We start from the raw sequence: 200298 nt of genomic DNA, 5'->3' as shown, positions 1-200298 counted from the left end.
AAGTAAAAGAAGGAATAGTCTAAATGGTTCAGGTCCGGTTAATGCTGCAGGCCTGCAAAATGTCAGGCCTGCAAGAATAGCATTCCTCAGCTGGTAGTATAAACCCGGAATTCTTCCTTTCTTATTATCCTCTGCCTATATCTTAAGAATTGACATAAAGCATTTTATTTCCGAAGTTGCAGGCACACTCTAAAACTGCTTTGGGGAATAAAATGGAAAACAGAAACGGCCAGCTTGCATTGAAAATCTTCATACAGGTTTTCGTTTTTCTTGTCATCGGTATTATACTTTTAGGCTCCGCAGTTGCCAACCCGTCCACTACTCTTTTTACTTACTCTATGTATGGATTTTCAGCAGTTATATTTTATCATCTGCTGGTGAATAAGGGCATTAAGGGGCTTATTACCGGGGGGCTGTTTCTTGTATTCATGTTAAATGTCCTCTTCAGTCAGCACTTTGAAATCCTTCATTTTGTAAGAAACCTCCTCTGGTATATCCTGATCGGAATTATGGCGTTTTTCATCAGCCGCAATGAAAAGGACAAACCGGCGCTTTATATTGTGGCTTCCTGGTTTGCAGGTTTTATTCTTGTATACATAATAATGATATTGACTAACATTTATGTGTTCTCGTTTTATAATCTAAACGAATATACCTCAGTTATGTTTTATATTCTGCAGGCTGTAAAGATCGGCGGTGTGCTTGGTGCCGGAGTTGGACTTGGGAAGATTTTGGCCGATTTTCTTTTCCAGGAAAAACTTGATACGGCAAAAAGTGAGTGAAACAAAAAATAATACCAGTAAATTTCTTTTTTAATAATCTGTAAAATTCGGAAAATAAATGAACTATGTGTTTACATCTCTGGTGCTGGCTTTATTCCTGGTTTCTTCTGCCATTGCGCAGGTATTCAACTATCTTCCTTATTCCCGCGGCACGGAGATTATAAGGCACACGGCTTTTACACTTTCCTATATCGAAAAGTATGAGCAGCCCGAATGGGTTGCCTACAAGCTTACGCGCGACATGCTTTCGGGACCGGCCAAACGCACAAATAAATTTACACCTGACACGCTTGTTCCGACCGGTTCAGCTACGGCAAAGGATTATGAAAAGTCAGGCTACGATAAAGGGCACCTTTGCCCTGCAGCCGATATGAAATCATCTCCGGTACTCATGAAGGAATGCTTTTATATGTCCAACATGTCGCCGCAGGAGCCTGCGTTTAACCGCGGGGTCTGGTCTAAGCTTGAGGATCTGGTTAGAACCTGGGCTATGCAGGATAGCCTTCTCTACATTGCAACGGGCCCTGTATTCCGGGACAGCATGAAGTTTATAGGAAAGAAAAACCGCGTTGCCGTCCCGTGGGGGTTCTACAAAGTAATACTGGAATACAGGAAAGGGCACCGGCCCAAGGCAATAGCATTTATACTCCCAAATTTGGGAACGGGTGATTCACTCATTCATTTTACTGCAAGCATCGACTCGGTTGAAAAACTAACAGGCATAGATTTCTTCCCCGGTCTGCCCGATATAGTTGAGCACAGAATTGAGAGCAGTTTTGATCTTGCGGAGTGGAACCTGGTGCCGGTAATAACTAAAAAGGATAATTCCAAAACTCATTAGTAATGAATAAGCCTGTATAATTTAACAGTGCCTAATTGGAATTTCGGTATTACTTAAAAATCCACAAAAACTCTCCGTAGCCCTCTTTCTCCATTTCAGCTTTAGGAATGAACCTTAACGAGGCGGAATTCATGCAGTAGCGTAAATGAGCAGGCTTAGGCCCGTCATCAAAAAGGTGGCCTAAATGCGAGTTGCCGAACTTGCTGCGGACCTCAATTCTGTGCATGAAGTGCGAATCGTCCTCTTTTTTTACCAGATATCTGGGGTCAATCGGTTTTGTAAAGCTCGGCCATCCTGTGCCCGATTCGAACTTATCCGTTGAACTGAAGAGAGGTTCACCCGAAACTATATCAACATAGATCCCTTCTTTTTTATTATCCCAGTATTTGTTATCAAATGCTCTTTCGGTTCCCTCATGCTGTGTTACTTCATACTGCAGGGGGGTAAGTTCTTTCTTAATATCGGCATCAGAGGATTTTTTATATCTGTCTGTTCCCTCATCGCCCCACAATCCTTTAATGAAGCTTTCCCGGCCCGAGGCCTCTTTATACATCATATAACTGAGGGGATTCTTCTCATTGTACTGCTGATGATATTCCTCTGCCGGATAGAAAGAAGTGAACCTGACAATTTTTGTTGCAATCGGCTTCTTGAAAATGCCCGACTTATCCAGCTTTTCTTTGGATTTTTCAGCAATCATTTTCTGCTCATCGTTTTCGTAGAAAATAGCTGAAGTATACTGGCTGCCCCTGTCAGCAAATGATCCCGCGGTATCTGTCGGGTCAAACTGCTTCCAGTATATATCCAGAAGTTCAGCGTAGCTGATGACCTCAGGGTTATAAATTACCTGAACGGCTTCAACGTGTCCCGTTGTACCTGTTCCTACTTCCTCATACGACGGATTTTTTACGTGCCCGCCCGCATAGCCTGATATTACATTTTTTACTCCATCCAGATGATTAAATGGTGCGGCAATACACCAGAAGCATCCTCCTGCAAATGTTGCTTTTTCCATATCTTCTCCTGTCTGCGGCATTTCTGCATATTTCCTTTCTTTTGAGTTCGTTTTAGAGCATCCTTCGAATATCAGTAAAATAAAAATTATTAAAAATATCCCGGATCTCATACTTGTCCCTTCTTTCACGATAACATTCCAGCCGGCGCTTTCAGTACACATTCCAATAAACATTATTTATATGCCGGCACTTTTGATATAAGATAAAAATAAATTTTAACAAAACTATGCGGGTTATTTTTAATTGACTGTGAAGGCAAGATATGATTTAACGGGAAAGCGGAATTAATACAAAAAAGGGTAAGCTTTGCGGCTTACCCTTTTATAAATGGAATTGAATGAAATTATTTCACCAGGAGCATTTTTTTTATCTGTCTGAAATTGTCTTTGCCGTCAATGGAACAGGCTTCGAGAGAATAGAAGTATAGTCCTGAGGCCAGGCGTGCGGCATTGAAACTCACTTCATGGTTCCCTGCAGCTTTTGTGCTGTTTAATAGCTCACTTACGGCCTCCCCCAGTTCATTATAAATAATCAGCTTAACCCTGCTTTCCCTTGGAAGTGAAAAGCTGATAATTGTTGAAGGATTGAAAGGGTTCGGATAGTTCTGCCCCAGAGCATAAGCCTGCGGGATCTCATTCTTATATTCAACAGATGTGGGGTTCAAGCTTATCTCTCTATAGGGTGAAGATGCATAGCTGTTATATGCCTTGATCCTGTATGAATAGGTGTCTATACTTTTGGGATCTATTGTTTTATCCGTGTAGCTTGTTACATTCATTTCAACTTTTGCAATTTCGGTATAACTGCCCAGGCCCTGCTTTCTTTCAATTTTGAACCCTTCTTCATAATCTGTTTTGTCCTTCCATGAAAGCATAACGGCATTACTTGCAAACAGGGCCAGAAGGCTGTCCGGAGAGGGCATTGGTGAAATTACAAACTGATCGGTTTCGGCATAAACCAATGGGTTCTCGACGTTCATTATTTTAAGCCTGACCCTTGGACTTGCATTATCAGGAACAATCCACGTATAAATGCCCAGGGCAGCATCATACGGAAGTGCTCTTACATTTTCTTTTATAAGGAGTGTATCGCAATGGTCCGATGGGGCGGGGTACTGTGCATAACAGCTGGCAGGACCCAGCACGCTGTACTCAATTTTTATGCTTTTAATTTTATTTGCAGTCCAGGTAAGATCATAGAAGTTCCCTGCCTGCAGAGTATCGCCGGCTTTGGGATATGTTATTGTTATAGGGTTGTAGATTGTAAAAGCATTAGCTGTCTCTCCAAAAACCGTTGCATCCTCAGTATCAACGATCTTCAGCATGCATGAGTCGGAAGTTGAAATGGCAGGAACAAACCAGCTGTATGTTCCTTTAGGTGCATCGACCACTTCATTGTAGTACTTGTTAATCTTATCCCAGCTCTTTCCCTTGTCGCGTGAGTAAAACAGATCCACAGTTTTTACCAAAGGAGCCGACCATTTAATTTCCTTATAATCTGCTATTACCAGTGTGTCGGAAGCTTTACCCGGGAATAAAATTTTTGGCGTGGGCAGCACCTTAAACAGATTATCCGATATATCGTAAACTGCAGCATTTGAATTATCCCTGATCCTTATTCTGCACTGTGTGCTTGTGTCTTCTGGGACTGTCCATTTGTAAGATGCTGAAGAAGCAGATACGCTGTCAGAAATGAGCTCCCAGGAACTTCCGCCGTCTTTTGTATATTCAATTGATAGCTTACTTCCGGTAGATGCTGCGCTCCACGTGATATTATGCTCTGCCCCAATCTGCCACTTTTCTGATCCGTTGGGAGATGTTATTACAATTGCCGGTACGGCGGAATTAGTTATTGTAAAGACTCCGCTTGTATCGGCTGAGCCTGGAGAATCGGGGCTGGAAATTCTTATTATGCAATTTGCAGACGGCTTATTCGGAACAGAAAGGCTATAGCTGCCAAGGCTGCCATTGACGGGTGTCGGGGTTAAATCAACCCACGTGGTTCCGCCGTTTGTAGAAAGCTCTATGATTACTTTATCAAGGTTCGTTGTCCATGATACGTTCTGCTTTGTCCCGGCCCTCCACTGCTCAGATCCTGAAGGGGAAAGGAGTACAAGCCTTGCATCTGAATATTTCCCGAGATATGAATATTTATCCCAGGTTTCACTGCCTGCGGTAATTTTGTATACTGAGATGCAGCTGCCGTTTCCATCGGCTGCAACCGACAAGGCCTCGTCACCAAAGGTGCCACCATTCTGTTTAACCCATAGCAAATTTCCGTCTTTATCATATTTACTGATGAAGATATCAGTGCTCCCCTTACTCGTTAGCTGGACATTTCCGAAAGCCGCTGTCTGGCTGAAAGACCCGGCAGCATAACAATACCCGTTCTGATCTGTAGAAACTGCAGCCCCGGCATCGGCACCGCTTCCTCCGGCGCTCTTTACCCACAGCAGGCTGCCATCTTTATCGTACTTTGCAATAAATACGTCTGAGCCCCCGTCTCCCGTAATCTGTTTGCCGGAGAAGTTGGCTGACTGGCTGAAGCTTCCCGTAATATAACAGCTCCCATCCTGAAGAGCTGAAACTGAGGTGCATGCATCTGCCTGTGTTCCTCCTGCAATCTTTACCCACAGGAGTGTGCCGCTCCTGTCGTACTTTGCGGTGAATATATCACTTCCTCCGCTGCTTGTAACTGAAGTGCCCCCAAAGTATGCCGTTCCGCTAAAGCTTCCTGCTATATATAGCTTTCCTGTTGTGTCCGAAGAAACTGCGCCGGACGGAATCCTTTTCACCCATGCAAAGCTCCCATCGGTATTGTACTTTGCCAGATAGGAACCGTTGACTGAGGTGCCGCCAAAGGACTCTGAATCGTTGTATCCTGATGTCCCGGATACATAGCAGCCGCCAAAGTTATCTGCAGCAATCCTGGGAGTACCGGTTTCACTGCCGCCTGCTTTCTTAGCCCAAAGGAAATTTCCATCCTTATCAAACTTTGCAATAAAAACATCATATTTAACATAATCAGTCTGCAGGTTTACATTGCCGATAGTTACCTGTCCCCAGAGGTTTCCCGCAACAAAACAGTTCCCGGACTCATCAACTGAAATAGAAGTACAGTATGCTGCGCCGGGTCCTGTAATCTGCTTTAGCCAGATGAGGTTTCCATCCTTATCAAACCTGACAATAAACCCGTCATTGGATCCGTCGACCGTAATCATCCTGTCCCACATATTTGTATACACCCGGAAGTTACCGGCGGCATAAACGTCACCTTCGGCTGAAACTGCAATGCCTTTTGTTGTTAATGTGTCATCATTTCCCATATGCTTCTCCCAGCTCATTACCTGGGAAAATGTGGGTGTTGAAAAAAGAAATGTAATTAGGGCAATAACTGATATTTTAGAGAAGCTCATGCTGGACCTGTATTTATTAGAAATATTGTCGGAACAGTAGAAATTACGGCTGCATAATTTCGAAATTATTCAGTTAAATCCAAAGGGAAAATTTATGAAAAATCTGCTCTTAAGTTCATCTATCCCCAAAAACTAAAGCCTTGAATCTCTTGGCATCACTCCTTAAACTGAAATAACATGCTCATAAATCTGAAAACCATTGTGCTTTAATTAATTCAGCCGCGCCTTGCCATAACCGGACACGGCCAGGAAATGCACGGCGAGGAACTTTCTGAGGGCCTAAGCCGCATGGCGCGTGAGTTTGATAAAATTGCTATCCCCGAACACGGCAGATATGTTGACGGGAAAGAGTAGTCCCCTGATATAAATAATAAATCCTGCCCCTAAAAACGGGGCGGGATTATGACTCCCGGAATTTCTTGAAGTTCCGTTTTTGCATGCTTCATATCAAACTCCGCTATTTTGAAACGGAATAATAATTTAAGAAATCTCAGGCAAGCAGAATATAACTGGAGGGCCGGCTGCATGAAAAAACTTTTCAGCAATGTGGGTGCTTGTAATTCATTACAGGAATTTCCAATTTATAGAGAAAACAAATGGAGGAAATGATGTTTACCCGGGAAGATGATGCCGGAATGCTGAGGAAAATTGAGGCCGCAGTTATTGCTGTGTTTAAACAAAATCCATGGATGGTGGACTATACGGTAATCAATGCTCTGGAAGCCGCTATTAAACATTACAGGACGGAGCAGTACGACACCCGGGAGAGCATTACGGAATTATCGCAGTCTGAAGAGGCAGTATATAAAGGAATAAGATCTGTATGCGATTTGCAGGTTAAACAGGAGGCTTCTCATGAAATAGATATAACCGAAAGCTCCGGAAGAATTGTTCTTTTGCTTAAGACAATGCTCTCTTCCATTGAGAAGGCGGACAGGGGAAGTGACCCCCAGAATTATCTTAAGTCTGTTTCAAAAACCTAAAGAGGCATTATAAAAAAAAATCATTACCACCCGAACTCTTCATACCATAAAGGCTTTTCTGAAAGCTCCAGTGCCCGCTTAATGTAGGGAATTGTATTCTCCGGCAGTGAAGCAATGGATGCCCACAAAAGCCCGTCGCATTTGTTCACTTCCATGTTTTTTATCTCACCCTTCCACCTGTCGACAAATGCAAAGAAGTCTATTCTCTCATCGCCCGACTTCCTGTGCATAATGCCGTGAATTTTAAGATCCCCGGGATCTATTGTAACTCCTACTTCCTCCTTTGCTTCCCGTATGCCGGCCTGTGTTGCGGTCTCGCCAAATTCAACGTGACCGGCAACTACGCTGTAATTGCCGTCCTCGTAGCCCGTATTAAAGCGCCTGAGTAAAAGTATATCGTCACCCTTTCTGAAGAACAGATGAATTGCCGCCGGATATAAAGATCTTTCCAATTAATTTCCTTACTGAATATGCTTTAAGACTAAGTAAAATGTGGAATGCAAATATAAGAAAAAGCAGGGTAAGTTTATAAGCCCCGGCCGCATTCAATTGCTTTTACCAAATCGCTGATGAACCTGACCATTGGACCTCCGTCAATTACGTCATGATCGAGCAGCACGGTCATGTTTAGAATTTCACGGATCCTTATTTCATCATTAATCACTACAGGCTTTTTAATTACCGAGCTGATCCCGAAGGAAACAGGATGAATGGATGTATGAATAAACCAGCCTTTTATCTGGCCAAACATTCCTATGGAAGTAAAAGATACATTCCCCATTTTTTTATAGACAGACCTGGGATGCCTGAGCATTAATCTCCATACGGCTCTCCTGAGGTATCCCGGCAGATGGTAATAAAGCCTTTCACTCAGGCTTGTTTTTCTGTTTATTACAATGGAACTGCCTGATAATACTTCTTCTTTTGCAGATTCAATCTCTTTTGTTATATCTTGAATACTCTTTCTGTCTGCCTGTTCGATTACAAGGGGTATCGGAACTTTTGTGCCCTGCAGGGTCTTTTCAACAAGGAGCGAAACGTTTATATCCTCAAAAATGATTTTCTTTTTCTTTCCGTATAAAAATGCCGATGCCTCACTGTGCTCTTTCAGTGCCAGGCTTACGGCCTTAAGGAGCCAGCCGGTAAAAGAAATCCTGGAGCCCTGAAGTTTTAATGATTTAATTTTAAGCCGGCTCTCAGTAACATCACATTCAATTAAAGCGTACATGTGATGCTTTTCTTTTCCGATTGCGCCAACGTCGATGGTTGCAATTCTTGTGGCCGGAAATTCGCGTATGCTGTATTCTGTCATGAGTTTTATTGCCGGAAATTATTATATATTTCTGTACGAAAATATGGAAATTCCGGATAAAGTCCTATCGGGGCAGGGAAGTGAGGCCATTGACTATTAGCCGGAGTGTGGATAATTTATAACAGAGCCATTCATTGAAATAAACTAATTGCTGATTATCAGGTATCCCCAAAAAGGAATTATTGAAAACCCACAAATTCTATATAGAGGTATAAATGGAAACTGCAACAATAATCCATGGCAAAAAAGAACTTCCGTCTTTAACTGTATTGAAGGCTCTTCTCACCTGCGGGATACTCTATCCCTTGCTTTACATATTTGCCGATATTCTGGGAACACTGATCTATGAAGGCTACGATTATACTTCACAGAATATCAGCGAGATTCTTGCAATTGGTTCGCCGGCAAGGCATGTCGTCCTTCCTCTTTTTAATTTTTCGGACCTTCTGCTGCTTGCTTTTGCAATCGGCGTTTTTGAATCAGCCGGGCAGAAGCGTATGCTGAAAATAGCTGCAGTCCTTCTAGCCTTTTGCGCAATAACAGGCGCCCTAACATCTTTGTTTTTCCCTATGAACCTCCGTGATGCCCCGAAGACATATTCCGATACAATGCACATAATTTTAACCAGTATTCTGGTGCTTATCATACTTGGTTCAATAGGAACAGGGGCCTCTGCACTCGGAAAACAATTCAGATGGTACTCAATCATCACAATTGCAGTGCTGTTCACCTTTGGTGCACTTACAGGGATGCAGGGCCCCAGGATCGGGACCGGAGCGCCCACGCCATGGATGGGAATAACCGAGCGCGTTAATATTTACGGCTACGTAATATGGGTCCTGGTCTTTGCGGTTAATCTCCTGCGGAATGAGAATGAGAAAAGAGAAGAGATAAAACTGAATCTTTGAGCCAGGCCCTCTTTAGTGAAGCCATTTATAATTATGGCCCCGGCTTAAGTCCGGGACCTTAATTATTATCCTGCTCCGGGAAGTTCTGTATCTCCATCCGTGATAATACTCCAGCAAGAGGAGTAAACAAATTCTATGCTCTTTTAATCTGTACTGGCGGATGGACATCTTTCTTCCTGCCAATCCTGAATGCCAGTAAAGATGAAATTACAATTGACCCCATATAGATAGCCAAAAAGCAGTAGATGAAGACTCATTCGGATTTTACAGGTAGCTTTTGCTGTCAGGGAGCCTAAAGAAAAATTAAATAAGTGATAAATTTTCGGTGGATATGTAGCCCCGGGTTAGATAAATTTATCTAAAAGATATTGACCGGTTTTGGCAAAAGTAATTCTTTTTGGAAGCAGGTGTTAAAATGAATGATCTGACTTTGGATAATGAAGTAATGTACCAGGCGCTGCTGGATAAAGACAGCAGGTATGAGGGGATATTCTTTGTCGGCGTAAAGACTACAGGAATATTCTGCCGCCCAACATGTACGGCAAGAAAACCGAAAAAGGAGAATACCGAGTTTTTCAGTACATGTAAAGAGGCCCTTACAAACGGCTACAGGCCCTGCAGAATATGCCACCCTATGGAGCAGAAAGGGGACGTGCCGGATTATATAAGGAAATTCCTGAAAGAGCTGGAATTAAATCCGCATGTACGGATCTCTGACTCGTTTATCCGTGAAAGACTTATAGATCCCAATAAACTCCGCAGATGGTTTAAGAAAAATCACGGAATTACTTTTCAATCCTACCAGCGCCTCTTAAGGATAAACAGGGCAATAGGGAATATTAAATTTGGCGATAATGTGGCTGAGGCAGCAATGGAAAACGGATATGATTCTCTGAGCGGATTTCAGGAGGCGCTTAAAAAAGCTGCAAATATCACCCCTAAGGAAAGCCAGCATAAAACAGTAGTGACAATGACAAGAATTGCCACAAAGCTTGGGCCCATGATCGCCGGTGCAACAGAAGAGGGAATTTGCCTTCTGGAATTTGCAGACAGAAGGATGATTGAGACTGAACTGAAATACCTGGAAAGAATTCTTAATGCAGTGACCCTGCCGGGTGAAAGCACATATTTCAAGGAGCTGAAAAAAGAGCTGGATGAATATTTTGAAGGGGTAAGGAGGACGTTTGATCTCCCGCTTGTCCTATCAGGATCGGACTTTCAGAAAAAGGCCTGGAAAGCACTCCTGGAAATTCCATACGGAGAAACAAGATCCTACAAGCAGCAGGCAATGAAAATTGGATTTGAGAAGGCTGTAAGGGCAGCAGGGCGTGCAAACGGTGAGAACCGGATTGCCATCATAATTCCTTGCCACCGCGTAATTGGGGAAAACGGAAACCTGACCGGCTATGGCGGAGGCATATGGAGAAAGCAGTGGCTGCTGAAGCATGAGAAGGAAAATAAATGAACCAGACTATTAAAAATAGAAATCCCGGCAGACAATACCGGGATTCATTAAACTGATTCAGCAATCAGAGCTTACTTTGCCTCTTCCGCCATCTGCTCAATCTCTTCCCTGAGAGTCCCGGGCTTTTTAAGGAGCATCCTGCGCCACTGGATTATGCTCTCAATAAGAAGCCATACAACCATCAGTATCAGAGCTGCCGAGAGGCTGGCAAGCAGATATAACTCTTTGGGCAGATAGTTTGAAAATATATTTATGAATGCTGCCGAAAGCGTAACTACAGTTACCAGTACCATGGGGATCAGCGTAATCCATATGTACTTCTCTTTCCCGGTCCTGATTAAGAATGTAGTTCCTACGGCAAAAGCTATAATTGCCAGCATCTGGTTTGCAGTCCCAAATAAGGGCCAGATTGTAGATACGTTGCCTGTGTAAAGCAGGTAGCCCCATGAGGCTGAAATTGCAGCCGAGAAGAAAAGAATATTGCCCCACCTGTTTCTGTGCGCCAGTGGTGCCCATGCATGCCCGAAGAGATCCTGCAGTAAATACCTTCCAATTCTCGTTCCGGCATCAATTGTTGTGAGTATGAAAAGAGCCTCAAACATGATGCAGAAGTGATACCAGTATTTCATCAGAAAACTCAGTCCCGGAATCTTATAGAAAACATAAGTCATACCAACTGCAAGCGAAACCGATCCGCCCGGCCTTCCGGCAAGATTTTCACCAACCAGCGAAGAAAGCATCGGAAGCTCTGCGGGATTCATGTGCAGCTTGTCGAAAACTGCGGGAAGCGAATTTATTGCAAAGTAATCTGATGTCGGAAGAACTGTTGCGGCTATTAAAGCCATGAGGCCAACGAAGGCTTCAAGGAGCATGGCACCGAACCCTATGGGCAAAATGTCCTTTTCACTGCTTATAAGTTTCGGCGTGGTGCCCGAGCTCACAAGGGAGTGGAAACCGGATAATGCGCCGCATGCAATAGTAATGAATAAAAACGGGAATACCTTGCCCGGAATAACCGGCCCGCCGCCTCCTACAAACTGTGTTACAGCCGGCATCTTAAGGTCGGGATGTACTATGATTAAACCAATAGTAAGTATAAAAATTACACCCAGCTTCATGTACGTACTTAAATAATCCCTCGGCAATAGAAGTAGCCAGACGGGAAGCGCTGCTGCCGTGAACCCGTAAATAGCCAGAATGACCGAAAGCTCCTTATCGTTAAAAGTAATAATCTTTGCCCACGCCATCTGCTGAACAAACGGTCCTGCAATGACGCCGAACATGACTAAAGACATGCCGATAACTGTTGCCTCTCCGATTTTCCCCGGCCTTAAATACTTCAGGTAAATGCCAATTAAAATGGCAACGGGAATTGTGAACCCCACGGTAAAAGTGCCCCATGGAGAATTCTTCAGCGCGTTTACTACAGGAATTCCAAGGCCTGCCATTGAGATTATGAGAATAAAAATTACGGCAAAGGATGTCAGGAGTCCTATCCTTCCGTTAAGAAGTGACTTCGCAATTTCGGCAATCGACTGCCCGTCGTGCCTTACGGAAGCGAACAGGATTACCATGTCATGGACGGCTCCGGCAAATACAGCTCCAATCAGTATCCAGAGCGTGCCGGGAAGATATCCGAACTGTGCTGCAAGTACAGGTCCTATTAGAGGTCCGGCGCCTGCAATTGCGGCAAAATGATGGCCTAATAAAACGAGGCGGTTGGTAGGGACGTAATCCCTTCCGTCGTTATGAGCTACAGAAGGGACCTTTCTCTTTGGGTCGACTACAAGGACCTTGGCCGCTATAAAGGCACCGTAATACCTGTAAGCAATTATAAGTATAAGAGCAGCTATAATAATAAGTACGACCGAATTCATATAAACTCCGTCTATTTTCTAATTTGGGAACATCAGTCTTAGAGAAAATCCCGTAGAATCAGAGCCTGGAATTGCCGGCAGTTGATGCGGAATAATAAAGAACAGTACAACAAAAATAATAATTAAATATAAAAATGTCAGACAAAATTCCGGCCTCGCGGGCTCTTTTCCAAAAGATGAAATTGTGCCCGAAATGTATTGTATTAATTTTACATGATGTATATTTTTCAATTGGCTTAAGAAGAAAATAATTCACAGGCGGTTAATGCGTGAGGCTGTTATATGATTATTCGTGAAATAAATTCAAAGTCCATATTATCCCCATCAAAAATTTATAACTATGTCATAAACCCATATGTGGGCTGTCAGTTCGGCTGCAGGTACTGCTATGCGCGTTATATGAAGAAATTCACAGGGCATTCGGAACCATGGGGCGAGTTTGTGGACATCAAGATTAACGCTCCGGAACTGCTTGCAAAAGAAATTAAGAAAAAGAAGAAGGATCAGGTTTGGATAAGCGGCGTGTGCGACCCGTATCAGCCGCTGGAAGCAAAATATAAATTAACCAGGCAGTGCTTAGAAATACTGGCCGGTAACGACTGGCCTGTCGTAATACAGACGCGTTCAAAATTGGTCCTCAGGGATCTTGACATAATAAGTAAGATGAAGGACTGCCACGTGGGACTGTCAATAACAACGGCAGACGATAAAATCAGAAAAATATTTGAGCCTACGGCAACTCCGATTAAGGACAGGATCAATACACTGAAGGAACTTCATGATGCGGGCGTCAGGACTTATTCAATGATTGCGCCCATATTGCCGGGCGCTGAAAATCTTATTGAAATGCTGGAGGGAAAAGTTGATTATATTTATGTCGACCGTATGAATTACGATTATGCCAATGCTATTTACAGGAAAAATAATTTAGAAAGGTATTTGGATGATGAATATTTTGAGGCGGTAAGCCAGGACATTGCCGCTAAGGCACGAAAATCGGGTATAGATTGCCGCATAGTTTTTTAATGTGCCGGTGTGTGTGGGCAGAAAAGTATTTCCCCCGGAAGCTCCCCCAAAAAGCCAGCCCATTTTTATCCGGATCGGGCTGTGGCATAAATAAAAGGTATTTTGTAGATTAAGGCCTTAAGTTTATCGAATTGATCAGAAATTAGAAATCCATATTCCCGGAAAGCAGTTTCCAGTCAGGATAAAAATACCGATGCGTCAATTCAGCACAATACATACAATCATATTGTTAATTGCTTTAACATATGCTCAGAATTACTGCCAGCCTAACAGCATAGCTGATTACAAAGGTCCCAAAAAATCTTATGAAAATACTCTCCCCATAGTTATCGGGTTCGATGACAATTATATTGACGAATGGTATAAAATAAGGGATACTCTTAAATATTACGGAGTTAAGTGCACATTCTTTGTATCCGGGTTCAGCATGCTTAACAAAAGGGAGATTGAAGAGCTTAAAACCCTTCAGAAGGAAGGCCATGAGATAGGATGCCATTCAAAAACGCATGCTGATGCAGAGAGCTATGTAAACAAATATGGAATAGATAAATATATTGCAGATGAGATTATTCCTGAGATAAAGGCAATGGCCAGGTCGGGCATCCATCCGGTTTCATTTGCTTATCCCAACGGCAGCAGGAATATGAAGCTGGACAAAGCGCTTCAGGATTACTTCAAGGTCATTCGAGGAATAACGCTGTATCCGAGACCGCAATTTAATCAATCCAACATTGTAAACGGGCTGGGTATAGACGATAATTTCTTCCCGATTGACTATATATTCAAAGAACTTGAGCGCGATTATAACAAAGGGCAGTTCGTAATTTTGTTCGGGCATACGCCGACAGTAAGGCCGTTTGCAGCCCCGCGTTTTTATACCAGCATCGACAGGCTTGTTAAAATTATCCGGAAAGCTAAAACCCTGGGTTTCAGGTTCTGCAAAATTTCGGAGCTCGCAGCGCCCTCGGGCGGCACATCATTGGCCTCCAAAACCAACTAGCTGGATTTATTCAGGAAAAGTGAGGAGATTTAGCCGGAGCAGGACCCCTTGGGGCATGAGGCATATTTTCAGCAGTCCCGCTGCTGAAAACTGTAAAAGAGCCGGATACAGTGTAATTTTAGTGAAAATACCCGGATCCGTAAGTAACGGATCCGGGTATAAAGAAATGTCTTATTAGTTTAATTTGCCTGTTGCTGCATCGTTTTTCATTTTTTCGTTTGCAACAATTCCTATTTCAACACGTCTGTTCTTTGCGCGTCCTTCAGGAGTGTCATTTGAAGCTACAGGATTGCTTTCGCCTTTTCCTACTGTTGTAAGCCTTGAGCTTGAAACACCCAGTGTGGTTACATAATCAGAAACTGCCTTTGCGCGTTTTTCAGAAAGCTTCTGGTTTAACGCTTCCGAGCCTGTATTGTCTGTATTTCCTTCAATTATTACGTTAGTATCAGGATATTTCTTGAGTACATCGGCCAGTTTCTGGACACTTTCTTTTGCCTTTGGCTGCAGCGATGCAGAGTTAACAGCAAAGAGAATGCCTGAATCGAAAGTTATGTTGATGCCTTCACCGACGCGTTCAACTTTTGCATCTTCAATTTTCTTCAGTTCTTCGGCCTGTTTGTCCATATTATGGCCAATAAGAGCACCGGCTGTACCGCCTACAACGCCGCCTATAATGGCACCTGTAGTTGTGCTGCCTGCTGCGTGGCCTATAATTCCGCCAATAAGAGCTCCTGCGCCAGTGCCTATTGCACCGCCTTTAACAGTGTTGCTTGCTCCGCACCCTGCCCATGCAAATAAAGATACGGCAATAAATAATGTCATAATTTTCTTCGTCAAGTTCATAGCATACCTCATTTAATTGTATATAAGAAGTTAATGAAATAATAACCGGGGCTTTTACGTTCACCCCAAAAGATATTGAGTTAGGTAAACAATCTTTTTATGACCTTAATTTTACTACTAATCTGAAAAAACTTCAAATATGTTTTATGATTGTCAAGTATTTATGCCTCGTTAATTTGCGGCAGTAAGCATTTGCTATAGGGGGAAATGATTAGAAATTATCTCCTAAAGTGCAGATTTATGATATGACATAAGGCCGGTTCCAGGCAGAACCGGCCCATTTTTTTGAAATATTCTTATAACCCGAAGGGATTTGAGCCTCCGCCTAAAGCCCTGCGAGCTTATAAAATGTTCAGACTGTATATCCTGTGCTGCTTATTATTTTGCTGCTGATCTTTTTGCTTCCGTTGTAATCTGTTCGGGATAACCCATCAGTTCCAAAAGTTTTATGGCATTTCCGGAAGAGCAGGGACCTTCCTTGATCCTGAAATCAAAATAATACTTTTCGCCTTCCACCTGTTCATTAAAGTGATACATCGAAAAACTATTATTCAGCAGGTCCTGAAGCTCAATATCATGTGTTGTAACCAGTACCAGGTTACTATCAGATAGCTGCTTAAGTACAGCGGCGGAGATCCCAAGCCTTTCAACAGTGTTAGTCCCTCTGAAAATCTCGTCTATTATAAAAAGATATTTCTTCCCGGTTTTGCTGAGCCTTATGAATTTTTGGATCTCTTCAACTTCCGCAAAATAGTAACTCTTTGAGTTCTCAATGCTGTCTTCGATCTTTATGGAAGATTTTACAATCAGTTTTGGGATTACTGCTCTTTTGGAAAGAGTAAAACCAAGCGTTTGGGAAAGAATAATGTTAACCCCTATGCATTTAATAAACGTGGTTTTGCCGGCCATATTTGATCCCGTAATCAAAGCTGAGCGGCTTAATCCGATTATGGAGTTCGGTACCGCCTCATCAAGCAAAGGGTGATAAACCTCGTCGAAGGATATTGAATTTCCTGAAATAAATTCAGGCCTTGAATAAAAAGGGATGCTGCTGATGTAGGACGCGATTGAGATATGGGCATCCAGGCTTGCCACGGCGTCAAAAACCTCTTTAAGTTCAGCTTTGTACCTGTATAATTCAATTACAGATTTAGTATATGCCACAAGATCGAACAGGCAGAACATGTTTAAATATTCAATAACTATTTGCGCAAAAGCATCAAGCTGCGTTTTATCAATTACCAGGTGAGAGACTTTTTTGTTAAGCTTTTTCAGAATCCCTGAATGCTCTTTAAGAACGGAAAGCTGTTCAATTTCTGATTCAGTTACCATATTGGAAAGCTCATAAGCTGAAACAATCAACTTCTTCAGGTTGGAAAAACCGATAAAGGATTCAGCAATTCCTGAAGAATATGTTTTGGTTATTATCAGGTTAAGAACTGACATAAACAGTACAGCAAAAAAGAAAGTGCTGTTATAGAATGCTGCCAGAATAGAAAGAACTGAAAGAGCTGAGGACAAATAAATCAGCAGGGGATACTTAGGAATGACGGGCTTTTCACCCAGGAGAAGACTTATAATAAAGTAAGTATCGTCACTTCGGATTCTCAGCAGGGCAAGCTGTATTTTTTCTCTGACAGCCCGATTTTCTTTGAACAGGTTTATCTGTTTGTAACGCTTATTGAGTATTTCATCATTCTGCTCATATTTATGGAGTAAATGATAGAGATACTGTCTTCCCGGGCCGCTGATATTCCTGTCAATTACGGAGTAGACATCATTAAGATTCAGGTCCGCCCAGGTCTTATCATCCACATAATCATCCCCGGAATCCTTACAGACCAGTTCATGATAATTTTTTATAAGATCGAAATTTGGAATTCTTTCCAGTGGCAGGCCCCAGATAGATCTTAACTTTTCCAGCTTATGTTTACGGGTAAATCTTTTTAGATTTAAGACAGATAGTATTGCTGCATTAATATTGTACATTTTATAAAATTTGTGGCTATGGGAATTCAGAATGTTTGTGAATTTAGTCAAATTTCAGGTGATTCTGAAATCTTTTTCTTCGCTTAGTGGAGATTCAACGGAAGTATCAAGAATTCCGTGTAATTGATTAAATGTTGAAACTATAAAATTATACCTCTTAGTGGAAAGGAGGGATATAATTAGGACGGAAGTATTAGGTATCCTTAGATTTTTATTAACTTATTAAAGGAGAAAATAGTGATTTTGTCAGATAAATGCAGAATAATATTTAAGGCATTTTTCAGGCTGTAAATCAATTAAAGTGCTTTTTTAATATCTTAGATTGAGGATAATGACCCGGCTGTTAGAGCCGGGATTTTTCAAGCTCTTTATTGCCATCAATAAATTTAAGATTGAATTTGAAACTGTCAATTTTCCATCCGTCCTGCAGCTTTAACAAATGAAAATCATAACTGCCCACAAAAACTCGTGTATTATTTTCTGAAGGGTTCGGCAAATAGTGGTAAGCAATTCCATAACAGAATACATCAGCCTGATCTCCATTGAGATCTATCAAAAAGTTTCCCATTTGATGATGGATTGCCTTAAGCTCTTTCAGCCCTGTTTCCCATCCATCTGTTATTTGCCCGGGACTGACCCTCTGTGCTTCGCCGGTCATGTCGAATAGGACGCTTGGGGCAAAGCACTCACGGACTTTGTTCCAATTGCGCTTATCCGTATTGATTACCATTAAGTTTATGACTTGGATTATTTCGTCCTTTGCAATAAGATCAGCCAATGCTTTTTCCATAAATGTTCTCCTGTATTTGTTTGGAATAATATATAATATGCATAATAGCATTCTAAAGCTATACGGCAGAGTTGATTTATTTGAAATACGCCGGATAGGATGGAAGAGCATTTGCCAGCAGGAAACCTTTGTCCCTTTTAAAATAGCAAAAGCCCATTTCTGGGCTTTTATGCTGGTATCCCCTATTATATGACGTTAGAACCTGTTTGCTTTCTGTTGAATTAAATTTACCAAATGTATTTAGAAATGATTTCCTATAGGGTATTACTCCCATTTCCATTTCGAGGGATTCCATGTGCTTGCATTTTCTTCTGTAAATATTGGATCAATAAATATTTTGATTTTATTTACCGCTTCCGAAAAATTATAGCCGGGGTTCAATTTGCTCCGGCTCAGAAATACTTTCCACATATCCTTCCTCTGAGGATCCTCCTTAAACTCACTGCTGAAAACTAATTCACGCTTTTCAATATCTGTTCCCCTGTTACTGAATGTTGCCATTAACGCATTCTTCAGGCTATCTTTTTTGAAATTATAGAAATCAGCAAAATAGATTATATCATAAACATCTTTAACTCTGCTGGTGAATAAATTTATAGAAACCATAGCCTCAAATTTTTCTGCCAAAGCTGATTCAATTGAATAGGCTTTTAGCCGTGGGGCAGGGAAGTCAAGCAAAGCGGGGAAAATCAGATCTGCCGGACCAGGTACTATCTTGTCATCAAACCCGATGTCAATTTGAAGTCTTTCCCGTATATTCAGCAAAAATGCATCAATCTTTACTCTTACTCCATGATAGTTCCCATCCTCGGCAATAATTTCTGTTCTAATATTTTCATAATCAAAAACCAGTCCGTCCTCATATCCAACTTGTAATATCTCTTTGAAAATTGCTTTAATATCTTTCTCGTCATTAGAAATCGAGCTGCCAAGAAAATCAATATCTTTGGTGGGCCTTAGGCGGCTTATATCATAAGCAATAAAAAGAAGTGCTCCTTTCAGAATAAAACTATTCCCATAAACAGACTTGGAAAGTCGGTAGAGAAATCTTTCCTGTACGTATTGTCTAATTATGCTTTGAAATTCCTTCCCAGACTGAAGGGAAACATTTCTTAGTCGCTCCCGGACGGAAGCAGGAATATTGCTTATTGATCTCGGTTATTTCATTAAATCATACCCTTTAAATAAGGAGCAATTTTTTCTTTTATGCCGCAAATAACTGAATACTGGGCGAGCCTGCTTATATCTTTCTTGCGTTCACGCATGTAGTTTTTAAGTGATTCAATAGCAACATCTTCGCCGGTTTTATTTATATATCGAAAAAGGTCTATTATAGTTTTTTCTTTATTATAGATCTTGATAAGGCCGCTTTTTGTATTCATTTCTTCAATGCCGGTACTGTAAAATTTATCAGTCCAGTAATAGACTTTAGTTGGAGGATAGTCGAGCTTGAATTTACTTGTATTATGAGGCACTGCTACATAAATCTCGGAAGGATTGAATGTGGTTAGGTCATAATAGGCAGCTGCTGAAAGCAGACAGATTACAGCTCTTTTATTAGCATTACATACATCGGCAAAACTTTCGTGTTCATCCCAGGGATAATTGTTAAGTTTATAAAGACCGGGAGAAACTTTTGTAAGCAGTCCCTCTTGAACTGCTTTTGAGATTTGGCGTGTTTGGATACCAGATCTCTTCAGCTCTTCCATACGGGAGTAACCATTGTTGCGGATAAAAATATTTTGAAGCTTATTCATATTGTTCTGCTTGATGCGTTTGCAAGGCAAATATACGAAATATGCCTTAAAAAAGAATCATAATTTTAAGTGCAATTTAAAAAATTGATAATTGACAGTATGCCAGATATAAAGTTTGTTGGAAACAAAAAGGTATGCTTTAAAATGATAAAAGCCCATTTCTGGGCTTTTTCGTTGTACCCCCGAGAGGATTCGAACCTCCGACCTGCGGTTTAGGAAACCGACGCTCTATCCTGCTGAGCTACGGGGGCAGATAGATAAATTTTAATGTAAACCCTTCGAAATCTCCTTCGAACCTCCGTCCCGAAAGCTTTCGGGATTGGGAAACCGTCAATTTCATTGATTACGGGGGTATTTTGCAGAATTTTTCTAATTCAGGTTATTAATATAACCAATTTTGGGCATTAATAAAATAAAAAATGGATTCTTATAGAATTGAAATTTCAAAGCCTGCCGAAAACTCGCGGCAGGCTTTGAAACTTTCTATTCAGTCCGGAAAGCACACCGGACCTGACCCACCTCCATAGGGGGCGGGAAGCTGGATAGTTTTATACTTGCCGTGGTATATAAGTTCTGTTGTTATGGTAACATTCTGCCCCGTGAAATCATCGTTGAAAAGAGATATACCCTGCCGGCTGAATTCCTTTACCAGACCTATACTGTCTGCAAACCACAGCGTAAGCGTATCCTTCCCCTGGGACATTGCTCTCCTTAATGTCTGATAAGTTATTCCGTTTACCGTTATTGTTTCCCTGGTAACCTCATTTTCAGCGTACTGGTGCTTAAAGAGGGGGAAGAGCCCTTCAGGGGGATTGTCTCCCAGTGAGTAAATTACTCCGGCGCTGTCTTTTATACCTAATACTGAAGCATACGAGGTGCTGTCGGCAATCCTTCCCAAAATAGCCTTGAAATCGCCTCTTCTGAATGAGTAGGTCCCGATGCTCATGTAAAATGTCACGAGGCTTTTCCCGTCTTTGCTTAGGGCGTTCGATGAGTATCTCCAGGTGTTGGATTGATCAGTAGGGAAGTAATCGCCCGAAATGAGTGGGGCTTCTTTGGGCCCTGTGGGCTCATCTTTTGAACATCCCGGAATGAGAAAAAGAAATGTGCTTAAGGCTAAAAGAATCTTGAGTGCGCCGGTTTTCATTTTATCCCTTTTTTGTATATGTGTGCCCTTTTTGGGCTGCAGCTTAAAAATTAAAAAGACTGAATGAAATTTTGGAAAACCAAACGGCATTGTCAAGTAATTTACGGATAACCCTGCCCGGGTTCCGAATCCGATTTTCCCTTTTTTTTGAAAAAGAAAAAACGCAAGCGATGAGGCTTCAGCGCTTGCATTCTTCTTCTTATTATTAATATATTCTTCTGTTGTGACTGATTTTTTTTGCTTTGGACTGTATTGGATCATGTCTATAACAATACCGGAACCGGCATTAATGACCTTAAAATTGTTTGAATTTGAGCCGTTTTCAAGGGAATTGGCGCAATTTAAACCTGTCTCAAAACCCGTCTCAATTTTTGCAAAAACCGTGTCTCTGAATTTAAGCATGATTTTTCTTAAGATTTTGACGCAGTAATCCATAACGCCTCCTGTTGAGGGAATAATGTGGACGGATCCTTTAAGTCTGCTCCTGGAGTGCCTGAGGAAATTTTGCATGATTATTTAACATTACTGTAAAAAGGTAAGCATAATTTTTACAAAAGTAAGTGAGACAGGTCACAGAAAATCAGCTTCCGGAAGCTGTCTTACACAGAACACGGAATCCGCTGCCCGTGTGCCGGGGATGGGCAGGTGGGTCAATCCCTGAACTTTATTGTGAAATGAAGTTAAAATATCGGCGATTTAAATTGCTTTTACTCAAGCTTCTTTATAATTTTGAACATGTATTTTTATTAACGAGAGGAGGAATAATGACTACAATTGTTGATGTTATCGGAAGGGAGATATTGGATTCCAGAGGCAACCCTACTCTGGAGGTTGAAGTTGAACTTGAATCTGGCGTTGTAGGCCGTGCTGCTGTTCCAAGCGGCGCTTCTACAGGCGAACACGAAGCAGTCGAATTAAGAGACGGTGATAAATCACGCTATATGGGTAAAGGTGTTCTTAAGGCAGTTGAGAACGTTAATGACAAGATCGCTGACGAAATCATAGACTTTGATGCTCTCGATCAGGTCGGTATCGACCAGTTCTTAATCGAACTCGACGGCACACCAAATAAATCAGTCTTCGGCGCTAACGCAATCCTTGGCGTTTCAATGGCTTGCGCTAAAGCTGCTGCTGCTGCACTTGGACTTCCTTTGTACAGGTATTTAGGCGGCGTTAACGCACGCACTCTGCCTGTTCCAATGATGAACATCCTTAACGGCGGAAAGCATGCAGATAACAACGTTGATTTCCAGGAATTCATGATCATGCCTGCAGGTGCTCCGAACTTTGCAGAGGCCCTCAGAATGGGTACTGAAACTTTCCATTCACTCAAATCAGTACTCAACAAGAAAGGCTACAACACTGCTGTCGGCGATGAAGGCGGATTTGCTCCTAACCTTAAATCAAACGACGAGGCTCTGGAAGTAATCCTTGAAGCTATTACTAAAGCCGGATACAAACCGGGAACAGATATCTTCCTGGCACTCGACGTGGCTTCCAGCGAAATGTTCCAGAAGGAAAGCAACAAGTACCAGCTCTTCAAATCAGACAAGTCTGAAAGAACAGCCGCACAAATGGTTGACTTCTATTCAAACTGGGTACGCCAGTATCCTATCGTTTCAATTGAAGACGGCCTCGATGAAAACGACTGGGAAGGATGGTCAATGCTTACTGAGGCTCTCGGCAACAAGATCCAGCTCGTTGGCGACGATCTTTTTGTAACCAACACAGAACGCCTTGAAACCGGTATCGAAAAGGGTATTGCTAACTCAATCCTTATTAAGGTTAACCAGATCGGTACTCTTACCGAAACCCTCGACGCTATCGAAATGGCTAAGAGAGCAGGCTATACAACCGTTATCAGCCACCGCTCAGGCGAAACTGAAGATACTACAATCGCCGACATCGCTGTTGCTACTAACGCAGGACAGATCAAAACTGGCTCCGCTAGCCGTACAGACAGAATTGCCAAGTACAACCAGCTCCTCAGAATTGAAGAGGATCTGGATACTACTTCAATATTCCTCGGCCTTGCAGCCATCAATTGCGTTGTTGAATAACTGACACAATATATGTTCTTTGAGGCGCCTGAGCAATCAGGCGCTTTTTTGTCTCTGGACAAACCGGCTGAAACTGAAAATTTATAACACAGCTTCTTTGTCCCACTAAATTATTTTCCAATAATCAGGGGTCGCTATGCCAGAGAATGTTCTTCAAAGCTGCAATAATCTGATCAAAAAAAATAATATTGAGATAATCGACTTAAAAACAATCGACCTTTCGGGTCGCCTGCACCACATTTCACTTCCTTTTTATCCCGGACTTTTAACAAAACTTATGAACGAGGGCGTCGGCTTCGACGGCTCCAGCTTCGGCTTCAGCAAGGTGGAAAACAGCGATATGATCATGATACCGGACCTGGAAACCGCTGTTATTGATCCTTTCCGCGAGGCTCCGACTTTAAGCTTTTATTCACACATAGTTCTAACTGACGGCAAACGCACACCGTTTTCACAGGACGGGCGCTTCCTGGCCAAGAAAGCCGAAAAGCTGCTCAAGGAAATTACGGGCGCCGATAAATCGCTCTGGGGTCCTGAATTTGAATTTTATATCTTCTCCAAGGTCGAATACGATACGCGCACCTCTTCTTCATTCTACAGGGTGGAGCATGCAGAGGAATTCTATAAAAGAGCCTACCATGCGGCTAACCCGTTTGATGTTTACGACGACTTCCGTGACGAGGCCTCGAAGCTTCTGCAGAGGTTCGGAATTAAAGTAAAATACCACCACCACGAGGCCGGCGAACGCGGTCAGCAGGAAATTGAAACTTATTTCCACGACCTGCTTTCAACGGGCGATAATATTGTTACAAGCAAATACGTGCTCTTTAACCTCGCGCGCCAGAAGGACCTTTTTATTACTTTTATGCCGAAGCCGATGTACCAGCAGGCAGGCAACGGCATGCACCTGCACATGTTTCTAACCAAAAACGGGAAGAACGCTTTCTACAAAAAAGGCGAGTACGGAAACATCAATGAACTGGGGCGCTTTTTCATTGGCGGAATGCTCAGGCACGGGCCTGCTCTTTCTGCCTTTACAAACCCCAGCACCAATTCTTATAAGCGCCTCGTGCCGGGCTTTGAGGCTCCCGTGGCACTCACGTATGGACAGGGAAACCGCGCCGGTGCAATCAGAATACCCAAGTACGTTACAAACCCCGAAGAAACCCGTTTTGAATACCGCCCGCCCGATGCAACTGCAAACCCTTATCTCTGCATCACGGCAATGCTCCTTGCGGGTCTGGACGGCGTGGTAAATAAGATCGATCCGGTCAAGGAAGGCTTCGGCCCTTACGACAAGAATATAGATGAAGGCTGCAAGGACAGCATTCACTTCCTGCCCAGAAACCTCTCTGAAGCGCTCGACGCACTGGATCTCGATAACGAATTCCTGAAGCGCGGAGGTGTCTTTACAGATGAGCTCCTTCAGCAGTGGGTAAAGCTCAAACAGGAAGAGATCAAGTCCATAGGCACTATGCCGCATCCGTTTGAATATAAGATGTACTTTAATCTGTAGGCAGAGGTTGAGGTTAAGGTTGAGGTTTAGTAAATTAGCGGGCCGGAGATCTATTGCTTCGGCCTCTAATTCATAATTCAACATTCATAATTCATAATTATTTCCCCGATGTCGTACACAGGTGAACTAAGTGCTCTTATAACTGCCATACTCTGGTCGTTTACGTCAATATTCTTTTCCGAAGCTTCAATTCGCGTTGGATCATTCCAGGTAAATATAACAAGGCTCGTCCTTGCGTCCATATTCCTTATTGCCACAATTGCTTTAACGGGGCTGTCTCTCATGCTTTCGGCCTCCCAGATATTCTATCTTGCCGTAAGCGGACTTATAGGGCTCATATTCGGCGATACATATTTATTCAAGGCATACCAGCATATAGGAGCGCGACTAAGCCAGCTTTTGATGGCATCTTCGCCTGCAATGACTGCAGTCATGGCTTATTTCTTTTTGGGTGAACATTTTTCAGTCTGGGGAATTGTCGGAATTGTTGTAACGCTTACAGGCATCTCAATGGTCGTAATGGAGAAGAACGAACAGCCCATTGCCAAATACACTATCAGCAGGATCGGAATTTTCTACGGCATAATGGGGGCTCTGGGGCAGGCGGCTGGAATTATCTTTGCCAAACTGGCCTTTCAGGAAGGGGATATAAACGGATTTGTTGCCACTTTCATCAGAATATTTGCTTCAGTTGTGGTAATACTTCCGGCAGGAATAATCTTTAAGCGTTATAAAAATCCTCTCAGGGTTTTTTCATCTGACAGGAAAGCCTTTGCATACACTACTGCGGGTTCCATTCTTGGTCCTTACCTCGGCATTACATTCAGCCTTATAGCTGTTGCAAAAACAAATGCCGGAATAGCATCAACCATAATGTCCACTTCGCCAATTATCATGCTTCCGATGATAAAATATTTTTACAAGGAAAAGCTTTCATGGAAGTCTATACTGGGGGCATTTGTTGCCGTAAGCGGTGTGGCAATTTTGTTCCTCAGGTGAGAAGTCAATTAAAAATTAAAAATTAAAAATTAAAAATTAAAAATTAAAAATTAAAAGCCCGGACATCTGATATCCCCGGGCTTTTTTATTGGTTAGTTTTTGAATAGGCTCAAATCGGGTTTGTATTTTCTGGGTCTCGAAATCTCGTAGTTGTAAATTACCTTCCCAAGGTTTTTTAAGAACGGAAGGCCTATCTGATCGTATTCATACTTGTCATCGTTAAATATCTCGTCACTGTTTACATAAATTACAGCCGTTACAAAGAATTCTACCTTTTTGTCAAAATCCACTATGTAGGCGTTGTCAGTAAGGTATCCGTAGGCCAGGCCTATCTTGTTGAAAATTCTTATGTTTGACGGAATGGTATCTTTCGTTCCCCCGTACATCAGGAATTTAACATTTGCATCGGGGTACTCTTTTAAGTCGTACTTCGGGTAATCGCTTTCCCTTCCAAGCATCGGCATGTACTTATACAAAAATTTGTAATCATCCTGTGTCAGGTTAAACCTTTCATCCTTAGGGAAGCTTTCAGGAAATATTACTCTTCTTAAAATTCCCTGCAGGCTTTCAACTGAGATGTAATTGCTGTATGTAAAATCCTTTGGCTTATTTATAAGGCTGTCTCCTGCCATAAAGCCGTTTCCCCTGAAAAGGGTAGGGAGGTCATTCTGATACTGGACCGGGTTAACCTGTCCGGGCTGCTCATAAATAATTTTGTCTTTGTCGTAGAATGTAAAGGGATTTGTGTGCCTGTTTTCTTCAGGTGACAGGGCAACTGAAACTCTGTGCTGGAGCTTCAGGTCCTTAAGCCCACGCTTCCAGAGCTCTTCGTTTAAGTATTTCTGTCCAACAAATTCATACGTCCTGTTAAAAGCGTCGTTGTCGCTTGCAAGGAAGATCTTTTTTATATAATGGGCAATAGAAGGAAGCCCGTCTTTTGAGCTCATGTCCTTCAGAACACGCGACTGTCCGGAGTAGGCGCTGTCAATTCTGAGGGATGTGTATTTATCAAGCCCCTTCATATTAAGCTCATTTAACTTCTGAAGCGAAAGCACGGCGCCTGCTATTTTAACCGAGCTTGCGGGATAGAAGTAACTGTTCTTATTCACATTGTATTTATACGTGGTAAAATGGGGCCTGTTCTTCCTGTCGCGGTCAACCTGCGTATAAAGGATCTGGACCTGGTATTTTGAAGGGTTTGCCGCCACTTCAGGAAACAGGCTGCTGTGTGCTTTTATAAGGCTGTCCAGGAGTGCTGCATTTTTATTCTGCGGAAAAGCTGCTCCTGAAGAAATAAGGACAAATAAAGTAATAAAGGAAAAGTATTTTTTCATGGTTAAAGTAGTAGTAAGTGATTAATAAACTGACATGAAAAATACTATTCCCTCAAATACGATCCAAGCCCTTTACTTCCCGTTAAGCAGCTTTCTGTATGTCGAATAGTCGCCGCGGCTGAAGCAGACGAAAATCACCTTTTCGATTGACGAGTTTTCTTCAAGGAATTCCTTTACCTCTTTTACTGCAATTCCGGCTGCGCGTTCAAAAGGAAAGCCGTAGACTCCCGTGGAAATTGAAGGGAAAGCAATAGTTTTAACTCCGTTTTGTTTTGCAAGCTTAAGTGAGTTACGGTAGCACGAGGCAAGAAGATTGTCTTCGTTAAAATCCCCGCCGCGCCATACGGGTCCCACCGTATGTATAACGTATTTAGCAGGCAGTTTGTATCCTTTTGTAATTTTGGCGTCTCCTGTAATGCATCCGCCGAGAGCCCTGCATTCCTCTTTTAGTTCGGGGCCCGCAGCTCTGTGGATTGCGCCGTCAACGCCTCCTCCGCCAAGGAGTGTTGTATTGGCGGCATTTACAATGGCATCCACGTGAAACTTTGTTATATCGCCTTCTTCAACTGTCATTTTATCCGTCATATAAACTCCCCATTTATCCGGTATTCAAAAATGTTAGTTGTATAAATTACGAAAATAAGACACTTCAAATCAATCCGGCATTTTACCCCGGGCTTTGCAGTCTGTCTCTATTTAATTTTTCATCACTCCTGAGTGCCTTCTGTTGAATTAATTACATACCGGGAACAAAGGAAATGTGAAAAATTCATCAATTTTATGCAAAAAGTGTAAATAATCTCAACATAACGGTGTAGAGAAATTAAACACTTCAATAATGCCCAAAACGGAATAAAAACGCGGTTTATGGGGGTTTCGCGGAACTGATGTAGAAATCTTCTACAAATATGCCGTTTTATGCCTGTTTTTCCGTTACCGTCTTAATTTCACATAAGTTATTTCATTGTAATTAGTTATGAGAATGCGAGTTTCGATATTGTGAAATGGTACACAATTTGTTGTATTATTTATATACAAAAAACACATTCATAACGAGGAATAAAATCATGGTCGCTTTATTTGTAGTTTCAACATTTGTTCTATTTATAGTAATAGACATTTTTGTGTTAAAAGCTCAGCGGAAGAACCATCCGGCCCTGGAGAAAACACCCGGCGCTGTTTTCAATAAAAGCAGCCTCGCTCATCCTGAATTGGTCTACGTTTCAAAAGGCCATACCTGGGCACAGAAGCTTCAGGACGGGACTGTTAAGGTAGGGGTAGATGATTTTGCGCTAAAGGCATTAGGAAGATTATCGGTTACCAAAATTGCTTCAGAACAGACTAAGGTAAAACAGGGAGATGTCATTCTTGAAGGCTCCTGCAGTAAAAATGTTTTCAAATTCAGAAGTCCCGTTGAAGGCACTGTAAAACTTGTCAACACTTCAATTCTGAACAAGACTCTTACAGAACCTTTTACAAATGGCTGGGGACTGGTTATCACTCCTTCCGACTGGGAGAAGAATAGTAAGTTGCTCAAAACCGGAGAATCACTTTCTGCTTGGCTGAAAGAAGAATTTAGAAGGATGAGAGATTTTATTGAAGTAAGTGCCGTTAAACCCGAGCTGGCAGGCGTTACAATGCACGATGGCGGTAACATCGTTGAAGGCGCAATTGCCAACATTGATCAATCAGGCATGGAAAACTTTGAAAAAGAATTTTTAACCTTCTAAATTTTGAGGACCATAATGAGTAAACAGAAAGGACTACTTTACGACTCGACCATGTGCGTCGGTTGCGGTGAATGCTATAACGCTTGCAAAAAACAGAACAAGCTTAAAGATACCAATTCAGATTTCTTAAAAGATCATCTTTCAGCAGATACATACACGGTTGTTGAACAGCACGGAGACCTTTATGCCAGGAAGATGTGTATGCATTGTACAAAGCCGACCTGCGCTTCGGTTTGCCCGGTCGGAGCATTTGAAAAATCTAAAGAAGGCGCCGTAATTTATGACGCCGAAAAGTGCATAGGCTGCCGCTACTGCATGCAGGCATGCCCTCATCAGATCCCGCGTTATGAATGGAGCAGCACAAATCCCAGGGTCCGCAAGTGCATCATGTGTCACGACAGGGTTGCAAAAGGCCTTCCCTCGGCCTGCTCTGAAGCATGCCCCACAGGCGCCACGAAGTTCGGAGATATGGATGAACTGATTGCCGAAGCCAAGCAGAGGCTGAAAGACAGTCCCGATACTTACTATCAGCACATTTACGGGCTTGAGGAAGCCGGCGGTGGCAACGTACTGGTACTTGCTTCAGTGCCGTTTGAAAAATTAGGCTATACACCGAATCTGCCGAAGGAAGCGCTGCCTGAGCTGACGGGCCGTGTAATGGAAAAGATTCCTACTATTGTTGCCGCAGGCGGTGTATTTCTGGGTTCGATGCACTGGCTTACAAAAAGAAAAAATCAGATAGCCAGGGAGAAAAGGGATGAACAATTAAAGAGGAATGAACACTAATGAAAAAAACTAACTTTTTTAAACTTACGTTTTGGAAAACCCTAGGTATTATTATCATGGTTTTCGGCCTGTACTCCAGCTATATCAGATTCTTCAAGGGTTTAGGTGCCTCTACGCGCTTAAGCGATGCGATTCCCTGGGGCTTATGGATCGGCTTCGATTTTCTGGGCGTCGGCCTTGCAGCCGCAGGTTTTACGATTGCAGTTACGGTACACGTATTTAATGTTCATAAGTATGAGCCGATCGTCCGTCCGGCAATACTGACCGCCTTTATCGGCTACATGCTCGTAGTGCTCCTGCTGGTAATTGATCTGGGGCGCCCGCAGAACTTCTGGCATCCCCTCATAATGTGGAATATTCACTCGGTAATGTTTGAAATTACATGGTGCGTTATCTGCTATTCAACCATTCTTTCTCTTGAATTTGCCCCGGTAATTCTGGAGAAATTTCATTTGAAGGCCCCCATAAAAATTCTTAGGAAAATTTCTGTTCCTGTCGTAATTTTGGGTGTCCTTTTTTCAACTTTGCATCAGTCTTCATTTGGTTCGTTGTATCTTATTGTTCCGGGAAGGTTATATCCCCTGTGGTATTCAAATTTGTTGCCGGTTAACTTCTTTATCTCATGTATCAGCGCCGGTTTATCTATGATTATCTTTGAATCATACCTGAATGCCAGGACTTTCAATGTGGGTCTTAAGGTTGATATCCTTTCAGGATTAGGCAAGATAGTATTATATGCGTTATCAATCGGTTTTATTGTCAGAATGACGGATATGATTGCAGCAGGCAAACTGCCTTACTTACTCATTCCCCGTACTGAAACTTACATGTTCTATACAGAATTAATTATCGGAACGTTCATCCCTGTTTTTCTGCTCAGCCAGAAAAAATACAGGACTAACAGGTTCTGGCTGTACATTACTTCCATTTTTGTACTGTCGGGATTTGTTTTTAACAGAATGAATGTTGCAATAACGGGGCTGGCAGATTCAAGTAAGACTTCATATTTCCCGACGTTCGATGAAATTTGTATAACCGCAATGCTGGTAGTGATCGGTATGTGGGGATTCAGTACAGTTGTTAAGTATTTTAATGTATTTGAGGATGAAGATTCCAGTGATGCTTCAGCAGAAGAGGCTGTGGAAGATAAAGAAATAATATTTGAGAAATAAAATGTCAAAGCAAGAAGATAAGGGGAAAAGGCTCTTTCATGATATTAAATGTATCTGGATGGAGTCGAATAATGTCGGTTATAAACTTTGCGACAGGGGATTTGACTGTGAGAACTGCTCGTTCGATAAGGCGATCAGAAACGCGGCTCAGCCTGCCAGCAAGGCCGAACCGGCAAGAAGCAACGACGTGATACAGCGTATTATAGATCACATCGGCAGCGAGGAATTAAACTCGAATTACACTTATCTGCAGAATCATTTGGTCTTGAAGAATCTTTTTAATCATACATTTTATCTGGGCTTAAGCCCTCTGGCAATGCACCTGCTGGACCAGTACAGTTCGGTTGAATACTGCGTGGGTCCGGGAAACGTGTCTCAGGGGGACAGAATAATCGAAATCAAAGGAGATTGGGGATCGGTCGATATTACTTCCCCAATGAGTTTTACCTGTCTGGGTAAGATCAATACTGAAGAAAAAGAGGATTCGCTGGTCAGGTGGTTCAGCCTCATTAAGGCTTCTGAGGAGGAGATGAATGCAAACACACTTCCTGTATCCGATTATCACAGGGATATTGTAAAGGTGACAAAAAAAATAACACAGATTCAATTGAATTATCCTGATGTCGGCTATACGATGATGGACGGCGGCGTAAAGCTGCAGTTCCTTTATCAGATAATAGGCACGGATAATTATTTGAATATTCTAAACTCATTGTTCAATAAATCAAAATAAGGATGTAAAAAGATGAAAATCCAGTTCAGTATGTTACTTGTCCTGTTACTTATGCTCTCTTTCTCCACAAACAGTTTTGCAGGGCCAAGCTTTACAGGCGTTAAGACCTGCGGAGCCTGCCACAAGGGTGCCAAAGGCAAAAATATTTTCGAAAAATGGCAGTCAACAGACCACGCAAAAGCTTTTGAAACACTGAAAAGCCAGAAGTCAAAAGACATTGCTGCAAAAATGAAAATTTCAGATCCTACTACTTCAGATAAATGCCTCAACTGCCATGTTACTAATACTGCCAAGAAAGACGAAGGCGTTTCATGCGAAAGCTGCCACGGAGCAGGTTCCGACTATAAGGCAATGAATGTAATGAAAGATCACAATCTTGCAAAACAGAAAGGCCTCATTCTTGGTAAAGGCGATGCCTCTTTGTGCAAAAAATGCCATAACCCGAACAGCCCGACATACAAGCCGTTCGACTACAACAAAAAATGGAATATGGTTAAGCATTCATAATTCTCTTTCTGGAAATTTGCTCAAAAGCCTGCCCGTCTCAAAGCTGACGGCAGGCTTTTTTGCCTTAAAGCCCTCCTTCTCCCTGCTGCTCCGGGAATTGTTGCTGAGCCTAAATTATTCTTCTAAAAGCACCCTCTTGTCCTGTGAAATTCCTTGCAATTCACGGCATAATTAGATAGTTTTTGGTGAGAATTTTAAGCTATATTCCATGAAGATCAAATTTTATAATAAACTAAGTTTCAAGCTGATATTAGTAATATCGCTGATCCTGCTTGTTAACCTTGGCTTCCAGACTATCTATACCCTTACCACGCTTGAAAAAGACCTTACGAACTCATATTCGCAGAATGCGTACAATATGAGCGATATTATAAAAAAATCCACGCGCTACAGCATGCTCTTAAACCATAGCTATGATGTGCATCAGATCATTAAGACTATCGGAACGGAAACAGGCGTGGAGAAGATCAGGATATACAATAAGCTCGGCCGCGTGATATTCTCAACCGACAGCACGGAAATCTCCTCCCTGATGAATAAAAACGCCGAGGCCTGCGTTGCCTGCCACAGCGATGGGAAGCACGTTTCAATCCTCCCTGTAAAAGATAAAATAAGGCTCTTCAGGAAAAATGACGGCTCCAGGGTACTGGGACTCATAAACCCGATTTACAATGAGGACGACTGCTGGAATTCCGGCTGCCATGCCCACGATAAGAATGTAAAAATACTGGGCGTGCTGGACGTTGTGATTTCAATGAAGGAAGCCGATAGCATTATATCGAGCAATATTTCAAACGTGGTTGCCACATCTATACTTGTTACCTTAATCATTGCAATTGCCATATGGCTGTTTATCTCAATTGTCGTTAACCGCCCGGTAAAGAAGATTACAAAGGGGATCGAGGAGCTCGGAAAAGGAAACCTGAACTACAAAATAGATGTACGCTCGCAGAACGAGCTGGGTAAAATGGCAGGCCAGTTTAATGATATGGGAAGCAAGCTCGACCTGGCCTATAAGGAAATTAAAGAGTGGTCGGAGACTCTTAACGAAAAGGTAAAAGAAAAAACTGAGGAACTTAAGAAGATCTACGACCAGATCATACAGATTGAAAAACTGGCCTCACTTGGAAAGCTCTCGGCTACGGTGGCCCACGAGCTGAATAACCCTCTGGAAGGCATTTTAACTTACAGCAAGCTGATTTCCAGGAAAATTCAGAAACAGCCCGAAAGCGACGAGAACAAGAAGCTGCTCGAATTCCTGGAGCTGATTTCAGATGAATCATCGCGCTGCGGAAGGATCGTTAAGGACCTCTTGCTATTCTCGCACAGGGGTGAGGATGAATTTAATTCGGAAAACATTGTTTCCATAATTGATAAATGCATACAGCTGATCAACCATCACCTGGAGATCCATAAAATTAAGCTTGTAACCGATTATCCCGAAGAATGCGTAAAGATAAACGTGGATTCGCAGAAGATACAGCAGGCTCTGATGTCGTTACTCATTAATGCCATTGAAGCCATGGCGCACGGCGGCTGCATCAAGGTATCGGTTGTAAATGAAAAAGAATATGTGGCCATCAGAATTATAGATGAAGGCAGCGGTATAATGCCTGAACACCTGCCGCATATATTCGAACCTTTCTATTCTACAAAACAGAAGAAGGGTACCGGCCTGGGTCTTGCGGTTGCCTATGGCATAATTGAACATCACAAGGGAAAAATTGAAGTTGAAAGCACTTCCCCAAAGGGAACAACTATAAAGGTAAGTTTGCCGTTAAGAAAAAACAACAGCAGAGATCAACATGAAAAATAAAACCAGAATATTAATTGTAGACGACGAAAAAATTGTAAGAGAATCCCTGTTACACTGGTTTGAGGAAGAAGGTTACGAAGTGGATACTGCCGAGGACGCTGAGGCAGCACTCAGAACAATAGATAAGGGCAAGTATGAGCTGATGCTCGTCGACATGAAGATGCCGGGCATGAGCGGGCTCGAACTGCTGGATAAAGTAAAGGAAATTGACAAGGACACCATCTTTATTCTAATAACCGCCTTTGCCTCTGTCCCTACGGCCATCAAGGCCCTTAAGAACGGTGCGTACGATTACATCACAAAGCCTATAGATCCCGACGAACTGGCACACATTGTTGAAAAGGCCATTCATCAGAGGGCGCTCAGGCAGGAAAACGAGCAGCTCAAGGATAATATCGATGAGATAATAAAGCCCGACAACCTTATAGGCGAAAGCCGCCAGATGATTAAGATTTTCGACCTTATCAATACTGTAGCCCAGACGGATACCACGGTAATGATACGTGGCGAAAGCGGAACAGGCAAGGAACTGGTGGCCAAGGCAATCCATATAAACAGCAAGAGAAAGTATTTCCCGATTGTAACTGTAAACTGCGGAGCCCTGGCTGAAACACTTCTGGAATCGGAGCTCTTCGGCCACGAGAAAGGCGCATTTACGGGTGCCCACTACAAGCGCAAGGGCAAATTTGAAATGGCTGACGGCGGAACAATATTTTTAGATGAGATCGGAACCGTTTCTCCCAAAATGCAGATTGAGCTTTTAAGGGTAATTGAAACAAAGCAGTTTACGCGCGTCGGCGGAAATGAAAATATCAAAAGCGATTTCAGGGTCATTGCCGCAACAAACGAGCCCCTGGAAAACCTCCTCAAGGAGGGAAAATTCAGGGAGGATCTCTATTACCGCCTGAATGTATTTACCATTTTCCTGCCTCCTTTGAGGGAAAGGCGCGATGATATTCCTGTGCTGGCCTACTACTTCATGAACAAGTTTAACGGGGCCATGAACAAGAATATCAAGAACATTTCCAACGAGGCGATGGATTTTCTTGTCAATTACAGCTGGCCCGGAAACGTGCGCGAGCTTGAAAACGCAATTGAACGTGCACTCGTTGTGGGCAGGGGCGACTCAATTAAGATTGAGGACCTGCCGTTCCATGTGACTCCGAACAACAGGATTGACGATGACGGCGACAAGAGCCTGGAGAGCATGGAGAAAAGGCATATTATGAACGTGCTCGAGATGAATAACTGGAATATCTCTAAAAGTGCAGAAGCCCTGCAGATCGACCGCGTTACTTTGTACAACAAAATCAATAAATATGGATTTCGTAAATCCTGATGAATTTTTTTATTGCTCCTGTTGAATTTTCAAATGTCTCGGTATTACACAGCATAGTAAAAAATATTTCCGGCATCTTTAAGGATAAAGTTTCAGTCATTTCTCTGCCCGTCAACACGGCTGCAGCATTCTCCAGGGACAGGGGGCAATATTTTTCGACACAGCTTATTGCCGATGCCATTAAGCTTACCTCAGGCTACGACGGCAAGGTGCTTATGCTTGTGGAATTTGATCTGTTCGTCCCCGTCTTTACCTACGTCTTCGGTGAGGCACAGCTTAACGGAAAGCACTCCATTGTATCCGTCTGCCGCCTGCACGAGGAATTTTATTCGGGCAAGACAAACGACAAGCTTTTCATTGATAGAACAATTAAGGAAATACTCCATGAGCTGGGGCACAATATGGGCCTCATTCACTGCAGGAGCTGGGATTGTGTAATGCATTCCTCGCAGGGAGTTGAAGAAATTGACATCAAGGGGCAGTTCTACTGCCCCGACTGCATGGAAATCCTTTCAAATAACGGCTTTAAGGACAGTTTTGTTGCTCTTCCGGCTGATTAAGTCCACTTCCGCCTTTACCCTTGGTGCAGCGTTTTACCCGCAAATTGTGTCTCAAATTCAAAAAATTCAGTTTGTAAATAGGCTGAAATATCTTTACCTTTTATAAAATCTCAGGTCCAGGGCTCAAAAATCATAAAAAATATGTCTGCATCTGGTCAGGCCGGCTTTTCATTGATTCAGATCATACTGCATAAATTATTTTCTAAGTAAAATGAATTAAGTGACTGAAGTAATCACAATGATTCATTTTAAGACATTCTTCTTCTGTGATTCATTTTAAGACACTCAGATTAGTGTAAATCCTGCTTTTTTACATTTTGCGGAATTGGCACAATAATTGGGTTATTATTTATGAATTTTTAATGCCGGGAGACGTATGGAACTTGTACCAATTATTCAGATCAGCTTAGCCCTTTTTTCAGGACTCCTGCTGCTGGTGTTACTTATATCCTACATCGTGTTCAAGATGAACAAGAGCGAACAGACAACTCAGATCCAGCCGGAATATGGCATGCAGATGAGTCATGGCTATTATTCAGAAATGAGACAGGAGCAGAGTTATCCTCAGACTTTGAGTGTTTATAACGAGTACAATCCGTCATATAATGGGATGGAGAGCCAGCAGCTGCAGGCGCAGCCCGCCCCGAGGAATGAATATTCATCAAGGCAGGGCAGGTATACGGTAGTTTATAATGAAACTGCCTCAGGCGAAAAACAGGCATACTACCCCGAACGCGCTTCGGGATACAAGCACAGGTTTGCCCCAACAAAAAATACAAATGCTTTTGCGCAGTTCAAGTAACCCGCCGCATAAGTAGTTTCTAAGGCCGGAGGGAATCGTTCCTTCCGGCTTTTTTTTCCCCCGCTTGCCATGTCCGGCATGTATTTAAATAATTTAAGCTTCAAGTATTTACTTTTTCTCCAAAATTCGTATCTTAAGGTACCCAGGAACATATACTGACTTGATAAGCCTCGGCAGTTCTACGCCCGGCGGATTTACAGTAACTTTACAAGAAGAACTATTGGAGCATCTGTATGCAGGAAGAGCCCCGTCAAAAAGTCCCGGCTGTAAAAAGAATAGTTAATGCCTTTGTTCCTCCCGATAAGTGGAAAGTGCCGGTAATTGTACTGCTCGGCATATTTGCCGGGCTTGGAGTTTATGTTTTTGTCATATCCAATGCAGTTTCCTATCTTTCAGATAATCCCGAGACGTGCGTAAATTGCCACGTCATGAACCCTCAGTATGCAACCTGGCAGAAGAGCAGCCACGGGCGCGTTGCTACGTGTAACGGCTGTCACGTTCCGCACGACAATTTTGTGCGCAAATATTTCTTCAAGGCGTCCGACGGCCTCAGGCACGCAACAATATTTACCTTCAGGCTGGAGCCCCAGGTAATTACAATCAAAGAAGCAGGGGCAGGGGTGGTGCAGGAAAACTGCATAAGGTGCCACTACTTCCGCGTGCAGATGGTTTACGCAAGAAATATCACTTATAAAGATTACCTGAAAGGTGAGGGCCCCGTATGCTGGAGCTGCCACAGGGAAACCCCTCACGGGCGTGTGCGAGGCCTGGCCTCGGCACCTTATGCAAGGGTCCCTAACCTCTCGCCGGCAGTGCCGGAGTGGCTGAGAACTACTGTACCGGAAAAAGATAAATCGAAATAGAATCAGAAAATAAAAATCAAAATATATCTTTCACAAGTTCAGGGGCTTAGAATATGAGACCAATTCAGGAAATAATAAAAGGAAGGCCGTGGCTCGGATGGCTGATTTTCCTGGGTACAGTTGTTATAGTTTTTCTAATCGGAATGCTGGCCGCTTCAATTGTAGAACGCAGGCAGGAATCGGCAGCTCTTCAGATGGTAAAGCCGATTGCCGACTGGGAGCCTAGAAATGAAAAATGGGGCGAAAATTACCCCCGGGAGTACCAGAGCTATCTTGGCACAATGGATACAACCTTCAGGAGCAAATACGGCGGCAGCGCAATGATAGATTACCTGGATATAGATCCTGAGCTGGTGGTTATCTGGGCAGGATACTCATTCTCAAAAGGCTATAACCAGGGACGGGGGCATTACCACGCAATTCAGGATATCAGGAATATTCTAAGAACAACTGCTCCACAGCCTGCAACGTGCTGGACGTGCAAGAGTACAGACGTGCCCAGGGTGATGAACCAGATCGGCGTGGCCAACTTCTACAAGGGCACATGGCTCGATATGGGGCCCGAAATATATAACCCGATCGGATGCCAGGACTGTCATGACCCCAAAACAATGAACCTCCGCGTTACGCGTCCGGCACTCATAGAAGCCTTTGCGCGTCAGGGAAAAGATATTACAAAGGCCACGCACCAGGAAATGCGTTCGCTGGTCTGTGCGCAGTGCCACGTGGAATATTACTTTAAGGGAAAAGAGGAGCATTACCTGACCTTCCCATGGGACAGGGGGATGATTGTCGATTCAATTGAAGGGTATTATGACAAGGTGAACTTCTCCGACTGGACGCACGGCCTGAGCCGGGCGCCGATGCTGAAAGCACAGCACCCTGATTATGAAATGTTCAAAACAGGCATTCACGCAGCCAGGGGACTCGCCTGTGCCGACTGTCACATGCCTTACCGCAGTGAAGGGGGAGTTAAGTTTACGAACCACAAGATACAGAGCCCGCTTAACGACATCGCAAATTCCTGCCAGGTTTGCCACAGGGAGAGCGAGGATGAGCTGAGGAGAAATGTTTACGAGCGTCAGGATAAGTTTGAAGAAGGAAAAAGAACCGCTCTCAGGGATCTGGCAAAGGCACATATTGAAGCAAAATTTGCCTGGGATAAAGGAGCTACAGAAGAAGAGATGAAGCCTGTCCTCCAGGCGCTCAGGCATGCGCAGTGGAGGTGGGATTATGTATCTGCGGCCAACGCATACAGCTTCCATTCACCCGTGGAATCGCAGAGGATACTGAATACATGCATGGAGAGGGTTCAGGATGCAAGACTTCAGATTACGCGTGTTCTTGCAAAACACGGCTATACGGACGCAGTTCCGATACCTGACATTTCAACAAAGCAGAAAGCGCAGAACTTCGTGGGACTTAAAATTGAAGAGATGACTGGAATGAAGACCGAATTCCTGAAAAATGTTGTGCCCGGATGGAACCAGAAGGCGCTTGAACGCCAGTCGAAGATGAAGTAAATATTTAACTTTCCATTATACGGCAGCAGGCGGCAAAACCTGCTGCCATAAATTATACAGACTTAAATTTATCTTGCCACTTGAAAGACTGATGATTATGTTTCGGGAGGTTTTTCAACCATAACGGAACAATAAATGAAACTTTTTTCCTCTTCAGTCAGATATCTGCTATTTATAATCATTCTGTTTGCCGGTAGTTTATTTTGCCAGACAATTAATGATTCAGAGCTTAGGAAAGTCGAAACTCTGGGCAGGCAGTTATACGAATATGACATGGCCTGCTGGGTTGCCTCTGACTCCCTGATGGCCTCAAACCCAGATCAGTCAACTCTCGGTACATTCCTTGCAGCAAGGGAAAATGGCATCTGGAAAGTGGGCTTCGGCAGATTAAGTGATAACTCTGATTTATTTCTTCTTTTCCATGAGGCTGTATACAACCCTAAGGAGAATACGTGTAAAGTTACTTCCTTCAAAGAGCCCCAAAAAAACACAGGCTTCTATTTTAATGCAGCGAAAGCTTTGGAAAAAATGTTTGCAGCTGTAAAGCCCGAGGCTCCGCCGTACAACTTTGCCATAATTCCCGCAGGCAAGGACAATTTATATTTGTATTTTTATCCTGCACAGGCCTCCTACAGTACCTACCGTTTTGGCGGAGACACAAGATATACATACAGTATTAAAAGTAATTCAATTACAGATACATTAACGCTTCACAAGACCATATTAAACATGCCGTACGTTAAAGACAAAACGCAGGAAATAAACGGGACGTTCAGCACTGCCATCATGACAAGTATACCCGTTGAAACCGATATTCTTTATGTTCTGTCAAGAAAATTTCCGGCACAGCATTATGTATCGACAGAAAAATGGGTTTTTATAATAACCCCGGATGGTAAAATAACCAAATTCCCGGCTGACAAATTCAAGGAATTGGGAACGAAATAATATATCAGATGGCAGGCTAATGATTAGCCCGGAACAGAACGTTTGAACCGGTGCCGGGAAAACAATATATTTGTGTAGCTAAAAACTTGTTCATTTTTGCATGCTAACTGAACCAATAAGGGAACCAGAATGAAGCAAATACTTATTCTTTTATTTCCGGTTATTTTTTTCATGAGCCTGAACGGATGCAGCAAGAAAGATAATAATATGCCCGTTGGCCCCGGGGACCAGGGCACTCCAGATGGAATTTATTCGTCAGAAGGCCTGGTTTCATGGATCAGCCCCTACACAGAGGTTGCGTGGAATTTTTCAGGTGATAAACTCTCCTGGGACCTGTCAAATTATAAAAAGGAAACCCCTGAAAGCCAACTGGCTTTCGATTATCAGTCATCATATAACTACAGCTTCAAAACCGACAACTCTTTTCTTATAGTAAATCCGCTCGACGTAAACAAGTACCTGCAGTCAGGACCAATGTATTTCCATTATAAGCTGGATGGCGGTAAACTTATGCTTTCTCCCGGAAGAATATATACCGGCAGTTCAAATAACCTTACCGGAACAGTCTGGGAATTTAACATATCACCCTCTATCTATGACGAATCGGTAAAATACATATATAACAATGATAAAACGGGATTATATATTATCGGTACGCTGGATACCATCAGATTTACATACAGCACTGAGGGGAACACAATTTCGCACGAATACAGTTTCCACGGAAGAAAAGTTTCATTTAAGGGGACATATGAAATAAAGGATAATAAATTCTATTTCTATGACAGGCAGGGAGAAGGAAAAAGCGAATTTGAATATGAAAATCTGGGAACGCTTACACTCTATAAGTCGCCTTCCACAGGGGGGACAAAAGACTTCTTCCCTTTATTAAAAGGCAACCGCTGGGATTTTTATTATTACTTCGCCCCTGAGAGAAGTTATGGAACGGCCTACACCTCCGGAAATCTGAGCTGGGAAATAGTCTCTGCATCCGGGCCGGATGAAAATAAGATTGCCCGCTACGGCGTGCGTGAGATATTTGAAGGATATAAAATTCAATCATCCGGGGATAGTGTATCTGTCGGACCCGATACGGCATACTTTAACATCACTGAAGACGCTTATCACCGTCTGACCATAAACTCACAGCTTACCGCTTTAGGTGAGGTTAGAATTAAAAGATTTTACAATGATAATGTACCCGGTTCAGTAAAGATAAACGCCTTTAACTATACAAGCCACGAGATAACACTCGTGCGCAATTCAGGCCCCTCTGAATGGAAAATCGGGATGTCGTCCAACAGCGACATATCCGGTGTATTAAGGACAATAAACAGACTTCTGATAGTTGAATAGCCGTGTCATAAAATTTTATAAGAGAAAACAAACTGCTGCATTTTCACATATTACGGAGTTCAAATGCGTTTCAAAAGTTTTATTACTTTTTCAATATTGTTTCTTTTCATTACCGCTTCAAGGCTTTCTGCCCAGAGGGGATTTTTTGATTTTACAAATTATTCGGGCAGCACCTCCTCTTACGGCCTGGGTGAAGAGGGAGTAGCCTTAAGGAACGGTCAGGATGCATTCACATTTAACCCTGCAAATCTGACCTATTCCGATAAGGTCAGGTTTTCACTGTATCACAACCAGTTCCAGTATACGGGTTACGGCTATCCGATAAACAATTTCACTGCCGCCGTTAAACTTAATGGAATCAGCACATTAGGGGTGCAGTATCTGAACCAGGATTTCGGAAATATTCCTGTCACCTCGATGGACGACCCTGACGGCACGAAGGGACACACCGAACATTATTATAATTATGCTCTGGCGCTTGCTTATGCCATGAAAGTTTCTGAAGGATTATCTGTAGGCCTGGCAGTTAAATATGCTTATATGCATATGGGAACACCATCCCAAAAATCACTGCTTTATAGCGGCGGAATTAACTATCAGCCTGAAATATTTAATAATAGAATCAATCTGGGGTTTTCACTTATGAATATGGGGGCTCCTGTTAAAATCAGATCCCCTTATCTTAACCCGGCAAACAGGAATGAAACTATCTGGATAGACAAGGATTATCCGGTCTCATCAACGATTCATTTTGCAGTAAGTGCAGTACCTCTTGAAACCGATTATCTGTCAACTTCAATGCAGATAGGCTTTGGGAAGTATCTTATAAATAACGGCAGTGATGATTCCAAATCATCCTTCTCAGCACTCTTTAACGACTGGAAAGATTTCCCGCGCGATGCAAGCCTTAGTACAGGCCTGGCTTTTGAGTGGAAGCCTCTGGATTTGGGTAACGGCTTCTCGTTTTATCAGAACTTTTACCTGGGAACAACTTCTCCGGGTCCCGAGCTGTCCATGTATAATAGTTTTACCCATGGCGCTGAAATGGGAATCGGGTATAAGGAATTTTCATTCTCAGCAGGCTATTCCGGAAGATGGCATAACGCACAGGGATTTAATATGTATTTCCCCCCGGAATTCCCATGGGAAACTTTCCAGTTCAGCCTTGAATGGGATATAAACAAGCATTTTAACCGGGAATCTCAAAGTAAAGCTCCTGTAGCCCTGAAGAATATATTGGTTTCATTTGGCAGCGGGTATAATTTCAGAACGGGGCATCTGGTTCCAAGCGAGCTTGAGCAGTTTTGCAAATCCAGAAACGGCATTGCATATTCAATTGAGTCCGCATTTTATTTGGACAAGAATAATGCACTAGTTGCGGCATTATATTATACTCAAATACCCGTCGTGGTAGAATACCAGTTAGAATATTGGAAATATACGAGCAAGAATGATTTAGAAACATTTGGCATTTATTCTGCTTACAGGTATCATCCTCTTGATGCATTTCCGACACTGTACATTCAGGGAGGACCGGGTATAGTAAGAATAAATCCAGTAGGACCAAGCATTCCGAATTACCAGTATCAGGCTTCTTTAAATATGGTTACAGGAGCCAATCTGGATTTCTTCAGCAATAACATTATTATAAGTCCTGAGCTTAACTACCAGCTGATGTTTGTCCCTATCAATACGTCAACAGCCCCAAGGCTTGGCGGTGAAAACCAGATAGCCCTTGCTGTAAAAATAGGCTACAGGTTTTAGTTTAAATAAAATATTGAAAAATCCCGGGGCATTGGATTTTTATATTTAAGTTATTAAATTGCCTGTACCTTCTTATAAAAATTTATTAAAGCGGAGTCCTATCGAAAATTTATACTCTATTTTGATACTACATAAATGGAGTAATAATGACCTGTTCAGCCAATAGCAGCCTGTCTGCCTGTGTCTCGCTTTGCGTTTCCTGTCCGCTGATTGATTTTAATTTCTGAACGCTTTTTTGCGCAATGCCGCTGCGGCGGTATTGCGTTAAGAATTGGAATATAAATCAAAAAACAAACAGGACGGACCAATGCAGCGGACATTACTTTTTATTCTTATCTCTGTCATTATTCTGGCAGGGTGTGAAAAGATCCCGACCGGAGTTGTAGATAAAACAGATGAAAGCTTTCACATCACAGAAATTGAAGCTCCGGCAGATGTCAATTATTATAACGATTCTTCATTTACCACTTCCTTAAGGATTGAAAATCCTTCGTGCCTTAAAGACATCTGGATGGATATTTCATACTCCGGAGCGTCAGTTGTTTTTAATCACATCAGCCTTCTTGACGATGGAAATCTTCAAAATGGCGACTTGCAAAAGGGTGACAACTTATTCTCAGCCAGGGTGTTTCTTTCAGACAAAAACCTCAGCGGCCTCTACCGTGTAAATTATTTCGTGAATGCGGACGGGGAAATATTTCCTGCCGGAGTTCATACATTTAACTTTATCAACGGGAAGCTGAACAGCGCCCCGGTCATTTTCAATCTTCAGATGCCTGACACCGTCAGTACCGGAGAGGTATTTGTATTCAGCGTAAAGGCCTTCAGTGCCGCCGGGCCGGCAGATATAAAAAGAGTGTTCTTCAGGTTCGTAAGACAGGATGGGACTACCTCGGATCTATTTGATATGCATGACGATGGCAATGCTGAAACCTTTGGCGATGAGGCTTCAGGTGACGGCATCTATTCATTTAAGAATTATTTCAGCGAGGCAGCAAAGGGCCAGTCAAGAAAATTCATATTCCAGGCTGTAAGCTATAACGATTCCTTGAGCAATACTATTACTCACAACATATACATAAAATGAAGACAGCTAAATTTATTGTACTCTTGTTTTTTATCTCACAGAGCCTGCTTGCTCAGTCACTGCCAAAGAGATTCATGCTAAACGGCACAGATGAAGAGTCTGCAGATTCTCCTGCGGGAAACGATATCGGGGACATTATTGCCCTTGGCGATACAGTCGTCATTTCAACAGGTGCAGGTGTAAGCCGCAGCAGCGACAGAGGTGAATCGTGGACAAACTTCTTAAACCTGAGCCCATCGGACAACAGGGCAATTTCGGCACTGGCATATCATAATGGAGTAATTTGGGCGGCTTTCCAGACTGAAGTGGAGCAGCTGGGAGAAATGCAGCCTGCGGGAGCGGGCCTCATGTACTCAACCGACAGAGGCGCGAGCTGGACTTCAATTCCCCAGCCTGTTGACAGTAAAACTGACACTCTGATCAATTATGGGAAAAACATACTCAAAATAGTGCCGATTCACACAAAAGTAAATAATATTTCCTATGACATTGAAGTTACTGATAATACTGTCTGGATTGCTTCCTGGGCCGGGGGCCTGAGGAAGAGCAGCGATATGGGTAAAACCTGGCAGAGGGTTGTACTGCCTACAGACAGTCTGGATAGGATTTCACCGGAAGATACCTTGAATTTTACGGTTAAGTCGCAGGACCTGAATGAGTTGGTTTTTTCAATTGCCGCAGTTGACAGCCTTACATTATATGCGGGCTCAGCAGGCGGCATAAATAAGACCACTGATGGTGGTCTTAGCTGGCGGAAATTCAACCATATTAACCAGACAAAACCGATAAGCGGCAACTGGGTCACATCCCTTAATTATAACCAGCTCACAAAAACGCTATATGCAGCCAGCTGGAGGGCCGAAGGCAGCAGTGAATTTTATGCCCTGAGTTTTACATCCGATGGCGGTGAATCATGGACAACTGCTCTTGATGGAGAAAAGGTTCTTGCAATCGGGTTTATGGGTGAAGACGTTATTGCCGCAACCGAAAACGGAGCCTACAGATCCGGCAATATGGGAAAAACGTGGATACTTCCAGGCAGGATTACCGACAGCCGGTCAAAGCTTTCACTTAAAACAAACGTGTTTTATTCGGCAGCTTCCGAGGGTAATGACATATGGCTCGGTACCGGTTCCGGCCTGGTAAGACTGAAAGAAAACGGTTCAATGTGGAGCGGGGACTGGAGGATATATCTGGCAAGTCAGGCTCTGAGGACTGAGTCTGAGACTTATGCTTTCCCGAATCCCTTTTCTCCCGACGTTGAAACTGTAGGAATAAAGTATTCCACGGGAGCCAAGGCATCAGGTGTTACAATCAGAATATTCGATTTCGGGATGAATCTTGTAAGAACGGTAATTCAGAATGCCGAAAGGGGCAGTACGCATGAGGGCACTGCTATTGACTTCTGGGATGGAAAAGACGAAAGGGGAAGTATTGTTCCAAACGGAGTCTACTTCTACAGAATCGATATTGATGGCGGCCAGCCGTTATTTGGAAAGATTATGGTAGTTTTGTAATTCGGGAATTGAGGGAAATTCTTCATAAATGCTTCCGTTTTTGATAAAAGTTTTATTAGTTTAGCCAAAGAAAAATACATTGCTGCATAGTTCACATATTACGGAGATTAAATGCATTTCAAAAGGTTCTTTTACTTTTCTTTTTTCTTAATTCTGATATTTGCCTCAGAACTTCCGGCCCAGGGAATTTTGGGTTTTGCAAATGATGCCGGCAGCACTTCGACTTATGGAATGGGAGAAGAGGGGGTTGCATTAAGAAACGGGCAGGATGCATTTACCTATAACCCTGCCAACCTGACATTTTCGAAGACCATCAGACTTTCTTTTTTCCACAACCCGTGGCAGGTCATAGAGAGTCTGCCTATGAATAATCTGACTGCCGCTTTCAAACTCAAAGGGATTGGCTCATTCGGGCTGCAGTTCATAAGAGAAGATTTTATGGACGTTGCTGTCAGGACTTCTGATAATCCGCTACGTTTTGTAAATGCTCCTTCCTACGGTTATGCTCTGTCGCTTGGCTATGCCGCAGAAGTTGCAGACGGACTCTCACTGGGCCTTTCGCTTAAATATGGAAAGCAGGTTCAGGCAAACTTGTTCATGGATGCCCTGCTTCTCAGCATGGGATTGAATTATGAACCCGCCGTATTTAACAAAAGAGTTGACCTGGGCTTTTCACTCATGAACATGGGAAATCCGGTTAAATTTAAGGTGGATGAATCGGTAAAAAGTTACAGGTATGAAGAGAATTATCCTTTTTATCTGGAATATAGCTGGCCTGTTCCATCTATGATGCATTTGGGCCTGAGTGCAGCACCACTTGAGACTGATTACGTATCGGCTGAAATTCAGCTTGGCCTGTCAAAGTATCTTGTAAGTAAAATAGAAGGAAAAGAGGCAAAGTCATCCTTTAATGCACTCTTCAATGACTGGAAGGATTTCCCCAGTGATGCAAGCCTCTCTACAGGCGTGGCATTCGAATGGAAGCCCCTTGATTTGGGACATGGTTTATCGTTCTATCAGAACTTTTTTCTGGGAGCAATTTCTCCTGGCCAGAAGATACGGTCTTTTAACAATTTTTATACACATGGGGCTGAAATAGGAATAGGGTATAAGGAATTTACATTTTTGATGGGATATTCCGGAAGGTGGCATGACGTAGACCTTGCCTACAACAGAATCATGGCATTCCCCTGGGAATCTTTCCAGTTCAGCCTGGAGTGGGACATGAATAAATATGTCCATAAGGAATCCGGCAGCAGAGCTCCCTCGGCCCTGAAGAATATAATAGTCTCACTTGGCAGCGGATACAATTTCAGAACAGGGCATTTGATTCCGCCTCACTATGATATGTCCGTTAAATCCAGAAACGGCATTTCATATTTATTGGAAGCTGCCTTTTACATGAACAGCAGCAACGCCCTAATTTCAGCATTATATTACACTAATATACCTTTTGAATTTGAATATGAGAGATTTTGGGGGAGAGTTATAAATAAGGATAATCTGGAAACATTTGGCATTTACTCTGCTTACAGGTATCATCCGCTTGATGCCTTTCAGGCACTGTACGTCCAGGGCGGCCCGGGTATTGTAAGATTAAATCCTGTAGTAAATTACTCTCCAAGATACCAGTATCAGGCATCACTAAATATGGCCGCAGGTGCCAATCTGGATTTGTTTAACAACAACGTACTCATAACCCCGGAACTTAATTATCAGCTGATGTTTGTCCCGCTCAATGCATCAAAAGCACCCAGGCTTGGCGGTGAAAACCAGATAGCCCTTGCCGTAAAAGCCGGCTACAGGTTCTGAGAATAATACTCCGAAAAAGATGAAGCCCGAAGAAAGCTTTTTGAAGCAGTCTCCGGGCTTTTTTATTTTATCAATTCTTTAATTCTTCTTACATTTGCAATCCTCATCAGCGTGCACGTAAATATGCATCAAATGTGAAATTAAAAATTCTTAAACTAATAAATTAAAGGTTAACTAAATACGGGTGGGTGTGTACAAGGAAAAAACAGAAGAAGAACCAAAAAAATCGCTTTCACGCTTCCAGGTAATACTGATGTCAGTTGCCGCGGGCGTGGCAGTTGCCAATATATATTATAACCAGCCGATCTTAACTGAGATCAGCGCCTCGCTTAATATCAATGAAACAAGCGCAGGCTTCATTTCCATACTGTCACAGGTGGGTTACGGGCTTGGACTTTTCTTTATAACGCCGCTTGGCGACAAGATAAATAAAAAGAAACTGATCGTTGTCCTGCAGGCATTTCTATTCCTGGCACTGCTTTTAATAACAGTTGCGGGCAATATTTTTCAGGTCTGGGCCCTAAGCCTTCTCATTGCCATATTCTCCGTTTCCGTGCAGGTAATAATGCCGATGGCTGCGGGGTTAGATCCTGAGAACCGGGGGCAGACGGTAGGTACAATATTTACAGGCGTACTGATAGGCATACTTGCTGCCAGGGTCTTCAGTGGCTCAATTGCAGAGTGGTTCGGCTGGCGCTACGTTTACGGCATATCGGCTTTTGCCATCCTTTTAATGATAGTCCTTCTGCAGATATCCCTGCCTGAGGTTAAGAATTACTTCAAAGGGAGTTATCCGAAACTGCTCGCCTCTGCACTGGAACAGGTCAAACGGTTTCCTCTTCTACGCTCCGTCAGTGCAATAGGGGCGCTTCAGTTCGGAGTATTCAGCTCATTCTGGACAACGCTTACATTCCACCTGAGCGGAAAGCCGTTTTATTACCACAGCGACACGATAGGACTTTTCGGCCTCGTTGCAATTGCAGGAGCCCTGATGGCCCCCGTTCTTGGCAGGCATGCCGACAGGGGAGGAAGCCGCAGGGTCCGCTTTGTGGCAATTGCACTCATAATTTTCAGCATTGTTCTTATGATGGTTGTCCAGACTTCTGTAATTGCACTAGTTACGGGGGTCCTGCTCCTGGACGTAGGCGTGCAGGCAATGCAGGTGACAAATGTGGCGCTGATCTATACGCTGGATGAAAAGTCGCACAGCAGAATAAATACGGTTTTTATGACCTCGGTTTTTCTGGGGGGATCCGTGGGGACTTTAGCCGGTGTCCTCAGCTGGCGCCACGGCGGCTGGACGGGTGTAACAGTACAAATGCTAATATTCAGCTTACTTATTCTTTACATACTTCTTAAGGAAAGGAAGTAGCTTAAGAATACACTGTGTCTAATATCCCAGTTCGCTTTTTGCCTGGTCGCTCATCTTCTCGGGCGACCAGCGGGGGCTCCATACAAGGTTAATTGCTACTTCCATTCCGGGGTCCAGCGCCCGCAAGCTTTTCCCGGCCCACTTTGTCATGCTGTCATGCATCGGGCATCAGGGAGTTGTAAGAGTCATTGTTACTTTTACAAAATGCTCTTTTATCTCAAGGCCGTAGACGAGCCCCAGGTCAACAATATTAATTCCAATCTCAGGATCTATAACAGACTTAAGAGCCTGCATTACTTCACTTTCACTTAAAACCATTCTTACTTCACCATTATTTTTATCATATTAAAAACAAAAATTAAAACGCTCAAAAGCATCAGTATAAAGAATATCTCTACCATCAGGGCTGAGTCCAGTATGAGTGAAACTACGGCTCCTGCAAGGCTGGCAATCATCATGTAATACTCTGCCCGTGCGAGGCTTTCATTATACATCTCCTTTAGCATTGGGACCTTCTCCAGCCCGGCCTTGCTGCTGTACTTGTGATACCAGGTAAGGAAGGGAAGTATCTTGTACATCTGTCCTACTATCAGCATTGATATAAATCCGAAGAAGACCAGGTACCCGTATGCCAGATTGTACTTAAAGGCTCGGTTAAGATCTTCAAGATTTCACCTCACGGCAAGGAGTACATACTGCACCTTTTAAGGGAAATGCAGCTCTTCGGCGACGTCCCTTTATTTACCGGAGGCGACTGCCCGGCAAGCGTGCAGGTCCTGGAGGACAGTACGCTTTTGTTTATTCCCAAAAATGAATTCCTGAAGCTCCTGGAAAGCAACTCACACTTAAGCATGAAGGTAATGGCGGGCTTTGCAAAGCGCCTTAAATCCATTTCAGTTAAAGCCGAAGATGAAACTCTAAAGGAGGTGGTAAACCGCCTTGCGGATTATCTTGTCAAGGAGGCAGAAAGTGCTGGCACTGCAGGCTTACCCGAGCCTTACGTAAAACTTACCTTATCCAACCCCACGCTGGCAGCGTACCTGAGTACAATAACAGAAACAATATCGCGCGCATTCAGAAAAATGAGGGAGCAGGGTGTGATCAGAATGCACGAACGAACTGTATTTATACAGGATTTGGAAGCTCTAAAGAAGCTGGCTGAGTGACCAATAAAGGTAATTCAATTACTCAGATACCTGCAGTAGTTTACAATACCCAATCATCCATTGACTTTTTGGGAAAAATTAGGTATCTATTCAACGGGAAGGATGTTCGGATTATTAAAATTTGACCTTGATCCTTTCATCTAGAGAAAGAGGCATAAGGATGATTAACAATAGCAACAGACTGGATATTGCTCAGGAGTACTTTAATAAGGCGTATAAGTCCCAGATGGAAGGAAGGCTTGACGAGGCGATCGATTATTATAAAATTTCTATAGATCTGTTCCCCACGGCCGAGGCTCATACCTTTCTGGGCTGGGCTTATAGTGTAAAGGGCAAGTATGAAGATGCTATTGACGAGTGCTACATCGCCATTGAAATAGATGAGGATTACGGAAACCCTTATAACGACATAGGCGAGTACCTCATCAGCCTTTCAAGGTACGAAGAGGCGATAATATGGCTGGAAAAGGCGATAAATGCTCCGCGCTATTCATCGCGCCACTTCCCTTATTACAACCTGGGCAGAATTTATGAGAAGAAGGGGGAATGGTTTAAGGCGCTCAGCTATTATAAGGATGCTGTACACCTGAGTCCCGACTTCGATCCGGCCAAAAAGGCCATTATCAGGGTCACAACCCTGCTTAATTAGACATCCCGGATGGTATTCCAAAATATTTAACCGGCCATGGATTTAACCCCAAAGCCGGTTTTTTTATGCCCGCAGAAGACCCGGTACCCGGTTTTACCCCCGTTTTATGCTCAAATTAAATTATTTCTTTCCGATAATTATCATGCATGTTATTGCCGGAGGACGTATATTTGTCCCCCATTAATGATAAAATTTTAAGAAAACTGATTCAGGAAATTAAAAACTATGCACTTTCAGGATATTGACCCGGCCAGCATGATTGAGGCCCGCCTTATTAACTCGCAGGAGGACCTGTGGCGGCTCTTCAGGATTATGGCTGAATTCGTTGAAGGGTTTGAAAAAATGGCCTCAATTAAGCCGAGCGTGACAATTTTCGGCTCGGCAAGAATAAATGAAGATGACTGCTACTATCAGATGGCCCGTGAAGTTGCCCGCAGGCTGGTTGAAAAGGGGATGGGTGTTATTACCGGCGGAGGCCCCGGCATAATGGAGGCTGCAAACAGGGGAGCAACTGAAGCAGGGGGAAGCTCCACGGGAGTTAATATTGAACTTCCTTTTGAACAGAGCGCAAACCCTTATATTGACCGCGACAAGCTTTTAACTTTCCGCTACTTCTTTATCCGTAAGCTCATGTTCTTTAAGTACTCTCAGGGCTATATAATGATGCCGGGCGGATTTGGAACGCTGGATGAATCTTTCGAGGTTTTAACCCTCATACAGACGGGCAAGACGCAGCGCGTGCCGGTTGTCTTTATGGGCAGGGAATTCTGGAAACCGGGGCTGGAATGGATAACCGGCACAATACTGAAAAATAAGCTGATCTCGGAGAAGGACCTGAATCTCTTCTCAGTTACAGATGACGCCGAAGAAGCTGCTGAACTGATTATGGATTTCCATAAGGGAAAAAGGTTTACACCTAATTTCTAATTTCTTAAAATAAAAAAGGCGGGTCTTTTCTCCCGCCTTTTGAAGCTTTTCCTGAAAGCTCAGGACTTCATTCTCATTCCTTTTTCTTCATGTATGAAGATCCAGCTTACCACTTTGCCGATGTCAATTTTCTCAAAGTTATTCCAGTACGATTTGGTCCTGACGTGATTTGAACTCGTATCATGCAAAGGAATACTCTGTGCCTCTGCCATTATGGCGTTAAGCCTCGACTGCCATACGGCCATATTTGATACTCTTAGATCAACCCATCCGTCTTTTGCCCAATGATTAATTGAGTCTTCATTGATTTCAAGCTCATCTTCACCCCTGTAAGGCGGAATTTTCATTTCATTTCCTCTCAGAAGCGATGTGCCGTCGGGCATGAGTATGGCAATGCCGATTGAAAGGATTTCATTTCTGAGCTTTTCATTCTTTGAAATCAGTTCGCAGCACCTGGATGAGAGTGTCTCAGGTTTTTCCGAAGCGGTATCCTTCATAGTGCCTGCGGCCCGGCGCAGCAGATCGATTTCATAGAGCAGTTTTGAAAGTCTTGGCGGGCCCAGGAGTTCAAATGCCACGCTGTTTACATTATGCTCCTCTTCAAGCTCCGCCAGTTTTTCAACTGCCGCATGCTGCAGGAAGCCTGCCCTGTATGAGGGTTCAAGTGTAGCGTTGTCGAGGGCATTAATAATATCGTGTCCCGTATTGCCGCCTCTGATCTCATAGATCACGTCTTCGGCAATTTCTTCAGGAGTAACAAATTCCATCTGGCCCTGCCCTGTAATGGCTTCAAATTCACCTCTTGAGAAGGTCCCATTTTCACCCGTATCGATAAAGACCGATTTAAGTGTCTCGCCTGTTTTGTCGAAGGGTTTGTCCAGTTTCAGCTTAAGCTTTCCGTTAAGCTTCTGTGCCGATTCAAGCGGAATGTTGAGTATGTCTATAGGCAGTCCGCGTTTTTTAATTTCGTCGAACACGATCTTCTTCCATGCAATTGCAGCCGTAGGTTTAATTTCCTTTGTAATGGGGCCTTCAGGTGTTCTTCCCATTAAGAAAAGAAGAAGCGTATGTGCGCCAGCAACCGAGGATTTGCTTAAAAGAACGCGTGAGGGTTTTTCCTCGCTGTGTGTATAAGGTATATTCAGGCCCATACCGCCGGTGCCGCTTGTGCCTATTTTAATATAAATTTTTGTGCTGGCCTCGCGCATTGAACCGTAGAGGATCTGCACGTGCCTGATTAGCTGCGGTATGTAAAGCGTGCAGAGGAGCTTTTCTGTTTCCTCGGCCAGCGATTCAACCGTTGGCTGAGCGGCTATGGTCTTCTTGATATTTCTGTAGGTGGTATAGACGTCCTGATAAGCTATTCCCGTTGCCGAGTTAATACAGTCGACAATGATGTCCGGCTTAAACTTGCAGACCAGCTGGTAAATGGATGAGCTCTTTAAGATCTCTTCGTCCAGCTCTTCCATTACGTCTTTAATGAGTGTTCTGCGCTTTTCGGCATCAGCGAGAAGTGCAAACCTGTCGGTATCCTTGAACTCATTTCGTACAAAAATATTTCCCCACCACGGCACAAAATAATCCTGTGGAAGACCGGGGAATTCCTCTCTTAATTTAATGACTTCATCTTCGGCTTCCGACTGTTTGAGAGATGTTAGAATTATCTGCCGGGGCTTTTGTGGAACTAACTGACGGGTGACTGCATTACCTACTAATCCCCATGCTCCCAGGACGAGCACGGTTTTGTTCTGAATATCCATAAAATCCTCATTTAGTTTTTTGATGAAGAACTATGCATGAAAATTACTGTTTATTACATCATTTGGCAAGCAAATAAGAATGCCGCAAAAAGGCGGGATAAGGGCCCTGATCCTGGGGTTCGCGGGAACAGAATAACAGGATAAAAAATCATATTTCGGGGGTAAAAGGGCAATTTTAGCATATATGAAAAATGCTCAGGGAAAATTGATAAACAGTTACTTAATTAGTAAATTAGGTGTATATTTTATTAATAACTTAGGTTTTTCTGAAGAAAGATGAAGATTTGTGACATAATTAAACCAGATAAAATTGTTGCAGAATTAAAAGGCGGCTCAAAGGAAGATATTATTAATGAACTGATAGATCTTTTCAAGGATGACCCCCGCGTCAGCAATATAGAAAAGGTCCGCTCCGCAGTCCTCGAAAGAGAGAAAATAATGTCAACCGGTGTCGGCAAAGGCTTTGCAATTCCTCACGCTAAGACAGATTCAATTACTGAAATCATAGCTGCTTTCGGCAGAAGCAAGAAGCCGATAGATTTTGCCGCGCTCGACGAACAGCCTGTGCATCTTGTTTTCCTTCTGGTTGGAAAAGATAACCTCGTAGGACCTCATATTAAACTTCTTAGCCGTATTTCCAGGATGATGAATAAGGATGAGTTCAGGGAAAGCCTTATGAACGCCAAAAGTGCGGATGAGATTTATTCAATTTTCCAGGAAGAGGAAACCAAGTATTTCGAAATTTCCTAAGGCCCTCTCTGGGAAAAAGTTTTCAGAACAATATGAACGTTCACGTTGTTAAATTCTCAATGAAAGATAGTTCTTACAATCTTACTTTGAGAATTTGACATTTAATATGAAGGAATGACAACTCACATATGATTAAAGCAATTACCGGTACTAAAGATATCCTCCCCTCAGACATTTCAAAGTGGAAATTTGCAGAAGGCATTATCAATAAGACGATGCAGGGCTTCAACTACAAGGAGGTTAGGACTCCTGTATTCGAGGAAACGGCCCTTTTTTCAAGGGGGATCGGAGAAGCCACAGACATTGTAAGTAAGGAAATGTATACCTTCCTGGACAAGGGGGGTACAAGCCTGACACTGAGGCCCGAGATGACGGCTTCTGTTGTAAGAGCCTTTGTTGAGCACTCCCTTGCGGCAAAACAGAATCTTAACAAACTTTATTATATTGCACCCATGTTCCGCCAGGAGCGTCCGCAGGCAGGGCGCCTGAGGCAGTTCCACCAGTTCGGGGCCGAAGCCATCGGAAGCACCTCAGCGGCACTTGATGCCGAGATGATAATAATGGCTTTTGACATCCTAAAGTCTTTCGGGCTTAAGAATATTTTAGTGAAGATAAATTCACTCGGCGTTCCGGAGTCGAGAGAGAACTACAAAATGAAACTCAGGGAGTACCTCCAGGATAAGGTCCAGGGCCTTTCTGAGGACAGCCGCAAAAGGTTTGAGACAAATATACTCCGCATCTTCGACAGCAAGGAAGAAGGCGACCAGAAGATCATGGAACAGGCTCCGCTTCTGATTGATTACCTGGATGAGGAAAGCCTGCAGCACTTTGAAAGCGTAAAAAATCTTTTATCAGAGGCCGGGGTGCCTTTTGAAGTGGACCCGAAGCTTGTCAGGGGGCTGGATTACTATACAAAGACCACCTTTGAAATTGTCTCCGGCTCCGTAGGCTCGCAGAGCGCTCTTTGCGGGGGCGGAAGGTATGACCTGCTTGTTGAACAGCTCGGGGGAAAGCCGACGCCGGGAGTGGGTTTTGCCGCCGGAATTGAAAGAATACTTCTTGCATGCGAAAATGAAAACAGTTTGAATATTCCCGCAGAAAGTATAGATTTATATATTGTCAGGCTCGAAAACGGCTTCCTGCCGAAAGTATTTGACCTGGGCCTTTATTTCAGGCGCAAGGGCATCCCGGCCGAATTCGACTATCTTGAGCGCAGCGTTAAAGCGCAGATGAGGGAAGCAAACAAAATGAACGCCCGCTATGTTATTATACTTGGCGGCGAGGAATATAATAAGGGCGAACTCGTCCTGAAGAATATGCTTGACGGTACACAGGAAAATGTTTCATTGGATAATATGGAGTATATTGCCAATAAATTTGCGGGGTAAAGAATGCCTCTTAAAAAACCTGAAGATATTCCGAAGATTCCTAAGACAAGAAAGAAAAGACCGGAAGCTGCAAAGGCAGCAATTCCGCAGAAAAAAGAAGATAAAATTGAGTACGTTTGCAAACCGGCTTTTAAGTACGACGAGACCTTAAGAAAGCTGTTCTACCTGGTAAGGCTCGAAACAATTGCAGAGTTTACAAGCTTTGCATATGAAATTAGTGTGGATTCCCATATTGACAGGAAGGAAAGGGAAATTGAAATTACAATTCTCGGCCTTCAGACAAATATGAGTTATCTGCCGAATATCGCGCGCGCAAAGGCTGACTGCCTTTTTGAGGACCTCATAGGCGAATATACCGTGCATGTAATTAAGCAGGACGGCGCCATTAACAGTGCGGTTTTCAATTTTAATATTTACAAGAAAGAGATTAAACTGGTGGAGAAATTCATGCCTCCAAAGAAGAATAACAGGCTCTTCTGTGATTTTGAGGTGGATGAAAGTGAATTTTCTTTCCCGCAGGAGTGACTTTTTTTTATGATGCCAAGACTTTTCCAGATAGGTCCCTTTACAGTTTATAGTTATGGTTTAATGCTGGGTATCGCTTTTATTATTGCCAGCTATGTTCTTACAAAGGAACTTGAAAGAAGAAAGATGGATCCGAACATTGCTACCGAAATTACGCTTTATGCAATTATTTTCGGCCTGATCGGAAGCAAGCTTTTCTATGTTTTTGAAAACTGGGATGCATTTGCAGCAAACCCCCTGGGCGAGTTCTTCTCTCCCGGAGGCCTCACATTCTACGGCGGATTCCTCCTGGCACTGGCCGCGATATTTTTTACAATCAGGCGTAAAAAGATTCCATTTCTTGTAATAGCTGACGCCACTGCGCCTTCACTTGCACTTGCATATGGCATAGGCAGAATCGGCTGCCACCTGGCCGGCGATGGCGACTACGGGATTCCTACAAACCTGCCATGGGGTACAAACTATGAAAATGGCACCGTGCCTCCTTCGTATGCATTCAGGGGATCGGAAATAGCAAAGCATTACCCGGGCGGCGTTGTACCGGATAACACTCCTCTTCATCCGGCACCCGTGTACGAATTTTTCATAGCTATGATCATCTTCGGCATACTCTGGAAGCTTAGGAAAAAGTCGAACTGGCCCGACGGCAAACTTTTTATGTTCTACCTGATCTTTACCGGAACGGCACGCCTCAGTGTGGAATTTATCAGGCTTAACCCGAAGTACCTTTTTGGCCTTACCGAAGCACAGCTCATTGCAGCTGCGCTTATAATTGGCGGCGTGACGGGACTTATATTCTTCCGGAATCATCCCGCTTTGAAGAAATGGGCTCCGCCTCAGAAGGAAGCTGAACCGAAGCTAGCAAAAAAAACGAGCGTTAAATAATATTTTTACCCAAGTCCCGGCACAAGAAATGAATTTAATTATTGGAAGAAAACCTGTCCTTGAAGCCCTTTCTTCAGGAGAGGTAATTGAGCAGATATATGTACTCTTCGGGCAGAAGAGTCCTGCCATATACGAAATACAGAAAATGGCGCGCCAGAAGGGGATTAAGATTGTGGAACTTCCGCAGGCGAAGTTCAGCGCCATTTCGCAGGACCCGCATACGCAGGGGGTAATTGCAATTAAAAGCTCACAGAAATATTTTGAGCTTGATGAACTGATACGTGAGGCAAAAAAATCCCCGCTGCCTTTCCTGCTGGTGCTTGATTCCATACAGGACCCGCACAACCTTGGAGCAATCATACGTTCTGCCGAATGTGCAGGTGTTGACGGAATAATAGTTACAAAGCACAATAGTGCCACAGTAACAGAAACCGTGGTCAAAACCTCGGCCGGCGCAACAGAGCACGCGAGGATATGCAAGGTAAGCAACCTCAGCCAGGCGTTAAAGACATTAAAGGAAGAGGGCTTCTGGGTAATGGGCTCCTACCTTGAAGGCGCAAAGGATTATTCAGAGACCGATTACAAGCTTCCCCTTGCGCTTGTAGTTGGGAACGAGGAAAAGGGCCTGAGGCGTCTTACGGCTGAAAGCTGCGACTTCTTAATCAAGATACCGATGAAAGGGAAGATACAGTCACTGAACGTTTCTGTTGCCACAGGTGTGCTTCTTTTTGAGGTCTTGAGGCAGAGGAGCAAATAAATATCAGCACCCCGGACCAAGGTCCGGGGCAAGTCATAAAGAAAATTTATTTTTTCTTTTTTTCTAAAAATTTACTGTCCGGAATACCCTTATTTACCTTGTAATCTGAATATGTGACGCTCACGTTTCCGCGCACGGGCCCGTTTGCTTTTGCTTTCTGCTGGCTTCCGGGGCCGCCTGAACCTCTTGGGGGATTGGGTACGTCAAAACTGAACAGGATTGAAGATGGCAGGGGGTAGTTCATGTTACCATTATAATTAAACGTTATCTCAAATGAGCCCCCTCTTCTTGGAGTCGATTCAACCTTTCTTATAACGTCCTTCATGGGATCGATCCAGAGCGTTGAGAGGACAATTTCGCTGTTTGGATCATTAGGTATTACCTTAATAACATCTACCGGCGTGCCTCCTATTTTATCCTGCTTAACGTAGATTGCGCTGTAGTCGCCTTTGATCATATTCGCGGGAGAAAAATTAAATGCCTGCTTTGGCAGCATTGCAAAGCCGTCTGTATCCATTTTCATCTTGTCGGGCTTCTTGAAATAAATTTTAGCATCCATCTCAGGGACCTTAAGGAAACTTACGTCAACTTTAATGTGAGCCTTTACCTCATAGTCGTTAACTGTCGATGTGAATTTTTGTTTTACCCTTTCCAGCAGCTTATTCGGATCCTGTTTCTGTGCATAAAGAGCTGCCGAAAATATAACTAAAAGAAGGATTATCTTTTTCATGTATTGTCCCTAGCTTAAAATGTCTTTCTTTGAAAAAATGTATAATGCCGCGCCGTAGAACAGGGCTATATGTAATGCCAGTACGCCAGCATCTTTCATTAAGGCGTGATAGTCTACAGGGTCGTCAAAAAAGTAAGACCATCCTGTAAGATAATTCGTAAAGAGATAAGGCTTTACGGCATCAAATAAATCAATGTCGATTACGGAAATAATCAGGAAAATGATTATAACGGCCATGGTTGTAACAATAGGACCGATGGCATTTTCAACGAGTGAAGAAAAAAGGAACGCCAGTGTAATAACAACTGTCATGCTCAGAGTCGCAAAGGCGTAAGCTGCCATAAAACGCCAGAGGACGTCGTTTGCAGCAAAGATTACCACTTTTGTCTTAAATGCAACAAGAGGCCCGGTGCCGAAAATAAGCAGTCCAAGTCCAAGTGTCATTACCGCCAGCCATACAATTAGGAGTCCGGTATAGATAACAGCCGCAATAAATTTTGAGGTAACGATCTCAAAGCGCGAGACAGGCCTTGTTACAAGCATTCGGTATGTTCCGCCTGTTGCCTCTCCGGCCAGCAGATCTCCCCCCACAAGAACAATGAGGAAGGGGATATGTATGTAGAGCGCCTGAAGCGTGAGGTTTGCAATGGCGTATCCGTTTAACAGGTTGCCGGCAAATACGAACTGGTCGCCCAGGCTTCTAAGAGCAAAGCTGGGGTTGTTATCGGCGGTTAAATAAATTGCAACGTTAATTAAAGAAGCCAGGAGTGTAATGGCAATAAAACCGATATAGGCTCTCCACTTCTTAAAAATCTTATATAATTCTATCGAGATAAGTGTAAGCATTATTCTTTCCCCTCCGTTATTGCCAGGAAATAGTCTTCAAGAGACCTCATCGGAATTAAAGCGTTTACGGCCACATTGCCTTCAACAAGGAATTTATTCAGCTCTGGGATTTCCTCCTTGCGCAGGTTAAAGAAGAGATCGCTGTTTGCGTGGCTTTCAAGGTACCCGGCCCAGCGCGAGCTCTGAAGGAGGCTTAAGGCGCCTGCCGGTTCATTAACCTGAACAGTAACCTTCAGCACGCCCGAATTAAGGAGCTCATCAACCGTTCCTTCAACCTTTGCCGTTCCCTTATTTATAATGATCATTCTTGTTGCGATGATTTCTACTTCTGAGAGGATATGTGATGAAAGAAACACAGTTTTCCCTTTTTCACGGCTGAGGTAAAGTATAAGGTCGCGTATTTCCTTCATGCCCTGAGGGTCCAGTCCTGTAGTCGGCTCATCCAGAACGATAAGATCCGGGTCGTGCAAAAGTGCCTGCGCAAGCCCCAGGCGCTGCTTCATTCCATGAGAAAATGTTTTAACGCGGCTGTTAAATCTTTTCTCAAGGCCCACTAGTTCCAGCATTTCCATAATTCTTTTTTTAGATGTATCGGTCCCGGAGATCCTGCCCAGGAGCTCAAGATTTTTGTATGCCGTAAGATATAGGTAAAAGTCGGGTTTCTCTACAATTGCGCCAACTTTCCTTAGGATTTCCCTGCGGTGATGTTCAAGGGGCAATCCGAAAATTTTAATTGACCCGGAAGTGGGTTTTATTAGCGACATGAGCATTCGGATTGTAGTGCTTTTGCCTGCTCCGTTTGGGCCCAGGAAGCCGAAGACGTCGCCTTTATACACATTCAGGTCGAGATTATTAACGGCGCGCACTTCCCTGAACTGTTTTGTAAGTCCTTTTACTTCAATAACCTGTTCAGAATTCAAGCAAGACTCCACGTTGTTGAAACAAATATAAAATAAAGACCAAGTTAATAATTTTTTGGTTTAATTGAACCATAGAGGAAATTAAACCGCCATTTACATGTTTAGACTCTCCTGGAAGGGGGAAAGTTCGATTTTTAAGCCAGCCCGCAGTAATGGACATAAAAAAAGGCGGCTATGGATTTTGTCTCCATAGCCGCCACATTTAATAATGGGGAATTATTAATAGGAAATTGCTTTTACTACGGCATCGTGAAGTTTGGGGCGGAATTTAATGATCTTGTTGTTTTTTCTTGTAGGGAAAACCCTGTTTGTAAGAAGCACAACAAAAAGGTCTCTTTTCTTGTCGGCCCAGACGGATGTGCCTGTAAAACCTGTGTGTCCGAAAGACTCGGGGCTCAGGAGGCTTCCGGCTGAAGAACCCGTGGGAGCTTTTGTATCCCAGCCGAGCCCGCGTGAGCTCTGGCCAGAAATTTTTGAAGTAAAGAGTTCCACCGTGGAAGGCTTTATTAGCTGCTTGTGGTCGTAGCGTCCCTGGTTAAGCATCATCTGCAGGAATATGGAAATGTCGCCTGCAGTTGAAAAGAGCCCTGCGTGGCCTGCAACGCCGCCCATAGCGGCCGCATTTTCATCGTGCACGGTTCCTCTTACCGTATCCATCCTCCAGTAATTATCCACCTCAGTAGGTACGCACAGGCTCCTGAGGTTCTTGGGAGGGTTATACATAGTGTGTGTCATACCCAAAGGCTCAAAGACTCTTTTCTTCAGGAACTGGTCTAAAGGCATGCCTGAGATTTTCTCAATAACCAGCTGAAGCGTGATCATGCTGAGGTCGCTGTAGAGGAATTTTGTGCCTGTGGGGTATTCCAGGGCGGTATTCATAATGTCACGGGCAACCTCGTCGTGGGTTTTATACATTTTATAAAAAGGCTTGTCTGCCGGAAAACCTGCGTTATGAAGCAGGAGATTTCTGACGGTAATATCCTCCTTGCCGTGGTTTGCGAACTCAGGGAGGTAGTCGGCTACTTTTTTATCCAGAGAAAGCCTGCCCTCGTCATACAAAATCATGGCTGCTGTTGTGGTGCCAATAACCTTAGAGACCGAAGCCAGGTCGAACATGGCACTGGTTGTCATCGGCTGCGCACCGGGGCCATAGGTATAATTCCCGAAAGGTTTTTTATAGATTACTTTTCCTTTGTAGCCGACATAGACTACGGCGCCCGGGAATACACTGTCAGCAAGCCCTTCCTTCACTACAGAATCAACGCCTGAAAAGTCAAATGCCGTATCGGCCTCAGCGGAAATGTCTTTAAGCAGGGGCCTTTCATAGCTGAGGCCGTCACCCACCTTGTATGGTGTATTAGGAATTGAAATCGGCAGTCTTCCCGTAATATCTATATCACCCGTCAGAGCCTTCAGCATTGCAAGCTGAGAGACCTTAGGCTCGCCATAGCTGCAGAGATAATTTGGGGCCTGGGGGAAGTTTGAAAGAATGTAGGGGTTCCCCATGCTCATGAAAATGACGGGTTTATTTATCTCTGACAGGGCCTTTACAAGTTTAACTTCTTCTTCGGGCATATCGACGGAACCGGTAAATGCCCTTACCTTGACAAATATCGGCACCAGCACCAGGTCTGAAGTCCTGACGGCTTCCATGGCTTCGTTAAATTCGCGTCCGGTACTTTTCTTTCCGAGTGAAACCCGTTTAACGTTATTAAACTTTTCTTTTACGAGGTTCTCAAAATAGTACGGGGCCGGGGCGCTTACGTCGCTTAGCGTAATGCATGCCACGCTGGAGTATTTTGAGGGATCCACGGGAATCAGGTTCCCCTCATTTTTAACCATTGTTATGGATTTATCGGCAATGTCCTGCGCAAGGCGTATGTGTGACCTTTTATTCAGTAAGTTTGTGACGCTATCGATGTTAACAAACCTGTTATTATCCAGGTGCAGCCATTTTTTTGCCGCCAGGATTTTACGCACGCTGTAGTCAATACGGCTTTCTGAAATCTTTCCTGTTTCAACGGCGTTATAAATAGCTGAAATTGCGGCTGCCTCGTCGGGGGGAAAGAGTATGATGTCGTTTCCTGCCTGGACAGCCTTCAAAGTTGCCGGGCCGGTCTTAAAATGCTTTGTAACGCCGTGCATATTCATGGCATCTGTTATAACCAGCCCCTGAAAGCCGAGCTGGTTTTTAAGGAGATTGGTAATAATATTTTTTGAAAGCGTTGCCGGAAGCCCCCGTTTGGGTTCATATGCCGGAACCTCAAGGTGGCCTACCATAACGGATTTGACGCCTGCTGTAATTGCCTTTTCAAAAGGCACGAGGTCATTTTTTTCAAATGAGCTTTTGCTCTGGCTAAGAAGTGGAAGGTCCTTATGTGAGTCCAGGTCTGTTGCTCCATGTCCCGGGAAATGCTTGGCTGTTGTAAGTACGTTTTCCTCATCCATTCCCCTCATAAAAGCCAGCATATGGCGGTCAATTATATCCTTATCCTCTGAATAAGATCTGATGTTAATGATGGGATTTTTTGCGTGGTTATTTATGTCAACCATAGGAGCGTAGTTCTGCTGAACGCCTATTGAGCGGGTTTCCTGCCCAACGATCTTACCCATCATATAAGTAAGCGTGGTATCGTCGGCAGCGCCAATAGCCATATTGTAAGGGAATTCAACTGCGTCTTTAAGCCTCATGCCGACGCCTCTTTCATAGTCGGCTGAAACCAGCAGAGGCACCTCAGAGAGCTTCTGAAGCTTATTTGTAAGGAGAACCTGGTTAATTATGTCTCCCTCGAAGAAAATGATGCCTCCTACTTTAAGGTCGCGCACCAGGTGGACTAGTCTTTTATATTTCGGGTCATCCTCGTTCATAAACTCAGCTTCAACCCAGGGCATAACCATCTGTGCGCATTTTTCATAAAGCGTCATATGGTTCAGATTATTTTCAACCCAGCGGACATCGGCGCTCTTAAGGTCGAATGCGGAATAGGGGCTCAGGGCTTCCGGAGTTTTTTTTAACATTTCAGGTTCGGTTTTATGTGCAATATGTTTAGCGGATTTTTCAGAAGAAGTTGTTTTAACGGAAAAAGAAAAAGTCAGGCCTGAAATCAGCAAAAGTAAAGTTATTTTCTTCAATTTATACTCTCCTTAGGCACATTATCGAACGTACTCACAATAAAATAAGCTATTTACATTAACAACTAAAAAAAAGCCTCTTATGTTCCCACTTTGGATGAGAAACATAAGAGGTCCCCAAAAAATCGTATCAGTAAGAAGAAAAAAATTAAATCAGAACTGAGTATTCCCCTTGAAGGCGTGTCTGACTGCTTTAATTCTGTCTGTTTAGAAATCCATTATTTAGCATCCTCAGCTGTTTTCTTTCCGAAATCCGGATCATAAGGGAGCATCCTGGTAATTAAGAATGCCGGAACAACAGCCAGAGCTGCAATGATAAAGAATGTCTGGTAACCCAACATATCTTCTATCTTGCCTGCAAACATTCTTGGTATCATCATGCTAAGTGCCATAAAGCCGGTTGCAATGGAGTAATGCGACGTTTTAAGCTCGCCCTGGCAAACATACATCATGAAAAGCATGTAGGCTGTAAAACCGAAGCCGTAGCAGAACTGTTCAAAACCGACAGCCACGCATATTGCATAAATACTTTCAGGCTGTGTAAACGAAAGCATAACATACACCCAGGCAGGAAGGTTTATTGCGGCAAACATCCACCAGAGCGCTTTGCCAAGTCCCACGCGTGCTGAAAAGATGCCGCCAATAATCCCTCCGCAAAGAAGTCCGGCAACGCCTACCGTACCCGAGACAATACCGATCTGTTCTGTTGTAAGGCCAAGTCCGCCCAAAGCGCGGGGGTCTTTTAAGAATGGAGCAACAAGGCTTAAAAGCAAGGCTTCTCCCAGTCTGTATGTAAGAAGGAAAGCAAGAATAAGTACAATTTTATTTTTCTGGAAGAAAAGTGCAAATGTCTTAACGAAGTTCTTCATTACGCTTCCTGAACCGTCAACTACGGCAGGCTTGTCGCTTGCAGGGCGCGGGAGCATGAAGAAATGATAAACAGCAAAAAGGCCGAAAAGAGCCGTAACAATGTAAAATACTATTGTCCAGGCGCCTGCAACTCCCATTGTTTTGGACAGTGTGCCGGCAATAACAACCAGTATGCCCTGGGCAGTAATCATTGCTATTCTGTAGAATGTGCTTCTTATTCCTGCATAAAGAGCCTGGTTATGTTTATCGAGTCCCAGCATATAGAATCCATCGGCTGCAATGTCATGCGTAGCAGAGCTGAATGCAAGGAGGAAGAAGAACATTATTGTATACTGGAAGAATGCAGAGGCGGGTATTGTAAGTGCAACACCCGCAAGGCCGACTCCTATTAAGAACTGCATGGAAATAATCCAGGAGCGTTTTTTCCTGAACATATCAAGGAACGGGCTCCAAAGCGGCTTAATTACCCATGGCAGGTTCAGCCAGGCTGTATAGAATGTTATATCTGTATTGGAAATGCCCATATCCTTATACATAATTACTGAAACCAGCATAACTATTGCATAAGGAATACCCTCGGCATAATAGAGGGATGGGACCCATGCCCATGGGTTTCTGAACCCGGACTTTCCATTTTTGGCAGAAGATGAAGCCGCAGGGGCCTCATTTTCAACTGCTAAATCTGTTTTTTCTTTTGACATTAAAATCTCCTGTGTTAAAATTTTCAATCGGAACAAAAAATTCCTCTTAAATCCCGTGTGCTTTTAGCCTTGTTTTTAAGCCTTAAATTCCGGCCTTTTCTTTTGCCATAATTACCGCACCCATTGCAGGGGGGAAGTCGGGATTTTTTATATTCACCTTTGGGAATTTCTTTTCAACCTGGCTGCGGAAGCGTTTTGAGAGGAAGTTATCCGAGCTTGCAATTCCGCCGATAAGGCTCAGATCGAGCTCTTCCTGCTGCATTTTCTTCAGCATTGCGTGGATATGGAGCACGAGTTCGTAGCTTTCCTCTTCAACAATGTTCTGGCAGGCCTCGTCACCCATTTCAGCAGCCTTAATTACAAAGGGAGCCACCCTGGCGATGTCAAAGTTATTCTTATAAACTTCGCTGATAAGGATTTCGGGGGTTGATATGCCGAAATTTTCAGCAATTAAGGAGGTAAGGAGTGTTTTTTCGCCCCGTCCGTCAAAATCCTTTCCCACCAGAGTAAGGCCGCGGCGGCCAATGACGTATCCGCTTCCCTGGTCGCCGATAAACCTGCCGAATCCTCCGACACGGTGGATCGTTCCTTTTGCATCCTTACCAAACATGATTGATCCTGTTCCGGCAATAAGAATGCTTCCCGGTTTACCTGAAAAAGCGCCTTCAAGAGCTATGCGGGCATCGCTGTCAACATAAAATGAGTTAAATGTGACCCCTTTTTCCTTAGCGTACTGGCAGAAAGCCTGTTCCATTTTTTCGGCGTCAGGGCGTCTTCCGGCGCCTGTTGTGCCGAGTACAATGGATATAAAATCCGAATATTCGGCCTTTAATTTTTCTTTACTCTCTGAAATGAGATTAAAAAGTGTCTGAGCAACCGTATCGGCACCAATAATAAGAAAGTTCGACGGGCCGCCGGTGCATTCATAAAGTTTGTTGCCTTCTAAATCTGTAACAACACAGGCGGTTTTTGTGCCACCGCCATCCATTCCGACTAAATATTTCATTTATAATCCTGGATAAATACAGCTAAAAATGTTAATTGGATAAAAGTATGCTAAAATATAAAAAAAAGGGGACAGAATAAAAGTAAATAATGGTAAGTAATTGAAATAAATAACGTTCGACGTGCGACGTTCAACGTTCAACGGAAAGCCAGATTCGGAAAAAGATACTGAGTATAATAAAAAAGCAGGGGGTATAAGGTTCCGGAAGGTCCGGAATGATATACCGCCTGCTTTGTCAAAGATTGACTTTATTACTTTTCAACTGTTGAGGTGAGGAGAACCTTCTCAATGGCGTCTTTTAAGACGTCTTTTGGAAGCGCACCCTGCGCCATCTGAGGCTTGTCGCCTTTGGGGCAGAAAAGCAGCGAAGGAATGCTTCTTATTCCAAAGACTGCTGAAAGCTCCTGCTCGGCTTCAGTGTCTATCTTGTAGATGTTAATTTTCCCTTCATACTCCTTTGCAAGCTCCTCGAGTATAGGGGCGACCATCTTGCACGGCCCGCACCAGTCGGCATAAAAATCGATCAGACAGGGGAGTTCACCGGCATACGTCCATTCCCTGCTTTTTTCGTAATCAAAAACTTTATTGAGAAAAGTTTCTTTGGTTAAATGTTCTAACATAGTTTCCCTTCTTCCTTATTTTTTATATCAGTTAGATGCAGCAAATTATAAACGGATTCAGGAAATTTTCACTTTTGCCATATTGTTTTTTGTCCCCCCATTCCCGGCTTTCCAAGGCTTATTATATAATAGATAATATTTTTTTCGGAAAATTACCCGTAATATTTTATTTTTTATTGTTTGTGAAATTTTTTTAAGGGAGCTAAGATGGTTTTACTGGAATTCAGCATGAGTCCGACGGACAAGGGTGAAAGCCTGAGCAGCTATGTGGCCAAAATACTGAACTATATAGATGAAAGCGGCGTAAAGTATAAGCTTACACCTATGGGCACAATACTAGAAGGGGAGTGGGACGATGTAATATCGGTTGTAACGGGCTGCTTTAAGCTGATGCAGCAGGATTCAAGGAGAATAAGCGTAAACCTGAAGGTGGATTACCGTGCAGGGGAAGAAAGCCGCCTTGAGAGCAAGATTCAGAAAGTTGAAAAAATACTGAATAAGAAACTTTCAACTTAAACTAAAAAGGCTTAAAATGAATTGTTTTCAAAAGGAAATTGTTCTTTCTGCAAAGGCCCGGGGCTTCAGTCTTATAACTGATGAGGTCTTAAGCCAGATCCCGGAACTAAGGAATTTTTCAGCGGGCATTTTCCACCTTTTTATTCAGCATACTTCGGCTTCCCTTTCTGTAAATGAAAATGCGGATCCCGACGTAAGGCGTGATATGGAAGAGTATTTTAACCGGGTAGTGCCGGAGAACGCCCCCTATTTTGAGCATACGACTGAAGGGAGCGATGACATGCCGGCACACATAAAAAGCTCCATTCTTGGAAGCAGCATCACTTTACCTGTAACGCAGGGGAGGCTTAACCTGGGGACGTGGCAGGGCATTTACCTTTGTGAGCACCGTAACCATGGAGGCAGAAGGCATCTTGTTGCAACAATTATGGGGGAAAAGAGGTAAAATTATGATTAAAACAGGCCATGCAGGGGTAAAAGAAGCCTTTTATTTGTTATTTTAAGGCGGCAAACTCAGTTTTATATGAAATTATTAAAATATTTACTTTATATTTCCCCGATCCTTATTTTTATAGGGATTTCCACGTTTCACGACCTCCATAAAAGGGATCTTGGAACAAAAAGCAACCCTGTAAAGCTCTACTTTACACCTGCGCTGGACGCCGACAGGATAACTGCAAATGCAAAGGAGCTGGTGGACTTCCTTGAAAAGGAAACCGGCTATTATTTTGAAACCGCAGTTCCACAGAGCTATATTGCTGTTGTGGAGGCCTTCGGGACAAATAAATGCGATATTGCCGGAATAAATACTTTCTCCTACCTTATGGCTCATGAGAAGTACGGAGCCGAGGCAAGGCTCAGGATTGTAAGGGAAGGGGGAGAGACGACCTACAAGGGATGCTTCCTTGCACGCGCGGGCTCCGGAATCGACAGCCTGAGTGACCTCCAGGGCAGAAAGATTGCCTATGTGGATCCTTCGTCAACCTCCGGCTACATTCTTCCCAAGGCCATACTTAAAAGAAGAGGAATAAAGCCATCGGAAGAAGTTTTTGCCATGAAGCATGACAACGTTGTAACAATGATTTATCAGAAGCAGGTGGATGCCGGTGCAGTCTATTATTCCGACCCAAATCCCAAAACAGGCCTTGTAATGGATGCAAGGATGAGGGTACTGCCGCAGTTTCCGGACGTTGTAAAGAAGGTTAAGATTATAGGTTTTACAGAATCGATCCCTAATGATCCTTATGTATTCAGGAAGGATATGCCGGAGGAGATGAAAAGAAAAATTGTAAATGCATTCCTGAAATTTGTGTCTACTCCCAAAGGGCAGAAGGCTATGTTTGAAATTGCAGATATCGTGGGACTTATTAAGACCAGTGACCGCGATTATGACGGACTCAGACAGATGCTGAAGGAACAGAACATCTCCTTAAGCGGGGTAATAAAATAAATGTTTAATGTTGAATGCTTAATGCTGAATTGCGAAAGGTTTATTAATTAAATGCTGCTGAAAATTAAGGATCTGCATAAGATATATAAAGACGGAACCCATGCCTTAAAAGGAGTTAATTTTGAGGTTAAGGAGGGGGAATTCCTGGTGGTTATTGGCCTGAGCGGTTCAGGGAAATCCACGCTCCTCAGGTGCATCAACCGCCTGCTTGAGCCTACGCAGGGTACAATTGAATTTATGGGTAAAGACATAACACACGTAAAAGGCACGGAGCTCAGAAGTGTGCACCAGCAGATTGGAATGGTATTCCAGCATTTTAATCTTGTAAGAAGAAGGTCTGTTCTTACGAACGTTATAACAGGGCGCCTGGCCTCCATAAGCACGTGGGATTCAGTTCTGGAGAAGTTCTCTCCCGGAATCTGCGAGGATGCCTATAAGTGCCTGAGGATTGTAGGTATTGAAGACAAAGCCGCTTTAAGGGCCGATACATTAAGCGGTGGGCAGCAGCAGAGGGTTGCAATTGCGCGCAGCCTTATGCAGAACCCGAAGCTTCTTCTGGCAGATGAGCCTGTGGCGTCGCTGGATCCGGCAACATCAAATTCAGTTATGCAGTATTTTGAGAAAGTAAACAGGGAGCTGGGTACAACTGTAATCTGCAATCTCCACTTTTTAAGCCTTGTAAGGCGCTATGCCTCACGCGTTATTGCTCTAAGAGAAGGAAATATTGTTTATGAGGGGGATCCGAAGAGCATAAACCAGGAATGGTTCAGGACAATCTACGGCGAAGATGCCGAAGAAGTGGAAATAGGGTAAAAAACACGTGCCAGTGAATAACACCAAAGAAACCAGAATGAAAATAACCGAAGCTGAAAATCTGAAACCGCAGGAAATCATTTCCAGAGATAAGGAAAAGCAGGCCAGAATTAATTTCGTAAAAGCCGTTTTACTCGATATTTTTCTTGTCTTCTACACACTGCTTTTACTTCAAAGGGTTATCTATTATAAATTTATACTGAGCCTGCGTGAAACCCCTTTTTCGTGGTATCAGATTGCCTCTGTTCTTGCTCTAAGCATAGTAATTGGAACCGTGTGGGCATTTACAGGGACATCACTTTCAATGAGGCTTTTCAAGCTTCATAAGGATAATAAAGTTACAAAGTGGTCGGTTGAAATATTTGCATGGCTTCTTTTCGACCTGACCTTTATTGCAGGCTGGGTGGTCACAAAGATCTCTATTATAGACATTTTCAGCGCTGAGGGGATCCGTGGTGCAGAGAGGATTTTCGGGGCCATGTTTCACCCGAATATGGCCATTTTTGACGACGCACTTTCGGCCATTATAGAAACAATTTACCTGGCTTTAATTGCAACGCTTCTGTCAATTCCGCCTACGTTTGTTTTAAGTTTTTTAACGGCGCGCAACCTGATGAGGGATAATAAAATCACATTTGCCATTTACTACGTGCTGAGGATAATTTTTAACTTCATTCGTTCAATTGAGCCTCTAATCTGGGCAATTATTTTTTCTGTCTGGGTGGGTATTGGTCCTTATGCCGGTATGATAGCGCTCCTGGTTCATTCCATAGCATCAAATGCAAAACTTTATTCCGAAGCTATTGAAGGAATTGAGCAGGGCCCGGTTGAGGCAATAGTTGCAACAGGGGCAAACAAGATACAGGTGGTCTGGTATGCCGTTGTGCCGCAGATAACTCTTCCTTTTCTTTCCTTTACAATATACAGATGGGACATTAACGTCAGGATGGCAACGATTATCGGCCTGGTTGGAGGCGGCGGAATAGGCACAATGCTCATGCAGTATCAGGGGCTTGCAAGATGGAATGAGGTGGGCCTCATTGTTATCATGATCGCCTTTGTAGTCTGGGTAATGGATTATATAAGCGCAAAGATCAGGGAAGCGATCTATTAAAGCAGCAGCTGCCTGAAGTAGGCTTCCCAGAACGGGGCGGCTTCCTCCATATTCATTATGGGAAGAATGGAGCCTGCTTCAGTTTCGCCAAAAAAGGTTTTATTAAACGCCTCGGCGAGCACAAAAGCCCAGGTCTGCTTAATTATCATTCCGGGAAGTGAAGGTGTAAGCTTCTTTTTATCCATATTATTCTTCAGGAACTCCATAAGGGCGGATTCTTCATTTTTCATCAGGTTCTGGAGGTTTTCCAGGTCCCTTTCCAGCGGAAAATCCCTGAATGCCAGTTTTACGAGCTCATATATTAAAGAATATTTTTCCGGCGTCTTTGACTTCAGGTCCAGATAGCCGTAAAGTTTCTTCTCAGCCTCCGGGATTTCCGGGTTAGAGAGCGTTTCCCTGATTTCCGCAATAAATCTGTCAATTTCGAAGCCGATGACGTCATAATATATGTCTTCTTTTGAGGCATAATAGTGATAAATTGAGGCTTTGCCGATCCTGAGATCGCGTGCAATTTCCTCAATTGTGGTCTTTGCAAGGCCGTGTCGGGCAAATCTTTTCTGTGCGGCCTTGACAATGTTAAATTTTTTTGGGTTATTTTTCATTTAGTGCCATTCTTAAGGGAAATGTGGAAAGAAAAATACACAAATCCCAAAATAAAAGTAATTGCTTTTGATAGTAAGTGTGGGTAAATTTGCATTTCTTAGTGTAAAAATCCAAATTTTTTACGGGAGGCAGTGTAAAATATGGCTATGATGGCCAAAATGAGGAGTCTTGCTCCGGCATTTATTATTACGATTGGTGGAATATTTGTCCTTTTTATGGTCCTTTCAGATTCCAGAGTGATCGAAATCTTCGGTCAGCGAAAGAATAACGTGGGGTCAGTCAACGGTCAGGATATTTCTTATCAGCAGTTTTCTGCATTTTTAGATCAGGCCAGACAAAGGCAAAAAGAACAGACAGGCAAGGACATTGACGAAGATCAGATGGATGCCTTCAATGACCAGGTCTGGGACGCTATGGTTACTCAGGAACTGGTAAAAGAACAGTACGACAAGCTGGGTATTAAAGTTTCTGACCAGGAAGTACAGGACATTTTGCTCGGGCCCAACCCTCCCGAAGCTCTGAGAAGACAGTTTACGGATTCTACTGGCAGATTCAACAGGCAGCTCTACGAGCAGACGCTTCGTGCACAGAAGAAAGAAGTTCTCCTTGGTCTTGAAGACAATATAAGACAGATGAGGCTGCAGGAAAAACTTCAGAATTATCTCTTTGCCAGCCTGACGGTCAGCGAAGGGGAAATCAAACGCAGGTATATTGATCAGGCTACAAAAATCAATGCCAACTACGTGCTGGTTGACCTGAATACAATACCCGATAATTCAGTTTCAGTAAACGAGGACGACCTGAAGAAGTTCTACAATGACAACCAGGACCGCTTCAAGGTTGATGCACAGCGGAAGCTGAGATATGTAGTGTTCTCAAAGGCTGCTTCAAGAGAAGATTCCGCTTCTATAAAGAACAATCTTATTGCTCTTATAAATAAAGCAAAGAACGATACAGCAGACTTCAAGAGTTATGTTCAGATCTATTCAGAAGCCCCCGCAACAAAGGATACTTTAAGTCCAAACATGCTTCCTCCGGAAGCTGTTGAAGCATTTGCAAATGCTGCTCCCGGAAGCCTCTTAGGCCCTTATGCCTCATTTGAAGGCTACGTGGTTTATAAGCTTCTTGGAAAAGCTCCTTCAAGTGAAACATTTGTAAGAGCCTCACACATTCTCATTCCTTTCAAGGGTGATGAAGCCAAGGCTCAGCAGGAAGCAATGAACGTTTACAGCCAGCTTCAGGCAGGTGCCGATTTTTCAAAGATGGCAAAAGAAAAGTCTGACGACGTTGCAAGCGCAAGAAAGGGCGGTGACCTGGGATGGTTCGGAAAAGGACAGATGGTAAAGGAATTTGAAGACGCAAGCTTTAACGGTCCCGTTGGCGTTGTACAGAAGCCTTTCAAGAGCAATTTCGGATATCACATTGTAAAGGTTACCGGAAAGACTTCAGGCAAGTATGTTGTTGAAAGAATAGTCAACAAGATCAAGGCTTCAGCTTCAACTGCAGACAATGCATACCAGGCAGCCAACGATTTTGTTTATCTTGCAAAGAAGTCGAACTTCGATCAGGAAGCAAAGACTATGAACTACAGGATAATGGAAACCCCATTATTCAACCAGGATGCAAGTTATGTTCCCGGCGTCGGCGCCAACAAGGCAATGGTTGACTGGGCTTTTGACAGCGACAAGGGTGACTTAAGCGATGTTTACAAAGCTCAGAGCGGATACGTCGTGGCACAGGTTTCTGAGGTGGTTAAGCCTGGTGTAAGGAAATATGAAGAAGTAAAAGCTTCACTTAAGCCGATGGTTATCCGCGAGAAGAAGCTTCAGAAGGCAACCAAGATTGCTGAACAGATCAGGAAACAGGCCTCGGGTTCTTCACTGCAGCAGGCTGCAATGAACTTCGGCGGACAGGCCAGGTTTGACACAACAGGTACCTTTACACCTGCACAGTCTGTTCCGAATATCGGACGCGATTTTGCTTTCATGCAGAAAGCGCTCAATGCAGATGTTAACAAGATTACAGAGCCTGTAAGGGGTCAGAGAGGCGTTTACCTGATCCAGGTTACAAACAGAACTCCTTTCCAGCAGTCACAGTATGCAATGCAGAGGAACTCTGTAAGAGACAACATCCTTCAGCAGAAGAAATCTTATTTCTTCAGCCAGTGGATCAACCAGTTAAAGAAAGATGCCAAGATAGTAGATAACAGAAGGCAGTTCTACTCAAGATAGTTGATCTTAAAAAAAGTTGATACATAAAAAAGCCGTGGTCATACAGATCACGGCTTTTTTGTTTTTAACAGAATGATAAAAATTTGAATAAAGATATTTCTCTTTTTAGCTGTCAAATCCTTTTTCTGGTGATGGCTCTGAAAGATAGGTTGACGAGGGTTACAATAAGTATCAGGACCAAGGCCGCTGCCCAGGCCTGGCGGTTCCAGTCCTCGAAGGGGGCCTTTGAGTAGTCGTATATGAATACTGTAAGAGATGCAATCGGCTCATCGAGCCTTGTTGACCAGAAACGGTTACCAAGCGCCGTAAAGAGTAAGGGGGCTGTTTCACCCGCAGCCCTTGCTATGGAAAGAAGAATGCCGGTAAAAATTCCCTTAAATGCCGCAGGCAGAACGACAAAGAGCGTTGCTTTCCAGCGCGGGGCACCAAGGGCCAGGGCGGCTTCGCGGTAAGTTTCCGGCACAAGCCTCAGCATCTCCTCTGTCGTTCTTGTAATAAGCGGAATCATAAGAATACCCAGCGCAAAGCCTCCGGCCAGGGCAGAAAACTTTTTCATCGGTATTACAATTATTATATAGGCTACAACACCGATTACAATGGACGGAATTCCATTTAAGACCTCGGTTAAAAACCTGATGCTTTTTGAAAAAAGTGATGAATTCTCACCGGAAAGATATATGCCTGAAAAAATGCCCACGGGAATTCCTATCAGGCTGCCCAGGCCGATTAAAATGAATGATCCCATAAGGGCATTTGCCATTCCTCCGCCGGCTTCACCTGCAGGCTTAGGCATTTGGGTGAAAAAGGACCAGCTGATGGAGCTAAAGCCCTGTTTTAAAGTATAAAAAAGGATTATAAAAAGGGGAACCATAACCACGACCGCACTGAGTATGCAAATAAGTGTCATTACCCGGCTTTTTATTTTCCTTAACTTTGAATTAAGTTTTCCTGTCATGTTTACACCTTTGAGTATTTTCTTGTTACACTCCATACTACAAGCCTTGCAGTGGCATTTAAGATAAAAGTCATAACAAAAAGTAAAAGCGCAATTTCTATAAGCGCGCTTGTATAAAGCTGGGAGGTTGCCTCACTGAACTCATTTGCCAGCACGCTGGCCATCGTATAAGCCGGATCGAAAAGGGAAAGGGAAATCTGAGGAGTGTTTCCGATTACCATTGTAACTGCCATAGTCTCGCCCAGAGCGCGTCCAAGGCCAAGAAGGGCAGCGCCAAGAATGCCCGACTTCGCGGCTGATAAGACGACGAGCACGACTTCCCATTTGGTGGCTCCAAGAGCAAAGGCTGCTTCTCTTTGCGCCATGGGGATTGAGCGCATAATGTCCCTCGAAATTGAGGTTATTATAGGCAGAATCATTATTGTCAGAATAAGGACTGCCGAAAGCATCCCGAATCCGTAAGGTGCCCCGTTAAAAAGAGGGAGAAAACCAAGGCGGTCTCCAAGCCACGGTTCAACCGAATCTCTGAGCCATGGGGCAAGGACAAAGATGCCGAAGAGTCCATATACAATGCTTGGTATTGCCGCCAGGAGCTCAATGAGTACGGATACCGTTTTTTCAAGCCACGCCGGGGCAAGTTCGGAAAGGAATACTGCAGTGCCTATACTTAAGAAAATAGAGATGATAAGGGCAAGAAGTGATGAAAAAAGTGTACCGAATATAAAGGGCAGTGCGCCAAAGTTTTCCTTAACCGGGTCCCAGGTTTCTGAGGTAATAAAACTCCAGCCGAACTTATTTATTGAGGGCAGGGACTGTACGATCATATGGTAGCCCATTAGGAATACGAGTACAAAAATCAAAAAGGCAAAGAACCTGGTTAGGTTTTCAAAGATAAAGTCGCCGCGGTTCTTCCTGAAAATAATACCGCCCCTGAATCCAGGCATGGACTCAAGGTCAGATTTACCCCTGAAGGGACCGGTTGCTTTCAGCTCAAGGCTTATTTCCTCCCGGCCCCTGTTTTTCACGTTCATAGTTATTTCACCGCGATGCTTGAAATTTTCTTTTCATCCAGTTTTACAACTTCCTTTGGAAGTGGAGCGTAGTAAAGTCCAGGAGCAAATTTCTGCCCTTCTGTAACAGCCCATTTAAGGAAGTCTGCAATGGCCTTTGCTTTGTTTTTATCTTTCATATTTTTATAGATTAAAAGCCATGTGAATCCTGAAATCGGATAGGAGTTTTTCCCGTCGGCATTTGTTATTTCAACTCTCAGGTCCGCGGGCATTTTCTTGATAAAACCTGCAGCGGCCTCAGAAACATTGGCAAAATTTGGTTCTACAAAATTCCCGGCTTTATTCTTAAGTGCCGCATAGGGCAGTCCGTTCTGCACGGCGTAGGCCAGTTCAACGTAGCCAATTGCGCCTTGTGTCTGCTTTACAAGTCCGGCAACGCCTTCGTTGCCTTTGCCGCCGAGTCCGGCGGGCCAGTTAACAGAAGTACCCTGTCCAACCTTGCTTTTCCACTCGCCGCTGACCTTTGAAAGGTATCCGGTAAAAATGTTTGAAGTCCCGCTGCCGTCGGAGCGGTGGGCAACAAATATTGCCTTGTCGGGCAGCTTCATGCCCTTGTTAATAGAGGTGATCCTGGAATCGTTCCACTTTTTGATTTTTCCAAGGAAAATGTCTGCAAGCACTTCAGGAGAGAGTTTCAGACCCTTGCCAGTCTGAGGCAGGTTGTAAGTTACAACCACAGCGCCCATTACAGTTGGTATGTGGAGAATTTCGCTGCCCTGCTTTGAACGGGCTTCCTTCAGCTGTTCGTCCGACATCGGGGCATCCGAGGCGCCGAAATCCACTGTGCCTTCAATTACCTGCTTAATGCCTCCGCCGCTTCCAATCGACTGGTAGTTAAACTGAATGCCTGTTTTCTGATGGTAGACATCGAACCATTTTGAATAAATAACGTATGGGAAAGTAGCCCCTGCGCCGTTAAGCTTCATCTGTGCGTTCATTACAGATGAGACCAGAAGTATACCGAGAATTATTAAAAACTTTGATTTCATTGTTTTTCCTTTAATGTTTTTGGGAATATTTAGAACTGATAAGAAAATGTTACTCTTCCAATAAGATCCCCTGCCTTAATGCCCGAGTACTTTACGGACTCCAGGTTAGGCATAATGCTTACGTTTTTGTCAACCTGGAAGTCAACGGCACCAAGAATGAGGTCCGTCCTGTCGTTCTTATCCATGTCAGTATTAGGGTTGTACTTGTCGTATCTGCCAACCAGCCGGACCCTGTCAAGAATTCTGTACCATGCGTATGCCGAAACTCCGTAGCCGTTTTGTGTCTTAAGAGGGCTTAACTTATCCATGGCAAAGTTGTTCTCCTGGGTTTTATAGAATGTTTCAATGCCAGCCGAAAAGAGGTCTTTCCTGAAGAAGTTCAGGTTGAGTGCACCAACAAATGAGTTATTGCTCTTTGATTTCTTGTCCAGAGCATCAGCCTTAGGTGCATATGAGGCATAGTCGCCGTAGAGGGTGAACTGGAAAAAGCTCAATGGGATAAACTGGAGCATACCATAGAAGCGTTTATATTTATTTACTTCAGGTGCATTGCCGGAATTGTTTCCTACTTTAACCCAGTATTTAACTGCCCCGGCCTCATCAAACTTACCCCGGAGGTCCACACCCAAATCGCGTGAAGAGACGATGCCGTTTAAGTCGGTAATTGTTTTTTCAAGTGATCTGTAGCCCCAGAACGATTCTGCTGTTTCAATTTCAGGTGTAGGAGAGATGCCGAAATAGAAGTCGCTGCCCGGGAAAATATTTTTCCATTTAAGGTAAGCGTCCTTAACCATAACGCCGATCTTCCCGCCTGAGGTAAGCGATGAGGCTGACTGATCTGCCTCAAGGCGGAATCTTGTGTCGAACGATTCCGAAACAGTATAATCTGCAGTTACATATATTCTTCTGAACTGAAAACCGTTCAGGTTCTTCTTTGAAGAATCCCTCTGGTCGATGTTATAAAAGTAATCGCCGAACATAAGTCCGCTTAGTTTGGGAGAGGGTTTCTCCTGTGCTGCTAAGGAATTCGCGAGAACCAGAACTAGTGCCGAAAACAGAATTATTTTTTTCATGGTTTTCCAATGTGATTGTTTTTGTTGTGTTCGTTTAATTGCCAATAAATATTGACTTTTTTAACATATAAGAATCTTAAAAAAGATGTGTTAAAGGAGTATTAAGTTAGTGTTAAGAAACTGTTAAATGGAAGGACACTCATATAACCCTTTGTTTACAGGGGGAAAACGCAATTTTGTCATTTCCTATTTAACAATAACTTAACACAAGGTGATGTAAAATTATCTTAATTTTATAGGAACATTAATATTCATGAAAAAAGCAGGAACATAGAAATCTTTATGAAAGAAGAAAAAGTACAGGTCAAAACCCGAAGTCTTAATCTTTTTTACGGGCAGAAGCAGGCGTTAAAAGATATTTCGCTTGATATTTTTACCAACCAAATTACGGCATTTATAGGCCCTTCCGGATGCGGAAAGTCGACATTCCTAAGAACTCTAAACAGGATGAACGACCTGATTGGAGGGGTGAGAATAAAAGGGGAAGTGGTTATTGACGGCGTAAACATCTATGAGGGTAATATAGATATAGTTGAACTGAGAAAGAAGGTGGGGATGGTTTTTCAGAAGCCTAATCTTTTCCCGAGATCGGTTTATGACAACCTGGTCTTCGGACCGAAATTAAACGGGATAAAGGATAAGAAAACATTAAATGAAATTGTAGAAAGGACATTAAGGCAGGCTGCCATTTGGGACGAGGTTAAAGACAGGCTTAATGAAAATGCCCTTCGGCTTTCCGGCGGGCAGCAGCAGAGGCTCTGCATTGCAAGGGCCCTGGCCGTTGATCCGGAGATAATTCTTTTAGATGAGCCCGCAAGCGCGCTCGACCCCATATCAACGGCAAAGATTGAAGAGCTGCTGGTTGAACTGAAACATAAGTACACTATTGTCATAGTTACACACAATATGCAGCAGGCTTCAAGAGTAAGCGATTATACGGCGTTTTTCTACATGGGCGAGCTTATTGAATACGGCAAGACCAGAACAATGTTTACCAAGCCTTCACTGAGGAAAACGGAGGAGTATATTACAGGAAGATTTGGCTGAAAACTTAATACAGAAATAACATTAAATTCACAATTAGTTAACATTGGAACATTATTTTGGTTAAAAACAAAAAAAAGGAATAAATGAAAATAGCTCATATCTCAGACTTACATGTCTGCACCAGGCGGAACTTCAGTAATATAAAAAATGCACGCAGACTTTTGGAACACATAATAAACAATAATTATGATCACGTAGTAATTACCGGGGACATTACCGAGAACGGTAATGAAAAAGAATTCAGGCTGATAAGGAAGCTTTTGGAAGAGTTCAATCTTCTGGATACAAATAAGCTTTCCGTTGTAATTGGAAATCACGACATATACGGCGGGATACAGTTTGCCGAGGACATAATCGGATTTCCGGAAAAGTGCAGCAGGACCAACTATAAAATGAAATTGAGGGAATTTGAAGTATACTTCCGCGAGGCGTTTGAGAGGATATATGCACCGGGAGATGATTTCTTCCCATATGCCAAGGACCTGGGTGAAGTTGTCCTGCTGGGAATCAACTCGATCAGCGAATACTCGAAGATGAAAAATCTTTTTGCCTCAAAAGGGAAAATATCCGAAAGCCAGTACGATGGCCTCAGGGAAATATTCAGTTCCGGAAAATATATGGATAAAACGGCAGTAGCACTGGTACATCATCATTTTTACAAAGTGCCGTTTTTTTCTTTCAGCAACGAAAGCAGTATCTGGGCACGGATTGAAAATGAGGCGATGAAGCTGAGGGGAAGGAAAAAGTTTTTGAAGTTCCTGCAAAGCGGCAATGTAAAACTTGCCCTTCACGGGCATGTGCATGAATCTGTTGAATACTCAAAGAAGGGAATAAGATGCCTGAATGCGGGTGAGACTTTCCGTCCCGGGTTTCCTGAGAGGATCAGTTATAATTCAATAACCGTAGATGGCGCTTCCATTATGACAGAAAACGTAGTACTGCCGGATAAAAAAGAGTTAAAGCTTCGTGAGAGCTATCCCCAAATGCAGGTGGTTTGTTTTTAGATCACCTGGCGAAAGACAGGAAAATATGAAAGGTAAAATCTTGATCGTTGATGATGAAAAGGATATTGTAGAATTATTAAAGTACAATATTGAGCGCGAGGGTTTTCAGGTGATCTGTGCCAATAACGGCCGCGAGGCACTTGAAAGATTGACGGAAAAGCCCGACATGATAATAATGGACGTAATGATGCCGGAGATGGACGGCTATGAGGCCTGCAGGAGAATTCGTGAAGATAAAAACACCTGCCGCATCCCACTGATATTTCTTACTGCGAAGTCCGCCGAGTCTGACGAGGTTATGGGACTTGAAATGGGAGCCGATGATTTTGTGGCTAAACCGATTTCCCCGAAAAAACTTATTGCCCGTATCAGGGCAAACCTCAGATGGATAGAAAAACTTTCCCGCGGGGAAAACGGGACGACATCCGTTTTAATACTGGGCCCGCTGGAAATAGACAGGGAGAAGTTTGAAGTCCGTGTTGACGGCGTAAATGCCCATTTCCTTAAAAAAGAGTTTGAAATCCTTTCCTGCATAGCAATGAAGCCCGGCAGGGTTATGACACGTGAAACAATATTAAATGAGATATGGGGAGAGGACTCCTATATAACGGAAAGGACAATAGACGTGCATATAAGGAAAATACGCGAGAAACTTGGTCCTCATGCAGAAATGATAGAAACAGTTAAGGGTGTGGGCTACCGCATTAGAAGCCATGAAAAGGCTGCTTGAAGCCAAAATGAACCGCCGGGAGCGTGATAACTCCTTCAAAAAGCCATAAAATCAGCATTCTGAAAGCCAGCAGAAATCCATATTTCTCTTCATAGCCTATATTAACAAATTGTTAAGTTTGCTTAGGCCTATATAAAACGAACCTCAATTTTTTTAATTTTACTATAGAAATATTAATTAGGCCTGACCCGGGTAAAAATACAAATAACTGAAAAAGAAATCTAAAGATATAGCAATATTGAAAACAACAGGAGTATTCAAATGTCAAAAAAATCAGTTTTAGCCTCAATAGCCGTTCTGGCAGCTCTTATGGTCTTCGGATGCGGAAGATCCAAAACTTCCGTTACACTGGCAGGGTCTACAGCCTTCCAGCCATTTGCCGAGAAACTGGCAGAACAGTACATGCAGTCGCATAATAACGTAAACATAACTGTCCAGGGTGGCGGCTCAGCCGTTGGTATCCAGTCCGCAAACTCCGGTGCCGCACAGGTGGGAATGGCTGACCTGGTTCAGCTGCCGGATGAGGCCAAAGGGCTGACCTCGGTTATAGTTGCAAGGGACGGGGTTGCAATTGTTGTAAATCCAAAGAACCCCATTACAAATCTTACAACAGACCAGGTGCGCGACATATTTAACGGCAAGATCACTAACTGGAAGGAAGTCGGCGGCCAGGACGCTCCGATTACCGTGGTCTCAAGAGAAGCCGGTTCAGGCACGAGATCATCTTTTGAAAAGATCATCGGAAACATTCAGCTTAAAAAAGACGCCCTCATACAGGACTCAAACGGCACAATACGCGAGACCGTATCAAATGATCCGAATTCCATCAGCTATCTTTCACACGGACTTGTAAACGAGAAGGTTAAGCCACTTACATTAGACGGCATACAGCCCACGGTTGATAACATTGTTGGCGGAAGCTATAAACTCTCAAGGCCGATATTCCTTCTTGTAAAGGGAGAGCCGAAGGGAGAAATAAAGAATTTCATAGACTATATACTTTCTCCGGAAGGGCAGAAGACAATAAAAGATAACGGGCTTTTACCTGCAAAGTCTTAAGAAGAAGAACAGAAATTGTTAAAACGGTTAAAAACAGATTCCAGGAATTTTAATGAAACTTGTTGGTGAAAAGGGTGTAAAGCGGATTTTAATGGCGGTAGCATTCTCTGCTATCTCGGCACTGCTTCTGATAACACTCTTTATTATAAATGAAGGGCTCCCGTTTATTTTCAAGTACGGGGCAGGTAACTTTCTTTTGTCTTCTGAGTGGGACCCCCAGGCAGGGAAGTTCGGCATATTTCCAATGATAGCCGCCTCGCTCTGGGTAACATTTGGTGCAATGATCATAGGGGCCCCTCTGGGCGTTGCAGTGGCGCTCTTTTTAGCAGAGTATGCTCCAAGGCCATTGATGAAGGCGGTAAAGCCCACAATTGAGCTACTGGCTGCAATCCCGTCCGTTGTTTACGGCTTTATTGGAGTAGTGGTGCTGGCACCCTTTATAAGGAGCTACTTCGGGGGGCCGGGGCTCTCACTTCTGGCGGGATCAATTATACTTGGCATTATGATACTGCCGACAGTAATAAGCATAAGCATCGATTCAATAATGGCTGTTCCAAGGAGCTACCGTGAGGGCTCGCTTGCGCTTGGGGCCACAACGTGGCAGACAATTAACATGGTTACAATTAAAGCCTCAAAGTCGGGAATAATAGCAAGCATTATTCTTGGCCTTGGCCGTGCTGTCGGGGAAACAATGGCTGTCATTATGGTTGCCGGAAACTCGGTTAATATACCTCACTCGGCAACAGACTCGGTAAGGACACTTACGGCAAACATCGCCCTCGAGATGAGTTATGCCACAGGGATGCACCGCCAGGCGCTTTTTGCAACGGGTGTAGTGCTCTTTACAGGCATAATCATTCTTAACTCAATTGCCAGCGTTGCACTCAGAAAAAGGAATGGGAAAAGATGAGAATAAATCCGCGTCATACACAGAAAGCAGCCGTTGTCATACTGGGCGGGGCAACAGCCCTGGTACTGTTGATACTGGTTTTTATAATATTTTTCATACTTGAAAAAGGCCTCCCAGTAATCAATCTTCAGTTTCTTACAAGTAACCCGCAGGAAATGGGGCGCTCGGGAGGGATTTTCCCGACTATCATAGGGACAGTAGTTCTAACTTTTGTTGCACTGCTTATTGCAACCCCTCTTGGGGTGTTTACATCTGTATATTTAAGTGAGTACACAAAAGAGACGCTTCTTACAAAAATCATCAGGTTTGGAACGGACTGCCTGGCCGGGATTCCTTCAATCATATTCGGGCTGTTCGGCTACATATTTTTTGTTATAACGCTTCAGATGGGGTGGTCCATCTTAGCCGGTAGCCTGACGCTTGCCGTAATGGTGCTTCCTACGATTATACGTACTTCAGAAGAAGCCATTCGTGCGGTGCCCAAGGTCTACCGTGAGGTCAGCTTTTCGCTCGGGGCCTCGGGCTGGCAGACTGTAAGGAAAGTAATTCTTCCGAACGCCTTACCTGGAATTGTAACAGGCGTTATGCTTTCAATAGGGCGTTCAATTGGGGAGACTGCAGCCGTAATTTTTACGGCGGGATCGTCCTTAAGGATCCCGACGACGGCATTTGATTCAGTAAGAACAATGGCGGTTCATTTCTATCTCCTTGCACGTGAGGGCATATCGCAGGAGAACGCCTACGGGACTGCCGCTACACTGATCATTGCGGTTCTGATTGTTAACCTTACAGCATACTGGGTAATGAACCGTTTTATCGCAAGGAGAGGATAATTTTAATGAGTACAAAATTTCAGATAAAGAACTTCAGCTTTTTTAATAACAGTCACCCGGTCTTAAAGAGCATCAATATGGATATTACCGACCGGGAGATACTTGGCGTTATAGGGCCCGCGGGTTCCGGAAAAACCACATTCCTCCGGTCATTAAACAGGATGAATGAACTTGAAACGGGCAGCAGGACTGAAGGTGAAATCCTGATGGACGGGCAGAACATTTATAATGCTGAAGTTGACGTGGTTACGTTAAGAAAGAAAGTGGGGATGGTTTTTGCAATGCCCGTTCCTCTTCCCATGAGCATTTATGAAAACGTTGTCTACGGGCCGAGGCTCTCGGGCATAAGCAGCAAAGCACAGCTTGACGAACTGGTGGAAAAAAGCCTCAGTGCGGCTTTTATATGGGATGAGGTCAAGGACCGCCTGAAGCTCTCGGGTCTCAGGCTTTCCGGTGGCCAGCAGCAGAGACTCTGCCTGGCGCGCGTGCTTGCAATGAAGCCCGAGGTTATTCTTTTAGATGAGCCGTGCTCGGGGCTGGACCCAATTTCAACGGCAAAGATAGAAGACGCTCTTACGGTGCTTAAAAAAGAATACACAATTATACTAGTGACAAATAATACAAAACAGGCTGCCCGCGTGGCAGACAAGACGGCATATTTCCTTATGGGGGAAATGATAGAAATGGGGCTTACAAGGCAGATATTTACTGCCCCTAAAAAACAGGAAACTCATGATTATATTACAGGAAGATTCGGCTGATGGAAAACTTAATAACTGACATAAAAAATAAAATGGAGGTTTCAAATCTGGACCTGTTTTACACAAGGTTTCAGGCGCTGAAATCAGTTTCCATGCCGGTAGAAAGAAATAAAATTACGGCTTTAATCGGACCGTCGGGCTGCGGTAAGTCCACTCTCCTCAGGTGCCTTAACCGCATGAATGATTTAATACCGGGCACAAAAGTAACAGGCAGCATAACATTGGATGACATGGACGTTTACAGCCAGGAGATGCAAGTAACCGACTTAAGAAAACGCGTGGGGATGGTTTTTCAGAGGCCAAACCCTTTTCCTCTTTCAATCTATGAGAACGTTACCTACGGGCTTAAGGTGGCAGGTGTCAGGAACAGAAAGATTCTGGATGAAGCCGCCGAAAGAAGCCTTAAGGGCGCATGGATGTGGGATTATGTGAAGGATAAGCTTGACCATCCGGCGCTTGAACTCCCGCTGGACCAGCAGCAGAGGCTCTGCATAGCAAGGCTGCTTGCAGTGGAGCCTGAAGTGATTCTGATGGATGAGCCGTGCTCGGCTCTGGACCCGATTGCGACAATGAAGGTTGAAGAACTGATGCTTGATCTGGTGAAGAATTACACCATTGTAATTGTAACACACAACATGCAGCAGGCAGCCCGCGTTTCGGAATATACGGGTTATATGCTCCTGGGGAAAATGATAGAGTTTAACAATACGAAGGCAATATTTACAAAGCCCAAGGACAAACTGACGGAAGAATATATTTCAGGAAAGTATGGCTGATCACGTCCAGCCATAAAAAAGCAGGGTAAGAGAAGAAAACTTCTCTACCCTGCTTCAAAAAAATCTTCTTTTAACTATTCGACTAACTATTCTACCGGCTCGCCGCCTTTATCAAGTTTCTTTTTGTGTGTAATAAACTCTGCATCCACGTAGAAGACCAGGTCTTCGGCAATATTTGTGGCGTGGTCGGCAAGGCGTTCAACATGCCGCGATAAGACGATCAGGTGGCTTGCAGGTTCAATAAGCGAGGGGTCCGCCTGCATTTTGGCTACAAGGAACTTAAAAGTTTCTTTATTGAGCTTGTCTACAACGTCATCTGAATCCAGCACCTGGCGGGCGCGTTCAGTGCTTCTGTTAATAAATGAGTCTATGGCATCCTGCACCATTTTTCTGGCCTGGGCACCCATTTCCACAATTTTAGATTCAATAATGAGGTCGTGAAAGCCTTTGGTCTTCTTTACGCGCTGAGCAATATTAACCGCAATGTCGCCGCAGCGCTCCAGCTGGTTATTGATCATAAGTGCCGAGAGAATGAATCTCAGGTCGCTTGCAACGGGCTGGAAAAGGGCGAGTATATTTTCGCACTGTGTATTTATCAGGTTGTCGTAGGCATCTACTTCATTATCCCTGGCTTTCATGCCTTTGCAGAGTTCAATGTCTCCGGTTTCAAGAGCCTTGGCTGCGCGTCCTACCTGTTCATCGACGAGCGATGCCATTTTAATGAGGTTTTCTTTTAAGCTCTCTGTTTCTTTTACGAAGTTTTCCTGCATAGTTCTTCTCTCGAATAATAATTAATAATTAGCTGTACTAATAGGGTTTAGCCAGTATGCTTAAGACCAGTGACCACATTGTGCATACAATGTAAGCAAAATTTCAGTATTGCAGCAATATCATAACTTAAAAATAACAAATCACAGTGACATTAGGTGTTAATTAATTGTTAAGTTTTATTCCATACTATTTGAAAGTTCCGGAATGTAAAGCCTTAAGGGCGGAAAAAATCCCTGCCTGAAGGCTGGTGACTAAATCAGGCAGGGAGCAAATTTTTGCAATTTGATATTAATTAATGAGGTATTGCAACCGGCATTTCAACGCCCAGCTGTTTTAAGACTCCGGGAAGCCCGCCGCCTTCAACATGGGTAAGTTTCAGCTTTGTTATCTTATTGTCTTTAACCGTAACTTCAAGCGGCTCTTCGGGCATTTTCACGGTTTTATTTGTTGCCGGAATGTCCTTGATTCCCGGGATTGGCGAAGGTAGGGTGTTTGTATGCGTACCTGTAAGTTTTACTTTCACAAACACGCGGTCACCCTTGTCCTCGGTAATCCTGTAATTAAAGCGGAAGTCAGGCATTCCTTTATTAAAAGCACGATGTAAGCCAAGGAATTCGTAGCTGCCCAGCGGATCGGGACCGACGCCAACCACCTTGAAATCTTTTGAGAGAAAATTATCAGCTTTCGTAAAGTCATTGTTTTCAATTGCCGTCAAAAATTCTTCTACAACTTTGCCTGCTTTCATATTATCCTCCTTTCAAAAGGAAATATTAAGTTTATTTGAACCTGCAGCAAAACCATTTATTTGCAATGCCTGCCGCACAGCCAATTTTTCAAGAAATATGAAAAATTTCAAGTGGCAATAAAATTACACTACCGTGTTCGGGCATCCGCCTGCGGCTTTTCATTTTGAAAACCGTCATTTCCATTTTGGAAATCCTGCTTTTATTGAAAGGATGAAAATGTCCTTTTGGGGCTGAAAACAGGCAGAATTAGGCATTGAAACTCTGGCACTTATTTAGCAGCTTTATACATTGCCAATACCTGTAATAACAGGTTAATTCTAACATAACCATTTCCCAGGCAAACTTAATATGACAACTGTTCTATACATTATTATAAATATTCTTCTCGTTGCGGGTTTTGTTAAGCTCATGACGAAGAAAGACTACCTTTCGTACCTGTTTAACGGCAGGTGGTTTCTGACGTGGATTGCAGTAGGTATAATCACTCTCATGGATGAGCTGACGTCAATCTACTATGCCCCTTTTGAGGCTTACAGGTTCATCGGGCTGAAGGCAATTGTTTATATTGCTCTTACTTCTATTCTCATAAGGTTTCTTTCAACCAGGATGGTTGAGATTGCGGAGATACTTGAAGTAAATAATATTAAGGGGGGCGGAGTTTATTCTTTTTCCTACCTCGTTCTGGGGCCAAGCTTTTCATTTATAGCAATCTCTTCGATCATAGTTGATTATGTCCTGACGGCAACAATCTCCACCGTAAGCGCCGTGGAAAACGGCACGTCTTTTCTTGCCATGGGGCCTGAGATAAGATTTATACTGAAGTTCGGCGTCATATGGGCCATAACAGGGCTTAACATTGTGGGAATAAAGGAGAATGCAAAGTTTACATTTCTGATATTTGTCTTTGCAGCATTCGTGCTGGTAAATCTCATTATCGGCGGGGCAGCTAATATGCACCCGGGTACCGTTGGACAACTTGGGGAGAGTTTTAAGGGCTTCTGGGGGGACATAAGCCACGGGTCCATATTTGGGTCTTATCAGAATATAATTATCGGCATCGGGAGCTGTATTCTGGCTTATTCAGGAATTGAGTCGGTTCTTCAGACGGCTTCTCTTGTAAAAAGCTGGAAAGAGATCAGACGAGCCTACCTTTTCCTGGCGGTAACAGTAGGTATAGTTACCCCTCTTATTGCTCTTTTTGCACTTTCATCAAATGTTGATATCAGTAAGCATGAAACTGACCTCATACCGGCCTTTGCCGCAAGCGTAAACGGAGAGATCTTTGGAATTGTTGTTGCCGTACTTGCGAGCATTACGCTTATCATGGCGGTCAATACGGCCATGGTTGCCTCGGCAGAGCTCATTGAAAAGGTTGGAGAGAGGTACAACTACCAGTGGCTCATACAGCTCAATAAAAAACAGTCACTCTACAGAATACATATTATTAATGGTATTTTCTATACCGTAATACTTTTAATTACCAGCGGCAGCCAGGCAATGCTGGCCGAGATGTATGCCGTAGGGCTTGTTGCCAGCTTCTGCATAAATACAGGTTCACTCCTCATATACAGGTATTCAAAAGGGACTAAAGAGATTACATACCACACTTCAAGGCTGGGGACGCTTCTTCTTTTTATCATCCTTTTGAGCACGTTTACCTACATTATTATCCACCGGCCCTTCGGCACACTGCTCTGGTTCATAATTACGGTTACATTCCTCATTGCAGGCCTTAAAATAGCCAAGTTCCGTGCACCTGAGATTCCTGTCAGGAGGGCTACAAGAACCCCTATGGATCTTCTTTTCGCCATACTTGACGTTCCGGAAGATGATGTCCACCTTTATTTCAGGCGTCCTACGGAGAGTGAAAAGAATAAAGATGGAAATTCACTTTATGTGAGTTTTTATTCCCCTAGAAAGGAGGCTCCTCACAATTTAAGCCCGAATCATTTCTGGATGTCAATTCAGAGAAAGACGAATCTTTTCGGAATGATCATTGCGCTTCTTAAGACTCTGGATTATGAGTTGCCGCCGGACAAGCGCCTGCACATTCATTTCGGCTGGCCGTTGTCGTCCTGGCTAGACAGGATGTCGATCGGTGTAATGATCTATAACATAATCAATCTGCCCAGGAAATTCCCGAAGTTTAACTTTGTGATTGAATACTCAGTCAGGGAAAAAATCAAGGAAATAGTTTAAGTTATGGAATAAAATATTACATTACGGTGTAAAACTTAAAAGGGGTTATGGAAAAGGCAAATATACTGGTTATTGACGATGAGGAATCTTTAAGGGGTCTTATAAGGCAGATGCTTGAGCTTGAAGGCTTCAGGGTTTTTGAAAGCGGAACTGCAGAAGAGGGGCTCTCAATTCTCTCAAGAGAGGATGTGCATGCCGTAATCAGCGACGTGAGACTGCCGGACGCCAACGGTATAGACCTCATTCCAAAGATAAAGGCAATTAATAGCCTCTGCGAGATAATTGTTATTACTGCATACGGAACGATTAAAGACGGGGTAAGGTCAATCCAGTCGGGCGCCTTTGATTATATAACAAAAGGTGATGAGGACAACAGGCTCATTTCACTGGTTGAAAAGGCGGTTGAAAAGGTAAATCTTAAGACAAAAATTACGCAGCTTGAAAAAAGGATCAGTGAGAAGTACGGTTTTGAGAATGTAATTGCGTGTTCGGACATGATGAAGGATACGGTTTCATTTGCAAAGAAAATTGCTGAGACTGACGCGCCCGTTCTTTTAATGGGAGAGACCGGTTCAGGCAAGGAAGTTTTTGCACAGGCAATCCACAGTGCCAGCCCAAGAAAAGATGAGCACTTTATAGCCGTCAACTGCAGCTCATTTTCGAAGGAGCTCCTGGAGTCTGAAATGTTCGGCTATAAGGCAGGTGCCTTTACGGGAGCTGTAAGGAACAAAAAAGGCTTGTTTGAGGAAGCGGACAAAGGGACGCTCCTTTTAGACGAGATTGGAGAGCTGGACGTCTCGCTTCAGGCAAAACTCTTAAGAGTCCTGGAGACTAATGCCTTCATAAAGCAGGGTGATACAAAGACGACGAATGTGGATGTAAGGATTATTGCTGCCACAAACAGGAATATTGAGGAAGAGGTTTCAAAAGGAAGTTTCAGAAAGGACCTTTACTACAGGCTGAGCGTGGTAAAGCTGGAAATCCCTTCCTTGAGGGACAGAAGGGAGGATATTGTCCCCCTCATAAACTCATTCATTAAGTATTTCAGTGCCAGGCTTAATAAAACGGTAAGTGAAGTTGAGCCTGAATTTATAGAGAAGCTCAGGCAGTATGACTTCCCCGGGAATATAAGGGAGCTGAGGAATATAGTTGAGCGTGCGGTTATTATAAGCGAAGAGGGCAGGCTGAAAGCCTCTTATCTCCCAAGGGAAGTTATATTCAGCACCCCCTCCCGGGCAGGCAAGGAAGCGGGCCGGACACTTGATGAATTTGAAAAGCAGCACATACTGGATGCCTTAAGCCAGGCCGGCGGAAACAAGCAGAAAGCCGCTGAAACGCTAGGCATTGGTCTGACAACCCTCTATAGAAAACTCCAGCAGTACGGGCTATAAAGCAGGCAATTGCTTTTGCTCCTCTTCCCAGGGGACCACACTATCTATTCAATCCATTTATAAACAAACATTTTCATTTCGAGAGCCGGATTTCCATTTCGGCAACCCTTAGAGCAGAAAACATATAAGTACACCTATATTTATGCCCGAAAGCCTGAAAATTCAGGCTTTTTTTTTGTCAATTAGTTGGCATGCAATTGGATTTCTATAATTAAAGGAGGGAGAAAAAGACAATCCCCTGAAAAAATAATGAGGTGATAAAATGTTAACAAGTCTTCTAATGATTGTTTTAGGTTCAATGCTGTTCTACATAAACATCAGGTTTATTGACTTTTTTGACAAAATGTAATTGACGGGAGAGAGGGAAATGATAATACTACTGATTCTTTGTTTTGCCGTAGGAATATATTTAACATATGCCTTAATAAAACCGGAGAAATTTTAAGGATATACTATTATGAATACAGAGATCTTTGGAATTGCTGCAACATTCATTCTTACTGTACTATTTGCCTACCCTTTAGGGAAGTATATGGCAAAAGTATTTAAGGGGGAGAAAGTCTGGAGCGACTTTTTAAAGCCGTTCGAAAGGCTCATTTTCAGGATATCAGGAATTGATCCTGAAAAGCCTATGGACTGGAAAGAAGGTCTAAAAGCAATGCTTCTGCTAAACGTGGTTTTTTTCCTATGGGCATATGTACTTTTGCTGATAAGGCATCCTTTCTTAAATCCCATGGATATTCCGGCTATGGAGGCCTCTCTTGCATTTAATACGGCTGCAAGTTTTGTCTCAAATACGAATCTTCAGCACTATTCAGGTGAAACCGGTGCGTCATATTTTACACAGATATTTCTTCTTATGTTTATGCAGTTTGTAAGTGCCTCTACAGGTATTGCCGCTCTTGCGATGTTGTTTAAAGGCCTGGTACAGAGGCAAATGAGTGATCTGGGAAACTTCTACTGCCTTGTTGTAAAAAGCACCACAAGAATACTTCTTCCGCTTTCAGTTGCTGTTGCCGTTATCTTATTGTTAAACGGCACCCCAATGACATTTAACGGTGCACAAAAAATAATTACACTGCAGGGTGACACGGTAAGTGTTGCTACGGGACCTGCTGCCGGCATGGTGGCTATAAAGCAGTTGGGAACAAACGGCGGCGGATTTTTTGGAGTAAATTCAGCTCACCCGCTGGAAAATCCTAATTACCTGACTAATATGGTTGAGAATATTTCAATATTAGTTATTGCAATAGGGCTGGTTTTCTCCTTCGGGTTTTATCTTGAGAAAAAGAAGTTGGGATATATTTTCTTTAGTGTAATGGCTGCAATAATGCTTTTATTTCTTATTCTTACTGTCAGGTGGGAAATTGACGGCAACCCGAAAATAAAAGCCATTGGGATCTCACAACAGCAGGCATCGAACATGGAAGGCAAGGAAGTGCGCTTTGGTCCTGCGGCTTCAGCTTATTGGGGAGTTACAACAACTTCTACATCAAACGGTTCTGTAAATTCAATGCACGACAGTTTTATGCCGCTTTCAGGCGGGCTGTTTATGATTGATATGATGATAAATTCAATATTCGGAGGCGTCGGGGTTGGATTCTTAAACTTTTTTATCTACCTGGTTATTGCTGTCTTTATAGCCGGACTTATGGTTGGGCGCACTCCTGAGCTGCTGGGCAAAAAGATAGAGGCGAAAGAAGTAAAAATAGCCGCTGTTGTGCTGCTGCTGCATCCGTTGTTAATCCTTGTTGGAACAGCCATTGCTGCTCATATCTCTGCAATAAACCCATCCATAGGCTGGACACCTAACCCGGGATATCATGGCTTTTCAGAGATGCTTTATGAATTTACTTCCTCCTCAGCAAACAACGGCTCGGGATTCGAAGGTCTGGGGGATAATACATATTTCTGGAATATCATGTGCGGCACTGTTATGCTCCTGGCACGCTTCATACCGATAATAGGACCGGTTGCAATTGCAGGGCTCCTGGCCAGGAAAAAGAAGATCCCCGAATCAGCCGGAACACTCAGAATCGACAGCCTGACATTCGGCATTGTGCTAATTGCTGTAATTGCAATAGTTGCAGCTTTATCATTTTTCCCGGCCTTGGCCGTAGGGCCTATTGCAGAATATTTTTCAATGTAAGCATAAAATTTAATTGGTGAAAATATGGGAAAAAGAAAAAAATCCGCAAAGTTATTTGAACCCGAAATTTTAAGTGCCGCGTTCAAAGAATCCTTTGTTAAATATAACCCTGCTGTAATGATGAAGAATCCCGTAATGTTTACGGTAGAAATAGGCACCTTTGTTATGCTTGCAGTTACAATAATAACAGCAATTAACCCTGAAAGCGGACAGGGAAGTTTTTTATATAATTTAGTTATTACTGTATTACTCTTCCTTACAAACCTCTTTGGAAATTTTGCAGAGGCAATTGCAGAGGCAAGGGGGAAGGCACAGGCGGCTTCACTGAGGAAAACAAGGGAGGTAACGCCGGCAAATCTCGTCTTACCTGCGGGGGAAGTAAAGCTCATAAACTCCTCAGAACTAAAGAAAGGAGACGTATTTGTTGCGTCAGCCGGAGAGACAATTCCGGCTGACGGTGAGATAATTGAAGGACTTGCTTCAATTGATGAATCCGCAATTACCGGCGAATCAGCACCGGTCATCAGGGAAGCCGGTACCGACCACTCCGGTGTGGTTGGTGGAACAAAGGTTTTGTCAGATAGAATAAAAGTGCAGGTAACAAGTAATCCCGGTGAAACCTTCCTGGATAAAATGATAGCACTGGTGGAAGGCGCTAGCAGGAAAAAGACCCCGAATGAAATAGCCCTTACAATTCTTCTTGCGGGCTTTACAATAGTATTCCTGCTCGTGACAGCAACACTCGAGCCTTTTGCTGAATATTCAAAAACTTCCATAACAATAGCAGCCCTGGTCTCATTATTTGTATGTCTGATACCAACTACAATCGGTGCTTTGCTCTCGGCAATCGGCATTGCCGGCATGGACAGGGCCTTGAGGGCAAACGTGATCTCAAAATCCGGCAAGGCAGTTGAAAATGCCGGAGATATTGATACTGTACTGCTCGATAAGACAGGCACAATTACAATCGGCAACCGCAAGGCTACAAATTTCTACCCGGTAGACGGCTTTTCAAAAGAAGAGTTCATCCGCTACTGCCTCCTGAGTTCAATGGCCGACTCGACGCCGGAAGGGAAATCGATACTTGAGCTGGGCGAAAAAAATAACATTAAAATAAATGAGAAAGACGTACAGGGGGCCAGGTTTATAAAATTTTCCGCTGAGACCAGGATGAGCGGGATTGACCTGCCGGGCGGTATAGAGATCAGAAAGGGTGCCTGGGATTCTATTAAGGCAATGTCCAATAGCCATTATTCCTTTAACTCTAAGGCAGAAATTGAAGAAATAGAAAAGAATGTAAGGCACATTGCTGAAAACGGGGGCACGCCGCTGGCAGTGGCTGTTGACCATAAAGCCCTGGGAGCCATACAGCTGGAAGATATCATTAAACCCGGTATTCAGGAACGCTTTGAACGTTTAAGAAAGATGGGAGTTAAGACCGTAATGGTTACCGGGGACAACCCGCTGACGGCTAAATACATTGCAAACAAGGCAGGAGTTGACGACTTTATTGCAGAGGCAAAGCCCGAGGACAAGCTTAGATACATAAGGGAAGAACAGAAATCAGGAAAGCTGGTTGCAATGATGGGCGACGGCACAAATGACGCCCCGGCTCTTGCACAGGCTGACGTTGCCGTTGCAATGAACACAGGAACACAGGCAGCCAAGGAAGCAGCCAATATGGTTGACCTGGATAATGACCCGACAAAACTCCTGGAAGTAATTGAAATAGGCAAACAGATGCTTATTACAAGAGGCAATGTTACAACATTCTCACTTGCAAACGACGTTGCAAAATACTTCGCAATTATTCCCGGCATTTTTGCAGCCGCAATTCCGGGCCTTAACGCGCTTAATATTATGCGCCTGGGCTCATCTGAATCAGCAATACTTTCAGCAGTTATATTTAATGCACTCGTAATACCGGCACTCATTCCGCTGGCACTAAAAGGAGTTAAATATAAAGCTATCGGCGCCACTGCCATGTTAAGAAGAAACCTTTTCATCTATGGCCTGGGCGGTATTATTTCTCCTTTTATAGGAATTAAATTGATAGATATGGTAATCAGCCTGTTCTTCTGATTTGTGAAAGGCTTAGAGAGTATTGTCCTCTGGGCTTAAATTAAAATATTCAATAATTGAATAAATTGATAATAAATGAAAACATTACGAAATATATTAGGCATACATTTTACACTTCTCATTCTTTGCAGTGTAATATTCACATTAGTTATCTGGGCAATAGCACAGCTGTTTCCCTCTGCTGCCGAAGGATTTCCAATCATGAAAGACGGAAGGATAATTGGCTATGAAAATGTGGGGCAGAAATTCACAAAAGATAAGTATTTCCAGGGCCGGCCTTCAGCTTCTGATTATAATGCCGCAGCTACATCTGCAAGCAATATGGGCCCAACAAATCCTGATTACCTGAAAGAAGTTAAAGCAAGAGTTGATACGTTTCTTGTTCATAATCCCGGGATAAAGGTCTCAGATATTCCTGTTGAAATGGTAACAGCATCAGGCAGCGGCCTGGATCCTCATATTTCTCCGGAGGGCGCGCTTATTCAGGTAAAAAGAATTTCACGGGCAAGAGATATTCCGGAATACAAAATTAGAGAGCTTGTGGAAAAATATAAAGAAAAACCGCTTCTGGGGCTTTTCGGTCCGGAACGCATTAATGTACTGAGGCTTAATCTGGCACTTGAAAAATTAGAGATAAAATAGTTGAGGGTTATGGGTCTTCAGTTACTTATAATATAATTATTAACGGGAGATATAAAAAGATGAAAGAGACAATAAAAGAAATCCTTTCAAAGGCAGATGAAAAATACCGCCTCAGGTATCTGCTTGGAAAGGATGATATTGACGATATACAGGCTGCAATTGTGGTCTTAAGGGAAAGCCTGATGAAGGAATTCCCAGGCCTAATTATCAGATCGCGCCTGGATAAAATCAAACTTGAGAGCCAAACGGATGAATATTATACGATAATGGTGATTCAACTTATACCGGAACATCTTATATTGCAGTACAATGAATTCGGGGCCCTGGAACTATTCAATTCCAGATCAGAATGTGATATGAAACTCATAGGTGAGGTCAAAAGCGTTCTTAAAAGCCTGGGTTTTTATCAGACCGGCGAAAGCCGTGGCCAGGAAGACAGATATGACTGGCACTTCGAAACCTACAAAATAGACGTGATAAGAAGAAAAATATAGTACGGGAGAATATTTGGCTTTGGAAAGTGCTGAAGATACAAGAAGTGCATCGGTTGAATACTTTCTCCAGATGATTAAATCCTCCAGGAGGGGAAAGTTCAAGATCTATATCGGCATGGCGGCCGGAGTGGGGAAAACTTTCCGCATGCTTCAGGAGGCACATCAGCTCCTGGAAAGCGGTATTGACGTGTGCATAGGATATATTGAATCTCATGGCAGGTCTGAAACAGAAAAGCTTAAAGCAGGACTTCCTGAAATTCAAAGGAAATCAACTTTCTATAAGGGCAGAATGCTGGAGGAGATGGACCTTGATGCGATTCTTATAAGAAAGCCGGAACTTGTGCTGGTCGACGAACTGGCTCACACAAATATGCCCGGATCCAAAAACACTAAAAGGTGGGAAGACGTTATTCAGATAATTGATAACGGTATTAATGTAATAAGTACTGTGAATATACAGCACATTGAAAGCATCAACAAGGAAGTGGAAAGAATTACGGGCGTTGAAATAAAAGAACGGGTTCCCGACAGCGTAATTGAAATGGCAGATGAAATTGTCAATGTCGACCTTGCCATAGATGATCTCATTGAAAGGATTAAGGAGGGTAAAGTTTATGACATGGGGAAGGTTCCTACGGCCCTTAATAATTTTTTCCAGACCGAAAAGCTCCTGCAGCTGAGGGAACTGGCCTTAAGAGAGTCAACCCGTCAGGTGGGGCGCAAAATAAAAAGGGACCTGATAAAGCAGCCGAAAAGAAATAATGCAGTACTGACATGCCTTAGCAGCAACAGCAAGTCGGGTGTAAACCTTATAAGGAAATCCGCCAGGCTGGCATCCATTAATAATTCAAAGTGGTACGTTCTTTATGTCCAGACTCAAAAGGAAAGTCCCGAGAATATCGAAGCTTCTGAACAGAGGCACCTGATAAATAATTTCAAGCTGGCGACTGAGCTGGATGCGGAAGTGGTCAGGATCAAGGCTAATAATGTCCCGGAAGCAATAGCTGAATATGCCAGGAATAAAGAGATAGGGACCATCGTGCTGGGGAGGCCGGAACAAGGCTTTTGGGAACAGCTGACAAAAAACAATATATTAAAAGATTTATTTAAGCTAATAAAAAATTTAAGCATAGACATTTTTATTGTATCTAATCATGAATAAGTTAAAAACAAAAATACTGCTGCTGCTTTCATTTATTTTCCTGATCATACTGGTGCTCGGAATCATGGGCTCGCAGTTTATCTCAGTTCTCTCCAGGGACTCGGGGGAAATTATTAAGGATAACTACAAGTCGATTGAATATACCTCAAACATGCTTAAAGCGCTGGACGGGCTTTATACGCTTCACGCTGAAAGGGACCTTCTCAGGCACGATGTCTCAGCTGTAAATGAGACCGGGCAGAAAAAGCTGACGAAGCTGTTTAATGACAATCTTTATGCGGAGGAGAAAAATATAACCGAAACGGGTGAGGACGAAATAATAGGTATTCTTAAACAGGATTATGCCGGCTTTCTGGATATTATGGAAAAGGCGGAGAAGACGGGAGAGAGAAACTATGCCCTGCAGCTTAAGGACAAGTATGATGACGTGCGGAGCTCAATAGAAGGAATTTACAAGATAAACTCAAACGCTATAGTAAATAAGAACAATAAGGCTGCCTCTACGGCCAGGCAGGTTACGCGTTATATGATGATATTAACGGGATTAAGCCTCATTCTGGCACTCGGGTTTATAGCATATTTCCCTGTTTATATATTGCGCCCCATTTACGAACTGACCAATAAAATAAAAGCAATATCCATGGGGGACTACGGCCAGAAGCTTCCTTTTACCTCGGCCGATGAACTAGGCATACTGGTAAAAGAATTTAACAGCATGTCTACAAAACTGAAGGAATATGAAGCTAACAACCTTCACAAGCTCCTCGTTGAGAAGAAAAGGATGGAGGCTATAATCTATGGCCTAAATGACGCGATATTTATAATTGACGAAGATAAGAAATTTCTTTACCTGAATAAATCCGCACAGGAGATTACGGGGCTTAAAGAAAGTGACGTGGCAGGCCAGTCGGCGCAGGAAGTCGCTCTTACGAATGACCTCATGCGCGAGATATTAAAAGGAGTGATCATCCCCGGCAACACAAAAGGCAATCATACCAACACTTATATCCCGATTGTACTGAAGGAGAAAGAAGCGTACTTCACAAAGGAAGTAATTGAAACCAGGCTGTCGGATGATGAAAACGGCCCTGAAAGCACAATAGGATTTATAATTATACTTAAGAATGTTACGAGGTACGAAGAAAGGGATACTGCAAAGACCAATCTTATTGCAACGGTGTCTCATGAGCTAAAGACGCCTCTCTCCTCGATTAACTTAAGCATCAAGCTATTGGAGGACAAAAGGTTGGGCGACCTCAGCCCGGCGCATCAGAAGATCGTGCAGACTGTAAGGCAGGAAACACTGAGGCTTTCCAAAATGGTAAATGAGCTCCTGGATTATTCACAGACAGAATCGGGAAACATCAGACTCAAGATAGGCTTAACCAAAGCCGATGAAATAATGGACTATGCACTTACATCTTTAATGATGCTTATTAGCGACAAGAATATTGCGGTTGATACGAGCATTGAAGCTGACCTTCCCCCCATAAAGGCCGACGTTGAGAAGACTGTATGGGTTCTGGTCAACCTGATAACGAATGCCGTACGTTATACTTCAGAAAACGGGACACTGCGCATCTGCTGCACAAAGGATGGAAATTTCGTAAGGTTTTCCGTCAGCGACCAGGGCCCGGGAATTGAGAAAGAGGACCTCAAAAGAATATTCGACAAGTTTGTTCAGATAGGAAGTAACCCCAGGGGAAGGGGGCTTGGGCTTGCAATTGCCAGGGAGTTTGTCACTTCACAGTCGGGCGAGATCTGGGCTGAAAGTGAAATGGGCGTCGGCAGCACGTTTTCCTTTAAGCTCCCTGCGGCATAATTTGCCAGTCTATTCATTCTATCCATTTGGCAGGCCCCCCCGGGTTAACGCCCGAAGGCCTGCATACCAATGAACCTGCTTGCGGCGTATTAAGGGCACAGGTTTTACCATTGATAAAAGGCAGGGAAAAAATAGCTTTTTCATATCTAAAACTCCTCATGTTCTTTTCTTAATTTTCATTCCCACACAATATTGGAGGGCTGTATGAAACTCAGATCCGGATGGTTAGTGGTGTTCTTTGTAACGCTGCTTTCTTTCGTTATGGTCTCCAGACCTTCTTATCCGCAACAGAAGCAGCAGAAGAAAGTAAAGGCACAGATGACAATGTCCAAAGATGAGGTCCCAGTTACAACCAAATCACAGGATGCCAGGCAGAAATATCTCGAGGGAATGCAGTTTATGTGGAACCTTCAGGCCGATAAAGCCCGTGCCTCTTTCCAGGATGCCGTTCAGAAAGATCCCGATTTTGCTCTTGGTTACATGGGACTTGCCATGACCAGGGGAAAATTCTCTGATTCAAAGCAGGACTATGACAAAGCTGAAAGCCTCATGGATAAGGTATCCGAAGGAGAGAAACAATTAGTCACTTTTACAAAATCCCAGTTTGAAGGAAATACTGCAAAGGCAAAGGAAGCACTGGACAAGCTCTTAAGCATGTTCCCGAAGGATAAGATGGTACAGACATATGCCGGCAATTTTGAAAACTTTGTAAAGCAGGATTATGATGCCGCAATAAGCCACTATCAGAAGGCAATTGCCATCGACAAAAACTTTGCTCCGGTATATAACATCATGGGCTATGCTTATTCCTCCAAGAACGATTTTAAGAAAGCAGAGGCTGCATTCAAGAAGTACATATCACTGATTCCTGACAACCCGAATCCTTACGACTCCTATGGCGAGCTGCTCCTGAAATACGGTAAGTATGATGAGTCCATTAAACAGTATCAGAAAGCTCTTAAAATCGATCCGAACTTCTGGTCTTCGTATGAGGGCCTGGGGAATAACTATGTTTTCAAGGATAACTTTTCAAAAGCAAGAGAAACCTATCAGCAGCTTTTCGACAAGGCGACGGTTCCCAACTGGAAACTTGCAGCTTTGTTTGATCAGGCGACTTCCTTTGTCCGTGAGGGCGATATCAATAACGCTCTGACGGAACTGGACAAACGGGCAGCTCTTGCTGAAAAAGAAGGTAATCCTGTTGCTGCAGCAACCAGCTATGGCAATAAGGGATTTATTCTAGTTGAAAGCGGAAAGCCTGAAGAAGCGATGAAGCAGTTTGATAAGGCTAAGGAAACAATTGAAAGTTCAGATCTTCCTGATCAGCTGAAAAAGAATCTCACAGCATTTGCTAATCTCCTCAGGGTTTACGGCATGACGGCCCAGGGAAAGACGGATGAAGCCAAAAGCGAGATGGACAATAAAGATAAGCTGATAGGAGGCTCAACAGATCCCGGTGTTGAGAAGAATTATGAGAGCTTCATGGGATACCTTGCCTTAAAGCAGAACAATTATGATGAGGCCCTGGCGCATTTCCAAAAGGGCGACATCCAGGATCCTTTCGACTGGTATTACATGTCGCAGGCCTATGAGAAAAAAGGAGAAACAGACAAGGCCGCAAAGCTGGTTGATAAAATCCATAAATCAAATCTGAACAGCATGAATCTTGCCATAGCGCACTACAAAACACAGACAACTGTGACAAAAGGAACCAAATAAACTACCCCTCCTTAATTTTATTTTAAGCCCTGCTGGTTAACCATGCGGGGCTTCTTTGTTTTTAAATTGAACTTTCGGCGTGAAAAGGTTATCTTTAAATATAATTTGACGGGACAATTATGCCTGGATTTATATGTTAAGGAAGTATTTCTTTGTGATGCTTGGCCTGGCTTTCTGCCTCTTAAGTGGCAGTGCACACGGACAGGAAATGTATAAGGATTTCAGCCTGAGCCTGAACTATAACTATACCACCACGGCCAGAATATTTTTGAATCCAAAATCCCCCGACGAGATATTAAGGAACAATTCCTTCTATATGGAGGATATTTTCAGCCCGTCGGCGGATCTGAGATACAGGCTTACTGAGGATATTCTGATCGGCCTTAACGTTGAATATATAAAGAAAGTGCAGGCGGGACCAAACCTGACGGTGCTTGGAAGCGGGGGGACACAGACAATTATTGTTGAAGACGGCTTCAAGGTTATCCCTTTTGAGCTTTCGGCTTATTACATCCTCCCCTTTTCAACTGAAAAGTTCAAGTTCATAATGGGCGGAGGACTGGCATACTATTACGGTGAGCACTTAAGAAAATTCGGCGACGAGGAGGTTTCGAACCTCAAGCGCGAATTTGCTTACGGAATACAGGCCCTGGTTTCATCCGACTATATGATCACAAGCTTCCTTTCATTAAGGGGTGAGATGAAGTTCAGGGATCCGGAACTGGAAGTTACAAGCAAATATAAAAATAAACGCGTAAACTATGAGGGCTCTACAATAGTGCTGGCGCAGGATACGTTTCAATCTAAAATTAATATTGACGGTGTTACTTTTACACTCGGTATGGCTTTCCATTTTTAGAAAGCAGCTATTATAAAATGCAATTTTCTATGTCTAATACAATTATATATCTGAACGGTTTTATGGCTTCGGGCAAAAGTACTATCGGGCCTATTCTCGCTAATACTTTGGGCTGGGAGTTCTACGACCTGGACAGGGTGATTGAAGAGGAGATGGGCAAGAAGATTGTGGATATCTTTAAGGACGAAGGGGAGAAGTTTTTCAGGGAAAAGGAAACTGAAACCCTGAGGAGGCTTTCCCGGATGCATGAAGTTGTCATCTCGCTTGGCGGCGGCACTTCCGTGCATAATAATAATATGGAAATTCTGACCAAGACCGGCAAGATAGTCTATCTTAAGGCTTCTCCTGAGGCTCTTTATAAAAGGCTGCGCTTTAAGCGCGACCGCCCGATGTTTAATGCGGAACAGGAGCAGGACAATAAGGAAAAGTTCAAAGCCAAGATAAGCAACCTCTTAAGCCAGCGTTCACCTTTTTATGAGAAGGCCGACCTGGTGATAAATACCGATGACTACCCGCTGGGACTCACCGTCGACAAAATTGCAAAAACCCTACTGAAGAAAATTAATGAAGAAATTTAATATCGAATTAAAAGACAGAACAATCCCCGTGCTCCTGGGCAGTGGGATTTTCGGCACAATTGTGTCCGAAATTGAAAAACGAAAGCTTAGAGGCAATATACTCCTTATTACAGACGGCAATGTAAACCGCCTCTACAGGAAGAAAGTTGAAAAGGCTTTTGAGGGCTTTAAGGGGAATTTCAATACACTGGTCCTGAAGCCCGGGGAGAATACCAAATCGCAGGAAAACCTGAACAAAATATATTCTTTCCTCCTCAAAAAGAAATACTCAAGGGATACGCTTATCATTGCCATGGGAGGCGGGGTTATTGGCGACATTGCGGGCTTTGCTGCCGCCACGTTTATGCGCGGCGTTAAATATATCCAGGTGCCAACCACACTCCTTGCCGTAAGTGACAGCGCAATTGGAGGCAAGACAGGAATAAATCTAAATAATATAAAGAACATCATCGGGGCTTTCTACCAGCCTGAGTTCGTGCTGGCGGATCTGGAATTTATTAAGAGCCTTCCTCATAAAGAAGTGCTCTGCGGAACGGGGGAGATACTGAAGTATGCGTATCTGTCCGACATGGCCTTCTACAGGTTCATTGAGGCTAACACGGGGAAACTGCTTAAGAAGAACCCGGAAGTGGTAGAAAAGGCCGCAGCAAAGTCGGTTAAGATAAAAACAGAGGTCGTCTCAGAAGACGAAAAAGAAGGCGGGAAAAGAAAGATACTTAATCTGGGACACACATTTGCGCACGCATACGAAAGCGTGCTCGATTATAAAATCAAGCACGGTGAGGCTGTAATTGCAGGACTTGCATGCGCCCTTATTCTCTCCCGCCGCCTTGGGTACTTAAATGAAGAAAAATTCCTGAAGATATCCCGAATGCTGAGGGATTTTCATCCTGATATAAAGTTCAGCAAACTGAACTTAAACTCGCTTTATAATGCAATGCTTAGCGATAAGAAAAACAAAAACGGAAAGATCAGGTTTGTGCTCTTAAAAGGCGTAGGCGAGATTGTGACGGACGTTGAGGCCGGGAAAAAGGATGTCCTTAAGACACTTAAGGAAGCAGGGGAGTTTTTCAGTTAACGGGTATAAAAAAGAGAATTATTATGATTCCTAAATGGCTGGAATGGGCCAAGAGCCTGCAGGCTCTTGCCCAGAACGGGCTTGAATACGCCACAAACGAATTTGACATTGAAAGATACAAGTCTGTAATGGAAGTTGCCGCTGAGATACTCTCGGAGCATTCACTGGTAAAAAAAGAGGTGATAAAAGAGCTTTTTTCAGAGCAGACAGGCTATGCAACTCCGAGAGTGGACGTAAGGGGCGTGGTTTTTAAGGACGACAGGATTCTAATGGTAAAGGAGAAGTCCGACGGGCGGTGGACGCTTCCCGGAGGCTGGGCCGATCCGAATGAACCCCCGTCAACGGCAGTTGAAAGGGAAGTCTTTGAAGAGTCGGGCTTTATTGTTAAAGCCACCAGGCTTCTTGCCCTATACGACCGCGACAAGCAGGGGCACTATCCGCCTCATCCTTTTCACGTCTACAAGATATTTTTCCTCTGTGAGCTTCAGGGAGGCAAGGAAACCTTAAGCATTGAAACAAGCGGCGTGGAATTTTTCAGCGAAAGTGAAATACCCGAGTTATCGCACGCAAGGGTTACAATTAAACAGATCCGGAAGTTCTTCAGCAAGTACCACAAAGCCGAATGGACGACAGAGTTTGATTAAATTACGGCATACAGCCTAAGGAATTACCACTAACTCCCTGTGAGGCGTCCTCCGGAATTCCGTAAATCATTTCCTTGTAAATCATTTCTTATTGTTTAGTCTTCGCCTTGCGGGTTTAGCCTAAAATTCTTACAATAACAATAAATCCCATCCGATTGTGTCAAAACAGTTTATTAAAGGAGGTACGTATGTCCACCTATGTGCTGCTGACAAAATTATCCGTTGATAACCAACATAATCCTAAAAGAAGAGAAACCATGGGGCGTGAGTGGTTTGAAGAGGTTAAGAAGAAATGTCCTGAAGTAAAATGGATAGACCATTATGCACTCCTGGGGCCGTTTGATTTTATGGATATTTATGAGGCTCCAAGTGAGGAAGATGCGGCAAAGGTATCGCTTATAACCATGTCGCAGGGTGCCGTTAAGGCCGAAAGCTGGAGCGCAATACCCTATAAAAGGTTTTTGGAAATAGCAAAAGATCTTTGAGCGTTAAGGCCGGAAGCCCCAAGGGGTGGTGAAATTATGGAATTAAAGTTGTAACTTCCGGCCATGAATATCAGAAACTTAAAAAAAAGGCTTAACTTGGAAAAAGGCGGGAAAGAAAATACGGGCAGAGAAAATTTAAGTGTCGCTGCAATAGGAGAAGTCCTTTTTGACGAATTCCCATGCTGCAGATGGCTCGGGGGCGCACCTTTTAACTTCATATATCACATAAATAAACTCCTGGGACGGGGGTATTTCATCTCAAAGGTTGGAAGTGACAGTTCAGGAGATGAAATAATTGAAAAGATGGCAGGGAGCAGCATTCCACGGGATTTCGTGGAAAAGGACCCTCTGCACCCCACCGGTGCAGCAACGGTGAAGGTAGATAAAAACGGCGATCCGTGCTTTACGATTGTAGAAAACTGCGCTTATGACTTTATAAAGGTAAGCAGTGAAACAAGGGAGTTTGTGAGCAAAAATGCCTCAATGCTATACTTTGGGTCGCTGGCACAGAGAAACCCTGTTTCAAGAGACGCTATCCGCTCGCTCTGGGGGCTTAACATAAAGTACTTCTGCGACATTAATATCCGCCAGCATTATTATGACAAGGAGATTGTAACCTCATCGCTTAAAGCTTCCAATGTGCTGAAAGTAAACTTAAGCGAGCTGGAGCTTATCTATGAGCTCCTTTACGGCGGTTTGTTCGAAATGGACAGCGCAGCCTTGAGGCTGATGGAGGAATTCCATATAGAGCTCCTATGCGTTACTATGGGGGCCCAGGGGGCGGCACTATACAAGGGGAATGAAAAGGACAGCTACAAGGCCAGTCTGTCGCAGATTGCAGATACGGTTGGCGCCGGGGACGCGTATTCGGCAATACTGGCAATAGGGTATTTGCAAGGCTGGCCGATTAAGAGGATAAACGGCATTGCAACTGAGTTTGCCTCAGGTGTCTGCCAGATAGAAGGCGCACTGCCGAAGGATGATGATTTTTACACGGATTTTAAGATGTTAATAGGGCGTTAAAGCTTTGCCGGGCGTTAAATTAAAGCCCTCTGAACAGGATTATCAGGCGGGAGCGCGAGTCTGCTCCCGCCAAAGCACCTTCAGGCTATTTTTATGCCTCTTTTTTCAAACTCCTCATACATTCTAATATTTATTGCCTGCTGGATGTCCATATATTTTTTATAGTCCGGACCGGAAACGTAGTACACTGTTTCAAAATTAAACTTGCTGTCGCCTAGTGACTGCAGGTTTGAGCGGTCGAACTTTGCATCCTTAACTTCACCTATAATATTCTTTATTATATCCGGTATCTCCTTCAGGCTCATCGCAGGGGCCTGGTTTACCACACTGGTCTTAAAGGCGACGCGCCTGGATTCCATTCTCTTGAAATTATGTATTCTGGAATTAGTAAGGTTTGAGTTCGGGAATATGATCTCTTCACCCGTAAGGCTGGTAAGGCGTGTTGTTTTAATGCCTATTTTTTCAACCATACCCTGCTTGTCGTCTACGGTAATATAGTCCCCGATCTCAAATGGGCGGTCGAAGAAAATTACAAAATAGCTGAAAAAGTCGCCCAGGACAGCCTGTGCGGCAAGGGCAACGGCAATACCGCCGATTCCAAGGCCCGCAATAACGGTTGAAATCTTAAAGCCGAGGTTATCCAGGAGGAACATGAGTCCAATAAACCAAGCGGCAATGCTGATAAAGGTTGAAATTCCCTTCAGGCTTGTTGTCTCCCCCTCGTTTCTTGCCTTGAAGAAATAGCCGATGGAGTAATTGATAACCAAAATGACAAAGCGGACTGCAAAAAAGGTTGTAATAACAATTGATGCTGTGTCAACGTCACGTCTTAAATACCGGGGCAGGTTGAGGAAAGTAATTCCGGTATAGACTGCTGCCAGGTACAAAAGGGGGATTAAAAACTTATCTGTATTAATTGAAATGAATTCGAGTACTTTTGACTTCGTCTTCTTTGCCCTTATATTCAGCCTGTTCAGGAAAACGGCCCGGAGGACTTTAATAATCAGTGAAGCGGCTACAATTATTCCTATGCAGGTCAGGTATTCAGAAACCGTGTTGCCGAAATAGGAAAGGTTCAAAATGCGTTCAATCAAGATAATGCTCCTTTTTTTTCCTCCGGTATATAAGCAATTTTACAGGTAAGTATCAAGAAAAACCTGTGAAAAGACCTTTTGCCGCGCGTCTTAATTGCCGCTCATTTTTTAAGCCATTTTGCAGAAAATCAGAGAAAGGGGAAACTGTTTGTTAGTCCTGGTGAGATGCCAGATTCTTAAAGATATCCAGCACTTTATGAAATTCGTTGGACTTGTCGAAAAAGTAATCCGCCCCGGCTTCCATGCAGATCTTCCTGTACTGGGGGAAGGGGTAGTTTGTAAGTACAATGATAATGGCAGAGCTATTCAGCTGTCTGACTTTCTTTAATACATCAATACCGCTGCCGCCGGGCATGCAGATATCCAGTATGACCGCATTAGGCCTGAGCTGATTTATCTTTTCGATTGAATCTTGTACGTTCGCAGCTTCTCCAATCAGACTTATGCCGTCAATATCAGCAATCATATTAGCCAAGCGGACACGAACAACAGGTGAATCATCCGAAATAAAAACGTTTAATTTATCTGTCTTTACATTGTAACGTGACGTAGAAAAAGTCCCTGAACCTATCATTAAGTTATTAATCATTTTTCGGTTTAGTTAAACTGCATTCAATTCTGAAATTAATTATTACTGAAGGTGCCCTTTATTATATAATAAGTGATGCCGGTCAAAATTTCAATGGGGGCAAACCTCTATATTAATATAGAGAAATTTCTCCCTGCCTGAAATCGGAAAAAAACTGAATAAATTGTCAGTCTTTGGCCAATAATCAGGTAAGTATAAGACCTACAAGACTGAGCCTGAAAACCTGGATTCCGGAGCTATTCAACGAGTTTATTCTGAATAGCATAGTAGGTCAGTTCCGCGTTGGTCTTCATTTTCATTTTTTCCAGGAGTCTGGCCCTGTAGGTGCTGATGGTCTTAACGCTCAGGGCGAGTTCATCAGCGATCTGTTTAGCCGTTCTTCCGGAAGCAATAAGGCGCATTACCTGGTATTCCCTGTCCGAAAGAGTGTCGTGCAGGGGCCCTTCGGCTTTTCTTTCAATATCGGCGGCCAGGATTTCGGCCAGCTGCTGGTTGACGTATTTGCCGCCATCCATAACCTTATTGATTGCCTTAATGAGTTCCTCGGGCGCGCTGTCCTTTGTCAGGTAGCCAGAGGCTCCGGCTTTAATGGAGCGGAGTGCAAACTGGTCCTCTGAATGCATGGTGAGCACCAGGACCGGCAGGCGTGGTTTTGTTTTCTTAATTTCCTTCAATATATCGAGCCCGCTCATTCCGGGCATTGAAATGTCCAGTATAACAACATCCCAGTCTTCCTTATCCAGCATATCAAGGACCACCTGGCCGTTTTCAGCCTCGCCGCAGGTGCATTTGCCTTTGCCTTCAAAGATTATCTGTTTTAGACCCTGCCTTACAATAGCATGGTCGTCGCCAATTAAAATTTTTATCATACTGCTCCCCCTTTATCTTTTAAATCTCCGACAGGTATTGTAACCGTTACAGTGGTACCCTTGCCCGGCGTACCCTTAATTGAGAACTCGCCGCCTAAAAGATAAGCTCTTTCGCGCATTCCAAGGAGTCCAAAAGACTTTGTATTTAAGATTTCCTCTTCTGTAATGCCCCTTCCGTTGTCTTTAATTGCGAGTATAATATTGCCGCTTTCGTGCACGAGGCTGATCTCAATCTTAGTTGCAGAGGCATGGCGGGCAATATTTGTGAGGGTTTCCTGGAAAATCCTGAACAGTGCCGTAGAGAAGTTCTGATCGAGCTCCAGTTCCTTAGGCATTGCAACAATCCTGCACGCAATGCCTGTCCTGTTCTGGAATTCCTGCGCCTGCCATTCAATGGCTGCCGAGATTCCAAGGTAATCCAGCACTCCCGGCCTGAGTTCAGAGGAGATCTTGCGGACAGACTTAATTGTAGCGTTTATGAGAGAATACATTGCGTTAATTTTTTCAGTAACAGCTTCTGCCGGCTGTCCTTCAGCCTGTAGTTTCTTATCCAGCCAAGAAAGGTCCATCTTGAGGCCGGTAAGCGCCTGTCCGAGCTCGTCATGGATTTCCCTTGAGATCCTTGTGCGCTCTTCTTCCCTGGCCGACTGAGTATGGGCCGAAAGGCGTCTAAGCTGCTCGCGTGAGTTTTTGAGCTGGAACTCGGCGGTCTGTATCTTCTGGTATGCAATTGCGTTCTGGATTGCCGTTGAAGCCAGCTGTGCAAGGGCAACAAGCTTTTCCTTATCGGCCTCGGTAAAGTTCATGTCGTTTTTCTTATTATAGACCGAAAGGAACCCGATCACATCACCCTGTGAGTTTAGTATTGAAACATATGCTCCTGATTTAATAGAAAACCTGTCGCGGATTTCAGGGAGAATGATGGGGTCTTTTAACGCGTTATTTGTAATATAAGGGCTCTTATTAACGATCAGCCTTCCTGCAATACCCATGCCCGGTGTCCAGCAGTATTCAAAATCCTGTGCTACCCCGTTAAAGAAAAACTTTTTACATACCATGCCTTCGGCCGTCTTAAGCCCGGCGCAGCCGCTCTCGGAGTCGGAAAGCTTAAGGGCCTCCTCTACCAGTGCCTCAACGAGCAGATCCACATTCAGCGTGGAGTTCAGTTTCTTGCTGATGCTTAAGAGCGTATGGATTGTATTTTCGGCGTCTTTACGCTGTGTAATATCTCTTGAGTTTACGACAACTCCTCTTACCGAAGGGTTATGCAGCATATTTCTCATCATGCTTTCAATAGAGTGCCATTTGAATTCCTTGTCCCTGACGCGGAACTCAACTGAAGAGGTGCTCTCGGGAGTTTTGACGACCTTGCCGAAGACCTTGATCAGCCTGGTTATGTCTTCAGGATGCGTAAACCGGATAAGGTTTTTCCCGATAAGTTCTCCGGGTTTATAGCCCAGCATTTTCTCTACCGAGGGGCTTACATACTGGAAGACCCCTTCCTCATCAAAAATTGATTTAACGTCGAGTGAGTTTTCAATGAGTGACCTGAAATAGATCTCCCCGTCGGGTATTGGTCTTTCAGGTTCTTTTTCTGTTAAAAATATATTGCCTGACAAATAGATTAGCCCTTCTTCGCTTGAACGTGAAATAATCCAGGAAACCATTCTGTAATGGCCGCTTCTGTTACGGAGTCTCATCTCTGTCTTAACGGGAAAATTTATATCCGGACTCATGAGGATGCTCTTCATCAGTTCAATATCGCCGCTGTGCAGGAGTTCGAAAAAGTTGCTTTCGAGCAGCTCTTTTTCAGTATAGCCGAGTGTCTTCTGCCAGGCCGGATTAACTCTCTTAATAAGGCCCTCTGAATTGCAAAGGCAAAGGAGCTCCTGCGACAAATTGAAAAAATGGTCCGAAGACTGAAGTACCAGAGGCAGATCAATATCAGTTTTTCTTTTGGAAGTCCTGTTCATTTTATTTATGCAAGTTATGTGAAAACTAAATCATCCGGGCCCTGTCTCTAAAACAAAAGTGTTCCCGGTGAAGTATCAGCCTTAAGGCCAGATGCTCTGAAAATGCCTGTATAGTCTTTCAATATTTATTTTTCAGAGCCACGGCTCCAGAAAGCTACATATGATATACGAAAGGAATCCTTAAATATCAACTGCATTAGAAATTCAGTAAATGTTAAAGAATTTTTTATTAAAGTCCAAATTATTTTTTCTGAATATTTTTTTCTTTTTCAGGGGCTGAAATGAAAGCTTAAGAGGAAGGGAAAACGAACAAAAAAAACGGCTCAGTGAATTGCCGCAGGGCAGTCCGGCTGAGCCGCAGTAAGAGTTATCATCTCAGGACAAAAGATCAGTTATTGTAGATCCACTCTTTCTGGCGTTTTAATCTTTCATCCAGATGAAACTTTCTGAAGAGGTCGGCCATCTGCCGGCTGTTCTTGTGCCCTTCGGAAAGCCTGGTATAATTAGCAAGTTCATGAAGCATAATCGATACAACGGCTGAGGCTTCAGAAAGCTGTTTTTTATTTACCTTGTCGAAATCATCCCCCGATGTATGATAGTATTTTACGGATTCCTCATCCAGGTGACCCATCACAGAGAAAGCCGGTATACCCTTAAACATAAAAGGTATGTGGTCGCTGTTGGTATAAGGCACGCTTGCAACGCCCGAGGAGAGGTCGAAGCCGTTAAGGGAGTTCCTAAGGTTTTCAAAGAAGCCTTTGAATTCATCAAAGCCCATGCAGTTAAAGCCCCTGGGAGAACCTGTCATATCCATATTGATCATTGCAGCAATCGGTTCAGCCGAATGCATTTCGGCATATTTCTTTGAGCCCCAGAGTCCTAGCTCTTCGCCGTTAAACCATACAAAGTCGATTGAGTAATAATTATCCGCAGAGAAAGTGTTCATCAGGCGGGCCACGTCAAGTAAAATTGCCGAACCCTGCCCGTTATCAACCGCTCCCTGGCTGATGTCCCACGAGTCGAAGTGGGCTCCTATGACGATCTTATCTTTGACTTTGCCGGGAAGCGAAAATATAATGTTTGCCGTTTCAACTTCCCTGCAGTAAGAGTTGGTTGTAATTTTAACTTCAGGATTTTTCCCCTCTGTGACAAGTCTTTTAAGCCACATTCCCTCTTCATAGGTGAGGCTGTAGGCTGGAACAGGGGTGTTAGTGCCCTGGAAGTTTCCGGTTCCGGCAAGGTTATACATGCCCGGGTGTTCACAAATAAAAAGAATAGCTTTTGCCCCGTGGCGTGAGGCTATATCGATTGCCTCATATCTTAAAAGGGGCTCTTTGCCTTTCGGGGCTTCCGAGGTTACGAGGGCTATTTTATTATTCACGTCAATTCCGGAATAGTCTTCATCAAAGCCGAAGCCTGCGTAGGCTACACCTGCGGCAAAAGCCGGGTGTGAATTAACGTATCCCAAAGCTATAGCCTGGAGCTTCCTGTTAAGAGGGCTTGTTATTTGGACCTCATCGTCGCCTCTAAACCAGCCCGGGACCTTAAAAGACTCACTGCGGGCACTTATGCCAAGCGACTTAAGTTCGCCTGTTAAAATTTGCATGGCTTTTTCATTGGCCTCAGAGCCAATGAGTCTTCCGCCTGCCATATCGCAAATATTGCGGAACGCCTCATATGAACGGTTTTCCAGGAATGCTGACCCCGTAATTTCAGACCAGGTTTTATTTACCTGGCATTTCAAAGTAGAAAGAAGAAGTAGCAGAGATAAAAAAGAAAATAATATTTTTTTCATTTAATTGAGTCCGGATTAGTATAAATATCAAAAAAAATAATATGTCACGGGAAAATAAGTAAATATTCTGAGTTTGTAAATTTTTATGGATAAAGCATTTAGGTAAAAGACAGCTTGTCTTAAATATGCTTTTTTATTTGAGCAGGGCAGAAGAGAAAGAAGTATAGTACTTTTCCTTCCTATATGTGTAATAACAATAGGGAAAGCAGGCGTATTTGTTTTGCATAAGCGATTTTTAACAGTCTTTCACGCTTTTCAGGCCGGGTACGTGAAGACTCATTTTTAGCAGGCTTTCCCTTTTCCGGCATAAATGTTAACTAAATTGGGAGAGTAATGCAGATGAAAAAATTCTACACCTTGTTCTTACTGATTATGATTTCTGCTCTGGCGAATGCACAGACTTACAACTGGGAGTGGCAGAATCCTAAACCTCACGGCAATGACGTGAATGATGTTAAATATTTGGGCTCCGATAAGGTAATTGCAGTTGCCGGCGCAGGCATTGTGCAGAAAAGTGTCGATGGCGGCCTTAACTGGGATGTCATTAAGGCAGACACCGTATCCAGGGATATACTTTCTGTTTATTTCTGGGATCAAAACAATGGAATAATCTGCGGAAACGCTGGTCTTTTGATGCAGACCAAAGACGCAGGAAAGACATGGAGCTATCTGGATTCCAAAGTTGCGGAGGACCTCTATGACGTTAAGTTCATGGATTCCGATACAGGCTATGTCGTAGGCGGCAAAGGAACCGTACTTAAGACAAAAGACGGAGGAAAAACCTGGACTTCCACTAATACCGGAACAGGTACCAACTATAAAGTATTCATTGTTAACGCAAAAGATGTTTTCATAGCAAACGGTACAACAGGCAAAAAGCTGATGAAATCAAATGACTACGGCACAACATGGGTAAATTCTGCTCCTACAGGCCTTACAAACAATGTTTACTCGGTTACATTCACCGATTCAGCAACAGGCTTTATGGGCACCTCGAACAACGATATCTATAAGTCAGTTGACGGCGGTGCAACATGGACAAAGCAGGGCGGTGCTGCAACAAGCATAAATATCAATGATATCCTCTTTACAAGTAAAGCAACCGGATATGCCGTTGACGCCAAAGGCAGCGTATTTGCAACCTCTGATTCGGGAAAGACATGGACTTCTACAAAGATTCCTCTGCAGAAGTTCAATGCTGTTGACGGCGATACAAACGCAATCTTCATTGCCGGTACAGCAGGAACTATTCTTAAAAGCGCCGACAAGGGCAAGACCTGGAACGCAAAGTATACAGCAATTACACAGCAGTATCTGCGTCAGGTTACATTTGTTGATGACAATACAGGATATGCCTGCGGCGGGTCTGCCGTAGCAGCTGACAGCCTCGGCTTTATACTTAAGACCACGGACGGCGGAAAGAACTGGGGCGTGCTTTCAGACCAGTTCAAAGTACAGCTCTACAGTTTTGCAATTGTTACACCTGACGTCTGGTGTGCTGTTGGTGCCGGTAACGGACTCTTCCGCTCTATCGATGCAGGAAAGAACTGGACAAAGGTTACAAGCCCTGTTACAGGCGTTGCAACAATGGTATTCTATTCAGTAGCCTTTGGAGGCAAAGATACGGGCTATGCAGTCGGCAACTCAGGCAAGATGGTAAAAACCATTGACGGCGGCCAGACATGGACGAACCTTACAAACAATGCCGGAACAAACACAATATGGGATCTGGCTGTATTTGATTCAAAGACCGTAATCTTCAGCGCGCTTGCCGGTAAGGTTTCAAAAACCACAGACGGCGGAACAACCTGGGAAGCACTGGTTCCAAACGTTGCAGGCGGCTTGTTTGCACTCAAATTCAAGGATGCATCTACCGGTTACGTTGCAGGAGGAAGCAAAGCTCTTGCAAGAACAACTGACGGCGGAAAAACCTGGACTGCAGTCAGCCTGCCATCAAGCATTGCAAGTTCAGCCGCTATATGGGGAATTGCATTCGGTAAGACAACAGAATGGGTAGTAACTGGAAACGGCGACGTCTGCTATTCAGCCGACAGCGGTAAAACATGGCAGGTTTCTGAAGGAATGACAACTTCAACTCTGAGTGACATTACAGCATATGGTGATAACATCTGGACTGTTGGAAACAACGGCATAATACTGCACGCAAAGGTACAGACCTCAGCTGTTGAGACTGAAAAGTCACAGGTTGCAAAGGACTTTGCTCTTTCACAGAATTATCCGAACCCATTCAACCCAAGCACTGTCATCAGATATTCAATTCCATCTGAAGCAATGGTAAGCCTGAAGGTTTACAACGTTCTTGGAAAGGAAGTTGCCAGCCTTGTAAATGAAAACCAGGCCCGCGGCACTTATTCAGTAAAATTTGACGCTTCAAAGCTCTCAAGCGGTATTTATTTCTATGAGCTGAGAGCAGGCAGCCAGATTGAAACAAAGAAGATGCTTCTCATAAAGTAATCTGTTTTAATTATTATTAAATGCGGAGGTACGGCTTTTGCCGCATGCTCCGCATTTTTTCTATATAATAGACGGTAGAAAAATCCCCTATGTATAAACTCATTTCAATAATATCTTTACTCCTTTCGCTTACAGTTGCCATACCTGCCCAGAGCGGCTTTACAATTTTAAAGGGAAAAGTTACCGATGAAAAAGGCGAGGCACTTTCATTTGCCAGCGTAGTGTTAAAGGAGACCAATAACGGCTCTGTTACAGATAATAACGGAAGCTACTCTATTCTTGCAAAAGCGGGCACTTACACGCTTGAAGTGTCATTTGTGGGATATGAAAAAATTACAGAAAAAGTTACGCTTGGCGGAAGAACAGTAGTGAAAAACTTCCGCATTAAGAGCACCTCGTTTTTAATCGGCGGCATCGAGGTGGTGGCGAACAACGAATTCATACCCGTCACTCCCGAGACAAAGACAACAGTTTCCTCAGGCGAAATTGAGCACATACAGGCAGCTAGCCTGAACGACGTGATGAAACTGACGCCGGGCGTGGAAACCACCAACCCCACACTAAACAGCGTTGAGAAGGCTTCAATAAGGGGCGGCGACGCACTTGGAACACAGATTGTTTTAGACGGCGTGCCGGTTACAAATAACGCAAACATGCAGGTGGGAATCGGATACTCGACGGCAAACAGCGGAATAGATTTAAGATCCATCCCGGCAGAAAATATAAAAGAAGTTGAAATTATCCGCGGCATTCCATCTGCACAGTATGGCGACCTTGCAGACGGGCTGATGATAGTAAAAACAAGGAGCACTGCCGAGCCATTCCGCGCCAAGTATAAATATAACCCACAGATAAACGAGCTTAATTTCAGCGGCGGACTTCCCTGGGGCAGCTGGATTTTTAACGGGAATATGAACCTTGCTTCCTCGGACAGGGATGTCAGAATTGAAGGCGACGGATACACCAGGATTGCAGCTCAGGTTTCTGCCGAAAGGGAAACCGGGGAATTCAGCATTAAAAATATTATTTACCTCACGCGCTCAATTGACGAAATGAAGGAAAAGCCGGAATACGCCTCGCGCGAGGCATGGTATAACAGGGACCTTAATCTTAAATATACAGGCAGCTTCAGCCGCAGCTTCAACTCCTTCAGCAGCTTTAGCCTGAATATGTCTGCCTCTTACACCAGGCAGAACTCGCATAACCAGGCCGTAGTCTCACGCGACAACGCTGTAATTACAGACAGGACTTTTGAAGGAACGGGAGCGGGCCGGATAGTCTTCGGTTCATACCTGGGGGAAAAATGGATTAAGGGTGACGTCTGGAACCTTTACGCGGATGCAAATTATAATTTCCGTTTCTTTACCGATGACCTCCTCCACAGCTGGGTTGCAGGCATTAACTGGAGAGACGATTTTAATAAGGGTGAAGGGATCATTTTCAATCCCTTGTTCCCGCCTTCAGCTACAATACCCGCTCCAAGACTCAGGCGCTACGACGAGCTTCCGCAATACAATATAGTAAGCCTTTACGCCGAGGACAGGATAACAGGAAGGCTCTTTAAGCCTTTTACTCTTCAGCTGGGACTGCGCTACGAGGTCTACCGCCCGAACGGGTTTAACATAAAGGGGCTTATTGGTAAGGGGGACCTGATTGAATCCTTTAACGGGAGTTTCCCAAATCCCAGAATTAACTTTTCAATGAGTCTTTCTGAAGACATGCAGATCCGCCTTAGCTACGGAGTAACTTCAAAGGCACCTCCCATGGGGATGATATTTGCGCAGGACAAGTATTACGACATCGTTGATACGGTTTCCGTTGTAAACCCGGCTTATGCCGACAGCAACTTTTCTCTTATTTCAACCTATATCCGCCCTCAGGCAAACGAATACCTGAAGGGATATACACAGAAAAAGTATGAGGCAAGCCTGGATGAGCAGTTCTCCTTCGGCGGCTTTACCCTGACGGGATACTTTAACAACTCAAAGAATATGTTCCAGAGCCTGAACGCGCCAACGGTATTCTATAAGAAGTCATATCCTTCGTGGCCCGATCAGTCTCAAAGCTTTATCAAGGATTCGGTTCTGGAGAGCTATTCATCTTATCAGAACAATGGCTGGGAAAGGGTAAAGGGGCTTGAGCTTTCGTTCCGCAGCAGGAAAATTCCCGTAATTAATACTGTCTTTAAGTTTGACGCCTCATACAGCTATGAGGAAAACGGGAGCACAAACGGGTATTACTTCTCAACTCCCCGTTTCAGCAGCGCTCTTGGAATAAGGGTCGTTCCGATGTATAACGACGTTGAGGAGTTCAATAAAAGACTCCTTTTGAACTACCGCTTTGAGATACAGACAAAGACGCTCGGCATGTGGATCACGCTTCACATTCAGCAGCTTGCAGTTGACATAAACGGAAGACGGAATTTTGAGGACACGCTTGCCGTAGGTTACTACACACAGAAAGGCGAGCTCCAGAGAATTCCTTCAGGTGAAAGAGATAACCCCAAATACACAGAGCTAAGGCGCAGCATTGAGTCCTTTGAGCTGAATAATGAGGACCGCCCGAACAAGTGGCTCTTAAACGTAAAGGTCAGCAAGTCGTTGTGGGAAGGAGCCTCGGTCTCTTTCTTTGTGAACAATTTCCTTAACAATCAGCCATTATATAAAAGCCGCAGGCGTTCACCGGACTATCCTTCGTACGAAAGAAGAAATCCGGACATTTACTACGGCATTGAATTCAGTTCGGCCCTTGGAGGTATTACAAAATGAAACTGACTGTAAAAAGATTATTTACCGTACTGGCTTTAACTTCGGCACTCTTTTCATCCGGCTGCGACAAGCTGATTGATACGGAAGACAAACCCTCATCTTTAGAAAGGGGGACAGAGTTTAAGATTGTGCTCGTGGATTCAAGCGGATATATGCAGAAGCTCTACGGCACCGACAGGGTAGCTAATGCCGAAGTGACTCTGAAATCGAACTCGCTTGGAACGACTTATACTGCCACATCAGACGGCGAAGGCGTTGTAAGCATAAAAGGGTTCATTTCGGATGAATACCACATTTCCGTTGTAAGGCAAATGAGCCCGGAGGAGATGGAACAGGTTACGGGCAATAAGGCAGGCGGCTACAGGCTGATAAATAAAAAAGCCGGAACAATCAGCCTTATGGCCGATTCTCCAGAACCAAAGACAGTCTGCCTAAGCCCCGTCTTTAGCGGATCAGCGCTGTTAATAAGCGAGATATATTCCTGCGGGCCATCGGGCGCGGGGAATTATTATCACGACAAGTACCTGGAGATATTCAATCAGAGTGATTCTACGGTATACCTGGATAAGGTAATGGTAGCCCTGGTCTTCAGCAGCAGCTCTTACGGCCTGAACTATGTGAACGATCCCTCTTATGTCCACAGCACGTCCATCTGGATGTTCCCGGGCACGGGGAAGGACTATCCGATAAGGCCGGGAGAGTTTATTGTGTGTGCTGAGGACGCAATGGACCACAGGACAAACGCACCAAATTCTGTAGATCTGTCGCACGCGGACTTCGAGTTTTATAAAGATGACGCCCCGGACGTGGATAACCCCGCTGTACCGAACATGATAAGAATATTCCAGAACACCGGTAACGACTGGTTAATGGGCGGTGAGTTGGGAGGCGTAGTAATAGCCCGCATGGAGGCTAAAGATCTTAAGACTTACGACAACCAGATGCTTATTCCCTATTCGGCAGTGCTTGACGGGGTGGAATATATGAAGGATCCCTCGAAGCTGGATAAGAAAATTCTGAACCGTTCGATAGACGCCGGGACTACGGGAGGAATACAGTTCTACACCGGCAAATCGATGGAAAGAATCATGATGACTGTTCCGGGCGCATTAAAGCTTCTGGATAACAACAACTCATCGCTTGATTTCAGGGTATTAAGCCACCCTACACCCAAGTCACATTATTAAGAGCGGTATATCAAGATGAAGAAAACTAAAAATATAATACTCATGTGCATTCTGATGGCCTCAGGAGCCTCAAACGCACAGGAACTCTACAGGCCCGGACGGTTTTTCAGCACCATTTTTGAGGCCGGACGAAGCGTTAACTCATATTACACCGGGCAGAACCCTGCCTTCCTGAAGTGGGAAAATGAAAACAAAGAACAACTCTTGTCCGTAGAGTCGTCATACCTTAACAAAGATGGCGACTTCAGAAGGTTTGTCGATCCTGCCCAGGAGAGGCTCTATCAGCTGATGGCCACAGGCAGAAAGGATATAGATTCCTTCCAGACTTTCAAGGGAAGCTTCGGCTTCCAGAGGCAGGAGCGGAGGAACTGGAGCTGGCTTGCGACAAAGGATTATTCAACAGACAACCCCTTCCTTTTTGGCGACAGCACTACGGGCGACACACATTATAACGGCATCATAATGAATGCACAGTATGCCGCACAGCTGTGGAAGACAATCCTGGCCGGCTTTGAATTAAATTATGGGGTGGATCAGGGCTTAAAGGAGGTGGCGCCAAGGCCAACCTCAGCACACCGCGACATCATGATCAAGCTCGGCCTGGGCTGCCGCATAACTGATGAACTGACGGTGGGCGCTATGGGAAAAATCTACGACAACAACGAAGAAGTGAGCTATAAAGAAGATGAGGGTGCCGTCTCAAAGGAAATTCTGCTCCTTAAGTTTAAGGGTTACGATTACCCCTTTGTAAATAAAAAGAAGACAGAGGAGCGCTACTCATATCAGAACGGCGCCTTTGGATACCTTACGGCCTCTTTCATAAAAGAAGGCTTTGCGGCATCTGCATACTTTGGCACCGGCCTTGAACAGATAACCCTGAAGGATGACGCACTTGATCCGCAGAGGCAGGGATACTGGAAAAACAGCTCATATGAAGGTGCCATTCAGTCATTCCTTTCACTAAGTGAAAGATTAAGCCTGGGGCTTTACTACAGTTTCAAAACTGAAAGCATGTGGGCCAGGCACCCGTCCTTCAGTGTCCTTATGATGGAGAACAGTATTCCAAGGCATTATGCCGCATCAGGACTTCAGTACATATTAAACCCAAATGTCACACTCGGGCTTGAGGGTGGAATTGAAAAGCTGTCGTATGACTATAAAGATTACTACAGCGCCTTAAGCTGGGGCGTAAAAGGAGTTGAGGCGTTTGCCTCGGCCGGCTGCAGCATAAGGTGGAACAGCCTGATAAGCACATTTACTGCCTACAGCTTCAGCAACTATGGGGCAAATGACATTAAGCTCTCAATAGCGGAACCCACAGCTTATTACACAGATTTCAGGATCAGGGACATTGCCTCTTACCAGGCTGACTTTCAGCAGCACCGTGCAACGTTAAGGCTTAGTGTTGAACCAGGCCTCTGGGGCATAATAAACCTTAATCTTTTCTACAGCAGCAGAAAGGCTGCAAGTGAAAGTTTATTCAGCGGCCTTAAAAGAAACGACTTTACTTCCAGCCTGGAGCTGAGGCTTAAGGTTTATTGAGCTTAAGATTTAATGAGCTTAAGGTTTACTGAGTTTGAAACAAAAACTATAAACAGGTTAAATTGCCGGAGACAAAATGAAAAAATACTTTCTTATTATAGCTCTTCTTCTTTCGGCTTCAACGTTCCGGGCGCAGACCTGGAAGGTGGTGTCAGGGCCGGATTTGAAACAGGCTGTAAGCGACATATTCTTTGTGTCTGAGACGGAAGGCTGGATGTCGGCCGATTCAGGCGTCGTATATCATACTACAAACGGCGGCACCGACTGGGCCGTCCAGCAGACAAACACTAAAAAAAATCTAAAGAAAATTCTGTTCCTGGATAAAAACACAGGATGGATCGGCACCGCAGAAGGCAGCATCCTCAAGACTACAGACGGCGGCGGTTCATGGACTGAAAGCATTTTTGCCGGACTTGTACCAAACATCAAGTTTACGTACTTCGATGCCTTGTGCTTTACAAGCTCTGCAAGAGGCCACATTGTTGCAGGAAAGGACAAGGCTATGTACCTTTTCCTTACTACAGACGGCGGGCTTAGCTGGACAAAGGAGGACTCGCTAGTCTCAACAGTCTCGCAGAGGTGGTACGACGTTTCTTTTTACGATGAGAACAACGGCGTAATTGCAGGAGATAAAAAAGACAAGATTAAATACACTACAGACGGCGGGAAGACGTGGAACCTGTCCCCCATTACAGACAATATGTTCGGAGTAATTAAGTCGGTACGGTGGCTGAGCTCAAAAGAGGTCCTTTTGATGGGTGAAGGGAACGATTTTACCGGCCTTCCTGCACCGGTCTATAAGTCTTTAGACGGGGGAAAGACCTGGGTTAAAAAGACTACAGGTTCATATGACAGGGTAAAGGATTCATACTTCAAGAATTCCACCGAGGGAATATGCGTGGGCAGCAACGGATTCAGCAAAATGTTCTTAATGAAAACAGCTGACGGAGGGGAAACATGGAGCCCTGCAATGGGCAGCTTTTCCGTGAGCCTTCAGGCCGTTACAGGCTTTAACAATGTGGTTTACGCCATAGGAACAGAAAACCACATCTTTAAGTCCACAGACCTTGGCTCAACGTGGAGCATTCTTCCGATGAAGGCTTCAACTGCAATTTACTCAATCCAGTTTACAGGCGGCAAGGGCTTTGCCTTAAGCCGTTCAAGCGACATTTTTACAAATGACGACGGAAAGGGAAACCTCTGGAATTTCACATCATCTGCCGGGGTATGGGAAGGGTACTCAATGGCATTTACCAGTTCAAGCACGGGCTTTGTCCTTAAAGATAACAGGCACATTGTTAAGACCACCGATGGGGGTAAAAGCTGGAATCCGGTGCTGGAAGCTGTAGCCTTTAATGCCAAAAATAAAATTGGCGGAATTACGTTTCCTGATGCCTCGACCGGCTACGCATGGGTGAGCATAAATGATTACTCGGAATATCATATCCTAAAGTCTGCCGACGCCGGCAATACATGGAATGAGATCCTTACAATTCCGGGACCCGGATACATCGGAGGGGGCATTGCTTTTTTTGACGCCTCAACGGGAGTTATTGCGGGCCCGAAAGGATGGATGATAAGGACAACCAATGGCGGAGATAAGTGGGATACGGTTAAGGTCAGCAATGCACCCGCAGGACTTGAGACCTCGGGCTTTAAGGAGCTCTGCGTAGTTAACCAGAATGCCTGGGCTATCAGCGAAAAGGCGATTTACTATTCTTCTGACAAGGGTGCTACATGGAACTATATAGACCATGGAATCAAGAATATAGATACAACTTTTTATACACTTGCATTCCGCAGCGACGGAACCGGATACGTAACATGTTATGACGGAACGGTCCTTAAGACTTCGGATTCAGGCAAAAGCTGGCAGTTGGATGAGAGCCTGAAGGGCAAGTATCACTTTTATTCGTCTGCTTTTGATGAAAACGGAAAAATATATTTCGGGACCTCAAACGGGCAGATCATTTCTTCCACTGAAGGCGGGGTGGGAGTAAGAGAAAATAGTAACGTAAGCCCAAATGGATTTATGCTTGAGCAGAATTACCCGAACCCTTTTAACCCGGTTACTTCAATAAGGTTTACAATTCCTGAAGGAGGCCTTGTAAGGCTTACGGTCTACGACATGCTGGGGCGCGAAGTAAGCGTACCGGTAGATCAGTTCCTGAAAGCAGGCACACAGCTGGTAAGCTTTAACGCGCAGGGGCTCTCAAGCGGAGTTTATTATTACCAGTTAAAAGCTGGAGCCTTTACACAAACAAAAAAAATGACAGTTTTGAAATAGTTTTACACGAACTTTTTATTCAAACGTATTAAATATACAACACTAATTATTTCCCGGAATATAAATGAAATTACGTTTTATTGTCCTAACTTTGATCTTATCCGCATTCTGCACACGCGCAGAAGTGACAATTAAAAAACCGATTAAGAAGAATCCTACCTCGTTTGCAATTATTGTAGATAAGGCGACTTATGAGAAAACCGCAGGTGCAGTTGACACCTACAGGGATGCGGTGGAAAACGACGGCCTTTCGGCATACATTCTTATTAGCAACTGGAAAAGTCCCGATGAAATCCGTTCCGAGATACTGAAACTTTACCACAGCAAGTCTCCTTTAGAGGGGATTGTCTTAATTGGCGACGTACCGATTCCGATGGTAAGAAACGCCCAGCACATGACTTCAGCCTTCAAGCTGGATGAAAATGCGGCAATGTTCAAGTCTTCTGTTCCAACGGACAGGTTTTATGACGACTTTGACCTGAAGTTTAACTATATAAGTCATGATACTGTGCACAAGCTCTGCTATTACTACTCACTTGCACCTGACTCACCGCAGAGGGTGGATAAGGATATCTACAGCGGGCGCATTAAGGCTCCGGTGGAGGATGATTCGAAATATGAAATAATTAAAAACTACCTCTTAAGGGTTTCTGAAGAGAAGAAAAAGCAGAATAAGCTGGACAACATGCTGGTTTTTACGGGTCACGGCTACAACTCACAGGCACAGACAGCATGGAGCGATGAGAACCTGGCCTTGAGGGAACAGCTGCCCGCGCTTTACAACAATACCGGGGGGAGGCTCAAGAAGCTCAATTTCAGCATGAGCACACAGATGAAAGAGATTATCCTCTCAGAGCTCCAGAAGCCGGAGCTTGATATGGCTGTCTTCCATGCGCATGGTGAAATTGACAGGCAGTACCTGATAGATTATCCAAATCCCGGGAACCCGGCAGGACAGATAGAATCAGTAAAGCTTTATTTAAGGAGCAAACTCAGGTCGGCCAAAAGAAGAAAGATGTCACTGGATGAGGCGAAAAAATACTTTGTTAAGCAGTATAACGTACCTGTGGAATGGATGGAAGATGCCTTTGCAGATTCTGTTGTGAAGGCGGATTCACTCCTCGACTACAGCCTGGACATTCACGCCGAGGACGCAAGGCAAATTGCTCCTGGGGCAGAACTGGTGATTTTTGACGAGTGCTTTAACGGCTCATTCCACCACAGCCCATATATTGCCGGGGAATATGTATTTGGCAAAGGGCAGACAGTTGCAGGAATTGCAAATACAACAAACGCACTGCAGGACCAGTGGATAGATTCTTTCATGGGGCTTTTAGGCTACGGCCTCAGGTTCGGGCAGTGGCACAGGATGGATAACCTACTGGAAAGCCACCTGATAGGGGATCCCACTTTTCATTACACCCCGGCTTATGAGGGGGACCTGAACCGACTTATTGTCTTAAATTCCAGGGACGTAAGATTCTGGCAAAAAATGGCAAAAAGCGAGGACATTAACCTCCGCTCACTAGGTATCTATATGACCTTCAAGTGCCTGGGTGCAAAGTTTGAAAAAGAACTGGTAAGCATTTACAAAACAGATCCTTCGTTTAACGTAAGAATGCACGCTCTTGAATATCTTTCAATACTTAATACCAAGGCCTTTGAGGACGTGGTAAAGATCTCAATTAACGATCCTTATGAGCTGATAAGAAGGATTACGGCAGAATGGATGGGTAAGATTGGTAAGGAGGAGTACATACCTTTAATGGTCAGACAGATGTTTGACGATGAATCTGAAAGGGTATCCTACAATGTAAAGTCGACGGTCGTCTATATTGATCCTCTCCTTGCCTATAATGAATGTATAAAGTACATAGACAGCCTGCCGGCAACGGTGGACAAGGAAAAAATGAAGAATGGGATAAAAATTTCCATCTTAAATTCGGAAAAGTGGCTGAATGAGGAATTGATTCCTAATGTAAAAAGTGATACTTTAGCAGCCAAGCAAAAGCTGAAAGAGATTAGGACGTTCAGGAATTATAATTTTATACAGGCGCTGCCGGTCTTGATTGAAATTGCAAAAGATGGAAAAGAGCCCAAAGAGATCAGGAAAGCTATACTGGAAGCTCTGGGCTGGTATGCGATGGCCTACAACAGAGATATAATTATAAAAGCCTGCGATGAGCTGATAAAGAGAGAAGATTCGCCGATTGAGGTAAAAGAAGAGGCATTGAGGACTAAAAACAGGCTGCTTGAGGGCTACAGCAATACAATCACTTCCTGAAAAAGAATTTTTTACAGAGATCCCTGAAGCACAATTAAATAACTCACTATTACTTCGTTCGCTGCACCGGAACCCGTTTTTAACGGGTTCCGGGCATTATAAAATACTTCCCCGGACTTTCCTAAAGCAGAGCTAATCTCGAAATATTGTGCATTAAGTAAACAATTGTGCAATATTAGCCAATAAAAATTCAACAAATAAAACCGAATATCCTTTTATGAGTTAAAATCGAGCTTTTGTCATATGGCACTCCAGTTGCGGTCTTTACAGAGTAATGATGTTTAATTATTAGCCGTATTGATATTTGATGATAAGACCAGGTAGAAAAGAGAAGATGAAGATAAGTTTATTGTTTATCATTTTGTTAGTTGGAAATGTGCTTCTTTACGGAAGGCTCGACATTAAAAAGCCGACAAAGGAACATGGTACTTCCTTTGCAATTATTGTTGATGAGGAGACATACAGCAGGACAAAAGATGCCATTCTGGCCTACCGCGATGCCGTTGAGGATGACGGACTTTCTACTTACGTTCTGGTAGACGACTGGAAGAGCCCTGACGAAATTAAAGAAGAGATCCTGAAGCTCTATAACCAGAAGCCGCAGTTAGAAGGCGTTGTCTTTATAGGTGACATTCCCATTCCTATGCTCAGGAATGCCGAACATCTTACTTCTTCGTTCAAATACGAGAACAATTCTTCGGAATATTATTATTCTTCGGTGCCTTCGGACCGTTTTTACGACGATTTTAACCTGAAATTCCAGTTCCTGCACAAGGACAGTGAGCATCCGCTCTGCTTTTATTATTCCCTTACGCCGGATTCTCCGCAGAAGGTAAACAAGACCATCTACAGCGCCCGTATAAAGCCTTCAGTGGACGACGAGAGCAAGTATACGCTCATTAATCAGTATCTGCAGCGCGTTGTAAAACAGAAAAAAGAGCAGAATAAGCTGGATAACATGCTCGTCTATACAGGCTATAGATATTTCTCAGAATCTCTGAGCGCCTGGGGTGACGAACAGCTTTCATTAAGAGAGGAATTCCCGCAGGTATTCAAGACGGGCGGCAGGCTCAAGAAATTAAACCACACCATGAGCCCTTATATGAAAGGGATACTCCTTAGCGAAATTCAGGATCCGAAGCTTGACTTTGCAATATTCCATGCTCATGGCGATGATAACCTGCAGAGCCTTATAGATTATCCCAGGTCAAATGACATTGATGACAACATCGACAACATTAAGCTCAACTTAAGAAAAGAGCTGCGCGATGCGCGCAAGAGCGGCGAAAATGTGGATGAAAAGAAGCAGGACCTGAAAGGCGACTACAATGTGCCCGACAGCTGGTTCGACGGAGCGTTTGACCCCAGGGTTGCTGCAGCCGACTCAATGCGCGAGCGCAAGATGACGATCTATGGTGACGATATAAGAAGGATCTCTCCGCAGGCAAAACTTATACTTTTTGACGAATGCTATAATGGCGCTTTCCATACAAGCCCTTATCTTGCAGGCGAGTACGTATTTGGTTACGGCGCAACAATTGCAGGCATAGCAAACAGCACTACCACGCTTCAGGACCAGTGGGCAGAGGAATTCTCAGGCGTGCTCAACTACGGCACAAGAGTAGGCCTCTGGCACAAGATGAACAATGTGTTGGAAAATCACCTTTTTGGCGATCCGACGTTCCATTTTACTACAATCGATCCCAGAGTCAACCTGAACAGTATGCTCACTCAGGGAGTCAGTGACACGGCATCATGGGAAAGGATGAGGTACGCCGAGGAGCCTTCACTCCGCGCACTTGCACTTAAGATGCTCTTTAAGATCAGGGGTGCTTCCTATGAGACAGAGCTTTTAAGCGCCTACAGGACAGACGAGTCCTTTAACGTACGTCTCCAGGCATTGACCGCACTGGCAGAGCTGAATACCCCGTCTTTCCAGGGCGTTCTAAAAGAGTCGATTCAGGATCCTTTTGAATTTATAAGGCGCGTTTCAGCCGTCTGGATGGGAAAAGTCGGCAACCGCGATTACCTGACTATTATGGCAAAGCAGCTTGTAACGGATGAGTCGGAAAGGGTTATTTTCGACCTGAAGAAGTCGATAGCTTTTATTGATCCTGTTGCAGGCTATGAAGAGCTGGAAAAATCTTTAAGTCAGATGCCGGATGCGGCTGACAAGGAAAATTTAAGGGAAATGATGAAGGGATCGATCCTGAATTCAAGCGACCATCTGAATAAGGAGCTGCTCCCTAATATTAAGAACGATTCTTTAAGGATCAGGAAGAAAGTAAAGGAGATAGAGTCTTTGAGAGTATACAATTACATACAGGCGGTACCTGAACTTTTACAGCTGGCACAGAACAGCAGGGAAGATGTGGCAATAAGGGTAGCCACGCTGGAGGCCCTGGGCTGGTATTCACTTTCAAACAACAGGGATGCGATCTTAAAAGCTTGCGACGAGATTATGAGCATGGGTGATACGCCACAGCAGGTTAAAGATGAGGCTCTAAGAACAAAAAACAGAATTAAGGAAGGCTTCAACAATCCCGTAACCTCATGAGACTTATTTTATAAGTTTGCAGATAAACTTTCAACAATGCCGGATCTTCTGATAAAGAAGTATCCGGCTTTTTATTTTCAGTCTGCAGCTAGAAACCACGGCTGCATAATTGGACCGGGGTGAGTAACCTTAATTCGCCCATATTTATACTCTTCCCTTTGAGGAAAAAGAGGGAAAAGGGATTTGATTGTATCGGATTAAAGAGGTAATTTTAAGCATAAAATTTTCGAAATTTTTAACTTTATAGATAATAGCAGAAGGAAAAATTGTAATGGCTAATTTTGAAGTCAAACCTGCCGAAAGGACTGAAAATGTCACCTATGCGGTCAGGGACGTCGTTGTTATTGCTAATGAAATTGCCAAGACCGGCAAGGAAATGCTCTATCTGAATATCGGGGACCCGAACATATTTGATTTTCAGCCCCCAAGACATATGATCGATGCCACATACCAGGCAATGCTGAAGAACCTGAACGGATATTCTCCTTCCTCGGGCATTAAGGACGCTGTCCAGGCCATTGAAGCAGAAGCCAACCGCAAGGGAATTGACAACGTACTGGATATTTTTGTTACAACAGGCGCAAGCGAAGCTATTGACCTTGCACTGACCTCACTCGTAAACGAAGGGGAAAACGTGCTTACTCCGACCCCGGGATATCCTCTTTACACGGCAATTTCAAGCAAGCTGAGAATGATGGAAAACCCCTATTACCTGGATGAGGATAACGGATGGCAGCCTGATATAGAAGACATCAAAAGCAAGATTAATGATAAGACCCGTGCTATCATTTTAATTAACCCGAACAACCCGACCGGCGCTCTTTATTCAACTGAAGTTCTTCACCAGATAGTTGACCTGGCGCTGGAGCACAACCTGGTCATCTTTGCCGATGAAATTTACGACAAGCTCCTTTATGATGGAAAGAAGCACACTTCAATTGCTTCCTTAAATAAGGACGTCCCCTGCATTACTTTCGGCGGACTTTCAAAGAACTATATGGTTCCGGGCTTCAGAATCGGCTGGGGCATCATCTCAGGACGCCGCGAAGGCCTGAAGAAATATATTGAAGCTATAAACAAGCTCTTAAGGGCCCGTTTGTCAGCCAACCACCCCGAACAGTATGCAATTAAACCAGCTTTGGAAGGCGACCATGCACACCTGACTGAAGCCTTAAAGAAACTTACAGTACGCAGGGATATAACTGTAAATATGCTCAACGCCATCCCGGGCATCAGCTGTGTTAAGCCTGAAGGCGCATTCTATGCTTTCCCGAAGATCAACCTCGAGCAGCCTGACCTGCACTTCGTTTCAGAACTGATCAGGGAAACAGGCGTTGTGCTTGTACACGGAAGCGGATTCGGACAGGTACCCGGAACAAAGCACTTCAGGGTTGTGTTCCTGCCTAAGGAAGAGATACTTGAAAAAGCATACAACAAGATTGCACAATTCTATGAGAAGTATACTGCAAAATATGCCGGTGCTAACGTCGGATAAACTGCAGAGTATATTTCCTCTTTAATATTAACGGAAGATGAGCTTTAAGAATGCAGATTGAAGCCTCATCTTCCGTTTTTCATTTCTTGACTACATATCGCCTTTTGCCTATATTTACGGTTTAAGTAAAAACACTTACAAATAAAGAGTTTATCGGGTTGAATCAGTATAAAAAGACAATTCTTCCGAACGGAATCAAGATTATAACCGAACAGGTTCCCTACGTGAACAGCTTTTCGCTAGGCTTCTGGTTTAATGTGGGTTCACGTGACGAAAGCCGCAAAAACAACGGGATTACACATTTCATTGAGCACATGCTCTTTAAGGGGACGAACAAAAGATCCCCGAGAAAAATTGCCGAAGACATAGAAGGATACGGCGGTTATCTGAATGCATTTACATCCAAAGAGCATACCTGCTACTACGGGCGCGGCCTCCGGAAATATATTGAACGCACATTTGACGTTCTGGCCGATATGATACAGGACCCGGCATTTAAGGCAAATGAAATTAAAAAAGAAGCCGGTGTGGTTGTAGATGAGCTATATGACATTGAAGACAACCCGGAAGAGCTGATATTTGACAAGTTTGAAGAAAGCCTTTTTGCGGGAAACCCTCTGGGGCTTCCGATAATAGGTACAGAGGAAAACGTACGCGGCTTCAACCGTAATGACCTCTTTAGCTTCATAGAAGAAAAATACGGCCTTAATAACCTCACCATTGCAGCCAGCGGTGCCGTGGAGCACGATGAACTGGTAAGGCTTGCCGAAAAGTACATAAAGAAAGACCTGGGGAAGAAATCCTTTAGAAGAAAGAAAGTTACGCCGAGAAAGCCCTCGGAAGTGGTTCTGGATAAGGAAATCCAGCAGGTGCATACAATTTTAGGATGCGCAACCTACGGTTATAAAGATGACCTCGAAAGGACAAAGGTAAACGTTCTTTCACACATTCTTGGTGAAGGGAGCAGTTCACGCCTTTTCCAGACCGTAAGGGAAAGGAATGGCATCTGCTATCAGCTGAATTCATTCTTAAACTCTTTTTATGACGTTTCCTCATTCGGTGTTTACTTTTCCACAAACGAAAAGCTCTACGAAAAGTCGCTGGACCTTATTACAAAAGAGTACAAAAAAGTAATTGAAAAGAAGGTTTCAGACAGGGAGCTAAAGAAAGCCAAGGAATACTTAAAAGGGAGCATGCTCTTAAGCCTTGAGGGGATGACAAACCGCATGTTCCGCATGGCGCAGTCGGAGATTTACTTCAACAACATAAAAACCATTGAGGATTCTATAAGGGATATAGATTCCGTAACCCCTGAAGACGTGCTTGAAAAAGCAAATGAAGTTTTGGATGAGAAAGTGTTAAGCAAAATAGTTATTAAAGCTGAAAAATAAAAAGAAACAGAATTTAAGTAACCAGGTCAGGAATAAAAATCAGGAAGCAGGATTTTACATTTTATGCCTAAGATTACAATTAACGGAAAAGAAATAGAGTTCAAGGCGGGTCAGACCGTAATAGAAGTTGCAACCAAAAACGGTATTACAGTGCCGCATTTCTGCTGGCACCCGGCTTTGTCAGTCTCGGGTAACTGCAGGATGTGCCTCGTGGAAATTGAAAAGATGCCCAAGCTGGCAATTGCCTGTTCCACACTGGCAGCAGACGGAATGGTAGTTAACGTCGATTCGGATAAGGCGGTTTCCGCCCGCAACGCAGTAATGGAATTTATGCTAATCAATCACCCGCTAGACTGCCCGATTTGCGATCAGGCAGGTGAATGCAAGCTTCAGGATTATGCCTTTAAGTACGGTTCGGGCGAAAGCCGCTTTGAGGAGGAAAAATCTCACAACAAAAAGCGCGTGGAGCTGGGACCCTTTGTAATGTTTGATGCTGAAAGATGCATATCATGCTCAAGATGCATCCGCTTCTGTGATGAAGTTGCAGGGGAAAAAGAGCTTACATTTACAAAAAGAGGCGACAGGGTTACTGTTTCAACCTATCCCGGAGAAGATCTGGACAACCCGTATTCACTGAATACAACGGATATTTGTCCCGTGGGTGCTCTTACAAACAGGGATTTCCGCTTCAAGTCCAGAGTTTGGGATATGTCCAGGACAAGCTCCATCTGCACTGGCTGCTCCAGGGGCTGCAGCGACGAGATCTGGGTCAGGAATAACATTGTAATGCGTCTTACCCCGAGGTACAACCAGGAAGTCAACAGCTACTGGATGTGCGACGAAGGAAGGCTTAACACATTTAAGTTTATAAATAATGAAAGAGTTGACGGCCCGCACGTAAGGCGCGACGGGCAGCTCGTTAAAACAGGCTATGATGAAGCGGTTGCTCAGACAGTCTCACAGCTTAAGGCCTACAGTCCGGGTGAAATAGCATTCCTGGGCTCCGCCTTTGCAACGTGCGAAGACAACTACGCTCTGGCAAAGCTTGCAAAAGGAGCTTTCCACGTAAAGAACATAGATTTTGCAAGGCACACTATTCCGGGTTCCGGAGACAACATTTTAAGGCGTGAAGATAAAACTCCGAACGCTCTTGGAGCCGAGCTCGCGGGAGTAAGGCCCGGTTCAGAAGGCCTTGATTTTGATGGAATCATGAATGCAGTCAATTCAGGCAGAATAAAGGTCCTTTACTGCCTGGAAGACGACATTGCAGCAATGAGTCCTGAATACGAAAATATCCTTTCAAAGCTCGATCTTTTGATCGTTCATGCCACAAACCACAATAAAACTACGGCACTTGCCGACATAGTATTCCCGGCTTCAACATATGCCGAGAAGAACGGCACAATGGTAAACTTCCAGGGAATGGTTCAGAGGCTGAGGCCGGCCGTATCCACAATAGATATGGACAGGAGCATGGTGGGCATGGAAATGAGCCGTCTGGACAGATTTGGTACAGACTTCGATAAATGGGCAAAGAAGAACAGGGTGGATGCCCGTGCAAGCTGGAAGATGCTTGAAACGGTTGCCTCTTTGATGGGCCTTAAAATTAAGCATTCCATGGCAGAAGAAGTATTTGAAGATATGGCTTCTTCGCTGGATTGTTTCCGCGGCCTTGACTATGACGCAATAGGTGAAAGCGGCGCTAAGATAAAAGTTAACACAGCGGCAAAAGTAAAAAAATAAGAAATCGTATAACTAAGAAAAAGCTTAATTTTCGGGATCGCCATGGAAATTTTAATTCAAGCAGGGATAGCTCTTGCTAAAATTCTGATTGTTGTAACCGTAATGCTCCTGACGGTGTCTTACCTCGTGTATTTTGAGAGGAAGATTTCGGCATGGATACAGAACAGAAGGGGCCCAAACCGTGTAGGGCCATATGGGGCTCTGCAGCCTTTTGCAGACGTGTTCAAGCTCCTCTTAAAAGAAGACATTGTACCTGCAAACGCAAATAAATACATTCACTCTCTGGCACCATTTATCACGCTTTTTGTTTCATTTGCAACTTATGCAGTTATTCCTTTTGGTCCTGACATTCAGCTTTTCGGAAGGACTATTCAGCTTGCACTGGCCGACGTGAATATAGGCGTTTTATATGTCCTGGCCCTGACCTCGCTTGGTGTATACGGACTTACATTTGCCGGCTGGTCATCGGGCAGCAAATACTCTCTTTTAGGCGGCATCCGTTCCTCGGCACAGATGATATCCTATGAAGTCTCCATGGGATTTTCAATTGCAGGCGTAATTATGCTTGCAGAAAGCCTGAGGCCTGCGGCAATAGTTGCCTCACAGTACGGCTTTATGTGGAATGCCCTCGTTCAGCCGATAGGATTTATAACATTTTTTGTCTCGGCATTTGCCGAGACAAACCGCCTGCCTTTTGATTTACCGGAGGCAGAGCCTGAGCTTGTAGGAGGCTACCACACCGAATACAGCAGTATGAAATTTGCAGGGTTTTTCCTTGCCGAATATGCCAACATGATAATTGCAAGCGCAATGATAGTAACACTTTACTTAGGCGGCTGGCAGTTTCCTTATATAGATAAGTTCGGGCTTTCGGCATGGCTTACAGTTGGAATTCAGATTTTGTCGTTCCTCTTAAAGATGGCACTTATTCTCTTCTTCTTTATCTGGGTGCGCTGGTCGATACCGCGCTTCAGGTACGATCAGTTAATGAATCTGGGCTGGAAAGTGATGTTCCCGTTGTCATTATTAAACCTTTTATGGGTTGCAGCTTTAATAATGATATTCAAAATATAAAGGAAAGGTTATTGTATGCCGGTTAAAAAAAGAAAAAAAGACTTAACACTATCTGAAAAGTTATATATACCTGAGATCGTAAAAGGGCTGGGGCTTACATTAAAAAGCATGTTCCGTCCGAAGTTTACGATGGAATACCCGGAAGTAAAGTTTATACCGCCTGCCTCCTACAGGGGGCGCCCGGTACTGGTAAAGGAAGAAAACGAGACTGAAAGGTGTGTCGCCTGCGGCCTGTGCGCAAGGGTATGCCCGGCTCTTGCAATTGAGGTACAGGCTTCCGAGACTCCGCTTGAAAAGGAGCGTTACCCTGAGAAGTTTGAAATAAACATGCTCCGCTGCATCTTCTGCGGCTTCTGCGAGGAGGTCTGCCCAGAGGAGGCAATTGTAATGAGCAAGGATTACGAGCTCGTCTTCAGGGACAGAAATGATGCAATTTATGGAAAAGACAAGCTTCTTGTGCCTGTGCGCCAGGTAGAAGACAGGATAGACTTCCTCAGGAACTTCAAATAAGATTACATTTCACTTTAGAGCCGGGAAGCGTGTATTCCCGGCTCTTCATTTACATACGCCTTCTCTAGAAATTCAGCTCGAATCCCAAATTAAAAAACCTTTCGCTGTACATCTGCGGTATCCAAACGGGTTGTTTTACTTCCTTAAAAGTTTGTACCCATATATAATTGGCGATGTTCTGTTTGTCAAAAACATTTAACACTTCAGCTAAAATCCGAAGATCATACTTGTTAAAGATGCTGATGTTCACGGTTAAACCCATATCGGCCCGCATGTAAAACGGGAAGACTTCCCTCTGATCAAGTAAAGTTGTAATGGACTGCTTTCCTGTAGTGGAATCTGTAACGGCTTTTCGCATAGGATAAAGAAAACCGCTTCCAAAGATTATCCTGAGGTGCGACTGCCAGTTGGGGTGCTTTGGAAACTTATCCTGCAGGAATATCTGTATCGTATGGGACTGATCCAGGAAGCGCCTAAGATAAGTGCTGTTATCTGTTTTATATTTTTCTTTTGTGTTAAGGTAGCTGTATCCAATCCAGCTTTGTACGTCTTTTGTTATTTCTCCCTGAAACTGAATATCTACTCCGTAGGCATAGCCCCTCATGTTATTGCTAGCGCCGTATTCAAGTTTCAGCTGTTCAACATAGTACGGAATGAGATTATCAAGATCCTTGTAATATGTCTGCAATTGAAATTTAACTTTCTCCTTAAATTTGTAGTCCCATCCGAGCACATAGAATATTGCCTTTTGGGATTTAAGAGAGGAGCCATCAGGAGAAACTTTGTTCCTGAATTCATAATACATCGGGGGCTGATAATAATATCCCCAGCTCAAATTAATTGTATGCCTGCCGGAAGGATAGAAGTAAAGAGAGGCTCTTGGACTAAAGAGCTTTTCTTTTGTATAGTCATATACCAAATAGCGCGCTCCAAAATTCAGGCGGACTGCCTCACCCAGGAGTACCTCATCTTGTCCATAAAATGCATATGATGAAAAATTCATATTTGTATGAATGTACCTGGAATAAGGAAAATCTGTTAAATAAGCTGCCGATATTTCAAAGGAGTTCTCATTTACCAGGTTATCGATCTTAATAGTATTTGCTATAAATCCAAAATCAAGATTGTGATCTGCCAGCTTGAATTTCCCGTTTAGCTGAATGTTAAAAGATGAAAAATCAATACTGTTATCAGATTGCTGAACCCGGGACTTTATATATTCATACGTTGGATTTGCTGAATACTCCAGATCGGGCGTATAATAAATATCGGAATAAGTGTTGCCCGATTCAGTTTCTTTCGTGTTATATGCGGAAATGCCGGCCGACAGTTCAGCCACATCCGATAAAACTTTTTGCAATTTAAGACCCGCAAAGCGCGTGGTAAAATTATAATCATTAACTCCTGAAAAATTAATTTTAATTCCCCTGATATACTTCCCCATATTTCCCTCAGCATCTATGTCTGCCTGCTGAAAGTTGCTTTCAAATTCATAAGGAGAGAATTTGTATTTGTTATTGGCGTATATCAGCAAAAGCTCGGCTTTGGTGTCAGGCGAAAAATTATAATGAAAGAAAGACTGAATATCGGCAAAATAGGGCATATAACTGCCGGTTGTATGCAGTTTGTTTAAGAACAGGCCTGGATAGGCATATCTTGTCCCAATAGCATAATTAAGGCTTTTGTATCTATGGTTAACTGAAGCAGCAAGGTTCATGAGATCACTTCTAAAACTGCCATGAAGGCTGTCGCTAAATTCATTTAAGTATGATATTTCAAGAGCCGAAGACATTTTGTCACCCAGTCTTGCAGGAAAACCGCCGGCATAGAAATCCATATTCCTAACCATTGCAGGGTTAATAAGGGTCTGGTTTTCCTCGGCTCCTTGCTTTAGCAAAAAAGGGCGGTAAATCTGAAATCCGTTAAGATACATAAGGTTCTCATCAAAATTGCCTCCGCGGACGTTATAACTGCTGCTCAATTCATTATTTGAGGTAACCCCGGGTAAGATCTGTACGCCTCTGAGTGCATCGGAATAAAGGTTCGGCATATTCCTGATATCCTGCCTTTCAAGCTTTTGCCTTTCTAAGGTCGCCCTTTCCTTTTTACCTACTACAGTTACCTCATTTTCCAGTATTGAAGAGGTTTCCATCTCAATTATCAGATTTTTAAGTTTTCCCTCTGAGTTGACGTTGAGGTCCAGGAATTTTGTCTTAAAGCCGACGTGGCTGAATTTGAGCTGGTAGGTTCCGGAGGGCAAATAAAGAATGAAATTCCCGGAGGTATCGGAAACAGTACCTCTGTTTATCCCATGAACTGACACATTGCAGTTCGGCATAGGAGTTCTGCCCGTTTGTTGACTATTTTGCCGGAAACTGTATGGGGTTTATTTTGCGAAAAGCAAATAGAAGTAATAAGGAATACAAAAGCAATAATAGAGCGCATTTAAGGTTCCTTTAGTAGTAAGAAAATAAAATAAAACTGTAAAACTAAAGAATCCTTAAAACCTCCTGAATAATTGTAAGTTATAAGCAAATATATAGACTCTGCAAAAAATGTGCAACTTATGGCGGGTAACCTGGCCCAAAAAAAATGCCGGAAGCATCCCGGATCACCTTCCTCGCAGGGTCTGGTCTATTCCTGAAAGAGACAAGGACTCTTGAACTTTTCGCCCCGAAAATGAAACAAAAACCCGACGGAATATGTTTTGATGGTATGAGTACTTAAAATTTATAATAATAATCTTGACTTTTTTATATAGATTGTATAGTTTTCATAAGTTCAAAAACGAATTTGATCTTGAAGGAGATATATGAGCACTGAGATAAAGACCATTGAAAAGATGGCCAATACGGAGTATAAGTACGGTTTTGTTACGGATATTGAGGCCGATGAGGCCCCGAAAGGCTTAAATGAGGACATAATCCGCTTTATTTCGGCCAAAAAGGGGGAACCCGAATGGATGACTCAGTGGAGACTGAAAGCCTACCGGCACTGGCTTACGATGAAGGAGCCTAAATGGCAGAACGTTAAGTATCCACCGATCGATTACCAGGATATTGTCTACTATTCAGCCCCGAAACAGAAGAAAAAACTGAATTCCATGGAAGAAGTGGACCCGAAGCTGGTGCAGACCTTTGACAAGCTTGGAATTCCCCTGGAAGAGCAGAAAATGCTGGCCGGAGTGGCCGTGGATGCGGTTTTTGACAGCGTTTCTGTTGCAACAACATACAAGGAGAAGCTCTCAGAGCTTGGCATCATATTCTGTTCTATGTCGGAGGCAATTAAAAACCATCCCGACCTCGTTAAGAAGTACCTCGGTTCAGTCGTTCCTTATACAGATAACTTCTACGCCTCACTTAATTCAGCAGTCTTCTCGGACGGATCTTTTATATACATACCCAAAGGCGTGCGCTGCCCGATGGAACTGTCCACATATTTCAGAATTAATGCCGAGAACACAGGGCAGTTTGAAAGGACTCTTATTATTGCCGATGACGACGCATACGTCAGCTACCTGGAAGGTTGTACGGCACCTATGAGGGATACCAACCAGCTTCACGCGGCTGTTGTTGAACTTGTTGCACACGAAAGGTCGCAGATCAAATATTCAACCGTGCAGAACTGGTACGCAGGCGACGTAAACGGCGTGGGCGGCATATACAATTTTGTTACAAAAAGGGGTGCCTGCAGGGGAAGAAGCTCAAAGATCAGCTGGACGCAGGTTGAAACAGGTTCGTCCATTACGTGGAAATATCCAAGCTGCATACTTCAGGGGGATAACTCAATTGGGGAGTTTTATTCGGTTGCATTAACTAATAATATGCAGCAGGCGGATACAGGAACAAAGATGATCCATATAGGAAAAAATACCAGGAGCACGATTGTTTCAAAAGGCATTTCTGCCGGGCGCAGCCAGAACTCATACAGGGGACTGGTTAAAATAGGTCCCAAGGCCGAAGGCGCCAGAAACTATTCGCAGTGCGACTCGCTCCTTCTAGGCGACAAGTGCGGAGCCCACACCTTCCCATACCTTGAAGTGGATAACCCGACTGCAACCGTTGAACACGAGGCAACAACTTCAAAGATCGGTGAAGACCAGATATTTTACCTCAATCAAAGAGGAATCAAAACCGAGGACGCTGTAAACCTCATTGTAAACGGCTACTGCAAGGAAGTATTCAAGGAACTCCCGATGGAGTTCGCAGTTGAGGCGCAGCGCCTTTTAAGCGTAAGCCTTGAAGGCAGCGTAGGTTAATGTTAAAGTAAACACAATTGAAGCAGGGTTTTCTGCTTTTACAAAAAATATTGCAAAAAGAGGAATAAAATAATGCTGACTGTTAAAGATCTCTATGCATCCATTGAAGGAAAAGAAATCTTAAAAGGTATAAACTTAAAAGTCAATCCGGGTGAAGTTCATGCTATAATGGGCCCCAACGGTTCGGGAAAAAGCACGCTGGCAAGCATAATTGCAGGGCGCGAAGGCTACACGGTAACAGGCGGAAGCGTGACCTTTGAAGGCAAGGACCTTCTTTCAATGCCGCCTGAGGACAGGGCAAGAGAAGGAATATTCCTGGCATTCCAGTATCCCGTGGAAATACCGGGCATAAGCAACGCAACTTTTCTTAAGACCGCGGTAAATGAAATCCGCAAGTACAAGGGCCTGGAAGAACTTGATGCAATGGAGTTCCTTTCGCTCATAAGAGACAAGATGAAAGTAGTAGGCATGGATCAGACACTCTTCAGCCGTCCTGTAAACCAGGGGTTCTCAGGCGGTGAGAAGAAAAGGAACGAAATATTCCAGCTTGCCGTTTTAGATCCAAAGCTTGCAATACTGGATGAGACCGATTCAGGTCTGGACATAGATGCGCTTAAGATTGTGGCAAACGGGGTGAATGTTTTCAAAGAGCAGAGCAGGGAAAAAGCTGTCGTTGTAGTTACACACTATCAAAGACTTTTAGACTACATAGTTCCTGACTATGTGCACGTCCTTTATAACGGACGCATCGTTAAGTCGGGCACCAAAGAGCTTGCGCTTGAACTTGAAGCAAAAGGCTACGACTGGATTAAAGAGGAAAACAACATTCCGGCATCTACGAAATAAGAGGAGAATTTATTCTGATATGGCAGAAACTATAGAAAAAACAGATTTAAGGGACTACTACCATGCGCACTTCGAAACTTTCGAAGAGTCGCTAAACGGCCTGAAGGAAACCCGCCTGCACAATGAACGCAAAAAGGCAATGGAGCAGTTCATGGAGACAGGTTTTCCCTCAACAGACAGCGAGGAGTGGAAGTACACCAATACGGCTCCTATACTAAAGCACACGTTTGTCCCGGCACATTTAACCGGGGACGCGGATTTTTCAAAAGAAACGGTGGAAAAGTATTTAATAAAAGACCTGCCGGTTAACTTATTCGTATTTGTAAACGGCAGGATGATTGAAGAGCTTTCAGTAAGGCGGAAAGGCGCAGAAACTCTTCAGGCGGAAGATCTTTCTTCGGTAATAAATGATGATTCTGAAGTGATAACGAGATATTTATCGGAGCCTGTAAACGGCTTTAATGCGTTAAACAAGGCCTTCTTAAATGACGGTGCAGTAATCAGAATTCCTGAAGACAAAATTCTTGAAGATCCGATTCACCTCATGTTCTTATCCGGAAGCGACACAGAGGAAGTTTTAATTCAGCCCCGTGTATTTATAATTGCGGGCAAAAACAGCCAGGCAAAAATAATTGAAAGCCACAACAGCACTTCTGACAGGGCATACCTGTTTAATTCTGTAACAGAAGTTGTCTTGGAAGAAAATGCAGTTGTGAACTATTATAAGCTGCAGAACGAGTCGGATGAAGCCTTCCACATAAGCCGCCTGCAGGTAAGGCAGGAAAGGACGAGCACGTTTCATTCATTTGCCGTTACGTACGGAGGGGGCTTTGTAAGAAACGACCTCAATTCGTATCTCGGCGGCGAATATGCCGAAGTAAATCTTAACGGGCTTTATCTTGCTGAAGGCAAGCGCCACGTTGACAATCACACGGTTATAGATCACGCGGTTCCGCACTGCAGCAGCAATGAAATTTATAAAGGTATACTTGACGGCAAAGGGCGCGGAGTATTTAACGGCAAGGTAATAGTAAGAAAAGACGCGCAGAAGACGCAGGCATATCAGTCGAATAAAAACCTGCTGCTTTCAAGGACTGCAAAAATAGACACAAAGCCTCAGCTTGAAATCTTTGCCGACGACGTTAAATGCAGCCACGGTGCAACCGTGGGGCAGTTAAATGAGGATGCACTTTTCTATCTGCAGTCGAGGGGCGTGGGAATTGAGAAAGCCCAGTCGATTTTAATAAACGCTTTTGCAAGCGACGTGATAGACTTAATTAATATTGAACAATTAAAAGAAACCGTTAACAGTCAGATACTTGAAAAGCTGAAAAAGGTTTCTTAAGAAAAATTAAAAGAAGATGAATAACCCAATGTACCAGACAACAGTACAATCAAGTGAAAAGACAGGTGCCGCCTTTGACGTGGAAAGAGTAAGGCAGGATTTTCCGATTCTGCAGAGGCTGGTTAACGGCAAGCCGCTTGTCTATCTGGATAATGCCGCTACGACTCAGAAGCCGTATTCTGTTATAGATACCGTGCGCGACTATTACACAATGATCAATTCCAACGTGCACCGCGGCGTGCATTACTTAAGTGAGCAGGCAACGCTTGCCTACGAGGATGCAAGGCTTAAGATCAAGGAATTCTTAAATGCAATAAGCGCCTGCGAGATTGTTTTTACCAGGGGTGCTACAGAGGCAATTAACCTCGTTGCATGGACTTACGGCCGCACTCACATTAAGGAAGGCGACGAAGTAATAATCTCCGCCATGGAGCATCATGCCAACATTGTACCCTGGCAGCTTTTGTGCGAGGAGAAAAAAGCCAGACTAAGGGTAATTCCGATTACCGATGATGGTGAACTTATCATGGAAGAATATGATAAGCTCTTAAACGAAAAGACAAAGTTTGTTTCCATCGTCCAGATCTCAAACTCACTCGGCACAGTAAACCCCATAAGGGAAATTATACAGAAGGCACACGCAAGGAACATCCCGGTGCTTGTTGACGGCGCTCAGGGTGTTGCCCACGTCAAGGTTGACGTTCAGGAGCTGGGCTGTGATTTTTACGTGTTCTCGGGGCACAAACTTTTTGGCCCTACAGGAATTGGAATCCTCTACGGCAAAGCAGAGCTCCTGCAGGATATGCCGCCTTATCAGACGGGAGGCGACATGATACGCTCGGTGACATTTGAAAAAACAATTTTTAATGATATACCGAACAAGTTTGAGGCCGGCACGCCCAACATTGCCGGAGCCATAGGCCTTGGCGCCGCAATTGACTATATGAAGTATCTTAAGATGGATGAGGTTGCAAAGCATGAAAAAGAGCTCCTTAAGTATGCAACTGAAAAGATATCTGAAGTTGACGGCGTTCATTTAATAGGAACGGCAAAGAACAAGGCTTCACTCATATCATTCATAATGGACAATGTTCATCCGCATGACATAGGAACTATACTCGACAGTGAGGGCATTGCAATCAGAACAGGGCATCACTGCTGCCAGCCCGTAATGCAGAGGTTCTGCATACCGGCAACAGCAAGGGCATCATTTGCGTTCTACAATACCAAAAGTGAAATCGATAAATTAGTTTACGGAATACAAAAAGTAATCAGGGTATTCGGATAATGTCAGAATTAAGTGATCTTTACCAGGAAGTAATTCTGGACCATAACAAGAGTCCAAGAAACTACCGCAAATGTGAAACCTGCAACCACGATGCAGAAGGCTTTAATCCTCTCTGCGGTGACCACATATGGGTCTACATTGACCTTGATGGGGACAAAATCAAGGACATATCGTTTCAGGGTTCCGGCTGTGCAATTTCAAAGTCGTCGGCATCCTTAATGACCTCTATGCTGAAGGGGAAAACCAGGCAGGAAGCCGAAGATATGTTCAACAAATTTCATGACGTCGTAACCTCAAGGATCGGCAGCGAGCAGGACCTTTCGTCTTTGGGCAAACTTGCCGTATTTTCAGGCGTAAGGGATTACCCCTCGCGCGTAAAATGCGCAAGCCTCGCCTGGCATACAATGATGAGCGCATTAAAAGAAGAGAAATCAGCATCAACTGAATAATATAAGAGAAAGGATAATTTAAGATGGCTGACAAAAAATTTCTGGAGCAGGAGGTCATTCAGACTCTGAAGACCTGTTATGATCCTGAAATTCCGGTTGACATATATGAGCTTGGGCTTATTTACGAAATTAAAATTGATGATGAGAATAATGTCTACCTCAAGATGACACTGACCTCTCCCATGTGCCCGGTGGCAGGAAGCCTGCCCGGTGAGGTTCAAATGAAACTGAAGAATATTCCGGGAGTAAATGACGTGTATGTGGACCTTGTCTGGAATCCGCCATGGGACAGGGACATGATGTCGGACATTGCTAAAATAGAGCTCGGATTTTATTAAAATTTCTTACTACAATAATATATATATATGAAAGGCAGATATAATGTATAATTTCAATATAAATTCCAGGCCCCCGATTTATGATCCCGAAGCAGTTCAGCCGATGCGTGATGAGTTAACCTATACAGGCTTTGTTGAAGCAAGAACGCCCGGGGAAGTTGACAAATACATAACCGATCCCACGCTCGGGACTGTATTTGTAATGATCAACTCCGTCTGCGGCTGCGCTGCAGGAAGCGCACGCCCGGGAGTGAACCTGGCGCTTCAGAATGGCAGGATTCCCGATCACCTGGTGACAGTTTTTGCAGGGCAGGACAGGGATGCAGTGGACCGTGTACGCGGTTATCTTTCAGACTTTCCGCCCTCGAGCCCTTCGGCGGCACTCTTTAAGGACGGGAAGCTCGTTTACATGATGCAGCGTTATGACATCGAAGGCTACTCCCCGCAGGAGATTGCTGAAAAGCTCGTTGAGGTATTTAACCAGTTCTGCACAAAAGAAGGCCCTTCCATTTCAAGAGAGGACTATGCAAAGCTGGAATACGCTAGGGCATGCGGGTCGAGCATCCCGCGCCACAATGCCAATTAGGGTTCTTTTAAGTAGTGTTATTAAAATGTTTTTAAGTAACAAAAATCCCGGACTAATATGAAATTCAGTGCACAGGAAGAATATGGGCTTCGCTGCCTGCTCAGGATAGGCAAGTTCTACAGGATCAACAAATCACTTACCATTCCTGAAATAAGCCAGTTTGAAGGTATAACCACGCACAACGCCGCTAAGCTTTTGCGTATACTCCGTATGGGAGGATTCCTGGAAAGCGAAAGAGGGCAGGTCGGCGGATATACTCTGGCCAAGCCGCCTGAGAAGATCATACTGAGCGACGTGCTTGCGCTTCTTGGCGGAAAACTCTTTGAGGAGGAGGAATTCTGCGGAACCCATGCCGGCGTTGAAAACATATGCACGCATAGTATTGACTGTTCTGTAAGATCGCTCTGGAGGGTTGTTCAGAACTCTGTGGATAATGTACTTAAGAACACGACTCTGAAGGACCTCCTGGGAACAGAGCAGGACCTGCAGGGAAAAGTAGATGACATCTTCAGGAACTTTGCAGACATGAACTGATAAAGATATGAACTGATTTTTGTTGTTAAATGTCAGGTTACCCGGCTTTCTAAAAAGGCCGGGTTTTTTATTTTTAAATGAAGAATCATACCATACGTGCACTCCCCAATAGCCCAACTGCCGCATCCGCAAAAACAGACTTCTCATCCTGAAAAATAAAAAAAGTGTTTACTTTTTAATAAATATTAGCTAAATAAGTAAGAAAGCGGGCCACTGGGGCAATTGGGCCGCAAGCATACCTCCCGGAATTGTCGTTTCCTGTTCTCTGTGCAGTTTCAACCAGATGATTTTCAATTATAATAAATAAAAATGGAAAAAATCTCAGCTTCTGAAGTTAAATGCTATCACTGCGGCAGCGACTGCCCTGAAGAGGCTATTGCTCTGGGAGAGAAAAACTTCTGCTGTTTGGGATGCAGAACAGTTTATGAAATTCTGGAAAAGAATAACCTGGGCCACTACTATGCCTTTACTGCTGCACCCGGGGCACAACAGAAAAAGTCTCACCTAAAAAAGAAGTTTGAATATCTGGACGATTCCGGTACTGCCGGAAGGCTTATAGACCTTACAGACGGAACGGTCTCAACCGTAACATTTTATATCCCTTTTATGCATTGCAGCTCGTGCATCTGGCTTCTGGAAAATTTATATAAGTTTAATGCCGGAGTGCAGTATTCGCGCGTAAATTTCCTTCAGAAAAAAATTACCATCAGGTACACCGAAACGATAATCAGCCTGCGGGGTGTGGCCGAACTGCTGGCGACAATAGGCTATGAGCCTGAAATCAGCCTGCAGGCTACGGAAGAGGGGAACAAAAAAACACAGGACAGAAGTATTTATTACAAGACCGGAATTGCAGGCTTCTGCTTTGGCAACATCATGCTTTTAAGCTTCCCGGAGTATCTCTCCATTGTAAACAATGTAGACCTCTTTCTTAAAGGATTCTTCAGCTATATTATACTGACTCTTTCGCTGCCGGTATTTTTCTACTGCAGCTCCGGTTACTTCACCTCAGCCTTCAGAGCCTTAAAAAAGAAAATGATAAATATAGATTTCCCGATTTCACTAGGAATTATTGCACTCTTTGGAAGGAGCGTTTTTGAGATATTGGCCCATTCGGGAGTGGGATACATGGACTCCTTAAGCGGACTGGTATTCTTTCTTCTCCTTGGAAGATTGTTTCAGGAGAAGACCTATAACGTCCTGAGCTTTGACAGGAATTATAAATCGTATTTCCCTGCTTATGCAGTTATAAAGAAAGAGGAGGGTGAGGCTTCTGTTCCGCTTTCAGCCCTGAAAGAAGGTGACAGAATTCTAATAAGAAATAATGAGCTTATTCCTGCGGATTCAGTACTGATAAGGGGAAGAGCCAATATCGATTACAGTTTTGTCTCCGGTGAATCTGTCCCTGTAGAAATAGCAGAAGGAGAAATAATCCATGCAGGCGGAAGGCAGAAAGGCACGGCTTTGGAGCTGGAAGTAATAAAGAAGACTTCTCAAAGCTACATTACACAGCTCTGGAACAGCAGCGACTTTGTTAAACCCGATGAAAATAAAATAATAACTTTCAGCAACCTTGCCGGAAAATATTTTACAGCAGTAATTCTCCTTATCGCCTCAGGTGCCGGACTGTACTGGCTTCAGGCGGGCATTGCAGAGGCCTTAAAAGTCTTTACTTCAGTTCTGATTATTGCCTGCCCCTGCGCGCTTGCACTTTCTGTTCCTTTTACGCTGGGCAGTACGCTAAGGATTTTCGGCAGAAATAAATTCTACTTAAAGAATGCCTCGGTTGTGGAAAAACTCTCCGGGATAGATCACGTGGTCTTTGACAAGACCGGTACACTGACAAAGCTGAATGAACGGAATATAAGGTTCTACGGCGCGGATCTTTCAGAAGAAGAAAAAGAAGTAATTAAGTCTGTGCTCTACAACTCCATACATCCTTTAAGCAGAAGCATACTGAAACTGATGCCCGAGGTAAGGCTCTGGGGGATAGAGGAATTCATGGAGTATCCGGGGCGCGGGCTAGAAGGCATTGTGCAGGGGCAGAAAGCAAGGCTCGGATCGGTTTCTTTTGTAATAGGCACAGAGGCCGGAATTCCCTCCGGCAGCAGCTCAACGGTTTACGTCTCAATTAATGATGAAATAAAAGGTTTCTTCAGAGCCACCAATATTTACAGGGATGGAATAAAGGAACTGGCCTCTTATCTTCAGACATATGAAATCTCAGTGCTTTCAGGGGACTTCGACGGTGAGAAAGAAACCCTGAGGGACCTCTTTGGCTCAAAAGCGAAAATACATTTCAGACAGTCCCCTTTTGATAAGCTGAGTCACATAAAAAAACTTCAGATGAAAAACTGCTCAACGCTCATGATTGGTGACGGCTTAAATGATGCAGGAGCCCTGATGAAGAGTGACGTTGGAATTTCAATTTCGGAGGAGGCAGTTAACTTTTCTCCTGCGTGCGATGCAATACTGGAGGCCGGGGAATTCAGCAGACTGGCTGATTTTCTTAAGTTCTCCAGGACAAGCATGAAAATAATTTATATGAACCTTGTTATATCACTGTTATACAACATAGCGGGGATAAGTTTTGCAATTAATAATAACCTGACACCCGTTATTTCTGCAATACTGATGCCCTTAAGCTCAATTACGGTAGTTGCTCTTGCAACACTTTCAACAAATCTGATGGCAAAAATAAAGGGGTTACGTTAGCATGTGGGTACTGGTTATACTGATGTTTTTCAGCCTTCTTGTTGCCCTCATATTTTTAGGGGCTTTCATCTGGGCCGTAAAAAGCGGGCAGTACGATGACAAATACACGCCGTCGGTTAGAATTCTTTTGGATGACGAATTGAAGATTAACACGGACCAAAAAAGAAAGGAAAAGTGAAAATATAAATCAGGTAGTAATTCCAGGAGGGGAATAATGGGAAAAGATAAACCGGATTACAGCAATGGAGATATAAAAGCTGTTCGTGGGGAAGTTTCAGTTAAGGTGGAAACCTTCAGTTATGATAACCAGATCGTAAAGAACTTTGCCCTGGCAACTATTGTATGGGGGATAATTGGAATGCTGGTGGGGCTTATTGCAGCAGTACAGCTTTTCCTGCCTCAGCTTAACCTGGGCATTCAGTATGTCACGTTCGGACGCATAAGGCCATTACACACAAATGCCGTAATATTTGCTTTTGTGGGTAACGCAATTTTTATGGGAGTTTATTATTCCATTCAGCGCCTCTGCAAAGCGAGGATGTACAGCGACCTTTTGAGCAAGATAAACTTCTGGGGCTGGCAGCTGATCATACTTTCAGCAGTTGTTACATTCGCCCTGGGATACCTGACCAGCAAGGAATATGCGGAACTTGAATGGCCGATTGATATTGCAATAACCGTTGTGTGGGTCGTCTTCGGCATTAACCTTCTGGGCACACTTATAAAAAGAAGAGAGCCTCACATGTACGTTGCAATATGGTTTTACCTTGCAACGTGGGTGACTGTTGCCATTTTACACATCGTCAATTCACTTGAAATGCCTGTTTCACTTTTTAAGAGCTATTCACTTTATGCGGGTGTTCAGGATGCACTGGTGCAGTGGTGGTACGGGCATAATGCCGTGGCATTTTTTCTTACGACACCATATCTGGGACTCATGTATTACTTCCTTCCGAAGGCAGCAAACCGTCCCATTTATTCATACAGGCTTTCAATAATTCACTTCTGGTCGCTCATATTTATATACATCTGGGCGGGGCCACATCATCTTCTTTATACAGCGCTTCCCGATTGGGCACAGTCACTAGGAACAGTGTTTTCAATCATGCTGATTGCGCCTTCATGGGGAGGCATGATAAACGGGCTTTTAACACTAAGGGGCGCGTGGGATAAGGTCCGTGAAGAACCGGTGCTGAAGTTCATGGTAGTTGCCGTAACGGCATACGGCATGGCGACATTTGAAGGCCCGATGCTGTCACTAAGGAATGTCAATGCTGCTCTGCACTATACGGACTGGATAATAGCCCACGTGCACATCGGGGCCTTGGGGTGGAACGGCTTTCTAACATTTGGAATTCTGTACTGGCTCGTTCCAAGGCTTTACCGCACTGAGCTCTTCAGTAAAAAGCTTGCAAACATTCACTTCTGGCTTGGAACCGCGGGTATTGTATTTGTAGCGCTCTCTTTATACTGGGCAGCCATAACACAGTCGCTCATGTGGAAGCAGTTTACACCGCTTGGAGTTCTTCAGTACCCGAACTTCCTGGAAACCGTGCTGCAGATTATTCCGATGTATGTTATACGTGCAATCGGCGCATCGGCATATTTTGCCGGGGTGATAATTATGGTTGTTAATCTTCTAAAGACAATGAAGATGGGCAGTTTCCTCATAGATGAGGCTGCAGAATCTCCGGCAATAATAAGCCGCAATGGAGGCGACAGGGGTCACCGCTGGCTTGAGAAGAGGCCAGTGCAGTTTACAATTGCCGCGGCAGTTGCAATACTAATCGGCGGAATAGTTGAATTTATTCCGACATTCCTTGTAAAATCAAACGTCCCCACAATTGCAAGTGTAAAGCCGCTTACGGCTCTTGAGCAGCAGGGGCGCGACATATACCAGAGGGAAGGGTGCAACAACTGCCACTCACAGATGATCAGGCCTTTCCGCAGTGAAACCCAGAGGTACGGCGAATATTCAAAGGCAGGCGAATTTGTTTATGACCATCCCTTCCTCTGGGGCTCAAAGCGCACGGGGCCCGACCTGCAGCGCGAAGGAGGAAAGTATTCCGACCAATGGCATTTTTACCACATGCAGAACCCGTCTTCAATGTCGCCCGGCTCCATAATGCCTTCTTATCCCTGGCTTTACACGCAGAGGCTTGACATAAGTAAGACAGGGGCTAAGATAAATGCTCTAAGAAAGATCGGGGTGCCTTACCGTGCAGGCTACGAAAATTTTGCAAATACAGAACTTACAAGACAGGCAGATGCAATTGCAAAAGGCCTTCTCTCGTCAGGCGTTCCTGCTGAAGCCGACAAGGAAATAATAGCTCTGATTGCATACCTGCAGAGGCTTGGAACCGACATTAAAGTAATTCAGGCAATGAAATAGCAAAAGGCGTCCAAAAATGTTATCACAATTTCTGGAGACAATAAAAGATATAGGGATTTATCCTGCAATTGCCCTGGTTATATTTTTCGTATTGTTTATACTTCTCTTAATCTGGATATTCAGGATGGATAAGACTTATACCAGCAAAATGAAAAAGCTTCCTCTTGATGAAAACAATAATAACGGGAAATACAATGGTGAAGACAATACCGGATATTAAGGCCCGAAGGAATAATTACAGCTCAATAGTTTTCATTGTCCTTACGGGTCTCATTACGCTACTAAATTACGTGAATACATTTTCTCAGGATGCTGCACAGCAGGCCAGTCCACAGGAGGAGATGAACTGGGGCAGTTATGCAAAATGGGCATCAGTACTGCTTGGGATACTGATTTTTGTAATACTAATCATCACACTGGTTTATGGAAACCGTCCGGAAGTTGAGGCAGGGGAAAAGAAGTTCTTCTTTAAGAGGCTTGTCAGCAGAATCAGCGCTGCCGCCCCGCTGGAAGAAGAAAAAGACATTATGATGGAAGATAATTACGACGGGATTAGAGAGCTTAATAATAAAATTCCCCCCTGGTTTAACATCCTTTTTTACGGCTCAATATTGTTTGCCGCAATTTACCTGATGGTCTTCCACGTGTTTGGATCGGGGCAGGTTTCACAGGATGAATACCAGTCTGAGGTGCAGGAAGCAGAGCTACAGAAAGAGATCCTCTTCCGTCAGGGGAAGCTTGTAACAGAGGCCAACGTGGAGGAGCTGAAGGACGCGGGATCACTCTTAAGCGGGAAAGAGACATTTATGGCAAAGTGCTCTGTATGCCACGGCCGGGCAGGTGAAGGTGTCGTGGGACCCAATCTGACGGACGACTACTGGATACATGGAGCCGGAATTAAAAATGTGTTTAAGGTAATTAAAAACGGCGTGCAGCAGAAGGGAATGCCGACCTGGGATGGGCAGCTGAGTCCAAAACAGATACAGGAAGTTGCAAGCTACGTCATTTCAATTCACGGTACTAATCCCCCTAATGCCAAAGCCCCGCAGGGGGTACTGGTAAAGCCCTCGGATGAGAGTTCAAGGGACAGTGCAAACACTATGGTTAAAAAATAAATATGTGTTAGAGGGAAATGAAAAATATGAGCCAGGCAGCTTCAGATAGGGACCAGGAGTTCAGGGATAGACTCGGCATTGTAAGTAAAGAGGGAAAAAGAAACTGGATTTATCCCAAAAAGCCGAAAGGGAAATATTACAAGGCGAGGACAATGGTTAGTATAGTTCTTCTCCTGTTTTTTTTCGGTGCTCCTTTTTTAAGGTATAAGGGAAATCCTGTTTTCCTGATAAATATAGTTGACAGGAAATTTATTATTCTGGGAACAGTCTTCGGGCCGCACGATTTCTTTTTACTTTTGCTTTCAATGATTGCGCTCGTGCTGTTTATATTTCTTTTTACCACCATCTTCGGGAGGGTCTTCTGCGGCTGGGTATGCCCACAGACGGTGTTTATGGAGATGGTATTCAGAAAAATTGAATACTTGATTGAAGGCGATGCATCAAGGCAGAGGCAGCTGAAAAAGTCCCGATGGACGGCTGAGAAGATTATGAAGAAAGGCCTGAAGAGCGTAATATTTTTTATTCTGTCGTTTCTGGTTGCAAATACTTTCCTTGCCTGGGTTATCGGAACCGGTGAACTCAACCGTATTGTGAGTGATCCTCCCGGGGAGCACCTGACAGGGCTCATTTCAATTACAGCTTTCTCACTGGCATTCTATGGCGTATTTGCATGGTTCCGCGAGCAGGCATGCATTCTGGTGTGCCCTTACGGCAGGCTCCAGGGCGTTCTGCTTGATGAAAATTCTCTTGTAATCGCCTATGACTACACGCGCGGTGAGCCGAGAGGAAAGCTGAAGAAGTCCGAAGTAAAGACGGAAAAAGGGGATTGCGTGGACTGCCTTATGTGTGTGGATGTATGCCCGACAGGAATAGATATACGCAACGGCACGCAGCTCGAATGCATTAACTGTACTGCGTGCATTGATGCCTGCGACATGGTTATGGAAAAAACCAGCAGGCCCAGAGGCCTCATACGCTACGCTTCGCTGAAAGGAATAAGGGAAAAGAAAGGATTCCGCTTTACTCAACGGGTGATTTTCTACAGCTCGGTTATTATGATACTGATTGCTGTAGTAGCATATTTGCTTTTAACCAGAACTGACTTTGACGTAAGCTTTTTAAGGACTCCGGGACTCCTTTCGCAGGAGCAGGCTGGAGGCAGGATAAGCAACATTTATGACCTTAAGGTCACAAACAAGACTTTTACCGACACCCCAATGAAGCTTGAGCTTGAATATGAAGAGGGCGAAATAAAAGTAATCGGTTACGACAATTTAATTTCCAAAGCGCAGGCAATAACCGCAACAAAAGTTCTGGTGACACTGAGTGAGAAGAAACTGAAAGGGCTGATTACACCTCTTAAGATATCTGTTTACGCAGGCGATAAAAAGGTGGATGAAGTAAAAACATCGTTTTTAGGAAAAGTAGAATAAAGAATAATTATAACTTCACAAACGGGATTAATACAAAAATGAAATTTCACTGGGGAATAAGAATATTTCTTCTTTACGGATTGTTTGTGCTTGGCATTCTTTCAGTTGTCTTTTATTATATGGGGCAGGATATGGATCTGGTGTCAAATGAATATTATAATGATGAAATAAATTACCAGGACAGAATTGAAAAGCTTAAACGCACCCGGGTCCTGAAAGAAGAGGTTAAATTTATTCCGGCAGATGACAAAGTAAAAATAGAATTCCCCGAAACAATTAAAGAAACTATAACGGGAGAAATCCTTTTTTCCCGTCCTTCAGGCAGAAAATATGATTTCAGGCTTTCGCTTAAGCCGGGGCAGGATCTGGTTCAGTCTGTAGACTTCCGCGGGAGAAGAAAAGGCTTGTGGAAAATTGAAATGAACTGGAAGGCCGGAGGTATGGAGTACCTGAATGAAGAGATTATTAATGTAAGGTAACTTTTTTAAGCAGCAATAAGGAAGCATGAATGGAACTCTGGAGCGCATTTCTAATCGGGATGGCAGGAAGCCTGCACTGTGCCGGCATGTGCGGACCTCTAATGGTTGCTCTTCCTGCAAATTCAAAAAGCAGGCTGGGCTTTTTTTTAGGAAGAATTATTTACAATGCGGGAAGAATAACGGCTTATATATTTCTGGGAATGCTCTTTGGAACTTTCGGCAGTGCAGCTGCACTGTTCGGAATTCAGAAGAATCTATCTGTTTTACTCGGGGCGATAGTAATATTTCTTGTAATTGTTCCACGGAGATATAAAAACAAAATCGGCAAAATTCCTGTATATGGATTCTACAACAGGAAGCTGCAGTCATACATTGGGAAACTGTTAAAAAGGGATTCCGGATTTACTTTATTGGCTCTTGGCCTTCTGAACGGACTGCTTCCGTGCGGGCTCGTGTATGTGGGGCTCCTGGGTGCAGTAACTGCGTCCGGGGTTAAGAGTGGGATGATCTATATGGGACTTTTCGGGCTTGGCACGCTGCCGCTGATGTTTACAATCTCAGTAATGGGTCATTATATAAGCATCGGACTGAGGCAAAAGCTAAGACGGGTTGTTCCATTACTTGCTCTTCTTCTTGGCGTAGTTTTTATCCTGAGGGGGCTGGATCTTGGAATTCCGTATATCAGTCCAAAGCTTTCAATAGCCGCTAAAACTGATCACATGAGCTCATACCGGGTAAAGCCGCCTGAAGTAAAGCCTGTTGCAGGCAGGCAACAGGCGGAAGACTGCTGCAAATAATCATGATACTGTTGTCCCGTCAAAAAATACAATCTATTTACAATTGCATAAAAGAGCTTAATTTCTGCTTAGCCTGAAAAAGTAATTATCTTGACATTTTTGGCAAAAAAAATATATTGAAAAGAGAAACGCGTTATAAACAAAGGAGGAATGAATATGCAAGTCGATTCGCTGAAGAAACTTTATATGGATGAATTGAGAGATCTTGTAAGCTCAGAAAGTCAAATCATTGATGCCATGCCGAAGATGATACAGTCCGCTTCATCTAAAGAACTGAAGAATGCCTTTAATGAGCACCTGGACGTGACAAAGCGCCAGCTGGACAGACTGAAAGAAATATTCCGCAATATGAATGAATCTCCGGAAGGCAAAAGCTGTGCCGGGATGGAAGGCATCATTCGCGAGGGACAACAGATGATGGGACAGTCTACGGATCCTGAAGTAAAGGATGCGGGCCTTATTGCTGCGGCACAGAGAATCGAGCACTACGAAATTGCCGTTTATGGCGTGGTAAGAACATACGCGGAAATACTGGGAGATGAAGACTCGAGGGATTTGCTGCAGAGTACACTTGATGAGGAAAAAGAAACAGATAAAAAGCTGACTGAACTGGCTGTTAACAGCATTAATGTGGAAGCAAAAAAATAAACTTCATGACCCTGCAGTTCCAAAAAGGGCATATTTTGTGTGGGCCCGGTGAATAGATATTGCAGGGTAAGTTTACCGGTCAGAGTTCATACATTACCTTCAGTATTCACTGGCAGGTTTAATTTTCCATAGAAATACTCTTTGGTTAATGTTTTCTTCAGTCTTCAATTAAGATAAATGTTACCGGTTTCATCATGAACCAATTTTCTTAAACAAAACGCTTTGGAGGTTGAGAAATGATGTGGGTATTAGATACTCAAGTTAATAATTTAAGATGTCTTCTGACATTACTGTACTTTAAGCACATATTGGCCTCACTGCCCGGCAGCGATCCGGACGACGATGAAATGGACGATGATGAAGAAATCATGCAGCCGGATATGGATGAATTTACAGATGATGAGGACTTTGAAGATGAAGAAGACGGCCTCCTGGATGAGGGCCTGGAAGATGAAGTCTTTGACGAGGAAGATGAAGATGAGGATGCTGATGAGGATGCGGATGCTGATGAGGATGATGAGGACTTCGACGAAGATGAAGACTTTGATGAAGACGAGGACTTTGACGAGGAGGAGATCGAGGGCGACTTCGATGTTGATGAAGATGACGATGAAGATGATTTTGATGACGACGAAGATTTGAAATAAAGATAGGAAGGAATCAATATGGCGATAAAATCAATGCACGACCTTTTAGTCGATTCAGTTAAGGATATATACTATGCTGAAAAGCAGGTATTAAAAACGATGCCAAGAATGATAAAGAAGGTGTCATCGACCAATGTAAGAAAGGCATTTGAACAGCACTCAAAAGAAACTGAAAAGCAGATTGCAAGGCTTGAGAAAGTTTTCAAAGAACTTAATATGACTCCTAAAGCTAAAAAATGCCCTGCCATTGACGGCATAATCCAGGAAGGTAAAGAGCTGATGGATGAGATCAACGATCCTAATGTTATGGATGCTGCAATCATTGCCGCTGCACAGAAGATAGAACATTATGAAATAACTTCTTACGGAACGGCCAGGACTTTTGCAGATCACCTTGGTATGAACAAGCTGGCGCAGCTTCTGCAGAATACGCTGGATGAAGAGTATGCCACTGACGACAAGCTGACACAGATGGCTCAGAGTGAAGTTAATGTTGAGGCCGTAGAGGCCAGCTAATTATATATACGGAATTTTTCGGAATACCCATTTAGTGACTCCTATAATATCTGCTTCTAATTGAATTTATTATAACAGATTTAATTAGAAGCAGTTCTTTTTTTGAGCCCCTTAAATTAAAAACACAAAGCTGCCTCCCGCGGAGCGGACAGGTGCGGGTATTTGGCCTTACGGGGTGCCAAAATGAAACGGATTTATCAGTAGATTTTTACAGCTTTATTTATTTATAATAATTAATCAACTGCTTAACCAATGGAATTAAAGTAAAGGGCAATTTATAAAAATTTATTGGTGAAGACAGCTTTTGTATTAGTTATTATTTAACAGGTTTATCCAAACCTCTTTACATACCGGAAGAAACTATTAGTCTAAAAAGGAGAACTTAATGACCGCCGATGGGAAATTCCTGGAAGATAATCCATTGTGGTATAAAGATGGAATAATTTATCAGGTACACGTTAAAGCGTACCACGACAGCAATAACGACGGGATAGGAGATTTTCGAGGGCTCTTAGAAAAGCTGGACTATATTGAAAGCCTTGGGGTTACGACTGTCTGGCTGCTTCCATTTTACCCTTCACCATTAAAAGATGACGGTTACGATATTGCGGACTATTATAATATTCATTCCCAGTACGGAATACTGGAAGACTTTAAGGATTTCTTAAAAGAGGCCCACCGCAGAGGGATCAGGGTAATTACGGAGCTAGTACTGAACCATAGCTCGGACCAGCACAGGTGGTTTCAGCTTGCGAGAATCAGCAAGCCGGGTTCGGTACAAAGAGATTATTACGTATGGAGTGATACGCCTGAAAAGTACAAGGATGCCCGCATAATTTTTGGGGATTTTGAAACCTCAAACTGGTCCTGGGATCCGGTTGCAAAGTCATACTACTGGCACAGGTTTTATTCGCACCAGCCGGACTTGAACTTCGACAATTCGCACGTCCATAAGGCTCTTTTCAGGGTAGTGGATTTCTGGCTTGATATGGGTGTTGACGGCCTGAGACTTGACGCGGTGCCTTATCTTTATGAGAGGGAGGGTACAAACTGTGAGAATCTTCCCGAGACGCACGGGTTCTTAAAGTCGCTTAACGCATACGTTAAAAAGCGCTTTAAGAACAAGATGCTTTTGGCCGAGGCCAACCAGTGGCCCGAGGATGCGGTGGAGTATTTCGGTAATGAAGATGAATGCCAGATGGCGTTTCATTTCCCGCTCATGCCAAGGCTTTTCATGTCGCTCCAGATGGAAGACCGCTTCCCGATCATTGATATTCTGGAGCAGACGCCGGCAATTCCTGAATCGTGCCAGTGGGCTATGTTCTTAAGAAACCATGATGAGCTGACGCTTGAAATGGTGACAGACGAGGAACGCGACTACATGTACAGGTTTTATGCAAAGGATAACCGTGCAAGGATTAACCTGGGTATCAGGCGCCGCCTGGCTCCGCTGGTTGAAAATAACCGCAGAAAAATTGAGCTCCTGAATATCCTGCTTTTTTCGTTTCCCGGAACACCCATTATATACTATGGCGACGAGATTGGAATGGGGGATAACTACTATCTTGGCGACCGCAACGGTGTAAGAACGCCGATGCAGTGGTCACCCGACAGGAATGCAGGCTTTTCGGCTGCCAATCCGCAGAAACTGTTTCTGCCGGTTATAATAGATCCTGAATATCACTACGAAGCTGTAAACGTGGAAGTGCAGGAAAGAAGCTCTTCGAGTCTTTTGTGGTGGATGAAAAGAGCCATTGCCGTCAGGAAAAGCCACAAGGCGTTCGGGCGCGGAAGCCTTGAATTTCTTTCTCCGGCCAATCCGAAGGTGCTGGCATTTATCAGAAAATACGAAGCAGAGGTAGTTTTAGTTGTTGTAAATCTTTCGAGATTTCCGCAGGTAGCAGAGCTGGACCTGGCAAAATATCAGGGCTATATTCCTGTTGAAGCTTTCAGCAGAAACAGGTTTCCGCTGATTGGGGAGAATACTTACATGCTGACCCTAAACCCGTATGACTACTACTGGTTCATACTGAAGCAGGAAGAGACTGTGCCCTCTCCGGAGGGAAGAAAAATTCCGGAAATAAGTGTAAAAGGCAGCTGGAAAAATATTTTGAAAGGGGAGATGCGGGCAATTTTTGAAGATACAATTTTGAGCCCTTACATAAAACAGTGCGAATGGTTTGAAGGCGACCGTCTGACAATTCAGGAAGTAAAAATTGAAGAGGAGATCTTTATTCCTGACGCTTCAGGAGATGAAGTGCTGCTCATTGTCAGAGTCAGTTACCTGGACAGGGTTCCGGAACATTACCTCCTGCCTTTGTCGGCTGCAAACGATGAAAAAGCCAGGAAAATTTCCCAGGCCTCCCCAGGCTCCGCAATTGCATGCTTGAATGCCGAAGGGCAGGTGCACACGCTTTATGACGGAATCTATGATGAAACATTCCGCCAGGAATTCTTAAAAATGCTTATACGAAGGCGCAACATCAGGGGTGAAAACGGGGAGCTGAGGGCAATAATTGAGAAGAGGATAAAGAGCATCTTCTCCGGAGGAAGAGTATATACTTCCTCGCAGGTACAGAGGATAGATAAAAGAAATATTAACCTTCTTTATGAAGACACACTGACCGTAAAGCTCTACAGAAAGCTAGACGAAGGGGTAAACCCCGGCGTTGAGGTACTTAAGCTTCTTACGGACAGAACGGATTTTGAAAATGTTCCGCCATATGGCGGGGCGATAATGTACTTCAGGAGCAATCTGCCGCCAATAACTTTAGGTGTGCTTAAAGAATATGTCATCTATCAGAGCGACGGATGGTCCTATATTATTGACGTTGTGAAGAAGCATTTTGACAATGTACTTGCCGCACAGAATGAAAATGAAAACGGGCTTCCGCAGATATCTTCTTTCCTTTCGGATCTGGACCAGCTTAAAGACTCGCCATATTTCGGTGAGATCGTTGAAAGGATAAATATTGAAATGGTAAGCCTTCTTGGAAAAAGGACAGGGGAAATGCATATGGCGCTTTATTCACTAAGAGATGATCCTGCATACAGCCCAGAACCCTTTTCAATGCTTTATCAGAGGTCTATTTACCAGTCGGTAAGAAGTCTCTTAAGAGGCACATACAGGCTTCTTAACAGAAATCTGCCTTTGATGCCGGAAGACCTAAGGCAGGAGGCACGGGATCTTCTTGCACTTGAGCAGCCTCTTTTATCATTTGCTGCAAAAATACTAGTAAGAAAGCTTCCTACTCAGAAGATCCGGATTCACGGGGATTACCATTTAGGGCAGGTGCTCTTTACGGGAAAAGATTTTGTAATAACAAATTTCGAGGGACCGGAAAGCCAGTCCATAAGCGAAAGAAAGCTCAAGCGCTCTCCCCTCAGGGATGCGGCAGGAATGATCTGGTCGTTTCATTATGCTGCTTATACGGCACTCATTGAATACAAGTCGTCGCGTTCTGAAGATATAACGATGCTCGAATCATTTGCCGAGCAGTGGTGGCTCTGGATGGGAAGCGTATTTATGCAGTCGTACTTTGATACCGTTCAGCAGACCGGGCTCCTTCCTCCTGAAAAAGAAGAGCTCGAATATATGCTGCATGTTTACCTGCTGGAGAAAAAATTATATGAGCTGCACTATGCTTTATCAAAGCATATGGATGAAGCCTACATTCCGATAAAGGGGATTAAGTATTTCTCCAAGTTCTTTCTAAAGGAAGGAAAGCAGGAAAACGCAGTTAAGACAAAGTAAAAGTAATTGAGTGTGTGTGACTTATGTTAGGTGAATTATGAAGATAGGTGCTAACTATTCAGGTGATGGAAAGTGTGAATTTGTTGTATGGTCGCCAATTGCGGAAAAAATGGAAGTCAGAATGCTTGACGGAGGAGAAAGAATAATCCCGATGCAGAGAGACGAGGAATATTACTGGAGGGCCGCAGCAGAGAATGTAAGACCGGGGCAGCATTATTTCTACAGGATAGATGGCGAAACCGACAGGAGCGATCCGGCCTCCAACTCTCAGCCCGAGGATGTTCACGGCCCTTCCGAGATTATTGATCACAACTCCTTCAGGTGGACTGACAAGGGGTGGGAAGGCATTCCGATTACAAATTATATAATCTATGAAGTGCATATCGGAACATTAACTGATGAGGGCACATTTGACTCGGCAATTAAAAGGCTTGATGACCTGAAGGATCTGGGTGTTACTGCAGTTGAGGTTATGCCTGTTTCGCAGTATCCGGGCGAAAGGAATTGGGGTTACGACGGTGTTTATCCGTTTGCCGTACAAAGCTCATATGGCGGTGCTGAGGCATTAAAGCGTTTTGTTGATGCCTGCCACAATAAGGGCCTGTCAGTAATAATTGACGTGGTCTACAACCATTTCGGTCCCGCGGGCAATTACCTCCACAGCTACGGACCGTACTTTACTTCAAAATATAAGACCCCCTGGGGTGACGCCATTAATTTTGATGAGGAGTATAGCGACGGAGTAAGAAACTATTTCATTGAGAATGTCCTCTACTGGCTCCGGGACTTCCACGTTGACGCCCTGAGGCTGGATGCGGTTCACAGCATTTACGACTTCAGCGCCAGACACATACTGGAGGAAATGGCCGAGTACACAGACCACCTCTCGAAGACTGAAGGGAGGAAACATTACCTTATACTTGAAAGCGACCTGAACGACGTAAGGCTCATCAACCCAAGAGAAATAGGAGGCTACGGCTGCCATGCACAGTGGACCGACGACTTCCATCACTCGCTTCACACTCTTCTAACGGGTGAAAATTCAGGCTACTACGTTGATTTCGGGACAATGGGCGATATGGCCAAAGCACTCAAGAACAGTTTTGTATATACCGGGCAGTATTCAAGATCGCGCAAAAGAAGGCATGGAAATGATCCTTCCGAAAGGCCTACATACCAGTTTATTGTGAGCACGCAGAATCACGACCAGATCGGAAACCGTGCCTTTGGCGAAAGGCTTTCGAGCCTGGTGTCATTTGATGCCGCAAAGCTTGCTGCAGGCGTAATGCTTCTGTCGCCTTATATACCGATGCTTTTTATGGGCGAGGAGTACGCTGAGGACACACCGTTCCAGTATTTCGTGAGCCACAGCGACCCCGTGCTCGTTAAAGCCGTTCAGGAGGGGAGAAAAGAGGAGTTTAAGAATTTTCAGTGGCAGAGTGAGGTGCCCGACCCGCAGAGCGAAATGACCTATATGAACTCAAAGCTGAAATGGGAAAAAAGGCATGAAGGAAAGCACGGCGTAATGCTGGGATTTTACAGGGAGCTAATCAGGCTTAGAAATACGCTTCCGGCCCTGAAGAATTTCGACAGGAGCGATATGAGCGTAACAGAAGTAGAAGATGATAAGATCATCTTCTTCCACAGGTGGAAACGTGAAAACGGAATATACTGCCTTATGAATTTTAACGATATGGAAGTTACCTCCTATGCAACTGTGCCAAAAGGCAGGTGGAGAAAAGTTTTAGATTCGGCAGAAGGCAGATGGATGGGGAAAGGCTCTTCAATGCCGGACAGATTAGATAAGAAGCAGGACATTACAATTAAAGAATTCAGCTTCGCTCTTTATGAGCTGGAAGTGATATGAGATGAAAATGAAAGGATAATAAAGGAGAACTTATGAACAGATACGTATGTATTCATGGGCATTTTTATCAGCCCCCGAGGGAGAACCCATGGCTTGAAGAGATTGAAGTGCAGGATTCGGCTTACCCTTACCGGGACTGGAATGAGAGAATTAATGCCGAATGCTACAGCCCCAATACGGCGGCCCGCATACAGGCAGGAGACGGCACGGTTCTTAACATTTTAAATAATTATTCAAAGATCAGCTTTAACTTTGGGCCTACGCTTCTTTTGTGGATGGAGAAGCATTCACCCGATACATATAAGAGCATTATACAGGCTGATATTGAAAGCCGGGAACTCTATTCAGGCCACGGATCGGCTATTGCACAGGTTTATAACCATATGATCATGCCCCTTGCCAACACAAACGACAAACGCACTCAGATAATCTGGGGCATTGCCGATTTTAAATTCCGCTTCGGGCGCGAACCTGAAGGGATGTGGCTTGCTGAGACCGCAGTTGACAATGAAACGCTCGATATACTTGCAGAGTTTGGAATCAAGTTTACAATACTGGCACCCCGGCAGGCAAAGCAGGTAAAGCCGATGGATTCTGAAGAATGGACTGACGTAAGCAACGCATCAATTGACCCCAAAATGGCATACCTTTGCAGGCTTCCTTCGGGAAGAACAATTAACCTGTTTTTCTATGACGGGCCGATTTCGCAGGAGCTGGCCTTCGGCGACCTCCTGAAAAACGGGGAGAACCTGGCCAACCGCCTTGTCGGCACTTTCAGGGATGACGACGCCCCGCAGCTTGCTAATATTGCAACAGACGGTGAAACCTACGGCCACCATGCAAAGCACGGCGATATGGCACTTGCCTACTGCCTGAACTTTATCGAAAGCAATAATTTGGCTAAGATAACTGTCTATGGAGAGTTCCTGGAGAAGTATCCTCCCACGCATGAAGTTGAAATTATTGAAGACACTTCGTGGAGCTGCATACACGGAATTGAAAGATGGCGCAGTAACTGCGGATGCAACACCGGCCGCCCGGGCTGGGGACAGGAGTGGAGGGCACCACTAAGAGAGGCTCTGGACTGGCTGAGGGACGAACTTATAGGATTCTATGAGAAAGGTGTTGCAGACTTTACTGAGGCCCCCTGGAAACTCCGGGACGATTATATAAATGTTATTCTGGACAGGCGTCCTGAAAGCTTGAATAAATTCTTTTCTTCATTCTCCTCGAACGGCTTTACGGATGAAAAGAAAACAAGAATTCTTAAACTTCTTGAAATGGAGCGTCATGCGCTTTTGATGTACACAAGCTGCGGATGGTTTTTTGATGAGATCTCGGGCATTGAGACCATCCAGGTGATAATGTATGCAGGCCGTGCAATTCAGCTGGCGCGTGAGCTTGGCGGACCTGACCTGGAGGCTGAATTTATCAAGCGTCTGGAGAAAGCACCAAGCAATATTCCAGAAGTGCAAAATGGCGGACGGGCATATGAAATGTACGTTAAACCCGCATTCATCGACATGCTCAGGGTTGCAGCCCACTTTGCAATTAAGGCTCTTTTCGAGAATAAGAAAGATGAAGAGGGTACTGAAATTTTCAGCTACAAAGTCGCGGAAGATTCCGACGAGAGATTTGAGGCGGGAAGGCAGAGGATGATTATTGGACGCGCCCTGATGCATTCAAATATAACGCTGGAAGATACCCCCGTAAGCTATGCAGTCATACATTTCGGCGATCAGATTGTAAACGGCGGCGTGAGGGAGTTTAAGGGTGATGAAGCATTTAACGAGATGAAGAGTGAGCTTGTTGATGCTTTCCAGAAAATGAACCTCGTTGAGATGGTCCTTCTTTTGGATAAGCATTTCGGCACTCATAACTACACATTGTGGCACCTGTTCAAGGATGAGAGCCGCAAGGTATATCGAATAATTATGAGAAAAACGCTGGAAGAAATTGAGTTTTCATTCAGGCAGATTTATGAAAACCACTATCCCTTAATGCAGGCTCTTGTGGATGCTAGGCTGCCTCTGCCGAAGGCAATTTCAACAGCCGTGGAGTTTGTCATTAATTCGGATATACTGAAAATACTTGAGAGCAGTGATCCTATAGATAATGAAAAACTTATGAAGCTGTCGGCCGAAGCAAAGAAGTGGTCCATTCAGCTGGAAAACCAAAGGTTAAGCTATGTGGCTTCCAGACGGATTAACAAAATGGCGCAGAAACTGGCTGAAGACCCAATGAATACCAGCCTTATGAACGAAATGGCAGATGACCTGATTTCACTGCACGGAATAGGTCTGGACCTTAATATGTGGAAGGCACAGAATATCCTTTTCTTAGTCGGGCAGGATCACCTGCATCCTATGAAGTCGAAGGCCAGAAAAGGTACGCAGTATGCTCAAAAATGGATGGGCAACTTCAAGAAACTGGAACAAGAAATGCAGATTAAACTGGAACAGACCTGAATAATTGACGTGAAGTCTCAATTGACCGGGAGGAGGCTTTAGGAAATTAAGGCCTCCGCTATTATAATTATCTTCTTTGTAACCATTACAGGCAGAATATGCATATCCCAAAATCCACCTACAGGCTGCAGCTTAACGCTGCTTTTACTTTTAACGACCTGAAAGAAATTGTGCGCTACCTTTCAGAGCTGGGAATTTCGGACATTTATTCTTCCCCCATTATGAAGGCTGCAAAGGGGAGCATGCATGGCTATGACGTTGTTGACCCGAACCAGTTTAATCCTGAACTGGGCACAGAAGAGGATTTTGACAGCCTGGTCGGGGAGTATAAAAAGTATAAAATGGGGTGGCTGCAGGATGTTGTTCCAAACCATATGTCCTATTCGGCCGAAAACCAGATGATTGTCGATTTGCTTGAAAATGGTCCCAACTCGCGCTTTATCAGCTTCTTTGACATTGAATGGAACCACCCGCACGCGAGCGTTCGGCAGAGGGTACTGGCTCCATTCCTGGGGAAGTATTTTCAGGAAGTCCTGGAAGACGGTGAACTGGTACTAAAATATGACGCTGAGGGCTTCAGCATCTATTATTACGACAACCGTTTCCCACTTAAGATGGAATCATATTCGGACATACTTTCATTCAGAATGTCGAGCCTGCAGAACAGGCTGGGGAAAAATAATTCTGATGTGATCAAGTATCTGGCAGTTATGTATATACTCAGATCGCTTCCGGCCTCAGAGGAAATAGAGGAAAGATATTCGCAGATAAAATTTGTCAAAGGAATGCTCTACGAGCTCTACACCGGTAACGAGGTGATTAAAGAGTTCATAGATGAAAACATGAGGATCTATAACGGAAGAAAAGGTGTTGCTGAAAGTTTTAACATGCTTGAAAAGCTTCTTTCCGACCAGTATTTCCGTCTGGCCTACTGGAAGGTGGCAAATGAAGAGATCAACTACAGAAGATTTTTTAATATAAGCAGCCTTATTTCCCTTAAGATGGAAAATGAGGAAGTATTTAACCGCATACATACGCTGGTGCTAAGGCTTGTAGATGAAGGGAAAATTGACGGCTTAAGAATAGACCACGTCGACGGGCTTTATGACCCGACTTCATACCTTAAAAGGCTCCGCGGACGCCTGCAGGATAACTATCTCGTGGTTGAAAAAATCCTTGAGCTTGAGGAGGAACTGCCCACCGAGTGGCCCATTGAGGGGACAACGGGTTATGAGTTTGTAAATTATGTGAACGGGATTTTTATCAAAAAGGAAAACGAGAGGGCCCTTACTGAGGTGTATCAAAGGTTTTCAGGGTTTACCACGCCTTATGAAAGGGTGGTGGCTGAGAAAAAAAGACTTATTATTCAGACCCGTATGGCCGGAGAAGTAGAACGCCTGGCATTCCTGGTTGAAGCCGTCTCCAGCATTGACCGCTACGGTATTGACATTACGATGCACGGGCTTAAACGGGCTCTGGAGGAGATACTGACGTATTTCCCGATATACAGGACCTATATAAATGCGGAGAATTATACGGAAAGGGATAAAAAATATCTCGAGGGTCTCTTTAAGAGGGTTTCAAGGATAAATCCCAGGCTTTCGCAAGAGTTTAACTACATATGCAACCTTCTTATGCTGAGCTTCCGTGAGCATTTTACGGAGGAGCAGAAAAAAATAGCGCTCGACTTTGTAATGAAGTTTCAGCAGCTTACGGGCCCCCTGATGGCAAAGGGGTTTGAGGATACGGCCTTGTATGTCTATAACCGGCTTATTTCAATGAATGAAGTGGGGGGCAACCCCGGGCGTTTCGGAATTACTACGGATGAATTTCATACTTTCTGCCAGAAGAGGGCTAATCTGTGGCCTCATTCAATGAATGCAACCGCCACACACGACACCAAGCGCGGCGAGGACATGAGGGCCAGGATAAACGTCCTTTCGGAAATACCGGATGAATGGGAAGAAAGGGTAAACACCTGGAGCAGGCTGAACAGCTCAATGAAAGAAAACTTAAACGGGGAAGTAATACCTGACAAAAACGACGAGTATTTCCTCTACCAGACGCTAATCGGATCATTTCCCTTTGAACAGACAGACCTGACAACTTATATAGCCCGTATAAAGGAATATATTGTCAAAGCCACACGCGAGGCCAAAGTTCACACCGCATGGATTAAGCCCGATGAGGAATATGAACAGGCCTATTCCTCTTTCGTGGAAAAAATTCTTACTCCTTCTGATGGAAACCATTTCCTGCTGGATTTTACAGGGTTTCAGAAGAAGGTGGCGTTCTACGGAATGTTTAATTCGCTTAGCCAGGTTCTTATTAAGTTTACATCCACCGGCGTACCTGATGTGTACCAGGGGACAGAATTGTGGGACATGTCACTGGTAGACCCTGACAACCGCCGCCCGGTGGATTTCAGCCTGAGAAGGGGTCATCTTGAGGAGATAAGAAATAACCCTGAAAAAGACAGATTGAGATATCTGAAGAGCATTTTAGACGCAATGCCCGACGGCCGGATAAAGATGTACCTGATGCACCAGGCGCTTAAGGCAAGAAATGAAAACAGGGAAGTCTTTTTGGACGGGGAGTACATCCCGGTAAACACGGGAGGCAGCCACGCTCAGAACCTTATAACCTTTGCAAGAAAGCTCAATAACAGGTGGGCTGTAACTATTGCGCCTCGCTTGTTAACTGAATTTGTAAAAGAAGGGGAACTTCCACTGGGTGAAGCCTGGGGGGATACAATGATCGCCCTGCCGCAGGAAATAAAATCCTGGAAAAATGTTTTTACAGGCCAGAGGCTGGTAAAATCTGAAAAATCCGCCTCGCGGGGGTTCTTTATGGCAAAAGAAGTATTCAGCCATTTCCCGGTTGCACTCATTTTAGGAGAAAAAACTTAATTTATTTTTTCTTTTTCCGATAATAAAACGGAATGTTATATTTTGGAATGTAATTTTCCGGGAAAAGGAAGGAAAATTAAGAATTGCAACCATTAACCATTTTACCGAGGTGGAATGTACTGGGAATACTTTAATCTGAAGGTTAATCCTTTCGGTATTACACCGGATCCGAAGTTTTTATATTTAAGCACACCGCACGCATCGGCCATTGAATGGATGAAAATGGCAATCGAGCAGCATGAATTTGGAATGATCACCGGGGAGGTGGGTTCAGGTAAGACCGTGCTTTCTCGTTATCTTGTAGACAGCCTGCCGGAAGAAACCTTCAGGGTGGCCTGGATAATAAATCCGGTAATGTCCTCTACGCAGCTTTTACGTGAGATCTATGGACAGCTCTTTGACGATAAAGCTCCGCATTCAAAGTCACTGCTGGTAAAATCCCTGCAGGAAGGCCTGGTAAATCTGTTCTTGGAGAATAAATATCCTGTAGTAATAATTGATGAGGCGCAGGTAATTCCTGGCACAAAGATCTTCGAGGAGCTGAGGCTTTTGAGCAACTATCAGACTGACGAGCAGAATCTGATCTCAATTATTCTCATGGGTCAGCAGGAGCTCTTAAAGAAGCTGAAGAAGAAAACACACAGGGCATTTCTTCAAAGGGTCAGGTTTACACTCACACTGAATCCGCTTACTGCAGAAGAGCTGGATAGTTACATAAGCCACCGCTTAAGAGTGGCGGGCCTTGAGGGCGAGAGTATTTTTACTCCCGAGGCTATTGAGAGGATTCACAGGATTACAGGGGGGTATCCGAGACCTGTAAACCACCTGGCGGCTTTTTCTATGATGGAGGCCATGACGCATGAAAAGGATGCCGTGGAGGCAAGTGACGTGGAATCTGCAGCCAGATCAATACTGTATTTTGAAGACAGCCTTGCAGACGAAAATGCTCTGGCAGAGGCAAAAGAGACTGTCGGAGAATAATTTCAAAAAACACAAGCGGGAATTTTTGACGTATGATTAATATTCTTAAACTCAGAAAAATTGAAAAAGAAAAAAAACTGCAGGATAAAGAGGATTCTTTAGAGCAGAAGACTGAAGCTCTTGCATCTGAAAAGCCTGTTTCAGAGGAAAATGCTCAGAGGCAGCAGAACATTGAGAATATTGATGAGAAAATAATTGCTGAAATTGCTGAAGAGATAAATAACGCCCCGGATTCTCCTGCGGAGGATTTAAGGAGCGCTTCTGAAGTACTTCTTAGTGTATCTCAGGATATTGAACTGGTTGAAGGTTCTGTTGAAATTCAGGAGTTTACGAGTCCTGTTGAGCACGACGCTACAGAGGAGGTTGCTGATCCCTGGCTTAATGAGCCTCTTACGAAAGAAAGTGCCGGAAAATCAGAAGAACCTGTAAAAGAAGAAGTTGATGCCGAAATTGCAGAACCATCTGTAAACATGGATTCAGCTGAAAAAGCGGAAGTTAAGGAAGAGGAAATTGATCCGGCCGAAGCATTCCGCCAGGCTTTAATTGCTGAGGTCCTGAGAGACGAAACCATGGTAACCCGTGCACAGGTTGAAGAAGAGGAGAAAATGAGCAGCGCAAAGCCGGAAGCTCCTCAGGTAAAAGAAAGTACCCCTTCTGCTGATAAGGCTCCTGCCATAAATACCTCAGGAGCAATTAAGCCTGAAGAAAAGAAACAGGAAAAGGCCACAGCCGGGCAGCAGCAGGAAGTAAAACTGCAGGATCAAACGCGGCAGGACTTAAAGCAGCAGGATGCAAAAGCCCACGAGGCTATTGTGCAGCTGGTAGGGTTCAATCTCGGGAAAGAGTGCTACGGAGTTGACATAAAGAGAATAAAAGAGATCAACCGTATGACAGAGATAACAAGGGTTCCGAGGGCACCTGAATTTATTGAAGGCGTCATCAACCTGAGGGGATCGGTTATTCCCGTCATTAATCTGAGAAAGAAAGTAAAGATGCCGCCCCGTGAATACGATAAGGATACGAGGATCATAATTGTTGAGTTAGGGGGTAAGACCATCGGTTTTATTGTTGATGCAGTAAAAGAGGTCTTAAGGATTCCCGAAAGCGTTCTTGTTCCGCCTCCAACGCTTGCAGTAGGCAAAAGTGCAGATTACATCACATCTGTAGCCAAGGTTGAAGATGAGCTTGTGATACTTCTTGATCCGGATAAAGTCCTCTCGCGTGAGGAGACAAAGAAGCTGGAAGAAGCTGAGGGGAAGAAGAGAAAGTAAGCATCAGTATTTATACAGATAAAGAAAGAGGCAGGCCAAAACCTGCCTCTTTTTTTGATTTAGAACGCTAATCCAACAGAGAACACATGGTTTGCATCGAAACTGCTCTTTACCTGACGGTAAGCATAATCCACTCTTATAGCCGTGCCGCCGCCGACTTCGTAGTTAATGCCAGCGCCAGCCGTGAATCCCCAGATATAGCCGGCTTCCTGACTGGCGGGTGTATAGCCGTAGCCGCCGCGTAAAGAGAGAAGGTTATTGAACGTATACTCGGCGCCGAAGCGGTAAACATCGCCGGAGAAGTTGTTGTTCTGGAATGTCGTTGCAACAAGCAGCGAATTCTGCGCATCCAAAACAGGCCTGTATGCAAGTCCGAATTCCAGGGTTGAAGGCAGCTCGAATGAGGCTGCTTCAACCTTATAGAGCTGTGCGGGGCGCTCATAGGAAGCAGCTGAGGCCTGAGTATAAAGCCCCGGGCCGCTAAAGGTCATCTGAGGGCCCAGGTTCTTGATTGCCACACCAAGGCTTAGTCCTGTCAGGTCTCCCAGGTTTTCGTACATGATTCCTACGTTAAAGGCCACACCGTTGGCAGAAACCTGAGCGATATTTTCCATGATTAGGCTGCCTGTTATGCCGACAGAAATACGGTCGCTCAGGGCTCTTGCAAAGGAGAGGCCTAAAGTCAGGAACTGTGGACTGAAGGTTTCTCCCGTACCATCCGGGTTATTCGTTGTGGTTACATTGATGTCTCCGAACGAAAGAGATTTAATGCTGAAGGCAAGAGCGCCGAAGCCCGCGATATTTGCCTCAACGGCACCGTAAGTCACACCCATATCTGCCAGGTACTTCATATAGGAGAAAGTAGCCTCAGCAGACTTATCAGTCCTTGCAATTCCGGCGGGGTTCCAGTAAAGGGCCTCGATTCCGGTAGTAGTAGAAGTATTGGCGCCTGAAAGGCCAATGCCTCTTACACCGACAGGTATAAGGAGTTCAGAAGCTCCTCCGGTTCCGTTACGTCTGCCTCCGCCCGCATAGATTATTTCAGCCGTAGCAAGGAGGAGGAGTAACATCAGGCTTATATATTTAATATATTTTTTCATTTTATCTCCTCAATTTTAATTAGAATCTATCCAGCACTTGCTGCTCTTGAATTACAGCTACTTTCAGTATCTTGGAACCAAGTCCGGGCATTTCTATATAAGCCAGGTAAATGCCGCTGGCAACAGGAAGGCCCGATTCATTTGCAAGGTCCCAGCGCTCGTACTGGCTTGTTGCGCTGGCTCTTGTAATTGTCTTAATCAGGGTTCCTGCAATGTTATAGATACGGATTATAGCATCCTTGGGCAGGTGGCTAAAAGTAACGAAACGCTGATATTTGTTTAATTCCTGCGGATTTACACCGTAGTACGGATTCGGGAACACATTGATGTTTTGTACATCCTGAGCTGCCTGCTGAGCGTTATAGGCCATAGGGGCAGGAGCTGTGAATGTGTATGTATCCGTTCCCGGGATGATATTGTTTGCAAATTTAACCACAAACCTGTCGCCTGTATCCCAGTGATTCTTGTCGGCATCGAAGTAAAGGAACCAGGTTGCCTTGGGGCTGGTCAGGTTGACAGTAGCCGCAGTAACGGTGTCGCTGTATGGAGTTGCAACAGGGACAATATACGCACGGCTGCCGCGGATCCTCATGTATGTCGGGGCTCCTCCGGCTCCCCAAGGATCCTTTGTATCGAAGTTTCTCGATCTGAAGGCAACGTTGATCTGGCGTTTGCGTTCAACTTCCCAGAGCTCAAAGGGTATTCTGATTGTTGCGTGTGCCTGGCGGTTGCTTGAATAAGCCACTGCCATCTGTCCGCCCGATACAATAGTTGTATCTTCTGCAGCCTCGCTGACCCTGACGCCGGTCCACCTCAGCTCAAGATCCTGTATGAGGTCTTCCTGTGTGGCAGCATCGCCTCCTCCGGGGAAGAGTTCAAACGAACGGCCTGTTACGCCGCCGAAGAATGTGGCGTCACCTGAAAACACGATCGGTTTTGTGTCCTTATTTACCTTAACCGTCTGTTCGGCAGATGAATAGGCTGTTGGTGCGGAGAATGTGAGATTGCCGACCTTGAACTCGAGTCCATCAATTATCGGGTAATCTTCATTAAGGCTGTAGTTTTGCTGGTAGGTGGCAACTCTCTGGTCTCCCCGCATTACATACCACGGATAGCTGCTGATGCTGAATGGAGCTGTAATTTCACCCTTGGGGTTCTGTGCCGTTGCAACAATAACAGAAACTCTTCCGGCCTCGAGGAGTTTTACTATATCCTGTGTCAGCGGCTGTTGGGCGTCTTTATTGGTCCATGTGCCCTGTGCAATGCCCAGTTTATTTTTACGCCCCTGCTGGAAAGTAAAGGTTATCGGCTTAAGTATGGTGTCGACCATACCCAGGTATGCCTGTGTAATGGGGCCTGTCAGTGAGTCGATATTAGTAATTGTAATATTGTACTTAAGCTGTGTCGCATCCTCATTGAGAATAAGCTGCCCTGTCATTTCGACTGTACCTATAGTCAGTGCTGAATCAGGAGGAGTATAGGTGGCATCGAACTTGTCGGGTATAGTTGAGAAATTGATTGTATAGGTCTGCCCTGTAATTTTGGTCGGGTCTACCACCTTAATTTCAACTGTAGCATCACCGGTTCCGACGTGTTTGATTCCAGCCTGGCTTAAGGTATCGCCCGGGTTAAAGTTTGAGGCAAAGCCCGGGTCGTAAGTCTGCGGAACAACAGTAATGATCTGCAGAGGATTTTCAAGCACGTTAGGCACCTCAGCAGGATCGGGGTTAAACGAATAACTTGTAACGGCGTAGTAGTAGCGGCTTCCGTTATTAAGCGGGATACCGTTTATGAAGTCCTTTGTTATAGTAATAGACCTCTGAAGGCCGCTGTTTGTGCCGAACTGAATAGGAGTAAGTTCAGGCTTGCCTGTCTTAGGGTTAAAGACATAGCCGTAGATTGTACCTACGGTATCTTTGATGTCATAGGTCGCAATCAGCTTGGCGTTTTCAAATGTAGCCGAGGCCGAAGGCAGCTGATAGACATTATAGCCCTGGAACTTGAATCCCTTGTAGTCATAGCTTTCAGTCTGGTTATAAGTTGCCAGATCGCCCCATGAAAGGACAACTGCCCTGTTAAGGGGTGTAGCGGTAACCTTAGGCGGGGTAGCGCCAGTAGGTATCTTGAAGAAGGAGTTATAGGCGTCCTGAGCCTTAATGTCGTAGTTCTTCAGGAGCTTTACGCTTTGCAGGTTGTCGCTTCCCTCGGCAGCCATTTCAGCTACAACTATTTCCTGTGTATCTCCCGCAGCCATGGTAAAAGGTCCCGAGGCAAGGCCAATTCTGCGGTCGTCGGGGCCAATTATCTGGCCGTCGATCCAGCCGGTGCCTGTAACCGGGTCGCCCGGAAGTGCAAACGGGGTCGGGACACCCTGCGGGGTTTTGAATATTTCACCGGTCTTACCTACGCGTCCCTGCATAAAGTTGTAAAACTGTGTCGTCCCCTCATAAGATCCCAGTGTAGGGTCGGTAACATTTAAGTTGCCGCGGGCAAAGTAGTAGAATGCGGTCATAGGGAGATTTCTCTTTCCCCTTATGACGCGTCCGCCGGTAATTGCCGAATCATTGGCGCTGCCCGCCACAACTGGTCCCTGGAAGAAGTCGAACCCGACAGCAGGCGGGGGCATTTCGCCGTATGTGGCGTCATTTGGGGTTGCATTATAAGCAAATCCCAGGCTGAGAGTTGTATCGCATCCTGCATAGTCGTCTGTGGCATTTCCCACGTCAGGGTCGCACCACATCGATACGTACATGTCTGTAAACGACGTAGTGCTTTTATTAATCATGAGAAATTTTCTGAAGTACATGTTGCTAAGAGGCCCTGCCTGTGAATAGGCCCAGTAGGTGGACTGCAGTTCGATGCCCATAGGCTGCGAGCCGTACATGTTTGTTGTAAGGCTGGAGTTCAGGTCGTTGTCAACAAACCATATTGTCTGGCTGGCGCCCGGTACGCCCGGAATATCAGAGGCAGGTTCGTAGGTGCCGTTGCCGTTGAGGTCTTCAAACGGGGCGCCGTCTAAAGCCGGCCATTCGTTCCAGTCTTTCTCATACTGTGCGCGGACCTCATCTTCTGAGAGTCCTTCTTCTTTTGATTCAGTTGTAAGGCTTGCTGTTTTATAGTCAGGCCTTACCCTGTAGATTCTGTTCTTATCCAGGTCCGGGTTTTCAGCTTTTCCGGGTGAAAGGATCTTCCCCGGCTGAAGTCCCGTTCTGTAAGTTGATCCGCCGACGCGCACCTCTCCGTTGACCTTGGCACCCCAGACGAAACCGGATTCAAATATAGCGGTTTTACCGCTGCCTTTCGGGTATGTAAAGCCAGCATTCTGTGAAGGATCTATGTCTGTATCCCCGCTGTTGTAGACCCAGGCGGAAAGGTTATTGATGTTCATTTTGGTCTTATTCGGCAGACCCATTGTTTTACTTAACTTCTTCCCCTCCTTTTTGTCCCTACTTTCGGCCTGCAGGATCAGAGAAGGGAGAAGAAAAACAAAACATAAGATGACGAGTAATAACGTTTTATATATTTGTTTCATTTTTATTTCTCCAAGTATTTTAATCAGTCAACTTGTTTTAATATTCCAGTCTGATACCTAATCTGATCTGGCGCGGCGGGCCATAGAAGTATGGGAACGTTACCAGCTGGTTAGAAGCAGTCTGATACTGTTCATAGTAGTTGATGTTAATAGCCCTGTAAACATCCGCATAACCCGGCCTGGTTGAGAGGTCGCCCGAGAGGTTAGGATTGCTGAGTACTCCGTTGTCTGTTGTAGTACCTGTTCTTAAGAATACGTTCTCGACATTTCTTCTGTCGAAGAGGTTAATGACAAAGATATAAATGTTGGCGCTTAAAGCGTCGAACAGCCTGATAGTTTTATCCACTTTCAGGTCCACCTGGAACGTAGCAGGGGTTGATGAAGAGTTAAGCGGTTCAATAGGCTGTCTGTCGCGTGCGTCGCCTTCAAGATCCTGTCCGCCGACGCCGAGAGTATAAGGGTGTCCGCTTGTAAATCTGGCCAGAGCGGAGATTCCGAATTCATGCAGAATAGCTGGCCCTTCCTCTGGTCCGAAACGGAAGTCGACGTTAACGTTTCCGCTTAACGGGTTATTGAATTCAAGAGGCGAAATATACGCCGGAGCAAAAGGAGTTGATCCTTCGAGCGGCGCACCTACAATACCGCGGTTTGAATTCGGGAAAGACCCAGTTCCGCGTGCATCCTGGAAAGAGAGTGAAGCGTTAACAGCAAATCCAGCAGTTCTTCTCATGTTGAAGGTTATTTCCACTCCTTTGGTAGTTGCAAAGTCACCGTTTCTTAAGATATAATAATTCTTGAACGGGGAGCCCTGTGCAACTATCTGCTGGTCGTAGACCACCTGGTCAACTATATCCTTGTAGTAGCCGGTGATGTCGAAGGAAGCAAAGTCCGCGATCTGCTGGGAAAACCCGAGTTCATACTGTGTCGTTCTGGTCGGGCGGACGTTAAAGCCTACCGGGTTGGTGATAAAGAAGCCGCCTCTCAGGTTAATGTATGTCAGCGGAAGCCCCTGGTAAATATCCGCAAGGCGTGTCTGCTGAACAAACTTTCCGAACTGAGCATGAAATACGGTCTGGTCCGTTACAGGGAATGAAAGTCCTATACGGGGGCTTATGGAAGTAAACTTTGGTACATCCACCAGGCCCTGGGGATAGATTTCGCCAGTATTATAGTTGAAAGTAAGTTCAGGACGGGCCATGTCTGCGAGGCCCTTGTTGTCTGTATTTATATAATCAAAGCGGACGCCAAGGTTAAGAATGAGGTCCCTGAACTCAATTCTGTCCTGTACATAAGCTCCGGCAAAGACCGGATGCTTGGGGGCATAGACGCCCGAGGCGTTTGTTTCATTGCCGAGGGCATCATAGCCGTAATTATTAATTCCCTGGTTAATGAATATCTGCTCCAGAGTACGTTTCTGCGGATCAGTATCCGGCAGGGCAGCATTCTGTGCTATCTGTCCTGCAAGAGCAAAGCCGCCTTCATTTCCGATGCTGTAGTTTCTGATGGTATATCTCTGGAATTCACCACCAATCTTAAATGCGTGTACTTTGCCTATATTATATGTCAAAGCTCCGGAGAGTGTATAGTTCTGCCTGTTGGCCTTCTGATAGCCTGCCGTCACATCGCCCGGGGCATTAAATGAAAAGTCCCAGTATGTAAGTCTTGCCGGCCTTATAAATCTGCCCGTGGGGTCGCCCGGTTTGCGCTGCCATACAAATCCCGCGTTGGCATTAGCCACGCTGTCGCCGTAGCCAAGGAGGTTATCTTTTAGGAAGGGATCGTATGTGTGGGCGTACTGGCTGAAGTATCCCGCATTTAATTCATAGTACGCGGCATTGCTGAGTACGTGAGTCAGCTTAATGCTGGCCGATCCGTCCTTCAGGTCGCGCTGTTCAATTCTGCCGACGTCCAGCAAATTGGAAACGTTGCCCGCATTTCTGTTGGTGTTAAATGCATTTTGTCTCCAGTTGGAGCTGTAAGTCCCGGCAAAACGGATCAGTATAGGCTTAAAATCCATTGTAAATGTTGCCGAGTAGTCGAATGTCTGGTTTTGGTTGCCAAGCACCGCTCCGGCAGGATAGGAGAGGTTAATTGTATCGCCGGATAGCCCGTCGGAAACCCGTCCCAGACTGATGCCGGGGTAAGGCTGCGGGTTAGCATCTCTCTGGTAGTTGTAGTTAAAGAGTCCAAAGAAGCGGAAGCGTTCATCTAAAACAGGTCCGCCCAGGGTTCCTGTAAATTCGTTATAGCCGAACCAGTATGCGCCAAGCCTTTTATCGCCGCTGTAGCCTTTGCTTTTAGGCTGGAAGCCCACGTTGTCGGTGATGTATTCGGCAGTGACTTTAAGGTTCTGAGGCCCGGTCTTCAGCTGCGTGCGGATGATGCCCGAGTTTGCTCCGCCGAATTCAGCCGTGTAGCCGCCTGCCTGGACCTGCACTTCCTCGAGTGCATCCTGGTTAATTGTAACGGCGCGTCCGCCTGTAACAGGGTTGGTAATTGAAACGCCTTCGAGATAGTAGCCTACTTCATCTAGTCGGCCGCCGCGGATAAATACGGCGTTATTCTGGATTGTAACGCCTGCCGTAAGGCTGAGGATGTTGTTGACGCCCCTGACAGGAAGGGCCTGAATATCCTCGCTTGTGGTTATGCGAACGGCGTTGGTGTTGCTTTTATTAATCAGCGGCCTGACTGCAGTAACCTCAACGGTGCCCACTGTAACGCCTTCGGCCGGAAGCGGAATATTCCCTTCGGTGGTCAGTCCTGCGTTAACTCTGACGTTATTCAGAGTAATTGCGGTATAACCGATGAATGAGGCTTTAAGGCTGTAAACAGCAGGCTGGAGATTCCTGATTTCATAATCGCCGTTTACATCTGTAGCCGCGCCGGAAGTCGTTCCAACTACCTGAACGTTGGCCCCGACGAGCGGTTCGCCTGTTTGTCTGTCTGTGACTTTGCCTTTGATTCTACCTGTAGTGGTTTGTGCAAGGAGGAATGCAGGTAAAAGCATGCAAAACATAGTAAGAAAAAGTATTTTCCTACTCATAGTTTTCTCCTTTCCTTTAGGTTTGTTAAAATGATTCACTTCTTCCGGCTTTATTGCCCTTTATGGCCGGAAGCGCCCTCTTAAACAGAATCATTTTCTTCTTGAGGGAATGCTATTGAACTTGATTACACGAAACTTCTGAATACCAAGGCATACGCTGATCACAAATCAAGTCGATCACAAATCATGCTGACAACATTCTTGTTTGCAGATGGAAGGTAGTATAAACTTACATCAGTGCTCCTATTCTTGTTTTTAATTGTTTGTACATTGTGATTCTGCTAAATGATAATAATTTGCAAGTAAAAAAAAAGTATAAAAAAAAATAATCATTCCGGAAAAATCCCTAAAAACTTGGCCCGGGAGATTTTTTTTCTCCCCGCGATTCCTTAAATTCAACTAAAAGTATTAAATTCAAAAAAAGAAGGCACTATGAATGTCAATCCATGGCACGATGTAAATCTGGGGGAGCACGCACCTCAGTTTGTAAGAAGCATAATTGAAATTCCCATGGGAAGTAAAGGCAAGTATGAGCTTGACAAGGAAAGCGGACTCTTAAGGCTCGACCGCGTTTTGTTCTCATCTGTTCATTACCCGGCCAACTACGGTTTTATTCCGCAGACCTATTGCGATGACAGGGATCCGCTGGACATACTGGTCATCTGTTCAATTGAGGTCGACCCTATGTGTATAGTTGACGCGAAGGTAATAGGCGTAATGCACATGGTGGACGAAAACGAGAGGGATGATAAAATTATTGCTGTGGCAAAAAACGACATGTCTGTTAACTATATTAATGACATCTCGGAACTTCCCCCGCACACAGTTGTTGAGCTCAGGCGCTTCTTTGAAGATTACAAGAAAAATGAGCATAAGAACGTGGTCGTGGAGCACTTCTTCGGGCGCGAGGAGGCCTACAGGGTAATTAACGAAAGCATCAGTCTTTACAACAGGACATACGGGGAACTGCACAGCAAAGAGAAAATCTAGGCAAAGAGAAAATCTAGCATAATGGGTTCTGAATAAAGTTAAGCTTTAATCTAAAAGGGCAGACAGGTAAAAACTTTCTGCCCTTTATGTTTTTAAGGCTGGGAGGAGGGAATCATTAATATTAATTATTCCTTCGGGAAACGGGAATTAAAAATTTTTTTTATCTGTTGTTTATATTATGAAGGCTTTTTGAGTAGTTTTGCTGTGAAAATAGGGGAAAATAAACTATTTTTAGACTTCAATGAACTTTAATCAGGGAAATGGAGTTAAGCCAGGTAATTTTAAGCAACAAACTTTAATTTGATAACAATATGACGGTATTATGATTAGCGAAGTAATTTTTTTAGAGTATCTTTCATGCCTGCTGGAGGGAGATAAACCAAAGTGTTCGGCCATAGTAGCTCACCTTATTGAAAATAAGGTTGATCCAAAAGAATTATATGAGAGGCTTTTTCAGCGTTCACTCGAACGCGTCGGGAAGCTCTGGGAGAACAATAAAATCTGCGGGGCCACCGAACACATGGCCACAACAATTACCGAATGCCTGATGAGTTATACTTACCCGGTAGTCTCGGCACCGGAAAAGATAGGAAAAAAAGTTATTGTAGCTTGCGTTCCCAAGGAATTTCATCAGGTGGGCGCCAAAATGGTTGCTGATGTTTTTGAATTGCAGGGCTGGGAAGCTTACTGCCTTGGAGCCAATACCAAGGAAACTGAACTCTTTAAGCTTATAAATGAAAAACAGCCGGACCTTCTGGCTTTGTCCATGAGCCTTTACCTGAATGTTGTCAGGCTCACAGACATGATTGAAAGCGTTAAGAAGGAATTCCCGCAGCTTGAGATTATTGTGGGGGGACAGGCTTTCAAGGAAAACAGCCCCGACTTTTTAGAGCAGTACTACAATGTAAAGTACATCCCGAATTTGAAGGAGCTTGAGAAATTTATTAAGGAAAGATCGAAAGCCGAAAAAAAAAGCATAGCTTAAAAGCTATGCTTTAGAAATATAAGTGAAGATAAAAAGCATGACTCTTTTTAAGAGTTATGCTTTTTTTCTATAGGTTCAGTGCAATTATCCACAAGGTATATGATAGATTCATAACTAATTCCGCTATGCACGGATAATCCGATTTCGCAGGTCCTGCTTGTTGAGTATCCGTGGCGGCAGTCATCAGGCAGGCCGCCCTTGAGGTTTCTCAGGGCAGAGGCGTTAAGTTCAGGATAGGTAAAGCCTCGGTCGCCGGCCCATCCGCAGCATCCGACGCCGTGGGGGACAACAACTTCTTCAGAACACATTTCGGCTACTTTCTTAAGCTTTCCATTGAGCCCCATCTTCGTTGAGCTGCACGTGGAGTGAATGGCAATTTTTTCCTTTGTCTTTGTGAAGCTGAGCTTGTCTGTGAGGAATTCGTCAATAAATTCTACCGGCTCGTATATCTTTAAGGGCTCTTGTCCCTGGTGCTGGCTTAAATATTCCTTCATCCTGTAAAGGCATGGGCTCATATCGAAAAGTATAGGGAATTTTCCGTTATCTGAGGCTTCAAGTAATGCTTCCAGAAGCTCATTGGATTTTTTATCACCCTGCTTTTTAAAGCCCTTGCTTGCAAATGCCATTCCGCAGCAAAGGTTTGTAAGATTCTTCGGATAAATTACCTCGTAGCCTGCCTTGTTAAGAAGCGAGACAGTCCGGGTGGTAAGTGAGTCTTTATTTTCACTTCCCTTGGAGACGCCCATCGATCTGTTAATACAGCTCGGGAAGTATACGACCTTAAGTTCTGATCCGTTTGAGCTTTGAGGGATAATTATTTTGTCGGCTCCTTTTGGCATATAACGGTTCCACATTGGTATTCTGCCTCCTGAGACCTTCCTTAAAACGTCTGAGGCTCCCTGCATTATTGAAGTACCCAGAACCGTATGCAGGCCGTTTACGACGTTGAGTCCCAGTTTCATTCCTGCCGTCACCTGGTTCATGGAGGATGAAAGCACGCTGGCAATGCCCTGTGCAGTGGGGGAGGCATTTTCAGCTCTTAGCTCTTTTACCAGGTTGCCAGTATTAATGTTTACCGGACAGCTCGTGGCGCAAAGCCCGTCTGTAGCGCAGGTCTGGTTGCCGTCGTAGTCGTACTGGTCAATAAGGGCTGCGCGCCTTGCCGGATCCTCGCCCGTTTCCTTGAGGCGGGCAATTTCACGCCAGACAACAATCCTCTGCCGGGGTGTAATTGTAAGATCTCTTGAAGGGCAGTTGATTTCGCAGAATCCGCACTCAATGCATTTATCAACTATGGAATTTGCTGCCGGAAGAGGCTTTAGGTTTTTTATATGGGCCTCAGCATCGTTGTTCAGTATCACGCCCGGATTTATGATGTTATCCGGATCGAAGATGCTCTTAATTTCCTTCATAAGGCCAAAGGCTTCATGTCCCCATTCGAGCTCCACAAAGGGTGCCATATTACGTCCGGTGCCGTGTTCAGCCTTCAGAGCGCCGTCATATTTCTTAACCACCATATTTGTGACGTCATCAATCAGGTTTTTATAGCGGTTGATTTCAGCCTCTGAATTAAAACCCTGCTTAAAGACAAAGTGGAGGTTGCCCTCCAGTGCGTGGCCGAAGATAATGGCGTCGTAATACCCATGTTTTTTGAACAGTTCCTGCAGGTCGGCTGTTGCCTCGGCAAGGCGGCTGATAGGGAAGCATACGTCCTCAATAATTACCGTAGTTCCGATCTTCCTCATTGCGCCTACAGAAGGGAAGAGTCCTTTTCTTATGTCCCAGAGTTTTTTGAACTCTTTTTCGTCCTGGGTAAACTCAAGCGGCATAACCTTGGGCAGGTCCTTAAGGGCTTCTTTAATTTCAGCAATCTGCCCTGAAAGGCTCTCAGCGTCGCCGGCTCTTGTTTCAACTAGCAGTGAGGCAACTTCAGCGCCAAGTGATTTAAGATAAGGGGGCATACCTTCTTTATCCTCAACCGAGCGCAGCGAAGCCCTGTCCATGAGTTCCACGGCTTCGACCTTTGAAGTCTTCAGTATCTCGACTGCCTTGCATGCCGTAACGGCATCGGGGAAAAGCATAAGTGAAGTGGCCTTATTGCTCATTTCGGGAACGGTATAGTAATTTACTTCGGAGATAAAGCCTAGTGTTCCCTCGGAGCCTATCATGAGGTGCTGTATAATATCTATAGGGTCGTCAAAATCAGTAAGGGCATTCAGGCTGTAGCCTGTGGTGTTCTTCATCTTGAATTTGCTTCTTATGCGTTCAGAAAGGGCCGCGTTTTCCTTGACCTTTTTTGAGAGCGCACAGACAGCGGAAATCATTTCAGTGTGCGATTCGGCAAACTTCTTTCTGCTTTCGGGGTTGTTGGTATCCAGCAGGCTTCCGTCATAGAAAATGATTTTCATTCCGGCCAGTGTCCTGTAGCTGTTCTGCGAAGTGCCGCAGCACATGCCGCTTGCATTGTTTGCTGCAATGCCCCCGATCATGGCCGAATTAATGGAAGCCGGATCGGGCCCAATTTTCTTTTTATAAGGAGCCAGGAATACGTTGGCGTGAGCGCCAATGATTCCGACCTGGAGCCTTATCTCTGAGGCGTCGTGATTTATATGGAAGTGTTTCCATTTAGTGCCAAGCACGACCAGGACGCTGTCGGAGATGGACTGCCCGGAAAGGCTTGTGCCTGCGGCGCGGAAAGTGACAGATATGCCAAGGCGCCTGCAGTGCTTTAATATTAAAATTACTTCTTCTTCAGTATCTACTTTTACGACCAGCTTTGGAATAAGTCTGTAGAAACTGGCGTCTGTTCCATAGGCAAGTGTACGAAGGTCGTCTGAAAACATCCTGTCTTCAGGAATCTTCTCGAGCAGGAGCTTATGGAGTTCTAAATATTTCCCGGATAACATCAAATCCTCATAAATTTCAATTTGCCCAAAGGGCTGAATGTCCTTTTTCAGGCTGAATAGTTCAAAATTTTTCTACAAAATTACGAAAATATCTTAAAAATATTACGCAATAAATTTGCATAAAGTTCCCGGTGAGGCTAAAAAAGGATCTGGAAAGAGAAAAAGGGCAGCCCTGAAGCCCTAAACCGGCGGGCTTCAGGACCTGAAAAAGGGGTTATTTGAGTATAGGGACGATTTCTCTCTGTCTTTCCTCTCCGGTAGCTATAACATCGCCCGAGGGGGAAATATAGACGTCAATTTCGCATCTAACGCCGAAATCTCCCGTGAGGTAAATCCCGGGTTCAATTGAAAACGACGTCGAAGGCAGAATAAGCCTTTCATCACGGGTTTCAAAGTTATCCATATGTGCGCCCGACCCGTGGGTTTCAGTTGTAATTGAGTGCCCTGTCCTGTGTATAAAGTAGTCTCCGTATCCGGCCTCTTTAATGACGCTGCGGGCCGCGTCATCCACCTCAAATCCGCGGACCTCACGGCCATCCTTAAAGCGCTCTTCAACAAGACTGAAGGCGGCGTCGCGGGCGCGGGCAACTATGTTAAAGATTTTAGTGTATTTTTCAGGTACTTCCTGCCCCATATAGCCGACCCATGTAATGTCAGCCATTACAGCCTGTGGGGTATTCATCTTAGCCCAGAGGTCTATTAAAACAAAGTCGCCCTTGTTTATATCCTTATGCACGCCTGAGTCCGGGGCATAGTGCGGGTTTGCGCTGTTTTCATTAACTGCAACAATGGCATCCGAATCGGTAACCATATTTCTTTTCTTAAACTCGTTCATGATGAACTGCTGGACGTCGAATTCATTTACCTTCGAGTTAGTGGCAGTTTTTTCCTTAATGAAATTAAATGCCTGTCTTACAATTTCATAAAGAGCGCGGGCTGCGGTTTTGTTCTCTTCGAACTGCTCCGGGCTCCAGAGTGCGCCGAACATCGAGATCAGGTCGCCCGAGCTTTTGATGTCGATGTTAAACGTCCTCAGGTACTCTATTGTACCGGCATCAACCTTTGATACGTAAGGAATAGCATTCATCGGAGAGTACTCCATGGCAACGGTTTTGAGCCCAGAAAGTGTATCTCTTAAATGCTTATCCAGGGAGGCATGGCTGGAATAGGTGAGCTTTTTACCCGGCAGGTGATCAAGGTGGAAAGCTTCAATTCCGTTTACAATCTTAACCGGTGTTCCATCCTTAGGGATAAGATAAAAGAATCTCCTGGTCAGGTGAGCTTCGGGAGAAACATTAAGTATTTCATGGGCCAGAGAGTTGGAGCCTCTGAAGTCATAAAACAGCCACGCATCAAAGTTCATTTTTTTCAGTATGTCCTGAACTTTTTCCAGGTCGAATTTTGCCATTAGGTCCTCACGATTTTGTTAAAGTTACCTAAATATAAGAAAAAGGGAGTGGTTAATAAATATTTCTGGGCTAATTATTCTGCTTTCCTTGAATGCCGGAAAAATAAATCGCCCCGGGTGAAACCTGCCGCAGAGTAAAATTTTGGCACTTTGTTTTACAAAAATATTAAAGAAATTGCGGGCGGTTTTGGCAGCTTTATGAACTTTTGTCTTTTGTTAAGCATTAGTGCCTTAAAAAAGGATGCTATGAGCCTCAGAATTCCAACCATTTTTATGGTTTTATCTCTTTTAATTTTTTCAGCCTGCAGCAGCAGCAAGCCGGACACCGGGAGTAAGCAGGTGCAAAATGCCCCGCAAACCGATTCACTCGGCAAGCAGTCTGGCGGCATTAAAACGGTCATTCAGGAGAACAGCTCGGTTATAACGGCTGAAGTCCTGCATGTCAGGCCTGAAGGTGATGATAACTTTACACTAACAGTTCTGGTTAAAGACGTTGAAGATGACGGGGCATTTGAAAGCCTCGCCGTCAAGGGTGAGACATACCGGATGCAACCGGGTTTTTCCATGGATGGAAAAGAGATAAAACCGATAGACAAAAACAGGAAGCTGATGGAGCTTAAAGACTTAATGCCGGGAAGCACCTTCCGGGCGAGGGTGGGTCTGACTCAGGATAATAAATGGGTCGTTTATGAAGTACTGGATGCCAAAAAGACCGGTAAATAAATAACACAAATTGGAAATTATATATGAAGAAATATAAAGTTTTTCTGGCCTCTTTTCTCTTAACTGCAGGCCTTATATCATCCTTCCTTTATTTCAGGCAGCCGGAAGTTTTTACAAACGAAGAATTCAGTAAGCTGCGCATAGAGGAGGAAAGAGAAGGCGAAGAGGAGGCTATACCCGGTTATGCTGACAAAATGCTGGAATGGTACTATGGGCAGAGGTCCTATCCTTCAGGAGAAATTCCTGTTGAATGGCGTGAGAAGGCGATGAAACAGATAAATAAAAATAATCTCCAGCTTAATAAAACCGCTTCAACTCTCAGCTGGACCCAGTTAGGGCCGCGCAACATCGGAGGCAGGGTACGCAGTATTGCAATTAACCCTCAGGATCCGGCAGTTATGTATGCAGGTTCTGTTGCCGGCGGAATCTGGAAGACAACAAATGGAGGAACAAACTGGTTTGCGCTTAATGATCACATGGAAAACCTTTCCATCGGCTCACTGGTAATGGATCCTTCCAACCCGGATATTATTTATGCCGGCACAGGGGAAGGCTATGCAAATATTGATGCGTTAAGAGGAGAGGGGATTTTTAAATCCACCGATGCGGGAAAATCATGGAACCGCCTGGCCTCAACACTGACGCAGGATTTTTATTATGTCAACAAGCTTGCAATTGACAAAACAACAAACACTTTGTGGGCAGCTACAAGAAGAGGGCTTTTCAAATCAACTGACGGCGGAAACACCTTTACAGTTGTAACAGGCCTTCCTAACAGTTCAAGTGTTCACGCCACGGATATTGTAATTTCCTATGACAGTCCGTCCAGGATCTATGTGGCCTTCGGTCTTTTTAACACTGCTACTGTTTATGAGAGCGCGGATGCAGGTAAAACCTTCCAGCCGGTTTTTACGGCTCCGGGAAACGGGCGCACGGTTCTTGCCGCCTCGGCTTCAAATCCAAAGGTGGTTTATCTTTCGGCCATGAAACTCTCTGACAACACGGCAGGCATAATGCGTATGACAAAAGACGGCGGGGCAAGCTGGGACAGCCTGAAGGTGCCTGGCCCGTCGGTTTCAGGAGCTTCAACTTACACCTCCAATCAGGCGTGGTACGATAACATAATTGCCGTTGATCCGCAGGATCCGAACACCCTTTACGCAGGAGGGCTCGATTTCTGGAAATCGACCGACGGCGGCAGGAGCTGGGCACAGAAGACCAACTGGTATACTTATTCAGGCTACGCCTACGTTCATGCCGATCATCATGCAATGGCAATAGATCCTAATAACAGCAGCAATATTTTTCTGGGCACTGACGGCGGTATATTTAAGAGCTCAAACAAGGGTACTTCCTGGACTGACCTGAACAACGACCTTTATATTACGCAGTTTTATTACGGAGCCGTCGATCCATCAGCAAACAAATACTACGGCGGCGCTCAGGATAACGGAACAGTGAAGTCTGACGGCACGGCGGACTGGTATGAGATTCTCAGTGGTGACGGAGGTGCCGTTGAAGTGGATTATAACAATCCTAACAACATTTATATGGAATACGTCGACCTGGCAATTTATAAATCAACAAACGGGGGCCGCAGTTACGTTAAGGCCATGAGCGGCATCCCGACAGGAGGATCGGACGAGTGGGCGGGAACTTCAGACAGAGTGGAATTTATAGCTCCTTTTACGATTGATCCCAATAATCCGGCTAACCTGGTTGCAGGAACATACAGGGTATATAAAACTACAAACGGTGCTTCAACCTGGGCAACAATAAGCGGGGATCTTACGGGTGACGGTACGGGTTCTTCAGGCGCAAAGATCACAACATTGGCCATAGCCAAAGGGAATTCGGACGTAATATATGCCGGATGCTCAAACGGCGTTGTACGCTCGACAGCAGACGGTGGGAAAACCTGGAACGAAAAGGGATCGGGGCTTCCTAACCTTAACGCAAGAAAAATTGCAATTGATCCAAAGGACCCCGCAACGGCTTTTGTAGTATTTTCCGGATATTCAGACGGGCAGAAGGTTTATAAGACGACGGATTACGGACAGACCTGGAAGAACACCTCAGGAAACCTTCCTAACATTCCTGCTAACTGTATCCTGGTAAATCCCGCAAACAGCAATAGCCTTGCCGTTGGAACAGACCTTGGCATATTCACAAGTGCCGACCAGGGCATAAGCTGGGTGCAGAACAATGAGGGGCTGGCAAACGTATCGGTTTCGGATCTGGACTACAGGGCCTCGGATAACAGGATTTTTGCTGCAACGCACGGAAGGGGAATGTTCTCGGCTCCGTGGACAACAACTACAGACATTGCAGATGAGGGCGCAAAGTCTCCGGTGAGCTTTAACCTCATGCAGAATTATCCTAATCCGTTTAATCCTTCAACAACAATTAAGTACCAGATCCCCGAGGCTGCAAATGTTAAAGTGACGGTTTATGACCTGACCGGTAAACAGGTAGCTGAACTGGTAAATGACTTTAAGCAGGCCGGGCATTATGAGGTAACCTGGATGGGGCGTAACGAATCAGGTCAGCAGGTGGCAAGCGGAGTTTACCTTTACACAATTAAGGCAGGATCTTTTACCAAATCGATGAAGATGATGATGATGAAATAATTCCGAGTCCAGCGTCCGAGGTCAGGAAAATAAAAAAGGCACATCACTTTTTGAGGGATGTGCCTTTGTCGTTTTGAGAGTCTTTTAACTTAGGCTTGCTGGGGCTGCTTCATAAAAAGCTTCTGGTGTTCTTTTGGCTTTCTTTCTTTCCATGAGCCTTTGTGGTATGCGTAGCCTGTAATTAAAGGCATTGCAATTGTAGCCTCTGCATAAACCATCTGCTCGTAAGTGGTTTCAACTTTGCCCCATGAGCTGGCTTCTTTGAGGGTCGAACCTGAAAGTGCTCCGTCACGTTCATCTGCAACTGTAATCTGAACAGCATACTTGTGCATCGGGGCCGATCCCTGAAGGATGTCTGCAGCCACAACAATATCCTGTGTGAAGTTTTTCGGAACACCGCCGCCGATCATGAAAATTGAGCTTTCCTTTGAACTCATCTTGACCTGTGTAAGTTCAAGAAAATCCTTTGCTGAGTCGATGGAAACGTGCTTGTCGGGGTTTTTTGTCTGATGCATTACAAATCCGAAGCCTGCAGAGCAGTCACTGAAAGCAGGAACAAAGATCGGAACATTTTTCTTGTAAGCTGCGTAGACCACAGAATCATCGCACTTTGGCCCGCCGTTGTTTTCCAGGTAGCGGCCCATTTCATAGATGAATTCACGTGAAGAATAAGGGCGCGGTTCAAGAGAGTCGGCAATTTTGCCAATGGTTTCGTCGCAAATTCTTAATTCATCTTCGTCGATGAAAGTATCATAAATTCTGTCAATTGCGAGATCTCTCATTTCGTTGTCGTTAACCCACTTGGTACCGATGTAATGCTTGAAGCCAAGTGCTTCGAAAAAGTCCTGATCCACGATCAGAGCACCCGTAGAAACAATGGCATCGACCATGTTGTTATTGACGAGGTCAAAGACAACTTTCTTAAGCCCTGCCGAGAATATACTTCCAGCCAGTGTAAGGAATACTGTGCAGTCCTTTTCCTTCAGCATCATGTCGTATATTCTGGCTGCGCGGTTAAGGTCGCGTGCTGAGAAAGCCATTTTCTCCATAGCTTCCACGATCGGAACCACGTTGTTTTGCTTTATGTCGAAGTGTTGAATTGTTTCTTTGAGATAGTCTTTTTTCTCTGCCATTTTTTCTTTTTTCTCCTTTTTTTTACTTACTAATATAATAGAAAAATCCTAATTCTACAGGGGATAATTTAGCATCTCTGAGGTCTTTAGAAGAACTGCTTTGCTACTTTCAGCACCCCCTGCTTCCAGGGAACTCTGTGTGAAACACCCGACTGGCCCTTAAAGGTTTCCAGATTATCGAGGTACCATTTATAATTTCTGATGAGGGCATCCTTGTTTGAATATTTCGGCCTGAAGCCGAGGAGCCTTTCTGCTTTTTCAATTGAGACGAAGGAATCTTTTGATGCCGTCTCGTAAACCCATTTATACAAGGGTGAAAGCTTAAGAAATTCCAAAAATTTCAGTGCAAATATAACAGGTTTTTCGGGCAAACCAACAATTTTTTTTCCAAAGCCCGCATAATCCAGCACCGCCTGATAGTCTTCCCTCATGGTTGTAAACTCTTTTGCCCCTATATTAAAAGTATCATTGACAACGTTCTCAGGGAGTTCCGAGCAGCTGTAGATAGCGTCGCAAAGGTCTTCAACGTCCAGAAGCTGGTAGCGGTTATTTCCTTTACCGATCATCGGGAAGCCCTTGCCGCTCTTGGCCCAGTCGTAAAAAAGCGCAAACACTCCCAGTCGCTCGGGTCCGATAAATGATTTCGGGCGGAGGACCGGGACGCACATCCCTTTTTCACGGAACTTCAGGCATTCATTTTCAGCTTCAATCTTTGCCTGCCCGTACGGGCCGACGCCTTCGAGCCTGTCACTTTCAAAAATCGGGTGATGGTCCGGTATACCGTAGACGGCGGTAGATGAAATATGTATGAACCTCTTTACGCCATGTTCCAGGGCGGTCGCAAGCAGGAGCCTTGTTCCTTCTACATCGGTTGAATATATATCATCTTTTGTATAAAGGGGCAGGGCGGCAGCAGTGTGAACTACAATATCAACCCCCTGCATTGCGCGTTTTACGTCATCTTTATTTCTGATGTCCCCTCGTACTACATTTATTTTATCCGTAACGTCTTTGTAGTTAAACTCCGCTATGTCGAGTGAAGTTACTTCCTCATTTTTCTCTAAAAGGTAGCGCACGAGGTTAATACCAAGAAAGCCGGCCCCGCCGGTTACAAGAAATCTCATAATAAAATCCAAGTTTTTGTAAGTACAACCTTAAAATTAACAATTTTGCGGAATTCTCAAAAAAAATTATTAAACCGTTTACAGAGAATGACTTCCCGGGAAACAAGGCACCGGATCCAGATGTTTAATTGAGGTGTGTTAAGCTAATGTCACTGAAAGTCATTCACGTTTTTTGTATAATTGCATGATGATTAAATCAAAAGAACATAGTTCAGACGAGCCCGGGGGGCGCCCGGTGGACCTTTACAGCACGATAGCCTCGGTAATCCTGCATTTTACCTTATTTTTCGGGTTTGTCATTTTAATGAGAATAGCCGAGAACGCTTCCGGCAGTTCTTATGGAGGATACTATGTTGATATGGTTTCGCCAAAAGGGGCTCAGGGAGGAAGCCTTAATGCTGAAAATTTGATGCCTGAAGGAAAAGCTCTTCAGGAAGAAAAGGCTCCTGAGGATACAAAATATCCTGAGGAAATGAAAACTAAAGATAAGGAATCTCTTCCTGAGTCAAAGACTTCAAAGCAGCCCGATAAGGAAACAGTAAAGGCAGGTAAGGACGGCAGGGAAGTAAAAGAAAGCGCTCCTTCAGAAAGGAGTCTGGGCAACAGGAGCCTTAGCGGCACCTCCGCTCAGGCCGGGGGATATTATAATATGAATTCAGGGGGCTTTGATTCAACAGGCTTAAGCCAGATGTATCAGGAACCTACACTGAAGGTCAGTATGAAATATCCTTCAGGCTGGGTTTATATGGACCAGCAGAGAAGAAGAAAGCTTGACGGAATTACATTCTGGGCCTCAATTGGGAGCTACAATCCGCCGCCCTATATTCATGTTGAAGTTGTGGAGAAATATATTTTTAATCCCGATCAGTACAGATATAAGTATGACTTCGGGCGTTTTTCAGGCTATTATAACGATCCCGAGGAACTTGAAGGCCAGGTCTCGCAGACAATTTACATCAGGACAGGCGATGACGAGGATTATTCCATAAAGCTTATCATGCAGGGGCATGAGGCCTTCAGGCAGTTCCAGCCCGTTTTCTTTGCCATGGTCAGGTCCTTCCGTTTCGGAAACTCTCTTTTTTAGCACACTGATGAAAAGTTTGTAAAATTCCATTGAAAATTATTTAATTTCATCTAACTTTAATTAAATGGAAAAAATTACAGGGATTGTAGCAATGAAAAAAGTAACGATGTTATTTTTTGCCGTGAGCATCCTGCTGGCACCAGGTGGATTAAGCAGCATTCTTGCACAGGATGAAAAATTCGAGGGTACTGTTGAGATGACTATAAAGGGAAAAAAATCCGATAACGACATTAAGTACTACGCCAAAGGTGATATGGCAAGGGTTGAGATGGGGGATAATGCCGGTAAGCAGACCAGCCTTCCACTTCAGGGAACGGTGATCTTTAAGAACGATAAGATGTTTATACTTATGCCCTCAAGGAAGACTTATGTGGAAAAAGACCTTAATATCACGAACAAATTGAATGAATTAAGCCGCAGGGAAAATCTTGACAGCAGGATAACAAAAACTTCTGATGAAAAAGACATACTGGGCCATAAGGCCGCAAAGTGGACCGTTAAGACCAACAGCGGCGAAATTGAGCTCTGGAGCACTCAGGAACTGGGCAACTTCATTTTCTTCCAGAATGAGGATTCCTCAAGCTATCCGGGGTGGTTTCAGAAGGTGACGGCAGGAGGCTTTTTCCCGCTTTTAGTCATACAAAAGGACTTAAACGGAGATGAGATCAACCGTCTTGAGGTAAAAGACGTAAAAAAGGAATCGGTAGACAGCAAATATTTTGAGATCCCGGAGGACTACAAAAGGACAGAAGGTAGCCAGAGAACCGGGCGCGAAAGGAAATAATGGGGCTTAATAAAGCCTGAAAAAAGGGGAAAAATTTGGGAAAAAGGCTCAAAACTAAAGATTTTATAGAAAATTCTTCCCCTCTTTCTTGACTTTGTTTTAAGATAGAGTTAACTTTAAGACCTTTATTGGGAAAAAATAGTTGATTCGGAGGAGAATTAAGTGAAACAAGAAAAAATGACCAGATTTATCAGCACAGAGAACGCTGCTAAAAAATGGTACGTAGTAGATGCCAAGGATCAGGTCTTAGGCAGATTGGCAGCCAGGATAGCCCGCGTTATCAGAGGCAAGGAAAAGGCAATCTTCACTCCTAATGCCGACACGGGTGATTTCGTAGTTGTCGTCAATGCCGATCAGGTTAAGATGACTGGCAAAAGGGAGTTGCAGAAAACATACTTCCATTACTCAGGATATCCAGGCGGTGCTAAAATCAGAAGTTTTGAGGAATTAGTACAGAAAGATCCTGAATTTGTCATTCAGCATGCTGTTAAAGGGATGCTCCCGAAGAACAGATTAGGCAAGAAATTAATAAAGAAGCTTAAAGTATATGCGGGCGAAAAACATCCGCATGAAGCTCAGAAACCAGAGACATTAAGTTTATAATTGGAGTTATTTAATGGTGGATAACATTTACGTCGGTCGTAGAAAAACCGCAGTTGCCAGGGTTATTTTAAGAAATGGTAATGGAAAAATTACCGTTAACGACAAGGAATTTGAACGTGCTTTCTCCCTTGAAACACACAGGGATGATATCTTAGCCCCATTTAAGGTCACAGATACACTGGGCAAATATGATGTCATTGCCAACGTTCAGGGCGGCGGTACAACAGGGCAGGCACAGGCTGTCAGGTTGGGTATTGCAAGAGCTTTGGAAGCAATTAATCCTGAATACCGTCCGGCAATGAAGGCTGAAGGCTATCTGACACGTGACCCCAGAATGGTTGAACGTAAGAAGTACGGCAGACCTAAGGCAAGAAAGAGATTCCAGTTCTCTAAGAGATAATCTCTCTTACAACCTGGCAGAAAACAATTTTTTATTAACTATTCATACTTTTGGATTTGCCGACTGTGTCCCGCATGAAAAGGGATTTAGGTGAAGATGAAAAAAGTAGAAGTAAAACAGGAACTAGCAAATGAAGAACATCGATTTAACCGAACTGATCGAGGCAGGTGCTCATTTCGGGCATTTGACCCGCCGCTGGAATCCCAAAATGAAACCATATATCTTTATGGAAAAAAACGGGATTCACATCATAGACTTAAAGAAAACCAAAACTTTAATCAACGATGCCGCTGAAAGCATGACCAAACTTGTAGCCGAAGGAAAGAAAGTAATGTTCGTCGGCACAAAGAAACAGGCAAAGCACATCATAGCCAATGAAGCTAAAAGATGCGAACAGAACTGGGTCAGTGAAAGATGGCTGGGCGGCATGCTCACAAACTTCTCAACTATTCGCAAAAGTATCAAACGCCTTACAAACATCGAAAAGATGGAAAACGACGGTACTTTTGACAAGATTACCAAAAAAGAAAGACTTTTCCTTTCAAGGGAAAAAGATAAATTAAGAAAAGTACTCGACGGTGTGGAAACAATGACAAAGCTGCCAGGCGCACTTTTTGTCGTTGATATCAAAAAAGAGGCAATTGCCGTACAGGAAGCCATCAGGCTCAATATCCCGATCTTTGCTATCGTGGATACCAACTGCGATCCTGATGTTGCTGATTATGTAATTCCTGCCAATGATGATGCAGTCAAGACAATTGAACTGATCACTAAGGTTATGGCTGATGCTGTGGTTGAAGGACTTGGAAAAGCCAAGGAACTCAGAGCCCAGGAAGCAGCCGAAAAGGAAAGACAGAGAAAAGAACGCGGCGAGGAAGAAGTTGAAGCCAAGGAAACAGTAAAAGACGCCAGACCGGCCAGAGAACCAAGACGCGACAGACGTCCTAATAAAGAAACCGAATCAAGGAAAAGGTAATTATGGAAATTAGTGCAGAACAAGTCAAATCATTGAGAGAAAAAACCGGTGCAGGTATGATGGACTGCAAGAAAGCCCTTACCGAAGCCGCCGGCGATTTCGACAAGGCAATTGAAGTCCTCAGAAAGAAAGGTGCTTCTGTTGCAGCAAAGAGAGCTGAAAGAACAGCTAACGAAGGCCTTGTGCTTACTTACGTTTCAGACGACAAGAAGACTGCCGTAATGGTAGAAGTTAACTGCGAAACTGACTTTGTGGCCAAGAGTGATGACTTCCAGAACTTTGCAAAGTTTGTTCTTGATACAATAGTTAAAAATAAACCTTCCAACGTAGAGGCATTGCTCTCAATCAGCAGCGACGGCAAAGCAGTAGCGCAGGAACTTGAAAACCTGATCGGAAAGATCGGAGAGAAGATCACTGTAACACGCTTTGTTATTGAAACCTCAGCTGACGGCGCCGTAGTTGACTATGTGCACCATGGTTCAAAACTTGGTGTTTTAGTACGCGTCGACAAGATCGGCCAGGGCGACCTGAATGAAATGGTTGGCATAATGAAAGATGTTGCCATGCAGGTTGCAGCTATGAAGCCGGGCTTCGTCTACAGGGAAGAAGTTCCAAAGGAAACTATTGATAAGGAAATCGAAATCTACAAGGAGCTTTCAAGAAAAGAAGGCAAACCGGAACAGATTCTCGAGAAAATTGCTGTGGGTAAGCTGAACAAGTATTATCAGGAAAACTGCCTCTATGAACAGGCGTTTATAAAAGATAATACGAAAGCGGTCAGTGACCTCTTCAAGGAATACAACAAAAAGTACTCCACTGAAGCACGGCTCGTTTTGTTCCACAGATATCATTTGAGTGACGAAAAGAAGTAATTTCTTAAAAGGTCTTATTTAATAAGACCTTTTTTTTTATTAAATTGACGGAGAAATATGACAAAGCTTAAATATAAAAGACTGCTGTTGAAACTTAGCGGCGAATCGCTCATGGGAAAGAAGGGCCACGGAATTGACCCCGCGGTCCTGGATTTCTTTTCTACTGAAATTAAGAAGGTACACGATATTGGTGTTCAGATAGGTATTGTTATAGGCGGCGGAAATATTTACAGAGGCCTGAGCGCAAGCGAGCAGGGGATTGACCGTGTTACAGGCGACCAGATGGGTATGCTTGCAACAGTTATTAATTCTCTTGCACTTCAGAACGCGATGGAACATAAGGGGATCTATACAAGGCTTATGACTGCTATTCACATGGAAGAGATAGCCGAGCCTTATATAAGGCGGCGTGCAATCAGGCACCTTGAGAAGGGAAGAGTGGTTATATTCGGAGCTGGAACAGGTCATCCATATTTCTCTACTGATACGGCGGCAACCTTGAGGGCCGTTGAAATTGAAGCCGATGCAATACTCAAGGGCACCCGCGTTGACGGAATTTTCGACTCGGATCCGGAGAAAAATCCATCGGCACTGAGGTTTGAAACTATCTCCTATCTGGATATCTTAAAAGACAGGCTGAAGGTAATGGACCTTACGGCCATAAGTCTTTGCCAGGAAAATGATCTGCCTCTTATTGTATTTAATATGGATAAGCCGGACAATCTTCTTAAAATTGTGATGGGCGAATCGGTAGGTACTACAGTCGGTAATTAAAAACAGTAAACATTAAACAACATACAGAGGAAACCATGAACCAAACTATTAGTGATGCCAGGCAGAGAATGGATAAATCGATTGAAGCCTTCAGAACAGAGATTTCAAAGATCCGTTCCGGTAAGGCTACTACGGCTTTGCTGGATGGAGTGAAAGTGGACTACTACGGCACATTAACCCCTTTGAAGCAGATGGCAAACGTCTCCGTACTGGATGCTCATACTCTGTCTATTACCCCCTGGGACCGTTCGGCAGTTCAGATAATTGAGAAGGCAATTATGACTGCGGATCTTGGGCTGAATCCCTCAAGTGATGGTACAAATATCAGGGTCCCAATCCCCATGCTTACTGAAGAAAGAAGAAAAGACCTGATGAAGATAATTAAGAAGATGGGTGAAGATGCCAAGGTTGCTATCCGCAACGTCCGCAGGGATGCAAACGAACACCTGAAGAAGGAACAGAAGGAAAAGAAGATTTCAGAAGATGACTTAAAGAATATGGAACAGGACATCCAGAAATTTACAAATGATCATACAAACCTGATTGACGAAATAATCAAACATAAAGAAAAAGAGATAATGGAAGTTTAAGCTCTTTCCTGCTTTTGAATCAAGCCGCCCCACATCAGGGCGGCTTTTTAATATTAATGTACATTTTATCCTATTATGCTATTTATCTTTTCATAAAACTATTGTAATTTCATATCAGAGAAATATTTATACAATTATTTTCAGAGGAATGAATTATGAAGATTAGAAAGGAGGAGGCCCTGGAGTATCATATCCAGGGAAGACACGGGAAAATAGAAGTTGTGCCGACTAAGCCTTGCGTAACTGCAAGAGATCTTTCCCTGGCTTATACTCCAGGTGTAGCTGTGCCATGTAAAGAGATAGAGCATAATCCTGAGGATGTTTACAAGTACACTGCAAAGGGAAACCTGGTCGCGGTTGTTTCAAACGGAACTGCTGTCCTTGGCCTTGGAGACATAGGTCCCATGGCTGGAAAGCCGGTTATGGAAGGAAAAGGTGTTCTGTTTAAGAGGTTTGCAGACATCGATGTGTTTGATATTGAACTCAAGACAAAAGACCCCAAAGAGGTAATTAAGGCCGTACAGCTTCTGGAGCCGACCTTTGGCGGAATAAACCTTGAAGATATTAAAGCTCCTGAGTGCTTCGAAATTGAAGAGGAATTAAAGAAGACCATGAATATACCCGTTTTCCATGATGACCAGCATGGAACGGCTATTATTTCATGTGCCGCGCTGCTGAATGCTGCAGAGCTGGCAGGGAAGAAGCTTGAGGACTTAAAACTGGTTATCAACGGCGCCGGAGCGGCTGCAATTGCATGCGCAAACCTTTATGTAAGGGCAGGCGTAAAAAAAGAAAATATAATGATGTGCGACTCCAAGGGAGTTATTGCAAAAAGCAGAACGGACCTGAATAAGTATAAAATGCTCTATGCAGTCGAAACAGAAAAGAAGACACTGGCCGATGCTATGGATGGAGCTGACGTGTTTCTGGGTCTTTCTGTTGCCGGGGTCGTTACAAAGGATATGATCATCTCGATGGCTCCGGACCCGATAGTCTTTGCAATGGCAAACCCGGATCCTGAAATTTCATACGAAGATGCTGTTGATGCCAGAAAAGACATCATTATGGCTACAGGCAGGAGTGACTATCCGAATCAGGTAAACAACGTGCTCGGATTTCCGTTTATCTTCCGCGGTGCCCTGGACGTTAAGGCAACCGCAATAACAGAAGAGATGAAAATGGCTGCCGTTAAAGCTCTGGCATGCCTGGCAAAGGAAAAAGTTCCTGACGTGGTAGTTAAGGCTTACGGCGGTCTGGACTTTTCATTCGGCAGGGAATATATCATACCTAAGCCCTTCGACCCCCGTGTCCTGTGGAAGGTTGCTCCCGCTGTTGCGAAGGCTGCAATTGAAAACGGAGTAGCCAGGGTAAAGATTGAAAACTGGCATGAGTACGAAGAAGAGCTCAAAGAGCGCCTTGGAATGTCAAAAGAGGTAATCCGTACGATGATACAGAAGGCGCAGAAGGCGCCGAAGCGTATTGTATACCCTGAGGGCGAGGAAGACAAGATCATCAGGGCGGCTGTTACATCTTTGGAAGACGGCATTGCTAATCCCATACTCTTAGGTGATGAGTCTGTAATAAAGGCGAAGCTGAAGGCAATTGGAATTGAGCCTGACAGGATGACAATAATTGATCCTTCACAGGCCAGGACTTCTGAAACGTACATAAATGAGTTCTATAAGGTGCGTGAACGCAAGGGCATGACTCTCAGGCAGGCAAAGACTCTTTTGAAGCAGCCCAACTACTTCGGTTCAATGATGGTGAAGCTTGGGCACGCAGATGCCCTCATAAGCGGTCTTACCACCTCATACCCCGAAACCATCAGGCCTGCCCTGCAGTGCCTGGGCGTAAAGGAAGGTCTTAATGTTGCCTCGGGGCTTTATATTGTTGTAACGAAGAAGGATGTTTACTTCTTTGCAGATACAACCGTAAATGTTAATCCAACGGCTGAGCAGCTGGCAGAAATTGCAATTTCTACGGCTGATACTGTAAAACGTTTTGATATAGAACCCAGAGTTGCAATGCTTTCATTCAGCAATTTCGGCAGCGCTCCGATGCCGGAATCGTTAAAGGTCAAGCGTGCCGTTGAAATCGTAAAGCAGTTGAGGCCAGATATAATAATAGACGGTGAAATGCAGGCCGATACGGCAGTCGTTCCGCAGATCCGTGAAAACGACTACCCGTTCACCACGCTTAAAGGCAAGGCCAACGTGCTCGTATTCCCGGACCTTAATTCCGGAAATATTGCCTATAAGCTGATGGCCAGAATAGGAAATGCTGAGGTTATTGGGCCTGTTCTTATGGGCATAAGCAAACCTGTTCATGTGCTGCAAAGAGGAGCTTCTGTTGAGGATATAATCAACATGACGGCAATTGCAGTAGTTGAAGCAGGCCAGAAGTAATATATACCCGGTGAAAGACGGCATGAACTGCCGTCTTTCCGTTTTTTTAAGGAAATGAGCTTATTTTGTGAAGGCTCTTTCCCCTGAAGCAGAAAGAATCAAAGCGATGCCGGAAAAAGCAGAATAAGATTGTCTGACCATAGACTTGAGAATACCCGAATGCTTATCTTAAGACCCTGATTTTTGAGAGTACCCGCAAGTACATGCACTAATTTTTAAATTTTATTTAGTACATTATATTTAATAACTTGTGTTAAAGAGCATATTATTTTTTATAGCCAGTTTGCTTGTCTTCTTTGCAGGAATTATTTTATACGGAATGATTCTGAATCTGAGGGATGTGCCTTTATCTGAAGCTCTTGCAGAAAAACATATGACTTACATGACAAATGTTCATCTGCTTATTGACAGGCGCAACTACAGGCTGGATTTATATTCCGATACAGTTCTTGTAAAAAGCTACAGGGCTGTTTTCGGTAGAAATAATAATGGTGCCCGCAGGCCTTCAAATGAAAGCCCTATTTCTCCGGTCGGTAATTACCAGATTTGTGAAATCGATACGGCATCAGATTACCACAAATTTTTAAGGCTTAATTTTCCGAATTATAAAGATATAACTGAGGCTTATAAGGCCGGTACCATATCCGAAAGGGAATATGAAGCCCTGTATGAGGAACTTGAAGCCGGGGGCTGTGTAAAGTCTGCCAGCAAAAGATTTCCGGCCATAGGGATTCATGGTACAGGAAGACTGAATTTTATATTCAAGAATCTTCCCTTTACTTTTAACTGGACAAACGGTTCTGCTGCTGTAAGCAATGAAAACATAGACGAGATCTATTCTGTAATTAAACCAGGGACTGAAGTTGACATCAAAAATTAAATTCCTTTTAGTACTAGCTCTTTCTTCTCTATCAATTATTATTACCTCATGTGAGAAAAAGGAAGCTCCGAAGCCTGTTGTGTCGGTCGTTACTCCCGACTCGGCAAAGAAGATCGACAGGAAATTTGCCGAGGAAAGAGTAAGGCAGATTCTGGGCACAAAGGTAAGCTTTTTTGAGGAAGGAAAATTCCAGGAAGATTCCTCCCCCGGCATAGCAGCCGGTACTGAAAAAAACGGCAAGACCGAATGGGGTATTAAGTTCTTCTATTTTAAGAAGGCCAATAACGATCTGAGCAAAACATTTGAGACTCCTCTCTTAAAGGGCTCATTTACCGAAAGCCTGATAAAGAAGATAAAGCTGGGCAATGCGGACTACGAAATGATCTATTACGACTCGCAGGCGTATTTTATGGGAAGCGGCGGCGGTGAAATCTTTAACTACATTGTGGATTTCAACAAAAACCAGGTCTATTACGCTCACTTTTTCAGTGTGGAGAAAAAACCTACCTCTTTATATTTGTCGCCAAATACAAATGTAAAGGAGATAAGGGATTTCTTCATAAGGCACTTCCAAAGAGATTATCCTGAATTAAGGATAGTTGAGAAGGATTATAACCTGGAAGACATTTTTTAAGGAATAAACAGAATTTTCAGAAACTACTCAATATGACCATTTACAAGATTTTGCTGCTTGCAATCGTGATTGTCATTTCAGGCAACAACTTCCTTTTTGCACAGGATGAGGAGCAGGAAAACGCTGACCAGTATGAGCTTGTCAGCATAGAATTCCACGGAAATAATTCAATTCCAGGTTCGGTTCTTGAAACTGTAATTTCTTCCAAAACCACTCCGAACTGGTTTTATAAATTTTTGCATAAAATCTCCAGCAGCTTGGGCCTGCCTCCTGAATACTTTGATTCCCTTAAGATTCCTGAAGACATGAAAGCGCTTGAGAAGTATTACAGGGATAACGGTTTCTTTGAGACAAGGTTTTCAGATGAGTATCACATCAACAAAGATAAAAAAGAAGCTACGCTCATCTACAATATAACTGAAGGGCCGGATTTTAAGATAAGGCACTTTGCCTATCAGGGGCTAGACTCACTTCCCTCTGAATTCAGGGAAAAGATTCTTTCCGACTACTTTGTTGATACGACAAAGACTTTTTCAAGGAGTTTAGTTGATAAGGAGACGACACCTGTAATTTCTTTCCTGAGAGATAACGGCTACATGAATGCCGATATCAAAAGGCCCGACGTGTATGTTTATCCCGACTCTGATTTCGTGGATATAAATGTCGGGGTTTTCCCCGGAAGGCGCTACAAGGTCGACAGCCTGGAGGTGGAGAAGAAAGGGCCGGGCAAGGATTATGTTGAAGACACGCTGATTAAAAAGATTGTCAGCATAAGTCCAGGCGACTATTACAGTGCAGATGAAAAGCAGAGGGCACAGGTAAGGCTTTACAGGACAAATCTTTTTTCTTCAGTTCTTATCAGCGGTGTGGTGCCGGATTCAAACCGGAGCCTTGTTAACCTCAACATTACGGGTGACATTACAAAGATGAATGATCTTTCGCCGGAGATCATTATAAATAACCAGGAAAGCGCTTTTAACGTCGGTCTCGGCACAACGTACACGAGGAAGAACTTCCTTGGGAATGCCAGGACTTTTACGCTGGGCGGCAGCTTTGCCATTCAGGACGTTTTTAATGTTGATTACAGCAAAATCTTCGGCTTTGTAACTTCCATCAGGGATACATCAATTCTTGGATACGTGGATTTAAGAGCCTCGGTTGAACAGCCCTTCCTTTTTGACAGAAGGATATCAAGCAAGCTTGAAGGGTATTTTACAATCAACAAACAGAAGCAGTACCGCTCATTGATTTACGGAACCAAAATCAGCCTGGACTTTGAACTTCCAAGAAAAGTTTACTTTAATTCCCTGGTTACCTACTATCAGGCTGAAAGGACAGTCGACAATCTTCTGGAAGACTACGTAAGAACGGTAATCAAGAACAACGCTGCCTCAACGAATACCCCTTTGTCTCCGGCAAGAGAGGATTCCATCGTTGCAAACCTCAGAAGCTCAAGAAATATTACCTCAATCATAGGAGCTGACATAGGTGCAAACAAGACCAACGACATGATGTTCCCGACCAAAGGCTACAATTTGTCCCTTACGCTTGAGGAAGGAAACTTTATCCCTTCTTTGTTAAAAAGACTAGGGGCAGACTACATTAATGTAAGATCACAGTTCTACCGCCTGCAGACCACGGTTTCCTATTTCCCGAACGTCTATAATTCAAATGTTGATGCTTTCGGCATTAAGTTCAGGGTTGGATACCTGCAGACCTACCAGGGGAGGAAAAACGATGTCCCTCTTAACAGGCTTTTTACCGCAGGCGGTTCCAACTCGGTCAGAGGCTGGCGTGCAAGGCAACTTATTCCCAGGGCAGCTAATATACCAATCACTACTGCTGCAGACTTTCAGAACCTGTTCTTACGCGACGTTCCGGTTGGCGGCACCTTCTTAATGGAAGGCTCCTTTGAAACCAGGAACCGCTTTGTTGGAAGCATTGGCGGTGCGGCATTTGTGGATTATGGAAATACGTTCATGGGATATCAGGATTTCAAGTTTGACCGTCTGGCAGTAGCCGTGGGGCTTGGTTTGAGGTATTATACTTCTTTTGCCCCTATACGTGTGGATATCGGGTTTAAGGCTTATGACCCTTACGAAAGGAAGGCTTTTCTGAACCTCTACAACAGAAGTAAGCATATTTTCAAGGATTTAATTGAAATCCACTTCGGTATAGGTGAGGCTTTCTAGGGGAGAAAAGAGCTGATTACGTCCTTTGGGAAGATTTATAAGTTGTTAAACTTCGGATTTTTAACTAATTTATTGGACTAAATTTTAGGATTTTTCGATGATTTCCAGTATGACCGGTTTTGGCAAAGGTACTGCCCAGAATACACATGTTAACGTTGAAGCTGAGATTAAGAGCGTCAATAGCAGATATCTTGAGGTCTCCCTTAAACTGCCTAAAAACCTGCAGAGCAAGGAATATGAGATAAGAGAGCTTATACGCAGCAGGATTAAAAGAGGGAAAATTATATTAAGCCTTCAGCTAAGAAAGAACGGCTTAAACAATGAAAAGCCCTCGCTCGACAAAGAAAGCGTTCAGTATGCCGTACAGTTCTTAAAAGAGCTGAAGAAAGCGGCTAAATTAAAGGATAAAATAACACTCGACCAGCTGCTGACATTTCAGGACCTGTTCTCAGCCGACCAAAGTGAAGAGCTGGAAAGTGAATTCCAGCTTGTCCGCGAGGCGATTGAAGCTTCAATAACGGAGCTTCTTGCAATGAGAAACAAAGAAGGCGAGGAACTCTCAAAAGACCTCGCAATGCGTATAAATAACATTCAGCAGACGGTAGCCAAAATTGAAGAGCTCAGCCATAACAGCGCTCAGGAGAATTTCGAGAAGCTGAAAGAAAGAGCCAGACAGCTTTTGGGAGATATATCTGCCTACAGCGACCGCCTGGATATGGAACTTGCCATTCTGGTTGATAAAGCCGATATTACGGAGGAATGCGTAAGGCTCAACAGCCATGCAAAGTTTTTCCTCGAGAGCCTCAGGCAGAGCAATGAAGTAGGACGCAAGCTGAATTTCCTCTGCCAGGAAATAAACCGCGAAGCCAATACGATCGGAAGCAAGACCTTATCTACCGAAATATCGCATTACACGGTTTTTATTAAGGAAGAACTCGAAAGGATCCGCGAGCAAATTCAAAATATTGAGTAATTCAAAACTGAGTGGTAATTGACTGATAATAAAGGATGCATTATTGTTGTTTCCGCTCCAAGCGGAGCCGGGAAGACTACGATTGTAAAAAATGTACTGAAAACGTTCCCTGAGATAGTCTTTTCCATTTCTGCCACGACCAGGAAAAAAAGAGACAGCGAGACAAACGGCGTAGAATATTTTTTCATTTCGGAGGAAGAATTCCTCCGGAAAATACATGATGACGAGTTTATTGAATGGGAGAAGTTCTACGATTATTATTACGGCTCATTAAAAAGTTTTGTCGATGAGAACGTTGAAAAGGGAAATTGTGTTCTGTTTGAAGTAGACGTCAAGGGGGCTCTGAATATAAAGAAGATTTATCCCGAAGCGGTTTTAATTTATATTATGCCTCCAAGCCTTGAGGAATTGAAAAAACGGCTTAAGAACAGAATGACTGAAACTGAAGAGGATTTGAAGAAAAGGATAGACAGGGCCGAAATGGAACTGGGCCTTAAGGATGAGTTTGATTTTATTGTAGTTAATGATGAACTGGAAAAAGCAATTTCTGAAGCAAAAGAGATAATAAAGAACAAAATAAATAAAGAGGAGAAAATCTGATATGGGAATACAGCCTGTTGATTTGCGCAAACTTGATGAAAAAACAGCAAATACTTATGAAGCTGTAATTGTTGCTGCAAAAGAAGGAAGAAGAATAAACGAAGAAACCAGACTGGAATATAATTCCCTGGTTAATACCATACCTTCAAAAGGTATTGATGATGACAGTGAAGATATTGAAAACCCTGATCAGCTGAAGATTTCTCTGGAATTCGAAAAAAGACCCAAACCGCATCTTCATGCACTTAATGAACTGCTGAAGGGGAAAGTTGAATACCGTTATAAATCCTGAAGAAAATGGACAGCATTCTTTCAGGGAAAAAGGTCATTTTGGGCGTTACGGGCGGGATTGCTGCTTACAAGTCCTGCCTTTTAGCCAGACAGTTAGTTAAGCGCGGAGCGGAAGTCAGGGTCATTATGACTCCTTCCGCTCTTGAATTTATTACCCCCCTTACATTTTCCACACTGACCGGGAACGAAGTTATTGTTAATGTTTTCCCGGATACACAAAAAAACGGCGTCAGCCTCAGGACCTGGCATATTGAATATGCCCTCTGGGCCGATCTTATGATCATTGCACCTGCAACCATAAACACTGTTGCTAAAATTGTGCACGGATTTGCCGATAATGCCCTTACGACCGTTGCAGCTGCCTTGAGGTGTCCTTTAATAGCTGCTCCCGCGGCGGACGTGGACATGTACAACAATAAAATTAATCAGGAAAACCTGAAAAAGTTGAAGGATCTTGCCTATATTGTGGAGCCGGAAGAAGGCTTTCTTGCAAGCGGCCTTTCAGGCAAGGGCAGAATGGCTGAACCGGAAAAGGTTGTGGATGCAGCTGAGCTCGTGCTGGCAGGCTTTTCAAGGGATCTTGAAGGAAAAAGGCTTCTCGTTACAGCAGGGCCGACTTATGAGGATATTGATCCCGTAAGATTCATAGGCAACCGCTCTTCGGGAAAGATGGGGTTTCAGATTGCAAAGGCCGCGAGCCTGAGGGGAGCCGAGGTAACGCTTATCTCGGGGCCAAGCTCAGAGGCAGCCTACCCGGGCATAAGATGCCTTAAGGTAAGAAGCGCTTCTGAGATGAAAAAAGCCGTGGATGAGAACCTTACGCTCAACGATATCCTCGTAATGGCCGCAGCAGTTGCAGATTACCGCCCTTTGAATGTAGCGGTAAATAAAATCAAGAAGGAAGAAAGCCTTAAGTCTATAGACCTTACAAAAACCGACGACATACTGGGCTCACTCGAAAAGGGTGATAAAAAAATAGTAGGCTTTGCCCTTGAAACCGACGACGAATTTAAGAACGCAAAGAATAAACTTACAAAGAAAAACCTGGATATGATTGTTTTGAATTCGTTAAAAGACAAAAGCGCGGGTTTTGAATTCGATACGAATAAGGTCACAATAATTACAAAAGAAGGCAAAGTTAAAGAATATCCTCTCTTGAGCAAGTTCTTAACAGCTAATTATATACTTTCAGAAATAAGCGAACTTTAGTAAATTGGTTGAACAAAGCATTCAGAAATTA

Annotated in this window: 165 protein-coding genes, 1 tRNA gene and 1 pseudogene; 123 read left to right on the top strand and 44 right to left on the bottom strand. The window is 44.1% G+C overall.

Features of this window, described 5'->3' with window-relative positions; all coding sequences use genetic code 11:
* Positions 1–212 precede the first annotated feature (212 nt).
* Both HF312_06745 and HF312_06740 read left to right on the top strand, forming a co-directional pair.
* Entirely contained in the window at positions 213–782 is a 570-nt protein-coding gene (locus tag HF312_06745) for a hypothetical protein (protein MCU7519899.1), read from the top strand.
* A gap of 58 nt (positions 783–840) precedes the next feature.
* Positions 841–1623, top strand: coding sequence for a DNA/RNA non-specific endonuclease (locus tag HF312_06740; protein ID MCU7519898.1), 783 nt, complete (start codon positions 841–843; stop codon positions 1621–1623).
* A gap of 49 nt (positions 1624–1672) precedes the next feature.
* Here HF312_06740 and msrB read toward each other — a convergent pair whose 3' ends face one another.
* Complete coding sequence (gene msrB / locus HF312_06735) at positions 1673–2749, bottom strand: peptide-methionine (R)-S-oxide reductase MsrB (GenBank protein MCU7519897.1); 1077 nt, start codon at positions 2747–2749, stop codon at positions 1673–1675.
* Positions 2750–2982: 233 nt separating this feature from the next.
* Positions 2983–5964: a T9SS type A sorting domain-containing protein gene (locus tag HF312_06730; protein ID MCU7519896.1), complete on the bottom strand. Its 2982-nt coding sequence runs from the start codon at positions 5962–5964 to the stop codon at positions 2983–2985.
* A gap of 695 nt (positions 5965–6659) precedes the next feature.
* Between HF312_06730 and HF312_06725 the strand changes: the two genes are divergently transcribed.
* Positions 6660–7037, top strand: coding sequence for a hypothetical protein (locus HF312_06725; GenBank protein ID MCU7519895.1), 378 nt, complete (start codon positions 6660–6662; stop codon positions 7035–7037).
* Between the two features lie 23 nt (positions 7038–7060).
* Here HF312_06725 and HF312_06720 read toward each other — a convergent pair whose 3' ends face one another.
* Positions 7061–7489 (bottom strand): NUDIX domain-containing protein, encoded by a 429-nt coding sequence (locus tag HF312_06720; GenBank protein ID MCU7519894.1) that lies wholly within the window; start codon positions 7487–7489, stop codon positions 7061–7063.
* A 74-nt stretch (positions 7490–7563) separates the two neighbouring features.
* Positions 7564–8349, bottom strand: coding sequence for a 2-oxo acid dehydrogenase subunit E2 (locus tag HF312_06715; protein MCU7519893.1), 786 nt, complete (start codon positions 8347–8349; stop codon positions 7564–7566).
* A gap of 215 nt (positions 8350–8564) precedes the next feature.
* Between HF312_06715 and HF312_06710 the strand changes: the two genes are divergently transcribed.
* Together HF312_06710 and HF312_06705 are read left to right on the top strand one after the other, a co-directional pair.
* On the top strand, positions 8565–9257 hold the full coding sequence (locus tag HF312_06710) for a DUF998 domain-containing protein (protein ID MCU7519892.1): 693 nt from the start codon (positions 8565–8567) through the stop codon (positions 9255–9257).
* Positions 9258–9672: 415 nt separating this feature from the next.
* Positions 9673–10722: a methylated-DNA--[protein]-cysteine S-methyltransferase gene (locus HF312_06705; protein MCU7519891.1), complete on the top strand. Its 1050-nt coding sequence runs from the start codon at positions 9673–9675 to the stop codon at positions 10720–10722.
* Between the two features lie 71 nt (positions 10723–10793).
* On the opposite strand, the gene HF312_06700 is transcribed toward HF312_06705, so the two are convergent.
* Complete coding sequence (locus HF312_06700) at positions 10794–12599, bottom strand: carbon starvation protein A (protein ID MCU7519890.1); 1806 nt, start codon at positions 12597–12599, stop codon at positions 10794–10796.
* A 282-nt stretch (positions 12600–12881) separates the two neighbouring features.
* Between HF312_06700 and HF312_06695 the strand changes: the two genes are divergently transcribed.
* A complete protein-coding gene (locus HF312_06695; protein ID MCU7519889.1) occupies positions 12882–13625 on the top strand; it encodes a radical SAM protein in 744 nt (247 codons plus the stop codon).
* A gap of 193 nt (positions 13626–13818) precedes the next feature.
* The gene (locus HF312_06690) at positions 13819–14625 is read left to right on the top strand and encodes a polysaccharide deacetylase family protein (protein MCU7519888.1); all 807 of its coding nucleotides are present in this window, start codon (positions 13819–13821) and stop codon (positions 14623–14625) included.
* A 174-nt stretch (positions 14626–14799) separates the two neighbouring features.
* Here HF312_06690 and HF312_06685 read toward each other — a convergent pair whose 3' ends face one another.
* From HF312_06685 to HF312_06655, 7 genes are all read right to left on the bottom strand, one after another.
* Entirely contained in the window at positions 14800–15468 is a 669-nt protein-coding gene (locus tag HF312_06685; GenBank protein MCU7519887.1) for an OmpA family protein, read from the bottom strand.
* Between the two features lie 378 nt (positions 15469–15846).
* Complete coding sequence (locus HF312_06680) at positions 15847–17283, bottom strand: hypothetical protein (GenBank protein MCU7519886.1); 1437 nt, start codon at positions 17281–17283, stop codon at positions 15847–15849.
* Between the two features lie 517 nt (positions 17284–17800).
* Positions 17801–18358 (bottom strand): nuclear transport factor 2 family protein, encoded by a 558-nt coding sequence (locus tag HF312_06675; protein MCU7519885.1) that lies wholly within the window; start codon positions 18356–18358, stop codon positions 17801–17803.
* 153 nt (positions 18359–18511) lie between these two features.
* Positions 18512–19396 carry a nucleotidyl transferase AbiEii/AbiGii toxin family protein gene (locus HF312_06670; GenBank protein ID MCU7519884.1) on the bottom strand — a complete coding sequence of 295 codons (885 nt, stop codon included), beginning with the start codon at positions 19394–19396 and terminating at the stop codon, positions 18512–18514.
* 17 nt (positions 19397–19413) lie between these two features.
* Positions 19414–20004, bottom strand: a complete 591-nt coding sequence (locus HF312_06665; protein ID MCU7519883.1) for an Abortive infection protein AbiEi — start codon at positions 20002–20004, stop codon at positions 19414–19416.
* 177 nt (positions 20005–20181) lie between these two features.
* Positions 20182–20255: transfer RNA gene (locus HF312_06660), tRNA-Arg, on the bottom strand.
* Positions 20256–20491: 236 nt separating this feature from the next.
* On the bottom strand, positions 20492–21151 hold the full coding sequence (locus HF312_06655; protein MCU7519882.1) for a hypothetical protein: 660 nt from the start codon (positions 21149–21151) through the stop codon (positions 20492–20494).
* A gap of 764 nt (positions 21152–21915) precedes the next feature.
* Between HF312_06655 and eno the strand changes: the two genes are divergently transcribed.
* The 3 genes from eno (at position 21916) to HF312_06640 (ending at position 25726) form a co-directional block, all read left to right on the top strand.
* The gene (eno, locus tag HF312_06650) at positions 21916–23211 is read left to right on the top strand and encodes a phosphopyruvate hydratase (GenBank protein MCU7519881.1); all 1296 of its coding nucleotides are present in this window, start codon (positions 21916–21918) and stop codon (positions 23209–23211) included.
* A 136-nt stretch (positions 23212–23347) separates the two neighbouring features.
* Positions 23348–24727 (top strand): type I glutamate--ammonia ligase, encoded by a 1380-nt coding sequence (gene glnA, locus HF312_06645; GenBank protein ID MCU7519880.1) that lies wholly within the window; start codon positions 23348–23350, stop codon positions 24725–24727.
* Positions 24728–24835: 108 nt separating this feature from the next.
* Positions 24836–25726 carry a DMT family transporter gene (locus HF312_06640; GenBank protein ID MCU7519879.1) on the top strand — a complete coding sequence of 297 codons (891 nt, stop codon included), beginning with the start codon at positions 24836–24838 and terminating at the stop codon, positions 25724–25726.
* Positions 25727–25818: 92 nt separating this feature from the next.
* Here HF312_06640 and HF312_06635 read toward each other — a convergent pair whose 3' ends face one another.
* A complete protein-coding gene (locus HF312_06635) occupies positions 25819–27060 on the bottom strand; it encodes a hypothetical protein (protein MCU7519878.1) in 1242 nt (413 codons plus the stop codon).
* Between the two features lie 72 nt (positions 27061–27132).
* Complete coding sequence (locus HF312_06630) at positions 27133–27645, bottom strand: O-acetyl-ADP-ribose deacetylase (GenBank protein MCU7519877.1); 513 nt, start codon at positions 27643–27645, stop codon at positions 27133–27135.
* A 482-nt stretch (positions 27646–28127) separates the two neighbouring features.
* Here HF312_06630 and HF312_06625 point away from each other — a divergent pair, with 482 nt between their 5' ends.
* The 18 genes from HF312_06625 to HF312_06540 all read left to right on the top strand — a co-directional run bounded on the left by HF312_06625 (position 28128) and on the right by HF312_06540 (position 48747).
* Positions 28128–28790: a hypothetical protein gene (locus HF312_06625; GenBank protein ID MCU7519876.1), complete on the top strand. Its 663-nt coding sequence runs from the start codon at positions 28128–28130 to the stop codon at positions 28788–28790.
* A 15-nt stretch (positions 28791–28805) separates the two neighbouring features.
* Entirely contained in the window at positions 28806–29576 is a 771-nt protein-coding gene (locus HF312_06620; protein ID MCU7519875.1) for a 4Fe-4S dicluster domain-containing protein, read from the top strand.
* Entirely contained in the window at positions 29576–30748 is a 1173-nt protein-coding gene (gene hybB / locus HF312_06615) for a Ni/Fe-hydrogenase cytochrome b subunit (protein MCU7519874.1), read from the top strand. Before HF312_06620 ends, hybB begins: the two co-directional genes overlap by 1 nt.
* 1 nt (position 30749) lies before the next feature.
* Positions 30750–31481, top strand: a complete 732-nt coding sequence (locus HF312_06610; GenBank protein MCU7519873.1) for a hypothetical protein — start codon at positions 30750–30752, stop codon at positions 31479–31481.
* Positions 31482–31493: 12 nt separating this feature from the next.
* Complete coding sequence (locus tag HF312_06605; protein MCU7519872.1) at positions 31494–31988, top strand: hypothetical protein; 495 nt, start codon at positions 31494–31496, stop codon at positions 31986–31988.
* Between the two features lie 208 nt (positions 31989–32196).
* Positions 32197–33804: a HAMP domain-containing protein gene (locus HF312_06600; GenBank protein MCU7519871.1), complete on the top strand. Its 1608-nt coding sequence runs from the start codon at positions 32197–32199 to the stop codon at positions 33802–33804.
* Positions 33794–35143 carry a sigma-54-dependent Fis family transcriptional regulator gene (locus tag HF312_06595; protein MCU7519870.1) on the top strand — a complete coding sequence of 450 codons (1350 nt, stop codon included), beginning with the start codon at positions 33794–33796 and terminating at the stop codon, positions 35141–35143. Before HF312_06600 ends, HF312_06595 begins: the two co-directional genes overlap by 11 nt.
* A complete protein-coding gene (locus HF312_06590; protein ID MCU7519869.1) occupies positions 35143–35703 on the top strand; it encodes an archaemetzincin family Zn-dependent metalloprotease in 561 nt (186 codons plus the stop codon). The genes HF312_06595 and HF312_06590 overlap by 1 nt, the downstream gene beginning before the upstream one ends.
* 376 nt (positions 35704–36079) lie before the next feature.
* A complete protein-coding gene (locus tag HF312_06585) occupies positions 36080–36505 on the top strand; it encodes a hypothetical protein (GenBank protein ID MCU7519868.1) in 426 nt (141 codons plus the stop codon).
* A gap of 233 nt (positions 36506–36738) precedes the next feature.
* Positions 36739–37368 carry a cytochrome c nitrite reductase small subunit gene (gene nrfH, locus HF312_06580; protein ID MCU7519867.1) on the top strand — a complete coding sequence of 210 codons (630 nt, stop codon included), beginning with the start codon at positions 36739–36741 and terminating at the stop codon, positions 37366–37368.
* 62 nt (positions 37369–37430) lie between these two features.
* Positions 37431–38891: an ammonia-forming cytochrome c nitrite reductase gene (gene nrfA, locus HF312_06575; protein MCU7519866.1), complete on the top strand. Its 1461-nt coding sequence runs from the start codon at positions 37431–37433 to the stop codon at positions 38889–38891.
* 135 nt (positions 38892–39026) lie between these two features.
* Positions 39027–39839 carry a hypothetical protein gene (locus HF312_06570; protein ID MCU7519865.1) on the top strand — a complete coding sequence of 271 codons (813 nt, stop codon included), beginning with the start codon at positions 39027–39029 and terminating at the stop codon, positions 39837–39839.
* A gap of 129 nt (positions 39840–39968) precedes the next feature.
* Entirely contained in the window at positions 39969–41195 is a 1227-nt protein-coding gene (locus tag HF312_06565; GenBank protein MCU7519864.1) for a hypothetical protein, read from the top strand.
* Positions 41196–41258: 63 nt separating this feature from the next.
* The gene (locus HF312_06560; GenBank protein ID MCU7519863.1) at positions 41259–42959 is read left to right on the top strand and encodes a hypothetical protein; all 1701 of its coding nucleotides are present in this window, start codon (positions 41259–41261) and stop codon (positions 42957–42959) included.
* A gap of 307 nt (positions 42960–43266) precedes the next feature.
* Entirely contained in the window at positions 43267–44046 is a 780-nt protein-coding gene (locus HF312_06555; protein ID MCU7519862.1) for a hypothetical protein, read from the top strand.
* Positions 44043–45563 (top strand): hypothetical protein, encoded by a 1521-nt coding sequence (locus tag HF312_06550; protein ID MCU7519861.1) that lies wholly within the window; start codon positions 44043–44045, stop codon positions 45561–45563. The genes HF312_06555 and HF312_06550 overlap by 4 nt, the downstream gene beginning before the upstream one ends.
* A 111-nt stretch (positions 45564–45674) precedes the next feature.
* A complete protein-coding gene (locus tag HF312_06545) occupies positions 45675–47375 on the top strand; it encodes a PorV/PorQ family protein (GenBank protein ID MCU7519860.1) in 1701 nt (566 codons plus the stop codon).
* A gap of 253 nt (positions 47376–47628) precedes the next feature.
* Entirely contained in the window at positions 47629–48747 is a 1119-nt protein-coding gene (locus HF312_06540) for an MFS transporter (GenBank protein ID MCU7519859.1), read from the top strand.
* Between the two features lie 18 nt (positions 48748–48765).
* Here the strand turns inward: HF312_06540 and HF312_06535 are convergent.
* Together HF312_06535 and HF312_06530 are read right to left on the bottom strand one after the other, a co-directional pair.
* A pseudogene (locus tag HF312_06535) lies at positions 48766–49065 on the bottom strand (metal-sulfur cluster assembly factor).
* Positions 49066–49067: 2 nt separating this feature from the next.
* Entirely contained in the window at positions 49068–49343 is a 276-nt protein-coding gene (locus HF312_06530; GenBank protein ID MCU7519858.1) for a hypothetical protein, read from the bottom strand.
* A gap of 117 nt (positions 49344–49460) precedes the next feature.
* On the opposite strand from HF312_06530, the gene HF312_06525 reads away from it, so the two are divergent.
* The 3 genes from HF312_06525 to HF312_06515 all read left to right on the top strand — a co-directional run bounded on the left by HF312_06525 (position 49461) and on the right by HF312_06515 (position 51489).
* Positions 49461–49913, top strand: coding sequence for a Crp/Fnr family transcriptional regulator (locus HF312_06525; GenBank protein MCU7519857.1), 453 nt, complete (start codon positions 49461–49463; stop codon positions 49911–49913).
* Positions 49914–50073: 160 nt separating this feature from the next.
* Positions 50074–50562: a tetratricopeptide repeat protein gene (locus HF312_06520; protein MCU7519856.1), complete on the top strand. Its 489-nt coding sequence runs from the start codon at positions 50074–50076 to the stop codon at positions 50560–50562.
* A 225-nt stretch (positions 50563–50787) separates the two neighbouring features.
* Positions 50788–51489 (top strand): TIGR00730 family Rossman fold protein, encoded by a 702-nt coding sequence (locus tag HF312_06515; GenBank protein MCU7519855.1) that lies wholly within the window; start codon positions 50788–50790, stop codon positions 51487–51489.
* Positions 51490–51548: 59 nt separating this feature from the next.
* On the opposite strand, the gene HF312_06510 is transcribed toward HF312_06515, so the two are convergent.
* Positions 51549–53249, bottom strand: a complete 1701-nt coding sequence (locus HF312_06510; protein MCU7519854.1) for a short-chain dehydrogenase — start codon at positions 53247–53249, stop codon at positions 51549–51551.
* A gap of 276 nt (positions 53250–53525) precedes the next feature.
* On the opposite strand from HF312_06510, the gene HF312_06505 reads away from it, so the two are divergent.
* The 5 genes from HF312_06505 (at position 53526) to rlmB (ending at position 57554) form a co-directional block, all read left to right on the top strand.
* Positions 53526–53999 (top strand): PTS sugar transporter subunit IIA, encoded by a 474-nt coding sequence (locus HF312_06505; protein MCU7519853.1) that lies wholly within the window; start codon positions 53526–53528, stop codon positions 53997–53999.
* 128 nt (positions 54000–54127) lie between these two features.
* Positions 54128–55387 carry a histidine--tRNA ligase gene (locus HF312_06500; GenBank protein ID MCU7519852.1) on the top strand — a complete coding sequence of 420 codons (1260 nt, stop codon included), beginning with the start codon at positions 54128–54130 and terminating at the stop codon, positions 55385–55387.
* A 3-nt stretch (positions 55388–55390) separates the two neighbouring features.
* The gene (locus tag HF312_06495; protein MCU7519851.1) at positions 55391–55912 is read left to right on the top strand and encodes a hypothetical protein; all 522 of its coding nucleotides are present in this window, start codon (positions 55391–55393) and stop codon (positions 55910–55912) included.
* A 9-nt stretch (positions 55913–55921) separates the two neighbouring features.
* Positions 55922–56797, top strand: coding sequence for a prolipoprotein diacylglyceryl transferase (locus tag HF312_06490; GenBank protein MCU7519850.1), 876 nt, complete (start codon positions 55922–55924; stop codon positions 56795–56797).
* 28 nt (positions 56798–56825) lie between these two features.
* Positions 56826–57554 carry a 23S rRNA (guanosine(2251)-2'-O)-methyltransferase RlmB gene (gene rlmB / locus HF312_06485; GenBank protein MCU7519849.1) on the top strand — a complete coding sequence of 243 codons (729 nt, stop codon included), beginning with the start codon at positions 56826–56828 and terminating at the stop codon, positions 57552–57554.
* A gap of 46 nt (positions 57555–57600) precedes the next feature.
* Here the strand turns inward: rlmB and HF312_06480 are convergent, their stop codons facing one another.
* The 7 genes from HF312_06480 to trxA all read right to left on the bottom strand — a co-directional run bounded on the left by HF312_06480 (position 57601) and on the right by trxA (position 66379).
* Positions 57601–58284 (bottom strand): hypothetical protein, encoded by a 684-nt coding sequence (locus HF312_06480; GenBank protein ID MCU7519848.1) that lies wholly within the window; start codon positions 58282–58284, stop codon positions 57601–57603.
* A 9-nt stretch (positions 58285–58293) separates the two neighbouring features.
* On the bottom strand, positions 58294–59130 hold the full coding sequence (locus HF312_06475; GenBank protein ID MCU7519847.1) for an ABC transporter permease subunit: 837 nt from the start codon (positions 59128–59130) through the stop codon (positions 58294–58296).
* A complete protein-coding gene (locus HF312_06470; GenBank protein ID MCU7519846.1) occupies positions 59130–60062 on the bottom strand; it encodes an ABC transporter ATP-binding protein in 933 nt (310 codons plus the stop codon). The genes HF312_06475 and HF312_06470 overlap by 1 nt, the downstream gene beginning before the upstream one ends.
* 207 nt (positions 60063–60269) lie before the next feature.
* Positions 60270–63182, bottom strand: coding sequence for a serine hydrolase (locus HF312_06465; GenBank protein MCU7519845.1), 2913 nt, complete (start codon positions 63180–63182; stop codon positions 60270–60272).
* A 218-nt stretch (positions 63183–63400) separates the two neighbouring features.
* Positions 63401–64753 (bottom strand): AmpG family muropeptide MFS transporter, encoded by a 1353-nt coding sequence (locus tag HF312_06460; protein MCU7519844.1) that lies wholly within the window; start codon positions 64751–64753, stop codon positions 63401–63403.
* Between the two features lie 82 nt (positions 64754–64835).
* A complete protein-coding gene (locus HF312_06455) occupies positions 64836–65759 on the bottom strand; it encodes a hypothetical protein (GenBank protein ID MCU7519843.1) in 924 nt (307 codons plus the stop codon).
* A gap of 251 nt (positions 65760–66010) precedes the next feature.
* Entirely contained in the window at positions 66011–66379 is a 369-nt protein-coding gene (gene trxA / locus HF312_06450) for a thioredoxin (GenBank protein ID MCU7519842.1), read from the bottom strand.
* Positions 66380–66586: 207 nt separating this feature from the next.
* Here trxA and HF312_06445 point away from each other — a divergent pair, with 207 nt between their 5' ends.
* The 5 genes from HF312_06445 to phnE all read left to right on the top strand — a co-directional run bounded on the left by HF312_06445 (position 66587) and on the right by phnE (position 70272).
* Positions 66587–66895 (top strand): MTH1187 family thiamine-binding protein, encoded by a 309-nt coding sequence (locus HF312_06445; protein ID MCU7519841.1) that lies wholly within the window; start codon positions 66587–66589, stop codon positions 66893–66895.
* A 16-nt stretch (positions 66896–66911) separates the two neighbouring features.
* Entirely contained in the window at positions 66912–67340 is a 429-nt protein-coding gene (locus HF312_06440) for a YjbQ family protein (GenBank protein MCU7519840.1), read from the top strand.
* 78 nt (positions 67341–67418) lie between these two features.
* On the top strand, positions 67419–68345 hold the full coding sequence (locus HF312_06435; GenBank protein ID MCU7519839.1) for a phosphate/phosphite/phosphonate ABC transporter substrate-binding protein: 927 nt from the start codon (positions 67419–67421) through the stop codon (positions 68343–68345).
* 51 nt (positions 68346–68396) lie between these two features.
* The gene (gene phnC / locus HF312_06430; protein ID MCU7519838.1) at positions 68397–69158 is read left to right on the top strand and encodes a phosphonate ABC transporter ATP-binding protein; all 762 of its coding nucleotides are present in this window, start codon (positions 68397–68399) and stop codon (positions 69156–69158) included.
* A 37-nt stretch (positions 69159–69195) separates the two neighbouring features.
* Positions 69196–70272 (top strand): phosphonate ABC transporter, permease protein PhnE, encoded by a 1077-nt coding sequence (phnE, locus tag HF312_06425; GenBank protein ID MCU7519837.1) that lies wholly within the window; start codon positions 69196–69198, stop codon positions 70270–70272.
* Here phnE and HF312_06420 read toward each other — a convergent pair.
* Entirely contained in the window at positions 70269–70874 is a 606-nt protein-coding gene (locus tag HF312_06420; protein MCU7519836.1) for a TetR/AcrR family transcriptional regulator, read from the bottom strand. The two genes, phnE and HF312_06420, sit on opposite strands and share 4 nt — an antisense overlap.
* A gap of 141 nt (positions 70875–71015) precedes the next feature.
* Here HF312_06420 and HF312_06415 point away from each other — a divergent pair, with 141 nt between their 5' ends.
* On the top strand, positions 71016–73106 hold the full coding sequence (locus tag HF312_06415; GenBank protein MCU7519835.1) for a hypothetical protein: 2091 nt from the start codon (positions 71016–71018) through the stop codon (positions 73104–73106).
* Between the two features lie 112 nt (positions 73107–73218).
* On the opposite strand, the gene pstA (HF312_06410) is transcribed toward HF312_06415, so the two are convergent.
* From pstA (HF312_06410) to HF312_06395, 4 genes are all read right to left on the bottom strand, one after another.
* On the bottom strand, positions 73219–74061 hold the full coding sequence (gene pstA, locus HF312_06410; GenBank protein ID MCU7519834.1) for a phosphate ABC transporter permease PstA: 843 nt from the start codon (positions 74059–74061) through the stop codon (positions 73219–73221).
* 2 nt (positions 74062–74063) lie between these two features.
* Positions 74064–75005 carry a phosphate ABC transporter permease subunit PstC gene (gene pstC / locus HF312_06405; GenBank protein MCU7519833.1) on the bottom strand — a complete coding sequence of 314 codons (942 nt, stop codon included), beginning with the start codon at positions 75003–75005 and terminating at the stop codon, positions 74064–74066.
* Between the two features lie 89 nt (positions 75006–75094).
* The gene (pstS, locus tag HF312_06400; GenBank protein MCU7519832.1) at positions 75095–76120 is read right to left on the bottom strand and encodes a phosphate ABC transporter substrate-binding protein PstS; all 1026 of its coding nucleotides are present in this window, start codon (positions 76118–76120) and stop codon (positions 75095–75097) included.
* Positions 76121–76149: 29 nt separating this feature from the next.
* Complete coding sequence (locus HF312_06395; GenBank protein MCU7519831.1) at positions 76150–77193, bottom strand: hypothetical protein; 1044 nt, start codon at positions 77191–77193, stop codon at positions 76150–76152.
* A 282-nt stretch (positions 77194–77475) separates the two neighbouring features.
* On the opposite strand from HF312_06395, the gene HF312_06390 reads away from it, so the two are divergent.
* The 8 genes from HF312_06390 to pstB (HF312_06355) all read left to right on the top strand — a co-directional run bounded on the left by HF312_06390 (position 77476) and on the right by pstB (HF312_06355) (position 84313).
* Positions 77476–78240 carry a phosphate ABC transporter ATP-binding protein gene (locus HF312_06390; protein MCU7519830.1) on the top strand — a complete coding sequence of 255 codons (765 nt, stop codon included), beginning with the start codon at positions 77476–77478 and terminating at the stop codon, positions 78238–78240.
* Positions 78241–78323: 83 nt separating this feature from the next.
* Positions 78324–79244, top strand: a complete 921-nt coding sequence (locus HF312_06385) for a metallophosphoesterase (protein ID MCU7519829.1) — start codon at positions 78324–78326, stop codon at positions 79242–79244.
* A 25-nt stretch (positions 79245–79269) separates the two neighbouring features.
* The gene (locus HF312_06380; GenBank protein MCU7519828.1) at positions 79270–79974 is read left to right on the top strand and encodes a response regulator transcription factor; all 705 of its coding nucleotides are present in this window, start codon (positions 79270–79272) and stop codon (positions 79972–79974) included.
* 261 nt (positions 79975–80235) lie between these two features.
* Entirely contained in the window at positions 80236–81033 is a 798-nt protein-coding gene (locus tag HF312_06375; protein MCU7519827.1) for a phosphate ABC transporter substrate-binding protein, read from the top strand.
* A 52-nt stretch (positions 81034–81085) separates the two neighbouring features.
* Complete coding sequence (gene pstC / locus HF312_06370; GenBank protein ID MCU7519826.1) at positions 81086–81943, top strand: phosphate ABC transporter permease subunit PstC; 858 nt, start codon at positions 81086–81088, stop codon at positions 81941–81943.
* On the top strand, positions 81940–82776 hold the full coding sequence (gene pstA, locus HF312_06365) for a phosphate ABC transporter permease PstA (protein ID MCU7519825.1): 837 nt from the start codon (positions 81940–81942) through the stop codon (positions 82774–82776). The genes pstC (HF312_06370) and pstA (HF312_06365) overlap by 4 nt, the downstream gene beginning before the upstream one ends.
* 5 nt (positions 82777–82781) lie before the next feature.
* Positions 82782–83537 carry a phosphate ABC transporter ATP-binding protein gene (gene pstB / locus HF312_06360; GenBank protein MCU7519824.1) on the top strand — a complete coding sequence of 252 codons (756 nt, stop codon included), beginning with the start codon at positions 82782–82784 and terminating at the stop codon, positions 83535–83537.
* The gene (gene pstB / locus HF312_06355; GenBank protein ID MCU7519823.1) at positions 83537–84313 is read left to right on the top strand and encodes a phosphate ABC transporter ATP-binding protein; all 777 of its coding nucleotides are present in this window, start codon (positions 83537–83539) and stop codon (positions 84311–84313) included. Before pstB (HF312_06360) ends, pstB (HF312_06355) begins: the two co-directional genes overlap by 1 nt.
* A gap of 86 nt (positions 84314–84399) precedes the next feature.
* Here pstB (HF312_06355) and phoU read toward each other — a convergent pair whose 3' ends face one another.
* Together phoU and HF312_06345 are read right to left on the bottom strand one after the other, a co-directional pair.
* Positions 84400–85083 carry a phosphate signaling complex protein PhoU gene (phoU, locus tag HF312_06350; protein ID MCU7519822.1) on the bottom strand — a complete coding sequence of 228 codons (684 nt, stop codon included), beginning with the start codon at positions 85081–85083 and terminating at the stop codon, positions 84400–84402.
* 293 nt (positions 85084–85376) lie between these two features.
* Complete coding sequence (locus HF312_06345; protein ID MCU7519821.1) at positions 85377–85829, bottom strand: ester cyclase; 453 nt, start codon at positions 85827–85829, stop codon at positions 85377–85379.
* 349 nt (positions 85830–86178) lie between these two features.
* Here HF312_06345 and HF312_06340 point away from each other — a divergent pair, with 349 nt between their 5' ends.
* The 16 genes from HF312_06340 (at position 86179) to HF312_06265 (ending at position 104157) form a co-directional block, all read left to right on the top strand.
* Positions 86179–88029, top strand: coding sequence for an APC family permease (locus HF312_06340; protein ID MCU7519820.1), 1851 nt, complete (start codon positions 86179–86181; stop codon positions 88027–88029).
* Between the two features lie 47 nt (positions 88030–88076).
* Positions 88077–89420 carry a sigma-54-dependent Fis family transcriptional regulator gene (locus HF312_06335; protein ID MCU7519819.1) on the top strand — a complete coding sequence of 448 codons (1344 nt, stop codon included), beginning with the start codon at positions 88077–88079 and terminating at the stop codon, positions 89418–89420.
* 349 nt (positions 89421–89769) lie between these two features.
* The gene (kdpF, locus tag HF312_06330) at positions 89770–89865 is read left to right on the top strand and encodes a K(+)-transporting ATPase subunit F (GenBank protein MCU7519818.1); all 96 of its coding nucleotides are present in this window, start codon (positions 89770–89772) and stop codon (positions 89863–89865) included.
* A gap of 12 nt (positions 89866–89877) precedes the next feature.
* Entirely contained in the window at positions 89878–91569 is a 1692-nt protein-coding gene (gene kdpA, locus HF312_06325; GenBank protein ID MCU7519817.1) for a potassium-transporting ATPase subunit A, read from the top strand.
* A gap of 24 nt (positions 91570–91593) precedes the next feature.
* Complete coding sequence (gene kdpB / locus HF312_06320) at positions 91594–93651, top strand: potassium-transporting ATPase subunit KdpB (protein ID MCU7519816.1); 2058 nt, start codon at positions 91594–91596, stop codon at positions 93649–93651.
* Positions 93652–93726: 75 nt separating this feature from the next.
* Complete coding sequence (gene kdpC, locus HF312_06315) at positions 93727–94293, top strand: potassium-transporting ATPase subunit KdpC (GenBank protein MCU7519815.1); 567 nt, start codon at positions 93727–93729, stop codon at positions 94291–94293.
* Positions 94294–94352: 59 nt separating this feature from the next.
* A complete protein-coding gene (locus tag HF312_06310; protein ID MCU7519814.1) occupies positions 94353–94787 on the top strand; it encodes a hypothetical protein in 435 nt (144 codons plus the stop codon).
* Between the two features lie 70 nt (positions 94788–94857).
* Complete coding sequence (locus HF312_06305) at positions 94858–95949, top strand: sensor protein KdpD (protein MCU7519813.1); 1092 nt, start codon at positions 94858–94860, stop codon at positions 95947–95949.
* Complete coding sequence (locus tag HF312_06300) at positions 95942–97771, top strand: PAS domain-containing protein (GenBank protein MCU7519812.1); 1830 nt, start codon at positions 95942–95944, stop codon at positions 97769–97771. Before HF312_06305 ends, HF312_06300 begins: the two co-directional genes overlap by 8 nt.
* A gap of 204 nt (positions 97772–97975) precedes the next feature.
* Positions 97976–99490 carry a tetratricopeptide repeat protein gene (locus HF312_06295; protein MCU7519811.1) on the top strand — a complete coding sequence of 505 codons (1515 nt, stop codon included), beginning with the start codon at positions 97976–97978 and terminating at the stop codon, positions 99488–99490.
* Positions 99491–99623: 133 nt separating this feature from the next.
* Positions 99624–100349: a hypothetical protein gene (locus HF312_06290; GenBank protein MCU7519810.1), complete on the top strand. Its 726-nt coding sequence runs from the start codon at positions 99624–99626 to the stop codon at positions 100347–100349.
* A gap of 29 nt (positions 100350–100378) precedes the next feature.
* A complete protein-coding gene (locus HF312_06285) occupies positions 100379–100927 on the top strand; it encodes a shikimate kinase (protein MCU7519809.1) in 549 nt (182 codons plus the stop codon).
* On the top strand, positions 100914–102005 hold the full coding sequence (aroB, locus tag HF312_06280) for a 3-dehydroquinate synthase (protein MCU7519808.1): 1092 nt from the start codon (positions 100914–100916) through the stop codon (positions 102003–102005). Before HF312_06285 ends, aroB begins: the two co-directional genes overlap by 14 nt.
* A 23-nt stretch (positions 102006–102028) precedes the next feature.
* The gene (locus tag HF312_06275; GenBank protein ID MCU7519807.1) at positions 102029–102649 is read left to right on the top strand and encodes an NUDIX hydrolase; all 621 of its coding nucleotides are present in this window, start codon (positions 102029–102031) and stop codon (positions 102647–102649) included.
* A gap of 188 nt (positions 102650–102837) precedes the next feature.
* Positions 102838–103134, top strand: coding sequence for a GYD domain-containing protein (locus HF312_06270; protein ID MCU7519806.1), 297 nt, complete (start codon positions 102838–102840; stop codon positions 103132–103134).
* Positions 103135–103230: 96 nt separating this feature from the next.
* On the top strand, positions 103231–104157 hold the full coding sequence (locus HF312_06265; protein ID MCU7519805.1) for a hypothetical protein: 927 nt from the start codon (positions 103231–103233) through the stop codon (positions 104155–104157).
* A gap of 80 nt (positions 104158–104237) precedes the next feature.
* On the opposite strand, the gene HF312_06260 is transcribed toward HF312_06265, so the two are convergent.
* From HF312_06260 to HF312_06240, 5 genes are all read right to left on the bottom strand, one after another.
* Positions 104238–105251: a mechanosensitive ion channel gene (locus tag HF312_06260; protein ID MCU7519804.1), complete on the bottom strand. Its 1014-nt coding sequence runs from the start codon at positions 105249–105251 to the stop codon at positions 104238–104240.
* Positions 105252–105402: 151 nt separating this feature from the next.
* Positions 105403–105840, bottom strand: a complete 438-nt coding sequence (locus HF312_06255; protein ID MCU7519803.1) for a response regulator — start codon at positions 105838–105840, stop codon at positions 105403–105405.
* Between the two features lie 236 nt (positions 105841–106076).
* Positions 106077–106709: a response regulator transcription factor gene (locus HF312_06250; GenBank protein ID MCU7519802.1), complete on the bottom strand. Its 633-nt coding sequence runs from the start codon at positions 106707–106709 to the stop codon at positions 106077–106079.
* Complete coding sequence (locus HF312_06245; GenBank protein MCU7519801.1) at positions 106706–108682, bottom strand: PAS domain S-box protein; 1977 nt, start codon at positions 108680–108682, stop codon at positions 106706–106708. Before HF312_06245 ends, HF312_06250 begins: the two co-directional genes overlap by 4 nt.
* Positions 108683–109070: 388 nt before the next feature.
* Positions 109071–110477, bottom strand: coding sequence for a M28 family peptidase (locus HF312_06240; protein ID MCU7519800.1), 1407 nt, complete (start codon positions 110475–110477; stop codon positions 109071–109073).
* Between the two features lie 339 nt (positions 110478–110816).
* Here HF312_06240 and HF312_06235 point away from each other — a divergent pair, with 339 nt between their 5' ends.
* The 12 genes from HF312_06235 to nuoI all read left to right on the top strand — a co-directional run bounded on the left by HF312_06235 (position 110817) and on the right by nuoI (position 131790).
* Positions 110817–112952: a T9SS type A sorting domain-containing protein gene (locus HF312_06235; GenBank protein MCU7519799.1), complete on the top strand. Its 2136-nt coding sequence runs from the start codon at positions 110817–110819 to the stop codon at positions 112950–112952.
* An 89-nt stretch (positions 112953–113041) separates the two neighbouring features.
* On the top strand, positions 113042–115720 hold the full coding sequence (locus HF312_06230; protein ID MCU7519798.1) for a TonB-dependent receptor: 2679 nt from the start codon (positions 113042–113044) through the stop codon (positions 115718–115720).
* The gene (locus tag HF312_06225; GenBank protein ID MCU7519797.1) at positions 115717–116907 is read left to right on the top strand and encodes a DUF4876 domain-containing protein; all 1191 of its coding nucleotides are present in this window, start codon (positions 115717–115719) and stop codon (positions 116905–116907) included. Before HF312_06230 ends, HF312_06225 begins: the two co-directional genes overlap by 4 nt.
* 15 nt (positions 116908–116922) lie before the next feature.
* The gene (locus HF312_06220; GenBank protein MCU7519796.1) at positions 116923–118449 is read left to right on the top strand and encodes a hypothetical protein; all 1527 of its coding nucleotides are present in this window, start codon (positions 116923–116925) and stop codon (positions 118447–118449) included.
* Between the two features lie 76 nt (positions 118450–118525).
* Complete coding sequence (locus tag HF312_06215) at positions 118526–120736, top strand: T9SS type A sorting domain-containing protein (GenBank protein ID MCU7519795.1); 2211 nt, start codon at positions 118526–118528, stop codon at positions 120734–120736.
* 64 nt (positions 120737–120800) lie between these two features.
* Positions 120801–123020, top strand: coding sequence for a HEAT repeat domain-containing protein (locus tag HF312_06210; GenBank protein ID MCU7519794.1), 2220 nt, complete (start codon positions 120801–120803; stop codon positions 123018–123020).
* Between the two features lie 334 nt (positions 123021–123354).
* A complete protein-coding gene (locus tag HF312_06205; protein MCU7519793.1) occupies positions 123355–125577 on the top strand; it encodes a HEAT repeat domain-containing protein in 2223 nt (740 codons plus the stop codon).
* A 271-nt stretch (positions 125578–125848) separates the two neighbouring features.
* Entirely contained in the window at positions 125849–127072 is a 1224-nt protein-coding gene (locus tag HF312_06200) for an aminotransferase class I/II-fold pyridoxal phosphate-dependent enzyme (GenBank protein MCU7519792.1), read from the top strand.
* A 158-nt stretch (positions 127073–127230) separates the two neighbouring features.
* Positions 127231–128463 carry an insulinase family protein gene (locus HF312_06195; protein MCU7519791.1) on the top strand — a complete coding sequence of 411 codons (1233 nt, stop codon included), beginning with the start codon at positions 127231–127233 and terminating at the stop codon, positions 128461–128463.
* A gap of 63 nt (positions 128464–128526) precedes the next feature.
* Positions 128527–130206: a molybdopterin-dependent oxidoreductase gene (locus HF312_06190; protein MCU7519790.1), complete on the top strand. Its 1680-nt coding sequence runs from the start codon at positions 128527–128529 to the stop codon at positions 130204–130206.
* 42 nt (positions 130207–130248) lie between these two features.
* A complete protein-coding gene (gene nuoH / locus HF312_06185) occupies positions 130249–131280 on the top strand; it encodes an NADH-quinone oxidoreductase subunit NuoH (protein MCU7519789.1) in 1032 nt (343 codons plus the stop codon).
* Between the two features lie 15 nt (positions 131281–131295).
* A complete protein-coding gene (gene nuoI / locus HF312_06180; protein ID MCU7519788.1) occupies positions 131296–131790 on the top strand; it encodes an NADH-quinone oxidoreductase subunit NuoI in 495 nt (164 codons plus the stop codon).
* A 64-nt stretch (positions 131791–131854) separates the two neighbouring features.
* On the opposite strand, the gene HF312_06175 is transcribed toward nuoI, so the two are convergent.
* Complete coding sequence (locus HF312_06175) at positions 131855–134128, bottom strand: TonB-dependent receptor (GenBank protein MCU7519787.1); 2274 nt, start codon at positions 134126–134128, stop codon at positions 131855–131857.
* A gap of 474 nt (positions 134129–134602) precedes the next feature.
* Here HF312_06175 and sufB point away from each other — a divergent pair, with 474 nt between their 5' ends.
* From sufB to HF312_06050, 25 genes are all read left to right on the top strand, one after another.
* The gene (gene sufB, locus HF312_06170) at positions 134603–136048 is read left to right on the top strand and encodes a Fe-S cluster assembly protein SufB (protein ID MCU7519786.1); all 1446 of its coding nucleotides are present in this window, start codon (positions 134603–134605) and stop codon (positions 136046–136048) included.
* A gap of 72 nt (positions 136049–136120) precedes the next feature.
* Positions 136121–136894, top strand: a complete 774-nt coding sequence (gene sufC / locus HF312_06165; GenBank protein MCU7519785.1) for a Fe-S cluster assembly ATPase SufC — start codon at positions 136121–136123, stop codon at positions 136892–136894.
* Between the two features lie 19 nt (positions 136895–136913).
* Positions 136914–138239 (top strand): Fe-S cluster assembly protein SufD, encoded by a 1326-nt coding sequence (sufD, locus tag HF312_06160; GenBank protein ID MCU7519784.1) that lies wholly within the window; start codon positions 136914–136916, stop codon positions 138237–138239.
* A gap of 28 nt (positions 138240–138267) precedes the next feature.
* Positions 138268–139527 (top strand): cysteine desulfurase, encoded by a 1260-nt coding sequence (locus HF312_06155; protein MCU7519783.1) that lies wholly within the window; start codon positions 138268–138270, stop codon positions 139525–139527.
* Positions 139524–139976 carry an SUF system NifU family Fe-S cluster assembly protein gene (locus tag HF312_06150; GenBank protein MCU7519782.1) on the top strand — a complete coding sequence of 151 codons (453 nt, stop codon included), beginning with the start codon at positions 139524–139526 and terminating at the stop codon, positions 139974–139976. Before HF312_06155 ends, HF312_06150 begins: the two co-directional genes overlap by 4 nt.
* Before the next feature lie 23 nt (positions 139977–139999).
* A complete protein-coding gene (locus tag HF312_06145) occupies positions 140000–140314 on the top strand; it encodes an SUF system Fe-S cluster assembly protein (GenBank protein ID MCU7519781.1) in 315 nt (104 codons plus the stop codon).
* 43 nt (positions 140315–140357) lie between these two features.
* Positions 140358–140900, top strand: coding sequence for a BrxA/BrxB family bacilliredoxin (locus HF312_06140; protein ID MCU7519780.1), 543 nt, complete (start codon positions 140358–140360; stop codon positions 140898–140900).
* A 57-nt stretch (positions 140901–140957) separates the two neighbouring features.
* Positions 140958–141434 (top strand): Rrf2 family transcriptional regulator, encoded by a 477-nt coding sequence (locus HF312_06135; protein MCU7519779.1) that lies wholly within the window; start codon positions 140958–140960, stop codon positions 141432–141434.
* Positions 141435–141743: 309 nt separating this feature from the next.
* A complete protein-coding gene (locus HF312_06130; protein MCU7519778.1) occupies positions 141744–144149 on the top strand; it encodes an HAD-IC family P-type ATPase in 2406 nt (801 codons plus the stop codon).
* Between the two features lies 1 nt (position 144150).
* Positions 144151–144327 (top strand): cbb3-type cytochrome oxidase assembly protein CcoS, encoded by a 177-nt coding sequence (ccoS, locus tag HF312_06125; GenBank protein MCU7519777.1) that lies wholly within the window; start codon positions 144151–144153, stop codon positions 144325–144327.
* 36 nt (positions 144328–144363) lie between these two features.
* Positions 144364–146541 carry a cytochrome-c oxidase, cbb3-type subunit I gene (gene ccoN / locus HF312_06120; GenBank protein ID MCU7519776.1) on the top strand — a complete coding sequence of 726 codons (2178 nt, stop codon included), beginning with the start codon at positions 144364–144366 and terminating at the stop codon, positions 146539–146541.
* A 16-nt stretch (positions 146542–146557) separates the two neighbouring features.
* Positions 146558–146761: a cbb3-type cytochrome c oxidase subunit 3 gene (locus HF312_06115; protein ID MCU7519775.1), complete on the top strand. Its 204-nt coding sequence runs from the start codon at positions 146558–146560 to the stop codon at positions 146759–146761.
* Positions 146736–147656, top strand: coding sequence for a c-type cytochrome (locus tag HF312_06110; GenBank protein ID MCU7519774.1), 921 nt, complete (start codon positions 146736–146738; stop codon positions 147654–147656). The genes HF312_06115 and HF312_06110 overlap by 26 nt, the downstream gene beginning before the upstream one ends.
* 26 nt (positions 147657–147682) lie before the next feature.
* The gene (gene ccoG / locus HF312_06105; protein MCU7519773.1) at positions 147683–149089 is read left to right on the top strand and encodes a cytochrome c oxidase accessory protein CcoG; all 1407 of its coding nucleotides are present in this window, start codon (positions 147683–147685) and stop codon (positions 149087–149089) included.
* Between the two features lie 38 nt (positions 149090–149127).
* Complete coding sequence (locus HF312_06100) at positions 149128–149568, top strand: hypothetical protein (protein MCU7519772.1); 441 nt, start codon at positions 149128–149130, stop codon at positions 149566–149568.
* A 29-nt stretch (positions 149569–149597) separates the two neighbouring features.
* Positions 149598–150365, top strand: coding sequence for a sulfite exporter TauE/SafE family protein (locus HF312_06095; protein MCU7519771.1), 768 nt, complete (start codon positions 149598–149600; stop codon positions 150363–150365).
* A gap of 156 nt (positions 150366–150521) precedes the next feature.
* Positions 150522–151013, top strand: a complete 492-nt coding sequence (locus tag HF312_06090; protein MCU7519770.1) for a ferritin-like domain-containing protein — start codon at positions 150522–150524, stop codon at positions 151011–151013.
* 236 nt (positions 151014–151249) lie between these two features.
* Positions 151250–151660, top strand: a complete 411-nt coding sequence (locus HF312_06085) for a hypothetical protein (protein MCU7519769.1) — start codon at positions 151250–151252, stop codon at positions 151658–151660.
* A gap of 18 nt (positions 151661–151678) precedes the next feature.
* A complete protein-coding gene (locus HF312_06080; GenBank protein ID MCU7519768.1) occupies positions 151679–152176 on the top strand; it encodes a ferritin-like domain-containing protein in 498 nt (165 codons plus the stop codon).
* A 385-nt stretch (positions 152177–152561) separates the two neighbouring features.
* Entirely contained in the window at positions 152562–155930 is a 3369-nt protein-coding gene (treS, locus tag HF312_06075; protein MCU7519767.1) for a maltose alpha-D-glucosyltransferase, read from the top strand.
* Positions 155931–155967: 37 nt separating this feature from the next.
* Positions 155968–157797, top strand: coding sequence for a malto-oligosyltrehalose trehalohydrolase (treZ, locus tag HF312_06070; protein MCU7519766.1), 1830 nt, complete (start codon positions 155968–155970; stop codon positions 157795–157797).
* A 32-nt stretch (positions 157798–157829) separates the two neighbouring features.
* Positions 157830–160265, top strand: a complete 2436-nt coding sequence (locus HF312_06065) for a DUF3536 domain-containing protein (protein ID MCU7519765.1) — start codon at positions 157830–157832, stop codon at positions 160263–160265.
* A gap of 98 nt (positions 160266–160363) precedes the next feature.
* Positions 160364–163174 carry a malto-oligosyltrehalose synthase gene (gene treY / locus HF312_06060; GenBank protein MCU7519764.1) on the top strand — a complete coding sequence of 937 codons (2811 nt, stop codon included), beginning with the start codon at positions 160364–160366 and terminating at the stop codon, positions 163172–163174.
* 114 nt (positions 163175–163288) lie between these two features.
* The gene (locus HF312_06055) at positions 163289–164155 is read left to right on the top strand and encodes an AAA family ATPase (GenBank protein ID MCU7519763.1); all 867 of its coding nucleotides are present in this window, start codon (positions 163289–163291) and stop codon (positions 164153–164155) included.
* Between the two features lie 605 nt (positions 164156–164760).
* Complete coding sequence (locus HF312_06050; protein ID MCU7519762.1) at positions 164761–165426, top strand: purine-binding chemotaxis protein CheW; 666 nt, start codon at positions 164761–164763, stop codon at positions 165424–165426.
* A 59-nt stretch (positions 165427–165485) separates the two neighbouring features.
* On the opposite strand, the gene HF312_06045 is transcribed toward HF312_06050, so the two are convergent.
* From HF312_06045 to HF312_06035, 3 genes are read right to left on the bottom strand one after another with little or no spacing between them, the layout of a single operon-like run.
* Complete coding sequence (locus tag HF312_06045; GenBank protein ID MCU7519761.1) at positions 165486–166526, bottom strand: PorV/PorQ family protein; 1041 nt, start codon at positions 166524–166526, stop codon at positions 165486–165488.
* A gap of 19 nt (positions 166527–166545) precedes the next feature.
* Positions 166546–170058, bottom strand: coding sequence for a CHRD domain-containing protein (locus tag HF312_06040; protein MCU7519760.1), 3513 nt, complete (start codon positions 170056–170058; stop codon positions 166546–166548).
* A 37-nt stretch (positions 170059–170095) separates the two neighbouring features.
* On the bottom strand, positions 170096–173101 hold the full coding sequence (locus tag HF312_06035) for a TonB-dependent receptor (GenBank protein ID MCU7519759.1): 3006 nt from the start codon (positions 173099–173101) through the stop codon (positions 170096–170098).
* Between the two features lie 432 nt (positions 173102–173533).
* Between HF312_06035 and HF312_06030 the strand changes: the two genes are divergently transcribed.
* Together HF312_06030 and HF312_06025 are read left to right on the top strand one after the other, a co-directional pair.
* On the top strand, positions 173534–174091 hold the full coding sequence (locus tag HF312_06030; GenBank protein MCU7519758.1) for an inorganic diphosphatase: 558 nt from the start codon (positions 173534–173536) through the stop codon (positions 174089–174091).
* Positions 174092–174413: 322 nt separating this feature from the next.
* Positions 174414–175076 (top strand): cobalamin-binding protein, encoded by a 663-nt coding sequence (locus tag HF312_06025; GenBank protein MCU7519757.1) that lies wholly within the window; start codon positions 174414–174416, stop codon positions 175074–175076.
* 47 nt (positions 175077–175123) lie between these two features.
* Here the strand turns inward: HF312_06025 and HF312_06020 are convergent, their stop codons facing one another.
* Complete coding sequence (locus tag HF312_06020) at positions 175124–177982, bottom strand: FAD-binding oxidoreductase (GenBank protein MCU7519756.1); 2859 nt, start codon at positions 177980–177982, stop codon at positions 175124–175126.
* A gap of 214 nt (positions 177983–178196) precedes the next feature.
* On the bottom strand, positions 178197–179390 hold the full coding sequence (locus tag HF312_06015) for a M24 family metallopeptidase (protein MCU7519755.1): 1194 nt from the start codon (positions 179388–179390) through the stop codon (positions 178197–178199).
* Between the two features lie 246 nt (positions 179391–179636).
* Between HF312_06015 and HF312_06010 the strand changes: the two genes are divergently transcribed.
* A complete protein-coding gene (locus HF312_06010) occupies positions 179637–180113 on the top strand; it encodes a hypothetical protein (GenBank protein MCU7519754.1) in 477 nt (158 codons plus the stop codon).
* Between the two features lie 23 nt (positions 180114–180136).
* The gene (locus tag HF312_06005; GenBank protein ID MCU7519753.1) at positions 180137–182743 is read left to right on the top strand and encodes a T9SS type A sorting domain-containing protein; all 2607 of its coding nucleotides are present in this window, start codon (positions 180137–180139) and stop codon (positions 182741–182743) included.
* Positions 182744–182832: 89 nt separating this feature from the next.
* Here the strand turns inward: HF312_06005 and HF312_06000 are convergent, their stop codons facing one another.
* Both HF312_06000 and HF312_05995 read right to left on the bottom strand, forming a co-directional pair.
* Entirely contained in the window at positions 182833–183876 is a 1044-nt protein-coding gene (locus tag HF312_06000) for a deoxyhypusine synthase (GenBank protein ID MCU7519752.1), read from the bottom strand.
* An 86-nt stretch (positions 183877–183962) separates the two neighbouring features.
* Positions 183963–185000: an NAD-dependent epimerase/dehydratase family protein gene (locus tag HF312_05995; protein ID MCU7519751.1), complete on the bottom strand. Its 1038-nt coding sequence runs from the start codon at positions 184998–185000 to the stop codon at positions 183963–183965.
* Between the two features lie 184 nt (positions 185001–185184).
* Between HF312_05995 and HF312_05990 the strand changes: the two genes are divergently transcribed.
* From HF312_05990 to coaBC, 16 genes are all read left to right on the top strand, one after another.
* On the top strand, positions 185185–186084 hold the full coding sequence (locus tag HF312_05990; protein ID MCU7519750.1) for a hypothetical protein: 900 nt from the start codon (positions 185185–185187) through the stop codon (positions 186082–186084).
* A gap of 91 nt (positions 186085–186175) precedes the next feature.
* Entirely contained in the window at positions 186176–186868 is a 693-nt protein-coding gene (locus tag HF312_05985) for a DUF4412 domain-containing protein (protein ID MCU7519749.1), read from the top strand.
* Positions 186869–187045: 177 nt separating this feature from the next.
* Positions 187046–187471 carry a 50S ribosomal protein L13 gene (gene rplM, locus HF312_05980; GenBank protein MCU7519748.1) on the top strand — a complete coding sequence of 142 codons (426 nt, stop codon included), beginning with the start codon at positions 187046–187048 and terminating at the stop codon, positions 187469–187471.
* Between the two features lie 13 nt (positions 187472–187484).
* Positions 187485–187871 carry a 30S ribosomal protein S9 gene (rpsI, locus tag HF312_05975; protein ID MCU7519747.1) on the top strand — a complete coding sequence of 129 codons (387 nt, stop codon included), beginning with the start codon at positions 187485–187487 and terminating at the stop codon, positions 187869–187871.
* 130 nt (positions 187872–188001) lie between these two features.
* Entirely contained in the window at positions 188002–188847 is an 846-nt protein-coding gene (gene rpsB / locus HF312_05970) for a 30S ribosomal protein S2 (GenBank protein MCU7519746.1), read from the top strand.
* A gap of 2 nt (positions 188848–188849) precedes the next feature.
* Positions 188850–189719 carry an elongation factor Ts gene (locus tag HF312_05965; protein MCU7519745.1) on the top strand — a complete coding sequence of 290 codons (870 nt, stop codon included), beginning with the start codon at positions 188850–188852 and terminating at the stop codon, positions 189717–189719.
* Between the two features lie 57 nt (positions 189720–189776).
* On the top strand, positions 189777–190493 hold the full coding sequence (locus HF312_05960; GenBank protein MCU7519744.1) for a UMP kinase: 717 nt from the start codon (positions 189777–189779) through the stop codon (positions 190491–190493).
* Between the two features lie 35 nt (positions 190494–190528).
* The gene (gene frr / locus HF312_05955) at positions 190529–191083 is read left to right on the top strand and encodes a ribosome recycling factor (protein ID MCU7519743.1); all 555 of its coding nucleotides are present in this window, start codon (positions 190529–190531) and stop codon (positions 191081–191083) included.
* A 155-nt stretch (positions 191084–191238) separates the two neighbouring features.
* Complete coding sequence (gene pta / locus HF312_05950; GenBank protein MCU7519742.1) at positions 191239–193488, top strand: phosphate acetyltransferase; 2250 nt, start codon at positions 191239–191241, stop codon at positions 193486–193488.
* Between the two features lie 319 nt (positions 193489–193807).
* The gene (locus HF312_05945) at positions 193808–194368 is read left to right on the top strand and encodes a L,D-transpeptidase (protein ID MCU7519741.1); all 561 of its coding nucleotides are present in this window, start codon (positions 193808–193810) and stop codon (positions 194366–194368) included.
* Positions 194352–195002: a hypothetical protein gene (locus tag HF312_05940; protein ID MCU7519740.1), complete on the top strand. Its 651-nt coding sequence runs from the start codon at positions 194352–194354 to the stop codon at positions 195000–195002. The genes HF312_05945 and HF312_05940 overlap by 17 nt, the downstream gene beginning before the upstream one ends.
* Before the next feature lie 32 nt (positions 195003–195034).
* Positions 195035–197194, top strand: coding sequence for a BamA/TamA family outer membrane protein (locus tag HF312_05935; protein MCU7519739.1), 2160 nt, complete (start codon positions 195035–195037; stop codon positions 197192–197194).
* A 97-nt stretch (positions 197195–197291) separates the two neighbouring features.
* On the top strand, positions 197292–198167 hold the full coding sequence (locus HF312_05930; protein ID MCU7519738.1) for a YicC family protein: 876 nt from the start codon (positions 197292–197294) through the stop codon (positions 198165–198167).
* A gap of 18 nt (positions 198168–198185) precedes the next feature.
* Positions 198186–198767 carry a guanylate kinase gene (gmk, locus tag HF312_05925; GenBank protein MCU7519737.1) on the top strand — a complete coding sequence of 194 codons (582 nt, stop codon included), beginning with the start codon at positions 198186–198188 and terminating at the stop codon, positions 198765–198767.
* Position 198768: 1 nt separating this feature from the next.
* Positions 198769–199059 carry a DNA-directed RNA polymerase subunit omega gene (locus HF312_05920; protein MCU7519736.1) on the top strand — a complete coding sequence of 97 codons (291 nt, stop codon included), beginning with the start codon at positions 198769–198771 and terminating at the stop codon, positions 199057–199059.
* A gap of 5 nt (positions 199060–199064) precedes the next feature.
* Entirely contained in the window at positions 199065–200267 is a 1203-nt protein-coding gene (gene coaBC, locus HF312_05915; protein MCU7519735.1) for a bifunctional phosphopantothenoylcysteine decarboxylase/phosphopantothenate--cysteine ligase CoaBC, read from the top strand.
* Positions 200268–200298 lie beyond the last annotated feature (31 nt).

It is taken from the genome of Ignavibacteria bacterium, from assembly GCA_025612375.1.
GTDB lineage: Bacteria > Bacteroidota > Ignavibacteria > Ignavibacteriales > SURF-24 > JAAXKN01.
The sequence above is the reverse complement of the archived record's forward strand: the minus strand, read 5'-3'. Positions and strand labels throughout refer to the sequence as shown.

What these genes read in the sequence shown, in the direction of transcription:
- HF312_06745 (MCU7519899.1), top strand. Translation starts at nt 213, where the DNA reads ATGGAAAACAGAAACGGCCAGCTTGCATTGAAAATCTTCATACAGGTT.
- HF312_06740 (MCU7519898.1), top strand. Translation starts at nt 841, where the DNA reads ATGAACTATGTGTTTACATCTCTGGTGCTGGCTTTATTCCTGGTTTCT.
- msrB (MCU7519897.1), bottom strand. Translation starts at nt 2,749, where the DNA reads ATGAGATCCGGGATATTTTTAATAATTTTTATTTTACTGATATTCGAA.
- HF312_06730 (MCU7519896.1), bottom strand. Translation starts at nt 5,964, where the DNA reads ATGGGAAATGATGACACATTAACAACAAAAGGCATTGCAGTTTCAGCC.
- HF312_06725 (MCU7519895.1), top strand. Translation starts at nt 6,660, where the DNA reads ATGATGTTTACCCGGGAAGATGATGCCGGAATGCTGAGGAAAATTGAG.
- HF312_06715 (MCU7519893.1), bottom strand. Translation starts at nt 8,349, where the DNA reads ATGACAGAATACAGCATACGCGAATTTCCGGCCACAAGAATTGCAACC.
- HF312_06710 (MCU7519892.1), top strand. Translation starts at nt 8,565, where the DNA reads ATGGAAACTGCAACAATAATCCATGGCAAAAAAGAACTTCCGTCTTTA.
- HF312_06705 (MCU7519891.1), top strand. Translation starts at nt 9,673, where the DNA reads ATGAATGATCTGACTTTGGATAATGAAGTAATGTACCAGGCGCTGCTG.
- HF312_06700 (MCU7519890.1), bottom strand. Translation starts at nt 12,599, where the DNA reads ATGAATTCGGTCGTACTTATTATTATAGCTGCTCTTATACTTATAATT.
- HF312_06695 (MCU7519889.1), top strand. Translation starts at nt 12,882, where the DNA reads ATGATTATTCGTGAAATAAATTCAAAGTCCATATTATCCCCATCAAAA.
- HF312_06690 (MCU7519888.1), top strand. Translation starts at nt 13,819, where the DNA reads ATGCGTCAATTCAGCACAATACATACAATCATATTGTTAATTGCTTTA.
- HF312_06685 (MCU7519887.1), bottom strand. Translation starts at nt 15,468, where the DNA reads ATGAACTTGACGAAGAAAATTATGACATTATTTATTGCCGTATCTTTA.
- HF312_06675 (MCU7519885.1), bottom strand. Translation starts at nt 18,358, where the DNA reads ATGCTCTTCCATCCTATCCGGCGTATTTCAAATAAATCAACTCTGCCG.
- HF312_06665 (MCU7519883.1), bottom strand. Translation starts at nt 20,004, where the DNA reads ATGAATAAGCTTCAAAATATTTTTATCCGCAACAATGGTTACTCCCGT.
- HF312_06655 (MCU7519882.1), bottom strand. Translation starts at nt 21,151, where the DNA reads ATGAAAACCGGCGCACTCAAGATTCTTTTAGCCTTAAGCACATTTCTT.
- eno (MCU7519881.1), top strand. Translation starts at nt 21,916, where the DNA reads ATGACTACAATTGTTGATGTTATCGGAAGGGAGATATTGGATTCCAGA.
- glnA (MCU7519880.1), top strand. Translation starts at nt 23,348, where the DNA reads ATGCCAGAGAATGTTCTTCAAAGCTGCAATAATCTGATCAAAAAAAAT.
- HF312_06640 (MCU7519879.1), top strand. Translation starts at nt 24,836, where the DNA reads ATGTCGTACACAGGTGAACTAAGTGCTCTTATAACTGCCATACTCTGG.
- HF312_06635 (MCU7519878.1), bottom strand. Translation starts at nt 27,060, where the DNA reads ATGAAAAAATACTTTTCCTTTATTACTTTATTTGTCCTTATTTCTTCA.
- HF312_06630 (MCU7519877.1), bottom strand. Translation starts at nt 27,645, where the DNA reads ATGACGGATAAAATGACAGTTGAAGAAGGCGATATAACAAAGTTTCAC.
- HF312_06625 (MCU7519876.1), top strand. Translation starts at nt 28,128, where the DNA reads ATGGTCGCTTTATTTGTAGTTTCAACATTTGTTCTATTTATAGTAATA.
- HF312_06620 (MCU7519875.1), top strand. Translation starts at nt 28,806, where the DNA reads ATGAGTAAACAGAAAGGACTACTTTACGACTCGACCATGTGCGTCGGT.
- hybB (MCU7519874.1), top strand. Translation starts at nt 29,576, where the DNA reads ATGAAAAAAACTAACTTTTTTAAACTTACGTTTTGGAAAACCCTAGGT.
- HF312_06610 (MCU7519873.1), top strand. Translation starts at nt 30,750, where the DNA reads ATGTCAAAGCAAGAAGATAAGGGGAAAAGGCTCTTTCATGATATTAAA.
- HF312_06605 (MCU7519872.1), top strand. Translation starts at nt 31,494, where the DNA reads ATGAAAATCCAGTTCAGTATGTTACTTGTCCTGTTACTTATGCTCTCT.
- HF312_06600 (MCU7519871.1), top strand. Translation starts at nt 32,197, where the DNA reads ATGAAGATCAAATTTTATAATAAACTAAGTTTCAAGCTGATATTAGTA.
- HF312_06595 (MCU7519870.1), top strand. Translation starts at nt 33,794, where the DNA reads ATGAAAAATAAAACCAGAATATTAATTGTAGACGACGAAAAAATTGTA.
- HF312_06590 (MCU7519869.1), top strand. Translation starts at nt 35,143, where the DNA reads ATGAATTTTTTTATTGCTCCTGTTGAATTTTCAAATGTCTCGGTATTA.
- HF312_06585 (MCU7519868.1), top strand. Translation starts at nt 36,080, where the DNA reads ATGGAACTTGTACCAATTATTCAGATCAGCTTAGCCCTTTTTTCAGGA.
- nrfH (MCU7519867.1), top strand. Translation starts at nt 36,739, where the DNA reads ATGCAGGAAGAGCCCCGTCAAAAAGTCCCGGCTGTAAAAAGAATAGTT.
- HF312_06570 (MCU7519865.1), top strand. Translation starts at nt 39,027, where the DNA reads ATGAAACTTTTTTCCTCTTCAGTCAGATATCTGCTATTTATAATCATT.
- HF312_06565 (MCU7519864.1), top strand. Translation starts at nt 39,969, where the DNA reads ATGAAGCAAATACTTATTCTTTTATTTCCGGTTATTTTTTTCATGAGC.
- HF312_06560 (MCU7519863.1), top strand. Translation starts at nt 41,259, where the DNA reads ATGCGTTTCAAAAGTTTTATTACTTTTTCAATATTGTTTCTTTTCATT.
- HF312_06555 (MCU7519862.1), top strand. Translation starts at nt 43,267, where the DNA reads ATGCAGCGGACATTACTTTTTATTCTTATCTCTGTCATTATTCTGGCA.
- HF312_06550 (MCU7519861.1), top strand. Translation starts at nt 44,043, where the DNA reads ATGAAGACAGCTAAATTTATTGTACTCTTGTTTTTTATCTCACAGAGC.
- HF312_06545 (MCU7519860.1), top strand. Translation starts at nt 45,675, where the DNA reads ATGCATTTCAAAAGGTTCTTTTACTTTTCTTTTTTCTTAATTCTGATA.
- HF312_06540 (MCU7519859.1), top strand. Translation starts at nt 47,629, where the DNA reads ATGTCAGTTGCCGCGGGCGTGGCAGTTGCCAATATATATTATAACCAG.
- HF312_06530 (MCU7519858.1), bottom strand. Translation starts at nt 49,343, where the DNA reads ATGCTGATAGTAGGACAGATGTACAAGATACTTCCCTTCCTTACCTGG.
- HF312_06525 (MCU7519857.1), top strand. Translation starts at nt 49,461, where the DNA reads ATGCAGCTCTTCGGCGACGTCCCTTTATTTACCGGAGGCGACTGCCCG.
- HF312_06520 (MCU7519856.1), top strand. Translation starts at nt 50,074, where the DNA reads ATGATTAACAATAGCAACAGACTGGATATTGCTCAGGAGTACTTTAAT.
- HF312_06515 (MCU7519855.1), top strand. Translation starts at nt 50,788, where the DNA reads ATGCACTTTCAGGATATTGACCCGGCCAGCATGATTGAGGCCCGCCTT.
- HF312_06510 (MCU7519854.1), bottom strand. Translation starts at nt 53,249, where the DNA reads ATGGATATTCAGAACAAAACCGTGCTCGTCCTGGGAGCATGGGGATTA.
- HF312_06505 (MCU7519853.1), top strand. Translation starts at nt 53,526, where the DNA reads ATGAAGATTTGTGACATAATTAAACCAGATAAAATTGTTGCAGAATTA.
- HF312_06500 (MCU7519852.1), top strand. Translation starts at nt 54,128, where the DNA reads ATGATTAAAGCAATTACCGGTACTAAAGATATCCTCCCCTCAGACATT.
- HF312_06495 (MCU7519851.1), top strand. Translation starts at nt 55,391, where the DNA reads ATGCCTCTTAAAAAACCTGAAGATATTCCGAAGATTCCTAAGACAAGA.
- HF312_06490 (MCU7519850.1), top strand. Translation starts at nt 55,922, where the DNA reads ATGATGCCAAGACTTTTCCAGATAGGTCCCTTTACAGTTTATAGTTAT.
- rlmB (MCU7519849.1), top strand. Translation starts at nt 56,826, where the DNA reads ATGAATTTAATTATTGGAAGAAAACCTGTCCTTGAAGCCCTTTCTTCA.
- HF312_06480 (MCU7519848.1), bottom strand. Translation starts at nt 58,284, where the DNA reads ATGAAAAAGATAATCCTTCTTTTAGTTATATTTTCGGCAGCTCTTTAT.
- HF312_06475 (MCU7519847.1), bottom strand. Translation starts at nt 59,130, where the DNA reads ATGCTTACACTTATCTCGATAGAATTATATAAGATTTTTAAGAAGTGG.
- HF312_06460 (MCU7519844.1), bottom strand. Translation starts at nt 64,753, where the DNA reads ATGTCAAAAGAAAAAACAGATTTAGCAGTTGAAAATGAGGCCCCTGCG.
- HF312_06455 (MCU7519843.1), bottom strand. Translation starts at nt 65,759, where the DNA reads ATGAAATATTTAGTCGGAATGGATGGCGGTGGCACAAAAACCGCCTGT.
- trxA (MCU7519842.1), bottom strand. Translation starts at nt 66,379, where the DNA reads ATGTTAGAACATTTAACCAAAGAAACTTTTCTCAATAAAGTTTTTGAT.
- HF312_06445 (MCU7519841.1), top strand. Translation starts at nt 66,587, where the DNA reads ATGGTTTTACTGGAATTCAGCATGAGTCCGACGGACAAGGGTGAAAGC.
- HF312_06440 (MCU7519840.1), top strand. Translation starts at nt 66,912, where the DNA reads ATGAATTGTTTTCAAAAGGAAATTGTTCTTTCTGCAAAGGCCCGGGGC.
- HF312_06435 (MCU7519839.1), top strand. Translation starts at nt 67,419, where the DNA reads ATGAAATTATTAAAATATTTACTTTATATTTCCCCGATCCTTATTTTT.
- phnC (MCU7519838.1), top strand. Translation starts at nt 68,397, where the DNA reads ATGCTGCTGAAAATTAAGGATCTGCATAAGATATATAAAGACGGAACC.
- phnE (MCU7519837.1), top strand. Translation starts at nt 69,196, where the DNA reads ATGAAAATAACCGAAGCTGAAAATCTGAAACCGCAGGAAATCATTTCC.
- HF312_06420 (MCU7519836.1), bottom strand. Translation starts at nt 70,874, where the DNA reads ATGAAAAATAACCCAAAAAAATTTAACATTGTCAAGGCCGCACAGAAA.
- HF312_06415 (MCU7519835.1), top strand. Translation starts at nt 71,016, where the DNA reads ATGGCTATGATGGCCAAAATGAGGAGTCTTGCTCCGGCATTTATTATT.
- pstA (MCU7519834.1), bottom strand. Translation starts at nt 74,061, where the DNA reads ATGACAGGAAAACTTAATTCAAAGTTAAGGAAAATAAAAAGCCGGGTA.
- pstC (MCU7519833.1), bottom strand. Translation starts at nt 75,005, where the DNA reads ATGCCTGGATTCAGGGGCGGTATTATTTTCAGGAAGAACCGCGGCGAC.
- pstS (MCU7519832.1), bottom strand. Translation starts at nt 76,120, where the DNA reads ATGAAATCAAAGTTTTTAATAATTCTCGGTATACTTCTGGTCTCATCT.
- HF312_06395 (MCU7519831.1), bottom strand. Translation starts at nt 77,193, where the DNA reads ATGAAAAAAATAATTCTGTTTTCGGCACTAGTTCTGGTTCTCGCGAAT.
- HF312_06390 (MCU7519830.1), top strand. Translation starts at nt 77,476, where the DNA reads ATGAAAGAAGAAAAAGTACAGGTCAAAACCCGAAGTCTTAATCTTTTT.
- HF312_06385 (MCU7519829.1), top strand. Translation starts at nt 78,324, where the DNA reads ATGAAAATAGCTCATATCTCAGACTTACATGTCTGCACCAGGCGGAAC.
- HF312_06380 (MCU7519828.1), top strand. Translation starts at nt 79,270, where the DNA reads ATGAAAGGTAAAATCTTGATCGTTGATGATGAAAAGGATATTGTAGAA.
- HF312_06375 (MCU7519827.1), top strand. Translation starts at nt 80,236, where the DNA reads ATGTCAAAAAAATCAGTTTTAGCCTCAATAGCCGTTCTGGCAGCTCTT.
- pstC (MCU7519826.1), top strand. Translation starts at nt 81,086, where the DNA reads ATGAAACTTGTTGGTGAAAAGGGTGTAAAGCGGATTTTAATGGCGGTA.
- pstA (MCU7519825.1), top strand. Translation starts at nt 81,940, where the DNA reads ATGAGAATAAATCCGCGTCATACACAGAAAGCAGCCGTTGTCATACTG.
- pstB (MCU7519824.1), top strand. Translation starts at nt 82,782, where the DNA reads ATGAGTACAAAATTTCAGATAAAGAACTTCAGCTTTTTTAATAACAGT.
- pstB (MCU7519823.1), top strand. Translation starts at nt 83,537, where the DNA reads ATGGAAAACTTAATAACTGACATAAAAAATAAAATGGAGGTTTCAAAT.
- phoU (MCU7519822.1), bottom strand. Translation starts at nt 85,083, where the DNA reads ATGCAGGAAAACTTCGTAAAAGAAACAGAGAGCTTAAAAGAAAACCTC.
- HF312_06345 (MCU7519821.1), bottom strand. Translation starts at nt 85,829, where the DNA reads ATGAAAGCAGGCAAAGTTGTAGAAGAATTTTTGACGGCAATTGAAAAC.
- HF312_06340 (MCU7519820.1), top strand. Translation starts at nt 86,179, where the DNA reads ATGACAACTGTTCTATACATTATTATAAATATTCTTCTCGTTGCGGGT.
- HF312_06335 (MCU7519819.1), top strand. Translation starts at nt 88,077, where the DNA reads ATGGAAAAGGCAAATATACTGGTTATTGACGATGAGGAATCTTTAAGG.
- kdpA (MCU7519817.1), top strand. Translation starts at nt 89,878, where the DNA reads ATGAATACAGAGATCTTTGGAATTGCTGCAACATTCATTCTTACTGTA.
- kdpB (MCU7519816.1), top strand. Translation starts at nt 91,594, where the DNA reads ATGGGAAAAAGAAAAAAATCCGCAAAGTTATTTGAACCCGAAATTTTA.
- kdpC (MCU7519815.1), top strand. Translation starts at nt 93,727, where the DNA reads ATGAAAACATTACGAAATATATTAGGCATACATTTTACACTTCTCATT.
- HF312_06310 (MCU7519814.1), top strand. Translation starts at nt 94,353, where the DNA reads ATGAAAGAGACAATAAAAGAAATCCTTTCAAAGGCAGATGAAAAATAC.
- HF312_06305 (MCU7519813.1), top strand. Translation starts at nt 94,858, where the DNA reads ATGATTAAATCCTCCAGGAGGGGAAAGTTCAAGATCTATATCGGCATG.
- HF312_06300 (MCU7519812.1), top strand. Translation starts at nt 95,942, where the DNA reads ATGAATAAGTTAAAAACAAAAATACTGCTGCTGCTTTCATTTATTTTC.
- HF312_06295 (MCU7519811.1), top strand. Translation starts at nt 97,976, where the DNA reads ATGAAACTCAGATCCGGATGGTTAGTGGTGTTCTTTGTAACGCTGCTT.
- HF312_06290 (MCU7519810.1), top strand. Translation starts at nt 99,624, where the DNA reads ATGTTAAGGAAGTATTTCTTTGTGATGCTTGGCCTGGCTTTCTGCCTC.
- HF312_06285 (MCU7519809.1), top strand. Translation starts at nt 100,379, where the DNA reads ATGTCTAATACAATTATATATCTGAACGGTTTTATGGCTTCGGGCAAA.
- aroB (MCU7519808.1), top strand. Translation starts at nt 100,914, where the DNA reads ATGAAGAAATTTAATATCGAATTAAAAGACAGAACAATCCCCGTGCTC.
- HF312_06275 (MCU7519807.1), top strand. Translation starts at nt 102,029, where the DNA reads ATGATTCCTAAATGGCTGGAATGGGCCAAGAGCCTGCAGGCTCTTGCC.
- HF312_06270 (MCU7519806.1), top strand. Translation starts at nt 102,838, where the DNA reads ATGTCCACCTATGTGCTGCTGACAAAATTATCCGTTGATAACCAACAT.
- HF312_06255 (MCU7519803.1), bottom strand. Translation starts at nt 105,840, where the DNA reads ATGATTAATAACTTAATGATAGGTTCAGGGACTTTTTCTACGTCACGT.
- HF312_06250 (MCU7519802.1), bottom strand. Translation starts at nt 106,709, where the DNA reads ATGATAAAAATTTTAATTGGCGACGACCATGCTATTGTAAGGCAGGGT.
- HF312_06245 (MCU7519801.1), bottom strand. Translation starts at nt 108,682, where the DNA reads ATGAACAGGACTTCCAAAAGAAAAACTGATATTGATCTGCCTCTGGTA.
- HF312_06240 (MCU7519800.1), bottom strand. Translation starts at nt 110,477, where the DNA reads ATGAAAAAAATATTATTTTCTTTTTTATCTCTGCTACTTCTTCTTTCT.
- HF312_06235 (MCU7519799.1), top strand. Translation starts at nt 110,817, where the DNA reads ATGAAAAAATTCTACACCTTGTTCTTACTGATTATGATTTCTGCTCTG.
- HF312_06230 (MCU7519798.1), top strand. Translation starts at nt 113,042, where the DNA reads ATGTATAAACTCATTTCAATAATATCTTTACTCCTTTCGCTTACAGTT.
- HF312_06225 (MCU7519797.1), top strand. Translation starts at nt 115,717, where the DNA reads ATGAAACTGACTGTAAAAAGATTATTTACCGTACTGGCTTTAACTTCG.
- HF312_06220 (MCU7519796.1), top strand. Translation starts at nt 116,923, where the DNA reads ATGAAGAAAACTAAAAATATAATACTCATGTGCATTCTGATGGCCTCA.
- HF312_06215 (MCU7519795.1), top strand. Translation starts at nt 118,526, where the DNA reads ATGAAAAAATACTTTCTTATTATAGCTCTTCTTCTTTCGGCTTCAACG.
- HF312_06210 (MCU7519794.1), top strand. Translation starts at nt 120,801, where the DNA reads ATGAAATTACGTTTTATTGTCCTAACTTTGATCTTATCCGCATTCTGC.
- HF312_06205 (MCU7519793.1), top strand. Translation starts at nt 123,355, where the DNA reads ATGAAGATAAGTTTATTGTTTATCATTTTGTTAGTTGGAAATGTGCTT.
- HF312_06200 (MCU7519792.1), top strand. Translation starts at nt 125,849, where the DNA reads ATGGCTAATTTTGAAGTCAAACCTGCCGAAAGGACTGAAAATGTCACC.
- HF312_06190 (MCU7519790.1), top strand. Translation starts at nt 128,527, where the DNA reads ATGCCTAAGATTACAATTAACGGAAAAGAAATAGAGTTCAAGGCGGGT.
- nuoH (MCU7519789.1), top strand. Translation starts at nt 130,249, where the DNA reads ATGGAAATTTTAATTCAAGCAGGGATAGCTCTTGCTAAAATTCTGATT.
- nuoI (MCU7519788.1), top strand. Translation starts at nt 131,296, where the DNA reads ATGCCGGTTAAAAAAAGAAAAAAAGACTTAACACTATCTGAAAAGTTA.
- HF312_06175 (MCU7519787.1), bottom strand. Translation starts at nt 134,128, where the DNA reads ATGCCGAACTGCAATGTGTCAGTTCATGGGATAAACAGAGGTACTGTT.
- sufB (MCU7519786.1), top strand. Translation starts at nt 134,603, where the DNA reads ATGAGCACTGAGATAAAGACCATTGAAAAGATGGCCAATACGGAGTAT.
- sufC (MCU7519785.1), top strand. Translation starts at nt 136,121, where the DNA reads ATGCTGACTGTTAAAGATCTCTATGCATCCATTGAAGGAAAAGAAATC.
- sufD (MCU7519784.1), top strand. Translation starts at nt 136,914, where the DNA reads ATGGCAGAAACTATAGAAAAAACAGATTTAAGGGACTACTACCATGCG.
- HF312_06155 (MCU7519783.1), top strand. Translation starts at nt 138,268, where the DNA reads ATGTACCAGACAACAGTACAATCAAGTGAAAAGACAGGTGCCGCCTTT.
- HF312_06145 (MCU7519781.1), top strand. Translation starts at nt 140,000, where the DNA reads ATGGCTGACAAAAAATTTCTGGAGCAGGAGGTCATTCAGACTCTGAAG.
- HF312_06140 (MCU7519780.1), top strand. Translation starts at nt 140,358, where the DNA reads ATGTATAATTTCAATATAAATTCCAGGCCCCCGATTTATGATCCCGAA.
- HF312_06135 (MCU7519779.1), top strand. Translation starts at nt 140,958, where the DNA reads ATGAAATTCAGTGCACAGGAAGAATATGGGCTTCGCTGCCTGCTCAGG.
- HF312_06130 (MCU7519778.1), top strand. Translation starts at nt 141,744, where the DNA reads ATGGAAAAAATCTCAGCTTCTGAAGTTAAATGCTATCACTGCGGCAGC.
- ccoS (MCU7519777.1), top strand. Translation starts at nt 144,151, where the DNA reads ATGTGGGTACTGGTTATACTGATGTTTTTCAGCCTTCTTGTTGCCCTC.
- ccoN (MCU7519776.1), top strand. Translation starts at nt 144,364, where the DNA reads ATGGGAAAAGATAAACCGGATTACAGCAATGGAGATATAAAAGCTGTT.
- HF312_06115 (MCU7519775.1), top strand. Translation starts at nt 146,558, where the DNA reads ATGTTATCACAATTTCTGGAGACAATAAAAGATATAGGGATTTATCCT.
- HF312_06110 (MCU7519774.1), top strand. Translation starts at nt 146,736, where the DNA reads ATGGTGAAGACAATACCGGATATTAAGGCCCGAAGGAATAATTACAGC.
- ccoG (MCU7519773.1), top strand. Translation starts at nt 147,683, where the DNA reads ATGAGCCAGGCAGCTTCAGATAGGGACCAGGAGTTCAGGGATAGACTC.
- HF312_06100 (MCU7519772.1), top strand. Translation starts at nt 149,128, where the DNA reads ATGAAATTTCACTGGGGAATAAGAATATTTCTTCTTTACGGATTGTTT.
- HF312_06095 (MCU7519771.1), top strand. Translation starts at nt 149,598, where the DNA reads ATGGAACTCTGGAGCGCATTTCTAATCGGGATGGCAGGAAGCCTGCAC.
- HF312_06090 (MCU7519770.1), top strand. Translation starts at nt 150,522, where the DNA reads ATGCAAGTCGATTCGCTGAAGAAACTTTATATGGATGAATTGAGAGAT.
- HF312_06085 (MCU7519769.1), top strand. Translation starts at nt 151,250, where the DNA reads ATGATGTGGGTATTAGATACTCAAGTTAATAATTTAAGATGTCTTCTG.
- HF312_06080 (MCU7519768.1), top strand. Translation starts at nt 151,679, where the DNA reads ATGGCGATAAAATCAATGCACGACCTTTTAGTCGATTCAGTTAAGGAT.
- treS (MCU7519767.1), top strand. Translation starts at nt 152,562, where the DNA reads ATGACCGCCGATGGGAAATTCCTGGAAGATAATCCATTGTGGTATAAA.
- treZ (MCU7519766.1), top strand. Translation starts at nt 155,968, where the DNA reads ATGAAGATAGGTGCTAACTATTCAGGTGATGGAAAGTGTGAATTTGTT.
- HF312_06065 (MCU7519765.1), top strand. Translation starts at nt 157,830, where the DNA reads ATGAACAGATACGTATGTATTCATGGGCATTTTTATCAGCCCCCGAGG.
- treY (MCU7519764.1), top strand. Translation starts at nt 160,364, where the DNA reads ATGCATATCCCAAAATCCACCTACAGGCTGCAGCTTAACGCTGCTTTT.
- HF312_06055 (MCU7519763.1), top strand. Translation starts at nt 163,289, where the DNA reads ATGTACTGGGAATACTTTAATCTGAAGGTTAATCCTTTCGGTATTACA.
- HF312_06050 (MCU7519762.1), top strand. Translation starts at nt 164,761, where the DNA reads ATGAGCAGCGCAAAGCCGGAAGCTCCTCAGGTAAAAGAAAGTACCCCT.
- HF312_06045 (MCU7519761.1), bottom strand. Translation starts at nt 166,526, where the DNA reads ATGAAAAAATATATTAAATATATAAGCCTGATGTTACTCCTCCTCCTT.
- HF312_06040 (MCU7519760.1), bottom strand. Translation starts at nt 170,058, where the DNA reads ATGAAACAAATATATAAAACGTTATTACTCGTCATCTTATGTTTTGTT.
- HF312_06035 (MCU7519759.1), bottom strand. Translation starts at nt 173,101, where the DNA reads ATGAGTAGGAAAATACTTTTTCTTACTATGTTTTGCATGCTTTTACCT.
- HF312_06030 (MCU7519758.1), top strand. Translation starts at nt 173,534, where the DNA reads ATGAATGTCAATCCATGGCACGATGTAAATCTGGGGGAGCACGCACCT.
- HF312_06025 (MCU7519757.1), top strand. Translation starts at nt 174,414, where the DNA reads ATGATTAGCGAAGTAATTTTTTTAGAGTATCTTTCATGCCTGCTGGAG.
- HF312_06020 (MCU7519756.1), bottom strand. Translation starts at nt 177,982, where the DNA reads ATGTTATCCGGGAAATATTTAGAACTCCATAAGCTCCTGCTCGAGAAG.
- HF312_06015 (MCU7519755.1), bottom strand. Translation starts at nt 179,390, where the DNA reads ATGGCAAAATTCGACCTGGAAAAAGTTCAGGACATACTGAAAAAAATG.
- HF312_06010 (MCU7519754.1), top strand. Translation starts at nt 179,637, where the DNA reads ATGAGCCTCAGAATTCCAACCATTTTTATGGTTTTATCTCTTTTAATT.
- HF312_06005 (MCU7519753.1), top strand. Translation starts at nt 180,137, where the DNA reads ATGAAGAAATATAAAGTTTTTCTGGCCTCTTTTCTCTTAACTGCAGGC.
- HF312_06000 (MCU7519752.1), bottom strand. Translation starts at nt 183,876, where the DNA reads ATGGCAGAGAAAAAAGACTATCTCAAAGAAACAATTCAACACTTCGAC.
- HF312_05995 (MCU7519751.1), bottom strand. Translation starts at nt 185,000, where the DNA reads ATGAGATTTCTTGTAACCGGCGGGGCCGGCTTTCTTGGTATTAACCTC.
- HF312_05990 (MCU7519750.1), top strand. Translation starts at nt 185,185, where the DNA reads ATGATGATTAAATCAAAAGAACATAGTTCAGACGAGCCCGGGGGGCGC.
- HF312_05985 (MCU7519749.1), top strand. Translation starts at nt 186,176, where the DNA reads ATGAAAAAAGTAACGATGTTATTTTTTGCCGTGAGCATCCTGCTGGCA.
- rplM (MCU7519748.1), top strand. Translation starts at nt 187,046, where the DNA reads ATGACCAGATTTATCAGCACAGAGAACGCTGCTAAAAAATGGTACGTA.
- rpsI (MCU7519747.1), top strand. Translation starts at nt 187,485, where the DNA reads ATGGTGGATAACATTTACGTCGGTCGTAGAAAAACCGCAGTTGCCAGG.
- rpsB (MCU7519746.1), top strand. Translation starts at nt 188,002, where the DNA reads ATGAAGAACATCGATTTAACCGAACTGATCGAGGCAGGTGCTCATTTC.
- HF312_05965 (MCU7519745.1), top strand. Translation starts at nt 188,850, where the DNA reads ATGGAAATTAGTGCAGAACAAGTCAAATCATTGAGAGAAAAAACCGGT.
- HF312_05960 (MCU7519744.1), top strand. Translation starts at nt 189,777, where the DNA reads ATGACAAAGCTTAAATATAAAAGACTGCTGTTGAAACTTAGCGGCGAA.
- frr (MCU7519743.1), top strand. Translation starts at nt 190,529, where the DNA reads ATGAACCAAACTATTAGTGATGCCAGGCAGAGAATGGATAAATCGATT.
- pta (MCU7519742.1), top strand. Translation starts at nt 191,239, where the DNA reads ATGAAGATTAGAAAGGAGGAGGCCCTGGAGTATCATATCCAGGGAAGA.
- HF312_05945 (MCU7519741.1), top strand. Translation starts at nt 193,808, where the DNA reads ATGATTCTGAATCTGAGGGATGTGCCTTTATCTGAAGCTCTTGCAGAA.
- HF312_05935 (MCU7519739.1), top strand. Translation starts at nt 195,035, where the DNA reads ATGACCATTTACAAGATTTTGCTGCTTGCAATCGTGATTGTCATTTCA.
- HF312_05930 (MCU7519738.1), top strand. Translation starts at nt 197,292, where the DNA reads ATGATTTCCAGTATGACCGGTTTTGGCAAAGGTACTGCCCAGAATACA.
- HF312_05920 (MCU7519736.1), top strand. Translation starts at nt 198,769, where the DNA reads ATGGGAATACAGCCTGTTGATTTGCGCAAACTTGATGAAAAAACAGCA.
- coaBC (MCU7519735.1), top strand. Translation starts at nt 199,065, where the DNA reads ATGGACAGCATTCTTTCAGGGAAAAAGGTCATTTTGGGCGTTACGGGC.